This is a genomic window from Bacillus sp. FSL M7-0307, from assembly GCF_038627835.1.
GTDB classification, from domain to species: Bacteria; Bacillota; Bacilli; order Bacillales; family Bacillaceae; genus Bacillus; species Bacillus altitudinis.
On the sequence record NZ_CP152023.1, the window covers coordinates 885001 to 1115686 of the forward strand.

Genomic DNA, 230686 nt, shown 5'->3' on the forward strand with positions numbered 1-230686 from the left:
CGACCCCGGCCACCGGTATCTATTAAAAGTTTCATGATTGGTTTTTACCGTAAACATAACGTTTCACCCTCGTGGTGAAACGTTTTTTTGTGGTTTAAATGAGTTATTTAGATAAAAATAGAAACCTATTAGAAAATAAATAGCATGTACTTCTTTTAGCAGAATAATCTTTAGATGATTTGCAACATTTGATAAGATACATTTAACCATGTAAGGAAACAAAATGGGGCAGCACATTCACATAAAACAGTGTGCTACCTTTGTGTAACTAAATGAATATTCGTGGGTACATACACATCTTTAGTTGACATCATCATTGTGACCCAGTTTGAGGGGAGAATTTATGAAAAAACAAAATGATCATGAGGAGTTATTGACAGGTGGAAATGTCTCGAACGTATATCGTTCGGGAGATACGGTTCGCAGAGAGGTAAAGTCAGACAATATGAATATACAAAAGCTGCTAAAGCATTTAGAAAAAAAGAATTTCTCCTATGCTCCAACATTTTTAGGGGTTGATGAAAAAGGTAGAGAGATCTTGTCCTTCATTGAAGGTGTAGCCGGTCATGATCCCTTAAAAGAATACATGTGCTCTCACAATGCTTTAAAAGAAATAGCGAGAATGCTTAGACTGTATCATGATGCTGTTAATGATTTTCCCATTTCAGACGATTGGGAACGAATGGACAATACGCCTAATAACATAGAGGTTGTGTGCCATAATGATTTTGCGATGTACAACATCATTTTCAACAATAAAAAGCCAGTGGGGATCATTGATTTTGATGTAGCTGCTCCTGGCCCAAGGCTTTGGGATATTGCATATACCCTTTATACATGTGTGCCCCTCAGTAGACTTTTTCGTACTGAAACAGGGGAGGTCGTAAATTATCATTCATTAGAACATGCAGGCCATATAAAGTATAGAGTCAAACTGTTTTTTGAAGCTTATGGTGAGGACATAGCAGAAGATTATGTGGATATGGTGCTGCTGCGTTTAGAAGGTTTATGTCAATACATGAAGCGAAAAGCGAGTGAAGGGGATAGAGCCTTTCAAAAAATGATTCATGAGGGGCACCTTGAACATTATCAAAAAGACATACAATTCATTCATGAACACAGAAAAGAATGGATATGAGGATGCCAAGGGTTTTATAAAAGAAAAAGGACAACTCATCTTTTTACTAGTTTCATGTGGATGTTACAATTGGTTATAATAGTTCAATAGAATGAATGTAAAGAGGCGGAGTTGTTATCTTGCAAACGAAGACGATACTACAGACTATTATTGAAGATGAGCGATCACATGATTATCCGCTTTTTAGACAGTACTGTGTCAGGAAAGAACAGGGTCTGCGTAAAGATGCGTTAAAGGTTCTTCAGTCTTTTGTTGAAGAGATGAATAAGAACGAATTTACAGCACGGCGTTCATTTGTTGCTTGGCTGTTTGATTACATTGAACGTTTTGAGGATGGTCATCATTTGCTTGTGTATCCATTGGTAAATGGGGTGATCCGCCCTGTTCTTCAAGAGTGGGAAAATATTGATCCAATGGATGTGAGACCGTATCGCTGGCAAGGCTTGTTTGTGCATCAGGGGGAAGGGCTGCCCTATTTATTGAAGGCACTAGAGCTGGGAGGCAGCAAAGAGCAGCGAGTGATTGTTCAAATTTGCGAAACCTATTTCTCGGCTTTGTGGTATTCGTTTCATCATATACATGAAGATCTTTATTTAAGCACCTATGAGAAAGATCATGAGCGAATTCAAGGGATTCAAGATGTCATGAAACTGATCGAAGATAAAAAGGTTCAAACCAATGTTGAAAAACTAGCAGTCTACTATAACCAGCTTTTATCGGACTGGAAGGAATTTCAGCAGACGGAGACAAGAGGCTTTGTGAAATGGTGTGCGGATCGTAATAAGCCCTATGAGTGGGTACAGACATTTTACTATCACCGATAGTTGTTTTTCATAAGAAAAAGGCTGGGGTCAACCCTGCCTTTTTTATTTATGCCATATTCTTTCTATTTCTACATGGTCTGCTTTAAAATATTTCAGGATGTAGACATCTGGATTGCTTAGTTGTTCCCACTCCTTGAATCCAATTGCGGGATCGGCGTATTTTAGAAGCAGGCTCATAATATTGCCATGAGTGGCGAATAAAGTATGATCTCTTCCTAATTTTATTTGTTCATAGAGTGCCTCTACAATACGATTCATCGCTTCTTGGCTCGACTCTCCGCCTTCACAGGTCATATGCATGTCCGAAAAACTGAGCTTTAGTTTTTCATACCAATCTTCCATTGGTTTTCTGCTTAACTTACGTTCAGAGAGACGCTTATCAATTTGTACCTTGATCTGTTTGGCATGAGCAAGGGGCTCAGCGGTTTGGATCGCTCGTTTATAAGGACTTGAGATGATCTGATTGAGCTGAATGCCGGAAAAAAGCTGTGCGAGTTCATGCGATTGTGTGATGCCTTGAGTCGTTAAAGACGCATCCTCGGATTGTCCATCTGCTTGACAGTGTCTGACGAAATAATATGTCTTCATAGGGTGTACACCTTCCTCTAAGTATAAAAAAATCATCCAATATTGGATGAGGGTTCACGAAAGTTTAGGTTCTATTTGTTCGTGTCTGCTTCTTTGTATGGATCTATGAGTTTGGAGGTTAGGTCTAAGTTGAACAAAAAATCATCTATGGTGTCTGTGCCAAAGGGAAGGGTGGAAAAATTAATTGGGATGCTGTCTTCTTGCGTATCTGAAGTAATCGGCTGTTTGTGCTGCTTTTTTCTCCAGTTCTTAAACAAGCGCATGTGAGGCCCCCTTTTCTAAAAAAAGATGGATTTATACATAATATACGGGGAGAGTTGTCCGAGCGTCAATTGTTTTCTTCAAAAGGATTTATTACATTTGTACGGAAAGAGCCACAGCTAAGTGCGGATCTTTCCGTGTTTTGACGTGGCACGGTGTATGGCTTGTTGTACCTTTCGTTCGCATCTGATGTTGTATGGCTTCTTATGGAGTTTACTCGTCTTAAATTGACCAATTACACGGCGGACTCCTTGATCATAAATGATCAGCTCTCTGTTCGTTTGATCATTTAATAACGCTTGAAACCAGCTGTGTTTTTTTAGCTGTGCTGCATTCCGTGATATATCTTCTTCATCTACCTGTAGAAAAGGGATATACAGAGCAAGATTGAAGATGTCTAAAATGAATCCCATATCACTAGCCCCCTTCATATCGTTTATTACGTTTAGAAAGGGGAATGGTTCCTTTCAATTGGTTTTAAAAACAATCCCAGTGCATGAACCATTCTTTATTGTCTTTGTCGTAATAGAAATACATCGTGCCGTTATCACCAATCATGAACCGAGGTTTTTCTTCTGAGGCGATTTGTAGCATGAATTCTCCTGACATCTGGTGGGGAGGAGATTGGATGTAAGCTCCGTATCCACCGATTTTTGTGAACGAGTAATTTGAGTAATGCTCGAAGAAATGATCTGTCGCTTCTTCACTTTCATTAACCTCTGATAAGTCAACGTATGACCAAGCTTCCTCCCAGCATGGATAATCCGGTTGTTCCCCTTCGAGCCACTCTATCTGGAAAGGTTTCATTCCTTTCACTTCTTCAGGGGTCTCAGCGATTTCTAATCCTTCCATTGATGAATATTCAATGAGTTTCCAGCCCTCACCGTTTTTGGCGATATCGATCGGAAGGGTTTTCTTGTTGATGAAAATTTGAATCAACTTACATTCATCAAAGCCGTTCATTCCCCCTGGTACTTCGGGTAAATACATTTGTAAAATGGGGATCATAGCTCCATCTTGATCTGCCGGCCACCCTTTATCACGTTGGATGAAAAAATGACCAGCAAACCAGCTGTACTTAGATGGATCAGGGCGAAACCCGCCTATTTTGGCTACAATAGGTGTTTTTCCTAGTTGATTTAATTCGTCAAAAGCTTTGATCTTCATTTATCCATCCCCCATTCTTTAGCCAGCAATGTGTGCATCTTGGAACGTTCCATTCATATTGCCAGAGACAATGATGACATGTCCCCAAAATAAATCTCCGTCATGATAGTAGGCTTCGAATTCTCCATTTGGATAAGCATGGAGGCTTTCAAGTGAGATGCGGCTGATAAATTGATCCGGTGTGATCTCTTTTGAATTTTCAGCGGAGTCGTCTTGTTCCTGCCAATCTTTTGCTAGTTCAATCAGCTGATTTGCTGCATATGACTTCATGGAGGCATCCCATGTCGTCTGCTCTTCTACGAGTTGTCTAGCCGTTTTCAGAGAGTCATTCATTTCTTCCTCTTCTTCAAGATTGAAGTAAAGAAGGCACTCCTCATTGCCCCACTGGATGGTTGTTTCAAATAAGTCTAGTCCTTTCACTAATTCAAAGGTACCCAGCTTGTCATCGTGGTAAAAGATAGGTTGTTGAGCTTCTTCTAATATTTCTTGAAGTTCCTTATCTTCAGTATCTGTATCAACAAGTGAAACGAGCATAAATTCACCTTCACCTTTACGTACTTGAAGTGTGACGATAGATTCTTTATGTAATTGCGCTTGTTTTTCCCGTAATCCCTTTTCATCTGTTAACCAGCACAGTCTCACTTTTTCGGTTATGATGCGGTCTTTTTCCTTCCATGCAATGAGTGGGATTGAAGCAGTCCAAAGAGTTTCTTTTCCTGCTTTTCCTGCTTTTCCTGCGCCGACTCCAGAAGGTCCTGTAACAGCCATGATGTCTATCACTTCTTCTGAGAATCTTTGTTCAAATATGTTGATTTGTTTGTTTGATTTCATAGGATGTCCCCCAGCTTGATTTATTTGATGGAGCTATACCTTTATCACACCGTACATTGGCAGGGGAAATCAAGCTTTTTTTGCTTAAAACTGTTTTTTAGGTTTGTGGTAGCAGAGAGGATACATGGATTGCTGGAGGTTGAGTCACAATAAAAAAGCAAATTGGTTCGGATTTTGTATAAATTTGGCTAAGTGAGTCAAAAAGCCTAGGTGATTCTTCCTTTTCTTTATAATTACTTTGACACGATTAGATGAAAAAAGTAAAGTAGTACTGAGTGATTTACAAAACCTTCATCATTCTCTGAAACATGAAGCGGCAGTAAATTTAATGTAAATGGATATTTTTCCTTTTATTTACTCGTATTTTTTTTGAAACTTATGATGCTTCTTATTCGTTATATTAAAGGAGCACATGTAACCTGCGGAGAAAAGAGCATCGGAATGCTTGGTGCAGAAGATTTACATTTGCAAAATCAATGTAAATTTTTTATGATTTCATTTATATCAGATCGAAAATAAGAAAGAAGAGGTTTTATGAAAAAAATATTTGCGAACAAATATAGCTTTTTTGTTTTGGCTGTTCTTCTATTTTGGGCAAAATCGTACACAGCTTACAAAATGGATTTTAATTTAGGAGTGAAGGGATCTTTTCAAGAGGGTCTTCTCTTATTAAATCCATTTAGTTCAGCCATCGTGTTTTTAGGACTTGCTCTCTTTTTGAAGGGGCGTAAATCGGCCATTGTTTTAATTGTCATTGATTTTATTATGACCGCACTTTTATATGCGAATGTAGCGTACTATCGTTTCTTTGATGATTTTTTAACATTCCCGACAATGAAACAAGCCGGTAATCTTGGGGGAGGTATGACTGGCGGTGTGTTAGCAAGTATTAAGCCGCATGACCTTTTGTACTTCCTTGATATCATCATTTTAATTGCAATTGTCATTTGGAGACCAGAAGTGAAGAAGTTCCAAATGAAAAAAACTTTCGCACTGCTGATTGTCGCTGCAGGTGTTGGACTGTTCTTCGTTAACCTACACTTAGCTGAAAAAGATCGTCCAGAATTATTGACGAGAACATTTGATCATAAGTATATTGTGAAATATTTAGGTGTTTATAACTATGCGATTTATGACGGCGTGCAAACCGCACAAAATGCAACGCAGGTAGCAAATGCGAGCAGTGATGATTTAACGGATGTTGTGAACTATACAACCTCTCACTATGCGAAACCAAATGCAGAATATTTTGGTCAAGCAAAAGGGAAAAACATCATCAAAATCCATTTAGAAAGCTTCCAGTCATTTTTAATTGACTACAAGTTAAATGGAGAAGAAGTGACGCCGTTTTTAAACAAACTAGCTCATGGAAAAGAAGATTTTACGTATTTTGATAACTTCTTCCACCAGACTGGTCAAGGGAAGACTTCTGATGCTGAGCTCATGATGGATAATAGTATGTTTGGCTTGCCAGAGGGTGCAGCGTTTGTGACAAAAGGTGAAAATACCTTCCAATCACTTCCTGCCATCTTAGATCAAAAAGCAGGCTATACGAGTGCAGTGCTTCACGGGGATTATAAATCTTTCTGGAACCGTGACACGATTTATAAACATATGGGAATTGATCAATTCTTCGATGCATCTTATTACAACATGGATGAAGAAAACCTTGTAAACATGGGTCTGAAGGATAAACCGTTCTTTAAAGAATCAATTCCAATGTTAGAATCAATGAAAAAGCCATTTTATGCACACTTAATGACATTGACCAACCATTATCCATTTAATTTAGATGAGAAAGATGCGACAATCGCTAAAGCAACAACTGGCGATAAAACAGTGGATAATTATTTCCAAACAGCGAGATACTTGGATGAGTCATTAGAACAATTCTTTAAGGACTTGAAAAAATCAGGTCTGTATAAAGACTCAGTGATTCTATTATATGGTGACCATAACGGTATTTCTGAAAACCATAACCGTGCAATGAGTGAGATTCAAGGGAAAGAAATTACGCCATATCAAAATGCACAAAATCAGCGTGTACCGCTCATGATTCGGATCCCTGGTAAACAAGGCGGCGTGAATCATACGTATGGCGGTGAAGTAGACGTGATGCCGACGCTTCTTCATTTGCAGGGTATTGATTCAAACGAGTTTGTGAATTTTGGGACAGATCTATTTTCTAAAAAGCATGATCAAACTGTTGCATTCCGTAACGGAAACTATGTGACACCAAAATATACCCTTGTAGATAATACCGTCTACGATACAAAAACGGGTAAAGTTGTGAAACAAAACAAAAAGACAGAAGCGATTAAAGCCCGTGTTGATAATCAGTTAAGCCTTTCAGATAAAGTGCTGTACAGGGATCTTCTTCGATTCCATAAGCTATCTGATTTTAAACCAGTGAATCCATCTGATTATTTCTATGGTAAAACAAACAAAGAGACAGAAGCGGATTCTTCTGCTAACTAACTGAGTTTTGGGCAAGCACAGAAAGGTGCTTGCCTTTTTCTCTCTTACAGCTTGATTTGTTGGCAAAATATGTTTATATTTAGGGAGAAACAAGCGTGGCGCTAGCGGTCAGCTGGCGATAACTCATTTTGTCCTAGGGGATTTCAGGAGGAGCTTATGACAACAAATACAAAAACACAAAAAAAGAAATCAGAATTATGGGGCTGGATCAAAGCCATCTTAATCGCATTTATTGCTGTTTTTATCATTCGTAACTTTTTATTCGCACCGTATATTGTAAAGGGGACTTCTATGGAACCGACACTGCATAATACAGAGCGGGTGTTTGTGAATAAAACAGTGGATTACTTCGGCGATTATAAACGCGGACAGATCATTGTTCTTGATGGGGAAGACCGCAGTACTCACTATGTGAAACGATTGATTGGTTTACCTGGTGATAAAATCGAAATGAAAAATGACCAGCTATATGTGAACGGTCAAAAAGTGGCGGAGCCTTATTTAGCATCAAACAAAAAGAAAGCTGCCGCAGATGGCACCTTGCTGACACCTGATTTTGGTCCTCTTACAGTCCCTAAAGGAAAGTACTTTGTCATGGGTGACAACCGCCAAAACTCAATGGACAGTCGCAACGGTTTAGGTCTTTTTACAAAGAGTGATATTCAAGGGACAACATCATTCGTGTTTTATCCCTTCCAAGATATTCGATTAATCAATCACTAATCAATAAGAAAAAGCACACAGGCGTGTGCTTTTTTTGTTTGGTTAAGACTGGCTTTTTGAAATCGCCTGTTCTAGATCTGCCAGAATATCTTCAATCGCTTCTGTTCCAACAGATAAACGAATAAGTTCTGGTGTCACCCCTGTGGCTTTTTGCTCTGCTTCACTTAATTGCTGATGCGTTGTGCTGGCAGGGTGGATGATGAGTGACTTAGAGTCGCCTACGTTTGCAAGATGTGAGAAAAGCTGAACCGAATCAATGAGTTTTTTTCCTGCGTCTTTGCCACCTTTAATGCCGAATGTGAGGATGGCGCCTTGTCCTTTTGGTAAATAAGTTTGAGCCAGCTCAAAGGATTCATGGCCTTCAAGACCTGGATAGCTGACCCATTCTACAAGAGGATGATCTTGTAAAAATTGTGCTGTCTTCAATGCATTTTCACTGTGGCGTTCAAGGCGAAGATGCAATGTTTCTAAGCCTTGCAAGAGTAAAAATGAGTTGAATGGTGATAAAGCCGCCCCTAGATCACGTAAGAGCTGTACACGTGCTTTTGTGATATAAGCTGCTTCGCCAATCGCTTCCGTATACGTCAGACCATGATAGCTAGGGTCTGGTTCCGTCAGGCCTTTGAACTTATCACTATCACTCCAAGGAAACTTGCCGCTGTCGACGATGACTCCGCCAATGGATGTGCCATGGCCGCCGATGAATTTCGTCGCTGAATGGACAACAATGTCTGCGCCAAATTCAATCGGTCTTAACAAATAAGGGCTGGCAAGTGTGTTATCCACAATTAGAGGGATATGGTGCTTGTGTGCAATGGCTGATACGGCTTCAATATGTAAAATGTCGCCTTTTGGATTCCCGATGCTTTCTGCATACACTGCTTTTGTTTTATCTGTAATGGCTGCTTCAAGTTCTTCAAGGTTTGAGGAATCCACAAATTTCACTGTAATTCCGAGCTTTTTTAATGTATGAGCAAATAAATTATATGTGCCGCCATACAGACTGCTGGAGGATACGATTTCGTCACCAGCTCCTGCAATGTTTAAAATGGAGTAAGTGGTCGCTGCTTGTCCTGAGGAGACAGCAAGTGCACCAATTCCACCTTCAAGCTCAGCGATCCGTTTTTCAAACACATCATTTGTCGGGTTCATAATACGTGAATAAATATTACCGGGTTCCTGAAGGCCAAATAAATTCGCCGCATGCTCACTATCTCTAAAACCGAAAGAGCTTGTTTGGTAAATAGGTACAGCTCTTGAATAGGTGGCTGAATCCAGTTCTTGACCTGCGTGTATTGCTTTTGTTTCTAAACGAAATTGAAGTTCTTCTGACATGTGTGTATCCTCCTTTTGTTAGATAAAACCAACTACTTTAATAAGAAATATTTAATAAGACTATAAATCTTGTTTAGTGCCCGGTCAATCATTTTTTAGATAAATCTGAAAAAACAATAAATATAGTTGACATGTCGGAATAGTATGTATTAACATAAGCATACTGAAAATACCAACAAGAATCGCTGATCGGTCAACCGAAGGCTCGTTCACTCAGGCATGAGTGAAGGGCCTTTTTTTATTTTAATCAGGAGGGAAGTTGAAGATGGAGAAAAAGAAAAAACGAAAAAAATACAGAAAACATATGGATATCACATTAGACATTTTGATTGAGCGTAACAAATATGAGATTTACAGCAATCAAGAACGAATAGAAGCCATTTACGATCGTATTGATGAAAAACATACAAGGTCGAAATAACCATTTTATAAAATGTAGTTGATTTATAGGAATAATATGATTTAGGATGGTGCTAACAACTCAATATGAAAAGCTGATCGGACAAAACGAAGGCTCTTATCTCTCTTTTGGGATAAGGGCCTTTCTGTGTATCTATCTGATGACAAGAGGAGTGAACTTGCATTGACTATTTCCGTTGATATTGTGGATAAGTCTTTTTGGAAAGACAAACAAACCATTCAAGTGCTTGAAAACGTAAGGCTCACCATCGTTCCTGGTGAATTCGTGACGGTGATTGGTCCGAGCGGTTGCGGGAAAAGTACATTGCTGAAGATGATTGGAGGGCTTGATACAGATTATGATGGGCAGATCGTGATAGGAGAAAGGCGTGTGACAGAACCAGGAATGAAACAGGGCTTTATTTTTCAAGAGCATCGCTTATTTCCATGGTTGACGGTCGAAGAAAATATCGCTGCCAATTTCAATTTAAAACAAGCAGCTGTTCGCCGCAAAGTGGATGAATTAATTGAAATTGTTCGGTTAAAAGGTTTTGAACACGCCTATCCACATGAGCTTTCAGGCGGGATGTCACAACGTGTTGCTATTGCAAGAGGACTCCTGCGTGATCCGGAGATTTTATTGCTTGATGAACCTTTTGGTGCGCTAGATGCATTTACACGGAAACACTTACAGGATGTGCTGCTGGATATTTGGCAGGAGAAAAGAACAACGATGGTGCTTGTCACTCATGATATTGACGAATCCATTTATTTAGCCAATGAAATTGTGCTGTTACAAGCAAGACCCGGCCGAATTCATAAAATCCTTCCCGTGAACTTACCATTCCCGCGGAATAGAACGTCAACAGCTTTTCAGAGCTTAAGACAAAAGGTGCTTTCAGAATTTGAGAAAACAGATGAGCTGTTACTGACGAATGGCTCAGGAATTTAAGGAGGTCAAATCGAATGAAAAGGCAAAAAAGGATCGTTCTCTTTCTGGGTATCCTCCTTGTATTAGCTGGGTGTGGTCAAGCAGCGAATGGATCAGAAGACAAGCCGAAAGAGATTCGGATTGGGATTCAGCAAAGTCTAAGCCCACTTCTTTTAGCAAAGGAAAAAGGGTGGTTTGAGCAATCATTTGAAAAAGAAGGTGTGAAAGTCAAGTGGGTGGAGTTCCAAAGTGGTCCTCCCCAATTCGAAGGGCTTGCCGCCAATCAATTAGATTTTTCACAGGTTGGTAATTCACCTGTTATAGCTGGTCAGGCAGCAGGTATTGATTTTAAGGAAATTGGTTTATCTCAGGATGGGTTAAAGGCGAATGGGATTTTAGTGAATAAGAACAGTGAGATTCAAAAAGTAGAAGATTTAAAAGGGAAAAAAATCGCCGTTGCCAAAGGAAGCAGTGGTTTTGACTTTTTATACAAAGTATTAGATCAGGCAGGTTTATCTGCAAAGGATGTCCAGATCATTCAGCTTCAGCCGGATGAGGCAATATCTGCGTTTGAAAATGGGTCAGTTGATGCTTGGTCGATCTGGGAGCCGTTCTTATCACTTGAAACGATAGAAAAGGGAGCAAAGCTACTGGTTAATGGAGAAGCGACCGATTTATATTCACCTGGATTCACACTTGTCAGAACCAAGTTTGCCGATGAACACCCTGAACTAGTGGTGCAATTTTTAAAAGTATATGACAAAGCGGTGAAATGGCAGAAAGATCATCAACAGGAAGCCATTACACTTTATGCTCGTTTGAAACAATTAGATCAGAAGGTGGTGACACAAGTATTAAACAATTCAGAGCCGCTCAATGAGCCCATTTCTAAGAAAATCATAAACGCCCAGCAGCATACAGCTGATTTTCAATATCAAACAAAGGCGATTCAGCGGAAGATTGATGTCAATCAGGTGGTAGATAATTCGTTTATTGAAAAAATGCTGAAAGAGGAGAAGAGTTGATGAAAGCTGCATCTAACCCAGCCCTTGTGACTAAAACCGAGCGAATGAAGAAAAAAAGGAGAAAAGCTTCATCCTTCATCATGTTAAAAGGACTTGTATTACCTGCTTTACTCATTGCGATTTGGCAGGGAGCTGCTGCTTCCCAAATCGTTTCTTCTACTGTACTACCTGCACCCACTGTCATTGCGGAATCTTTTCGTGAGTTGATTCGTTCCGGTGAGCTGTTTGGCCATCTTTACATCAGTCTCTACAGAGCAATATGCGGGTTTTTACTTGGGGGAGGTTTAGGACTTGTGATGGGTCTGTGTGTCGGTTTTTCTAGGAAAACCGAGCAGTATGTAGATCCGACCTTGCAAATGCTGAGAACAGTTCCTCATTTAGCGGTGACTCCTTTATTTATTCTTTGGTTTGGTTTTGATGAATCAGCGAAAATTTTATTGATTGCACTTGGGGCTTTTTTTCCGATCTATATCAATACCTTTCTAGGAATTCGCAGTGTAGATAACAAGCTGTTCGATGTGGCTCGCGCTTTAGAGTTTAATCTGTATCAAAATATCACAAAGCTCATTTTACCTGCTGCCCTTCCTCATATTCTTCTGGGCGTGAGGCTTTCATTAGGCATTGCCTGGCTTGGTTTAGTGGTGGCTGAATTGATGGGGTCGAGTAGTGGAGTCGGCTACATGATTATGGATGCAAGACAATTCTCGCAAACGGATAAAGTGTTTGTAGGGATTATCATCTTTGCGGTAGTTGGTAAGATGACTGATTCATTTGTACGGCTGTTAGAAAAGCGACTGCTCAAATGGCGCACAAGTTATCAAGGTGAAAAATAATAGGAGGCGATATGATGAATATTCTATGGTTTATTCCAACGCATGGGGATGGGCGTTATTTAGGATCATCGAAAGGGGCAAGACAGGCAGACTATCCGTATTTTAAACAAATTGCTCAAGCTGCCGATCAGCTTGGGTACACAGGGGTCTTGCTGCCTACAGGTAGATCTTGTGAAGATCCATGGCTGACAGCGGCCGCTTTAGCTGCAGAGACAACTCATTTAAAGTTTCTTGTGGCTCTTCGGCCAGGGTTGATGCAGCCGTCTGTTGCTGCTAGAATGACCTCCACATTTGATCGGCTTTCAGGCGGGAGACTGCTGATCAATGTTGTAGCGGGAGGAAGTAAAGAAGAACTTGAAGGAGACGGGCTATTCATTTCTCATGATGAACGCTATGAGGCAACAGAAGAATTTTTGACCATCTGGAAGCGGTTATTGAAAGGAGAGAATGTTCAGTTTCAAGGGAAGCATCTGCAAGCACAAAATGGACGTCTGCTATTTCCACCAGCTCAAACACCACATCCACCCGTTTTTTTTGGAGGATCATCAGAAGCAGGCATTCAAGCCGCTGCAAAACATACAGATGTTTATTTAACTTGGGGCGAGCCTCCTGCACAAGTAAAAGAGAAAATCGCACAAGTGAAAAAGCAGGCTGAAAAAGAAGGAAGAACGGTGAGGTTTGGTATTCGACTTCATGTGATCGTGAGGGAAACGGAAGATGAAGCTTGGCAAGCAGCGGAACATCTGATTCGTCATTTAGATCAAGAGACTATTGATGAGGCGCAAAAGACTTTACAAGGGATGGACTCAGTAGGGCAAAAACGAATGGTTGAATTACATCAAGGGAATAAAGAGAAGCTTGAAATTAGCCCTAATCTTTGGGCAGGCATTGGCTTAGTTAGAGGCGGGGCAGGAACAGCGCTCGTCGGGGACCCGCATACAGTAGCAGAACGTGTAATAGAATATCAGTCTCTAGGTATTGATACATTTATCTTTTCTGGTTATCCGCACTTAGAAGAATCTTATTATTTAGCAGAACTTGTTTTCCCGCTTCTCCCATTTAAAAGAAATGGTGATGCAGGACCACACGTTCCTGCTGGTGAAATTATTGGGAACAATTACTTTCCTGATACAGCCTCTGCTGCAAGTTCCTCATAAATGAAAGCAAAGCAGTCATACTTGTCGGGCTGCTTTGCTTTTTTTATAGAAAGAGAAGCAAGTAAAATGATATGTGCTGTGGAAGAAGGCAAGGGCTTTTTTCCCAACAGGTTTTCTTGTATATACATATTTTAAGAGACAAGAGAAGAAGGAAAATATGCTCACTCTTTTGTCGGAATTATCAGTTAATATGTCGTATTTGATGTGTTAACGACATATAATTAGGACTTTTATATCTGATATATCGGGGGAATTCTTTCTATCTCAAAAAAATGAAAGATTAAATAGAAGAGATGATGAAAATGAACTATTTGAAAAAAGGCAGAAAAAAGATGGTTTAATTGACATTATATGGGTTTGGTGGTTCTTACGTTGTGGTGAAAAATAGTAAAAAAGGGAGAATTTATACAGTTGAACATGAATAATTGAATAAAAAGTCACATTTTACACGAAAATATGTTCGGTCAAAAATGGGATCTTCTGTTGATGTTTGGAGTGTGACGCCTATGATACGATCATCATAAGCTGGGAGGTGAAAAGTATGACTTATGCAGCGCCGCAAGTTGACTATTCCACTATGGAACCTGCTATTATGGACCAAGCTTGGTTCTTAGTATTTGTTGCTGTCCTTCTTGGATTGGGAGCAACAGTTGTTCTAGGAGCAGCAGTTTGGTGTTTAGCAAACGGCAAGGGTAGCTTTACAGGAGCCGTTCAGTGGGAAAGTGGCTTAAAAGTCCAAATTGAATGTAAGTAGCTATACTTAGGATTCATCTTTTTACTTCTTAGATAAGACACCAGGGCTAAACCGTCTGTGGCGGGCGGTTTAGCCTGATCTGTTTTTAAAGAATATGCAGACACTTGGAGGTTATATGTTTACGATCGAGAATTTAACCAAGACGTATAAAAATAACGTGACTGCTGTCAATGATTTTCATTTGAAAATTGCCCCTCATCAAATCGTTGCTGTTGCTGGACCAAATGGATCCGGTAAAACAACGATGATTAACTGTGTACTCGGCATCATTAAGCATACAGAAGGAACCATTCATATCAAGGACGTCACAAATGATGATCCATCCTTTAAAAAACAAGTCGCCTATGTTCCAGATGATCTGCTGCTCCCTGAAGCATTGACTGGTGCTGAATATTTAGATTTTGTTTCTTCTATGTATGAATGTAAAACAATTCAAAGAAGAAATCAACTAATTGAATTGTTTGATATGGAATCAGCTTTATCAAGACCGATTGAAACCTATTCCCATGGAATGAAAAAAAAGACACAGCTGATTGCTGCCTTTATGCTTGAGAGTCAATTAGTGATCATGGATGAGCCCTTTAGAGGACTTGATATTGAAGCGGTTATAAACACAAAGAAACTAATGAAACGTTATGCCGAGCACCATGGTGCAATCTTGCTTTCAACGCATGATATGCTTTCAGCGGAAGAGCTGTGCCACAAGATCGCCATTATTTCTAAAGGAAATAAAATGGATGAAGGGACGGTTTCAGCCTTAAAAGAAAAGTATCAATCAAGCACATTGGAACAGGTGTTTCTGAAAGCTTCAATGTTAAGTGATAGGGGTGCACATTTTGATGAAATCATTAATCATTTCTAAAATGATGCTTAAAATGTGGCAGCAGGAGATGTATAAGCTCTTTGATACTCAAACGAAGCGAATCATTGTGGTCTTATTCTTTTTGTTTGCAGTCACAATGGGAGCCATCATCGGATACAGTTTTACGGGTGTCTTTATGAAGGCTTTCTTAAATGGAGATGAACGTTCACTTGGGTTGTTGGTTGTGTCGATGGCAATCAATGCATCCATTTTTACAAGCTTGTTATTTGTGCTGATCAAAGTCAGAACACCTGAACAAGACCGCTTCTCTATGCAGCTCAGCTGGTTTCCGCTGTCTACCTTTCAAAAAAGTCTTGGTTACTTCATTCCGATGGTGACAGTCGTGACAGGGCTTGTTTTATTTTTCATCGGGATCTTGCTTTTACCTAATTTTATTGCACAAGGGATCGGTATTTTCTTTATTCTTACATTCTTTTTGATGGTGCTGTTGCAATCGCTCTTTGTCTTAACACTGCTTCAGCTCATTTACAACGTGACTTATTTACTCGTACTAAAATTAAAATTACCGTTGCAAAAATTTGCAGCGATATTTGTTTTATTAGCGCTAGTTGTAGCCTATGGAATGACACATTTCGACATCAATCAAATACAGCAATCATATGTACAGTTTGATTATCATTTGATGTATTTTACAGCACCGTTTTTCTTAGCGGCACAAGGGATGTCTCCTGACGGGGTGAATTATGCGTTTTTGATCCTCTTCATCTTATTATCTGCGGGAGGCGCATTTATTTCTCTTGCTTTAATGCCAATTATGGCTGAGAAAAAAGCGTTAACCTTTCTGCACAAACTACCATTTTCATCTTCGAAAAAGTGGTCACTCATTGTAAAGGAAATAAAGTCACAAGTGAGAAATGAAGAAAATATTTTAAACTTTCTCATCCTCCTTATTGTCATTTTATTTGTCCGTTATCAGTTTGCCTTCCGCTTTGAAGGAGAAGCTTTTTTTGTCTTATGTGCGCTAGCTGGGTTAACAGCTTTTAATTCATTTGGCAATGACAAACGAATGCTTGGGATGTATAAAACGTTCGGTCTAAGGCCGTGGGAAGTGGCTCTTTATAAGTTCCTTGGGCTTTTGCTCGTTGGTGTGATCCAAATTGTTTTATTTATGATCACAACACTGACGCTCCCGGATCAGATCTGGATCGTGTTGATTGGCGCTGCTGTCTTGTGTAATGCAACGGCTCTCTTTTATGTGGTTGGTATTTTATTGCCCCTTGATCGAAATAATCCATACACAGGCATTTTCTCGTTTGGAGCGCTTATTTTAATCATGATTCCGATTGTTTTTATTGGAAACTATGTGATAGGGGAATCGAGTCAAATGCTTCAGTGGCTGCTTGTGGCAGGATTTGAATGTCTGCTCATCTTTGCCATATATAAAGGTTTTTCATGGAGGTATTCACATGATTCAACTTCTTAACAATAAGCTAAAGATTGAGCGGGTGCCGGCACTTGCACCATATGTGACTTTACAAAAAAGGCATTTGACTGATACGCAGTACGGAAGCTCACTTCCAATTAACGAAAGTGCATATCATATGTTAACGAAAGTGGATGGTCAAAGGACAGAGGCGAGTATTACGGCAGAGCTCGCCGATTTGTTTCAGGTCGATGAGTCTGTGATTGCCCGCGATTTTTATCAACTGATGATGGGGTTGAATCAGCATCACTTGCTGTCGATTCATTATCAATCGCCATATCGGACTGTCACAGCCTTCTGTCAATTTTTTAAGCAGTATCAAGTAAAGATGAAAGAGCGGTTTGACTGCACGGGTCATTCATTTCTTCACATATTGGGTACGGCTCTGCTGATGGTGACGCGCAAAATCATCTTTTTCTGGGTGCTTTTTATGATCATGGCGGGAATCGCCTTTTTATTTATTCCTGATCCATCGATTGCAGCCATTGCGATTTATTTTACGATTATTTATTTCGGATTAATTACTGGAACTGCCTTGCATGAGGCGGCGCATGGGTATGCACATCGGAAGTTCGCCGGCCGGGATGGCCCTCAAGGCTTTTTTGCGAGCGATATGATGTCTGTGAAATTTGTGAGGCCTGTTTTAGATCCGTTTCAGAAAAAACAGGTGTGGATTACACTGCTTGGTCCGCTTTTGCCGGGGCTCATTGGCGCAGCCGGAATCATTGTGACTGTTTTATTTCTAAAAGAAAATCCAATTTCGACAGGGTTTTTCATTTTTTCAATCACGTATTTTATTCAATTGCTCTACCTTCTTCCGTTTATGGGGGATGGTAAGTCTATTATGAAGCAGTTATTGCTTGGTGGAATGGGAGGACAACGATCATGAACGTTCAGGCAATGAAACAAGGTGCAATTGTTGGTAGTTTCCTAGGTTTCTTAGGTTTTCCGATGCTGACCATTGGTGTTCTGTTCTATCACTTATTTCAATCAAAAACAAATAATGAATTATTATTTAACAGTCTTGCTTTTGAGATGGAAGGTTCGTCTGCATTTACGTTCCAAATCAAACCAAACTTTTTTATTTATATGGTTGTCATTTTTGCTGTCAGTTTTCTCATTGTGGCATTCCTATCAGCCATGAAACAGAAAAAAGCGAAAGATTAGGAGAATTCTCCTAATCTTTTTTTGTATATTAAACCAAATTTTAGTATAATAAAAAATAAATGTATAAAAGGGGATATCAATGATTAAGAAATGGAGCATTCTTTTATTTACTGTTTTTCTATTAGCAGGATGCGGCGAGAAGGCTGCAGAAACAACAACGACAGAGAAAACGGTCTCAGAAAAACCTGCAACAGAGAAAAATAAGGAAACAGCAACTCACGATGAAGTAACTGTCGAACCTATGAAACTAACAAAAAATGAAAAAAGTCTTTTGGAAGCATTATCAGATAAGCCGTTTGAAGCGATGACAGTGAAAGGACTAAAAGGCAGTAATAAAAGTGTATCCTTGATCGGTATGCATTACAAAGATGGACAATTATTAAAAGAAGATACAAAAAAAATCACCATTGACCTTCATCAAAATGGCGTCGATAACAGTGTGAATTTTATCTATCAGCTAGAAGATGAAAAAGATGATCTGTTAAAAGTAACGTATAGCTTATGGAAAGATAAAGAGCAAAGCGAACTAACGAAACTCTCGACTAGCATGGATTTCAAACAGGACGTGGGAGGAAACACAACGATATCAGCTTCAGATCTTTTTCACATGTCTCCTGGAGAGAAAAAATTAATTTCTACTACCATCACAACTGGAATGAACCATGAGTTTTCTGGTTTAACAGGTTCTGAAAAGAATCTGAAAGAGGAATTAAAAGATGTAAAGCAGGCTTATTTGGTGTATTTGCAGCTAGACAAATAACTATCGTAATATATATGGAGAATATGAAATTTTTTGACGAAAAATCTTCATATTCTCTTGACGAATTGTTAAGAAAGTTGTAACATAATAAAAGTCAACGCAATGACGTTGTCTCTAAAAGATTGATGCGGGTGTAGTTTAGTGGTAAAACCTCAGCCTTCCAAGCTGATGTCGTGAGTTCGATTCTCATCACCCGCTCCAATACATAATTTTGTTTATAACGCAGTATTTCGTTTCATAGATAAACGAAGTGTTGCGTTTTTTATTATGTCAGTATAATGTAAAAAGCACTGTGACCTACAGTGCTTTTTCAATGAGTTCATATTTACTTTCTCCACCATGTATTTGTATAAACATCTTCGTCAAGGATTGTATAAGCGCTTCACTCTTTTCCCGGGAAATAGATGGTGGGAAGAGAATGATTTGAAGAATGCTTTTTGTGTCTTGAGAAATTTGAGCTTTACTTGCTTGAGAAAATAACCCTTTAAGCTCTGCGCCATCCTGCCATTCAATATGACCAGTTTCATTTTTGGATAATGAAAGAGGCCCTTTCAATTGATCGGCATCTAATGTAAGGATAGGCAAGAAATATTTTAGTGAAAAAAATATCGACAAATCCTGTACGGAATTGGTCGAGTCAATAAATTGTTCTTTTTGAATATCAGCAAGAAGCGGAAGAAAGGGGATACCTTCTAGAAGATTCGTCCATTCTTTAATCGCTGGTACTTCTTCCAAAGTTTGATCTTCATATTCAAAAAACAAAGATTCTTGAAACAGGCGCAGTCGGCCTTTTAACATTTGAGGGGATTTCCCTATCTCAATATGTGAATATTCAATCTGTCCAACATGGATAGACGGGCTTTGAGGTTGGGAGATTTCCATTTGTATCTTCACAGTGACTCACTCCAATCGGTCATGATACACTCGTATTATACTGAAAACAACTGAAGAAACAAAGAAAGGAGGTTTGCAAGGTGATTCATGTTGGACAATTAAAAGAAGAGTTAATTCAATATGCGAACGAAATTGGTGTCGATAAAATTCGATTTGCAAGTGCTGATACATTTGATTCATTAAAGGACCGCCTCATCTTACATGAATCGTTAGGGTATTTGTCCGGTTTTGAAGAGCCTGATATCGAAAAACGAACAAATCCTGCTTTGCTGCTTCCAAAAGCAAAATCAATTGTCGCCATTGCGCTCGCATACCCTTCCAAAATGAAAGATGCTCCCCGAAGTACAAAGGATGCAAGAAGAGGGATTTTTTGCAGGGCTTCATGGGGAACTGATTATCATGTTGTGCTGAAAAAAAAGCTCGACATGCTTGAAGAATTTTTGCGCAGTAAACACGAAGATATACGGACAAAATCAATGGTGGACACAGGTGAATTGTCTGACCGTGCTGTAGCCGAACGTGCTGGCATTGGCTTTAGTGCAAAGAACTGTATGATTATCACACCAGAGTTCGGATCTTATGTCTATTTGGCTGAGATGATTACAAATGTTCCATTTGAACCGGATGAGAAAATAGAAGACCAGTGCGGAACTTGTAATAAATGTGTGGATTCATGCCCAACGGGTGCTCTTGTGAATCCAGGCCAGCTCAATTCTCAAAGGTGTATTTCGTTTTTAACACAGACAAAAGGGTTTTTACCTGACGAATTTCGCTCGAAAATAGGGAATCGGTTGTATGGATGTGATACGTGCCAAACGGTCTGCCCAATTAATAAAGGGAAAGACTTTCATCTACATCCTGAAATGGAGCCGGACCCTGAAATTGCAAAGCCACTCTTAAAGCCACTGCTGACAATCAGCAATCGTGAGTTTAAAGAGAAGTATGGTCATGTTTCTGGATCATGGCGAGGGAAAAAGCCTATTCAGCGGAATGCCATTTTGGCACTTGCTCACTTTAAAGATACATCTGCTTTGCCAGATTTGGTTGACCTGATGCATAAAGATCCAAGACCGGTCATTCGAGGCACGGCTGCTTGGGCAATCGGTAAAATTGGCGATGGTCAGCAGCTTTCAGAACTCGAAAAAGCCCTTGAACGGGAAAGTGATGAAGAAGCAAAACAAGAGATCATCAAAGGGATTGAATTGTTACAAACACCTTTAAATACTAAATAACCTCCCATTGAACATAGAATGAACCAAACAGAGATGTTAAAAAAAGTTTGGTGGTGTCTGTGTGAAACAATTATTAGAACAAACGTTAGAAGACAGACTGGCATATTTATTAAATGGCAGTACGATCAAACAGCCGCAGCTGATGTCTGATGTGGAAGCTGTGGAGCGAAAGAAAGAGCTGTTTGCAAGAAGACAAGTTGAGATTGTCAAGGCGAAAGCAAAAGCAAAACTTCTCGATTCAGCTATTCAAGATGATGGAGCTCAGCAAGTCCAATATCTCGCTCACCTCACTTATGTCTGTAAGGATATAGACGATTCTTTTTATTTAGAGGAACAGGTTGAGAAAAGAGAAGCGTTTCTTTATAACGACATGCTTGTGAAAGATCGGATGATGTTAGAAGAACGACAAAAGGAAGATCAGGTGGATGAGCGCTTCCAAAATGAAGACCAATTTGGAAGAGCTTTTCACTATGACCGGCGTGCAGCTGTTCAATATGCTGAGACGTATTGGAATAAACGGAATCCAGCCTATAAAAATTTCGAAGATAACTGTACGAATTTTATTTCACAATGTCTAAAAGCAGGGAATGCGCCAACGAGAGGATATCCGAACCGTGGATCTGGCTGGTGGGTTCGTCCACATACATGGAGCTACAGCTGGACGGTGGCACATTCGATGAAAAATTATTTAGCGAATTCCAAAGCGGGGTTGAGAGCGAAGAAGCTCAAGGAGCCGCAAGAGCTTCAAATAGGTGATGTTATTTGCTACGATTTTGAGGGTGACGGTAGGTATAATCATACAACCATTGTCGTTGATCATGATAAAGGCGGAATGCCTCTAGTGAATGCACAAACGTATGACAGCCGTATGCGTTACTGGTCGTATGAAGATTCAACGGCTTATACACCTAGTATTCGTTATACGTTTTTTCACATTTTGGACGATGCTCCAAAGGGTAGTTAATGGTATAATGTTGAGCGGAAAAGAAAATTAGAGGTGAACTTTTTTGGGACTTCATGTCGTTTTATATCAACCAGAAATTCCAGCTAATACTGGAAATATTGCGCGAACATGTGCAGCAACAAATACAACACTTCATCTGATTCGTCCGCTTGGTTTTTCTACAGATGATAAAATGCTGAAGCGTGCAGGACTCGATTATTGGAAATATGCCAATGTCGTCTATCATGATTCATTAGATGAATTGTTTGAGGCTCATCCGAAGGGGCAATTTTTCTATATCACTAAGTTTGGGCAAAAGCCGCATACAACGTTCGATTACTCGCAACTAGATGAAGACTACTTCTTCGTATTTGGCAGAGAGACAAGTGGATTGCCAAAAGATTTGATTGAACGGAATATGGATCGCTGTCTACGTTTACCAATGACAGAGCATGTTCGTTCACTGAATCTATCGAATACGGCAGCGATTCTTGTGTATGAGGCGCTTCGCCAGCAACAATACCGAGATTTGATATAAGAACATGATAAAAGCCGAGATCCCATCTCGCTTTCAGTGAATATGTAAGTGCTGAAAATATGAACGAAATGAAAAAGGATGTTCCGCTGATGGAACATCCTTTTTTTCATTTGCCAGGCTTGCCTTCGTAGCCAGCTGTGAAAATGGATACTAAAAACGTAATGATGACGCCCATCATAATGACCGTTCTCATATAAGCTCCCCCTTATCCCTTTGTTCCTTTGCTGCCGGTTTCATATGTTGCGAAGTTCGCCTTGAAAAGCAGGAGATGAAGATCATTTTTCTCCTGTTTTTCCTTTATTATGAAGGGTCTTGCGGATGGTTGTCAATTCAGTTTGCCAATTCGTCATTTTGAAGAACGAAAGCATGTAATAGGACGCCTCCGCATAGATTGTAAAACAGTATCTGATTTCTAGCTTCAATCTTGAAAGAGGAGGTTCATATGGATATTTTAAAGAAAATTGAACAGCACAGAGAAGAAGAGCAGCGACTGAAATGGGAAGGTACATTCAGCGAATATCTAGATATTATTAAAGAAAATCCACTTGTCGCTCAATCTGCTCATTCTCGCGTTTATCATATGATTAAGGACAGCGGGATTGAAGAGGAGAATGGGGTCAGAACCTACAAATTTTTTGATCAGGAGCTTTTTGGATTAGAGGAATCATTGGAAAGGCTAGTGGAAGAGTATTTTCACCCTGCGGCTAAACGTTTAGATGTCAGAAAGCGTATTTTATTGTTAATGGGGCCAGTCAGCGGCGGGAAATCGACGCTTGTCACAAGGCTGAAAAGAGGGCTGGAAGAGTATTCACTAACAGATCATGGCGCAGTCTATGCGATTAAAGGCTGCCCAATGCATGAAGATCCGCTTCATCTTATTCCGCAAAATCTGCGGGAGGATTTCTATAGAGAATACGGCATACGTGTGCAGGGGAATTTATCACCTTTGAACTTGATGAGGCTCGAAGAGGAATATGGCGGCCGCATTGAGGATGTGAGAGTGGAACGAATTTTTTTCTCAGAGGACAAACGGACCGGCATTGGTACCTTCAGCCCGTCTGATCCGAAATCTCAGGACATTGCCGACTTAACAGGAAGTATTGATTTTTCAACGATTGCTGAATTTGGTTCAGAGTCAGATCCGCGTGCGTACCGGTTTGATGGAGAGCTCAATAAAGCGAACCGTGGAATGATGGAATTTCAGGAGATGTTGAAGTGTGATGAGAAATTTCTATGGCATCTTCTTTCATTAACGCAGGAGGGAAATTTTAAGGCGGGGCGTTTTGCGTTGATTAGTGCGGATGAATTGATTGTTGCACATACGAATGAAACGGAGTACCGGTCATTTATTTCGAATAAAAAGAACGAGGCTTTACACTCAAGAATTATTGTGATGCCGATCCCTTATAATTTAAAGGTGACAGAGGAAGAACGTATTTATCATAAGATGATTTCAGAAAGTGATGTCTCAGATGTTCATATTGCACCGCACACGCTAAAGGTAGCTGCGATGTTCTCTATTTTGACAAGGCTGAAAGAGCCGAAGCGGTCTGATATCGATTTGGTGAAAAAAATGCGACTGTATGATGGGGAAAGTGTCGAAGGTTTCCAATCTGTTGATATTGATGAGATGAAAAAGGAATTTCATGACGAAGGAATGAGCGGAATTGACCCGAGATATGTCATTAACCGCATTTCATCCACCATTATTCGAAAGAACATGGAATCCATCAATGCACTGGATGTCCTCCGTTCCTTAAAAGAAGGACTCGATCAGCATCCATCGATCTCAAGTGAAGATCGGGAACGTTATTTGAATTTTATTTCTGTCGCACGAAAAGAGTATGACGATATGGCGAAGAAGGAAGTTCAAAAGGCATTTGTGTATTCCTATGAGGAGTCTGCGAAAACTCTCATGGATAATTACTTAGATAATGTTGAGGCGTACTGCAATAAAAACAAACTGCGTGATCCGTTAACAGGTGAAGAAATGAATCCTGACGAAAAGCTCATGCGTTCAATTGAGGAACAGATCGGCATTTCTGAAAACGCCAAAAAGGCATTCAGAGAAGAAATCCTTATTCGGATTTCAGCTTATGCGAGAAAGGGCAAACGCTTTGATTATAATTCTCACGAGAGATTACGAGAAGCCATTCAGAAGAAGCTCTTTGCCGATTTGAAAGATGTCGTGAAAATTACGACATCGACGAAAACGCCGGATGAGCAGCAGTTGAAAAAGGTCAATGAAGTAGTGGCGCGATTGATTGATGAGCATGGCTATAATTCTACAAGTGCAAATGAACTCTTAAAATATGTAGGCAGTCTTCTGAATCGTTAATAAATGAAGGAGGCATTATTGGCGCAAACCAGCACCGGTAATGTCTTTTTTAAAAATCGTCGTCATTTCGACGACGACCAGCATACGATAATGGAATCGATGGGTACAAGAATTGTCCAAAAAGGTGAGGAGGGGGATGGATGTCCCGGCAAGAAAAAAGTCAGTTTATTGTGTCTCAGGAAGACTGGTCCCTCCATCGAAAAGGCTTTGATGACCAGCAGCGTCATCAGAAAAAAGTCAAAGAGGCGATTAAAAACAATTTGCCGGATCTTGTCACAGAGGAAAGCATCATTATGTCTAATGGCAAAGATGTGGTCAAAATTCCGATCCGTTCTTTAGATGAATATAAAATTCGGTACAACTATGATAAGAATAAGCATGTAGGTCAAGGGGATGGAGACAGCCAAGTTGGCGATGTGGTCGCTCGGGATGGATCTGACAGTAAGCAAGGGCAGGGAAAAGGGCAAGGTGCTGGAGATCAAGCCGGTGATGATTATTACGAAGCAGAAGTCTCATTAATGGATTTAGAGGAAGCGCTGTTTCGTGAGCTGGAGCTACCAAATCTTAAACAAAAAGAACTTGATGATATTGTTGTCGAGGAAATTGAGTTTAATGATATTCGCAAAACGGGGTTAACCGGTAATATCCATAAAAAACGAACAATGCTGTCAGCATTTAAACGAAATGCCATGACAGGAAGCCCTTCCTTTTATCCCATTTATCCAGAGGATATTAAGTATAAGACGTGGAATGAAGTCACCAAACCAGAATCGAAAGCGGTTGTCCTAGCGATGATGGATACGAGCGGAAGTATGGGGCTTTGGGAAAAATATATGGCGAGAAGCTTTTTCTTTTGGATGACACGTTTCTTGCGGACAAAGTATGAGACAGTCGAGATCGAATTCATTGCCCACCATACAGAGGCGAAGGTCGTAGACGAGGAGCACTTCTTTTCTCGGGGAGAGAGCGGGGGAACCATTTGTTCTTCTGTCTATCGAAAGGCACTAGAGCTCATAGACGAACGATATCCTCCGTCACGATATAATATTTATCCTTTCCATTTTTCTGATGGTGACAATTTGACCTCTGATAATGCACGGTGCGTGAAGCTCGTTTCTGAAATTATGAAAAAAGCCAATTTATTTTGTTATGGTGAAGTGAATCAATATAATCGGCATTCTACGTTAATGTCAGCATATAAACATATTCAGGATGAGAAATTTAAGCATTATATTTTGAAGCAAAAATCAGACGTTTTTCTCGCATTAAAAAAATTTTTTCAGCAGGAAGAAGTTCTTTCTTAAAGAGAACATTCAAAAAAACCTTTCAGCATAAGGGCTGAAAGGTTTTTTGTGTGGAGAAGGAAGGGATCACCAGAAAAAAAGTAAAACTTTCTCTTTGACATTTCAATTTTCATTTATTAATATTTAATCTTGTTAAATATAAGTTTTTCAAAAAAAGATGCCGATCGTCTTTTCTTCTTTTTCTGCTTTTTGCTCATAAGTGAACAATAAGTATAAATGGGCTGCACACCATTTTCAGCAGAGTAGAAAAAGGGGAAACAGGCAGCTCTATGAGCTTGTTTCATAATCTGTCAGATGATGGGCATTCTAAGTTTGCTAAAGCAGATGACACTATATTTTTATACATGAAAGGAGAAACAAAACATGAACAGAGGGCGTTTATTGCTAACGAATATTATTGGCCTTATTGTGATTCTTGCCATTATTGCCGGAGGTGCTTATTACTACTACGAAAGCACAAACTTCGTAAAAACAGATGAAGCAAAAGTGACAGGTGACATGTACCAAATTACAGCGCCAGCAGCTGGACAAATCAAAGGCTGGGACATCAATGAAGGTGACGAAGTGCAAAAAGACAGCACAGTTGCAAAAGTTGAAGGAGAAGCAAAAACAAACATTAAAGCAGTGGCTGATGGCACATTAGTCAAAAAAGAAGTACAAAACAACCAACAAGTGCAGCCTGGGACAGTTCTTGGTGAAACGATTGACCTAAGCAAGCTTTACATTACAGCGAATATTAAAGAAACAGACATTAAGAACATTGAAAAAGGCGACAAAGTGGACATCGTTGTAGACGGCGATCCTGATACAACATTTGAAGGAACAGTTGAACAAATTGGTTATGCAACAAACTCAACATTCAATATGCTGCCAGCAACAAACTCAAGTGGTAACTACACGAAAGTGACACAAAAAGTAGCAGTGAAAATTTCAATTAAAAATCCATCTGACAAAGTACTTCCAGGTATGAATGCTTCTGTCAAAATTTCATCTTAATGATGACTGATATCAAAAAATGAAAGGAGGTTGTCTGAGATGGCAAATCAACCTGCAGCGACAAAACAGGGAGCAGGCTCCTTGTCTTTACTGATCATTTTAATGGCCGGTTTGTTCGTAGCGATTTTAAACCAAACGCTTTTGAACGTAGCCATGCCCCATTTAATGACTGAATTTAATGTGAGTGCGACGACAATTCAGTGGCTTACAACAGGTTACATGCTTGTCAACGGTGTGCTCATTCCGTTATCTGCGTTTTTAATCACGCGTTTTGGCCAGCGCAGCTTATTCCTCGTGGCGATGATTTCATTTACACTAGGGACCTTTATTTGCGGTATTGCGCCAAACTTTTCTACGATGCTGATTGGTCGTTTGATTCAGGCAGTCGGTGGCGGTATCTTACAGCCGCTCGTCATGACAACAATCCTTTTTATTTTCCCTCCAGAAAACAGAGGGAAAGGAATGGGGATTTTTGGTCTTGCGATGATGTTTGCGCCAGCTGTCGGACCAACGTTATCTGGTTATATTATTGAACACTATTCATGGCGTATTATGTTTTATGGACTTGTACCAATCGGTGCGATTGTCATTATCGCGGCTTTCTTTATGTTTAAAAATATTGTAGAGCCTAAAAAAATCAAGCTGGACAGCCTTGGTGCGATTCTGTCGATCGTTGGTTTTGCTTCGCTTCTATACGGAGTGAGCGAAGCGGGAAGCGATGGCTGGACAGATCCAATTGTTCTATCTACGATTATTGTTGGTGCGATTGCGATCATTCTCTTTATTTTCCAACAGCTAAAAGCGGATAATCCGATGCTTGATTTCCGCGTGTTTAAATACAGCATTTTCTCATTATCAAGTGTTATTAACATTATTATTACCGTTGCCTTATACACTGGGATGTTCTTACTTCCGATCTATTTGCAGAACCTCGTTGGGTTTACTGCACTGCAATCGGGGTTATTAATGCTTCCAGGGGCACTTGCGATGCTGATTATGTCTCCAATTTCAGGGATCTTGTTTGATAAATTTGGACCTCGTCCACTTGCCATTGTGGGGATGCTGATTACGGTTGTCACCACATACGAGTTTACAAGGCTAACGATTGATACATCTTATAGTCACATTGTGCTCATGTATGCAGTACGTGCCTTTGGTATGTCACTCTTGATGATGCCAGTCATGACTGCTGGGATGAACCAATTACCGCAGCATTTAAACAGTCATGGTACAGCGATGTCAAACACACTGAGACAAATCAGTGGTTCGATCGGTACGAGTTTGATCACGACGATTTATACAAATCGCACGACATTCCATTATTCCAATATGGCAGATCAAACGAATACAGCTGACCCGTTCTTTATGAATTCATTCCAGGCGGCTGTCTCTAATGTGATGCACCATATGGGCATGACAGCAGAAGCTGCTCAAAAATATGTGTCTACCCAGCTCTTTACGAAAGCACAAGTTGATTCAAATGTGATGGGCATCAATGATGCTTACATGTGGGTGACATTATTCTGTGCAGCTGGTGTGATTCTTAGCTTATTCCTGCGAGATGTACGTAAGGATAAAAAGCGAAAAGAAAAGCAGGATAAGAAACAAGAAATGACATTGCTTCCAGCACCTAAGGAAGCAAACCAAGATGCAAGATAAGTGTGGAGGGACCGTACATGAAAATTTATGTCGTATACGATAGTGAAGGTGACCATACAAAAGCACTTGCAGAAGCGATTGCAGCTGGCGCAGGTGAAACAGAGCAAGCTGAAGTGTTCATTGATCATGTGAAAGATGCGGATATCCGCAAGCTTGATCAAATGGATGCAATCATTTGGGGCTGCCCTGGTCACTTTGGTACCATTAGTTCTGGATTAAAGACATGGATTGACCGTCTTGGGTATTTATGGGCAGAAGGAAAACTCATCAATAAAGTCGGTGCCGTTTTCTGTACCACTGCGACAACACATGGCGGATTAGAAATGACGATGCACAATTTGATTACGCCGATGTTCCATCAAGGGATGCTTGTGGTCGGCCTTCCTGGAAATGTTCCAGAAAATGCGTTATACGGCTCTTATTATGGAGCAGGTGTGACGTGCCCGATTGATTCTGATGAAGTGATTTCTTCAGAAGGCATTGAGCTAGGGAAAGCATTAGGAAGACGTGTAGCATCAGTCACTGCGTCATTTAAGCGATAAGGAGAGGGTTCTTTTGGCGACGATTATTGTAGCGTTAGTAGCTGCTGTTCTAGTCATTATCGGATTAGTAGCGTTCAATGTCAGACACGCTTCGGCCGAGAAGGAAGAGATCAAAGAAGATGTATCGAATCATCCTGACGTGCCGCATAGCGAGCCAGAAGTTGCGGCGAGACCTGTAGAGCCTGAAGTGGAAGAAAAAGCGTCAGAGCCTTCTCAGACAGATGATGCTGCGTTAGGTGATGATTTCTATAGACAGGTGCTTCAAAAGTTTAAACAGCCAGAACCACCTGTCAAAGAAGAAGAACCAGAGACGAAAATGAATGATGATATGTATCGTTCTGCTTTACAGAAACTAAAGCAGAAGGACAAATAAAAAGAGAACCTCTTGTCAGGTTCTCTTTTTTTATTACACAAAAAAACCGCCGGCATAAGCCGAGCGGTTTTCCTTCACTCTATAAAGTGCTAAAAGAGCAGATGCTCTTAAATTACGCTTTGTTAACGTTAGCAGCTTGTGGTCCACGGTTACCTTCAACGATTTCGAAAGAAACTGATTGACCTTCTTCTAAAGTTTTGAAGCCTTCGCCTTGGATAGCAGAGAAGTGAACGAATACATCGTCTTGACCTTCTACTTCGATGAATCCGAAACCTTTTTCAGAGTTGAACCATTTTACTTTACCTTCTAACATGAAATTTCCTCCTAAAGCGATCTTAACGCTTAAATTCACTATTCTTGCTCTTACACAAACTTCAAAGACGAAAACTCTTTCAAAACTTTCTTCTTAAAGATGATACGAACAAAAATAATTACCTTTACTTTACCAGTGTTTGCGGGAAAAAACAACTGTTATACGAAAACTTTTTTAAAAATAATTAGCGCTAACAAATTGAGGAAAAAGCCTATGTTAAGTGTTCTCTTTTACGTCCAGAAAAGCTCACTTGGTTTCTGCCTGACTGCTTCGCTTTATAGAGCTCCTGGTCTGCAATAATCGGTAATTGTTTCATGTTTTCACTTGTTCCTGCATCATAAGCACAGCCAATTGACACCGTAATGTGAATCGATGTTCCGTTTTGTAAATAAATTGGGTGATCCGCCATTTTTTTTCGTAAACGTTCCGCAATTTGCCATGTTTTTTCAACGGAACAATTCGGTAAAAGCACAGCAAATTCTTCACCGCCGATCCGCCCAATATAATCAGAGCTTCTTGTGTTCTTAATCAGCCTTGTTCCGATTTCTTTTAAAACGATATCTCCCTCATGATGTCCATACTGATCATTGATGGTTTTGAAATAATCGATGTCTAGGTAAATCAAGGACATTTGATGGATAGGTTGCTTTAAGTTCAGAGAAAAAGCATCACTTAATATTTCATCGAATTTCCGTTTATTTAAAACACCAGTTAAAAAGTCATAATGAGCTTGGAATTTATACAAATTTAACATCTGATACGCTTTTGTTTGATGCTCAATGACATAAAAGTTAAATAAACCGGCAATATACGAGAAAATCCAATAGGCAGTATGCAGTTCAAACGATCTTTCATTGACGATGATGATAAATAAAATCGTCGCAATGACGTTACTCATGGTAATAGATAACAGCATTTTTACGACGTGATTGATATGACGCTCAGCAATTAAAAAAGAAGCTGTGGCGATAAATATCATGGAAAAAATATTAATGAAAGAAGCGACATTGGCTTCGATTAATAATCGGCCAATAATGATCACACAGGCTGCAATGAACGTTTGTGCAATGCCTCCATAAAATGCCGTTAAAATAAGGGGGATATGTCTTAAATCGATGATGGCTGGTCCTGCTTTAATAGAGAAAAACATTAAGAGGACACCGAGTAACCCAGAAATCATTCCTTTAAAAATTTGTCTGAGCAGGGTGTCTTCCTTTTTTAAAAAATTCTCTTTAAACACAAGCATCAATAAATAATGGAAAGTGACAAGAATTGTTAAATTAATAAAGAGGTCTCTTAGCAAAATAAAATCACCTTTTTAAAATTACTAAAATTTGTTGCAAAAGAAAAGGGGAAACAAGATAATTAATAAAAATTTCACTTATGAGGGGTTTAAAATGAGGAGAAAACAATTTCCAGATCGAACGGACTGGCTTTCTTTTTTTGAGACGTGGCCTGATGAAGGATTTGAACGAGATATGCCCATTGAATATCAAGATCTAACGTTTCGGTTTGAGAATGAGGAAGAGCGATTTGTGGTGACGATGTCTCTTGGAGTACAAGAATTTTCTTTGAAGGCTGTTCGAAAAAAGGACGCATCCGTTTTAGGAGTATATGCCTTTAAAACTGTGCGACATGTAGAAATAAAAAAGGATCGGCAGCATGAAAAAGAGCTGTTGATACTATTAGATGGTGTGGAACGGTTTGTTATCACGATCGAAATCACCTTCTTGCCTTCCTTCTGCATCATGGTGAAAGAGCATTTTTCAGGAGAATAAACAGGAGCCTTTCTGAAAAAAGGCTCCTGTTTTAGTTATTTGTGCTCGATGTCATTGAGAACTTGCTGAATGGATTCATCATCCATTACATTCATGACACTTTCATCAATGTGAAGAGACTGGGCGTAAGACTCTCTCGGCGGCTGATGAGTTTGGTATGTTTTTGATGATGTTTGATGCTGATTTGTTTCATTTGGCTGGACAGCGGTGAATGCCTGCTTGATCATTTGACCTACTTCAGCCGTGCCTTTTGAGTCTTTACGTGAATGCGAATGGGACTCATGGCGAGATGGCTCATGATGGTGTTGATCTTTGCCTTTCATCATTGAGGACAAATTCATTTGAGTCATGCTGCTTAGTCTTCTCCGTAATAGTGGTGAAAATAATGCAATGATGGCTGTTGATGCTGCGATCATTGCACCAGTACTCATACCTTTTCTCTTTTTAAACAAACGAATCCCTCCATTTGATCGTGATGATACTTCTTCATCATGTTTAGGATGACCAATCAAGGCTGATTTATGAATTCATTGCTGAAATAGAGGATGTGTGCATAAAAAGTCTGCTGGATGAAAAACCTATGAGCAAAAGGAGGGAATCAATTGATGAATAAGAAATGGATGCTATCTTTATTACTCGTTCCAACATTGATCACTGCTGGGTGTGGAATGAACAACCAAGGCGATGAACGAAGAGGAACAATGAAACGACAGTATGAAAATGTCACATATAAGAACGACAACATGAGACAGGATCAACCAAATGTGCAAACACCTCAGAAGGTGAAAGTGGCAGATAAGGCATCAGAGCTTGTTGCCAACATGTCTGAAGTGAAAACAGCGAACGTACTTGTCACAGGGAAAAATGCATTTGTTGCTGTCGTGCTTGAAGGCAATAAAAGCGGAGATGTAACAGACGATTTGAAAAAGAAAATTTCAGACAAAGTCAAATCGACGGATCAACAAATTGATAATGTGTATGTATCTGCTAATCCAGACTTTGTCGATCGTATGGCAGGGTACGGAAAACGTATTAGAAGTGGAGAGCCAATTTCAGGATTCTTCGACGAGTTTACTGAAACGGTTCGACGTGTCTTCCCTGAATCAAAATAGCTACGACAAAAGCCGTATGTCATATGCGGCTTTTTTGTTTGGAACCGCACCTTGCGCACCTGACTGCATAAAGTAAAAAATATATCACCTCTTGTTGATCTTTGTTTTTTCATAGAAAGAGAAAGAGGTTGCAGGATGAATTCAGGTGGGGAGTAAATGAAAGCAAAACCGTCATTAATTCATAAAAAACTTGTAAGCGGAATGATTGCAGCAGGTTTGATTTTTTATGCGTTCACTGCGTACTTGATTTATGTAGCGTTCCAGCTGGCAGGGCAATATCTAGAGGAGCATTCTTCGCCTAAAACGGTCTTAACGGAAGGACTCAATAAGCAAGTCTATGAACATATTCGAATCTACTATGCAGAGGATGAGGGCGCCTTTGTCGATCTGACCATAGAAGCGCTTGAGCAGGCAAAGAAGAGAACGATGTCAGTGTTTCAGTATGAAGCTGATAAACCGTTAGATATCATTTATTTTGATGATAAAGAGACGATTGAGCAATTTGCTGGCATCAAGCATATTACAGGTTTTTATTCTGATGTTGATCATATGATTGGATTATACCCAGATAAACGGGAAGAATTGTTGAAGAAAGAGACACTGCCTTTATACTTTTTCAACACGTTATTCATTCATGAGTATGCCCATTTCGTTTTCTATGAAAAGGTGCATGCATATAAGGTATCTCCAGTCGTCTTTCCCCTTTGGTTCCATGAAGGGACAGCAGAATGGACGGCCTATGATGTGCTGAACGCTACGTCTGAACGGTTTGACGTCATTCCTTTTAAATCTCTTTATTCTGATCAAGACTGGCAAGAATCTCGCACGACGTATGAGACAGATGTTTATTTACAAAGCTACTATATGATCTATGAGCTTGTGCAGCTTTATGGACGAGATGTCATACATGAGATCATGGAGGAAACGGCGAAAACTAGTCGTTTTGATAGAGGGTTTGAACAAGCGACAGGACAACGTCTCACAGATTTTGAAGAGCAATTTAAACTGAATTATCAAAGAAAAAACGGCTGACCTGTAAATATGTCGGCCGTTGTTTTTATTTAATGAAGCGGTTTTTGCTGATTGGCTTTGCTTGGCGGCATCTGCACTTGTCCTTGCATAGGGGCAAATGTAGACGTCATCGCCTGCATATCTTGAGCTGTAAGCTGTGGAACTTGATAATAGCTATGTTTGTTTTGATATAAGAAAATTTCATATGCCATTTCAATAAAGTTCGGAATTTGCGCTGCAAGCACACGTCGCACCACAGGGTTTGTGACCTCTAATGCAGTCATTGAGAGTAATCCAGCATGAGATTTCACGAGACCAAGCATATGTCCTGTAATTCCCGCATCTTTTACATCTTGTAATGACTGATTTGGCTTTTTAGGCTGAGATGGTTTTATTCCGTATGTCACCTGCGTCTGTTCTTTCATCATATAAGTAGATGTTTCTTCACTAGGCTTTTGACCAGTAGAAAAGCAATCTACCGTGACGTTGTACTGGGACAATACAAATTGATATTGTCGATCTAAAATGTCGGATAATGCGGGATCTTGGATAAATTGCCGGAAGATCATGTATTGATCCAAAATATTAATGGTCCCTGCCAATACCTCATGTAAATCAAATAACTCATGCCCGCCATGATTGAATTGGGGCTGCTGGGCATGTCCTTGAACGTTTGTCTGCTGATCGTTTTGCATAAAGAATCCTCCTTCTGTTTATACAGTCTGTTTTAATGTGAGGAAGTTTTCCTCCTTTCATGCAAAAAACATTATTTACAATTAGAGGGTTTTCTTCCTTTTTGTCGAAAAAATGTATCAGACGAATGAACATGGGGGTACCAGATGCAGGACAAAATCATTAATCGTTTGATAGAAGACGAACATGTGCAGGCACCAGTGATTGGCATCGGTGTTTCGCCGTTTGAACAGCATCATCTTGAGGCTTTTTTTCAATCATTTCCGCAGGAATTAAATGCCTCTTTTATTGTTGTGCAAAATCATGTGACAGGCGATTGTGTAACTGATTTGGAAGCACTTGTTTTACCGATTGGCTACCGGGCAAAGCCGATTAAGCATGGTGAGAAAGTCATGAAAAATACGATTTATTTTTGTCCGCAGCATGCAGCTGTGACATTGACAGAAGACAAACGGCTACACATAACAGAGCAGCATCCTACGAACAAGGCGTGTGCTGTGAATTCGTTGTTTCAGTCACTTGCCAATGTGCAAAAGGAAGAGGCCTATGCGATCTTTTTTCAAAAAGGCTATTGTGTAGGAAGTGGTTTGCTTCAAATCGTTGAGCAAGGCGGTACAGCCATATCGTGCAGTGAGACAAATAGTGGGTTTGATCGTATGTATCATCAAACATTTCAAGACCCTTCTGCACTTGCGTCATATATAGCCAACATCATCAACATTCCGCATACAGATGTTGCAGACCCTGTTTTGATCAGAATGATTGAACGTCTTGAAATGCATAAAGGAATTGCTTTTTCAACCTATGAGAAGCGCAGGCTGCTCTCTGTCATTCAAAAAAGAATGAGGAGTGCGAACCAATCGATCTCCTTATTGTCCGAGTACGATCGTTTATTAGAGAGAGAACCAGATGAGCTTGATCGCCTGCATGTACAGCTTTTAAGCGGAACGACTTCCTTTTTTAGAGATATGGAAGCCTTTCGAGTATGTGAACATCACATCATTCCGTCGATCATTGAAAACACAATGAAAAATGGGAAATCTCGATGCCGCATTTGGATTGCAGGATGTTCTACAGGTGAAGAAGCCTATTCTTTTGCGATGTTATTTTTAGAAGAAATGAAACGAAGACAAGTGTCCATTGAACTTCAAGTGTTTGCAACAGACATCAACCGGAAAGCCATCCAAAGTGCAAGCAAAGGTGTTTATTCGCTTGAGTCTATGGCACGGATGCCAGAAAAATGGAGGGCGCGATATTTCGAAAAAAAAGGTGACGCTTTTATTGTGAAGCAGTCGCTTAGAAAACATATTGTCTTTGCTCCTCACAATTTATTGATTGATTCACCTTTTATCCACCTCGATTTTATCAGTTGCCGAAATGTTCTGATGTACTTCCAGCCAGAAGTACAAAAACGAGTCTTATCTCGATTCCAATATGCACTAAAGGATCAAGGGATGTTGATATTAGGACCGAATGAAAAGGTACCCAATATCCCTCGTTTATTTCATTTGTTAAATGAAAAGTGGAACATTTACACCCACTCAAACGTTCCTAAATACAATGCAGGTCGTACGGAGTTAAAAGAACGAGCTGTCCAATATATGAAAGAAGTAGAGCAGGAGTATGATGCATGTTTCATCATAGACGATTGCGAGCAAATTCTCGCGATATCAAACGGTGCCTATTCTTTCTTAGCGCATGCAGAAATCTCAGATGAATTATGTGAATATGTAACCCCTGATTATATGAAAGAGATACTAAGTCAAAGCTTTCAAAAGGTGTGGACTGAAGAGACTGAGGTTGACTTTCAACATGTCCTCATTTCGGAAAATGGAAGAAAGCAGTATGCTGATTTTACAGTGAAACATTTTGATCGCCGTTTTAAAGGAGTATACGTCATTCTCATTCGGATGAGTGAGAGAGGAAAAAATCAAAAGAACGGCAGGGACAAAGGGATGTCAGAGCAGAATTCGGTTTATCAACAGCGAATTGTCGATTTAGAAAATGAGCTCAATGAGGTCAAACAAAAGGAGCAAGAATCAAGGGCTCAATTAAAAGAAAAAAACAAGCAAATAGAAGTGCGCGAGAAAACAAACGAGCATTTTATTAATATCATAAACAACTTAAAGGTGACAAGAGAAGAACTGTACCGGCCGTCTGTGAAGCCAGAACTTGCCACGTTGTTTGTGGACCGGGAAATGAATATTCGCTATCACACTCCTACAGCTGCCTCTTTATTTACTTCAGCTCAAACCCGGCACCAGCAAACTTTTCAGTCGATGGTGAAGAAGCTATCGAAGGAAATGCTCTATCAGGATATTCAATCTGTCATTTCAGATAGGCGCGTGATCGAACGTGAAATTGAAACGAACGAAGGAGAACAATTCACGGTTCATATGACGCCTTTCTATGATCAAGATCGCGAGGGAGCAGTGATGACCTGGATCAAGATGACCGAAATGACGAAATTGAAGCAGGCTCTTCATCTTGCGGTGACAGCACTTGATAACAGCCATATTCATATTGTGGTTGCAACAGGAGAAGGTGTCATTCAGTGTGTCAACCAGCGCTTTTGTCAGTTTGTACAGCAGCATGAATATGACTTGATCGGAAAAGATATTTTTTCTGTCTATTATGCGTTGTGTCAATGTGATGATCTAGCGAAACAATGGGACGTGTGTTTAAGAGAAGGCAGCTGGACAGGTGAGTTGTATTTTCAGGACTTATCAGGGCGTGAGCGATGGGAAAGAGTCTCTTTACACCGAATCGATGACCCTGACAAAATGCAGTCTACTGTCATGCGGATTTCAGAGGATATTACAAGTCAAAAACAGTCTGAGAAAATGCTGATGAAGTCTGAAATGCTGTCAGCAGTTGGACAGCTGGCAGCTGGTATTGCCCATGAGATACGTAACCCACTTACGTCGTTAAAAGGCTTTTTACAGCTAATGATTCAAAGTAAAAAGTATCAGAAGGATTATGCCGATGTGATGATGTCAGAGTTTAATCGGCTTGAGTCTATTATTAACGAGTTCCTTGTGCTCTCTAGAAGCAAATCTGTTAAATTTGAACCGGTGAATGTGAATCTTCTGCTCGAAGAAGTCATTATGGTCGTTGAATCTCAGGCGGTCTTAAAAGGAGTGTCGATTCAAAAGAATCTGGCTCCCTCTCTGCCTCATATTCAAGGCATTCCAAATGAACTAAAACAAGTGTTCCTTAACATTCTTAAAAACGGAATTGAAGCGATGGATGGAGTAACAGGTGTGATCCAAGTGACTTCATTATTGAAAAACGACCAAATGATGCTGATATTTGAAGACCAAGGAAAGGGCATACCAGAAGACGAGATTGGAAAATTAGGTGAACCTTTTTACACAACGAAAGAAAAAGGCACGGGTCTTGGATTAATGATGACCATTAAGATTATTGAAAGCCATGGCGGTACCATTCGTTTTGAGAGCAAAAGCTTTGAAGGGACACGTGTGATTATTACGTTTCCAAGTAATTGAGATAAGTTTTACACGAAATCCATCCAGTCTCAATATTTGCTTTGTACACTAGAAGAGATGAAGTTCAAAGGGGAGAAATCTAATGAAACGTATACAATCCATTCGAATGGTCTGTTGTTTGATTTTGGTGATATTTAGCCTGCAATCTTTACTGCCTAGTATCATGACAGCTGAGCCGTTTAGTGTTTCTGAGAAGAAGGACACTTTGTGGAAACAAACAAAGCCGATGAACATAAAAAAAGCTCGCAAACTGATAGGAGAAACGGTGACGGTGAGCGGTATCGTAACAGCAGATCAATCCGCTATAGGGAATGGGAAACTATCAACATATATCCAAGACAAAACAGCTGGTCTCAATATTTATTCTGCGCAGCCTAAAAACTTCCCAGAACTAAAAGCTGGCATGAAGGTCACGGTGACAGGCAAGATCACGACTTATAAAGGGCTCATTGAAATTGTGCCAGATCAAGACCATCTGAAGATTGATGCTGTGAATCAACCATTGCCTTCGCCAAAAAAAGTTTCAGTGAAACAATTGGAAACGGATCAGGCAGGTAAATATGAAGGAAAATTAGTGAAGGTAAAAGGCTATGTAGAACAGGCGCCAGATCAGCCGGCTGGCGGTGGATACAATGTGGCCATCATTGATAAAAAATATCATAGCACAGTCCTTAGAGTCATGGTTGATACGGGTGCCATTGATCAAGTGAAGACCGGAAAATGGTATGAGTTTACTGGCGTTTTAAGCAGATACGATACGCTGCAAGTACTTCCAAGACACAAAACCGATGTCAAATTGCTGAAGCACCAGCCAAAGCCGCCAAAAATCAAAAAAGAATATGAGGCAACGGTAGATCGTGTTGTGGATGGAGATACCATTCATTTGAAGAAGCCTGTGCTCGGCACAACAAAGGTACGCTTCGTGAATATGGACACACCAGAAACCTACCACAAGCCAAAAAATGAATTAGATCAAAACCAGCTGCGTTTTGGACAAAAAGCGACGGATTATTTAAAAACCCTTCTTTCAAGTGGTGATCGAGTCACATTAAAGATTGGCCCGGAAGCAAAGGATGGATATGGACGTCTTTTAGCTCAAGTCAAAACCAAAAAAGGGCTGAATACGAACCTAGAGCTTGTGAAAAAAGGATATGCCCCTACTTATTTCATTTGGCCTGTTGGAGATGAAAAAGAGTATCTGATGTTCCAGCAAGCAGTGAAAGATGCCAAGGAAAAAGGGCTTGGTATTTGGAATGAAGAAGATCCTCTGCTAGAACAGCCGTTTGAATTTAGAGCACGCGAGCAGAAAAAAGGACTCACTCGTTATGTGGGTGATTCATCTGCAAAAACCTACGTATCACCTGACAGCTGGAATGAGATCGATGTGGATAAACGTATCTTTTTTGCTTCTAAAGAAGAAGCAGAGCAGGCTGGATATCAGGCGTCAGAATCATCCAGTGAAGTCCCATTAACCATTTTAAGCATGAATGATTTGCATGGTAAAATTGATCAGCAATATGAGCTGGATGTAAAAGGTGATGGCAGTAAAGGAACGTATGGACGGATGGATTATGTGGCGGCTTATATGAAACAAAAGCAGGCTGCGCAAAAAAATACGATAACAGTTCATGCAGGAGATATGATAGGCGGAAGCTCGCCAATATCTTCTCTTTTACAAGATGAACCAACCGTTGAACTAATGGAGAACATCGGCTTTGATGTTGGGACAGTTGGCAACCATGAGTTTGATGAAGGTGTGGATGAACTATTGCGCATCTTAAAAGGTGGAGATCACCCGAAAGGCACAAAAGGATACGATGGGCAGAACTTCCCGCTTGTTTGTGCAAACTGTGAATATAAGGATACTGGCAAACCACTTTTACCAGCCTATGAAATCATGGATGTCGAAGGAATTCCTGTAGCTTTTATCGGGGTTGTGACAACATCAGCGGCAGGTATGGTCATGCCAGAAGGAATTAAAGACATTCAATTTACTGATGAAGTCCAAGCTGTCAATGAAGCAACGAAAGAATTAAAGCAAAAAGGGATTAAAGCGATAGCGGTTCTGGCTCATATGACCGCCTCTCAAAATGGTGATACCATTACTGGAGAAAGCGCAAGGCTCGCCAAAGAAGGTGATGACGAAATTGATGTCATTTTCGCTGGCCATAATCACGAAGTGGTCAATGGAGAAGTGAATGGAAAATTAATTGTCCAAGCCTTTGAATATGGAAAGGCGATTGGAGAAGTCAATGTCACACTTGACAGGAAAACAAAAGATATTGTCAAAAAGAGTGCAAACATCCAGTATGTAGACCAGGCTGGTATTGAAAAGGATAAGGAAGCAGCGGACATTTTAGCTCATTACGGAAAAGAAGTTGAGCCGATTATTAGTGAGGTTGTTGGAGAAGCAGGGGTCAAGATGGAGGGCGGCTATTCAAATGATGGTGATACACCACTTGGCAACCTTATTGCTGATGGCATGAGATATTCAATGAAAAGTGACTTTGCCATGATGAATGGCGGCGGCATCAGACAAAATCTCGAAAAAGGACCCATTACTTGGGGAGACCTCTTTAATATTCAGCCATTCGGAAATGTTTTAGTGAAGCTGGACATCAAGGGGAAAGACTTAGTTGATATCATTGAAGCTCAAATATCTCCTCAATTTGGACCGGATTATAGCATTTCAGGCTTTTCTTATTCGTACGATCCGTTAACATATAAAGTAGTCGACTTAAAACTGCCTGATGGTTCTTCCGTTGATTTCGATAAAACGTATACACTCACAGTGAACAACTTCATGGCGACTGCCACTGGAAGTAAGTATGCGCCGATTGGACGGCTAGGGAAGAATCCGGAGACAGGCCCAGAAGATTTAGAAGCAACAGTCGCTTTTGTAAAGAGCTTCGAGGGAGCTTCTATTGTGTATCAAAAAGAGGGCCGAATTCAACAAGCGAAGCAAGAAGAAAAGGCAGCAGCAAGCTAAAGAATCATCACCAAGGGCGAAGGAGTTAAAGCATGAAAAAGTGGCTTGCAGTGATTGTCATGTCAGCGGGAATTGTGCTGCTTTGCTGGGGAATTTGGCAAATCGCTTCTACTCACTTACAAACAGCACAATCATTAGAGGAAGCAAAGAAGGTCGTAAAAACTGATCAAGGAATGACAAAGAAAAAGTTTGCACCTGAAATGGGGAAAGCCTCTGGCATCCTGACCATTCCGAAATTAAACGCCGATTTGCCGATTGTTGAAGGGACAGATGCGGACGACCTTGCCAAAGGAGTCGGTCATTATAAAGGCAGTTATTATCCTGATCAAAATGGACAAATCGTTTTGTCGGGACACAGAGACACGGTCTTCCGCCGGACTGGTGAACTGGATATTGGGGATCAGCTGAAAATCACTGTACCGTATGGTGAGTTTGTTTATGAAATCACGCATACGAAAATTGTGGATCAGCATGATACATCCATTATTACCTTACAAAATAAAAAAGAAGAGCTTGTGTTAACCACTTGCTATCCATTTCATTTTGTCGGCAACGCACCAGAGCGGTACATTATTTATGCGAAAAGAGCATCTGTCTAACGTCAAAAGAGCCTGTATGATCAGGCTCTTTTTTCTACATATTGTCCATTAATTCAGCCATATCAGGTGGGAGCGGTGCTGCTATCGTCAGCTTTTCACCTGTGAATGGATGGTTCATGTCTACTTGTTTGGCATGAAGGGCGCATCTGTTTATCATGTCACGCTTCCCACCATATAATGTATCGCCAGCTAAAGGATGCCCGAGACTGCTAAGATGAACCCGAATTTGATGTGTTCTGCCTGTTTCTAATTGCAGCTTGACGGCCGTCATCTGTAAACGTTTATTGAGATGGAAGACCTCATAATGAGTCTTGGCGCTTTGACCAGTAGGAGAAACTCTCCTTCTGACGGCATGGTGTTTATCACGTCCAATGGCAGCTTGGATCGTTCCTTTCTTTTTCTTAAACAGTCCTTGTGCGATGGCAAGATACGTTCTGTTAATCGCTTTTTTTGAAAGCATTTGATCGAGTACAGCATGTGCCAACCTGTGTTTGGCAAAAATGACGGTGCCGCTTGTATCTTGATCCAGCCTATGTATATGTCTGACCCGCTTTTCTTCTCCATTTGCTTGAAAATGGAAAGCGACTAGGTTCGCCAGCGTACCTGTTTGTCCTTTTTCATTTGGATGCGTCGGCCTTCCAGCAGGCTTTTGGACAACTAATAAATGCTCGTCTTCAAAGAGTACCTCTAATTCACCGTATTCTGGCGTCACATCACTTTCTTCCGTCTCAAATAAATCAATGAGAATCTGATCACCTGTACTCACTTTTGCAGCATGGTGGGCAGTTTTTTGATTGAGACGGACTTTTTGGTGCTCCATCCAAAAATGGATAATCGGTTTAGAGGCAAACACTTCGCCTTTTAAAAATTGACTTAAGGAAATGCCATTTTGCTGCTCTCCTACTTTTAGGGAGAGCGTGTGTCCTTTTATGATCATGATATTCGTCCTCTCTTTGGGTATATATAGGAAACACTTACCTTAGCGAATGACTTTTTTTCTGTGCTATTCTGAATGGAGTAATAACGACAGAGAGGTAGATGCCACGTGAGATTAATGAAAGCTGCGACAGACCTTCAGGAGCAGGAAATTGAAGAAATATCAAAGGAAATTGAAGATTTTTTATCCCATTCCGTAAATGGAGAAGAGCAGGAAAAACAACCCCCGCTTACATTCATTGATGGTGTGTATAACGGGACAATGGATGATGCTTTTCGTATTTTATCAGGTCTTCAGTTATTACATACCATTATTTTAAAGCCGAAGCGTCATATCACAAAACGAGATCGTGAGTTATTTGAACTCAACCGTGAACAAGTTAATGCGTGCGGCTTTTCTTTCCCGTTTGATTTAGATGATTTTGCAGGCCGTCACCTTCAAAATGCGTAAAAGTTGGTGTGAACTTCCTTGTTAACTTACAAGGTCGTCGCACATACTATTTTTAAGGGAACGGAGAAACCTTCAAGATCTGTAATACCAATTCCGCTCTTTTTCAACAATGTCTATTCTCCACGAATCGGAGCGCTTGGATCTCTTGCAGAAAGAATCGAACATGACAGGAGCCTGACCAAACGATGCAGGCTCCTTTTATACATAATCATTTTAGCAGACATTCATCTTTGAAAGTCAATTTTATTCACGATATGATAGCAGTATGGAAGATATTTCAGACTTTCGGAAAAAGGAGTGGCCTCTTTGGTAAAGGCGATTATATTTGATTTTGATGGATTAATTTTAGATACAGAAACACATGAATATGAGGTTCTGCAGGAAATGTTTGCTGAGCATGAATCGGAGCTGCCTCTGTCTGTATGGGGAAATGTGATTGGAACGCAGGCGGGTTTTAAGCCTTTTGAATATTTGGAAGAGCAGTTAGGGAAGACATTAGATCATGAGGCGCTTACAGCGGACCGGCGTTCTCGTTTTCAAAAGAGAATGAAGGACGAAGCAGCAAGACCTGGTGTAGAAGCTTATTTAGAAGCGGCAAAGGAGCTTGGAATTAAGATTGGACTCGCTTCCAGCTCAGATTATAAATGGGTGTCTGATCACCTCAAACAAATTGGACTTTTCGATTACTTTGAATGTATCCGCACGTCAGACGATGTGGAAGAAGTGAAGCCTAACCCAGAACTTTATTTGCAAACCGCACAATGCTTAGGCGTTGAGCCAAAAAATTGCGTGGCATTTGAGGACTCTGTGAATGGGTCAATCGCTGCCAAACGAGCGGGTATGAAATGTGTCATCGTGCCAAATAAAGTGACGAGCACACTGCAGTTTGAAGAATATGATGTGAGATTAGAATCCATGGCTGAAATCGAATTGCTCCAGCTATTCCATCAGCTTGAAAAAGAGGATCAGTAAGGGGGCAATACATCATGGCAGAAAAACTAGATTTAACGCGATTTGAAAAAAGAATGGTGATTCGAAATATTAGAGAAGAAGATATCGACCGAATCATCGCATTGCAAGAGGTATGCTTTCCAGGCATGGACCCTTGGAAAAAAGAGCACCTTGAAAGCCACCTTGAACATTTCCCAGAAGGTCAGTTCTGTGCGGAATTCGAGGGGGAAATTATTGGCTCATGTTCAAGTTTATTAATTAACTTTGATGAATACGATGATCGTCACACATGGCAGGACATCACAGATGATGGATATATCACAAACCATAATCCAGATGGGATGAATATGTACGGAATTGAAGTAATGGTCAGTCCTGAGTACCGCCGGATGAAAATCGGTCATCGTTTATACGAAGCAAGAAAAGACTTAGCGAGAAGATTAAATTTAAAAAGCATCATTATTGGCGGACGTATCCCGAATTATCATAAATATCAAGAGGAAATGACGCCTCGCCAATATGTAGAGCAAGTCATGCTGCACCAAATTTATGATCCAGTGCTATCTTTTCAGCTGTTAAATGAATTTAGCCTGATGCGGATCAATCCGAATTACTTGCCGGATGATAAAGCTTCCAGTACGTACGCAACGCTAATGGAATGGAACAATGTCGATTATCGCCCGCAGTCGAAAAGATATTATAAATCGGCGTTTCCGGTTCGAATTTGTGTCATTCAATATGCAATGAAGCAAATTCATTCCTTTGAAGAGTTTATGAATCAAGTGGAGTATTACGTGGATGTGGCATCAGATGCGTCAGCTGACTTTGCCGTTTTCCCGGAAATCTTTACAACCCAGCTTATGTCATATTTAGAAGAGAGATCACCAAGTCTAGCAGTGCAGCGGATCACAGAATATACTGAGGACTACATCAATTTGTTTACAGATCTCTCGGTCAAGTACAACATTAATATCATCGGTGGTTCTCATTTCGTTGAAGAGGAAGGGAAAATCTATAATATCGCCTATTTATTTAGACGTGATGGAACGATTGAAAAGCAATATAAGTTGCATATCACGCCGAATGAAAGAAAATGGTGGGGGATTTCAGCTGGTGACCAAGTCCGGGTATTTGATACGGACTGCGGTAAAATTGCGATCCAAATTTGCTACGATATTGAATTCCCTGAGCTTGCTCGAATTGCAGCTGACAAAGGAGCGAAAATTATTTTCACTCCATTCTGTACAGAAGACCGTCAAGGTTATTTACGAGTGCGTTACTGTGCGCAGGCGAGAGCGGTTGAAAATCAGATATATACGGTCATTTCTGGAACGGTCGGAAACCTTCCGCAAACAGAAAACATGGATGTCCAATATGCACAATCAGCCATCTTTGCACCATCTGATTTTGAATTCGCAAGAGATGGCATTGTAGGTGAGTGCAACCCGAATATTGAAATGGTAGTTGTCGGTGATGTCGACTTAGAAATATTAAGAAGGCAGCGTCAAGATGGGACGGTTCGTCAGCTAAAAGACCGAAGAAGAGACGTGTACCATATTGAATATAAGAAATAACCAAAACAAGCGCCCCGCAGTTATGCGAGGCGCTTTTCTGTATGTTTACATTTTCTTTAATGCCACTGTAGCAAAATGGGCAATGCTTTTGGCAGCTAAAAATGGAACGTCTGATTTAACAAGAGATTGATAAATCGTTTTTTCTACTTGTTTCCATGTAAGATCAGACTCTTCTAAAAGATTTTTTAAATCAGGTCCTACATGCTGGTTGAAAAACTGTTCAAATTGTTCACGTTTTTCTTGTCCGGCAATCACTTCTAATTTTTGTAGCCACTTTTCTTGTTTTTGGAAAGATTGTTCAATGTTTTGTTTAATGGTGTCTGTTGTTGAAGGAAGCTGAAAATCACTTTCTGCTGTCACCTGCTTCGTTTGAATAGATGCAGCATCAGCTGTCTGTGTAATAGGTGAAGCGAATAAAAGGACAGTGGTGGAGAGCATCAAAGATTTTGCGATTGTTTTCATTAAGAAAACCTCCTAGTTCATTTAGTATTGTGCACGATATTCATTATACATTTTTGTTAAAAAAAGGTAATGAGACTTACCGCTTATTTTTTCATGCGACAAAGGGATGCCAAATGAAAAGACGAATATACTGAATGGAAATGATGTTTTACAAAGGGAGAGGGATATGGGGCGACAATCTAAACATCTGTATATCAATTTGCCGGTTAAGCATGTGAATGAGTCAAAGGCTTTCTTTGAACAGCTGGGGTTTGACTTTCAACAAGAACTGACGAATGAACATGCTGCTTGTTTTGTGATGAATGAGACGATCACAGTCATGCTGTTATCACTTAAGCATTTCCAATCCATTTCAGAGAAGGAATTGGTAGATGCCAGAAATGGCGCAGAGGTCATTATCTCTTTACAGGTCGAGACGAGGGAAGAGGTTGATGAGCTTGTAGAGCGTGCGATCGCAGCTGGTGGTTCACCGTTTAAAGAAAAACAAGACCATGATTTCATGTATGGCTGGAGCTTTCAGGATCGTGATGGTCATTTATGGGAAGTGTTTTATATGGATGAGGAGAGAAGCGACCTTTCATAAGGGTGCTTCTTTTTTATTGATGATCAGTGGTATGATAAGAGGGTAGAAAAAATAAGGAATTCATCTAGAGAAAAGTAGGTGCTTCATGGAATTTTTACTTGTCTTAATGCCAGTGTTCGGCATATTCCTTATAGGGTATATTGGGCAGAAGACAATTGGTTTTGATATACATACGCTTTCATCAATGTCTTTATATTTAATGTCACCATTTCTTGCATTTGAAACCTTTTATCAAAATAAAGTATCGATGGACTATGTGTACTTATCTATATTTGTCGTAGGGCTTTGTCTTTCACTTGTTTTATGTGTCTTCATTTTATCTCGAATTTACGGGTATTCGAATGAAACGTATTGTGCCATGATTTTGTCATCAGCATTTATGAATAATGGAAATTACGGCACGCCTGTTGTCCTTCTTGTTTTTGGAGCAGCTGGTTTAGATATTGCGATTGTGCTAATGGTCCTTCAGCAGCTCGTCATGAGTACGATCGGCATGTATTATGCAGCAAAAGGTGGAGAGGACGCGGGAGACTTGAAGGTCGTTCTAAAAAAAGTGCTGCGTATGCCGGTTGCTTACGGGGCTCTTCTTGGTCTATTATTTCAGCTCATTGACCTTTCATTACCTAAAGAGCTTATGACAGGTGTTCAGCTTGTCGGGGATGCAGCGATACCAACGATTATGCTAATTTTAGGTATGCAGCTCGCAGTGATTTCTTTTAAACAAGTGGATTATCGTAATATTTCCTATGCGGTGCTGCTGAAGCTGTTTATCTCACCACTCATCGCATTCGGCTTTACGCTTATTTTACCGGTAGATGATTTGGTGAAACAAATTATGATTTTAGTTGCAGCGATGCCGACTGCGGCGAATACAACGCTGATGGCTGTGCAATTTCGAACGAAGCCTGAGTTTGTCTCAAGCACGACGTTTCTCAGTACGATTTTAAGTATTGTGACTTTACCTGTTTTATTATGGATTTTATCCATGCACCCTCTGGGATAGGGGACGGCAAACAAAGGGGGACTTATGAATGAATGTAGATGTTCATTTTCAAGTAAGTGATGTGTTAAAAACGAAGCATTTTACGCATGCGAAAGTGTTAGCTGGGGAAAAGGGATTGTTTCGGCAGGTAAAATGGGTACATGTACTTGAAGTGCCTGCTGTAGAGGATTTGTTAAACGGAGGCGAGCTGATTTTAACGACGGCCGCAGGCTTCCATGATCAATTGGAAGTCTTTCAGGCGTTTTTAAGGCAGTTGATTGACTCAGGTGCGGCTGGATTATGTATTGAGTTTGTACCGCTCCGGTTTGATGTACCGGAAGAACTGATTATTTATGCAGAAGAACGTGATTTTCCGCTAATTCTGTTTACAAAAGAAGTGAAGTTCGTCAATATTACACAGCATCTCCATACGATGATGATTGAACGTCAGTATCAGATGATGGCAGATTTAGAAGCCTTGTCGTCAAAGCTGAATGAGCTTTTACTAACTCCTCATCCGCAGATGGATATTTTGGATCAAGTGTATCAGCACGTGAGAGGGATACTACTGCTGATCCCTGTTCAAGGTGAGCCGATTATTTTATGTGATTCTTCCAAACAAACAGAAGAGCTTGTGATGAATTATTTGCAATATGCTTCATTACCAAAAGGATATGAAGTGACGCAAAAACAAGTCCTTGCACTCAAACAAACCTTTGCAGACCTCGTCCTCATTCATCAATCGAACACGCTCTCGGAATTTGAACTGCTTGTGATGGATAAAGGAGCGAATGCCCTTGCCCAGCAAACATTAAGAGAGCTGTATACAGAAGAGCTGAAGAAGACAAAAGAGAATGAATGGCTGCAAAAATGGTTTCATGAAGATCATACAGAAAGAGAGATCATAGAACACCTTGAGGAGACAGAAGGGCTGAAAAAACCGACCGGCTGTGTGGTGATGCTCTTTCAAAAAAACCACCAAATAGAAGAAATCGCAGGGAATCTTTATTTTCTTGTCTCTTGCCGCTCTATTTTTCAGCGTGCTGGTTTCCATTTGATTGTGTACGAGCATCAAGGACAAACCTTATTTATCTTATTGAATACAAGAAAAGTTGAGGACTGGAAAGAGCGTGCAGAAAAAGCGGCAAACGACATCACGCAATTATATGACCGTGAGCAGCCCGGCGAGGCAGTCATCAATTATGGAATCGGTTCATATTGTGAGCAATTTCAGCACATGAGAAAAAGTTTTCAAGCAGCGAAAGAAGTGCTGCATTTAAAGAAAGTGATGCCGCAGCGGGTAGAAAGCCCATTTTATCAAGATTTACATATGCTTCGGTTGATGCCTGTCATGAAAGAAAGCGGGTTATTAGAATGCATGGTGAAAGAGTATTTAGAGCCGGTGATTTTATATGATAAACAAAATAGCGGCAGGCTCTATCAGACGCTGAATATCTTTTTACAGACAAACGGTTCTAAAAAAGAAACCGCAAGCCAGCTCTATATTGTGAGGCAGACGCTTTATCACAGATTGGATAAGCTTCATGCTTTACTTGGTGAGGATATGATGCAAGCGCCGAAACGTCAAGCGCTTGAATTTGCGATCCTTGCTTATGAATTTTTACAGGGGAATCGCCATTAACGGTATATGTTAGATTTGCCAAGGGATCAAGTAGAGTGTCTCATGGTTCTTTTCAATCAGTTGACGATCTGTCTAATGTAATGTGTCTGGCCCCTTTTTTATAATGAGAGTAACGACATGGGCGGTCTTGTTTCAGTTTCATATGCCTCACTTTTTATCCATATAATGAATGGAGAGGTCATATGCAGGACCGGTTTAAGCTTCTTTGATGATGAAAACGGATACATGGGGGCGTGGGAAGATGAAAACACATAACGCACAAGATCTTCAGGCGAAAGATGATCAGTTCATTTGGCATCATATGAAAGGGACAAACAAAGAAAATGAAAGTATGGTGATTCATGAGGCAGAAGGCGCATGGGTGACAGATATTCATGGAAATCGCTATTTAGACGGGATGTCAGGGTTGTGGTGTGTAAATGCCGGATATGGACGTAAAGAGCTTGCAGAAGCGGCGTATAGGCAATTAAATACGATGCCTTACTACCCACTGACACAAAGCCATGTGCCAGCGATTCAGCTGGCTGAGAAGCTCAATGAATGGCTAGGCGGGGACTATGTGATCTTTTTTTCTAACAGTGGTTCTGAAGCGAACGAAGCGGCATTTAAAATAGCCAAACAATATCATGCGCAAAAGGGAGAGAGTACACGAACAAAATTCATTTCCCGATATCGATCGTATCATGGCAATACAGCAGCAGCTCTAGCCGCAACGGGTCAAGCGCAGCGTAAGTACAAATATGAACCGTTAGGGCAGGGGTTTATCCATGTCGCACCGCCTGATATGTACCGGCATCCTGAAGATCAAGAGAGCTTGGCAAGTGCTGATGCAATCGATCAAGCTATGACGTGGGAATTAAGTGAGACCATTGCTGGCGTCATCATGGAGCCGATGATTACAGGAGGCGGTATCTTAATGCCGCCAAAAGGATATTTGAAGAAGGTGAAAGAAATCTGTGAAGATCATGGGGCGCTCCTCATTGTGGATGAAGTGATATGCGGCTTTGGCCGGACAGGAAAGCGGTTTGGATTTATGCATGAAGAGGTAAAACCAGATATTATCACCATGGCAAAAGGGATCACAAGTGGATATTTACCGCTATCTGCAACGTGCGTGAAACGAGACATTTATGAAGCGTATGCAGGAGAAGATACGTATGACAGGCTACGGCATGTGAATACATTTGGCGGTCACCCTGCTTCCTGTGCGGTTGCGCTTGCTAACCTAGAGATCATGGAAAACGAGCAATTAGTGGAGCGGTCAGGCAAGCTTGGCCAAGACATGCTCGATCGTTTGCAAGAGTTAAAAGAGCATCCATTTGTCGGTGATGTGAGAGGAAAAGGCCTGCTGTTTGGGATTGAGCTTGTGCAGGATCAGGCGTCAAAAAAGCCAGCTGATCCAAGTGTAGTCGGTCAATTGATTGCAGAATGTAAAAAACGAGGATTGATCATTGGGAAAAATGGCGATACAGTGGCTGGCTATAATAACGTGGCACAGCTAGCACCACCGCTAAATATCACTGATGAAGACGCCTCATTCATTATCCATACTTTAAAAGAAAGCATGGCACAATTATAGCAGAGAGATTTCTCTGCTTTTTTCTATGTCCAAAAGGATCAGGTCTTAATCGACCTGCTAGGCTGAATGGTCAATGGGCACACTAGGTGTATTGAAAAAAACATGCGATTCTATTACTGTAAGGAGAAGATAGAACCAATACACATTAGAAGGAGACGGCATATGAGTTTTCATGATCAACCCATTCTACCTGCTGTTCGCAATATGAAGCAATTTGAGGAATTTTTAAAAAGTCCATTTACATATGGGGTCTTACTAGATGTTCACTTAGGGCGGCTTAAGGGCATCATGAATGAGGCGAATGCGCATCATAAAAAAATGTTTGTCCATGTCGATCTCATTCACGGAATCAAACATGATGAGTACGGAACGGAATTTATTTGTCAGGAAATGAAACCGGCAGGCATTATTTCTACTAGGTCTTCTGTCATAGTAAAAGCCAAGCAGAAAAAGGTATATGCTATCCAGCGAATGTTTTTACTTGATACAAGTGCGATGGAAAAAAGCATGGAGTTTGTCGGAAAACATCGTCCAGATTTTATTGAAGTATTGCCTGGTGTCGTGCCAGATTTAATTACAGAAGTGCGCGAAAGAGCTGGAATACCAATATTTGCAGGAGGATTTATCCGAACAAAAGAAGATGTAGAAAGGGCGCTTGCAGCAGGGGCGACAGCTGTCACCACATCGAATACAGAGCTTTGGAAAGCGTTCCAAAAATGAAAAAGATAAAATGTGAAAATTGATTGACAACGTTTTCATCCTCTGATACTATAGCACTAAGTTAATATCATGTGATGGAGAAACGGAGATCCACAACGACGCTTTACTAGGTGATAAATGACCCTGATGTAAAGTATGTTTGTTGTGGGTCTTTTTTCTTTATCTTTTCTACACATTTATAGGGGATGGCAACTGAACCAGAGGAGGAATTTTTCATGACACCATTTTGGGGTGAAGTCGTTGGTACAATGCTTCTGATTATTTTCGGAGGCGGTGTGTGTGCGGCAGTCAGTTTAAAGAAATCGCTCGCTTATCAGTCCGGTTGGATTGTAATCGCTTTCGGATGGGGATTTGCAGTAGCGATTGCAGCTTATGCCACTGGAGGAATCAGCGGTGCACATTTAAACCCGGCGCTGACAATAGGTCTTGCATTAGAAGGAAGTTTTCCTTGGGCTGATGTTCCAATGTATATTGTCGGTCAAATGCTTGGCGCATTACTCGGAGCTATTATTGTCTTCTTACATTACTTACCACACTGGAAAGCGACAGACGATCCAGGTGCAAAACTAGGCGTATTCTCAACTGGTCCTGCGATTCCGCATACTTTTGCAAACGTGCTCAGTGAAGTCATCGGTACATTTGTATTGGTGGTAGGAATTTTAGCGATTGGTGCAAATAAATTTGCAGACGGAGTCAATCCGCTGATTGTTGGTTTCTTAATTGTCGCAATTGGTCTTTCATTAGGTGGTACAACTGGTTACGCAATTAACCCTGCACGTGATTTAGGTCCAAGAATCGCACATGCCATTCTGCCGATTCCAGGTAAAGGTCCATCAAATTGGAAATATGCTTGGGTTCCTGTTGTTGGTCCAATTTTGGGCGGTGCATTTGGCGGTGTTTTCTATAATGCAGCCTTTAAAGCGAACGTCACACCAGCCTTTTGGATTGTAAGCGTTATTTTAGTTGTGGTATTGTTAGGACTCTATGTTTCTACGAAAAACCAGACAAATGCTGTCAATGAAAGTATGTAAGGGGAGGAAAACACCATGGCAAAAGAAAAATATATTCTCGCATTAGATCAAGGGACAACAAGCTCAAGAGCGATCTTATTTGATCAAGAAGGTAAAATTGCACATACAGCTCAGAAGGAATTCAATCAATATTTTCCGAACCCAGGCTGGGTAGAACACAATGCAAATGAAATTTGGAGCTCTGTTCTATCAGTTATTTCAACTGCTTTAATCGAATCAGGAATTGAAGCAGATCAAATCGCCGGTATCGGAATTACGAACCAGCGTGAGACAGCTGTCGTTTGGGATAAACATACAGGCGCACCCGTTTACAATGCAATTGTTTGGCAGTCTAGACAAACATCGGGTATATGTGATGAGCTAAAAGCGCAAGGGCACGATGAAACGTTTAGAAATAAAACCGGTCTTCTGATTGATGCTTATTTCTCAGGCACTAAAGTGAAATGGATTTTAGACAATGTCGAAGGTGCTCGTGAGAAAGCAGAAAATGGTGACTTACTGTTTGGCACAATCGATACATGGCTCATTTGGAAAATGACTGGCGGGCAATCACACGTGACAGATTATTCGAATGCATCAAGAACGTTAATGTTCAATATTTACGATCTGAAATGGGATGAAGAACTCCTTGATATCTTAGGTGTTCCAGCTTCCATGCTGCCAGACGTCAAACCATCATCACACATTTATGGTGAAACAACAGACTATCACTTCTTCGGTAAAAATATTCCGATTGCAGGAGCGGCGGGAGATCAGCAGTCTGCGTTATTCGGTCAGGCTTGCTTTGAAGAAGGAATGGCGAAGAACACATATGGTACAGGATGTTTCATGTTGATGAATACAGGGGAAAAAGCAATTAAGTCGGATCATGGATTGTTAACGACGATTGCATGGGGCATTGACGGCAAAGTTGAATATGCTTTAGAAGGAAGTATTTTCGTTGCTGGCTCAGCGATCCAGTGGCTGCGTGATGGACTTAGAATGTTTAAAGACTCAAAAGACAGTGAAGCTTATGCTGAGCGCGTTGAGTCAACAGACGGCGTATATGTCGTACCAGCATTCGTTGGTTTAGGTACACCATATTGGGATAGTGATGTCCGAGGCGCTGTATTCGGTTTAACACGCGGTACTTCTAAAGAGCACTTTGTTCGTGCAACGTTAGAATCACTTGCTTATCAAACGAAAGATGTTTTAGATGCGATGGAAAAAGATTCAAACATCTCACTTAAAACATTGCGTGTCGATGGCGGAGCTGTAAAGAATGATTTCTTAATGGGCTTCCAAAGTGATTTGCTCGATGTACCAGTAGAACGTCCAGAAATTAATGAAACGACGGCACTCGGTGCGGCCTATCTTGCGGGAATAGCAGTTGGCTTCTGGAACGACCGTTCAGACATTGCAAAACAATGGAACCTTGACAAGCGCTTTGAACCTAAAATGGAAGAAGACAGCCGTGACTCGTTATACAGCGGGTGGAAAAAGGCTGTAAAAGCAGCTCAAGCTTTCAAATAAACAAAAAGTATGGTATACTTCAAGTAAGTTAATAGAACGGTTGGAGAACTGGAGAGACCGCAAGCACCGAAGTGTAGAAATACGCTTTGGGTGTTTGCGGTCTCTTTTTCTTTACCGTACAACATGGGAGGAACAAGAGATGACTTTTTCTAGCTTAGAAAGAGAACAAATGCTTCAGGACATGACAAAAAAACCATATGATGTGTTTATCATTGGTGGGGGTATTACAGGCGCAGGTACGGCACTTGATGCGGCTTCACGCGGAATGCGTGTCGGTCTTGCGGAGATGCAGGATTTCGCAGCAGGTACGTCTAGCCGCTCAACGAAACTTGTACACGGTGGACTTCGTTATTTAAAACAATTTGAAGTGAAAATGGTCGCAGAGGTCGGTAAAGAGCGTGCCATCGTATACGAAAACGGTCCTCATGTGACAACGCCAGAATGGATGCTTCTTCCGATGCATAAAGGCGGGACATTCGGTAAGTTTTCAACTTCAATTGGACTTAGAGTATATGACTTTTTAGCTGGCGTTAAGCATAGTGAACGCAGAAGTATGCTAAGTGCGAAAGAAACACTTGCAAAAGAACCGCTTGTGAAAAAGGATGGCTTAAAAGGCGGGGGCTACTATGTTGAATACCGTACAGATGATGCACGCCTGACAATTGAAGTCATGAAAGAGGCTGTGAAATTCGGGGCAGAAGCGGTCAACTATGCGAAAGTAAAAGAATTTATTTATGATAAAGGCAAAGTTGTCGGTGTTGTCATTGAAGATGTCACAACACAGAAAACATACGATGTATATGCGAAAAAAATCGTCAATGCGACTGGTCCATGGGTCGATCAGCTAAGAGACAAGGATCACTCAAAAGAGGGGAAACATTTACAGCATACAAAAGGAATTCACTTAGTATTTGATCAATCTGTTTTCCCATTAAAACAAGCAATCTACTTTGACACACCTGATAAACGAATGGTCTTTGCGATTCCAAGAGAAGGAAAAACATACGTGGGAACAACAGATACCGTTTACAAAAAACAGCTGGAACATCCGCGTATGACAAAAGCAGATCGTGATTACGTGATCAAAGCCATTCAATATATGTTCCCAGATCTTAACATTACAGAGAAAGACGTTGAATCTAACTGGGCTGGTCTTCGTCCACTCATTCATGAAGAAGGGAAAGATCCTTCAGAAATTTCTCGTAAGGATGAGGTATGGACATCATCTTCAGGCTTAATCACGATTGCCGGCGGTAAATTAACAGGTTACCGTAAAATGGCTGAACACATTGTGAATCTTGTACGTGATGGACTTAAAGAGGAAACTGGAAAAGATTTCGGACCATGTAAAACGAAACATATGCCAATTTCAGGTGGGCATGTAGGCGGTTCGAAAAATATGGCATCCTTTGTTCAAGCGAAAACGGCAGAAGGAGCATCCGTTGGTTTGACAGAACCGGTTGCACAAAAATTAGCTGAGAAATATGGCTCAAACGTCAGCAATGTCTTCAAGCGTGTAGAGCAGCTTCAAGGGGAAGCAGACAAACGAAATATTCCCGCATATGTGTTGGCTGAACTTGTCTATGCGATCGAAGAAGAATTGGCTGTTACACCTGTTGATTTCTTCTTGAGAAGAACAGGCAGCCTATTATTTAATATCAATTGGGCAAAAACGTATGCACAGCCTGTTGTTGACTATATGGCAGATCGTTTTGGCTGGGATGAAGCGACAAAACAGAAACATCAAACTGAATTAGACCGACTATTCCATGAAGCAGTCGTACCGCTTGATGCTGAATAAGTAAAAAGCCGATCGTGTATCGGCTTTTTTTATTTTGTTCATCGTTTTTTCATATGTTCATGATATAACATGACATAAAGGATAATTCCATATAAAATAACAGTAGATATTAATTTATTGATGTTAAGAACTGGGAGGACGACCATGAGTTGGATTACGAATTATGAGCGTTGGATCAATGAGAAGCACCTGGATACTGAACTAAGGGAATGGCTGGAGGCACATCAAGATGATCATCAAGCACTTGAAGACTGTTTCTACAAAAACCTTGAGTTTGGTACTGGAGGAATGCGCGGAGAAATTGGTGCTGGAACGAACCGAATGAATGTTTACACTGTTCGAAAAGCATCCGCTGGTCTTGCTGCGTATATTGCAGCACATGGAGAGGATGCAAAAAAAAGAGGCGTCGCCATTGCCTATGATTCACGCCATAAATCTCCTGAATTTGCGATGGAAGCGGCCAAAACACTTGCTTCACATGGCATTCAAACATACGTATTTGACGAACTGCGTCCGACACCAGAACTCTCTTTTGCAGTTCGAGAACTGAATGCCTTTGCAGGGATTGTTGTGACAGCAAGTCACAATCCGCCGGAATATAATGGCTATAAAGTATATGGAGAAGATGGAGGCCAAATGCCCCCATTTGAAGCAGATCAAGTCATTAAAGAAGTAGATGCCATCGAAAATGAATTAGCCATTTCAGTGGAATCAGAAGAAGTATTGAAGCAAAATGGTTTGATCCGCATGATTGGTGAAGAAATCGATCAAGCGTATATGGAAAAATTAAAAACCATTCGTGTGCACCCTGAGCTTGCAAAAGAAGTCGATGTCAAAGTGGTGTTTACCCCGCTTCATGGAACGGCGAATAAACCTGTCCGAAACGGACTTCAGGCCTTTGGTTATGAGCATGTGACGGTTGTACCTGAACAGGAAAAACCAGATCCACAATTCTCGACGGTCACGTCTCCAAATCCAGAGGAGCATGCCGCTTTTGAATACGCCATCAAGCTTGGCGAAAAGCAAAATGCTGATATGTTGATTGCGACAGATCCAGATGCAGATCGATTAGGTATCGCTGTGAAAAATCATGATGGTGAATTTACCGTTTTGACCGGCAACCAAACAGGCGCCTTACTACTTCATTATTTATTATCTGAAAAACAAAAACTAGGTCAACTGCCGCCTCGCCCCGTTGTGATGAAAACGATTGTGACAAGCGAGCTTGGGCGTGCTGTTGCCTCAGCATTTGGAGCTGACACGATTGATACGCTCACTGGCTTTAAATTTATCGGAGAAAAAATCAAGCAGTTTGAAGAAAGCGGAGAATACACGTTTCAATTCGGCTATGAAGAAAGCTATGGCTATTTGATCGGTGATTTTGCACGAGATAAAGATGCAGTTCAAGCTGCGCTATTAGCAGTTGAAGTCGCAGCCTTTTATAAGAAACAAGGGAAGTCATTATATGATGCGCTTGTTGATATTTTTAAGGAATTTGGATTTTACAGAGAAGGGTTAAAGTCATTAACCTTAAAGGGGAAAGTAGGAGCGGAGCAGATTTCTGCTATTCTTCATACCTTTAGATCAAACCCACCAGCTTCTATCGCCGGTCAGCGCATTACGGTCATTGAGGATTATCAATCAAGTCAAAGGCACCTTGTGGCTGAAAAGAAAGAAGAAACGATTCATCTGCCGACATCAAACGTCCTGAAATATTTCCTTGAAGATGGCTCATGGTTTTGTTTACGACCTTCTGGTACGGAGCCTAAAGTCAAATTTTATATTGCAGTCAAAGGCACATCGTTAACTGACAGCGAAGAAAAGCTGAAACACTTATCAGAAGAAGTCATGAAAGTCGTCTATGACATTGTGGAAGAAACAGCTAAATAAAACATCACAAAGCCATCATGTCATGCATGATGGCTTTTTCTCAGTCAAAAGGATGAGAAAAAATCATCCTTTTTGAGAAAGAGCTGCACAGATGCTCATGGTATAATCAACATATTGATCAGAGAGGCAGTAAAAGCCGGGGGTACACACGATGGGAGATTACCAAGAAAAAGTCAAAACATTAAAAACGTTAAAAGAAATTGCTGAAAAGCTAAATGAAGGGATGGAAATGAAGGAAACGCTTCATGAAGTGCTTCATATGCTTATGGAAGTGACAGGCTTTCAAACAGCATGGATTTATTTTATAGAAGAAGACGGATCGTATGAACTAATGGCAGAAGTATGCTTACCTGAAGCACTGGCAAAGGATCGAAAGCAATTGATGTGTCAAAACGATTGCTATTGCATCAACCGTTACACAAAAGGCTCACTGCAATCAGCGACCAATATCATCAATTGTAAACGGATTGAAACGGCGATTGAGCAAAAGCTTGGAGATACAGAAGGAATTACCCATCATGCAACCGTTCCTCTCCAAGCATGTAAGCGTACGTTTGGCTTATTAAATGTGGCGGCAAAAGGGAAGGTCACATTTACACAGGAGGAGCTGAATCTGCTTGAAAGTATTGCACTGCAAATTGGTACGGCTATTCAGCGTATGAAGCTTGTGCAAAATGAGCAGCAGCATGCACTGCTAGAAGAACGAAACCGGCTTGCGCAGGATTTACATGATTCTGTGAATCAAATGCTGTTTTCCGTGAGTTTGACTGCAAAGGCAGCGCGTCAAATGACAAGTGATCAAAAATTAGGTGAAATGATTGATTTTATTCAGCATTTATCACAAGATGCCCTCATTGAAATGCGATCACTCATCTGGCAGTTAAGACCAAAAGGGCTTGAAAAAGGATTTACGACAGCGATTGAAGAGTATGCACAGCTTTTAGGTCTAAATTGTTCATTGTCTTTATCAGGCTGTATGGAAATAGATCATTCAAAGCACGAAACCTTATTTCGTGTATGCCAAGAAGCTCTAAATAATTGCCAAAAGCATGCGGGCGTTGAGAAAGTAGAGGTCAAACTGGAGCAATCAGGTGACACGTTTGGTATGAAAATCATCGATCAGGGAAAGGGATTTCAGTATGATGAACAAATGAGTCTTCCTTCACTTGGCTTGAAAGGAATGGCTAAACGTATTCGAAAAGCAGGAGGTACATTTTGTATCAATTCTGAGCTAGGTAAGGGAACCACAATTCATGTGAAAGTCCCATTTTCTCAAGAAAGGAAGGGATTGTCATGAGGGTAGTCATTGCAGATGATCATCATATTGTCAGAAAAGGGCTGGTCTTTTTCTTGCAAACCCAGCCAGATGTAGACATCGTCGGTGAGGCATCCAATGGGGAAGAGGCACTGCAGGTAGTCAGGCAAACGAATCCTGATATTGTCTTGATGGACCTTTCTATGCCTGTGATGAATGGAATTGAGGCAACAAAGCAAATGACACTCGACATGCCGGAAGTCCGCATTGTCATCCTGACAAGCTATGCAGATAAGGACTATGTCATCCCTGCTATTCAAGCGGGAGCGAAGGCTTATCAGCTCAAAGATGTAGCACCTGAAAAGCTTCTCACGACAATGATTGAGGTGCAAAATGGTACGTATCAATTAGACGGTCATATTACGACGTTTCTCATTCAGCATCTAACTGAACCTAAAGAGCAGAAATGGACATTGATGAACGAACTGACCAATAGAGAACGTGATGTCTTATTTGAAATCGCAAAAGGGAAAAGTAACAAAGAAATCGCCTCGTCGCTTTTTATTTCTGAAAAGACTGTGAAAACTCACGTGTCTCATGTGTTATCAAAGTTAGAGCTGGCAGATCGAACTCAGGCCGCTCTATATGCGGTAGATTATCAAAAAAATCAGCCGAAAGAGCTGTTGTAAAAGAAGAGCATATACAGTCTATATGAATGGTGGACATTCCAAAAGACTTCATGAGTATTTCTCATGAAGTCTTTTCTTTTTTATGAAATGCGGTTAGTAAAAGGCTGAAAAGAAAACAAAGAGCTAAAATAAAGTTCATTCTAGCCCTATGTCAACAATCTGAAAGGCAGAAAATCAGCCTTTTCCTTTATGTGTACATCGGTTCAGCATATGCTTCAGCAACGGCAGCCTCTGAAGCATGGTCGATATACTGCAGGAGTCCATATAAACATTTTTCAACATCTGCATCGTTCCGGTTAAATTGATACGCATGTAAGAAATGCTCAATACGTTTCGAGAGCAAATCATCTTGCGTACGGACCATAAGAATAAGTAAATTATCCCATTGCGAGCGATGCGTATAATAAAGTGCCTTATCATAATCTGCCACATTCATTAAACCTTCTCCTTTCCCTTGAGAAGTCCTCATTAGTTTGCTCGGATCAGGTCGACTTTTTCAGGGGAAAAGTTGGTGTCTGCATAAACAGGGTACCGGGAATTATAGGCTGAATAAATGCTTGATGTATGAAAAAGAACCAACCAGCAAAACCTAAACAAAATAGACATGAAAGTGAGAATATTGATATCATGCACCCGAAATTATGGATGCTTTTTGCAGCAGGAATTATTTTATTCGGCAGTCTCATGGTTCATCCATCTTCACAAGCAGCCGTGCAGCCGGCAGAGAATTGGGAAAGACTTGCGTATACTGCCTTGCAAGATGAATATGAAGGCGCCGTTTTAAACGATTATCATTACATTGGACGTACACAAGTGAATGAAGATCAAACAAAAGATGTGTTTCGCGTGACCGTGAAGGAAGGCTCCACACGATTTGCAGCACATGCAGAAATTTATTTTCATCCGGTGACGGGGCATTTGATTAGTATTAACGTATTTCGGCTATAAAAAAGCACCTCTTTTAAAAAAAGAGGTGCTCCAGCGGTAGTCAAACCCTCGCATTCGGTGTCAGTCCGGCACTGGTGCTCACGAATGTCAAATTCGCTCTGCAAAAGTTGCTGTTCTTCCTAGACTGCAAAGGGTTTCGATCATGTTGAAAAGAAGATTTATTTCATGCTTCCTTGAAGATATGAGCGAATATCCACACCGAGTGAATCCGCTAAACGCTGTCCGTAATCTTCATCTGCACGATAGAAGTTACAGATCGCAAGTAATTTCGTTTTTTCATTTACGTCTTTCAAGTCAGCTGTCAGGTTCTTGATCAATGCTTGTTTCTCTTCTTCAGAGTAGCTTCGATATTTTTCTCCAGCTTGTTTGAAATCATTTGGTTTTTCAATTTTTTGTCTCACTATACGGTCACCATGAAGAACTGGTTCACTTTCTTTGTAGTGAGGGTTTTCTTTTGGCTGATCGTCATAACGGTTTGGTTCATAGTTAATATGACCGCTTGGACGAGTTGTTGTCATAAAGCCATCCTGTTGGTTATTGTGAACAGGCGCATAAGGACAGTTCACTGGGATGCGCATGTAGTTTGCACCTAGGCGGTGACGCTGCGTGTCAGGATAAGAGAACAGACGACCTTGAAGCAGTTTGTCTTCAGATGCTTCAATTCCTGGTACTAGGGCACTTGGCGTGAAAGCAGATTGCTCTGTTTCAGCAAAGAAATTTTCTGGATTGCGGTTCAGTGTCATGCGGCCCACTTTTTGCAGCGGATAATCTTCCTCGCTCCACGTCTTCGTTGGATCACATGGATCATAATCTAGTTCATCATAATCACTGAGCGGCATAAGCTGAACGTAAAGATCCCATGCTGGATAATTTCCTTTTTCAATACGATCATACAAGTCTCTTGTCGCATGCTGGAAGTCGTTTGCTTGAATTTCTGCAGCTTCTTCCATTGATAAATTGCGAATGCCTTCTGATGGTCTCCAGTGGTATTTCACATATTTTGTTTCTCCGTATTTGTTTACCCATCTAAACGTATGAACACCAGAACCGCGCATTTCAGCGTAGTTCGCAGGAATACCTTCGTCAGAGAAGAGCCATGTGAGCATGTGAGTGGATTCAGGTGTTAACGTCATAAAATCCCAATAACGGTCAGGATCTTGAATGTTGGTTACAGGATCTGGCTTGAGAGAGTGAACCATGTCAGGGAATTTAAGTGCATCACGAATGAAGAAGATCGGCAAGTTGTTCCCAACTAGATCATAGTTGCCTTCTTCTGTATAAAATTTGACAGCGAAGCCGCGAGGGTCACGTAATGTTTCAGGCGAACCTTTAGGGTGAATAACCGTTGAGAAACGGACAAAAACGTCTGTTTGTTTTCCTTCTTCACTTAAGAAGGCTGCTCTTGTATGTTTCTCCATGCTATTTTCTACTTCAAATACACCATAAGCGCCGGCGCCTCTTGCATGAACGACACGCTCTGGAATACGTTCACGGTCAAAGTGTGCAAGTTTTTCAATCAAATGGTAATCATCAAGAAATGAAGGCCCCCTGTGACCAGCAGTTCTTGAGTTTTGATTATCGCCAACTGGCACGCCTTGATTCGTTGTCAAATTTTTATGATTAGAATTTGTCATTCTTTTTCTCCTCCTGTAAACAAAAAATGGTTTCTAGCAATCTATATACCCTAATTATATTGAATCAAACATGATAGTCAATATTTATTTATAATAATTTTAAATAAATTATTATTACAAGGAGGTAAAGAAAAAGACGAAAGAAATAAATTCTTTCGCCTTAGAGCAGAAGCTCTCTTAGAGCATCTTTGTTTTGTGTTAAATCATTTAATGTGTATTGGTCAAGAACGCGTAAATAAGCAGTGAGTGCTTCATGAAGTACGTGCTTTAATGAACAAATCGGGGAGATAATACAGCTGTTTTTCTTCGGATCAAAGCATTCAACCATGACTAAATCATCCTCTGTATAGCGGACAACCTCACCAATATTAATGCTTTCTGGGCTTTTCCCCAGCCTAATCCCACCATTTCTTCCGCGGATCGTTTCTACATAACCACGTTTTCCAAGATGGTAAATGACCTTTGTCAGGTGATTTTTCGAAATGCCATAAATATCGGCAATCTGCTGAATATTTGACAGTTCATTGTTTTCTCTCGAAGCTAAATAAATGAGTACCCTTAATGAGAAATCTGTATAATTCGTAAGTTTCATTTGGACGACCTCTAAACCTAATAGAGTTTTGTATCATCGTAACACATTTTAGACAAAAACTGTTCGAGAAAGTACTAAATGTGACAACATTTAAAACATGCATTTTAAATATTGCTTTTATAAGCTGTCATCAATTACGATAAAGATGTATTTAAAATACATCTTTCGAAAGAAGGAATAACGATGTTATCCACAGATCAAATGAATGCCATTAAACAATCAGCCCCTCTTCTAAAAGCTGAGGGAACAAAACTTGTGACTGTTTTTTATCAAAATATGATTAGACAGCACCCAGAGCTACTCAATCAGTTTAATAAAACAAATCTCATGAATGGAAGTCAGCCAGAGGCGCTTGCCGCAACACTCTATCAAGCTGCACTGCACATTGATCGCTTGGCAGACTTGATTCCTGCTGTGAAACAAATTGCCCATAAGCATGTCAGTGTCATGGTGAAAAAAGAGCAGTACCCAATCGTCGGATATCACCTTCTTGAAGCAATGAAAGAGGTATTTGGGTTATCAGAGGGAGATGACACATTGTCGGCTTGGAAGGCTGCATATGACATCATTGCGAATATATTCATCACCATTGAGGCAGAAATGATGGCTGAAAATGTGAAACAACCTGGCGGATGGACTGATGTCAAACCGTTTATGATTAAGAAAAAGAAACAAGAATCTCCATCACTCATTTCCTTTTATTTAGTACCAGAGGATGAATCGGAGCTGCCAATGTATGAAGCTGGTCAATACATTACGGTGCAAGCAAATATGCCGGGTGAAGCTTATGTATGTAGCAGACAATACAGCTTATCGGACCAATATCACCCATCTTATTACCGCATCACAGTGAAACGAGATGGGCATGTCTCCACATTCCTGCATGATGAAATGAGAGAAGGCGATATTCTTCACGTGAGTATGCCGCAGGGAATGTTCTGCTTGCAAGATGACACCAAAGAACCCGTTTATTTGATTAGTGCCGGTTCTGGTGTCACACCAATGATTGGTTTAGTGAAAACAGCGTCGCATAACAATCAGCCATTCACGATGATTCATGCAGACAGACTAGAGGATGTAACCGCTTTTGAACAAGAGTTTGAACACGTTCTCACTTCATCTCCAGAGGGGCGTATTATCCTTTGTAACGAACAGTTTGAAAAGAGTGGCAAGAGTGAGCTGGTTGAGAAGGCGCCTTCCCGTATTGACCAGCCATTCCTTCAATCAGTCATTGGTGAAGGAAAAGGCCAATTTTATGTTTGCGGTTCCCCAGCATTTACACAGGAAATGATCCTTATTCTAAAAGCGTTGGACATTCCGGAAGAGAATATCCATTTTGAAGCGTTCGGCGGGCAGTCCATGAAAGAGATGGAAGTCGTCTAAACAACTGGCTGAACATCATGTTTTATTAAGTACGCTCATATAGTAGGGATAAGTCCGATGAGGAGGGATGGTTTCCTTGAGCGTATCTGAAAAGCGTCTTTTACAACGAGCCATTGATGAAATTACAGAAATTGCAGAAGGATTTGGTCTAGATTTTTATCCGATGAGGTATGAAATCTGTCCCGCGGAGATTATTTATACATTCGGTGCATATGGCATGCCAACACGATTTAGCCACTGGAGCTTTGGAAAGCAATTTCACAAAATGAAGCTTCATTATGATTTAGGATTAAGCAAAATTTATGAGCTTGTGATTAATTCAAATCCTTGCTATGCCTTTCTCCTTGATAACAATTCGCTTGTTCAAAATAAACTAATTGTGGCTCATGTCTTGGCACACTGCGATTTCTTTAAAAACAACTGCCGTTTCCAAAACACAAAACGAGATATGGTGGAAAGTATGTCAGCGGCAGCAGAGCGAATTAAAGAATATGAACATATCCACGGTACAAAAGAAGTCGAGTCCTTTTTAGATGCTGTATTGGCATTGCAGGAGCATATTGATCCGTCGCTTGTTCGTTCAAAATTAAGCTGGAATCTCGACGATGAAGATGAATATGAAGAGGACAAACCAAAACGTCAAACGCCATATGATGATTTGTGGGGAATGGATGAACCGAAAACACGTGAGAAAAAGAAAACGATCAAGCAATTCCCCCCAAAGCCAGAAAAAGATATTTTGCTCTTTATCGAGGCACACTCCCGGGAGCTAGAGCCTTGGCAGCGGGATGTGCTGACGATGCTGAGAGAGGAAATGCTCTATTTTTGGCCACAGCTAGAAACGAAAATCATGAATGAAGGCTGGGCATCGTATTGGCACCAGCGGATTATGCGTGAACTTGATTTAGATTCAAGTGAATCGATTGAATTTGCCAAATTAAATGCAGGTGTCGTGCAGCCATCTAAGACAGGAATCAATCCTTACTATTTAGGGCTGAAGATTTTTGAAGATATTGAAGAGCGCTACGATCATCCATGCGAGGAATTAAAAAAAGCCGGAGTGACGGAAGGGTCAGGTCGCAGCAAAATGTTTGAAGTGCGAGAAATTGAATCAGACATTTCTTTTATTCGAAATTACTTAACGAAAGACCTTGTGATGAGGGAAGATTTGTACTTGTTTCAAAAGCAGGGGAGAGACTATAAAGTCATTGATAAAGAATGGAAGGCAGTCCGTGATCAGCTAGTCAGCATGAGGGTCAATGGCGGCTTTCCGTATTTGACAGTCATCGATGGCGACTATTTAAAAAACAACGAACTCTATATTAAACATTGGTATGAAGGCATTGAGCTTGATCTCAAATACTTAGAAAAGGTGCTTCCATATTTGTATCAGCTATGGGGAAGAAGTGTGCACATCGAGTCAGTTCTTGAAGGAAAAGAAGTGATGTTTTCATACGATGGAAAAGGGGTTCATAGGAAGTATCTTGCTTAATGATCAAAAAAGATGTCTACGACTAGACATCTTTTTTTGTGATTAGCACTTTATTGATTTTTCAGCAGTTTGAAAATGTGTTTCGCTTGATCTGTATTTTCCATGAGCCCTTTTAGCTGTTCGCTTGTTGGTCCATAAGCATAAAATGGTACTTCATCCCCTGTATGACCCGATGTAGTCCAGCCTGTATGAGACCTCGTATTAATGACTTTTTCGATGGCATCATCAATTTGAACAGGATCTTTTGTTTCAGCTGCCTTTTGAATAGAGGCGATTTCCTCTTTTGTGAAATCAAGGTCGATGTATTGTTTGAGCGCAGTCTCGACTGTCATACCCCCTGCAATTTTGTTTGCAATAAAATCAGGTGTCTTCTTTGCTGCTTTGACAGGCTGATAATCCCAGCTACCCGAACCGTCTGCCCCGAAGGAAAGGCCACCAGTTGAATGATCTGCTGTCGTGATGACTAACGTGTTTTTATCCTTTTTTGCGAAACGAATGGCTTCTTCAAATGCTTTTTCAAAATCTTTCATCTCACTCATCGCACTGACAATATCGTGGTCATGTCCAGCCCAGTCAATTTGACTGCCTTCAACCATGAGGAAAAATCCTTTTTTGTTTTTAGACAGCTGTTTGATGGCTGAGGATGTCATGTCTTGCAAGGAAGGGGTCGTTTTATCACGATCAATTGCTTTATCGAGACCACCGTCAGCAAAAATGCCTAACAATTTTTGCTGTTTGTTTTTTTGTAAGTCAGCTTTATTGGTTACGTAACGATAGCCTGCTTTTTGAAATTCTTTCGTCAAATCACGATCTTTGCGGACAAAATCGATCAGTCCTCCGCCAAGCATGACATCGACTGTATGCTGTTTGCCAATTTTCTCATCGAAGAAATCATCAGCAATGGCTGCTGTGTTTTTTCTAGACACATCGTGGGCGGCATACGCAGCAGGTGTCGCATTGGTTAATTCAGATGTGACGACGAGACCAGTAGACTTTCCTTTGCGTTTTGCTTCTTCTAATACTGTTTTTAGTTTTTTGCCATTTTTGTTTACACCAATGGCGTTGTTGTATGTCTTTTGACCAGTTGCCATGGCTGTACCAGCTGCTGCTGAATCAGTAATGTTACTTTTAGAATCATCAGGGTATGTTTTATGCATGCCAGTGAGGTAAGGGTCAAACGCTGTTTGCTTGGAAAGGTCACCGTTATGTTTAAATGAGCGGTAAGTTGAAAGGTAAGGTGTTCCCATGCCATCTCCAATGAGCACGATCACATTTTGTACGTCATTTTTTGGTTTCTTTTTAGCCTCAGCTTTGTCAGCCTGTCCAAATTCAATTCCTGAAAAAATACCAATCGATAACACTGATGCGGCTGCGATTGCAGCTATTTTCGTTTTCGAGCTTTTCAACACACTCATTCATTTTGCCTCCTCATTGTTTATGTATCGCTCTCACGTTTACAATGGTAGAGCAGAAGTGTGGATTCCAAATGACAGCACCGTAAAGTTCACTTTAAAATTGTAAAGGTCCACTTTACATAGAATGAACCAAAAAGAGAAATGAATGTATGATTTATCTATGACAAGATGCATTTGTTTTGTCATGATTGTGTAATAAAAATGAAATAAAAAGAACCCTAAAAAAAAATAATTTTTGCCGAATTAATAAGCATAATGTCGTAGGAAGTCAAGACTATTTCTTCTGGTATTCGATCCTTATAATAGAAAGTAGATAAAAATTCGGATCACGATAGATACATACAGGAGGAACAAATGAAAAAACAATTGATCACAGCTGCAAGTGCAGTTCTACTTGGGACGACATTATTTGCCGGAGCTGCCTCAGCACAATCAGTAAAGGTTCAAAAAGGTGACTCTCTTTCTGTTCTAGCGAAAAAATACAAAACAACCGTGAGTAAGATTAAATCAGACAATAAACTGAAATCTAACACGATTTATGTTGGACAAACTTTAAAAGTGAATGGTACTTCTTCAAAAAAGGTAACGAAAACATCAAAAACAACAACAAAAGTAAAAGCGTCTTCAGCGACAGCCACTCATAAAGTTGTCAAAGGTGATACTTTATCTAAAATCGGCAAAAAATATGGAATGACAGTGAAAGAGCTGAAATCGTTAAATAAACTCAAAACAGATCTGATTAAAATTGGACAAAAGCTGAAAGTGAAAAAGACATCCAAAGTGAAACCAACACCTGTCAAAGAAAAAACAGTTGCTACTTCTTCTTTAAACACGTCTAAACTCGTAGCAGATGCGAAAGCACAAAACGGTACACCATATAAATGGGGTGGAACGACACCGAAAGGCTTTGATTGCAGCGGTTTTATGTGGTATATCATTAACAAACAAACAAAGATTTCAAGACAAACAACTGAAGGTTTTTGGGGATCAATGAAAAGCGTCTCAACACCTAAAGTTGGAGATTTTGTCTTCTTTACAACCTATAAATCTGGCCCATCTCACATGGGTGTCTACCTTGGGAACAACAAGTTTATCCACGCTGCTTCTGATGGTGTGACGATCAGCGATATGACTTCAAGCTATTGGAAGCCAATTTACCTTGGCGCAAAGACATTTGTAAACTAATAATGGATCTTAAGAGACTGCTTACTAGGCAGTCTCTTTTTTTGTATATCGTTTGCGCAGCTAAATCAGTCCTTTATCATAGCTCTCTATGAGTCTAAAGGCTTTTAAATAAGCAAAAGTGAAGACAAGTTATCAAAAGAATAATTTTATTTTCACTTTATAAAAATTATATCAAAAAAGTATAATTTTGTATGTTGTATAATAAATAGAAGAAGCCAAGCTATGATTTGAATAAAGATTGAAGAAAATCTACCCTGATGATTGACAAATATTTTGTTGATAAATAAGAATTTTCACTCTATTTTGAAAAAAAGTGTTTTCATTTTTTAATTTTCATATATAATAATTTTACGCCACTAATTTATTGCGCTAAATTAAATCTAAATATTCAGAAAATAAAGTGAATTACGAAGTGGTGGCGTCTTTAGACGGATACTAAGTTTTGGGAGTGATGGTATGAGCAATTCGTTGTTTAGAAAGAAGAGCATTTCAGAGCTAATTGCGGCAACACAAGGGGAAAAAGCGTTAAGAAAGGAATTAGGTTCATTTGACTTAACGATGCTTGGTATTGGAGCGATTATCGGTACAGGGATATTTGTACTGACAGGTACAGGCGCCGTCACAGCAGGACCAGGACTTGTTTTATCATTTGTGATTGCAGGTCTTGCATGTTTATTTGCGGCATTGTCATATGCGGAATTCGCTTCCACAGTGCCAGTATCAGGATCTGTTTATACATTTACGTACGCATCTATGGGAGAATTTTTAGCGTTTATCATTGGCTGGGATTTGATATTAGAATATATGCTAGCCGCTAGTGCCGTTTCAGCAGGCTGGTCAGGCTACTTTGTGTCGTTTTTAAATGGGATAGGGATTCATATACCGGTTGAATTAACAGCAGCACCAGGTGGTTTAAAGGGTCAAGTGACATATTTTAATCTTCCTGCATTTATTATTTTAATGATCATCACCTTCTTGCTGTACTTCGGTATTAAAGAGTCAAAACGAGTCAACAACATTATGGTCATTATGAAAATTGCGGTGATTCTGCTCTTTATTTTAGTCGCTGTGAAATATGTAAAACCTGAAAACTGGACACCATTCGTTCCTTTTGGAACTTCAGGCGTGTTAAGTGCAGCAGCTCTCGTATTCTTTGCATTTATCGGATTTGATGCAGTTGCTTCTGCGGCAGAGGAAACAAAAAATCCATCCCGCAACTTGCCAAGAGGAATCATCACTTCCTTATTGATTTGTACCGTGTTGTATGTGGTAGTCAGTGCGATCATGACAGGCATTGTTCCATTTATGAACTTTGAGGGAGTATCCCATCCAGTGTCTCTTGTTTTACAAGTAGCCGGTCAAAATTGGGTGGCGGGTATTGTAGATGTTGGGGCGATTTTAGGGATGACCACGGTCATGCTTGTCATGCTGTACGGCCAAACACGTGTCATGTTTGCCATGTCTCGTGATGGCTTGGTACCAAAGGTTCTTTCAAAGGTTCATCCAAAACATAAAACACCTTATATCAATACTCTTTTCTTTGGAACATTGTCAGCATTAATGGGTGGATTCATTCCGCTTGATGAGCTGGCAAGTCTAGTGAACATCGGAACACTTTCAGCTTTCATTTTGATTTCAGTTGCTGTCATTGTCATGAGAAAAACACAGCCTGATTTACCGAGAGCATTCAGATGCCCCGCAGTGCCGCTCATTCCAATCTTGGCTATTCTATCTTGCGGACTGCTCATTTATAAGCTTGGCACCATCACATTTGTTCGTTTCTTAATCTGGCTTGCCATTGGGCTTGTTGTCTATTTCTTATATTCAAGAAAGCACTCCGAATTAAACAAAAAATAAGAGTGTACAGAAAAAGCCAGTCAAGTATGACTGGCTCAGCGTGTAGACAAACCTTCGCATTCTTTGTCAGTTCTGCGTGCTGGTGCTCACGAATGTCAAATTCGCTCCGCTCCAGTACTCGTCCTTCATAGACTTCAAAGGTTTTCAGGTCACGCTGAAAAGAAGACAAAGGGCTAAAATAAACAACATTTTAGCCCTTTGTCAACAATCTGAAAGCCAGTCAAGTATGACTGGCTTTTTAGTATTAAAAACCTAATTGAAGATCGACATCAATGGAGACGATCGCATAGACACAAACGATGACAAAAATATTCAGAACGACGCCTAGGAAACCTGGTCCAGTGCGGCCTTTTTTAATGAACAGTTCAATCACACCGAATGGAACTGCGGCCATTGCAAAAGGAAGCATTTGAAACGAATAAAATGTCACATTGCTAATAATGGCGAGGTTCAGCATGAGCAGCGATAAAATAGCGGTGCCGACCGAAATCCAGCCAAACACATTATGCTCTTTAAAAATTCTTACCAATTCCATAATTCCACCTCGCTCACTTTGGCCGTTTTAATGCGTTTTGTCTTCACAAATTTCTCTATTTCTTTAGAAGGACCTGTGACAACAGAACCGTAAACCGTGACACCATTTTGATTGATATAGCGTATTCGGTTAGAGAGGTCAAGTTCAGGTCTGCCAGAGATCGTTTTTGCCCAGGATGGATGCTGGTTGACATAGGCGAGGGCATCTTTGAACTGATCAACCTCTGTTTTTGATGTGTGCTGAAGCTCTTTTAAAAATTCAGAGTCTTTCCCAGGAAAACCGATTGGACGCTGATTTCCACTTAATGAATCTTCTGTTTTGATCGCATTCCAAAGCACTTTCATATCATATTTTTTAGCAAATGAATACACGTCTTTCGGTGTGTATGCTTTGTCATAGGATACATACACTTCACTCACTGTTCCTTCAGGTAGCTTATCTAGAGTAGTGAGTGTTTGTTTTTTAGATGTATCTGCCTGAGACGAAGGGTGCGTAAAGAAATCCTCCGTATTACGTGCGCTGTCGCCATAATAAGAGATCGTAGGCTGCTTTAATTTATCGAAAAACATTTCGATTTGTTCACTGCCGATGGCTTCTGTTTTATTGCCAATTTGTTTTTGCAGCTTAAGTTCTGTATTCATACCAAACAGTTTGACCTGTCCTTTTAAATCCTTCATATCAATGGCGACATTCGGTTTTGTTAGGGCGACTGTTACAGCGGCCGTTTCCATAAAATGATTGCCTTTACTGTCTGCTCCACCAACGCCGTAGTATAGATAACTACCTAGTGTACAAAGCGGTAAAATAATCAGTGTAGATATGACAGCAAGCACAGAAATACGTAAATAGGACTTTCTTTTTCCGTATTGTAAAATGGCTTTTTGTTTTTCAGGACTGATGGAGAAGTCTGTCCAATCTGAGTCATTCAGTTCTTGGCTTAAGCGTTTTTCATTTTCTTCGAGCTCTTCTTCAAACGCCATCATTTCTTCCTCGTTCATCTCGCCATTATTATATTGTTCCCATCGCTTATTAAACTCTTCATTCATCATTAACACCTCTGTTATATAGTGCTTTTAGGCGCTGCCTTGCACGAAATAAAACACTTTTAAAATTTGCTTCAGTAATATTCATGACCTTGGATGCTTCTTTGTAATTTAGTTCTTTTAAATAATACAATGTCAACGCTTCCTTGTAGTTATCTGGAAGTTGCTCCAAATACATGTTGAGAACTTCTTTTATTTCAATCTGTTCAGCGGGACTTTGTACAGACGTTTGTAAAAGGCCGCCAATGAGATCATCCGATATGGTCACTTCTTTTTTATGTTTCCTGACATAATCAATAAAAGCATTTCGTGCCACCTGAAATAACCAAGGTTTCACTTTGCTATGGTCGTAGGAATGAATATGTATATAAGCACGCATAAAGGTTTCCTGCAATAAGTCCTCTGCCAAATGTTTGTCTTTTGTCATGGAGAGCAGAAACCTGTAAACATCGTTCATATACATTTGATAAATTTCATCGATCGTCACTGATTTTTCTCCCCTCTATGTTATACACGCATAAGAAAGGCATAAAGTTGCACGAAACTTCTCATAGGCCGTACATTACTCATCTCTTTCACCGAATCAAAATCATTTCTCCTTATCATAGCGAAATTTGCATCATTTATAAAGTGTTTTCAATAGAACAAATCAGGAAAAAAACTCAAAAAACGACAATTTTGGACACATTTCTTCCTCTATTCTCTCCTAAAAACACATGCTTGAATACAGAAGGAGCGGTCATCTTAAGTGAAAAGATGATTTTAGTGAACCGTCTCTATTTTATCAGCAGGAGAAAATTTTTAGTACCAGGTAATAAAAAATTTGTTATAATAGAAACAAATCCTTCATTCTTCAAACAAAGGAAGTGCACTATGTATAAATTTTCAGGCTATACCGTCAAAGCATTTTTTGCTCTCCGAGGCGGAATCAAAGTATATCAAAAAGAGAATCTGCCAACAGACCGGGGGTTTGTCATTGCTTGTACGCATGAGGGTTTTGTGGATGTTCTTGCATTAGGCGCAGGAATTCTTCCGTTTGAGATCCACTACATGGCGAAAAAAGAGTTGTTTGCAAATAAATGGATCGGCGGATTTTTAAAGAAGATTCATGCTTTTCCAGTTGATCGAGAGAATCCTGGGCCAAGCAGTATTAAAACGCCCATTAAATTATTAAAAGAGGGGAAAATCGTTGGGATTTTTCCAAGCGGAACACGTACAACAGAAGATGTTCCTTTAAAAAGAGGGGCCGTTACGATTGCGCAGCTCGGCAAATCACCAATCGTTCCAGCAGCGTACAAAGGACCTTCTAATGCAAAAAGCCTTTTTAAGAAGGGGAAAATGCGCTTAATTATTGGTGAACCGATTGAGCTGTCTGAATTTGATCATCTGCCGCCAAAAGAAAGATTAGGTGCGATGACAGAGGTATTAAACACAAGAATTAAAGAACTTGAAGCTAAGTTAATCGAAAAGGGATAAAGAAAACGACCACTTGCTAAGGCAAGGGTCGTTTTTTCTTAAGAAGCGCCTTCTTCAGCTGCTTCTAATAGTTGTTCGTTTAGTTTTTTGACTTCGATGTATGCCACATGGTGTCCATCGACTTCATTAATGATAAATTCATAGCCTTGTTCACGAATCGCGTCATTTTTCTCGACTTCATATTTTTGTGTAAGGAACCAGCCGCCGATTGTGTCGACTTCTTCGTTATCAAGTTGAATACCTAGTAGCAGGTTGACTTGATCCACAAGAACCTTTCCATCAAAGATATAGTGGTCTTCTCCTAGTTTACGCACTTCGTTGATTTCATCAATATCGAATTCATCACGAATTTCACCGACGATTTCTTCAAGGATGTCTTCAACTGTCACAAGTCCTGCTGTACCGCCATATTCATCTGATAAAATGGCCATGTGTACACGCTCACGCTGCATTTTAAGCAGTAGATCATGAACAGGAACCGTTTCAATTACATGAATAATTGGGTTTACAAAATGTTCGATCGTATCACTTGTGGAACATTCACCACTAATACATGCAGTGAGTACTTCTTTAATATTCACAACACCGATAATGTTGTCTTTATCGCCATCTTCAATTGGATAACGTGTATATTTCTCGACCTTGGTCACTTTCAGCATTTCCTCAATCGTAATATCATGCGGGAAGCTGACAACTTCGGTACGAGGAATCATAATTTCTTTCGCCAGACGATCATCAAATTCAAAAATTTTATTCACATATTTGAATTCAGACTGGTTAATCTCGCCGCTCTTATAGCTCTCAGATAAAATAATCCGCAATTCTTCTTCAGAGTGCGCCATGTCATGCTCAGATACTTGTTGAAGACCAAATGCTTTCGTTAATAAACGAGCAGATCCATTTAACACCCAAATGAACGGAAACATCACTTTATAAAATATCATAAGCGGTCTAGCAAATAGAAGGGACACTTGCTCAGCCTTTTGAATGGCGAGTGTTTTCGGTGCAAGCTCTCCAACCACGACGTGTAAAAACGTCATAATACTAAACGCAATAATAAAAGTGACAATAGAACTAGCTGATTGAGGAATGGACAGCTCTACAAATAGTGGAGCAAGCATGTGCGCAATTGTTTCTTCCCCTAACCAACCAATCCCAAGGGCGGTAATGGTGATACCAAGCTGACATGCCGATAAGTACTCATCAAGATGAGTGGTGACGTGCTTGACAGCAACTGCTGTTTTATTACCTTCTGCAATTAATTGATCAATTCTTGAGCTTCTTAAGCGAATGATCGCAAACTCCGATGCAACGAAAAACGCGGTTAAAGCTATAAGTAAAGCAACTATGAGTAAATTCACTATGTCCAATTAAGGCCTTCGTTCTGACTTTGAGAACGAAGGTAACACCTCCTGTTTAGTAAAAATTTTAACTTAACAGCAGTAAAAATGATTGGACAGCCGTCATTTTTTCAGGAGTAAGCTGCTCTTTTAGTTTTTCACGTTGTTCTGGCTGAAGCTGCTTACAACGTGCCAAAATGCGGTCCATATGCTCATTCATCCGATCGATATCTGAGGTTAAATGGACAAGTTCATCAGGATCTTCCTTTTGAGAAGGGAATTGTTCATCTAATCTGGATTTGATGTCAGAAAGAGCCAATCTCTGCTGTTTGCAAAGAACGATTAATTGTAATCGTTTTAAAGCATGTTCATCGTAATAACGATAATTAGAGCAAGATCTAACAGGCGCAAGCAACCCTAGATTCGTATAATAATCTACAGTTCGTTTCGTCACCTGTGCAATCTGTGCTAGTTCACCAATACGATACTTTTTCTCAGCCCCATCTGAACATCTCCTCCTAACCGTCACGTTATAGTTTATGAAAATAGTTTAATATAATTCGAGTCTGAAATACAAGATAATTGTTCAGATTTCCTGCCAATATGAAGAAACAAAGGGCATTTCCATCAATTTAGGTTGTCATCTTTAAAATACTGTAGCGATACAGGAATTTTCAGATTATTTATGGTAAGATAAAATGAATACCGTTTCATATATATGTAGAGAGACGGATTTTACGTGAACCGGAGGTGGTTAAGTGGGGCCCTCAAAGTAGTCTTATTTAATCAGTTAACCGTTTTGCAAAAGATAACATCATCAATCAGGAGGTGACTCCTTGTTCTTCTAAGAAAGAGCAAGGTTAAATGGACGATATTGTTAATCTGAGTATAGTCGGAGTTTTGATTGCTTTAACAGCTTTCTTTGTTGCATCTGAATTTGCCATTGTAAAGGTGAGAAGTTCAAGAATTAATCAGCTTGTTGCCGAAGGGTCCAAAAAGGCTATCATGGCGAAAAAGGTGACATCAAGGCTAGATGAATATTTGTCAGCCTGCCAGCTCGGTATTACAGTGACATCCCTTGGTTTAGGGTGGATCGGTAAACCGGCAGTAAAAGAACTTTTGGTTCGAGGTTTTGGTTTGACAAACATTCCTGATTCAGCAATCAGCCTGATCTCAGCAACACTTGCGTTCTCTATTATTACCTTTTTGCATGTAGTTGTTGGCGAGCTTGCACCAAAAACACTTGCCATACAAAAGGCAGAAAAAATGACGCTTTGGCTGTCAGGACCGCTGCATGCATTTTATATCCTTATGTACCCTTTTATTTATGTGTTGAACGGGTCAGCCCGTGTACTAACGAAAATGATGGGCATCGATATGGGGTCTGAAAAAGAACATTCCCATTCCGAAGAGGAATTAAAGATTTTATTATCTGAAAGCTTAAAAAATGGGGAAATCAACTCATCAGAGTATAATTATATGAACAAGATATTCGATTTTGATAATCGAATCGCAAGAGAAATTATGATACCGCGAAGAGAAATTTGTGCGATTCCAGAAGATATGCCGTTAGACGAAATACTTGCGATCATGACAAAGGAAAAGTACACACGCTTCCCAGTGTTTTCAGGGGATAAAGACCATGTCATTGGCATGCTCAACAAAAAGCAGCTCTTTGCAGATATTGTGTATCAAGGAGAAAAAGATCAACTGAAGCTTCAAGATTATATTTATCCAGTGATTGAAGTGATTGACACGATTCCAATTCAAGAGCTTCTCGTCAAAATGCAGCGCGATCGAATGCATATGGCGATTTTAACGGATGAATATGGCGGGACATCTGGACTTGTCACAACGGAGGATATCTTAGAAGAGATTGTTGGAGACATTCGAGATGAATTCGATGAAGATGAGCAGCCGGTCATTCAAAAGAGAGCGGAGCATCATTATATATTAGATGGAAAAGTGAGATTAACCGAACTTCAAGATTTGATTGACCTTTCATATGAAGATGATGAAATTGATACAATTGGCGGTCTCATCTTGAAGGAAAATATTGATATCCAACAGGAACAATCCATTTATCTTAATGATATTCGAATAAAGGTGCTTGAAATGGATGGGCGCTATATTAAAAAGATCGAATTGAAAAAAGGTGTTACAGCAGCTGAAAATGGAAATGCACTGACTGGTCTTGATGTAAAAGAGCCACTGTTAGTAAATGAAATGACCTTGAGCGAAAAATAAGCTCAAGGTTTTTTTAGGTATTTAGCCTCTTTTTTGAGAATGTATGTTCGTATATAATAAGAACAAACGTTCGTAAAAGGGGGATGGACATGCTCTGGTATGAAACAGCAAGTATCACGGAGAAAAAAACCTCAATGAAACGTATTGAGTTTCATTTAAAAAATTTCAAGAACTATCAAGCGGCCATTTTAAATATTGAAAGACAGCTTGAAAAGCGAAGTTCTCTCCAACATCATCATATGGCACGTCAAAAATTAGAAGAGCAGAAAAGTCAGTATGAACTGATTGTTGCTTGTATTGAAACGGCTTTAAAAGAATTGGATGAAATAGAGCAGCAGCTCATTGATTATAAGTATTTTCGAGATTGGCGCATGGCAAAATGTGCAATCGAAATCGGCTATAGTGAGAAGACACTATTTTTAATGAAGCGCCAGCTGATGGATCAACTGCTCATCAGCCTAGCTGCCATCACAGATATTTAAAACAGAAGTTGTCCTATTTGATAAAACACCGCAAAAATGCATAAAGAGCCGATAATTGTCACAAGTAAATAGGCAGCAAGCTTTCCTATTTGACGCTGCATCAGCATCGTCGCAGATTCTACACTAAACGTAGAGAATGTGGTAAAGCCGCCAAAAAAACCGGTTCCTATGATCACTAGCAGTGGATGATTGGACGTTACAGCGCCTGTGAGAAAACCTAAACCGGCTGCACCTAATAAATTAATGCAAATAATACTGTACGGGAAAAGGGCATGGGATGGAGTTTTCTGGATTGTTTGGCTGATGAAGAAACGACATGCACTGCCGATCCCTCCAGCTACAGCTGTATAAAAAACAATCATTTATCTGCTTCCTTTCTGCTGCTTATTTTGATGAAAGAGCCGTTCAGCAAGGATCAGGCCAGCTAAAGCAGCGGCTACTCCAGCAATGACTGAGAGCAGGATGTACATCATACTTAAATTGAACTGCCCTGCCTGTAACAGAAGAACTGTCTCTTTAGAAAAGGTGGACATGGTCGTAAACCCGCCGCAAAACCCTGTTCCAATCAAAGCTGCAAGATCTTTTTTTGCTTTCTGAAATAGAAAGTATCCTGTCGCAAAACCAAGAAGCAGGCTGCCAGAAATGTTTTCAATCATCGTTGCATAGGGGAATGTCTGGCTGATGACAGTTTGGCTTAGTTCATATCTGCAAAGTGTACCAATCAATCCACCGATAAAAACGGCGAAATAAGTTTTCATCTGCATCATTTCTCCTTTTGAAAAAATAGCGGGTTATCCGTTACCACACCATCAATTGGGTATTTTTTGATTCGATCCGCTGTTTTTTGATCTTTTACAGTCCATATGAATACTTCCATTCCGACTGAATGAATACGATCAATCCACCATCTATTGATCATCGTTTTCTTCATATTAAGACAATTTGCAAACGAGCTGTATGTCGTTAACTTTCGTTTTGTTAGTTTAAATGCATCAGGCTTTATAATCAAAGCTGTGCGAAGAGAAGGGGCGAACGCTTTGATTCTTTGCAGTGCATGAACATCAAAAGATTGAATCATGATATGACGAGAATAGGCAAACCGATTGATGATGCGGGCAACTGCCTTTTCGATTCCTATCTGCCGTTTTGGGTGTTTGATCTCGATCAATATCCCAATCCGCTGACTGTATCTTTCAAGAATTTCTTGTAATGTTGGAATTCGTTCATTCGTATACTGTTGGTCAAACCAGCTTCCTGCGTCCAGTTTTTTCAACTGATCAAGTGTATAACTTTTGACTAAGCCGTTTCCGTTCGTCGTTCGATCAACGGTATCATCATGGATGACGACGACGTGCTGATCCATTGTCATTTGTACATCTAATTCAATATAATCTGCTCCTTGCTCGACAGCTACATCAAACGCAGCGATTGTATTTTCTGGGGCGGCGCTTGATGACCCTCTATGTGCGATAATATACACTTGCTCCAGCTCCCTGACATAAGTTCTGGTCTTATCATATCAAATGCTTTGGTGGTTTTCCTTCTTTACTATATGGAGAAGAAGAGCGCCGTATTATCATGGAACCTCATGTACCGAAAAAGCTTGATGTATCATTTTGAAAAGTTACAGGAATAGAGCAAGCTTTGATTGAGTAAACCTGAATTACATCAATTTTTCTTCGATCAATTTTGTCCAAATCGTCAGCGTTCGTCAAAATATTAGTGCTTTCGTCATGTTGACTGAAAATTCTGATGTTTTATAATGATGAAAAGGAGGCGAGATGATTGGGTAAAGGGAGAATTAGAGTGGAAGAACGTATTAAGGTCGAAACGGATGCTGAAATGTTTAAAGCGACTCTCCTTGATCAGGCTCAGAAGAAAAAGTAGTTTGCTGCCCGTCGATATGTCTCAAGCCAAAATTTCATAATTGAACATCATGCCTCGGGATAGGTCCCGAGGCTTTTTATATAGAGGTCAGACATTTAAGAGAGGACATAAACGAAGGTTATATTATAAACTAGAGAGGATTGTTTTAAAGGAGAGAGACAGAGATGTTTACACAAAAATGGATGGATACATATTTTACAGTCGATATTGCGATCCAAATAGGCATTAGCCTTTGTATTTTATTGCTTTTTTTATTACTTCGAAAAGTATTTACAAAATACTTGTTTCACCTGCTCTTTAAGCTGACAAATCGGTCTAAAACCGAAGTCATTAACCAAATTGTCGTGGCGTTTGAAAAACCTGCGAGACTGTTTTTTGTGGCACTAGGTTTATATTTTGCGTTAAGACAAGCCCCATACTTTGAGCACCATATGGATGTCATTGTCAAATTGTATAGATCCTCTATTATTTTGATGCTGACGTGGGGACTTTGTAATCTAACCGCAGCTTCTTCCTTCTTATTTCAAAAAGTGAATTCAAAATTTGAATTAGAGATGGATGATATTTTAGCGCCATTTTTATCAAAGGTTCTTCGTTTTATTATTATTGCACTGAGTATTAGCGTCATTGCACAAGAGTTTAATTATGATGTGAACGGACTTGTGGCAGGGCTTGGTCTAGGTGGTCTTGCTTTTGCGCTCGCTGCGCAGGATACAGTGGCGAACTTTTTTGGAGGAATTGTGATTATTACAGAGAAGCCTTTTACAATGGGCGATTTTGTAGAGACTCCAAGTGTACTTGGGACTGTAGAGGACATTACCTTCCGAAGCACAAAATTTAGAACACCTGCTGAAGCGGTGGTGACTGTACCAAATTCGACCCTTTCAAAGGAGCCGATCACAAATTGGACGAGAATGAATAAACGTCAAATTACGTTCTCCGTTCGCGTATCTTACAATACACCGAAAGAAAACATTGATAAGTGCATCAAACGTCTGAAGCAAATGCTTTATGAGCATGATGGGGTTCATAAGGAAACGATTATGGTGAATTTCGATGTGCTGGCAGACAGCTATTTAAACTTATTCTTTAACTTTTATACAAACACAACGGCTTGGTCTGAAAACCTGGATATTAAGCAGGATATTAACTATCGCATTATTGATATTTTCCATGAAGAAGGGGTAGAATTTGCTTTCCCTGGACAGACCATTTATATGAAACAAAAAGGTGAGAAACAGCTCGGTGAATAAAGGAGGAATGGTGGTTGGATCAAACAAAAGTGGCAGCGCTAAGAGAGAGATTATCAAAGGCCTCACATATTACAGTCCTTTCAGGTGCTGGGATGAGCACAGAATCGGGAATTCCCGATTTTAGATCAACGGGTGGACTATGGACAGAAGATACTTCTCGCATGGAGGCAATGAAGCGGTCTTACTTTTTATCACATCCTCATCAATTTTGGCCGAAATTCAAAGAATTGTTTCAAATGAAGATGAGTGGAGAGTACGAGCCAAACGCTGGACATGCTTTTTTAGCCAATTTAGAAAAGCAAGGAAAACGCGTGGATATTTTCACGCAAAATATCGATGGTCTGCATAAAAAAGCGGGAAGCCAGCATGTGTATGAACTGCATGGTTCCATTCAAACAGCTACATGTCCATCATGCGGGTCAACATACGAACTGCCTTATTTATTACAAGAAGAGGTACCGGTTTGTGAGCGGATTTCATCAGACGGCCGCACATGTGGACGAGTACTTAAAACAGATGTTGTCCTTTTTGGAGACATGGTGAAGCACTTTGATCAAGTGGAGAAATCGCTCCAGCAAACGGACATGCTGCTCGTCATGGGAACTTCCTTAGAAGTGGCACCAGCACGATATATTCCAGAAGATGCTGCTCATCATCCTTCCATCTTTAAGGTCATGATGAATTTAAGTGAAACGGAATTCGATCCGCTGTTTGATCTTGTCTTTCACGAACGAATTGGCGAGCTTGTGAATGCTTTATAAATCATAAAAAACCCGCATCCAACAGGTGCGGGTTTGCTTTATTGCTGTAGTGGCTTCATTGTTTCATCAAGGACTTCAAACGTGTAGCCCTTCGCCTTTAATTGTGTGATCAGACTGTTTAAGTATTTTGCGGTAGCTGGTTGATCATGCATTAAGATGATTTTTGGCTCTTTCGGGTACTTGGTTTCAAGCACTTGCAGCTGATTTAATACTTCTGGTACATATTTTGAGCTTTTATATTTCCAGTCAAGACTGTCAATGGTCCAGTCCCAGTATACAAAGCCTTTTTGTTTTAAACGTGTTTTTTGCTGGTCTGTTAAGTTTGGAGAACTGCCATAAGGTGTTCTCACAAGATGTGTATATTCACCAGTAACAGAAGCCAATATACGTTGATCTTCTTTCATCTCATTTACAGGAGAATCACTTTTTTGATAAAAGCGTTTCACATCATGCGTGATGCCATGAAGTCCTAATTGATGACCTTCTTGATGAAGTCTTTTCACAGCTGCTGGGTGTTCTTTGATTTGCGGCCCGAGCATAAAGAATGTGGCCTTCACTTGCTGTGATTTTAGCACATCTAACAGCTGATTTGATGTAGCAGAAGGGCCATCATCAAAGGTCAAAAAGATCGTTTGATCCGTTACATGTTTGTTTGGATTGATCTTAAAATGTGCATCTATTGTTTTTGGCGAATCATCTTTTGCTTTCAGACTTGTACTTGTGTCTCGAAATAGACTGCTCGCAGACACTTCATTCGGTTGATCTGCTGCCTGCATATTGGTTTTAGACATATCCCAAATGAAAAAAAGGATCAATGTCAGAATGACTAGACCAATCGCCTTTGAGAGCAGCATCGTGTTTGAAGGTGTCTGTTTTTTCGTAACCCGTTGCATTACAATCGCTCCAATAAATCAGTAGTTTGTGTCGAATCATGTAGTGGATTCTGTCTTTTTTCGCTGTTTTTTGTCGTGCTCATATGGAGTAAGTATACAGGAAAAAAGAGCCTATGAATATAGAAGATGCTAAAAAATTGGAATCTTTTTGGTTATGAATCTATATTTGTTACAATAGAAGGTTATCCAGTCAAATGGATATGAAATAATTCTGAATAATCATTGAAACGTTTACATTTATCCGCTAAGATAGCATCAGATTCAACCATTAAGCAAAGCGAAGGGGAGATTCCATATGAAAGTATTGTACAATGGGGATTTTATTGAAAAAAAAGATGCACATGTTGATATTGAAGACAGAGGCTATCAATTTGGCGACGGAGTCTATGAAGTCATCCGCGTATATAATGGGACTTTGTTTACATTAAAAGAGCATACTGAGCGTCTATTCAAGAGTGCAAAGGAAATCGGCATTCATCTGCAAGGTACAGTATCCGATATGGAAGAGAATTTGAAGAAGCTAGTCGCAGATAATCAAGTGATTGATGGTGGCGTGTATATTCAAGTCACGCGAGGCGTCGCACCTCGTAAACATCAATATGGTGCACTTACCCCTCAGATTACGGCATATACATTTCAAGTGAAAAAGCCTATTCAAGAGCAGACAGCTGGTGCGAAAGCTCTATTGTCTGAAGATCTTCGCTGGTTAAGATGTGATATTAAAAGCTTAAACCTTTTATATAACGTCATGGAAAAGCAGAAAGCGTCTGAAGCTGGTGCGTTTGAAGCGATTTTAATAAGAGACGGCTTTGTGACAGAGGGGACGTCCTCGAATGTGTATGCCGTCATTGACGGTGTCATTCGTACACACCCAGCAAATAACCTGATTTTAAACGGCATTACACGTAGAAAGCTGCTAGAGGTTTGTCAGGAAGAAGGATGTCGTGTGGAAGAAACCCGCATGAGTAAAGACGAACTTTTGCATGCGCAGGAAATTTTCATTAGTTCAACGACAGCTGAAGTGATTCCAATTGTAGAGATAGATGGTCAGCCAGTTGGGGAAGGTGTTCCAGGGGAGATCACGAAGCGTGTACAGGAAGGGTTCCAGAAAAAAATTAAGCATGAAAGCGAAGCATCTATTTCTTCGTAAAAGGAAAAAGGCTGTAAACCGATGTTTGCAGCCTTTTCAGCGTGTAGACAAACCCTCGCATTCGGTGTCAGTCCTGCGCGCTGGTACTCACGAATGTCAAATTCGCTCCGTGCCAGTGCTCGTCCTTCCTAGACTTCAAAGGTTTTCTATCACGCTGAAAAAAAGACAAAAGGCTAAAATCAAGTTCATTTTAGCCTTTTGTGATGACATTTATTTCACGATCAGTACAGGTATATCTGATTTGGACGATAACTTTTCACTCACACTGCCAAAGAGCATCTTTTTCAATCTGCTTTGGTCACGTGCTCCCATGACGATGAGGTCTGCTGAAATCTCTTCAGCGTATTCGATAATCGCTTCTGCAGGCTCCCCTTCAACAATTTCAATCGCAGCTTCAAACTGCTCTTCATTTAACAGCATTCTTGCTTCTGCAACGACCTCTTCTGTATGGTCTTCAAAAATCAAGGGACTTTGCTGTTCATCATGAGGTACATACACAGGGGGTGTTTGAAGGTCTGCCATGCCGCCTCCGATATAAGCGCCGCCAGTCATTGGGCGAGGTGCATCAAACACCTGTCTGCTGGATTTCCCATCATGAGCGTAGGCAATGGTCAGCTTGGCATGCAAAGTTTTGGCTAAAGCGATTGCCTTCTTTAATGCTTTCTTACTGTCTTCATGTCCATCAAACGCAACGACCATCCGATCAGCTTGAAACAATGTCCTCATTCCTTTCAAAAGGAGTCTATACGTTCATGGTATACCCGATATCTGAAAAAGATACACATAAAGGGTGTGAACTTTTTGTTAGAAAATTTCATTTATTGAAAAATATTTATTGACAAAATAGTGACAGCCACTATAAGATAAAAAAAGATTCAAGAGCCAAAAGGAGGAAATGTCATGTGCAACATCATTGGAAGAATGAAATCAAACTGCATGAATGGGTTGATTCACGTGACAATTACACCTTCATTGGTCATTGAAAAGGGACTCGTATGTTCCAATTGATCGGATGAATCAAGGCGTATGTTGCGTATTTGTCAACATGCGCCTTTTTATCATGTATAAAAGAGGCGTACCAGTCAGCTGGTTGCCTCTTTTTTTGTTGTATACATTTCGCATCTCGAAATAATGGAATGCATCAACAACTAAATGAAGAGGAGTGAAAGCATGTGAACATGCCAAAGGCAAGACAAATGACAAAAGCTCAAAAAACGAAACAAGGTGACAATCAGGAAAATATAGAAAGCGGCTAGCTTTAAAAGGAGAGACAAACATGTTTTCAGTATTTGTGAAATTAGGCTGGTTCTTTAAACAAGAGTGGAGGCGCTATACAATCGCCATTACGCTGCTGCTCATTGTGAATGTGCTTGAAATGCTGCCACCGAGGTATCTAGGTCAGGCAGTTGATGACATTCGGTCTGGTCAATTTACAACATCCAGTATTCTGTTTTACGTAACCATTTTTTGCTTACTTGGTGTCAGTGTCTATGCGCTCACCTATTTTTGGATGTACCAGTTATTTGGCGGCGCGAATGTCATGGAGCGTGTGATGCGCGGAAAATTAATGCGCCACTTACTTAAGATGACACCCACCTTTTATGAAAAGAAAAAAACCGGAAATTTAATGGCGTTAGGTACAAATGATTTGAATGCTGTGGCTTTAACAACAGGCTTTGGCGTTTTAACATTAGTCGATTCCACTGCTTACATGCTGATGATCTTTTTTACGATGGGACTGACGATCAGCTGGAAATTAACTTTAATGGCCATTATTCCGATGCCACTGATGGCGATTTTGATAGCGTTTTATGGCAGTAAAATTCATGAACGCTTTACAGTCGCTCAAGATGCATTTGGTGATATGAATGATCGTGTATTAGAATCAGTTGCCGGCGTTCGGGTGATTCGGTCTTTTGTACAGGAAAAACAAGATGTGAATCGCTTTCGAGAAATGACAGATGATGTTTTTCAAAAAAATATGAGAGTGGCGATCATTGATTCATTGTTTGAGCCGACGGTGAAATTGCTTGTGGGGATCAGTTATTTAATCGGTATCGGTTACGGCGCATATCTTGTGTTCCAAAGTGATTTAACCATTGGTGAGCTTGTCGCATTTAACGTCTATCTGGGGATGATGATCTGGCCAATGTTTGCCATTGGTGAATTGATTAATATCATGCAAAGAGGAAATGCCTCATTAGACCGGTTGAATCATACACTCAGTTATCAACCGGATGTAACTGACGCAGCCAAGCCAAAAACATTACAAGAGCCTGGCGATATTCAATTTGAACATGTGACATTTAGGTATCCAACTTCCTCTAAAGATAATCTAACGGATGTCTCCTTTACTGTACGAAAAGGGCAAACGATTGGTATTACAGGAAAAACGGGAAGCGGAAAAACAACGATTGTCAAACAGCTTCTTCGTCAGTATCCAACAGGTGATGGAAAGATCTTGTTTTCAGGTGTTCCAATTGAGGACATTGAATTGGATCAACTGTTCCAATGGGTTGGCTATGTTCCGCAAGATCATGTCCTTTTCTCTAAAAGTGTAGAAGAGAATATGCGTTTCGGTCATAGAGACGCGAGAGAAGCTGAATTAGCACAAGCGATTAAAGATGCTTACTTTGAAAAGGATTTACGCCTTTTACCAGAAGGCTTGGAAACCATGGTTGGAGAAAAGGGAGTGGCGCTGTCAGGAGGACAGAAGCAGCGGATTTCCATTGCACGTGCTTTATTAATTGATCCAGACATTTTGATTTTGGATGACTCGTTATCTGCAGTTGATGCAAAAACAGAAACGGCTATTTTAGAGAATTTAAGACAAAATCGTCATGGGAAAACGACATTTATTACAACCCACCGTCTATCAGCTGTAGAGCATGCGGATCTCATTCTTGTCATGGAAGAAGGACGTATTGTTCAAAAGGGAACCCATCAAGCGCTTATTCAGCAAGATGGATGGTATAAAGAGCAATTTCTGCGTCAGCAGCTGACAAATCAGCTGGAAGGAGGGGATGAGGCATGACAACAGGGAGAAGACTTCTTGCCTATGCACTCCTATATAAAAAAGTATTGTCTGTTGCTTTGATCTTTCTGATCATTGCAGTTGGTGCTGAGTTGACAGGACCTTTCATTGGGAAAAAAATGATTGATGATCATATTTTAGGTGTAGAAAAACCGTATGTTGAGGTAAATGAAAAAACAGATAAAACGGTTTATTACCAGGGAAATAACTATATAAGAAGTGACCGGCTACAGAATCAAAATGAAGATGGAAAGCAAATCAATGTCGTGCAAGTCGGATTTGGGTACTATTTTGTGAATGAACCGATTCGATTTGACGGGAGCCGGACAATAGAAGGGGATCAGCTCACCATTGAAAATGGGAGCGAGCGTGAGACGTATCAGGTACAGCGTTTATCCAAAGAGGAAATCTTCGCTTTTTATCAGCCGGAAATCAGTGGTTTGGTGCAGCTTGTTCTATTTTATTTTGGGATGCTCGTCATTGCGATTTTCTTTCAATATGGGCAGCACTATTTACTCCAGCGTATTGCAAATCGCATTATTCAAAAAATGCGAGTGGACGTATTTGAACATATTCAAACGCTTCCGATTCGGTATTTTGATAATTTACCGGCTGGAAAGGTTGTCGCGCGGATTACCAATGACACAGAAACCATTCGTGATTTATATGTCACAGTACTAGCGAATTTCGTCACAAGTGCCATTTACATGATTGGCATTTATATCGCCATGTTTTTATTAAATGTGAAGCTGGCGCTCATTTGTTTAGTGGCTGTTCCGATTATTTTCCTATGGTCGATGACTTACAGAAAGTTTGCGTCGGTTTACAATCATCGCATTCGATCCATCATCAGTGAAATTAATGCCAAGCTAAATGAAGCTATTCAAGGAATGACGATTATTCAAGCATTTCGACATGAACAAGCAACGAAAGAAGAATTTGATGAGCTGAATAACAATCACTTTCGATATCAGCGAAAGATGCTTCATTTAAATTCACTGCTCTCACATAACTTGGTGAATCTGCTTCGGAACTTAGCATACGTCGCACTCATTTGGTATTTTGGCGGCGCGTCCTTAAGTGCGACGGGCATTGTGTCGATTGGGGTGCTCTATGCATTTGTCGATTATTTAAATCGTTTGTTCCAGCCGATTACAGGCATTGTGAATCAATTTTCTAGATTAGAATTAGCAAGGGTTTCATCTGAACGGGTCTTTCGATTATTAGATGAGCCTGGTACTGAAGTGGAAGAACCGGTTCAGAAGAAAATCGAGGGGCACGTTCAATTTCAGGATGTTACCTTTGCGTATAATGAAGGGAAAAATGTATTAAAGAACATCACCTTTGAGGCGAAAAAAGGTCAGACGGTGGCACTCGTTGGACATACCGGTTCTGGGAAAAGTTCGATCATGAATTTGCTGCTGCGTTTTTATGATATTCAGCATGGGGATATCCTCATTGATGGAAAAAGCATCTATGATCAGTCGCGCCAAACGTTGCGTAAGCAAATGGGCATTGTACTGCAAGATCCTTATTTGTTCTCTGGAACGATTGCCTCCAATGTCAGTTTAGGAAATGAAGACATTAAAAGAGAAACGATTGAAACATCGTTAAAGCAAGTGGGCGCAGCAGAACTATTAAAGCATTTGCCTGAAGGTTTTGATGAACCAGTTGTTGAAAAGGGGAGTACTCTTTCCTCTGGGGAGCGTCAATTGATTTCATTTGCCCGTGCACTGGCATACGATCCAGCGATCTTAATTCTAGATGAAGCGACGGCTAACATCGATACAGAAACAGAAGCCATCATTCAACGGGCACTAGATGTCGTCAAAGAAGGACGAACCACTTTTGTCATTGCACACCGATTATCTACTATTAAGAAAGCTGACATGATTTTGGTGTTAGAAAAGGGTGAGATTGTCGAGCGCGGCAGCCACGAAGAGCTCATGGAGCAAGGCGGACTGTATGCGCAAATGTACGAATTACAAAAGGGAGCTGTGACGAGCAGCTGATAGGATGAGCAGCAAAAGCCTCTTTCAATTTGAAAGAGGCTTTTTTATGATAATACTGAAGGGATGTAAATAACGACAGTGATATTTTAAGAATGAAAATAATTCTAAATACTTATAAAAATGGATTATTAATGTTTTTTTATCCATAAATTCTAGTTTTTTCATCTATATGCATATTGTGTTTTCTTTTTTTTTGATATTGTATTATATGAATAAAAAAGAGGAGGATTGAAAGTGAAGAGTAAACAAGGATTATTTAAAAATGTCATCTTGATTACCGCAACAGTATTAATTTTTTCTGGGTTTAGTAGTGGAGTTACATTATCTGCATCAGCAGCTGAACAACAATCGCCAAAGAAACAAGTGGTTGAGACAAAATCTGATTTATCATCACAAATTCAATCTTATAAGGCTGATGATCAAAATGGACAAATTCATGCTTTAGGTAATATTGATTCGTCAGAGTATGCTGATAGGGTTACTGTAGACTTGGATCAAGTCTTAAATATGCAATCTGCCCAGCGTAATGTTTATAAAAAAGCATTTCAAAAAAAAGATTATAGCAATTTAAAAGATGCACTAGGAGCAAGTTCAACAATACTTGGATTATTGTTTATTGCTAATACACCTACAGGAGTAGTTACTGGAGTGACAGGTTTACTAGCTACAATAGCACCTAGTGCACAAGCAGAATTAGACAAGCTTGTAAAAAATGGTTACTATGAAATGGGCGATTTACAAGAGTTTTTACACGAAAATAAAAAGTATGATTTAATTGATGTACAACTGCCTTTTATTGAATACAAAGTTAATGGTAAAAGAATTAGATTTGTTACAGGAACAGGTGTAATTAAGCGAGTTCATTCAAAATCCGGTTGGATCACTCTCTGATAATTTTTTGTAATACATGGTCAAATTTATATGGTCATAAAAAGTCGAGGGGAAATACCTCGACTTTTTTAAGTCCTAAATATAAAATTTCCAGTTTGCATGATAGTGTTTGTAATGGTCAATAAGCGATACCGACGCGTTGATGCACAAATTCCTTTGAGTTTAACTGCTGATACAAAAAGTGTGCGGTATCTTCAACTGAAATTTTCTGTCCATCTATAGGGAGAAAATTCTTTTCATAGCGATATGACCGTGTCACTTCTCCATCTGGTAAATAGGTTGGGCAAATGATTGTCCAATCTAGTTCAGTTGATTGAAGAATTTCAAATGCTTTGGCATGTTCTTTAGCAGCTCGGGAAGTGGTTCGCCTTGATTCATTTGTTTCAAAGCGGTAAAGGTCAGGCTGCCGCCTTGCTTTTAAAATCCCCGCAGTGCCAATCGTTATAATTCTTGATGTTCCTGTTTGCTTCATGGCTTGTACGATATGCTCCATTGAAACAGATAAAGTATCATCACCATCTGTTGATAGACAGCTCACGACAATATCTGATCCTTTAATCGTTTCAAGGACATCCTCTTGATTTCTGGAATTGCCGGTGACTTGAAACATACCCGCAAGCATTTCTTCCCGGTTTGTCCGAATTAACGAGCGAACCATGTAACGATCATCTTCTTTTACGAAACGAAGAAATGCTTGTCCTACACGTCCATGAGCACCGAAAAGAGCTATTTTCATCTGATCGATCCCTCCACTACATACTATAAGTGAAAAGAACTTAAAATGGTACAGTTTTATGTCATGCTTTTTTATAAAGATGAAAGGACCGAATACTATGAGCATATTCACATAATAGAGAGAGACCGACAAATTGTAGAAGTTCAAAATTCACACCTGAAATAATGTCCATGAAGATCCGCTCCTTTCTAATACATCATATGAATTCAAAAGGAATCGGTGAGGGATAAAACCAAAAAAAGAAGACACCATAAGAGGTGCCTTCTATGATCCAGATATGAAATTAAGCTTTTGTTCCGCCAAGGTTTTGCTGAGCGTAAGATACAAGACGTTTCGTGATTTCTCCACCAACTGAACCGTTAGCACGAGCTGTTGTTTCTGCTCCAAGGTTTACACCAAACTCAGAAGCGATTTCGTATTTCATTTGATCGATTGCTTGCGCTGCTCCAGGAACTAGTAATTGATTTGAACTATTAGAATTTGCCATGATGTGAATCTCCTTTTTATATATGATTTTTTTGGTTGGGTTTGCTGGAGTCGCACCAGCGAAATGATCAAGTCATTTGCCACTTGGCGAAACCCAATGAGGTAACTGCTTTGTACTAAATATTATGGTTCGCTACGAAAAAAACATACGGAAAAAGAACATGGTAAATGTTGTTTTCACATACAAAAAACCACCACCCAATGGTGATGGTTTGTGGAACGTCTTCTTATTCAGCTGAGCGGATGCGCAGCTCAGTCTCTGTATCAAAGAAGTGAGCTTTATTCATATCAATGGCAAGAGGGATCGTCTGACCTGCCTGAATATCTGTGCGAGAATCAACTCGTGCAATAAACGTTTGACCAGCGAGAGAAGAATAAAGCATCGTTTCGGCTCCCATTAATTCAGCCACTTCTACGTTTGCTTCAATTTTTGTTCCCTCAGAAGCCTCTATAAACACAGGCTCATCATGGAAATCTTCTGGTCTGATGCCTAGAATCACATCTTTTCCGATATAGCCCTGACTGCGTAATACTTTCATTTTTCCTTCTGGTACACGAATGTGCGTATTCCCAATGGCAATGGCTCCGTCAGACAGTTTTCCTGTAAAAAAGTTCATCGCTGGAGAGCCAATAAATCCTCCTACAAAGACATTCTCTGGGTTTTCATACACATCCTTTGGTGCGCCAACCTGCTGAATAAAGCCATCTTTCATGACAACAAGCCGAGTAGCCATTGTCATGGCTTCTGTTTGATCGTGTGTGACATAGATGAATGTCGTCTGCAACCGCTGATGAAGTTTAGAAATTTCGGCACGCATCTGAACACGAAGTTTAGCATCTAAATTAGAAAGAGGTTCATCCAAAAGAAAGACTTTTGCATCGCGCACAATGGCCCTTCCAAGTGCAACACGCTGTCTTTGACCTCCAGACAATGCCTTAGGTTTTCGATCTAAGTATTGTTCAAGCCCTAATATTTTCGCAGCGTTTCGTACCCGCTCATCAATTTCTGCTTTAGGAAATTTTCGAAGCTTTAATCCAAAAGCCATATTATCGTACACATTCATATGAGGGTATAAGGCATAGTTTTGAAAAACCATCGCAATATCCCGATCTTTTGGTGCCACATCATTCATTCGCTTGCCGTCTAATAGAAAATCCCCTTGTGAAATTTCTTCAAGGCCTGCAATCATGCGGAGGGTTGTTGATTTTCCGCACCCAGATGGACCAACAAACACAATAAATTCTTTATCCTCAATATGTAGATTAAAGTTATCTACTGCTGTTACTTTGTTATCGTACACTTTATAAATTTGATTCAGCATCATTTCGGCCATAGGTGGTAGCCTCCCAGTCCCTTTTTTGAAAGCGCTTTACTTATAAATGAAGTGTATAAAAAGGAAGGGTGTCTGTAAATGGACAACGTGCACAATATCTTATTTTCATTTTTAGGCAAGGTGCTCATGATAGGATCATTTAAGAAAGATCGAGAAGATTCATCATGAAATAAGCAGCTGACGCTTCTTGAAAATGCCGTATATCTAGTCCTGTCCGTTCAATAAATTTATCAATCCGATACTGAAGGCTGTTTCGATGAACATATAAAGCTTTTGCTGCCTGCGATGCATTTAAATTACATTGCATATAGGTCATGAGAGTTCTGTAAACGTCCCGATCAAAGATTGTTTCTATAAATGCATCTGATATAGCGGCAGAAACCATGTCTGTATCATGGCGAATGAAAGCAGGTAGACATTGATAAAATGTTGCAACCCCTGACCTAAGTTTTCCTTGCTTCAGATGCCATAAAAAGAGCTGATGTTCATTCAATAATCTCTTTTTTAAATTTTCATTTGGCAAATGCAGCTGTCCTTGCATGAAGACAACGTCTGTTAAAAAATCACTTGTGATGGCTTGAGACAAATCATGTAGTTGTTCAAGTTGACCATTTTCTGATGTGGCGTTTGTTTGAATGAGCATAGCTGTTTCAGTGCCTGTCCATATGAAATGAATATGTTCGAGGCTGCTGTTCACAGCCTCTTTTATTTGCTGCCTTTGTTCTGCTTGGTGATCCATTTTAAAAAAATGAACACGGACGGATTGATCGATGGTGATTGATTTGTTTTCAAAGAGATAGCTGTACCATTTCTGTTCTTCTTCCGTTTCCTGCGTATGAGGTACATCAATTGGTGTGAGGAATGAATTGAGAAGAAGCGTTTCTCTTTCTGTTAGCTCCGTTTTGTTCACTCCGAAAATTTCGCCTTTGTCTGTTTGATACCAGAGAGTTTGTTTATCATTTGTTGGTGAACTGATGATATGGTGTCCGTAAACAAGTTTTAGCTTTTCTAACATGGCGAGGCTCCTTAAACAGTTTAATCATACACATGGAATAGCATTAATTCGTGGATTTCTTCTTTTAAGGTTGGTTCAACTTCATGAGGCGGAAGCTGAGAGCCCCATTCAATATCACCCGTTTTGTGATAAATGCCTTCATAGTGTGAACCATTATGAAAAAAGGATATTTTCCAACCAGGTAATTGCGCTTTTTTAAAGAGAGGTTTCCATTGAAAATGAGAAATCATATCATCATTGCCTCCTTGCTTTTATTGATGAAACAATAAATACACACGACAATACGGAAACAACCTTGAACTTGGTTTTATTGTATCTCATCTGATGAAAAGAGCATAGGGAAAGCACAGATTTCAGAGACATGAAAAGAAATCATCAGTAGGCGTTTGCATGGTCTATAGGAGTAAGAGCCATTTGTGTTAGGTAAGATGCGTATTCAACGATTCTTTTCCCAATCAGCCATTCTGAGTTTTTCAATGGTGCATGTAGAAAAATCTCGCGGCCTGGACGAGAATTGGCTTCAAACATCCAGATAGCACCTAAGTGATCAATACCTAAGTCAAAACCAATTTCGCCAATCAGACCGGGCATTTTTTCATCTATCACACGACTAAGTGCGAGGGCAGTATCAGAGAACTCTTGCAAAACCTTCAAACGTTTCTCTGCATCAGGAAAGATATCATACAGTGTTTTTACTGAACCACCATGCAGTTGATGGGTTGTGACAGTGTGATCTCCTGAAACTTTTCCAGCAGCGGCTGTAACAGTCCAATGACCATACTTATTTTTATTCGTATGAATTCTAAAATCCAGTGGTTGATTGTCTATTTGAAGAAGCTCAATGCCTTGTTGTGCAATCAAGTCTTGAATTGCACAATCTTTTCGCAGTTTTTTCACGAAATGGTCTACGGAATGATATGAAGTGGATTTCTCTTTATTTGAGCAGACAGTGATCCCGTTTTCCGTCTTCTTTAACTGATAAATACCGTCTCCATGACTGCCGTTTGTTGGTTTTAAATAAATGACATGATGCAGATGAAGGAGTGTTTCTATTTTAATTAAAGCATCAACAGGATCTAATCGTATGGAATGTGGTAAGAAAGAGCTTGTTTTTTCATCTGTTAATAGCTGTTCATGAATGTCCCATTTATTAAAAAAATAAGGGTTGAACCAAGGGATATCGTAGTCTTGAGTGAGTTTTCGTTTTGTTTCTTGAATGAATGCCGACTGAGCAGCCTTTCTATTAGGGAGCCGGTCATAAACAACGGATGGGAGGGGCATCTTCTTTTTTACCCAGCGCTCCTCTTGGTAAAGCAAACCGTCTACTATTCCTTTATCCCAATCGATAGAATGAGTACCAAAAAGATATGCGAAACCAGCATGCTGCCTGCAAGATTGCAACAGTTTCATAAAATAGGAAGACCTAGTGCCTAAAGGTGCTGTATTTTGTTCGAATCCTGCAGTGAAAATGCCGATGAGAGGTCCTATATAGAGTGTATGTTGAACTAATATGACCTCAGCTTTCGTTTTGTATGGAATGAGTAAAGCGCGATAAAGGTCTTCTGATAATAAAATCCTTTGTGATTGATGATGATAGGAAATGGTGAAATCATCTACTAAACAAGAACCTAAAGCAATAGATAAAATTGCCCCCTGCTCTTTAAACTGGACAGGGAGATGTACTGTTTTTTCAATTGCTGAATGAGGAGCGATGATGTAGCGTTTTCTCTTCATAAGGAACCTCCTTTTCTTCAGCCATCATCGATTTAGCATGTTCAAGTATGGTCTGAATCAATTGCTTCTCTTTCTCAGGATAAGCTTTTAAAAAAGAGGATCGTCCTGGCTTTGATCTTACGTTTGAGATAAAAAGTCTGCCTTCATTTGTATGAAGCAAGTCTACAGCGAATTCAATACACGGTGAGAAAGTTTTGTCTATAAACGCTGGAAGAGATGACTGAATGGAGGCAATATCATCTAACAGCAGCTCCTTGATGTGTGGCTTTAATGAGTTTAAATAGTGATCAAAGGCTACCACATGACCGGAATTTTGTGTATTGCTTAAAAGGCTGTTTTCTACTGATGGTTTTGTATAAATCCCCATGCTATTCCATTGATTTTGTAAGTTTTTTATAAGTGAAATTCTAATTTCATTGAATAAAACGTCTTTTTGATCATTCGTGTTAAAAAATTGAAGGAAAGATCGGCCGATATACTTTTTGCACCAGCGCTCAACCTCTGCTGAATGTGAAAAAGTGATGATTTGCTTAGCGTTTAGCTGCACAGTAATGAGTGATTTGTCTCTTAAAGAAATGAAGCCAGAGGGTGCTGCGTGCTGTTGAGAAAGCGGCTGTATTTTACAATATCCGCCCTTTCTGACAAAGTTGAGAAGGTCTGAAGGCTCTGTCAATAGAGAGCAGACAGGTAAGTATGGTTGTAAAGAAGGGAGGAGACGGAGCTGCTCGAATAGCCGCATTTTATTTGAAATTCCAGTATTCAAAAAAACGGTTTTTGGATACTTTTTTAACCAATTCATGATAGGTTTTGCTTTTTTAGATTGTGCGTCATGCTGATAAAGACAACGATCATAAATCAAGTCAGGAATCTGAAATTCTGACGCTTCAAATCCTTTGCCAGTCGTAAATTTTTGACCGTGAATGACATTTGAAGCAGGCTTTAAATCTAGAGGTGAAAAACGAACAACTTCTAAATCAAAAGTAGAGGCAGCTTTGGCAAGCTGAAGTGTGAATGCCTCTTCATGCTTCGGAGAAAGAGTGACAATGCCGAGCGTTGACGTCATGAAACAACACCTACTTTTCAAATTCTTTTTTTAACATCTGAAAAACACTTTTTGTTGATTTTACATAAACTTGGCGTTCCTATATCATTACGACAGATCGTTGTCTCATATGTCACATTGAATGCTTCATTTGCTTGGACTCTTGACAACAACTATAATACGTATAGATAAAAACAATAAACTTCAGGTGTTGTTTGAAAGGTAGATGACGACTTTGGATATATTCACAACGTTTCTCTTTATGATTGTGATAGGTGCAGTGATAGGGGCAGCAACAAACCATCTCGCAATTAAAATGCTCTTTCGTCCGTATAAGCCATATTATTTATTTGGGAAGCAGCTCCCATTTACACCAGGTCTTATTCCTAAAAGGAGAGATGAAGTAGCCAAGCAGGTTGGCGTCATGGTGATGGAGCATTTACTAACGCCACAGGGTATTCAAAAACGATTTGAATCATCGGAGGCAAGGCAAGAGATATTGCAGACAGTGCACCGATATATTGATAAAGGTGCTGATATGGAAATGACGGTTTTCTCCATGTTAGAAAGATACGGTTTTTCACAGGCTGACGTTAAAGCTGACGCATGGCTTCATCAGTGGACTGATCATAAGCTCCACTCACTGCTTGAAAAGTATGATCAGCAAACGTTGTCTGAGCTGCTGCCACAGGATGTAGAAAATAAGCTTGCATCCAAAATTCCAGATGCCGCAGATTATATTTTAAAGAGAGGCATTCATTACTTTGAAAGTGATGAGGGAAAAGCAAGACTCGGTCATATGATAGATGATTTCTTAAAAGAACGAGGAATGCTTGGCAGTATGGTCCAAATGTTTTTAGGGAATTCAAGCTTAATTGATCGCGTACATCCTGAAATGATGAAGTTCTTAAAGAATGCAGAGACAAAAAGGTTTTTATCAGATTTACTTGTTCAAGAATGGGACAAGGTAAAGCAATTTTCTTTACATGAGCTTGATAAAAAATGGAATGTGAAAGAGCTTCTATTTAGTGTGAAAAAGCAATTGCTTTCACATTTTTCTACAAAGGTTCTGTTAGATAGACCAGTAGGAGTTTACATCAGTGCAGTAGCGGATGATCTTAAGACCAAGTTTGCTCCATCTCTCATTGATAAAGGGATTGAAGCCGCATCTAATGCGCTTGAGGGACTGCTCGCAAAGCTCCAATTTGAAGAAATTATTCGTGAACAAATTGAACTTTTCCCGCTTGAAAAAATGGAAGAGCTTGTGATCAGCATATCTAATAAGGAGCTGAAGATGATCACATTTTTAGGCGGTCTTTTAGGTGGATTGATCGGTGCTGTCCAAGCGATTTTTGTCACCTTATTCTAAGGCAAGATCGAGAAATTTCGATGAATTTATTGTATATATGTGAAACGAAAGCCATAGTTTGTTATAGTGGAGTGGTGTCCGCCGATCCATATCGGTGATAACGGATAGAAAGGAGACATAACATGTCTGTAAATCTTTATGATGTTGCATATGACCTTGAAAAAGCACTGCGTCATAGCGAAGAATATTCAGCGTTAAGAAATCTTTATGATGAGGTAAACGGGGATGAGTCCTCTAAAAGAATGTTTGAGAACTTCCGTGACATTCAAGTAAACCTTCAACAAAAACAAATGACTGGTCAAGAGATTACACAAGAAGAAGTAGAGCAAGCGCAAAAAACGGTTGCACTTGTGCAGCAGCACGATAAAATCTCTCAGTTGATGGAAGCAGAACAACGCGTAAGTGTTCTCATCGGTGAATTAAATAAAATTATCATGAAGCCTCTTGAAGAGCTTTATGGAAATACAGAAGAAAATTAATTGAAAGGGCGATCATATTCGCCCTTTTTTTCATTCATATCGCCGCTTGTATATCTTTAAAAAAAGGGTTGTCGAAGCTCGTAAATTCTGCGATAATACTTATTGAAAGTGCTTTCAAAAAGCGCTATCGTGATGAATTGGGTGCGTTCCACTTTGGATTTACGACGATGAGTCAAATGAGAGAGAAGCGCTTCTGGGAGAAAAGCAAAGCATAAGGGGATATGATATAAGCAATGCTTTGGTGTGTGAAAGATGAGGGGATCATGGGGAGCTTCATCACGCCATTGTTACGCATCCAAACCATACATAAAAAAAAGCCTAGGGGTAGGCTTTTTTTATTTGCGATTGAGGCATAAAACAAGGGCTGCTTCAACTGCATGTTCTAAAGCGATAAGCTAGGGCATATCCTCATCGTAAGTACAGTCATCAAGAAGGGGGATGCCTCAGTGTCAAAAAAGCTACTTGCACTCAATATAGATGGAACGTTACTTCGTTCCAATGGGAAAATCCATTCCGCTACAAAAGAAGCTGTGGAATATGTTAAGAAAAAAGGGGTTTACGTGACGATTGTCACCAACCGTCATTTTCGATCTGCACAAAAAATTGCCAAGGCGTTGAAAATACCAACTTCAACTCTTGTGACGCATAGTGGTGCATTTATCGCTGATAAGCTTGATGAGCCGCTCCATGTGAAGAAATTAACGGAAGAGAAAACATTTAATCTTGTGCAGATCCTTGAAAGCTTTGATTGTAATGTTCGCTTGTTACATGAAAAATTCTCAATCGGCAATCGGAAAAAAACACAGTCTCAATTGATGGGAAAAACGTTGATTCATCCGTCTGATCCCATTTTCTATCCCGTTCAATTTGTTGAATCATTAAGTGATATGCTCATGGATGAACCGGTGAGCACACCTGTCATTGAAGTGTATTCGACGGCAGCACTTCAGCCTGAAATCCACACAACCATTCAACAAGCATTCCCATCTGTTGATCTGATTAAGATCAGTGATGAGAAAATGAATATTGTATGCAAAGGGGTATCGAAAGAAGCAGGACTTTCTCTTTTAACTTCAGCACTAGGTTTTACATTAGAAGATACGGTCGTGATCGGTCACGGGACAGACGACATCCCGATGCTTGAGTTAGCTGGCTTAGGCGTTGCGATGGGGAATGCACCTCATTCGGTCAAACGTAAAGCCGATTGGGTGACACGTTCTCATGATGAACAGGGTGTTGCTTATATGATCAAAGAATACTTTAGAATGCAGCAAAGGGAAGGTTTTTTACATCAATTTGATATTAAACGATAGTATAGTGAAGGCCCTGTCTATTAAGAAATGGCAGGGCCTTCGTCTGTTCTCTTCATTGCTTTTCCTAGATGAATTTTGTAAAATGAAACAAGTTTGAAGATAAAGGTGATACGATGCGAATTTTAGTTAAAGGGCTGTCTGATGAACGTTTTCATCGACCGCTTGTCAATATAGCCAATTTATTTGAAGAAGATAGTGAAGTGCTGTTTGATTCCGGTGAAGTGGATGATGGCCTAGTGATGGTGTTTGATTGGAAAGAAACCCATGGTAGGGTGGAGGCTTCTGGCCATATCGCTGGAACAGATATGACGAGTCGTTTTACAAGAGAGATGCCAGAGGGCTTGAATGAAAAAGAGCGCTGGAAGCAAATCAAAAACACTGTGCTGTCTGTTTATTTACATCTGCTTCAGGAATATACAGGAATGACGCAAAAATGGGGGATTCTTACGGGGATACGCCCTACGAAATTACTTCATAAGATGCTAAGAGAAGGCATGACAAAGGAAGAAGCACATGCAGCGTTAAAGCGCGATTACTTGATTCATGATGAAAAGATCAATTTGATGCAGGAGATTGTTGATCGTCAAATCAAAGCCATTCCAGATCTGTACGATCTACAGGAGGAAGTGAGTATTTATATCGGTATTCCTTTCTGTCCAACAAAATGTGCTTATTGCACGTTCCCTGCTTATGCCATTCAAGGACAAGCTGGAAGAGTGGGAACGTTTCTTTTTGGGCTGCATTATGAGATGCAAAAAATGGGCGAATGGTTAAAGGAACATGGGATTAAAGTGACGACTGTTTATTTTGGCGGAGGTACTCCAACAAGTATTACAGCAGAAGAAATGGATTTGCTGTATGAGGAGATGTATCGCTCTTTTCCAGATGTGAAACATATTCGGGAAGTCACTGTAGAAGCGGGACGACCTGATACGATTTCACCTGATAAGCTGGAGGTGCTCAACCGTTATCATATTGACCGGATTAGTATCAATCCGCAATCATATGAGAATGAAACATTGAAAGCGATTGGCCGGCACCATAGTGTGGAAGAAACGATTGAAAAGTATCATTTATCAAGGCAGTATGGCATGAATAATATTAACATGGACTTAATCATTGGACTGCCAGGAGAAGGGCTAAAGGAATTCCAGCATTCCTTGAACAAGACAGAAGAACTGAAGCCTGAATCTTTAACGGTGCATACACTTTCCTTTAAGAGAGCGTCTGAAATGACCCGCAATAAGGAAAAGTATCAAGTGGCAGACCGAGAAGAGATCACACGTATGATGGATGAAGCGGTTGCTTGGACAAAAGCACATGACTATCATCCGTACTATTTATACAGACAAAAAAACATTTTGGGGAATCTCGAAAATGTCGGGTATTCGTTAGATGGACAGGAAAGTTTGTATAATATTATCATTATGGAAGAGGTGCAGACGATCATTGGCATTGGATGCGGCGCTGCGAGTAAATTCATTGATCCGCGAACCGGAAAAATTACGCAGTATGCCAATCCAAAAGATCCAAAGTCTTATAATGATCGTTATGAGCACTATACGGAAGAGAAGATTCAGTTTCTTGAGTCATTATTTGTTTCTCACATGTAAACACTGCGGTGACGCAGTGTTTTTTTCATTTGTAAAAGGGTATATAGGGGGTAAAAAGGTAAAGCAGGTGTACATATGATGGATGTGATCGGAATTGGGATTGGGCCAGCAAATTTAGGATTGGCCGCTTTATTAGAGGAGTATGAAGATGTGACATGCTGTTTTTTTGAACAGGAAACCGAATTTGCTTGGCATCCTGGTATGCTCATCAAAGGAACAGACTTACAAGTTTCCTTTCTAGCGGACCTTGTGACAATGGCTAATCCAAGGAGCAAGTATACATTTTTAAATTATTTACATGAATCAAACAGGCTTCACCGCTTTTATACATTTGAACAATTTGATATCCCCCGGAGAGAATTCAATGAGTATTTATCATGGGTTGCAGGAGAATTAGATAGCTGTCAGTTCGGGATGAAGGTGGAAGAAGTGACCGACTGTGAAGACGGGTATCTTGTAAAAGTTCGGCGGTTGAAAGATGGGGCGCTTTCTGAATATCGTGCAAAGCATGTCGTCCTTGGTACTGGAAGCAAACCGATGATTCCTGTCGATGTGCCAGAAGCTGCGTTGCCGCATGTGACCCATAGCAGCCGTTATGTAGATCAACAAAAAGAACTTCATGAAGCTGAAACGGTGGCGGTGATTGGTTCAGGTCAGAGTGCAGCTGAAATTTTCTTAGACCTGCTTCAGCATCAGAAGAAAGGACAGCAGCTTTCATGGTTTACACGTTCAAGTGAATTTAGAGAACTAGAGACAGCGGAGCTTGGTCAGGAGCTATTTACACCTAAGTATGTTGAATATTTTCATTCCCTTCCTTATGAAGAACGGATGAACACATTGCCTAGACTGGCAGGATTAAGGAATGGCATAGATGCATCGACGCTTTCTCGCATTTATCAGGAATTGTACCATCGATCCGTTTCAGGAGAAGAGCCATCTGTACTCATTCAGCCAATGACTGAGCTTGAAGCGATACATATGGAGGATGAGCAGCAGGTAGAGCTGCATTTGAAACAATGGCAGCTGAAGAAAGAAAAGAAAATCACAGTCGATCATGTTGTATTGGCTACAGGATATAAGCCTAATATTCCGGAATGGTTTAGCGCATATGAACCATTGATTGAATGGGAAAGCGATGAGCATTTTAAAGTGACAGACGACTTCAGGCTTGTGTTTAAAGACAAACGGTCTCATCATCTCTTTACATTCACGAACCTCGATCACTCTCATGGAACAGCGGCGACCAATTTAAAACTATCGATCTACCGCAATCAGAAAGTCATCCGAACCATTCGCGGGGATACGAAAGAACAAGTGAAGCAAGAAACAGCATTTCAGCAATTTGAATAGATATAAAAAAGGGCCCCTGCACAGGGCCCTTTTCAATTAAATGGTTGTTTCTCTTTTTACTTTTGGTTTTTCAGTTTTCCATTTGAAGATTTTGTTTAGGATTTGATAGATACGCTTTGATTCTTTCGTCACTAGCGGTCCTAAAATCGCAAGGATTAATACATATAATGCAGCAAATGGCTTCAATGTAGCGGCAAGCCCGCCTGCAATCCCAAGTTCGGCTACAATGATGGAAAACTCTCCTCTTGATACGATGGTTAATCCAATATTAGAAGAGGCTTTATGAGAGAAACCGGCTCTTCTTCCAGCAAACATCCCAGCGGTGAAGTTCCCGATCAAGGTGAGAATGACAGCACCGATCGCAAGCCAGAAGGCATCTCCTAATGTAAATGGATCAATACTTAGTCCAAAGCTGAAGAAGAACATGGCGCCAAAGAAATCTCTAAAAGGAACAACGAGATGTTCAATGCGGTCTGAGTGCTCTGTTTCTGAAAACACAAGACCGAGTAAGAGAGCGCCAATGGCCTCTGCGACATGAATCGTCTCTGAAAAACCAGCCACGAAGAACAAAGCGGCAAAAATGACAATGATAAATACTTCATTTGAACGGATATCGAATAGTTTGTTTAATAGTTTTGGCAGCTTACGCGCGATGATAAAGAAAATCATCATGTAACCAAAAGCGATTAAAATAGATAATAAGGCACCGCCAACGGACGTGGCATCTCCAAGGACAAGACCGGATACGACAGATAAATAAACGGCGAGAAAAATATCCTCAAACATAATAATCCCAAGAATTAACTCTGTTTCAGGGTTCGCTGTCCGTTTTAAATCGACAAGGACTTTGGCGACAATGGCGCTGGATGAAATGGTGATAACGCCTGCCATAATGAGAACTTCGAGGAATCCAAAGCCTGTGATAAACCCATAAAGCAATCCTAAGCTAAAGTTGATCAAAATATAAATAGATCCGCCGACTGCAATGGATTTACCCGATTTTATGAGTTTGCCGACAGAGAACTCAAGCCCCAGATAGAATAGAAGGAACAGGACACCCATTCTACCAAAAAACGAAATAATCTCGGTGCTCTCGATAAACTTCAAATCAATGATCCCGATGGTTGGTGCATGCGGACCAACAATCATCCCGAGGACAATGAGAAAAGGAATGATAGAAAATTTAATTTTATTGGCGATTAAGCTGGCAATGGCGATGAGAATAAGCGCCGTTCCAACTTCAAAGACTAAATGATCCATTCATCACTCTCCCCCTCTAGAAAGAAAATCACGTATCAATCGCTTCAAGTGTTTTCTTTCGCCTGAAATGACCATCGTATCATTTGCTTGAATAATCGAATCGGCACCGGGGTTGAGTAATTTTTCATTTGTATGTTTAATGATCGCAATGACGGTGACTTCATAATTTTGTCTCACATCTAAATCGCCGAGTGTATGTCCAACCGCTTTTGCGTCTTTTTCTACCTTAAACCATTCAATGATCAAATCATTGAACGCCATTTCAATCGTTTCAAGTGCTTGCGGCTTATACACCATACCGCCAATAATGGCAGCAATTTGCCGGGCTTCAGCATCATCGAGAGAAATGGTGGACAGTACTTCATCTGGATCTTCATCGTCGAAACGATAAATCTCCCGTCTACCATCATCATGAATCACAATCGTCATCTTTTCTCTATTTCTCGTTTCAATTTCAAATTTCTTTCCAATCCCAGGAAGATCATTTTCTTTAATGTTCATTTTATCCCTCCGAATATGATAGGTTTTGTTTTTCATATAGTGAGTACGGATGAAATAAAATGAATCAGTCGAGGTAATTTGATTGGTACATAATGGGGATCGCACACTTCATTTCTAAAAAACATAAATCAATAGATAACGCTGTGGTTGAAGCAATCTTTACAAGAAAAGCTTTTGAAGCGCCCATTGATAACCTCTGTTTTAACAGAAGAGATGCGGCATGTTTTTTTGAAAATGGAGGTGTCTTCACAGCATTGATTTCTTCATCATAAATCGATGGAGAAATCAGGCTGAGTGTGCTCGCTTCTGCTTGTGAAGCAAAAACGACATTTGAAAAGGGAGAAAACATGACGATGCAGCTAATCAATATACATATGGAACTTCTTATCAATCATTCTCCCCCTTTCATATGATGTTTTATTTCTTATTTTACTATATAAAAATATATTTCTCGTTTCAACAATTATGCTTATTTTAGTATCAGTTGATCTTGAAATTTTTTATGTAGAGGAAAAGGAATTACTTGATGGAAATTGAAGTAAGTGATGAGCTTGAAAAGAAAGAGGGGGAATGGATGATGACATATATCAATTGTCAGGTAGATGGGGATATTTTTGAAATCGTTTTCAATAGGCCTGAAGCGTATAATTCGTTTCATGTTGACATGTTTGCTGAATTGAAGGAAGCGTGTGATAGAGCGAGTGAGAGCAGTGCGAAAATTGTTGTACTCAAGGGGATGGGCAAAGGGTTTTCAGCAGGCGGAGATATTGGAATGATGCTAAAGCAAGATCGTGAAGAAGATTTTCATCGCGTGATGGATCTGATCGAGGGAATTACACTTTCTTTAGCCAGTATGAAAAAAGTGACGATTGCACTTGTCCACGGAGCAGCGGCTGGTCTTGCTTTTAGCTTTGCCCTTAGCTGTGACTATTTGTTTATGCATCAAGATGCTAAACTTGCCATGAACTTTAATGGAATCGGGTTAATCCCAGATGGCGGAGGGCATTTTTTCCTCACCAAAAGAGTTAGTGAACAAACCGCTAAACAATTGATTTGGAGCGGGCAAAAGCTGCCGGCTGAAGAAGCGCTCAAGCTTCGCCTTGCAGACGGCGTGTTTCAAGATGAGGTGGATACGTATCAGAAAGCGTGCGTCAAGCCGTTTTTAAATATGCCGCTTCAAGCCTTTGTTGAAACAAAGATGATTTATTTTCAGCAGTCAGAATCACAGCTGTTAGCCGTTCTTCAAAAAGAGCGTGCTGCACAAGCTAGACTGAGACAAAGCCGTGATCATCAGGAGGGTGTTCAAGCGTTTTTGGAAAAAAGACGTCCTGTGTTTCATTAAATAGAAGAATGAATGGCCGGCGGATGCCGGCTTTTTTAACGTTCAAATAAAAGAAGTTTACCTGCATCATTTACGAGCCGGTGAGAATGCTTTGTGTATTGTTGTTCGATTAAACGATGACGTCCTAATTCTTTTGCTTTTTCATCACTATCTGTGGTGATTTTTTCGTTTAATAAGGTTTCACCTGACGAATCAAATACAGTCAAAAAGTAGGTTTTCTCCATCTCTGATCTTCCCTTTCTTCTTGTTTTTTAATGAATTATACAAGGAGGAAGTTAAAACCTCTTTTTTACCCCTAAAAATGTGTTTTTTAGAATAAGAGCGATAGAACGTGCATTCGTAAAAACGGCGTGATAAAATATGGACAACTACAGTAACGTACAAGGAGATAGACGTTTGACGAAGCTCACTTTTATTCATGCCGCAGATCTTCATTTAGATAGTCCGTTTGCGGGAATGTCCAATATACCGAACCGAATTTTTAAGAGGTTGAAAGAAAGCACATTTCAAAGTGCCAAGAACATGTTTGAACTTGCAATTGATCGAGAAGTAGACTTTATGCTGCTTAGCGGAGATCTATTTGACGAATCGAATCGCAGCCTAAAAGCACAGCTTTTTTTAAGAAATCAGTTTCTTCAGCTGCAATCACACGGGATTGAAGTGTTTATTATTTATGGTAATCATGATCATTTAGGTGGTGAATGGACACCAATTGAGTGGCCAGAGAATGTTCACGTTTTTTTGAGCAGTACGCCAAGTGAGCAAGCCTTTTATAGAGAAGGTCAGCTTGTGGCAAGTATTTACGGGTTCAGCTACAAAGAGCGGGCTGTCCATGAAAATATGACACCTTATTATGAAAAAAAAACAGATGCCCCCTATCATATTGCCATGCTTCACGGCACATTAGCAGGTCAAGAAGGGCATGATGCGTATGCACCATTTCAGCTTCAGCAGCTTCTAGCGCGGGATTTTGATTATTGGGCGCTTGGACATATTCATAAGCGGGCTCTTCTGCATGAAGATCCAATGGTGATCTATCCTGGAAACGTGCAAGGAAGACATATAAAAGAAACAGGAGAGAAAGGCTGTTATGTCGTCTACCTATCTGAAGATGCTCAAAGAGCGGAGTTTATGAGCTGTTCAGATGTCATCTTTGAGACATTGACAATAGATATCACACATACCGCTCATATGACCGATCTTGTGACACTTGTGGACAAAAAGATGAGTGGACTGAAAGAGAGAGGTGTTGCTCATTTTGTGAAAATCGTACTAACTGGCGATGCTCCTGCTTATATGGAGCTCACGCAGCTTGAAGTGCTTGAGGAGCTGATGGCTGTACTTCATGAACAGGAGGAAGATGAAGACTTGTTCGTTTGGGTGATGTCGATTGACTGCCGGACACATGAAGATGCCGTCTATCCAGAAGATTCTTTTTTGACAGAACTAACAGCAGAAATTGCCGAGTTTGATGCGTATGATGAGCTGCTTTTACCGATCAAGCGTCATCCAACCTATAGAAAAGCAGGAAAAGTTCTTACAAAAGAGGACGAGATCGATATTAAAGAAGAGGCACAAAGGCTGCTGGCAGAACAGCTGAAGCAATTATGAGAAAAGGAGAGGCATGATGAAAATACGTTCACTCCATATTGCGAATTTCGGGAAATTTTCCAATCAAACCTTCCACTTTTCTGATGACGGTTTTCAGTTAGTTTATGGCCTGAATGAATCGGGGAAAACGACATTGAAGGCGTTTATTGAATCGATGTTATTTGGTTTTTCCAAAAGCCATATGTATAAGCCAAAGCATGGCTCGTTTTATGGTGGTTCTCTTACGTGTTTAGATGAGGAATTAGGTGTGATTCATATTGAAAGAACATCTGATCATGGCGGCCAAGCTCAGGTGTTGCTTCCAAATGGTGAAGTGAAAGATGAAGCTTTTCTACATGCGATGTTAAAGGGAACGGATCGCAGATTATACCAATCGATCTATTCTTTTGACGTGTTTGGTCTGCAAAATGTACAAGCATTAAATCAAGATCAAATAGGGGAATTTTTACTCTTTTCAAGTTTGTTTGGCTCAGATGCGGCATCCAAAATGGACAGTAGGTTGCTAAAACAGCAGGAGCAGCTTTTTAAACCGAATGGACGTAAGCCTGAATTAAATCAGCAGCTTGATCATGTAAAAGAGCTGTCAGGTAAGTTGAAACAGGCCAAATTGGTAGAAAGTCGGTATACCGAAAAGAAAAAAGAACAAGCTGAATTAACCGAGAAGGTAGAAATGCTTCAGCATGAAATGAGACAGACTGAAAAAGAGATTCAGCATTTGACTGAACATATTCGACTTTATCCTATGATAGAAAAAAAGATAGAGTTAAAAAAAGATTTGGCTAGTTATCCAGAACGAGTCAAACGGTTTAGACCGGAAACCGCGCATGAACTTGATAAATTAGAATCACACCTTCACCCAAAAAAGGCGCAATTGACGGCACTGAAACAAAAATTAGATCATTTGCAAACGTCGCTCACGCAAGTTCAGCCACTCTATGACAAGGATACGGTATTGGAGATGAAGCAGGTCATAGCTGAATCATCTGATGCTGAACTTGTGAAGAAACGCTTAGCAGAAGGGAAAATAGAGCAGAATTCTTTGAAACAAAAAATAGAAGAAGCATCAGCGAAGCTGAAGTGGCAGCGTCCAATCAAGCTTGACCAGCTGGATGATTCACTTGACTTTGAGTGGGAATTAAAAGAGGCTGTGAGCCAATACGTTCGTTTAATGGATAGGAAAACGCAGCTCGATGACCGGTTTGATCATGCAAGACATGAGCTAGAAGAAGCGGAAACCGCTCTAAAAGGATTAAAGGAACAGCCCGTTAAACAGCAAGATGCAGAAGATGTCAGGGGCACAAGGGCTACAGTGAAACAGAATCATTCCAGAGTGTGGTTATTCCCGCTGATGTTCGTGCTATGTGCTGTCATTCTCACGATTTTATTCGTTTTAGCAGAGAGCTGGGTGACGTTACTGTTTGCAGGATTTTCCGTATTTATCTTGATCGTTATTTATCCAGTGCTTAAACAGACTCAGATGAGGGAAGCAAACGACAGTAACGCCTATCATTCCTTTCACGTTCAAACAGCTTCAGCTGAAACGCTAGTGAAGCAAAAGGAGCTTTTATACGAAAGAATGATACAGCAATATGAAGACTGGGAGCGGGAACTGGAACCTGTACAGCAGCAAGTAGAAGATATGAGAAGGCAGCTAGGTTTGTCCTCAGAGCTCTCATTCCTTGTGGAAGCTTTCCATATCTTGAAACAATTAAAAGCGAATACAGCGGCATATGAGGCGCTTAACAAGGAAATAGAGATGCTCACACAGCAACAATCGACCTACGAGCAAAGAGTTTCAGCGCTCATGAGTCTCCTTCAAAGAAAAGAAGGGACCATTCAAGAGAATATCTCAGCCTTTCAAGAGATATTGAAAGATGAGGAAAAAAGAGAAAAAGAACGTCAGACATTGCACGTATCCATTCAACATGTAGAGCAGCAGCTGACAACATTAGAAGGAGAAGTTCAATATTATAAAAAACAAACGGACGAGCTTTTTCAAAAAGTAGAAGCAGCGTCAAAAGAAGATTATCATGTCCTGTCTCATCTATCCAAAGAATACCGGGAGCGACTGTACAATTTGCAGCAGCTGAACCAAGAGCTGCACAGAAGCGGTTATGTAGATGAGGAAGAGGTCATTGTCCGTAAAGGTTTGCGCACCCTTGAGGAGCAGTGTGCACAAGCAAAAAGACGTCTGAATGACATGCAAGAGAATGTGACGAATATGAAAAAGCGCTTGGCAGAATTAGCAGTAGAAATACGCCAAATAGAAGCATCAGGTACGGTGTCTGATTTGACTCATCAGCTTGCTGTAGAGCAGGAGCAGGCAAAGCACCTAGCGAAAAAATGGGCGGCTATTCAGCTCGTTCGTTCCGTCATTCGAGAGAAACTCAATGAGCATAAAGAAACGAGGCTACCAGCACTCCTCCAAACAGCTTCCCGATTTATTCAGCCGTTAACGAATGATCGATATGAAGTGATTTTATTTTCTGCCGAAGATGACCGGCTGATTGTGAAACGGAGGGATGGACGCCTATTCCGCCCGGAGGAGCTTTCACAAGCAACATGTGAGCAGATTTATCTCTCGATTCGTTTTGCACTTGCTTTGTCCCACCAGCAAGATTGTCAGCTCCCATTTATGATGGATGACAGTTTCGTTCACTTTGATCATGTCCGTCTAGAAAGGGTACTGGAGCTGATGAATGAACTCACTCGTTTTGAAACACAGCTGTTTTATTTCACTTGTCATCATTATATGAAACAAGCAGCGGAAGACGGGCAGATTACGAGTTTAGCAGTGGAATGATTGACAAATTATGACTTATGTTATACTTATATGAGCAGAAACATGGAAGGAGCATTTATTGAATGGCTAAAGGGATCATGACCTATGACGTCGGCGAACAAGTTGACCTGCATTTATTAATTAAATCATCTACTAAAGGGATTGCGAGTAATGGCAAACCATTTTTAACGTTAATTCTTCAAGATCAAAGTGGAGATATTGAGGCGAAGCTATGGGATGCAAAGCAGAATGATGAACTCACATATGCCGCACAAACCATTGTGAAGGTAGTAGGTGATATTCATCATTATCGCGGAAGGAATCAGCTGAAGCTTAGGAATATACGTCCTGTTGCTGAAAACGAGCAAATCCGCATTGATGATTTTCTAGAAACAGCTCCTATTCCAAAGCACGATATGATGGATACCATCATGCAATATATTTTTGATATGAAAAACCCTAATATTCAGCGTGTCACAAGACATTTGCTGAAGAAATATGGACAGGAATTCGCTGATTACCCAGCAGCTACGAAAAACCATCACGAGTTTGTTTCGGGTCTTGCCTATCACGTGGTATCGATGCTTCATTTAGCGAAATCCATTGTTGATCTATACCCATCACTTGATCGAGATCTTTTATATTCAGGGATCATTCTACATGATTTAGGGAAAGTCAAAGAGCTTTCGGGCCCTGTCTCCACCACATATACAGTAGAAGGGAACTTAATTGGCCACATTTCTATTATGGTGACAGAAATTGCGAAAGCCGCAGAGGAGCTTGGCATTGATTCTGAGGAAATTCTGATTCTGCAGCATTTAGTGCTGAGTCATCATGGAAAAGGGGAGTGGGGCAGTCCTAAACCACCAATGGTGAAGGAAGCCGAAATTCTCCACTATATAGATAATTTAGATGCAAAAATGAACATGATGGATCGTGCGCTTGAGCATGTGAAGCCAGGAGAATATACAGAGCGTATTTTTGCACTAGAGAATCGTTCGTTTTATAAACCAACCTTTCACAATGAATCCTCATGATAAAACGCCCGTTTGATGCGGGCGTTTTTTTTCATAACTTGTCTTCTTTTCGCATAAGCATGTAACACAAAGGGAGAGAGGTTTGTCCTAAAAAAGGAGGCGAAGACGATGTTGTTTTTTCCATGGTGGGTATATGCATGTATCATTGGCATTATTTTTTGTGCCTATAAATTAATGACGACAGCCAAAGAGGAGCAAGAGATTGATCAATCCTTTATTGAAAAAGAGGGAGAAATCTTTATTGAACGAATGGAGCAGGAGAGAGAGCGTAGACGTCAAGGACAGCAAATGAAACGATCCCAGGAAACGGCGAAGCATGAGGACCATTCGATTGCATAATCAATAAGAATAAAAAAACCCCTCTACAAGTTCATGTAGAGGGGTTTTTCGTTCATTATTGGTTTGGTGTTTGTTGTGTGGTTTGCTCAGATTTTTCTTTGAATGTATTTTCAAGTTCTTTATCTTTTACTTTCACATCAGCATCTTTCACCAATTTGTTTAAGATCGTTTGAATTTCATTGTTATCTGCTTGTTTTTGATCAAGCAGTTCTTTTTTCAAGTCTGCTTTCATGTCATCGTATTTACCGCGTTCTTCGGTCTTTTTAATGATATGGTAACCAAATTGAGATTTTACTGGTTTGCTGATTTCATTTACTTTTAGTTTGAAGGCAGCTTTACTGAAGTTCTCATCCATTTGGCCATCTTTTGCGAACCAGCCTACATCGCCGCCTTGTGCTGCTGAAGCAGTGTCAGTTGAATATTCAGATACAAGGTCATCCCATTTTTCGCCTTTATCTAATTTCTTTTCTACTTCATCTGCTGTTTTCTTGTCAGCAACTAAAATGTGGCTTGCGCGGATTTTCCCTTTTAGGTCATCGTAATACGCTTTTACTTCTTTGTCAGTGATTTTGATGTTAGCTTTGGCAGCCTTTTGAGTCAGCAGCTCATATTTTACTTGATCTTTGATGTAATCTTTTCCGAATTCATCTTGAAGTTGTTTTAAACGATCTTCACCAAGTGTCTTTTTATATTCTTCCAATTTCTTATCAATTTCTTTATCTGATACTTTGTATTTGTCAGCAAGAACCTTTTGTTGAACAAGTAGGTTTAAAGCATCTCCACCTGCTTGTTTCTTAAGTGTTGTGTAAAGCTCTTCTTTTGTGACATCTCCTGATTTTGTTGTTGCGATCACTTCTTTGTCACCGCTACTGCATGCGCCAAGAGTTAAAACACTTACTGCTGTTACAGCTGCTAAAGCCATTTTTTTCATTCAAAAAACACTCCTAATCTTTCCAATTTATTTATCATTGCTTGTATCATAACATATTGTGACATGCTGTAAAAAGAAATGCAAATGGGAGGGCATTCGTCTAGTCAAATTTTTGCGACCAACATACACATATATTGATCACAAAAAGGAGGCTGAATTATATGGGAGCAGGATATTCTAATGGGTTTGCTTTATTGGTCGTGCTATTCATTTTGCTGATCATCGTTGGTGCAGCATATCTTTATTAATTAAATCGCTGTAACAGAAAGGAGCCGTCCTGCCATGCGTGCGGGCGGTTCTTTTTTAAAACGATGACAGGTGCCTAAACGTTTTAAAATTTTTTGCATACACTGAGCTTAGAACAGAGGAAGAACTGGCAGGAGGTGTTTTCACATGGGAGGAGAAGTCTTTGCTGGCGGTTTTGCACTAGTCGTCGTGTTATTCATCTTATTGATCATTATCGGTGCATCGTGGATTTGCTAATAGATCATCATACACAAAAAGCTGCCATCAAACAGGCAGCTTTTGCTTTGATCTTAAATAGATATGGTAATTTCAACAAATGATGAGATCAGTAAGATCAGTATCGATACATTGATAAAGCGAAACACCTTATCTTGCCGTTCTTCAGGAATCTCTCTGACAAGGCATAATGTATTAGTAAGCCTGTTTATTGAATACACAATAAACGCGGCAAAGACAATGAAGTAAAATAAAACTATCGGAGATCCCCCCTCTCTATGCTATTCCCATACTACATTACCAAATTTTTTATGAAAAAGATAGAAGTTGGCTTTAAAAACCTCATGATGAGGAAGTTGGGTCAACTAAAATATCAAACTCGTCTTGGGCTTGATCAATGATGCATGATTTTGGTGCTTTTAGCAGTTTCCAAGCAAATAAAAAGTCAGGCAAACAATAGCCTGCATGAATACTTGCGATCATGATAAAATAGTGTGCGTACATTGGAAATGCCATTCCTAAAACAAAGTAAACAGGTGAGATGACACAAAACGGGCTGAGCAGTGAGAAAAGCATCACTCTCTTAGGCACGCGCTGCCAGCAATTTCGTTTAAATAACGTCATTTTTTTCTTATGTTTCATGACTGGGATCAAGTGAACCACGCGGTGGACAAGCAATGTCGCAAGTAAAAGCACGATAAAAAGCGGTGCATTGTGACTGCTGAGTCTCGTTTCAGGATGAGTCAGTTGAAAACATAAAAATGCCATAATGAAAAAAAATACAGTAAGACATATGGCTGAAATCATCATTCTCGTATAACCATAATCCTTTTCAAGATTAATGGTCTTCCAACAATTCATTTTTCATCCTTCCAATCTCAAAAAAACTAATTGAATATCTCAAGATAATTTACTCTTCCTGAGGATAAAAATCAATGGTTTTCATGAAAAAAAATAAATTGTTACATTCATATGGAATAAAGAGAGGAAACTTTGGGTTTTTCAAGAAAAAAAGACATAAGGGGGAGGTTCGTCTCTTTCGTCAATGAGTAATTTCGGCTAAAATAGAATGACTAAGAGAAAGAGGGAACGTACATGAGTATTGAGGAACGAATGAGCCAGCTCGAATATTATATGGAACTGTTACTGACGGCGACAGATATGAGCCGTTATCCATATTATGCGCTATTGATCCGGCAGCGTGTATCGAAAGAAGAGGCAAAGGACATTGAGCGTATTTGTGCTGAGCTCTTAGATGAAATGGACAAGCAAAAAGCACAAGGCTACGTCATGTTCGACGATCTCCTTGCGCTGTTTGCGGGACAGTTAATTGAAAAGCTGGATGTTCATGAGACGATTTTTGCTTTGCATGATCAAGGGCTGTTTCAGCCGTTAATGAATGAATTTATAAAGATCATTAAACAATTTGATTTGCTTTAGCCGCTTTTTCCTCCGCTGAGTCTTCAAGTTCTTCAGGCTTTTTCGTGACTTTCCCACGTTCATTCAAAAAGTCCTTCTCAATGTTTGAAAACGATTTCTCAAAAATCTCCATGAAATCCTCACCATAAATGTTTCGGATAATACACATCATTTCTAAAATTTCAGGGAACTTTCCGTAAATGTCATGAAGCGGCTGTGCGCCTTTGACAATACCAGTTCGGGCCGGGTCATAATCTTCGAGTAGTTTATGGAATGTCTCTTCGCCTTTTGGCGTTAGTTCAATATACGTATTGCGTTTATCGTTTAACTTTTTAGAAAATTTTAAAAATCCTCTTTCCTCTAATTTTTTAGAGAAGTTAAACGCCGTTGATACATGCATGACGCCAAACTTTGCAATTTCTGATATTGAAGCTCCTTTTAATTGATACGCAATCCACAAAATATGATGTTCATTGATATTTAGGTTATACGGTTTGATCCACTGCTGCCAGTCCTTTTCAATGGATTTCCAAAGAGCTTTGCTCAATTGGGCCATTCTTTGACTGAATAAAAGTGCTTCTTTTACATCGAAAGGCTGTTCCGAATGATTCATCCATTTCACCTACTTCTCTTTTTCTTGTAATTCTATTATGCCAATAAAATAAAGATTAATAAAGCTGAAAATTCAAGAATTTTTAAAAGTCATGAAAAACATTGACAAAATAACCTTTTTTCAACAAAAAAAGTGCGGGATACGCACCCCGCACACTTTTGTAAACGAATATTTTTTTGTGAGTATATTAGTTTTGTAAGGTTTTCTCCAGTTGTTTGAGCTTTTCCTCAATTTCCTGAATTTCCTTTTGTAAGTCCTGCTGATGAGGTTTGATTTCCTCGCGCCATTGCTGTATCGATGTTTGTAATTCAGTTCCGACCTCTTTAATGACTTCAGCACTTTCTTTTGCGGTTTCAACAATCTGCTCTTTTAAAGCTTGTCCATCTCTTTTTAATCTTGTCAGCGTATCTTCGAATTTGTCATAGCCGTCTTTCATCTTTCCGCGTACATCTCTGCCAGAAGAGGGAGTCGTCAGGAGCACTGCCGCACCTCCGAGGAGACCGCCTACAAATAATCCTGTTAATAAAGAACGTCCACTAGCCATTCCAATCACCTCTAGTCAAATTTTACACATTCGCATGTTCTCTCTGAGCTGACGATCAGCTTCATTGAACTTCCATACATAGCTTGCTTTATTTTAGCATACTTTTGAAGAAAAGGGAGGGGAGAAGGTTGTCTGTCTTTCTGTTCGTTTTTACGTGTATGTGTGTGATTTTCGCAGGTGGTTCTATTCATTATGTAAGGCAGCTTGGGTATGCGGGGTCTTATCCGCCAAAACATGTATTAAGACAAAAAGCAATTGTGTGTGCAGCAGGTGCAGGGATTTCGCTCTCCATTTTGCTGCTTACCCTTTTTCTTTTATAGAAGCATGAAAAAAACCTCTTCATCTAATGAAGAGGTTCCAGCATGTAGACAAACCCTCGCATTCGTTGTCAGTCCTGCGTGCAGGTGCTCACGAATGTCAAATTCGCTCCGCGCCAGTACTCGTCCTTCCTAGACTTCAAGGGCTTTCAATCATGCTGAAAAGAAGACAAAGGGCTAAAATAAAGAATCATTTTAGCCCTTTGTCAACAATATGAAAAAAACCTCTTCATCCAATGAAGAGGTTCAGTTATTCGTTAAGCGACTTCAATCATTCTTGCGCGCTTTAATATGGACTGAGCAATCGGGAAGACAAATACCATAGCTATCGTATTTATCACAGTTGCTGGCAGGACAACACCTACAAGAAGTGCTGGTAACGCAGCCGGTAGTCCAGTAATCAGTAAAGCGGCAGATAGGAAAATCACGCCTGATACGACGGTCCCAACAGCGGTGAGTACAGCGGTCAGAACGACTTTGTTCTTGATCTTCTGGCAAGATAAGAAAAGGGCTAAGAAGATAAAGGCTGTCACCGGTTTATCAATCATATTTGGAATTTGTCCGCCTGGAAAACCTGTTGTCAAAGCGGAAATGACCCCAGTGACTAGGGCGATCACAACGACATGCTGTACCTTCGGAAAAAGGATGATGCTTAAAAACATCATGACCAGCATCATATCAGGTTTCATTCCGAAAAAGATGGGCGGAAAAATCGTATGCAAAACAGCTCCCATTGCTGCAAGCAATGACATAATCACTAATTCTTTTGTTTTCATTTCTATGCTCTCCTCTGCTAAGCTCTTAGAACTCTCCAATAATATGGCTGATCATTTATTGCAAGAGTCATGACTTTATATTTCTCGTTATTATAACAAATTTATTTCACGATAGAAAAGCCTTTTTACTCATTTTCTTGCTGGAACTTTTTCATAAAGTCCGCAAGCTTTTGGCAGTCCTCTATAGAAACGGCGTTGTAAATCGAGGCTCTGCATCCACCAACAGAACGGTGGCCGGCGAGTCCAACCATTTGTTCTTGTTTTGCTTTCTCCACAAAGGACGCAGTGAGTGTATCATCACGCAGGGTAAACGTGACATTCATATGCGAACGGCTGTCAGCACGTGCATGCCCTTTGTAAAAACCGCCGCTTTGATCAATCGTATCATACAGAAGCGCTGCTTTTTGTTCATTGCGTTTTTCTGCTGCTTCTACGCCGCCCGCCTGTTTCACATGTTCCAGGACAAGAGACAGCATATAAATCGCAAAAGTCGGTGGTGTGTGATAAAGAGAATTGGCTTTGGCATGTGTTGAATATTTTAAAATTTTAGGTGTGCCGCTTTTTTCTTTCTCTAATAAACGTTTGCGCGCGATCACAATCGTGATACCAGAAGGCCCTAGATTTTTTTGTGCCCCGGCATAAATGAAATCAAATGAAGACACGTCTATTTTTTTGCTGAGAATATCACTGGACATGTCGGCAATAAGCGGGAGTGACGTGTTCGGGAACGTTTTCCACTGAGTACCGAAAATGGTATTGTTCGATGTGATGTGCAAGTAAGCACCGTCATTTAAAACGGAAGCATCTACATCTGGAATATACGAATAGTTGTCGTCTTCACTTGAGGCAAACACTGATGTTTCACCAAACCCTTTTGCTTCTGACAAGGCTTTCTCTGACCAAGCACCTGTTTGGATGAAATGAGCCGTTTCGCCTTCATGTAAGAAGTTCATCGGAATCATTGCAAATTGAAGACTTGCCCCGCCTTGTAAAAAGAGGACCTCATAATCTTCTGGAATGTCCATCAATTCTACCAAGAGTGCTTTCGCTTTATTATGGACTTCTTCATACTCACCACTGCGATGAGAAAGTTCCATCACAGACATTCCGGTTTGTTTAAAATCAACAAGTTCTTCCTGTGCTTTTTGAAGCACTTCTAGCGGCAGCGCCGCCGGACCAGCATTAAAATTCGTCGTTCGCTTCATCACAATCTCTCCCTATTTCTCGCGTTAATGGATCAAAAGATAAAACCATCCTATCACAAATTTGAAGCATTTGGACAAAAAATTTGAATCGTCCTAAATATCTTACGATTCACAGGATAAGCACAGAAAAGAGGTGAAAAAAAGAAAAACCTCATCCATTAAGATGAGGTAAGGCGCGTATGGATGGCAGAAGAAATGTCTTTTAAATCCTCTGATGTATATTGATCTTGGTGAGATTTCCATACGGCACCAAAGCCGTCGCCTTTGCCATAACGCGGAATGATGTGCATATGGTAATGGAACACAGATTGTCCGGCTTTTTCACCGTTGTTGTTAAGAAGGTTTAAACCAATTGGTTCAAATTCTTGTTTGATGGCTCTAGCGATTTTTGGAATCGCTTGGAAGTAATGATTAGACACTTCTGGTGTCATGTCATAAATGTTTTCTTTATGTATTTTCGGGATTACTAGGGTATGTCCTTTCGTTACTTGGCTAATATCAAGAAAAGCCAATACGTGCTCATCTTCATATACTTTTGCACATGGAATGTCTCCATCAATGATCTTGCAAAAAATGCAGTCGCTCACGCCATGTCACTCCTCATTATTTTTCCTTTATCGTATCACAAAAAGAAGCAAAAAAGAAAACAGGACAAGCGAACTCCTTTGGTCGCTCATCCTGCTCCTGCAGAAGAAATGCTGATGCTTTCATTTGATATGCCTTTTGAATTCTCTATTTACTGAAATAAAGAATTCATATGCCTGCTATTTCTGCCGTAAACACCTCATTTGACGTTTTGGTTCGTCGTATACATATTTGTATAGGACACAAAAATCAAGAATCAGTGAAGCAAAACAGAAGCTAAGGTTTTTAGATGAAAAACCAATTTGTCATGCGGTCATTGCCTTTAACAAACACCTCATTTACGTATTGGTCATCAAGTTCATTTCTTCTACATACATTATGATGACCAGTATGCCGATGTTTTATTCATGAGTTGTCTATAGGTAAACATTTCAAATTGTCTTTCGTTTTTGGTACTATAAAGGAAAAAAGAAAGAAAGGAACGAACTGATGTCCCTTCTAACTGTAAAAGATGTAACGGGTGGATATACAAAGAATCCCGTTCTGAAAAATATTTCATTTGAATTAGAAAGAAACCAAATCGTTGGTCTCATTGGCTTAAACGGGGCGGGAAAAAGTACAACCATTCGTCATATTATTGGATTAATGAAACCTCATAAAGGGGTCATTGAGCTGAACGGACGAACCCTTCAAGAAGATCAAGAGGCGTATCGTTCACAATTTACGTTTATTCCAGAGACACCTGTCTTATATGAAGAATTAACGTTAAAAGAGCATTTAGAGCTGACAGCGATGGCTTACGGCCTTTCAAAAGAACAATTAGAAGAACGTCTGCCGTCTTTGCTGAAGGAATTCCGAATGGAGAAGCGATTGAAATGGTTCCCTGCTCATTTTTCTAAAGGGATGAAGCAGAAGGTGATGATTATGTGTGCATTTCTTGTGGAGCCAGAGTTGTATATTATCGATGAGCCGTTTTTAGGGCTTGATCCGCTTGCGATCAACGCACTATTAGAACGTATGAATGCGGCGAAACAAAATGGCGCAAGTGTTCTGATGTCAACGCATATTTTAGCCACAGCGGAACGTTATTGTGATTCCTTTATTATTTTGCATGAAGGGGAAATTAGAGCGAAAGGAACACTGACAGAACTAAGAGAGCAGTTCAACATGAGAGATGCGACACTCGATGATCTTTATTTGGAATTAACAAAGGAAGAAAGCTATGAGTAAAACAACGCAAACCATTTGGAAATCACGATTAGAAGAACACGTACAAGAAACAAGAAAATATTTAAAATATATGTTCAATGATCATCTTGTGATTGTGCTCATTTTTTTCCTTGCAGGCGGGGCGAGCTGGTACAGTAATTGGCTGAAGCATATTCCAGCTCACTTCCCATCCTATTGGGTCATGGCAGTTGTTTTCTCATTGGTACTGACTAGTTCTTACGTGCGAACGTTGATCAAAGAGGCAGATCTTGTGTTTATGCTTCCTTTGGAAGCTAAGATGGACCCTTATTTAAAACAAGCGTTTAACTTTAGCTTCATTTCTCAGTTATTTCCTTTGATTGCCGTGTCCATTATTGCACTTCCGCTATATTCGGCTGTCTCCTCAGGCGATCTGATGCTATATGTGCTCATTTTGGCGCAAATGATCTTAATAAAAGGTCTGAATACAGCGATTCAGTGGAGAATCACTTATTTTCAAGGGAAACATGTCAGATGGATTGATGCAGTGATTCGTTTTCTGCTCAATACAATGTTAATGTATACCGTTTTACAAGCAGCTTATGCCATTGCCATCGTTTTTTATCTTTTATATGCTGTCTATCTCATTTACTTAACAAATGCAGTAAAAAAACAGCCTTTTCAATGGGAATTGCATATTTCTGATGAGTTAAAACGAAAACAGCGTTTTTACCGCTTGGCAAACTTATTTACGGATGTCCCTCATTTAAAGAAACAAGTGAAAAGAAGGGCGTATATGGACTGGGTCTTGCAGTTTGTCCCTTATGAACAGCGTAAAGCTTTTTCTTATATGTATGTGAGGGCGTTTTTACGTTCAAATGACTATTTTGGTCTAGTGTTTAGGTTAACGGTCGTGTTTGTGCTGATCCTCTTGTATACAGGTGCAGCAGGCTGGGTGGGGGCATTACTTGTCTTGTTTACAGTCTTTATCACAGGTGTACAGCTTGTCCCGTTAACAAAGCACTTTGCTCATCTGTCGTTACAGGCACTTTATCCTGTGTCTCAGCAAGAAAAAGATCGAAGCTTTTTTGTTCTCGTTCGAAATGTACTCATCATCCAGTCATTTGTACTGAGCTCCGCCGTTTTCCCAGCAGGTGGATGGAAGGGAAGCGGACTTGCTCTTCTCATTTCATTGGTATTTGTGCTTGTCCTATTTAAGCCTTACGTACAAAGTAGATTAAAAAAGATGAGATAAGCATTTTTTACAGCGAGCGTATGATGTCACCAAGGAGGGAACTGGGATGAATGCAGCTGAACGGGAACTGTATGAAGAGGCCATTTTTTTTCAAATGCGTTTTTTAAGAAAACCATCCAAGATCGAGCGGTTTTCAAAAGGCGTTCAGCAGCAAGTGAATCGCCGAATCCCTGCTCGATTTCATCAAGTCATCACAAGTGCGGTGAAAACAATGGTTGAATCCACCGTATCAGGAAGCCATTTTACTTCATTTACAGTCATTGATGAACAATTGTCTATTGTAGAGCGAAATGAGCTGGCAAAGGAAAAGGTGACATATTATCAAAAGGCCGCTGCGATTGAAGGAATTGGCACAGGTGCGGGTGGATTGTTTCTCGGAATGGCGGATTTCCCTCTCCTTTTGAGTATTAAAATGAAATGTCTATATGAGCTTGCTTGTATATATGGATTTGATTTGTCTCAAAAAGAGGAAAGGCTCTTTTTGCTTTGTATTTTTCAACTCGCCTTTTCAAGCAGTACACACCGTCAAAAAATGATGAAACTCATTGAAGAATGGGAAACAACCCGGGAAGAAATGGATTGGTATAGCTTTCAGCAGGAATATCGAGATTATATTGACCTTGTGAAGCTGTTTCAATTAATGCCTGTGGTCGGTGCCGCTGTTGGTGGGGTGGCAAATCATCAGCTGACAGGACAGCTTGGTGAAGTCGCACGCCATGTGTTTCACTTGCGTGTGTTGAAAGAATTGAAATAGAAAAGCCGCTGCCCAGCAGCGGCTTTTTTTCATTCATCGTAGGAAAGGACGGCATGAGCGAGTACCTTTGCTGCGACAGGCATTGCGTTTTCGTTAATATCAAATTTCGGATGGTGGTGTGGATACACATCTTGGCTGTTTTCTGGCATAGCGCCTGTGTAGAAGAAAGTACCAGGAACATGCTGAAGGTAGTAAGCAAAGTCTTCTCCGCCCATTTGGGTTTCGGCTTCTTTTACTTCTGTGACTCCTTCTGTCTGTTTGGCTATTTCTGCTATATATTCAGTTGGTGCAGGGTGATTTTTGACTGCAGGATAGCCTCTTACATATTCATAAGTATAAGAGGCATCGTGCATGTGGCAGACACCTTTCACCACCTGTTCAATTTCACGTTCAATGATATGGCGTGCACTCTCTTCAAAGGAACGTGCAGTACCTGTCAGCACGGCCGAATCTGCAATGACGTTAAAGGCATTTTCAGCGACAAATCCCCCTACAGATACCACCGCAGAATCAATCGGGTTGACTTTTCGGGCCACGACCTGCTGAAGATTGGCTACAATTTGTGAACCGATGAGTACGGCATCTTTCGTCAGATGCGGCTGTGCGCCATGTCCGCCTTTCCCTTGCACTTGAATAGAGAAACGATCGGCGGCTGCCATAAAGTTCCCGCTTTTATAAAGAACAGTGCCGCATGGCTCTGAGGACCAAAGGTGGGTGCCGAAAATGACGTCAACACCGTCTAAACAGCCATCTTCAATCATTGGTTTCGCACCGCCGGGGGCATATTCTTCAGCGTGTTGATGAATGAGGACGATTTTTCCTTTTAATTGATCTCGGTGCTCATGTAAGATCTTCGCTAAGACGAGAAGTGTTGCTGTGTGGCCATCATGACCGCATGCGTGCATGACGCCAGGTTTTGTTGAACGGTAAGGTACATCCTTTTCATCATGAATGGGAAGTGCATCAAAATCAGCTCTCAGTGCAATGGTCGGTCCAGGGGAAGCTCCTTCAATAAAAGCGAGTACACCATGTCCGCCTACATGTGTGCGTGTTGGGATATGTAATCTGTCATAATATTGAGCGATGTAAGCAGCTGTTTCTTCTTCCTGAAAAGAAAGTTCTGGATTCATATGGAGATGGCGTCTAATTTCAACCATTTCCTCATAATGTTCATCAAGACGTTCATTGATCCTTTTGTGTAAAGTGGATACTGTCATTGATCCGAAAACCTCCTTTAGTTTCTTTTACTGATTGTATGGTAATTGTTAGAATCTTTCAACAGAAGAGGATGTCGAGAATGACAGAAAAGGTCATTTTACATAAAAGTCGAAGGTTAAGTATGAAGCTTGAAAAAGGGGGAGTGGCATTGGGAAGCTGTCCAAATTGTTCAAAAGCATTTTCTTTCGTCGAAAAATTTCATTTATCGCATACGAGAATGATGCTTTGTCCAAGCTGCCGGCATCAAATCAAAGAAACGTTCGTTTCGAAAATGAGCTTTTTAATGATTTGTTTGATTCCACTGTTGGTACTACTTATTCAGATGAAAGGTGCTTCACCTATGTTCAAATGGCCCATCTTATTAGGATGGATCTTGCTGAATTTTTATGTGCTTCAGCCAATCATTCATCGGTACGAGCTTAGAGAAAAGCGTTGAAAGCCCAGCAGAAGGGCTTTTTTTTATGAAAAAAAGAAGTGCGAAGAGCAGCACTTCTTTAATGGTCTATGACGGCATGATAGGATGTCAGATAGGCAGGACGAGAGAAGATGGAGCCAGTATCCTCGTGCGGCTGAAAGAACGCTTCTGACTCTTGGAAGTCTTGAAATAAGTCTTCAGATTCCCAAAGGGTCAAAATTAAGTACACTTCTTCATCCTTTTTTGGTCTTAACACACGAAGCGCCTGAAAGCCGCGCTGGTGTTCTGATATGTTTGTTTTTTTCTGAAAGGTGGATTCAAAAAGTGCTCTGCTTTCGAGCTTTACAGGGATATGATTCAGCGTGACAAAGCCAGATTGGACGAGCTCACCTTTTGTATAAATCACATCATAGGCATGGGGTGCTTTAAAGACTGTCTCACCCTCCGTTTCATGAAAAAGAGCCGCTTGTTCCTTACCGACCGTATAAAGCAGATTTTCAAGATGATGTTTTTTTGCGATTTTTTGCAAAAAGTCTGCTGTTCCATATGTAATATAGAAATTCATCTAAACCGCCTCCTGCTTGATAGTATAACAAAAGAATGATATATAATTCTTTGGTAGTCAATCCATAAAACATATTATGAAGCAATACATCCCATACTATCCGTATAAAGGAATGAGGTGACCTAATTTGAAGAAAAAGAAGATAATCATTCCATTAGTCATTGCAGGAAGTACAATCGTGCTTTCATTTATTGGCTATCTGACCATTTTATTTTTAGGACATTATGTCATAGATGAGAAGAAGCTCGTTTTTCACGCTTCCTCGAAAATCATTGATCAGAATGGAAAAGAACTCACAAGCATGTATTCAGAAAATCGGGACCCTGTGTCATTAAAAGAGGTCCCAGATAAAGTGGCGAAAGCTTTTGTTGCTGTAGAGGACAAGCGCTTTTATGAGCACCACGGAATTGATGCACAATCGATTTCAAGGGCGGTTTATCGAGATATATTAGCAGGTGGAAAGGTAGAAGGCGGCAGTACCATCACCCAGCAGCTCGCTAAAAATATCTTTCTCACAAATGATAAAACGTTTCTTCGAAAAACAAAAGAAGTCATTATTGCGATCAATTTAGAAAGAGATTATTCAAAGGACAAGCTGCTTGAAATGTATTTGAATCAGCTTTACTTTGGTCATGGCGTCTATGGGATCCAAGCAGCGGCCAATTACTATTTTAGTAAAGATGTAAAAGATCTCACTGTCAGTGAAGGAGCTACACTTGCTGCCATGCCAAAGGCACCTTCAACGTATTCCCCTGTTCTACACCCAGATAAAAATAAACAAAGACGGGATACCATCCTGAATTTAATGAATGAACAAGGATATTTGTCTTCTACAGAAACAGTTGAAGCAAAAGGAAGAACACTTGGTATTCATTTAAAAAAGAAATCAGAAACCCCTTGGGTGGACAGTTATGTAGATCTCATGATTAAAGAAGCAGAATCACAGTATTCGATTTCGCATGAACAATTGCTTCAAGGCGGCTATACCATTACGGTACCAATCGATATGAATTTGCAAAAAGTTGCCTATGATGCGATGAAAAACAATCGTTATTTCCCGGGAAAAAGCGGGTCACCTGAAGGAAGCGCTGTGTTTATTGACAACGCATCTGGTGGTGTAAAAGCAGCAATAGGCGGACGAGAATATCAGGCAAGAGGCTATAACAGAGTCACAGCTGTTAGACAGCCTGGTTCTGTCTTTAAGCCGATCGCAGTATATGGTCCAGCGATGCAGGAGAAAAAATTCAGACCGTATTCACTGCTTGAAGACAAGGAAAAAAGCTATGACGGCTATTCTCCAAAGAACTACGATGGACAGTACGAGGGCAGGGTCACGATGGTAGATGCCTTGATGAAAAGCAAAAATACAGCTGCTGTATGGACGTTAAGCCAGCTTGGCATCGATACGTCTAAATCCTATCTTGAGAAAATGGGAATGGATATTTCAGATAAAGGACTTGCCATTGCGCTTGGCGGTCTAGAAAAAGGGGTTTCTCCATTGCAGATAGCTGGAGCATTTCATACATTTGCAAATGAAGGCGTCTATAAAAAGCCGTTCTTCATTCAGAAAATCACGAATGATGATGGAGAAACCGTTGAAAAAAATCGAAACAAAGAAGAACGAGTGTTTAGCGTACAAAATGCTTGGAATATGACAAGAATGCTTCAACAGGTCGTCAAAGGCGGAACCGCTCAGAGCGGATCATACGCTGGAGATTTGGCTGGTAAAACAGGTACAACTACGTATTCCGGTGTCAAAGGGGCAACGAAAGATGCTTGGTTTGCTGGCTACACACCTAGTACAACAGGGGCAATCTGGATGGGATATGACAAAACGGATAACAGTCATTATTTAACTGGCGGCAGTCAGTATCCAGTGCAGTTAATGAAAGATATTTTAACGACCGCTCAAATAACCAATGAAACATTCCAAAAACCAGAGGGAATTAAAGAACTTCAATCGCCAATCCATTTAGAAGGCCTGTCAGGCTTTGAAGCACGTTATGCATTTAAAATCAAAGGGCTCTTTACATTAGAGCTGTCATGGGATGAACAGGAAGACAAACGCGTTGAATATCGTATTTATGAAAAGAGGAATGGAAGCGAGACCCTGATCGATTCTGTAACAGGAACAAACAGCTACACAATGCCGTATGCAAATGTGTTTTCAGATGCGCAGTATAAGGTTGTTCCATACAATACTCAAACACAAGAAGAAGGCGAAGGTAGTGCTTATATCAAGCCAGAGGCTTTTGGACGTTAATATTCGGCGATTTTTTGAACATTGAGCCGCTTTAGTATACCGAGCCCTGAAAAAGCGGTATAGTAAAAGCAGTGTTTGAGCCTTATACAAAGAGAGTGTGAGGCGAAAGGTGGAATGAAAGGTAATGGGAAAAACGAAGGCTTTTAATGACACGTTCTTAAAGGCGTGCAAAGGGGAAAAAACAGACCATGTACCGGTTTGGTATATGAGACAGGCAGGACGCTCGCAGCCTGAATATCGTGCCCTTAAAGAAAAATACGGGCTATTTGAAATTACGCATCAGCCAGAGCTATGTGCTTACGTAACAAGACTTCCTGTAGAACAATATGGTGTAGATGCCGCTATTTTATATAAAGATATTATGACTCCGCTTCCAGCTATTGGAGTGGACGTTGAAATTAAAAATGGAATTGGACCAGTGATTGACTCGCCTATTCGGACAAAGGCAGATATCCAGCGTCTTGGAGAGCTTCATCCTGAAGAAGACCTGCCGTATGTGCTTGATACGATCAAGCTGTTAACAGAGGAGCAGTTGAATGTTCCGCTGATTGGTTTCGCAGGTGCACCTTTTACGATGGCAAGCTATATGATCGAAGGCGGTCCATCTAAAAATTATCATAAAACAAAGGCGCTCATGTACAGTGAGCCAGAGACATGGATGCTTTTGATGAATAAATTAGCCGATATGACGATCACATACATACGCGCTCAGGTAAAAGCAGGCGTCCGAGCATTTCAAATCTTTGACTCTTGGGTTGGCGCTTTAAATGCAGCAGATTACCGGACCTTCATTAAGCCTGTCATGCAGCGTATTTTCACAGAGCTGAAGTCTGAAAACGTACCAATGATTATGTATGGTGTCGGTGCGAGCCATCTGGCGAAAGATTGGCATGACTTGCCGCTTGATGTCGTTGGACTGGATTGGCGTATGAGTATAGACGAAGCGCGAAAAGAAGGCTTAACAAAAACGTTACAAGGAAACCTTGATCCAACGATTTTACTTTCTCCTTGGGAAGTGATTGAAGAAAGAGCAAAAGCGATTTTAGATCAAGGGATGAAATCAGATCAATTCATCTTTAACTTAGGTCACGGGGTATTTCCTGATGTCTCACCAGACACGTTAAAGAAGCTGACAGATTTTATTCACGATTATTCAGCTAAACATAAAAAGACATCCATCTAAATGATTTCAAATGATCTGAAGGAGTGTTGGTTGTGGAGAAAAAGAAAATGGGGCTACTTGTCATGGCATATGGCACCCCATATAAAGAAGAAGACATTGAACGTTACTATACACATATCCGTAGAGGCAGAAAGCCAGAGCCGGAGATGCTGCAAGATTTAAAGGACCGCTACAAGGCAATTGGCGGCATCTCTCCTTTATCAAAAATTACAGAACAGCAGGCAAATGGCTTGTGTGAACATTTGAATGAGATCCAAGACGAGATTGAATTTCATGTATACATTGGGTTAAAACACATCGAGCCTTTCATTGAGGATGCGGTCGCTGACATGCACCGAGATGGCATCACAGAAGCGGTGAGTATTGTACTAGCACCGCACTTCTCCACATTTAGTGTGAAATCGTATAACAAACGTGCACAAGATGAAGCAGAAAAGCTTGGCCATCTGAACATTACTTCTGTTGAAAGCTGGTACGATGAACCGAAGTTTGTGGACTATTGGGTGAAACAAGTGAAAGAGACGTATGCATCCATGAGTCAGAAAGAAAGAGATTCAGCAGTGCTGATTGTGTCTGCACACAGTCTTCCTGAAAAAATTATTGCAGCAGGGGACCCATACCCTGATCAGCTTGCACAATCTGCAAAAATGATTGCTGAAGGTGCAGGAATTGAGCATTATGAAATTGGCTGGCAAAGTGAAGGCAATACGCCTGATCCGTGGCTTGGACCAGACGTACAGGATCTCACGCGTGACCTATTTGAGCAAAAAGGCTATAAAACATTTGTATACGTGCCTGTTGGTTTTGTCGCTGATCACCTTGAAGTGTTATACGACAATGATTATGAATGTAAAGTCGTCACGGATGAAATTGGTGCAGCTTACTATCGTCCAGAAATGCCAAATGCGAAACCAGCATTTATTGATGCACTGGCAGCAGTCGTATTAAAGAAGCTTAATGAAAGCAAGTAATCATATAAAAGAAGGCGATCCTATGCATGACAATCAAAAACACCTTGTCATCATTGGCGGTGGCATCACGGGTTTGGCCGCCGCCTTCTATTTGGAAAAGGAAATTGAAGAAAAAGGCCTTCCTATCCAAATATCTCTTATTGAAGCGAGTCCTAGGCTAGGTGGAAAAATTCAAACATTATATAAAGACGGTTATATCATTGAACGTGGACCCGATTCATTTTTAGAAAGAAAGGTCAGTGGACCCCAGCTGGCAAAAGATGTTGGCCTATCTGATCAGCTCGTCAATAATGAAACAGGGCAAGCGTATGTATTAGTCAATGAAACCCTTCATCCGATGCCAAAGGGCGCTGTCATGGGCATTCCAACTCAAATCAGTCCTTTCATTACAACTGGGCTTTTTTCAGTTGCCGGAAAAGCACGTGCAGCGATGGATTTCGTTTTGCCAAAAAGCAAACAGACAGAAGATCAGTCTCTGGGGGAATTTTTTAGAAGACGTGTGGGTGATGAAGTGGTGGAGAATTTAATTGAACCGCTACTATCAGGCATTTATGCTGGTGACATTGATCGCCTGAGCTTAATGTCTACCTTCCCGCAGTTCTATCAAACAGAACAGAAGCATCGCAGTTTGATTCTTGGGATGAAAAAATCACAGCAGCATGCAAAAGCGCAACAAGTGACAGCGAAAAAGCAAGGACAGTTCCAGACAATCAATCAAGGGCTGCAAGCACTTGTTGAAGCGGTCGAAAGTAAACTCAAGCTGACGAAGATTTACAAAGGGACAAAAGTGACCCAGATCGAAAAAGCCGAGGGAGGTTATGGCGTTCAATTAGACAGCGGTCAAACGCTTTTTGCAGATTCTTCCATTGTGACAACTCCTCACCAATCGATCTATTCCATGTTTCCAAAAGAAGCAGGGCTTGAGTACTTGCATGACATGACATCGACTTCTGTTGCAACAGTTGCACTCGGATTTAAAGAAGAGGATGTTCACAATGAATATGATGGCACTGGTTTTGTCATCTCAAGAAATAGTGATTTCTCCATTACAGCATGTACGTGGACAAATAAGAAATGGCCTCACACTGCACCTAAAGGAAAAACATTGCTTCGTGCATATGTTGGGAAAGCTGGTGATGAATCAATTGTTGAACAGTCTGATCATCAAATCGTGAGCATTGTGCTGGAGGATTTGAAGAAAATCATGGATATTAAAGCAGATCCAGAGCTGACGACAGTGACTCGCTGGAAAACAAGCATGCCGCAATATCATGTGGGTCATCAAAAACAGATTTCGACGATGCGAGAAACGTTTAAGCAATCATATCCTGGTATTTATATCACGGGTGCTGCTTTCGAAGGTGTTGGGATTCCTGATTGTATTGATCAAGGAAAAGCTGCCATCTCAGAAGCTGTATCTTATCTATTTTCATAAAAAACAAACTCCCTTTTCTGTCATGGAAAGGGAGTTTTTCATGTTTGTATGTTTAGAAAAGAGTGGTGAATAATAAAATTGAACAAAGTTGTTGCATTTGAGGAAAAGGATATGGTATATTACTTTCTGTACTTAATGACCGAAACGTTCAAATAGTCATTTTGGGAGTGAGATCATGAGTGTTGATAGGAGACAAATGATTTTAGATGGAGCAACAAAGGCATTTACTCAGTTCGGGTATAAAGCCACGACAATGGACCTTGTAGCAAAGCTTGCCAATGTTGGAAAAGGAACGATTTATACTTTTTTCAAAAACAAAGAAGAGCTGTTCGATGAAATTTTCACATCACTGTTAATGGAGATGAAGAAAATTGCAGATGAAGCAATAGATGAGAAGAATAGTTTCTCAGAAAACCTTCACTTAGCACTCTTTGCAATATTAGAATTTCGAAAAAACCACCAGCTTACAATTAAAATCTTTCAGGAAAATGCGGAGCTTGGCACGTCAGCAGTGAAAGAAATGATTGAAAAAATGGAGCAGATGATCATTCGTTATATTAAAACAAAAGTAAAAGAAGCGATTGAAAAAGGCGACATTAAGCCCTGTGATCCTGAATTGACGGCATTTGTGATGGTGAAACTATATATTGCACTTATTTTTGACTGGGAAAAGCGATATGAGCCTTTAACAAAAGAAGAGGTCGCTGAATCGCTCGAGCTTTATGTACTAAAAGGACTGTCTGCAACAACATAATTTTTTTTAAGTTCAAATGACCGAATTCTTAATTTAGTCATTCATCAATGGGAGGAAAACAGCAATGAATTTAATTCGGAATCAATGGAAAGACATTGTGACGAGCAAAAAACTACTGATCCCGATTTTAGCTGTCTTATTTATTCCACTGATTTATAGTGGTGTATTTTTAAAAGCTTACTGGGATCCATATGGTACAGTTGATCAATTACCTGTAGCGGTTGTCAACTTGGATGAAGGCAGTCATTATGACGGCAAAAACCTTCAAGTAGGCGATGATTTAGTGAAGGAATTGAAGAAGAACGATAGTTTTAAATGGCATTTTGTTGATAGTGAAGAAAAGGCTATCAAGGGGTTAAATAACGAGGACTATTATCTCGTCGTCGAGATTCCGAAAGATTTCTCAAAAAATGCGAGTACAGTACTAGACAAACATCCGAAAAAATCGAATCTGAAATATTATACGAATCCAGGCGCAAACTATGCTGCGTCTCAAATTGCGAATAACGCCATTATCAAATTAAAAGATTCGGTTTCAAAGGAAGTCACAGAAAATTATGCAGAGGTCATCTTTGATAACTTCAAAACGATTGCAAAAGGATTAGATCAAGCAAGCGATGGAGCGAAGAAAATTGATGACGGAACAAAAAGCGCAAAAGACGGTAGCCAAAAGTTAAAAGACAATCTGGCGAAATTGGCAGAAGGAACGTTAACGTATAGCGAAGGTGTTCATCAGTTTGCAGGAAAAATGGGTGAACTGAACACTGGAATTCAATCTCTTGATAGCGGTCTTGGTCAGCTCTTAACAGGCTATCAAACGATTGATCAGAAATTTGGTGAGCTTGGCACAGGAATTGATACATTGACCGAAGGGTTAAACACAAGCCGTGAAGGACATGAGCAGCTTTCTTCTAAAATGCCGCAATTCACAGCAGGCATTGAGCAGCTGAACAATAAAGCACAGTCATTTTCAGAAAAAATCACTGCTGTTGAGAAAGTATTGTCTTCACCTGAATTAGCGAATCTAGAAAAGATGGCGCCTAAGATTGATCAGGTGAAAAAAGATGCAAAAACGTTCAGTACCAAACTTGCTTCTTTAAAAGAAGCGTTATCTAATCGAGATGCAAAAGTAAAAAGTATTATTCAAAACAGCTCGATGACAGATGAAGAGAAAAAGGCGGCAATGGATCAGCTAGACAGTCTTCCTACAATCGAACTGCCTGATTTGTCTGGTCTTGAGCAAAGCTTAGCGGCGCTGCAGGAACTGCCTGACGCAAGTGAAGTTCAGTCTGCGGTTGCATCTGCAAAAGCACAGCTGCAGCAAGTCAAGCAGCTGCCAGAGAAAACAGAACAGCTTTATACATCGACAGTCGCCATACAAAATGCGATTGATCAAATGACATCCGGTACGAATAAATTGTATCAAGGTGCACTGAAGCTTCAAACGGGCCAAGGGAAATTACAAGATGGCCTGCAAACAGCAAATGGAAAGCTTGATACAGCGAAAAGTGGTGCGGATAAACTGGCAAATGGTTCAAGCCAGCTTAGTGCAGCATTGAATAAACTAGAAAGTGGATCAGCGAGTATCCAAAGCAACTCATCTAAACTGGCTGAAGGGTCAAAATCCCTTGATAAAGGATTAGGTGACTTAAAAAGCGGGACTGGAAAGCTTTCTGATAAGCTAAAAAGCGCTGCAGATGAAACAGGAGACATTGATGCGGGGCAGGACAATTACAATATGATTGCAAGCCCAGTCAAAACAGAGAATGATACAGCGAAAAAAATTGATAACTATGGAACAGGGCTCACACCATATATTTTATCAATGGGACTCTTTGTTGGAGCTCTTATGCTGACTGTTGTATTCCCAATGAAAGATCCTGCCGGACGCCCTAGAAATGCGTTTGAATGGTTTGTCAGCAAATATAGTGTGCTTCTCTTAGTCGGTATCTTGCAGGCAGTGATTGCAAGCTCTATGCTCATCTTTGGACTTGGACTTGAGGTGGAAAGCCTCTGGCGCTTCTATCTCTTTGCGATCATCGTCAGTCTGACATTCCTAGCGATCATTCAGCTTCTTGCGACGACGATGGGGAATCCAGGTCGCTTCATTGCCGTCATTATCTTGGTTCTTCAGCTTGCAGCAAGTGCGGGTACATTCCCGCTTGAGCTTGTACCAAAATTCTTCCAAGTCATTCACAGTCTGCTTCCAATGACGTATACCATCAACGGATTTAGAACGATCATTGCAAGCGGTGATAACAGTTATTTATGGCACCAAGCAGCGATTCTTGGAACAGTAGCCATCATCATGATGGCTGCAACAACAGCATACTTTGCTTGGAACATAAGAAAAATGAAACAAGAAGAAGCTTAATCAAAAAAACCTTTCTCTTTCATGAGAAAGGTTTTTTTGATTAGAAATTAGACATCAGGAACCCGAAGCGATATATTTTAAGAAGGATGCTGAAAAAAGGCATGCTTGGAAATAATTTCTTTTAGATGAAGGAGGATATGCCGAATGACGACGGAAGTAAATGAAACGATTCAGCTTATTCAAAAGCTTGTGTCGATCCCAAGTCCATCAGGAAATACTGAGAAAGTGATTGGCTTTGTCGAACGTTTTTTACAAGATTTAAATATTGAAACGAAGCGAAATCGAAAAGGCGGATTAATTGCCACCCTAAAAGGAACAGATGACAAGGAACACCGCATGCTGACAGCACATGTCGATACGCTCGGTGCAATGGTCAAAGAAATTAAATCAAATGGCCGGCTGCGTCTTGCACTCATTGGAGGCTTTCAATATAACTCGATAGAAGGCGAGTATTGTGAAATTGAAACAGTAACAGGCCGTACATACACAGGTACCATTCTGATGCATCAAACGTCCGTTCACGTATATGAGGATGCTGGAAAAGCGAAGCGAAATCAAGAAAATATGGAGATTCGCTTAGATGAGAAAGTGAAAAATGCAGACGATGTGCAAGCACTCGGCATTCAAGTAGGAGACTTTATCTCATTTGATCCTAGAGTGGAAGTGACATCTTCAGGTTTTATTAAATCAAGACACCTTGATGATAAGGCAAGTGTGGCGCTGTTGCTGAGATTGATTCACCGCATTCAAACAGAGAACATCACATTGCCGCATACGACACATTTCTTAATTTCAAATAATGAAGAAATCGGATACGGTGGGAACTCGAATATCCCGGAAGAAACGGTGGAATATTTGGCTGTTGATATGGGAGCCATCGGTGACGGTCAATCAACCGATGAATACAGTGTGTCGATATGTGTGAAGGATTCTAGCGGTCCTTATCACTATGGTCTGCGCAAACATTTAGCAGCATTAGCTGAGGCAAATAAGATCGATTATCGCCTTGATATATACCCTTATTATGGCTCAGATGCGTCGGCAGCGATTCGAGCAGGGCATGATATCATTCATGGACTGATTGGACCGGGCATTGACTCTTCGCATGCCTTTGAAAGAACCCATGAAGACTCATTGATTCATACAGCCAATCTTCTGTACCACTATGTTCAAAGCAAATTAATCACAGTATAAAAAAGAACCCCATGATCGGGGTTCTTTTTGATTAGCTTGAAAGTTGTGTTGGCTCAGGTACATCTTGTCCAGTCATCACGCGGTGTCCTTTTTCAGGGTCATATTGCCCTTCCCATTTAGACATCACGACAGCTGCAAGTGCATTACCAGTTAAGTTGACAACGGTTCTTGCCATATCCATGATACGATCAACACCTGCAATAAAGGCTAGACCTTCAGCAGGAACACCAATCGTTCCGAGTGTTGCAAGTAATACAACAAAGGATGTACCAGGAACAGCAGCCATTCCTTTTGATGTCACCATCAGTACAAGAATCAGTGTGAGCTGCTGTACGATCGTGAGGTCAATGCCATATACCTGCGCTAGGAAAAGCGCCGCAATGGCTTGATACAAGACGGAGCCGTCCAGATTAAACGTATAACCAATTGGGATAACAAAAGAAACAATTCCTTTTGGACACCCGATGCGCTCCATTTTATCCATGACTCTCGGTAAAACTGTTTCAGAGCTGGATGTACTAAAGGCGAGAAGCATTTCGTCTTTCATGTAAGCAAGAAATCTGAAAATATTGACGCCAATCATCTTTCCAATAATTCCGAATACAACGATAAGGAAGAGAGCGAGCGCAAAATAAACAAGACCTACGAGCTTACCTAATGAAACTAGAGATTCAAGACCAAATTTTGATACTGTCACACCAATGAGCGCGAACACACCAAATGGTGCAGCTTTCATCACAACATTGACGACATGGAACATCGCATGTGACACACCTTCAAAGAAGGCGAGCACTGGTTTGCCGCGTTCACCAATCGCTGAAACGCCAAGTGCGAATAATACAGTGAAGAAAATAATCGCAAGCAAATCACCTTCCGCCAATGATTGGAAGAAGTTCGTCGGAACGATATGAAGGAACGTATCAGCAACTGATTTACTGCTTTGTTCTTTTTCCGTTTCAACATACTGGCTAATATCCTGTTTTTCTGTATGTCCAAAGTCAACGCCTGCACCTGGTTGAACAAAGTTCGCAAGCACAAGACCAAGGATGATCGCAAACGTTGTGATAATTTCAAAATAAAGAATGGTTCTAAAACCAAGCTTCCCTACTTTTTTACCATCACCCGCACCTGCAACACCTAAAATTAAGCTAGATACGACAATCGGAATGACAATCATCTTAATGAGTCGTAAGAAGAAGTCTCCAATTGGTTTTAAATATGTCTCAACACCAGGGTTACCGAAAAAGATCGCACCAACCACGACACCGAGAATAAGACCGATTAGGATTTGAGTAGCTAATCCAAATTTTAATTTTTTCATAGATTTCCTCCCTAACATATTCATTAAAGGAATATTCCCATTATATTAAGTTTTAATATATGAATTAAAGTATAACTAAAATTAAAGAGGTTCGTCCACGATTAAATTATATTAAGAAAATACAAAATTATTTGAAAAAATGGACACTTCGAACCCCCTTCGTTGTTTTAAGTCAATAAAAAGTGCCTTCCGAACTAAAAGTCATCATATGAAAATACTAAAAAACCCTTCTGTACCAAGGGTTTTACCTTTTTACCTATTTTTCAGAAAAAATAAAAAGCACTTTTGACTCCAACTGACGATGGAGGAAAAAAGTGCTTTTTTATTCTATTTATTACCTTATTTAAGATAACTTACTTGTGAGCATTCCTCACATTCATTACCGTAACACTCGTGCTGTTCCATTAAATCATTTCCACATTTTGTGCATTTTTTTGAAGGCAAATTTCTAAAAAACTCAGTGATTTTTCCTAGCATTTGTCATCCTCCAATACGTTTTATTGCTATCATTGTATTATAACAGATTAATAATTGTCAATCTGTTTTGTAACAATAGGCAAGAAGAATGCTTTTTTTATGAAAAATGGGTATATTGTAAGAAGGGGATTTTTTGAAAAGGAGGAAATATGACGATGAAATTAACCGTGATTGGCTGCTACGGAGGATTTCCAGCAGCTGGTGAAGCTACATCAGGTTATCTTTTTGAATCAGATGGTTTTCGTCTGCTTGTCGACTGCGGGAGCGGAGTTCTGTCAAAGCTTCAGCAATACATTGATATAGAAGAACTAGATGCTGTACTCCTTTCTCATTATCATCACGATCATATTGCAGATATCGGACCTCTCCAATATGCGAAGCTAGTGGGTTATCATTTAGGAAAAAGCAGTGGTCCGCTGACGATCTACGGACACACCGGGGATCAAGAAGCATTTCAGCGGCTCTCTGATGATGTACATACAAAGACAAAACCTTATCAGCCGGAAGAGGGCATTCAAATCGGACCATTTCAAATTGATTTTTTGAAAACGGTTCATCCGGCAGAATGCTATGCGATGAGAATTCAGGCACATGAGGCTGTGGTGGTGTATACAGCCGACTCCAGCTATCAGGATGCATTTATCCCTTTTAGCAAGGATGCAGACTTACTTATTGCCGAAAGCAACTTTTACGCCGGACAAGACGGATCGGGTGCAGGACATATGAACAGTACTGAAGTAGGGAAGCTGGCTAGTGAAGCAAATGTTGGGGAGCTCATCATCACCCATCTGCCTCATTTCGGTCGGCATAAAGACCTAGTCAATGAAGCACAGGCGTTATATACTGGCAATATACAGCTTGCCCATTCAGGGCTTAGATGGAACAAGGAAGGAAGATAGAGATGCTGTTTATCGATAACGAGCAACATTATGACCCAATGATTAATTTAGCCATTGAAGAGTATTGCTTAAAATATTTAGATCCAGAAGAAACGTATTTGCTGTTTTACATCAACCAGCCGTCTATTATTATTGGAAAGAACCAAAATACAATAGAAGAAATCAACACAAAATATGTGGAAGACAATGGCATCAAAGTCGTTCGCCGGTTATCTGGCGGTGGTGCGGTTTACCATGACAAAGGAAACTTGAACTTCAGTTTTATTACAAAAGACGATGGGGACAGCTTTCATAACTTTAAAAAATTCACCGAGCCAGTCATCAAAGCGCTTGAAAAGCTTGGCGTCAAAGCGGAATTAAGCGGCAGAAATGACATCATGGCAGATGGGCGTAAAATCTCGGGGAATGCTCAATTTGCTACACGAGGACGTATCTTCAGTCATGGCACCCTATTATTTGATTCAGAAATCGAACATGTTGTCTCGGCATTAAATGTGAAGAAAGAAAAGATCGAATCAAAAGGCATCAAATCCATTAGAAGCAGGGTTGCGAATATTAGTGAACTGATGGATCAAAAGATGACAACAGAAGAATTTAGAAAAATTCTTTTAAGCTATATTTTTGACACGAACGGAGACGTGCCTGAGTATCAGCTGACAGAAAAGGATTGGGAGAAGATTCATGAGATTTCTCGTGATCGATACCAAAAATGGGAATGGAACTACGGCCGTTCACCTAAGTTTAACTTGCAGCACTCTAAGCGTTTTCCAGCTGGATCGATTGATCTTCGATTAGAAGTGAAAAAAGGCATCATTCAAGACTGCAAAATTTTTGGTGACTTCTTCGGTGTAGGGGATATTGCTGATATTGAGAAACGACTCATTGGGCAGCAATATGATCGCAAAACCATTAGTGATGTATTAGAAGACATGGATATGCGCCATTATTTTGGTAACGTATCAAAAGAAGATTTTCTGGATTTGATTTATTAAGCAAGGACAAGCACGGCTAGAGATAGCGGTGCTTTTTCTATTGAAAGGGATGAAAGCGGTTTACATTTGATCTTGTGGATTTTTTCGATTGTCTATTATAATAGAAAGGAGGAATGTTTGGTCATAAAATGAATGGCTATTCATTCATTGATGAAGTATAAGGGGTGGGAGAATGGATTTGATCAAAAATCTTGAGCAGACTGCGATGACCAAGGGAGAGAACGTCGCACTGATTTTTGAAGGGAACAAGTGGACCTATCGAGAACTGATGACAAGTATCGAACGTTTTGCAGATGGTTTAGTGAGCGAAGGGTTTCAAGCGGGAGATCATATCGCGCTGATTTTAGGAAATTCACCGCATTTTGTGATTTCATTTTTTGGTGCATTAAAGGCAGGGCTTGTTGTTGTACCTGTCAATCCAACATATACGCCAAGTGAAATTGGCTATATGCTGGTCACTGGTGATGTAAAAGGGATTGTTGCTCCGGATCAGCTTCTGCCGATATACGAGCAGGTGTATGAACAGCTTCCAGCGATTGAACGAGTCATTATTTGTGCACAAAATGAATCTGCGTGTAGGTCAAGTTTAAAAGAAGTATCTGATCGTCTTGTTTTCTTCGGAAAGCTTGTGTCTGGAGATGCACCAGAAGCTGAGCATCCTTCCATACAACCTGACGATACGGCCGTTATTTTATTTACATCTGGCACAACAGGAAAACCAAAAGGGGCAATGCTCACTCATGTTAACCTTTATTCAAATGCAAGAGACATTGCTGAGTACCTGTCAATTGATGAGAAGGACAAGGTGATTGCTGCTTTGCCGATGTTCCATGTGTTTTGTTTGACCGTCTGTATGAATGCCCCCTTGATTCATGGAGCGACCATCTATGTCCTGCCGCATTTCAGCCCATCAGAGCTTTTACGAATGATGGAGAAAGAAAAACCAACGCTATTTGTTGGTGTTCCAACCATGTATAACTATTTATACCGCCAGGACGGTCATGAGGAAGCGATGAAGTCGGTGAGGATTTGTATATCAGGCGGTGCGTCCATGCCTGTTGCTTTACTTCACGGTTTTGAAGAAAAGTTCGGTGTCACGGTGCTAGAGGGCTATGGATTATCAGAGGCTTCCCCAGTGACGGCATTCAATCCCCTTGATGGAAAAAGAAAACCAGGCTCGGTCGGCACTGATATTATGAATGTGAAAAATAAGATTGTGAATGAACTTGGAGAGGAAATTGGACCAAACGAAGTCGGAGAACTCATCGCAAAAGGGCCAAACATTATGAAAGGCTATTATCAAATGCCAGAAGACACAGAGGCGGCCCTGAAAGACGGCTGGCTGTACACAGGAGATTTGGCGAGAAGAGATGAAGACGGATATATTTATATCGTCGATCGAAAAAAGGATATGATTCTCGTTGGCGGGTATAATGTATATCCAAGAGAAGTAGAAGAAGTGCTTTATCAACATGAAGCTGTAGCAGAAGCCGTTGTCATCGGTGTGCCAGATCCAAACACAGGAGAGGCTGTTGTCTGTTACATTTCCCCTAAGAAACATGCTCACATCAATCAAGAAGACATCATCACACATTGTTCACGCTATTTGGCGAAATATAAGCAGCCCCAAACGATCCATTTCATTGATGATATTCCAAAAAACACGACTGGTAAAATTTTAAGAAGAGCGCTAAAAGACAAGTACCAAGCAGAAACAAGTAAATAAAAAGGGAGCCTCTTGAAGAGGCTCCTCAGATTGTTGACAAAGGGCTAAAATGTTGTTTATTTTAGCCCTTTGTCTTCTTTTCAGCGTGATAGAAAACCTTTGCAGCCCTAGGAAGGACGAGTACTGGCGCGGAGCGAATTTCACATTCGTGAGCACCAGCACGCAGGACTGACAAAGAATGCGAGGGTTTGTCTACACGCTGGGGAGACTCCTATGAAGAGGCTCCTTTTTGAATCGCTTCTTGTACCTGTTTTCGAAAGGAATTTGACTGTTTTTGATTTAATTCATAATAGGTGCCGTCTACTAAAAAAACAACTTGAGAGCGGTTGGTCCATAGCTGAAAAGAAGTGCCATTTGTCCGTCCGAACATGACCTTGGCGATATAATCTGGCTTTTTTACATTCTTTTTGAGATGGCTGCTTGTTTGTTTCCCTTTGTTTAATTGTTCAATTAGATCTTCAGTTGTATCTTTATCATCTATTTCATAAGAAATGGACTGGTTCGTCGGTGAAAGCAATAATTTCTCTGCTCGATTTTCATCGAAGATGTCACTTGTCCGGCTGAACACATAAAAGAAGGTAATCAGTAAAAGCCCAAAGATCACAATTCCTGCAAGGATTTTCTTCATGATGAACCTCCAACTCACTTTTTTATGGTTAGTTTCTCCGATTTTTGAACAGCATAATCATTTTTTTCACTCAAGCTTTTTCAGATAGGGCATGCTATGATTGAGCCACATGAGACAGGTTCTAAACAAAAACGTGCGTGATTACAATAGAGAGAAATGGAAAGGAGGCTGACCAGTGCGAGTACGCAAATGGGTAGCTCTTGCAACGGTAGCATACATATTGTACGGTCTTTTTATTTATTCTTACTTATTTCTAATGGGGGATTCATCTGTCCCTGACAGTGTGAAAGGGACAAGTGCAGACCCGCATACATTTATGACAAGCCATGAGCTTGTGATCAGTGGAAGTTACTCGAACATTCGTAACCTGTTGTACTTTATGACAATTCCTTTAGATTGGTATGTCTTATTCCTTTTGCTCATTTCTGGGTTTTCAAGGAAATTAGCAGATTGGAGCTTGGCAGCAGCTCGTTTTCACCTTTTGAGCAAACTTGTGTATGTGTTTGTGCTGTCACTTTTGACGATGCTGATCACATTGCCGGTCAAGTGGGTGAGCTACCAGTTGTCCTTGCACTACGGTGTTTCAGCACAAAGCACGGCAAGTTGGCTAAAAGACCAAACGCTTGATTTTTGGATTCAATATCCGCTGCTTGTTCTATGCGCTATTGTGTTCTTTTGGCTCATTCAAAAGAAAAGGAAATATTGGTGGCTGTATGCTTGGTGTTTAACCGTTCCAGTTACACTGTTTCTCTTCTTTATACAGCCGGTCGTTATTGATCCACTCTACAATGATTTTTACCCATTGAAGGACCAAGCGCTTGAGAAAAAGATATTAACCCTTGCAGAGAAAGCACACATTCCAGCAGATCATGTATATGAAGTCAACATGTCAGAGAAAACAAACACGATGAATGCTTACGTCACAGGAATTGGTGAAAATAAGCGTATTGTTTTGTGGGATACGACACTTCAAAAGCTGAAAGACCGTGAAATCTTATTTATCATGGCGCATGAGATGGGACATTACGTGATGAAGCATGTGTATATCGGTTTAGCAGGATATTTAGTGCTGTCTCTGGTTGGATTTTTTGCCATTGACCGTCTTTATTTTTCCCTTTACCAAAAAGGCGCTTCTCCATTTCGTCTGAAGGCACCACATGACGTTGCTGCTCTTCCGCTTCTTTTGATCATTGTATCTATGCTGTCATTTGCTGCTTCTCCTTTTACAAATGCTGTGTCAAGGCATCAAGAACGTGCAGCTGATGAATACGCCGTGAACTTGACGAAAGATGAAGAGGCGGGGGTAACATCATTTCAAAAGCTTGCAAAATCAGGGCTTTCCCAAGTCAATCCGCCACTTTTAGTGAAAATATTCCGCTATGGACACCCGACGATGATGGAGAGAATCATCGATATGGAAAAAGCGGTGAAAAAAGAGGAAACATCGAAAAAGCAATAAATAAAAAATCCGGCTCAGTTAGCCGGATTTTTTTGTCACACTTATTTTAGTTAGAAGCTGCTTGAACGTTAATCAATCCTTTTCCATAATAGAACGAATTACCAAGCGGTGTTGCTGTATTTTCTAAGCGCTGACGAACCTGAGAAGTTGATAGATTCGGATACTTAGAAAGGATAAGCGCTGCTGCTCCTGCTACATGAGGAGATGCCATCGATGTTCCCGTATAAGATGTATATCCACTGCTTGGTACTGTACTTAAAATAGATGTACCAGGTGCAGAAACATCTAATTCAGGACCTGCGCTTGAAGACGAGTTTCTGACATTGTTGCTGTTCACGTTGGCAACAGCAATGGTTGAGTCGTATTTAGCAGGATAGCCAACGGTGCTAGTAGAGCCAGTTGAACCTGAATTCCCTGCTGCGGCAACGACAACTACTCCGCGGTTATTCGCTGTGTCTACAGCATTTTTAAGCGCTGTGGATCCGCTTGGGCCGCCTAAGCTCATATTGATGACATCCATGTTATTGGCAACAGCCCATTCAATACCGCTGATAATCCAGCTGTATTGTCCATCTCCGTTTCGATCTAACACTTTAACGGCATACAAGGAGGCGCTTGGCGCAACCCCAAGAACACCAATCGTGTTATCAAGGGCAGCAATGGTTCCGGCTACGTGAGTTCCGTGTGATTGAAAGTCTTGTGTGGCATTTGGCTCTGAAGGGACGAAGCTAGCACCGCCTGCAACATTTAAGTCAGGGTGTGCGGCGTGGATTCCAGTATCAAGGACAGCTACTTTGACGTTAGCACCTTTATAACCTTGAGCGTGTACGGCTGGAGCTTTGATTTGAGGGATACCATAAGGGACGGTTTGTGCATATGCTTCTGCTTTGTGGTCTTCTTCTACATAAGCAATGCTAGGGTCGTGTTCAAGTTTTTTTGCGGCTTGTTCAGACATCTTCACTTGTGCAGCATTAATGAGGCGGTATTGTTTTTCTAATTTCCCACCATTTTGTGTCACTGCTTGTTTCTTAGAGCTGTTTGTGGTGGCAGAAGCTTTAAAGCCAACGATATAGCTTTTTTCACTTTCTGACTTTGAGGCAGTCTCGGCATTTGCCATCGAGCCTCCAAACCCTGCTGAAAACAGAAGAGGGACAGCCAATAAAACACTTGTCATCACATTTTTCTTTTTCACGCACATTCCACATCCCTTTTTCTTATTTCAGAATAATCATCCGTAGTCTATAAGAATGATCCGTTTGATTATTCTGTATTTTCAGTTTAATAGAGGTAGGCAAATAAGAGTAGACCTGAATTTTTGTGGAAGTCCTAGCGAAAAATAGGGAATTAAGTCGCTTGGAAATGATGGTAAAATATGTTTATTGTGTGTTTTCAACGATTTTCTGTTAAAAAGGAATCGTGCTTTTTTTCTCATGATCTATTTGGGGATAAACATTCGATACCCGAAATGCTATAAAATAGGTAGAAAAGGCTATCATCTATTTCGAATTTCGATATAAAAAAATATTATTTTATCATTATTTTTGACATGAAAAAGAACCTGCTTTGGAAACAGGTTCTTTAAGAAGGGGCAGATTGTGTTAAATGGCTGACCACGTTGTAATCGTTCACCTTCCATTCACCATCTGTCCATTCCACATAATTTAAGCAGGCATTGACAAGTCTAGTGTCCTGAATACCCATATGTTCGTCAGCTAGTGCGGTGAGTAAGGCATGGATGGCAGCCCCGTGTGCCACGATTAGTACCCGTTTATCTGGGTAGGTTGCTCTCACTTTTTCAATACCTTCTAGCATTCGATCTTGAAGTGCCGATAGTGGTTCCATATTTGGATACTGTTTATTAGGAAACAGCTTCTGACGTTCCTCAAATGACATGCCTTCAGCGTCGCCATAATCACGTTCAATAAAATCGTCCATGATCACGAGCGGTGCATGTACATGCTGTAAAATCAAATGAGCTGTTTCTTTTGCCCTTGATAGCGGACTGGAAATGACAACATCCCAGTGGGCATCTTTTAGGTAAAGACCGGTTTGTTCCGCTTGCCATTTACCAGTGTCATTTAAAGGGATATCTGTTCGTCCTTGAATTCGTTTTGCTGCATTCCAATCGGTTTCACCGTGTCTGACTAGGCAAATTGCTGTCAATCAAATCCCGCCTTTTCTATCTTTTCTTCTATTATACTAAAACAGAAGAAGAATGACTGGATCAGCGATTTGTCAGACTCGTTAAGGACTCGACCGAACTTGCCACTTGGGACACTGTTTGTTTGACTTCTTTCAATTCGTTTAGGAATGTTTGCAAATCTATTTCAATTTTTCCGTTTTGGTTTTTGCTTAAGTTCATGCTGCTGACGATATCATCGAATAGAGAGTTGATTTGGGTCATTTTTTCTTTACTGTCTGTCACAAGTAAATTCACGTCAGCAATATGCTGTGACACAATGGCGATTTGTGAATTTGTGTTGTTGACGAGCTCAGATACAGTTGAAACCGTTTTCTTTGTATCCTCTGATAATTTGCGAACCTCGTTTGCAACGACAGCAAAGCCTTTGCCATGTTCACCTGCTCGAGCTGATTCGATTGAAGCGTTTAAAGATAGTAAATTCGTTTGCTCCGCAATACCTGTGACAATCCCAAAAATTTGTTCAATTTGTTTCGCAATTTCTTCTAAGCGCTTAATCTCTGTTTCAATCTTTGTCATGCTGCCATCAATTTGATTCATTTGCGTCTGCTGAATTTCTAACTCTTTTTTACCGCCAATTGATTTCTCTTCAACTTGTGCTGAAATCTTTGTGCCAGCCTGTGACATGTCCGCCATCTCATCAGATTTTGATACAAGTTTGTCCACTGCATTTGTTGTGTTTGAGAAGAGAGAAGCAAGCGAATTAGATGTTTCTGTAATTTTTGTATGAAGCTCTTTTTGCTGTACTTCTGCTTCATCACGAACTTTAGAGTATTCATTTTGGAACGTATCTAGGACAAGCTGTTGCTCTAGATTTAAAATTTTCGTCGTCGCTTTCACTGCCGTCTGATATTCTTTGAAATCTTGGATATGCTGGGCAAATAAATCCATAATGGATAGCAAAAGGTCTTGGAAAGCTGCCATATACCATTTAGGTTGAAGCCCAATTCTTAAATGAACTTGTGCAATTTTAATTCTTTTGGCCACATAAGATTCGTCAATCACACCAGCAAACATTTCACTAATATGAATGCGTAGTGTTTTCTTTAGACGCTCGACTGAGCTGTTATCTTGAATGATGTGCATCAAGGAAGACTCGACTTCTAGGTTTTTATAAAATTTATCGACGATATGTTCAATTTCATCTTGAACGATTGGATTCAGCTGTTTCAAGATAAAAAGGTCTTGCTGCGTCAAATCAATCATTTTAATTTGTTTGACAATGTCCGTATTCTCCGAAAAATTGATTCGTTTTATCCCATCATCCTGCTGTGTGAAAAAAGCAGTGTTTTTCTTTTTACTCTCTTTTTTAAATAACAATGTGTTTGTCCCCCCATGATCATCAAAAATATCAGACTTTATGTTTTTTATCGGATAATATTGGATTTTTTAAAGGGGAACAGTGAAATTTTACTGTTCTTTATATGACCTTTTCAGTGGTTTTTTAGCCGGGCCTTCTACTACTTCTCCCGTAATGGAGAAACGAGACCCGTGACAAGGACAGTCCCATGTGCGGTCACTATTATTCCAAGCGACTTCACAGCCTAAGTGAGTACAGGTTGTATCGACAAGAAAGAGATCGCCGTCCTCTGACTTAAAGGCACCACATTTTTTATGCTCATAAGACACAATCCCGCCTTCACCCGGTTTTAAATCATCAATTGTTTGATCAGCTCGCTTCAATTTACCGCTGATCAGATTCGCTGCAACATTGGTGTTTTCTTTGATAAAGTCTTTTACGAATGGATCTGACACGAGTCTTGATGGAGTAAAGATGGATTCGTAAGGATTCGATTTTCCTTCGATCAAATCTCCGATCAGTGTCGCTGCCACGTGGCTTGTGGTCATGCCCCATTTTCTAAATCCTGTTGCCACAAAAATATTCGAATGATGTTTTGTCAGGCGGCCAATATAAGGAATTTGATCCATTGTGACCATATCATGTGTGGACCAGCGGTAAAGGACTTCCTTTATGCCAAGGGTGGCTTCACCAAACTTTTCTAGTGCTTCATAGTGTGCGGATTCATCTCCGCCTTGTCCGGTTTTATGGCCTTGTCCACCGATGAGCACGACATCTTCTCCATGGAATTTCGCCGTTCTTAATGAATGGGCAGGCTGATCAATTCCTAAGTACATGCCGTTTGGGAGCGGTTTTTTTGTTTTGGCTGCGACGACATAAGATTGCTCAGGATGGATTCGCGTGAAATACAGTCCTTTGCCATCGTAAAAAGGAAAGTGTGAGCATGAAATGATAGAGCGCCCCATCAGATGATGGCCACTTTTTGTGATGACAGCAGGGTGTTTTCCTTCTTTTACATCGACTGCCGTTGTCTGTTCAAATATGCGCACGCCTCGGTCAATGAGCTGATCGATCAGTGCATGAAGATAATGAAGAGGATGAAATTGTGCCTGCTGCGTCATGGCGAGGGCTGCCTTGATGCCAGCATCAAACGGGAGCGCTGTTTTCCATTCGCGATCGATACCGAGCTGTTTATATGCATCTAATTCCTTCTTTAACTTTTTGACGCCGTTTTCTTCTGTTGTATAAAGGTAAGCATCTTTTACCTCAAGCTGACAATCAATGTCATACTCTTTCACACGTGCTTGGATGAGCTCCTTTGCTTTTTCATTTGCTTCTACATATAAACGGGCTTTCGGCATACCAATATGCTGAATCAGCTCATGATAGTAAACATCATGCTGGGAGGTAATTTTCGCTGTCGTATGTCCAGTGGTTCCTTGCAATACTTGATCAGCATCTATGATGATGACATCCAGCCCGCGTTCTGTCATTTCAAATGCAGTAGCGATACCTGTAATACCGGCACCGACAATGATGACATCTGCTGTAAGATCTTCGCTGACAGTAGGAAAAGAGGGCTTCTCACTATCAGCTAGCCATAACGACTTTGCTTGTTCCGATCCTTTATGTTCTTGTTCCATGTTGTCGCCTCCAGTCACTTGTTGTGTATAATTTTTCCACGATGCTGAAAATCATACATTTTAATGGAAACAAGAGCGAAATACATAAAAAAATGAGCAACACATAAAAATAAACGAGATAAAAAGGAAGGAGTGGACTGACGTGTCAACAAAGCAGCCAAAGAAAACGTTACCGCCTCAGCATCAGAACGAACGTCCAGGACTTGAATATAAAATGAACCCTAGACCTATCTTTGATCGAGAGGTGCAAGGCAAAAAGCTGACAGGGAAAACGGCGATTGTCACAGGTGGAGACAGCGGGATTGGAAGAGCAGTATCTGTCTTATTTGCGAAAGAAGGAGCCAATGTAGCAATTGTTTATTTGAATGAACATCGCGATGCGGAAGAAACGAAGGACTATATTGAAAAGATGGGAGGCCGCGTCATTTTAATAGCAGGTGACCTAGGGGATGAAGCTTTTTCAAACGAGGTCGTCAAAAAAACAAAAGATGCTTTCGGTTCGATTGATATTTTGGTCAACAACGCAGGTGAACAGCATCCGCAAAAAAGCATTGAACAGATTACCTCTCACCAGCTTCTTCGGACATTTCAAACGAATATATTTGCCATGTTCTATTTAACAAAAGCGGTGCTCCCTCATTTAAAGAAAGGAAGCAGTATTATTAATACAGCATCGGTCACTGCTTATAAAGGTCATGAAACCTTAATTGATTATTCATCGACAAAAGGGGCGGTTGTAACGTTTACAAGATCATTATCTCTATCTCTTATCAAACAAGGGATTCGGGTAAATGGGGTAGCGCCTGGACCAATTTGGACACCGCTGATTCCATCCACATTTACGGAAAAGGAAGTGTCTGAATTTGGTGGAGATGTCCCAATGGAGCGGCCTGGTGAGCCAGTAGAGTTAGCGCCGAGTTATTTATTTTTAGCGAGCGAAGACTCTTCTTATATGAATGGACAAATGATTCATGTGAATGGCGGAACCATATTAAATGGATAAAAACAAAAAACTTGCGGTAAAGAGACAAGCTTTTGTCTCTCTGCCGCAAGTAAAATCATCATGATTGATGTAAGCAATGTTCTGCATATTGAGCTGACAGGTCATTAAAACGCTTTTCATCACGCTGATCTAGAGCCTTGTCAATCTCTTCTCTAAGGAAGGTTAAGCGCTGTTTATAAAGCGCCTCATCTAAAACCATTTGAATATAAATGTCTAAAATAGTAACGCCATTCTCTTCGGTTTTTTGGGTGTTGCGGGACTTCATGAGCTCAGCATACGTTTTTTTCTCTTTCATAAAGAATCCCCCCGATGCCTTTTTTATAGTATATGGATTGGCGGAGAAAAAATCAACAAGAATTTATAATTTTTAGACAATTTATTTTTGAGCCATATCGACACCCCTTGTCCAGTCGACAAGATACGATATATCTTTAAAAATGGCTTTTAGATAGATCGAATGTACTAAAAAATATGATAAAAAGATGATTTTAAATAAATATTGAAAAAATCCTGTCGTTTCTTATACGTTGGTGATAGATTAATAGTATCTAAAATAACCAAAAATTAACACAGGAGGAAATGAAGTGTCAGGAATTAGTGAAACACCATTAGATTCATACGTCATTAATCAAACAACAATGGCGGTCCTTCCGGTTGAAGAAGGAAAACGAGTATATTCAAAAGTGATCGAAAGAGAGACAAGCTTTTACGTTGAATTAAAGCCGCTGCAAATTATAGAACGCAGTTGCAGGTTCTTTGGCTCAAGCTATGCAGGCAGAAAAGCGGGAACATACGAAGTAACAGGAATTTCCCACAAGCCTCCCATCGTGATTGACTCATCCAATCATCTGTATTTCTTCCCAACCTATTCATCCAACCGCCCTCAATGCGGATGGATCTCCCACAAATACATTCATATCTTTCAGGAATCATCCCTCGGAGACACGGTTGTTACTTTTACAAATGAGCAATCGGTCAAACTAGATGTCTCATATAAGTCATTTGAGAGTCAGGTACACCGAACAGCGTATCTTTGAACGAAATTTCAAGACCGACTAGATGGAGGTCTTCCTAAGAAACAAGAATTTATGCTGTATCCAAAGGAACAGCAACTCAACCTTGTGTATGATTTTATCTTAAGAGAACTTCGTAATCGTTATTAGTGAGAGACCAGCGGCAGACAGCCGCTGGACTGCTTACTCATCGCCATCACTTTTTTGCAGAAAAAACCATTGATTATCGTATAAAAAAATATATAATTTATCTATATCGTATAATTTTTTATACAATGAAAGGGGTCATGGGGATGATGTATGAAGAACTGGATACGCCGGCACTACTCATTGATAAACGGGTGATGATGGAGAATGTAGCGGCGATGCAGCAATACGCAGACCGTCAGCAGGTCAAATTGCGCCCTCATACGAAAACGCATAAAACGCCTGCACTTGCCAAGCTGCAGGAAGAGAAAGGTGCATCTGGCATTACGGTGGCGAAAGTAGGAGAGGCTGAAGTAATGGCAGCCCATGGGCTCAAGGATATTTTTATCGCCAATCAAATTGTAGGTGAGACTAAACTCAAGCGGATTCGCAAACTGGCAGAGTCGATACAGATTTCTTTTGGTATAGATTGTGTTGAGCATGTGAAGCAGATTGAGCAAGTCTTTTGTGAATCAGAGAAAAAAGCGGAGGTTTTAATTGAGATAGAGGTTGGAGAGGGAAGATCTGGTGTCATTGAAGAACGTGATTTCTGCCACATATTAGAGGCGATTCAAACAAGTGATGCCGTTCATTTAAAGGGGATTTTTTCTCATGATGGTCATACGTATCAAGCGGAAAGTAAAGCACATTGCCGGACATTATACAAGGAGGCTGTAAATCGAACACTCCGTTTTGCGCAGATTGCAGAAGAAGCTGGTATGCCGCTAGAGGTCGTCAGTATTGGATCAACACCGCCATTTTTATTTCAATTTGATATCCCAAAAGGAGTCACAGAAATACGGCCAGGCACATACATCTTGATGGATGCTTCCCAGTCCAATGTAATCGGCACATATTCACATTGTGCAGCATCTGTGCTGACGACGGTCATTAGTAAACCGACAGAGCGCCGGGTGATTACAGATGTAGGGGCCAAGGGGCTGACGGCACAAACACGTACAAATGGGCTGACGAAAACAGAGGGCTTAGGCAAAGTGAAAGAATATGATGATGTATTTGTTTCAAGCGTATTTGACGAGCATGCCATTATCTATCATGAAGGCTTTCGTCAAAGTGTACAGATCGGTGAGAAGGTGCAAATTATTCCGAATCACATCTGTCCTGCTGTGAATCTTCATGAAAAAGCATACCTCATTCAAGATGGTGAAGTGGTAGAAGAGCTGGAGATTGCTTGTAAAGGGAAGCTGCAATAAATTGGTAGGGTCATAGAGGGTGTTGCCGCTATGCAGAGCAGAATATAAGGCAGCTTCCATTCTAAGAAAGATCATCATTTGAAATCCATACATCTAAGGAAAAGGCGCCGAAAGGGGTCTTTTTTATTTGAGAAAAAATGACGACGATGAAATAGATTGAAACCAAACGTGCCTCTCTCGTCGTCTATTGACTGTATCATCATGAAATGGCAGGGAAATGTGAACCATTAGAAGGATTTTCATTCATTTCCGCATAAATCACAGAAGTGATACATGCGGTCTGTTACAATAAAAACAAGTCATTTCTTGCAATGTGTTCGTATGAGGTAAAAGTTGATCATATTTGACCGATATGAACAAATGGGAAAGAGAAATGGGGGCCCTGTATGAAAAAACGATGGCATTTGATGCTGCTATTTACCGTGACAGTGACACTACTCACGGCCTGCAATCAAGCAGGTCAGCCGCCTTCAAAACAAAACACAAAAGAAGCTGCGTATGAACAATGGGTTCAGCGTTATATGGATGAGTTAAATGAAGCATATGAAAACATGACCGATCAATTTATTTCGGATGGACATGGAAAAATTCAAGTAAATGAAAAATTGACAAAAGCGACGAAAGCATTCGACCGTGTCATTCAAAAAGGGCTTACTCATCAAGAAGTGCCAGCTGTGTATCAAAAGGCAGACAAACAATTAAAGACAGGTCTTGCTTCATTTGAAAAAGGAATTAGCAAGGTAGAGCAGCTGTTGAAGCGTCCTGATCAAGAAAAGCTGTTTATGTCAGCAACTCAACATTTTCAAGATGGATTGCAAGAGACAGCCTCTTTCATTGAAGAAGTAGGAAACGTTCAGCAATCACAATGAAAAGCCTGGAAGAGAGACTTCCAGGCTTTTTTAGATGTGCAGTGTTTGCTTTAATCGGCGTACACCTTCTTGAATCATGGCTTCATCCGTACAGGCAAAGCCAAGCAGCAACCCTTTCCTTTTGCTTTCATAACAATAGGGGCTTAATGGATAAATGCCGACACCTGCCGCTTTTGCGGCCTCAATCGTGCCTTGTTCATCAAAGTCTGATGTTCCTTCCAAAAAGACGTGAAGGCCTGTATCGGTTCCATATAAACGGAAGTGTTTGTCAAAGTGATGTGTCAAAAGAGCATCCATCATCGCTGCCTGCCGTTTTTTATACACCTGTCTCATCCGCCTGACATATCGCGTAAACTCTCCTTCTCTGAAAAAAGAGGCAAGAGTGATTTGCTCCATGATCGGCAGCTGTCTTTGAATAAGTGATTGCAGTGCAGCGATTTCTTTGATGACTGCTTTGGAGCCGATGATGGCAGCAAGGCGGATGCCTGGAGCAAGTACCTTGGAAAAACTGACAATATAGATCACATGATCGGGTGCTTCTGAAAATAAAGAAGGAAGCGGTCCGCCATGATAACGATAATCCCCATCAAAATCATCTTCTAATATGTAAGATTGAGCCTTCGCAGCAAACTGCAGCAGCTCCCGTCTTCTATTGACGCTCATACAGACACCGGTTGGCCGCTGATGAGAGGGCGTTACAGCGATCAGCTTTGTACGTTCTGGCAATGTATTCACCATCATTCCTTCTTCATCGACTGGTGCGGGGTAAATATTCATTTCGCGATGTAGAAAAGACAACCTAGCTCCAGGAAAACCAGGATCTTCAACAGCTACTGTATCTCCTTTTTTGAGCATGACTTGTGAAATTAAGTCAATGGCTTGCTGTGTGCCCCCTGTTAACACCATTTGGTCTTCTTCTATATCAATGCCGCGTTCAACCGATAAGTATTGGCGAATTTCTGAACGCACTTCCCATAATCCATGCGGAGAAGAATAGCCCCAATCCTTCATATTTAAGCGCTGTAGTGCTTTTAGAAGCGAGCGTTTCCATATGTTTTGAAAATGGTCGTCGATGGCTGGTTCTTGATGGCGGAAATCAATCTCAAGTGTTTCATGAAATTGATTGGCCGAGAGCCAGTGATCCATTTGTTTTTCAGCCTCGTCAAAGTGAGGTCTTGTCGGAAGTGCAAAAGGCGGTTCGTTTTGATGTGGGGGAGAAGCAGCATAGTGATCACTTGAAATGACCTTTGTCCCGCCTCTTCTAGAGGTGCTGACATAGCCTCTTGCCAGCAGTTCATCATAGGCAAGCTGTACGGTGGATCGAGATACGTTGAGCTCTTGTGCTAATACTCTTGTCGGAGTCAACTGATCATCAGGATTCAGTGTGTTTGTATGAATTTTTTGAATGATGCCATTGACGATTTGCTGCCAGAGCGGGGTAGAGCTGGAACGGTCTAAATGAATGTACACAGTGCACCTTCTTTCCTTTGTCATGTCATCATTGATGATGACATGGAATTATGGACTGGTCAATAGCTTCATTTTTGGATGTGGGAAGAAATCCAAATGATGTGTACACTGGTTCATATCATTTACACAGAGGAGAGAGTCCCATGATTCCTGCATCAAAAGAAGAAACAGCACAGCTATCTATGATTCCGTTTGTGTTCGTTTTATTTAGCCTTTTTATGATTACAACAGCAGTGAACCTGCAAGTCCCTCTTTATACGGAATATGCAGAGCAGGCAGGATACGGAAAGGCGTCAACAGCCCTTGTGTTTGCTGCGTATGTTTTCGGACTGATTCCAGTATTATTGTTACTTGGCGGCATGTCTGACCGGGCTGGACGAAAACCGATTTTATTGATCGCTCTTTGCTTTTCATTATGTGCCACCCTGCTCATGATCGTGCAGCCGACCATACAAATGCTCTTTGTCGCCCGGCTGCTGCAAGGAGTGGGACTTGGGTTAAGTGTTGGCACATGTACTGCCTACTTGATTGCTTTATATCCAGAGAAATCGGGCTGGATCCCAACGTTTATCGCATTATGCAGTTCAATTGGATTTGGAGGAGGTGCTCTTTTTACAGCGATTCTTTCTTTTGAGCGAGTGTCACTGACGCCTCTTAGCTATTGGATTGTGTTGGTCTTGATCATGTTGACGATTGTTGCTGTATTCTTTTTGGTGCCGCCTGTACAAGGGGATGCAAGTAAACCGCTCATGAACATGCCGAGGTTTCCAAAAGGAACAATGCCAGCGAACATAGCCATTGCTATCGCATGGTCTTTGTGCGGTCTTGTCATTTCGATTTTGCCAGCACAGCTTAAATTAAATGGCTATGAATTGTGGGTAGGCCCGGCGCTGTTTTTTATTAATATGGCAGGTGTTCTGATGCAGCCCTTTGTCCGAAAGATGAATAGCAGTGCAGCGCTTCGTATCGGTTTTATTTGTCTTCCGTGCGGATATGGCCTGCTGTTATTCGGTGCTAATAGCGGGTCTATATTCCTTGTCCTTGCTGGAACTCTTTTAGCGGGCACAGCTTGCTATGGATTTACTTACTTAGGCGGTCTCCAGCTGATTGTTGAGAAAGGGAAGAAGGAAGCGGCTAGAGCCGTTGCTGGATATTACTTGTTTGCGTATCTAGGTCTTGGCATACCAAGTGTGTTCGTTGGTCTCTTTGCTGATATGTACGGTACTCAGACAGTGTTAACGCTCTTTTTCATGCTCGTGTTGGCTGCCTGTCTGATCTTGCTTAGTTTAAGTTTCAGAGAGAGGCAAAAGTGAAATGGGTTCTTTCTCTTTCCTCTCCAATTCGTTTAAAATAAAGACAGGAGAGGGGGAGGGAAATGAAAAAAGTACAGCTAAATGGTGCAGTGTGCAGATCACAAGAGGAGCTTCATGATCAACTAAAAACAGTGTTACAACTTCCTGATCATTACGGGAAAAACCTTGATGCCCTTTGGGACTGTTTAACAGGAGAAGTGAGCTTGCCTGTAGAGCTCACATGGATTCATTATCAAGCAAGCAAAGACGAGCTTGGTGATTATGCAGAGAATTTGCGGCAGTTATTTCAAGAAGCTGAAGAGGAACTGCAAGGGCAATTTCAATTGAATATTGAAGCATAAAAAAGCAGCTGATCCTGAAAGCTGTTTTTTTGCTGTTTTGACCCTTTCTCATTCTACTATTGAATATTTCACTAAATATGATAATATATGAACTGCCGCTTAATTGATAATGATAATCATTTGTGGCAGAGAGCTTGATAGAAAGTGTGAACCCTGTATGAAGTTGTACCAATTAAGTTTGTTGTTTGTGTGTTTGGCATGTGCGTCGCTGTTTGTCGGAGTACAGGACCTGTCTCTTTTACAGTTGTTTCATCTATCAGATGAACAAATGAACACCTTATTTTCAAGTCGCATCCCGCGGCTGATGAGTATTGTGCTTGCTGGCATGAGCCTGAGCTTATGCGGTTTTATCATGCAAAGCATGACGAGAAATAAGTTTGTCTCTCCAACGACTGCAGGAACAATGGATTGGGCCAAGCTGGGTATTTTAACCGCCATGCTTGTTTTTACACAGGCAAGCCCGCTGATGAAAATGGCGATTGCGTTTTTATTTACGTTAGCTGGCAATCTATTATTCTTAAAAATTTTACGCCATATTAAGGTGAACGATACGATCTACGTACCGTTAGTCGGCTTAATGTTTGGCGGAATTGTCAGTTCAATTTCCACGTTTATAGCCTATAAATATGATTTGATCCAAAACGTATCCGCATGGCTACAAGGGGATTTTTCTCTTATTGTTCAGGGACGTTATGAACTGCTCTATGTGAGTGTTCCTCTATTGATCATCGCGTATTTATATGCTGACCGCTTTACAGTGGCTGGTATGGGTGAGAGCTTTGCCGTCAATTTAGGTTTAACGTATAAACGTGTCATGGCAGTTGGTTTGGTGATTGTTTCGATGATTACTTCTGTAACGATTTTGACTGTTGGCATGCTGCCATTCCTTGGCTTAATCATTCCGAATATTGTATCGATCTACCGAGGGGATCACTTGAAAAAGAGCCTGCCGCATACGGCTTTATTAGGGGCCATTTTTGTGCTCATATGTGACGTACTCGGAAGGGTGATCATTTATCCATATGAAATATCTGTCGGGCTTATGGTCGGCATCATTGGAAGTGCGATCTTCCTGTACATGTTATTAAGGAGGAAGCGCTATGCATAAGAAACGAACATTATTTCTCATTGCAGCCATTGCAGCCGTATTCGTTGTCATCTTCGTCACCTTTCAAATGGGGTACTGGGAGTACACAGTGCCGAGCCGTTTAAAAAAGGTGCTTGCCATGACTTTGACAGGAGGCGCGATTGCCTTTTCCTCTGTTGTGTTTCAAACATTGACCAATAACAGAATCTTAACGCCAAGCATTTTAGGGTTAGACGCGCTTTACTTGTTTTTGCAAACGGCGATTATTTATCTTTTTGGATCGACCAATTTGATGATCGCGAATAAGAACCTGAATTTCTTTCTCTGCGTTGGATTGATGATTCTTTTTTCTGTGCTGCTCTATACGGTGATGTTCAAGCGCAAAAACAAGCATATTTTCTTACTCCTGCTTGTCGGGATTGTGTTTGGAACATTGTTCAAAAGTCTTTCTTCCTTTATGGAAATGCTCATTGACCCGAATGAATACCAAGTCGTACAGGACAAGTCCTTTGCCAGCTTTAATCACATCAACACAGATATTTTACTCTTCGCTTCTCTTTTATTTGCGGCACTTTGTCTTTATATATGGACCTTCCGCGCGAAATTAGATGTCATGTCGTTAGGAAAGGAACAGGCTGTGAATCTCGGGATTGACTATGACAGGATCACAAAAAAGATGCTGATCGTCATTGCTGTCCTTGTTTCTATTGCGACGGCGCTCGTCGGCCCGATTACGTTTCTTGGCTTACTCGTCGTAAATGTGGCAAGAGAGCTGTTTCGTACATATCGGCACACGTACTTGCTATTAGGCTCGTTTTTCATTAGTGTCATTGCGCTTGTAGGCGGGGAATTTCTTGTGGAAAAGGTATTTACGTTTCAAACACCGCTTAGTGTGCTGATTGATTTAGTCGGCGGACTGTATTTTATTTATCTACTTTTAAAGGAGAGTCGTTCATGGTCGTGATGAAGGGAGTCAGTAAGACATATAACGGAAAAACAGTGCTTCACGAAACAACTGTCAGTGTAAAAAAAGGACAGCTGACCTCTCTCATTGGTCCAAATGGCGCAGGCAAAAGTACGCTTTTGTCCATCATGAGCCGCCTGATTCAACCTGATACTGGGGAAGCTTGTTTAGAGGACAAACCTTATCGTGCCTACTCTCCTCAGGAGCTTGCGAAAAAAATGAGCATCTTGAAGCAGTCGAACCACATGAGTGTGCGTCTGACCGTTCGTGAGCTTGTCAGCTTTGGCCGCTTTCCTTACTCTCAAGGCCGCTTGACAAAAGAAGATGAGAACATGATTGATGTGTCGCTTCAATACATGAGACTCGTCGAAATCCAGCATCAATATTTAGATGAACTAAGCGGCGGACAAAGGCAGAGAGCCTTTATTGCCATGGTGCTGGCTCAGGATACGGATTATATTTTCTTAGATGAGCCTTTAAACAATTTAGATATGAACCATTCAGTTGAAATGATGAAGCTGTTTCAGCAGCTCGTGAAAGATCTTGGAAAAACGATTGTTGTTGTTCTCCATGATATTAACTTTGCATCTGTCTATTCAGATCACATCGTCGCCTTAAAAGAGGGTCAGGTGGTCAAAGAAGGAAGCGTTGATGAAGTGATTCAAACAGAAGCACTTGAACACATTTATGACATGCGCATACCGATCGAAGTCATTCGTGGTGAGCGTATTTGCTTATATTTTTCTTGAAAAAATGAAGAGGTGATCAATCATGAAAAAATGGATTTGGATGATAACAGTATTAACAGCGATTGCTGTCCTTGCTGCCTGTGGTAACCAAGGAAAAACAGCGGGAACGAATGAGGAAACCGTAACAGTAAAGGATATGTTGAATAAAGACGGTGTGAAGATCAAGAAAAACCCGAAAAAAGTCGTCGTTTTTGATATGGGAAGTCTCGATACACTTGATAAGCTTGGTGTCAACGTGACAGCCTTACCAAAACAAGTGATTCCTCACTATTTATCTAAATATGAAAGTGACAAATATGAGAATGTCGGCGGGTTAAAAGAGCCAAACTTTGAGAAAATTGCAGAGATGAAGCCTGACTTGATCATTATTCAGCACCGTCAAGCAGATGCATTTGATGAATTTTCTAAAATTGCTCCGACGATTTATATGGATGTAGATAACGCAAACTATATGGAATCATTTAAAAAGAATGCTGAAACATTAGGAAAGATTTTTGATAAGGAAGACAAAGTCAAAAAAGAACTTTCTGCCATTGACCAAAAAGTGGCTTCATTAAAGAAACAAGCCAAAGAGTTAAAGAAAAATGGACTCGTCATTATGGCGAACGACAGCAAAATGACGGCATTTGGTCCTAAGTCAAGATATGGTCTGATTCATGATGTATTTGGGATTACACCAGCAGATCAAAAGCTAGAGCCATCTGATAAACACGGACAAAGCATTTCGTATGAGTATATGGTCAAAACGAATCCAGATTACTTATTTGTCGTGGATCGCGGCGCGGCGATTGGAGAAGAAACGTCTGCGAAACAGCTTGTTGAAAATGATTATGTGAAATCAGTCAAAGCGGTTAAAAACAATCATGTGGTGTATTTAAACTCTGACATGTGGTATTTAGCAGGCGGCGGCCTTGAATCATTGAATGCGATGATTGATGAAGTGAAAAAAGGAATTGAACAAAAGTAATCGATGAAAAGCTGCTCCTATCGAGCAGCTTTTTTATTGTGGATACATAAAAATATGTTGCGTGCAGGAAACTTTCATCAAAATATGTTATAGTGGAACCTACATTGTGAGACTAAGATAGAGTGAGGGTTCGGAAAGGATGAAGGAGAAAACAAGATCAAAAAGAAGGCTAAGACCTTGGGTGAAAGTCGTGCTGTTTATCATGGCATTTGTCATGGTTATGGCTGTATCTGTCACAGGATATGCATACTATAAAATTTCAAAAGCGTCGAATAAAGCGCAAGTATCTTTAGAAAGAGGAGAGACCTCGCAAAAGCGTGTGAAAGCTTTTGATCCAGGAAAGGATAGCTTTTCGGTGCTGCTCTTAGGGATTGACAGCCGTCCAGGTGAAACGGTAGACGAAGCAAGAAGTGATGCGGTCTTACTGGCGACGGTGAATCGAACAGACAAAACGATCAAGCTCCTAAGTATTCCTCGTGATTCTTATGTTGATATACCGGGGAGAGGATATGATAAAATTGCTCACGCCCATGCGTTTGGGAGTGCAGATTTATCAGTCAAAACGGTAGAGAATTTGTTAAACATCCCGGTAGACTATGTGATTGCAGGAAACTTTAAGGCGTTTCAAGACATTGTCGATGAGCTAAATGGAATTGACGTAACGATTGAAGATGAAGGCATTGCAAAACAAATGGAAAAGGATTCAAAAGGAAAAGTTCATGTGGAAACAGGCACGCATACGCTCAGTGGTGAAGAAGCATTAGCGTTTGTGAGAACGAGAAAGGCAGATAGTGATCTCATGCGCGGAAAGCGCCAAATGGAAGCACTTCAAGCCATCTTTGAAAAATCAAAATCCATTTCTTCCATACCGTCTTATGACAACATCATTGATACACTTGGGGATAACGTCTCCACCAATTTATCCATGAAACAGTTGATCGGTCTATTCCCTTTACTGAGTTCATTAAAATCAGTGGATACCATCCAGTTAAAAGGGCACGATTACCAGCCTGGGAATGTGTATTACTTTGAGTTAGATGGACCAGGATTAGAAGAAGTGAGACAAGAGCTGAGAAAACAGCTCGAATTGTCATAATGGAGAAAGAGCCTGCCGCTATGGCAGGCTTTTTTTAATAGTAGAGGGTTGCAGGCATCGTTGGGTACCACACACCATTTAAAGCAAGCGCCCAGCCATACACCTTTTGACCTGATTCAATCTTGTCCTTTACCGAAGTGAGCGCTTCGTATGAAAAGACTTGATAAGCCTGTCCGGTTTTTTTAGCGACAATGACCGATAGAATATTGTCATTGAATACACTTGGCTCTTCGTCCGTACTCGTCCAAGCAATTCGATTATAGTAATTCATGTTAAAAGGATTTTCGAGTGCTTTCACTTCAAACTTCACTCGTTTTCCAACGATAGAAACCGTTGTATAAGCTACACTTGTTATTTGTGCAGATGCTGCTGGGGCTTGTTTTCCTGTTTGCAGTGGTTCTAATGCCGAAACGGTACTTGGCACAAGTAATCCTGCTGCTAAGGTAAGTGCTGTTATTTTTTTGAACATGAGTTGGAACCTCCTAATTTTTGGTATAACAATCAATTCGCCAAAAACTAAAGAGTTCCTTCTGTAAATGTAAAATATAACCATATTATTTTCCTGAATGGAGAAAATAATGGGTGAGCATTTCCTCTACACGATGACGTATACGGGGATTAAAATATTTATGCTTTTCTTCATAGCCATTTATCAGAAATAAATATGTCGTAAATCCTTCATCGTGTTCAATTTGCTGTACGTTCATTTTTTCTTTACGTAACTGTTGTTTCAGTTGATAAAGGGCTTTTTGTGCTTCTTTTAATGAAGAGGTGACTAGCTGAATATATGGTTCATTTAGTTTGAATGTTTGATGTTTTTTAAGGTGCGTCAAATCACGATTGAGGATGGAGATGACCATTGGAAGAAAGATGGCTTGTTCCATCATCTGAAGTTGTACGCTTGATAATCTCGTCATGTCCATGCCTGCTTTCTTTATATATAGAACACTTGTTCTTGTTTATTATATCGGATGAGTTGAAAAATCTCAAGGGGGGGGCTGAGAGGGATTCATTTGTATATTTTTATGTTTTCCATGTAAAATGAAAGATAGACAAACCTTGAAGGAGTCAAACAAGTTGCCATCATTTCTTGCTATATTTACTCATGAAAATATCACATCATTTTTTGAAAGCTACAAGGCTTTTGGACCCATTGTGGCTATATTACTCCCTTTAATAGAAGCATTTCTACCGTTTTTACCTCTCGTGGCATTTGCGGTGGCCAATGCAAATGCTTTTGGGCTATGGGAAGGCTTTTTATTGACCTGGATTGGTGCAAGTGCAGGTTCTATCCTTGTCTTTTTACTGATCAGAAAATTTGGACAGATGAGGATGTTGAACTTTATTAGCAGACACCCTTCTATTCAAAAGCTAATGCTTTGGGTTGAAAAGCGGGGATTTGGTCCGTTGTTTATTTTACTCTGCTTTCCTTTTACACCTTCTGCTGCCGTTAATGTCGTAGCAGGTCTATCAAGAATCAGCGTCTGGCAGTTCTCATTAGCTGCTTTATCAGGGAAGTGTGTCATGCTCTTTATTATTAGTTTTATCGGCTATGACATTTCTGCTTTAGTAAAGAATCCGTTAAGAAGTGTTTTTGCGGTTCTAGTCATTGCTTTATTATGGTATGTTGGAAAGAGAGTAGAAAATAGGTTGAATATTCGGATGAGTCAGCGTGAGGACAAAGGAGGCTCTTAATGAAAAAGAAGCCATTGCTATGGTTCATGATTATTACATGCATCGTCTTGTTGTTCCAAGTAAAGAATTTCATGTTTGTCACGTACAAAGTAGAAGGGGTTAGTATGGACCCGACATTTACAGATGGAACAGAATTATTAATTAACAAGTTCTCGCCAAAACTCACGAAAATTAGCCGGTTTGACTATGTGTTATTTCATGGCCCTAAAAATCAAATCTTGATCAAACGGGTCATTGGACTTCCAGGAGAAACAATCAAATATGAAGATGATCAACTGTTTGTTGATGGTGTGAAATGGAAAGAGCCGTATTTAAAAGAGCAGAAAAAACATAAAATGGGCAACGTCCTAACAGGTGATTTTCAGCTGAAAGCCATCACCGGTCGTCAGAACATACAAAACAATCATTACTTCGTGATCGGAGATAATCGAATACATAGCTTTGACAGCCGGCATTTTGGAACGATCTCAAAGGATCAAGTAGTCGGTGTAAAAAGGAATCATGATGAATAAAAAAGAGCCGCTCTGCTTATGCAAAGCGGCTCTTTTTATTTAGCGGTTTTATAATCAGTCTGTCTTTTTGCCCAGACATGATGTAAGAAACGAAAAAACGGTGGCAGCATGGCGATGACCAAAATAATTCTAACGACTTGTACAGCCACAACAAAGGTGGAATCCTCATGAAGTGTAACAGCTGTTGTTGCCATTTCTGCAATACCGCCAGGCGAAAAAGCAAGAATGGCCGTAATGACAGAAATACCTGTTATTTCTGCAATGGCAATTGAACTGAGAACGGTCGCGGCAATCAATCCGGCTGAGCTGACGACGGCCACAATCAAGGTATTTTTTAGCCCGACAAACATTTGTTTATTCATTTTTGACCCGATGGTTGCCCCTAGAAATACCTGTGACGCAATGTTCGCTTGGGCTGGCCAGTAAGGAATCAAATCATGACCTGTCAAGGCGCCTGCCCCTACTTGGAGAGCTGCCACACCTAACATACTGCCGATGAGCCAAGGGGCAGGAAAGTGAAGACGCACAGCTAGGCGTGACATCAGCCATGCCCCTAAAATGAGTGCAGCAGTCCAAGAAATGTTTGATATTGTGAAAACGCCTGATGAGAAGGCGCTGCCTTGGGCGACTACCGCATCTGATTGGCTTTTTGTATTTAAATAAAATACCGTAAATGGAATGGTCAGTACGACCATTAACACACGTATCGTTTGTACGAGACTCACTACAGCTGTATTTGCTCCAACCTCTTGGGCGATGCCCGGCATAGCGGAAAGACCGCCGGGGGCAGTGCCGACAAAGCTGGTCAGCATATCTGTTTTACTCAGCTTCCATAAGACAAACCCGGAGAGCATGGCTAATAAAATAGAAAAGACGAGCATGAAACTCACGGGAAGCCAATTTTCAGCGAAAATGTGAAGGACTTTCATGTTCATTTTTTGTCCTAGTTCGATTCCGAGAATGAATTGACCAAGGAGTAGCCATCTACTGTGAATACGTAAGGTATTCTTTCCTTTACGCTGAAACAGGGCGGGACGGCGCAGGGCAATAAATGCAGCTGTCATTAATGTGCCAATCATCCAGCCGATAGACATCCCTGTTAGAGACAAAAGGAATCCACCTAAACCGCTTACCGCAATCAAAATGAGATCGGTTCGAAGGCTGTTTCCTTGCTTCATCACATATAAACCTTCTTCCTGTATATTTGTTCAGTAAGTGAAATGTTGTTATCTTCACTATAATACAAAAGTCTCTATAAATAAAATACGAATTTTTTTAGTATTTTCATAAGATTATCTTATGGTTAACTCTGTTAGAAAAAAGATTGTTTTTGATATAAATGACATATAATTTTTGCCAAAAACAAATACAATATACAACGATTTTCCCCTATTTTTGTTATCAGTTGACTATCATTTTCAATTACACTACACTACATAGTGTGAGGTGATGACATGAAAATTCCTTCTTTTAAATATAACGAAAAGGGATTGAACCGCTTTTTCGGTCCTTTAGAAGGAAGGATTATGGAGATCCTTTATCAAGGTGAGGATATGCCGATTAAAGAGGTACAGCAGAAGCTGTCAGATGAGAAGCCAATTAATTTCAACACGGTCATGACGGTACTCAATCGATTAACCGAAAAAGGAATTGTGGAAAAGAAAACAAAAGGGCGTTCATCTATCTATAACCCTGTTTTAACAAAAGAAGAATTTCTAAATGAGCAAACGAAATGGATTACTCAAGGACTGATGGATGATTTCGGCCCCCTTGCAGTCAATCATATGGTGGACGCAATTGAAAGTGCTGATCCTGAATTACTGAAGGTACTCGAAGCAAGGCTTGCATCCAAAAAAGAGGAGAAACGACATGATTAAAATGAAGTCGAGTCTGCTGTTTTTAGGCGGTATATTGATTGGCTTAGTGATCTTTTACCAGATGGGCTATTATGTACTCTCAAGCTTTTTTGGCTGGAATCAAGCATATAACCTGATCCATGTATGTCAATCTGTTCTCGAATTTTATGGATTCACTCCTTTAAAGTATTTTCTGGATGCGTTCGTCTTGTATACGCTTGGTTTTGCCGTTTTCTATATGACAAAGCAGATCAGAAAGTATCTTCATTTCAAAAGAAATATGATGATGGCAGTCGATCAACATTCAACGCAAAGTCTATCAGACAAGTATAGAAATGAGATCATTGTGTTTCATTGCCATGAACCGCTTGCTTTCGCAATGGGGATGCTTCGGCCAAAAGTGTATCTCTCAACAGCGCTTATAGACATGCTGGATGAAGGAGAAATCGATGCGGTTGTCTATCACGAATTACATCACAAATACAGCTACGACCCTTTAAAGACTTTCACTTTCTCTATGCTCACAAAAGTGATTTGGTACATTCCTGTGTTAAAGCATATGAGACAAAGTTACTCCGTTTTTCGTGAGGTCATTGCAGATGACTATGCCATTCAGCAGACAGGGACTGAGCTTGGAGTAGGGCAAGCCCTTTTGAAACTCATTAAAAATAGAACCCAGTTTCAAAAACAAACGAAATTTGCCGTGTCCTTTGGAGACCGAGCATTAAATTTAAGAATCCAAAAAATCTTAAACCCAACATACAACATACCTTTCAATGTACCACTTATCCCAATTGTGACATCAACCATCCTCATGGTGGCCTTAATGATTATGCTCAACTTAAATTACTAATTTTTTTTACGAATGAACATTACATGATGTAGTGTAAAAATAGGAGGAAATCACTATATGAAAACAAATCAAGAAATAGGAACACTTTTTGTACGCGTCATCTTAGGTATTATTTTCTTTTTACATGGGCTTCAAGCATATCAAGGTGGACTAGGAGGCACTGCTGCATTTTTTGGTCAAATTGGTGTTCCTGAATTTATGGCCTATATTGTCAAAACAATTGAACTGGTTGGTGGAATTGCCCTGATTCTAGGTTTAGGCACACGTCTTTTCGCAGCTTTATTTGTGCCAATTATGGCTGTAGCCATTATCACAGTTGGTTTTTCAAGAGGATTTGTGGGCGGTTATGAATTTGAACTTTCTTTAATGGTCATGGCGCTTTACTTGACACTTAGTGGCAGCAAGATGCTATCGATTGATGGATTGTTAAAACAACAGCAGCAAAGCAATGAAGCAAAATTTCATTAAATAACAAAAAACTCCTTCTGCGATTTGTAGCAGAGGAGTTTTTTTATGGTCAAAAGGTCGTTTTATCATTAAAAAAGGAAAAGCGAAGAGGCGTTTTGATGATGACAGCCCTTTATTTCACATATTGAATGAGCAAAAAAGCAATTTCATTTTTTGACGGAACATACGATCTCCTATTAAAATAGGGTTATCTAAGAAACATGGTGCGTTAAAAGATATAGAAACCAGACAGCATGCTGCTGTTCATCTTGAGCAATACGCTTCATTAATTCCTTTGTTCCTTGATCACGGACATAGTCTGATACCGTTAAGTAAAAATCGACTGTTTTTTGTTCGTCTTTAAAGGCAAATAAGAGACCTTCCCTAAATTGGTCTGGACAAGGCTCTGTTATGCTTGGTTTGTGGTTTTTACCAGTCAAAGAATAGTATAGCTTTGTAAATAGCTGATAATGTCTGACTTCATCCTGACGTATTTCTTGAATGATTTTTTTCGCTTCAGGATTTTTTGCTTTTTGTGCAAGTTTTTCATAGCATTGGATCGCAGAATATTCGCCATTGATGGCCTTTTCAAGGTCTGCAATGATCCTTGTGTTTTGGCGCATGTCATATGGCGAGTAGTCATAATAACCGTAATACATGATATTGCCAGCCTCCTTTTAGATCATGATGGTTTATGATATGAAAAGAGTCGGGAAAGGTGCCTATTTTCTTTTCAATCGGAGGAGAAAGGGAAGGTGATAGGAAAATAGCTATTTACCTTTATTTTCGCTAGAATATGAGTACATAAGAAAGGTGTTGTGGAACGTGGAGATTCAGTTTTTAGCAGGCAGATCGGGGAGTGGAAAAACGACTGCAATTCTAGAAGAAATCAAAGAACAACTTCGGCTTGATCCGCTGGGTCCGCCAATCATTTTTTTAGTCCCGGATCAAATGACATTTTTAATGGAATATGAGCTTGCAAAAACATCTGAAGCTGGTGGAATGATCAGGGCCAAAGTCTTTAGTTTTACTCGGCTTGCCTGGTCTATATTACAGCAGACTGGCGGTGCGAACCGTCAATTTGTCACAAGCACAGGGATTCAAATGCTCTTAAGAAAAGTAATAGAAGAACAGAAAGACAAGTTTAAGGTATTCAAAAAGGCGAGTGATAAACCGGGATTTGTTGAGCAAATAGAAAAGACGATGGCTGAATTCAAAAGGTACTGTATGATGCCAGAGGATATTGAAAAAATCTCGGCATCCAGCATGCATTCAGAGTATACAGAAGAAAGACGTGCGGCGGAAAAATTGCATGATCTTCATGTTCTTTATCAGCAGATGGAGCAGCATCTGCAAGATGAGTATGTGCATTCAGAGGATTACTTGACACTTCTGGCTCAGCAAATTCCTTTATCAGAAGAATTGAGAGGGGCACACATTTATATAGATGGTTTTTATCAGTTTACCCCCCAACAGCTTCTTGTCATTGAACAGCTTTTGCTACATGCAGAAAAAATAACAGCTGCATTCACAGTGGATCGTTCCTATCATGACACGCAGCCAAATGAACTTGATTTATTTCGCATGACAGGTAAGACATATTCCCAGCTTTATCAGCTGGCCAAAGAGTGCGGAGCGGCTATTTCTGAGAACATTTTGGAGAGAAATAAGCGGCATCTTCATACCCAAGATCTAGCTTATTTAGAAAATCAATATGAACAGAGACCTTTGCAGCCGTATCAAGAAGAAACGCCTCACCTTACCGTATCGAAAAGTGCAAATAAACGAGCTGAAATTGAGGGAGTAGCGAGAGATATTCTTGATTTAGTAAGAGGGGAAGGTCTTAGGTTACGAGACATCTCAATTGTTGCAAGACATGTAGACGACTATAAAGATACGTTAAAAGAGGTGTTTCGAGATTACGATATTCCTTTCTTTATTGATGGAAATGAATCGATGCAGTATCATCCGCTCATTGAGTTCATTCGTTCGAGCCTCGATGTCATAAAAGGGAACTGGCGGTATGAGGCGGTGTTTCGCTGTGTGAAAACGGAGTTCTTATTTCCGCTTGAACTCGCCAAAAACAAATCAAGAGAACAGGCAGATCAGCTTGAAAACTATTGTATTGCTTACGGTGTAAAAGGTGAACGCTGGACGAATGGTTCACGATTTCATTATCGCCGCTTCCAATCACTAGATGAAGATTTTGGACAAACCGATCAAGAAATAGAAATGGAGCAAATGCTGAATGATGTAAAAGAATGGATTGTTCCACCTCTCTTTCAATTGCAAAAAAGATTGAAAAAAGCGCAAAAGCTAAGAGACATGGTGGAGGCAGTGTATGTCTTTCTAGAAGAAGCCCAAGTGCCAGAAAAGCTTGAAAAGGCAAGGCTTGAGGCAGAAGAAGCAGGCAGGTTAGCTGAAGCGATGCAGCATGGGCAAGTATGGGATGCTGTCATTCAATTAATGGATGAATTTGTTGAAATGCTGGGCGAGGAGGAGCTCTCATTTCCATTATTTCAACAGATGATGGATACAGGACTGTCCTCTCTCAAGTTCGCTTTGATTCCCCCTTCACTTGACCAAGTCTTTATCGGAAGTATGGATTTATCCAGAATGTATCAAGTAAAGTGTACGTTTCTCATTGGAGTAAATGATGGGGTTATACCTGCGCGGCCCTCTGATGAAAGTGTATTGTCTGAGGACGACCGGGAATGGTTAAAACGTGCAGGAGCAGAGCTGGCAGAGACAGGGAAGGAACGGCTGCTGGATGAACAATTTTTGATTTATCAAGCGCTGTCCAGTCCATCGCACTACCTGTATGTATCCTATTCAGCTTCAGATACGGAAGGGCGATCTCTTTTGCCTTCGACCCTCATCAAGTATTGTGAGGAACTGATGCCAAACCATCAGCAAGCCCTCTATGTGTTAGATCCAGAGCAGTTGAATGATCAGGAGCAATTAAAATTTGTAACAAACGAGCATGTCTCGTTATCCTATACCGTTTCGCAGCTGCAACAATGGCTCAATCAATATCCGATCAGCGGCGTATGGTGGAGTGTATATAATCATTTGATGACCTCGTCCAACCGCGACGTATCAAAAAAAATCATGTCCAGCTTGTTCTTTACAAATAGAGCGAAACGTTTAAAGCCGAATGTCACAAAAGAACTTTACGGTGACCATATTCAGGGCAGTGTTTCAAGAATGGAGAAATTCAATGCATGTGCATTTTCTCATTTTGCTTCCCACGGGCTAAAACTAAAAGATCGACAATTTTACAAATTAGAAGCACCTGATATCGGCCAGCTCTTTCACTCGGCTTTAAAACTGATTTCAGATACGCTTGTTGAACAAAAAAAGGATTGGAAAAACTTAACGAAGGAAGATTGTGTGACCTACTCAAGGCATGCAATCGAACAGCTGGCTCCACGTCTGCAAAAAGAAATTTTATTAAGCTCTAATCGGCATGCTTATATAAAAGAAAAGCTCCAAAAAATCCTCATCAGGGTGTCTTCTATATTAAGCGAACATGCAAAAGTGAGCGGATTCTCTCCGGTTGGACTTGAGTTAGGTTTTGGAGGTCAAGGACCTCTGCCGCCGTTTACTTTTCAATTAAAAAACGGCTGCACGATGGAGCTTGTTGGAAGGATTGACCGAGTGGATAAAGCAGAAGGATCAAAAGGACTTCTTTTAAGAATTGTCGACTATAAGTCCAGTGAGAAGGGGCTTGATCTAGCAGAAGTTTACTACGGTTTAGCCTTGCAAATGCTCACTTATTTAGACCTGACCATTACGTATTCTAAAGAATGGCTTGGCATGGAAGCGACACCGGCAGGGATTTTATACTTCCATATTCATGACCCGCTGATTCAAGCGCCTATTCCGCTCGCAGAGGATGCAATTGAGCAGGAAATATTGAAGAAATTTAAAATGAAGGGTCTATTGCTCGAAGATGTGGAAGCAGTGAAGTTGATGGATCAAACACTCGAATCAGGAAGGTCACAAGTCATCCAAGCTGGTTTGAAAAAGGATGGTTCTTTCCGATCTGACTCTGCGGTATTAAGTGAAGATCATTTTCACATTCTCACTAAACACGTTCGGCGAACCTTTGAAGAGGCAGGAGAAAGAATTACAAGCGGTGAGGTAGAGATAAACCCATATAAATTAAAGGATCAGACCCCTTGCCGCTTTTGCTCTTTTAAGTCTATTTGCCAATTTGATGAATCAATAGAAGATAATGAATTTAGGGTGCTCACATCTGAGAAGGATGATGTCATGTTAGACCGGATCAAAAAAGAAGGGGATCAGTATGCAAATACCAAAACCGAATAACAGTACTTGGACAGATGACCAATGGAACGCCATCGTTTCAGAAGGACAAGATATTCTTGTTGCTGCGGCGGCAGGGTCAGGGAAAACAGCGGTCTTGGTTGAACGGCTGATTCGAAAAATGACTCGGCCGGAGCAGCCAGTTGATGTGGACAGGCTGCTCGTAGTGACTTTTACCAATGCTTCAGCAGCAGAAATGAAGCACCGGATCACTGAAGCACTTGAAAAAGAACTATCTAAAAACCCTGGATCACTTCATATGCGGAGACAGCTGTCACTTATGAATCGTGCCAATATTTCTACCTTGCACTCTTTTTGTTTGCAAGTTCTCCGTACCTTTTATTATGAGATTGACCTTGATCCAGGTTTTCGTTTGGCTGATCAAACAGAAGGAGAATTATTAGGAGATGAAGTGTTAGATGAACTGTTTGAGGATGAGTATAAGGCTGGAAAGCCGTCATTCTTTGAACTCGTTGATCGTTACACATCTGATCGGCATGATTTAGATCTTCAATGGCTTGTCAAAAGAATTTATGAGTTTTCTAGGTCACATCCAGCGCCCGAACAATGGATGCGGGCATTCCTTTCTCTTTATGATGTGGATACACAGACAAAGGTAGAAGAATTACCCTTTTATCCATATATCAAAGAGGACCTTTCTCTCGTTTTAAGAAGCTGTCAGGAACTGCTGGAACAAGCGCTCACTTTATCAAAAGAGCCGGGCGGTCCAGCACCGAGAGCAGAGAATTTTATAGATGATTTAGAGCAAGTAAATGAATTAATAAGGCATCAAGATGATTTTGGGACACTTTATGAGCTTTTGCCAAACATCAATTTTAAAAGGTTAAAGACTTGCAAAGGGGATGACTATGACCCGGCTCTGTTAGAAAAAGCAACAGATGCACGCAATCAAGCCAAAAAACAATTAGAAAAGCTAAAAGATGAATACTTTATGCGCAGTCCCGATCAGCATTTAAAAAGCTTGGCTGAAATGAAGCCAGTTGTAGAAACACTTGTAGAGCTTGTGATTCAATATGGAGAGCGTTTCGAGAGAGCAAAACAAGAAAAATCAATCGTAGACTTTTCTGATCTAGAACATTATTGTTTGCGCATTTTAGCGAAGCAGGACGCAGAAGGAAATCTCATTGAAACAGAAGCGGCTAAGTACTATCAACAGCAATTTGAAGAAGTACTCGTGGATGAATACCAGGATACAAACCTTGTCCAAGAAACGATTTTAAAGCTCGTGTCTAAAGGAAAACATCCTGCCGAAGGCAACCGCTTTATGGTTGGTGATGTGAAGCAGTCCATTTATCGCTTTAGACTTGCAGAGCCGATGCTCTTTTTAAATAAATATAAACAATTTAAAGCAGACAGCAATGAAACAGGTAAAAGAATTGATTTAAATAAAAACTTCCGTAGCCGGGCTGATGTTTTAGACAGTACCAACTTTCTGTTCAAACAGCTGATGGGAGAAACGGTTGGAGAAATTGAATATGATGAACAAGCTGAATTAAAGCTTGGAGCGAGTTATCCGCAAAGCGAAGACACGACGACAGAAATGCTTCTTGTTCATTTAGATCAGCACGACACAGAAAGCGATGAAGAACGAGAAGAGCTAGAGACGGTTCAATTTGAGGCGAGAGTGATTGCAAAGAAAATAAAAGAATTGGTAGAACAGCCTTTTCAAGTGTACGATGCAAAACAGCAGCTGACCCGCAACTTGCAGTATCGAGACATTGTGATCTTGCTTCGATCAATGCCGTGGGCTCCGCAAATGATGGAAGAGTTGAAGAAGCAGGGAATCCCTGTTTATGCGAATCTTTCCTCAGGTTATTTCGAAGCGACAGAAGTATCTGTCATTCTTTCTTTGTTAAAAGTGATTGATAATCCATATCAAGATATTCCGCTCGCTGCTGTTTTAAGGTCACCTATTGTTCATTTAGACGAAAATGAGATGGCACTGATTAGAACCAGTGATAAAAAAGGCACTTATTATGATGCTGTGAAGGCATTTATGAGTGTGACACACTCTGATCATCCGACGTGCAGAAAGCTGGAGCGTTTCTTCCTTCAATTACGCAAATGGCGTGATTTTTCGATTCAGCATTCGGTAGCAGAACTGATTTGGGAAGTGTACCGAGATACACAATATCTAGATTATGTCGGCGGGATGCCAGGAGGCAAGCAAAGACAGGCAAACCTTCGGGCTTTATATGATCGAGCGAAACAGTATGAAAAGGCTGCATTTAGAGGGCTGTTTCGATTTCTTCGATTTATTGAAAGAATGCAAGAGCGTGGAGATGATCTTGGAGCGGCAAAAACGTTCAGTGAAACAGAGGATGTTGTCCGCATGATGACCATTCATAGCAGTAAAGGACTCGAATTCCCTGTTGTGTTTACTGCAGGACTTGGCAGGAACTTTAATATGATGGATCTAAATCAGTCCTACTTGCTCGATAAAGAACTAGGTTTTGGCAGCAAATATATTCATCCTGAGCTGAGAATTAGTTATGCAACATTACCGCTGATCGCGATGAAAAAAAAGATGAGAAAAGAACTATTATCTGAAGAACTGAGGGTTCTATATGTGGCGCTCACAAGGGCGAAGGAAAAATTATTTTTAGTCGGCTCTGTCAAAAATCAAGTGAAAGCTTTAAGCAAGTGGCAAAATACCGCAAACGGAGACGACTGGCTCCTCCCTGATTTTGAACGTTATCAAGCGAGAACATACTTAGATTTTATTGGCCCTGCTCTTATCCGTCATCAAGCGATGTCATCTCTTTTAGAAGAATCGAGAGAAGTCGTTCTCTCTCATCCATCATCATTTTCTATCACCTTTCATCAAGCGTCCGATCTTCTAAAAGAAGACATGTTACTTGAAAAACAAAAACAAGACGAAGTGGTACAAGCATTAATGGAAGGGGTGCCTGTTCAAGGATATGGCGATTACGAGGAGGAAGTAAAAGAAAGGCTTTCATGGCGATATCCATATTTAGCGGCCTCCCAAGTAGGGACTAAGCAGTCAGTTTCTGAGATCAAAAGAATGAAAGAAATACAGGATGAATACAGTGTGCCTTCTTCCGTTCGAAAAGCTCGTGCGACATTGTACGAACGACCGGCTTTTATGAAGAAAAAAACACTCACAGCCGCAGAACAAGGGACGGCCATGCATACAGTCATGCAGCATATCCCTCTTCCTTCAAATGAACCATACGATGAATCTCGTGTAGAAGAGCTGCTCCATTCTTTAAAAGAGAAAGACTTACTAACAGATGAACAAATCCAGTCAATCAATCGAGAAGGAATTGTGGCCTTCTTTTCTACTGCTATTGGTCAAAAACTGCGTAAAGCGGACTGGGTGAAACGAGAAGTATCGTTTAGTATGGTTTTACCGGTTAAAGAGGTATACAGCCATATTGATGCAGAAGGTGAACCTGTGCTCATTCAAGGAATGATTGATTGTTTATTTGAAGCAGATGGCAAGCTCTATTTACTTGATTATAAAACAGATCGAGTGACTGGCAGATTCTCAGGTGGATTAGAGGAAGCTGAAGCGATGTTAAAAAAACGCTATGAAACGCAAATATCGTTGTATACAGCAGCGGTAGAACGTTTAACAAACAGAACATTAGAGGAGAAAATCCTTTATTTCTTTGATGGAAATCTAGAAATTTCTTTATAGGTGGAATGAATGAGAGGTGAATCACATGAGGATTCTGCATACAGCGGATTGGCATCTAGGGAAAACCCTTGAAGGCCGAAGCCGGCTTGAGGAGCAAGCTGAATTTTTAGATGAATTAAATCAAATCGTCAAGGATGAACACATTGATGTCGTTGTGATGGCTGGAGATGCCTTTGATACAGTGAACCCTCCTGCTCGCGCAGAACAGCTTTTTTATGAAAGTCTGTCTGCATTATCTGATAAAGGAAAGCGTCAGGTGGTTGTGATCTCTGGCAACCATGATAACCCAGACCGTTTATCAGCCGCATCTCCTTTAACGAATGAGCAGGGGATTCATTTAATTGGATATCCGACAAATGATTTAATTCATGTCGATGTTCCTTCTGCAAGTGAACGTCTATCTATTGCAGCACTCGCTTACCCGTCCGAAGCAAGGCTCAACGAAGTGCTGGCTGAAACATTTGAAGAGAAACTGCTTCGTGATCAGTACAATTTAAAAATACAACAAATGTTTCAACATTTAAGCAGCCAATTTCAGGCGGATACGGTTAATATCGCAACAAGTCATATTTATGTGGCAGGTGGCAGTCAAACGGATTCGGAAAGGCCGATTGAAGTGGGAGGCGCATATACCGTTGCGGCCGAAAGTCTGCCTGAGGCGGCTTGTTATGTCGCACTGGGGCATTTGCATCGCCCCCAAACCATTAAACGTGCCAAAACGATTGCCCGCTATTCTGGATCTCCACTTGCATACAGCTTTTCTGAAGCAGGCTACGCCAAATCAGTCACCATTGTGGATGCAAAACCGAATGAAACAGCAAGCTGGAAAGAAGTGTTTTTATCAAGCGGTAAACCACTTATGAAGTGGAAGGCGACTGAAGGACTGAGCCAAGTACACAGTTGGCTGGATGAAAAGCGGGATCTTCAAGCCTGGATTGATTTAGAGATTCACTTAACAGATCAGCTGTCGATCGAACAAATTCATCAGCTTAGAAAACAGCATAGTGGATTTGTCCATATTAGACCAAAGTTTAAAGAGTTACAGCAAAAAGAAGAACAAAAACAAGTGGAAAAGCTCTCGATTGAAGAGCGGTTCGTGAAATTTTATGAGCGTCAGACAGGTGGAGGTCTACCTGATGAAAAAACCGTCAAGCTATTTTTAGAGCTTGCCAATGACATGCAAGAGGAGGAAGCGAATTGAAGCCGATCACGCTAACCATTAAAGGACTTCATAGCTTCAGAGAAGAGCAAACCATTGACTTTAGCTCCTTATGTGATGCAGGTGTGTTTGGTATTTTTGGACCGACTGGAAGCGGAAAATCGTCCATATTAGATGCCATGACACTCGCACTCTATGGCAAGGTCGAACGTGCACTCAATAATACGCATGGTATTTTGAACCAAGCTGAAGAAAAGCTGTCTGTCTCCTTTACGTTCGCTTTGCAAAGGGAACACCATATTTCTTATAAAGTGGAACGTGCCTTTAAACGGGCAGATGAAATGAAGGTTAGAACGACGTTATGCCGATTGATTGAAATTGGTGATACGCAGACAGTTCTTGCAGATAAAGCAAGTGAGGTCAATCGTAAAATAGAAGAATTACTTGGTTTAACCATTGACGATTTTACGAGAGCGGTTGTTTTACCCCAAGGAAAGTTTGCGGAATTCCTTTCATTGAAAGGAGCCGACAGACGCCAAATGCTGCAGCGCTTGTTTAATTTGGAGAAATATGGTGATCAGCTCGTCAAACGTTTACGCGCAAAGGCTCAAAATCACTATGGACAGAAAAACGAACTGCTGGCTGAACTGACTGGATTAGGAGAAGCTGGTCCAGAGGCATTAGCGAAAGCTAAAGAAGCAGCTGCGCAGGCGCAAGCTATTTTTCTTGAGAAAAAACAAACGCGGGACGAAGCGTTCACTACTTTTACAAAAGCGCAAGCCATCTGGCAGTATCAAAAGGAACAAGAAGCGTACGAGAAGGAACAAAACAAACTCAATCTACTGGCACCAACGATGGAAGAGAAAAAGAATCAACTTCGCATTGCAGAGCAGGCAGAGACATTAAAGCCTTATGCGGATGCATTAACAAAGTCTGAAAAGCAGCTCTCTCAAGCATCAAAAGAGAAGCAGGAAGCAGAAAAACATTTACTTCATCAACGAACGATCTATGATCAAATGACGCAGGAGTATGAGCAAACGCGGCAAAAGAAAATGGAAAATGAGCCAGAGCTTCTTCAAAAGAAAGAGCAGCTGATTCAATTAAAAGAAATTGAACGAAAAAAAGAAACAGCTCTTCAGGAAAAGACCGTACTAGAGCAGCAAAACCATGAAAAAGCGCAGCAATTGACTCAAAAAAAAGCGGAAGCCGAAAACCTGCAATCTTTATTAGAGCGTGCGCTTGCGAAACAAACACAGTTGAAGCATGAGCTGGAACAATTACAAGTCTCTGTCAAAGAGCGGAAACTTGTACAAGACGCACTTCGTTTCAGTGAAAATGTTCAAAGAATGAATGTGAGCATTCAAAAGGAAGAACAAAAGATTGAGGAGCTAAGACAGCGTTCAGCACAGGCGACACAATCATATGAAAAGCTTCAAAAACAGCAAAAAGATCATCATGAAAAAATAAATCAATCGTTTCAAGCGATAGAACAATTGTATTTTTATGTATGTGAATTTGAACGAGGTCTTACAGAATGGAGTCATAAAGAGCAGGACAAAAAACAAGAAAAATTAAAACAGCGTGATGTTGTCAGATCGGCAGAATTAAGAAAAGAATTAGCGGCAGAGCTAGTAGACGGTGAACCATGTCCTGTTTGTGGATCGATTCATCATGATCCAAATGCTGTGATAGACAATGACCATGAAGAAACGGTTGCCCAAATTGATGAATGGATTGTAAAAATGGATAAAGAGCTCAAGCTGGCAGAGGAATATGCTAGAGACATGTTTGCTGCAAAGCAGCTGCTTGAAACGCATGCCAATCAATTAGTTAAACAGTTCTCCTTTTTATCTCAAAAAGCCCCCGATTCGGAAGTAGCTGCAGCAGTAGAAGCAGTACAGAATCCGCAGTCTTTGTACCAGCTGATTCAAGAATGGAAAGGTGTAAAACAAGATATTCAAGCAATCGAAAGCAAACGAGCTCGTTTAATGGACGTCACTTATGATCAAGCGGCAGAAATGAGCAAAGTAAAAGATCAACTGACATTTGAGCAGCAGCGCATACAAGAACTAGACATGCTGATCAAGGAGCTTCGGTCTGAGCTTTCCGAACAACTGACGCAATTTGAACAGACCTTTCCTCACCTGACAATCAACCAAGTGCAGGAAATGCAGCAACAAATTGACGAAAAGGATCAACAAGCGGAAGGTTATCAAGAGCGTATTGAGAAGAGTATTTCTTTTCTAGAGGAAAAACAGCAGGCAAAAGAGCATCTGCAAACAGCCATATACGATCTAGAGAAGGAACTCGATAAGCTGGCGCATCAGCTGGGAAGCCAGCAGCACCTGATCGATCAATATGAAACAGATCTACAGCGATATCCTTTAAAAGCCGCTTCTCTTTCTGATGAACTGGACGAAGTTCAACAATCTCTTGCTCATCTAAATGAAAAAGAACAGCATTCGTACGAGCAATTAAAGCATGCACAGCAATTATTTAGTGAGGCGCAAAGCCATTTCTCAAGCAGTGAACGTCAGCTCCAAGAGGCTAAGCGGCGAAAACAAGAAGCTGAGGAAGCATGGCAAAAAGAAACAGGACCTACTCCTTTTGATCAGCCACAGGAGATTGAACCTGCTTTAATGGATCGATCTGTACGTCTTACAGTCAAACAGGAAATTGAGGAATTTGAGGATAAAAGAAAGCAATGTGCAGCAAACTTAAAGCGAATTTCTGAACTGTTAAAAGGTGAGTCGCTGGATGAAGACGAGTGGACAGACATTCAACTAAAAAAAGAAGCGGCAGAAAAAGCGCTTGAAGAAGCGACAGCGCTGAGTGGATCTGCACAAGAGCATCTGCGAGTGATTGAAACAAACCATCAGCGCTTTGCAAGCATTCATGAACGTCTTGAAGAATTGCAACAAGAAATTGACCGGCTGGATAAGCTTCAAACTGTGTTTAAAGGGAATACGTTTGTTGAGTTCCTAGCAGAAGAACAGCTAGAAAGTGTCAGCCGCGATGCTTCTCATCGTCTTGGGATTTTGACAAGACAAAGATATGCCATTGAAGTCGATTCAGAGGGCGGTTTTGTGATGCGGGATGATGCCAATGGAGGTGTCAGACGTCCGGTATCCAGCTTGTCTGGGGGAGAAACTTTCCTGACGTCTTTAGCACTTGCTCTTGCTCTGTCTGCACAAATTCAGCTGAGAGGTGAGTTCCCGTTGCAATTCTTCTTCTTAGATGAAGGATTTGGTACACTCGATCAAGACTTGTTAGATACGGTGATTACAGCATTAGAGAAGCTACAGTCTCAAAATTTGGCCGTTGGTGTGATCAGCCATGTGGAAGAATTAAAGATGAGACTGCCAAAGAAACTGATTGTCCACCCAGCAGATCCAAGCGGGAAAGGAACAACAGTCTCGATGGAATTAATGTAAAGTGAGGTGATCTCAGGTTGGCAAAGCAAACGATTGGATTATGTGAGCTGTGCGGAAGACAAGAGGTCGTCCTTACGGAACATCACTTGACCCCAAAAGAAGAGGGAGGGGCCTTTCTACCGACTACCTTCCTGTGTATCCCTTGCCATAAACAAGTACATGCTCTTTATACAAACCAGGAGCTTGCCGCACGTTTGAATACGCTGGATGCACTAAGACAAGATGAAAAGCTTGTTCCGTACATCAAATGGATTCGAAAGCAGCCGGCAAGCAAGCTGGTCAAAACAAAGAAATCAAGACAACGTAGAAAGAAATGAGCATAAAAAAGCGCTCCTCTAAATGAAATGAGTGTAGAGGAGCCGCTTTATGCATTGCCTACCATATTCTGATCATTTAAGTCAGGATCCACATAGTTGGTGGCGCTAATGCCATTATTTAAAATCAAGAAATCTCCGGTATTCCCCGCTCCAGAGCCTAAAGCAGATTTTGAAGAACTTTTAGGCGAAAGATAAAATGAGTCACCGACGTTTACGACGCCCCCAGAAATCGAGTTAATGTAAATGGGTCCGACAATTGCTGGCATAATCGACATCCTTTATTCGAAGTCATATCACCATCATATGCGCAGGTAGGTCCAATTGTGAGTTTGGCGGATGTTCGTCATTGTTGCTAAATAACTCTCGAATATGCTTCACTCGCGCAACGGCATTTATTCCGCACGTAGAGCCAATTTGATAGATAGACGAGGAAGAGACCCCTTCTACATGAATGGATGAAACTTTAATGAGAGGCTTTTCATGATAAAAGGCCGTTCTAACCGCTCGTTCTGGCAGCATCAATGGGATTGGTTCATAATACACTTCAAATTCTTTTGCATCTAGGTTTTTAGCTTCATTTCCATAAAACAAACTAATCGTTCGCTGAACAGCTAACACCTTCACGTTCGGACATAGCTCCTGTGTATCACCAATTTGAACAACACTCGCAATCCCGACAGAATTCACCTTCGAGAACTTCACTTGAGATGTGCGCTTAATCATTATCGAGGGGCTAGAGGAACAAACGGGCCAATAATTAATGATTCTGGCGGTGTATCGAAAATCGATGACAGCTGTACATGGTCCGTGTCCCCGATAATAAATAGGGAAGAGGACGATACCCCAACTACTTTAATGCTTCCGGTTTCGATGTTGCGGTTGACGACTGTGAAATTCATCCGTTTTCCTCTCCTTTCGTTTCATTTGGAATATGGGCTAAAAAGTGCTCGATTGCCCGTTTGACATCATGTTTCACATATTCAGCAATTTGCTCGGAACGTTGAAGCGGGGTCATATCTTCCCTTTGTGGCAGCTGCCCCGCATAATATTTGATTCTGCTGTCTATTTGTTTTCGAATGTCCTCAATGATATGGTGTTTGTTGCTTTCATCAAGCGAGCCTTCGTATCGCTGCTCTAGTTCTTCAAGAAGCTGTGGAGCTTCTTCATTTAAGAATGCATCGACAAGCTGGCGTGTTTGATTGAAAGATTGATCAGCCATTTCTTGCTGCATCATTCCAATTCCCGGGGTTGTTGTTTGGCCCACTTCAAAATTTTGAACACTATTTGGATCAGATGGATTGAGGCCGATATTTAATGTGCCTTCCAGCCGCTCGATTTTCAGTTGATCAAATTGATAATCAATCCGTTCAATCGTTGTTGTCGGTTTATCTTTGATCATTTGCATTTCCTGCTGAAGCTCGTTAAGCCTTTTTTCAAGCATCATGATTTGCTGTGTTTGCTTTTGAATGATGCCATACAATTGTGAAGCGTTGTTTTGATAGTCATACATATGCATACACCTCCGGGGATTGCAGATGAACTTATGTTGTTGGTGACTGAAGCGGTACAAAAGGTGCTGTGCTTGCGCCTTGAGATTCTTGAATTCCTTGTGTGCCTGCTGCGGCAGGTGCTGACTCTACGTAGCTTCCAGTGTTATACAGATTGGAGAGTGCCTTGATTGATCCAGCACTTCCGATTTGCAGAACGGATGAGTTACTCACAGACTCCACACGTAAGTAATTAATTTGTATCGCTTGATTAATATAGAAGTTCAACGGATTCTCACTCCTTACAAGTTACCAACAAGCGGTTGATCAATGACATCACTATCATACGTATTTGTCACACTTTTATAGTTGCTAATGCGTAATTGATCACCAGTGTTAAAACTGCCTGCGCCGGCAAACGTTTTAACCTGACTATTTGGAGAAATGGTGATGCAGTCTCCAACATGAACGACTCCGCTCGTTCCGACGGCATTTACTTTAAAGGCTCCAACAATAGCCGGCATAGCGGTGCACATCCTTTAGAAAAATAGGGCACTTCGTTTTTGGGCGTTTCACCATAGCTTATGATGGGTCTTTTAATATGTGATTGTCTTTTTGAAGAACTTTGATGAGAGGAATGAAGTGTATGGTTTACCCTTTATTCGAGCATTCTTTAGAGGTGGTTTTGATGCCTTTATTTAAGAGTGTGTCAAGCTCTTGACTGCACCTGATGGTTTCTTCGGCATTCATTCCGAATTTTTTTGCGGTCTCAATCAAATGTAATCTTTTTTGTTCAATTTCATAATTGATCATAACGGACGCCAACTCTCACATTTTTTATCAAATAGAAGGATATGGTTAGTATACCCTATTTTTCTATAAAAAAAGCTCTTTCGTCAATATGAGAACTAAAGTGACAAAATTCGAAAGTGTCTTTACAGGCGCGATGTCTCTTTTTTAATCTCAGTTTGTAAATAACGTCGTCTTTTGTTGATATACTGTCGGATTAATTCTCGCTCTGTACGCATCATGTCTTGTCGGTTTTTCGTATATGGATCATCTCCAATTCGCTGATCAATCGAAGCATGCCATGTCTCAATGATGGGGAGAAGCCGGTTTTCTAAAAAATGTGTATCTAGTACGTGCTGGAAAAGGGCATAATAGTCTCTTTTAAATGCAGGGATGTCTAGTAATCTAGCGGTTAATGTATTGAAACCGCTGACTGGAATATAATCAAACGCCATTTCTTCTCCGTGAATATCACGACCCCAAGTCGCATCATAATCCCAAGGCAGTACTTGAAACCTTCCTTGATCATTCACATAAAGCGCATAGTTATGAACAAAGCCATCAAAATTTTGGGTACACACGACACCAATGAGCCAGCGAAAATATTGTGTTACATCAAGGTACTGCTCAATCTTATTTGCAAACGTGTCGTCCCTTGCGGTGTTCAAAAAGTAAATAAATTCACTCAGCTGCTTGTCGTGTTCAGGAGTTCCCGTTTTTTTCTCATAACCGAGAAGAAGATGTTTTTTTGGCTTTTTATCAAATGAACTTAAAAGAGAGAAGTTGGCGTCATCATCTACAGCATAATAAATGCCGCCTCCATGCAGCTGTCGTTTTTGGAGGAACAGCTCATCTACAGATTCTATTTTTAAATAAATGCCTTCTTTTCTTCCATTAATGGTCAGAAACACATGAGAAGCGGACGGGCTGAAGACACCCATTTGTTCAAAGAAATAAAAAGACAGCCTGTTGCGAATGAAAGAAGGATCATTGTACTCTGCATTTAAGTGAAAAAGGGATTCGCCCTGTCTTTGCTTTGGTTTTCGATATTCAATTTGATAGGATTTTTTCTTGAGCTTTCGAATGTGTGATCCTCGGTATGAGGCATAAATATGTGACTTCGTTTGGCCGGTTTTCAGAATGGCCTCAACGGGTTCATCGTTCCATACGTCCTTTTTTAATTCCATGAGATCTTTTGGATGAATCCAGATATCCAGTTGTTTTAAAGGTTCTGTGTCCATGCGTTCATCACCCTCCTATATCTCCTCCACTATATGAAAATGAAGGAATGTCCTGTACCTGCTGATAGGTATTCATGGAGTTTTATAAGAAAGAGGCATTCGCCAAGAACACTTGTCTATCGAGTCTCGTAACATAAAGCAGAGAAGATAAACAGCTTTGTCTGTTTGTTTTGTCAGCACAGATTGGGAGGGGAATTGTTCGTGAGCACATTTGATCATTCTCATATTGAGCATGCAGTTGATTCACTTCGAAGTGAGGGGCGTGATCATCACTTAGATCGTGAACCTGAATCGGGACATTCACACAAATCATCTCGTTCTCGTCATTCAAATCGCCGTCACTGGTTCTTTGGTGGGGGAGGATGCCGTAAGTCACATCGTAGCAAAAAAAGCCATAAAAGCTATCGTTCTAAGAAAAGCTATCGCTCTAAAAAAAGTCGCTGCTCAAAGAAAAGTGTAAAGAGCGAGAAACCATGCAAAAGTAAAAAGTCGTACCGCAGCAAAAAGTCGTATAAAAGCAAAAAGTCATGCCGTAGCAAAAAGTCGTATAAAAGCAAAAAGTCATGCCGTAGCAAAAAGTCGTATAAAAGCAAAAAATCATACCGCAGTAAAAAGAGTAAACCAAAAAAATCATGCCGCAGCAAATACAGATCTCATCATAAGAAAAGCTGCCGTAAATCACACCGCAGCCATCGATCTAAACGTTCTCATCACCACAAACGGAGTCACTCTTGCCGAAGATGCGGAAAGAAAAAACATCATTCCCGCCATCAAGGAAATGTTGATCGTAAATGGGATCAAGGGAATATGTGGGAGTATCGACGCTACCGCTAAATGTCAGATCTTCATTTTTGAAACCCTTTTTAAAAGAGAGTATGATAAAAAAGGGTTTTTTTTATTTCGTAGAGAAATAAAAATGAGACATCATAATGTAGTGAAATGAAGATTGTGAGGGGAAGACATGAAGTTTTTTACAGGTGAGATACATAACAGATTGTTTATCGGGGTCGTCATTGATGATGAATGGGTAATGGACGTCAAAAAGGCAGAAGCAAAACTATTTGAGCTGGAGACATTGCCAAACTCTTTATCTGAATGCATTAACATGGGGGACAAGTTTGTCGAACACGTCAAACAGCTTCTTGATTGGGCGGAGAAAAAAGAAGAAGACCGCGGGTCTTATGTCTATCCGCTTTCGGACGTGACACTCCATGCACCGATTCCAAAACCAACGAAAAACATCATGTGTGTTGGGAAAAACTATCAAGATCACGTCATGGAAATGGGAAGTGCGGCAGATATTCCTAAAGACGTGATGATCTTTACAAAGGCGCCTACCTCTGTTGTAGGGCATGAAGCGGACATTCTTCTCCATGAAGATGTGACAAGTGAATTGGATTACGAAGGGGAGCTTGCCATTGTCATTGGCAAAACAGGAAAGAATATTGCTCCTGAAGAGGTCCGCGATTACATTTTCGGTTACACCATTTTAAATGATATAACGGCAAGAGATTTGCAGAAAAAACACAAACAATTTTTCATAGGAAAAAGCTTAGATACAACTTGTCCAATGGGACCTTATATCGTTCACAAGTCAGTGATCGAGGATCATGGAGCACTCCATGTGGAAACAAAGGTAAACGGAGAGGTTCGTCAGTCTGCCAGTACGGAATTAATGATCTTCCCAATTGAAGACATTGTGTCAACTCTTTCAAAAGGGATGACGCTGGAAGCGGGAGACATCATTGCAACAGGTACACCTTCTGGAGTCGGCAAAGGTTTTGAACCGCCAAAATTTTTAGCCTCAGGCGATCAGATTGAAGTAACAATTGAACCAATTGGGACGTTATCAAATCGCGTCAAATAAAGGCGTGTTGACACAGGATTGTCGCTTTGTGTTCGACTTATTTCGTGGTACGATGAGAAGGAAATTGTTCTGATAAAGGGGGAAATCACAAATGGGAACACATTTACATATTACAGCGTGGGTGCTAGGTATTATTTTATTTTTCGTTGCCTTTGCATTAGCAGGTAAAAACGATAAAGGCGCTAAAATTGTGCATATGATCGTAAGACTGTTCTACTTGATTATTATTGCAACAGGCGTAGAGCTGTATGTTCGCACAGGAATGAAAATCCCGGGTTACGGGGGCGAGTATGTTGGAAAAATGATACTTGGTATTCTTGTGATTGGTTTCATGGAAATGGTCCTTGTACGCAAGAAAAAAGGAAAATCGGTGACGGGTGTATTCATTGGTTTTATCGTGGTTGCCATTGTGACCATTCTTCTAGGCTTACGTCTGCCGATCGGTTTCCATATCTTTTAAGATAAAAAGGGCATTGCTTATCAAAAGCAGTGCCCTTTTTATGTGAGATCAAACTGAGACATCAGCCGGTGACCGTCAGATGTCGTCCATTCCAATTGAACTTGATTTGTACCCGAATGATGGTGGCATTGAAGGGCAAGTGATTGCATGTCTCCTGAAAACTGAAAAAAAGACACGCGATGAGAAGGATGGAAGGAAGAGAAGACACAATCATAGACGGAAAAGCCAAGCTGTTCTACATGGTCAATGATCTGATAAAAGACGCTTTCTGGTACGAACATAAGCAAATCAAGCCATCCTTTAGAAAGAGACGCTGTATATTGAATGCGTTCACCGCCTTTTACCTCCATCAACTTCCCATTATCACAAAGAACGACAGACCCGAGCAATTCTCCTTTTGTCCATCGATCCTTTTCTTTCAAACAGATCATAGAACTTTGAAGGCTTTCAGGCAGCATGATGTCTCCTTCTTCGTCTTCAATCAGACAATGACCGTTTTCCATCAGTAAGTACCCGTTACACCATTTTGGGTGGTTTTGCTGAAGATAGGTCATGCGGTTCTCCATTCGCAAAACCTCCTTTCCTCTTTCTTTTCTTACCAAATGAAGCTTGTCCTATACACAGGGGAAAAAAGGACAAATCAACTATCAAGGAGACGATGCATAAACTAAGAAAGGCTAAATGAGAACACTTGATGAAAAACGGATGGGAGCTGATGATGATGTGTGGAATAACAGGCTGGGCAGACTTTAAAAAGCAGCTCATCCAACAGGATCATGTAATCAATCAAATGACAGATACATTATCTAAACGAGGGCCGGATGATACAAATACGTGGAAAAGTGAGCACGTTCTTTTCGGCCATAAACGGTTAGCCGTTGTCGATGTTGAAGGCGGAAAGCAGCCGATGACATATACCCATCAACACCATGATTATACGGTGGTATACAATGGAGAACTCTATAACACGGAGGATATACGAAAAGAATTATTCAAAAGGGGGCACCGCTTTCTTGGGCATTCTGATACAGAGGTTCTTCTTCACGCCTATACAGAATGGAAGGAAGAGTGTGTGACCCATTTTAATGGAATTTTTGCATTTGTCATTTGGGATAGTGAGCGTGAATTATTATTTGCAGCGAGAGACCGGCTCGGTGTCAAGCCATTTTTCTATACAGAACGTCATCATTCCTTTTTGTTTGGTTCAGAAATCAAAGCACTTCTGGCTCATCCTGAGATGAAAGCCAAAGTCGATCATGAAGGCTTATCAGAAATTTTTGGCCTAGGGCCGTCTAGAACACCAGGGCAAGGCGTATTTAAAGGGGTGAAAGAGCTGAGGCCGGCACATGCCCTAACCTTTTCAAAAGATGGTTTGCGTGTGTGGAGGTACTGGAATGTCAAAAGCAAGCAGCATACAGACTCGCTTGATGACACCGCTCAGCACGTGAAGGAACTCTTTACGGATGCCGTTACAAGACAGCTCGTCTCTGATGTGCCTGTATGTACGTTTTTATCGGGCGGAGTGGATTCTAGTGCCATTACGGCCATTGCCGCCAAGCACTTTGAGAAAATAGGGAAAGCCCCGCTGCATACGTATTCCGTTGATTACGACGGAAATGATCAATTCTTTGAAGCAAGTCAATTCCAGCCCAATGCTGACGGGCCGTGGATTGATCGAATGACCAAAGCGTTTCAAACGAATCATCACAGCTGTATCATCGGGCAAAAAGAGCTGGCTTCTTATTTGAAAGAAGCGGTTGAAGTGCGAGATTTGCCGGGGATGGCAGATATTGATTCTTCCTTACTATGGTTCTGCCGAGAAATTAAAAAGGATTTTGTTGTTGGTTTATCAGGTGAATGTGCAGATGAAATTTTTGGAGGTTACCCATGGTTTCACATGGCAAGCGAAACCAATGGATTTCCGTGGATGAGATCAACGGAAGCACGCATTCAGCTTCTTCAAGACTCATGGCAAAAGAAATTATCACTGAAGGAATATGCGCAAAGCAAATATGAAGAAACCGTGGCAGAAACCCCTCTTTTAGATGGAGAAACCGGAGTAGATAAAGCCCGAAGAGAACTTTTTTACTTAAATATGATTTGGTTTATGACAACACTGCTGGATCGAAAAGATCGTATGAGCATGGGGGCGAGCCTTGAGGTACGTGTACCATTCGCAGATCATCGTCTTGTTGAGTATGTATGGAATATTCCTTGGGAAATGAAAATGTATGGAAATCGGGAAAAAGGGGTTTTGAGGAAAGCATTAGAGGGAATTTTACCGAATGAAGTGCTTTATCGCAAGAAGAGCCCTTATCCGAAAACACATCATCCTGCTTATACTCAGGCGGTAAAAGAGATGTTAACAGATTGTCTCGCGCAAAAGGATTCTGTGCTTCATGAATTTTTAGATCCACATCAATTAAAACAGCTGATTGAAACGGAAGGGGCTTCTTTCCAGGTCCCTTGGTATGGTCAGTTAATGAAAGGCCCACAGCTCATTGCCCATTTGGCACAGATTCATCATTGGTTTGAAACATATCGAATTGATATAGAAGCATAACAAAGGGTCGGCTTTCTTGCACTTGTTGAAAGGAAGTCGGCTTTTTTGATACATAACATGAGACTTTTAGAGCACATCAAAAGTTGAACTAACAGTTTTAATTTGTATAATTAACTTAAAGTGAATTAATTTGGAGGAAAAAGGATAATGAAAATCATTGTGATCGGAGCAGGACCAGGGGGACTTGCAGCAGCTATGATGTTGCAAAGCAAAGGACATGATGTTCATATATATGAAAAACAGTCCTTTGTTGGCGGACGTAACTCTAAGTTTCAACTTGGTGATTTCACGTTTGATACAGGTCCTACTTTTCTCAGTATGATTCATATTGCAGAGGAACTATTCACCTTTGCCGGTAAAAATCTCTATGATTATATAGATGTGATTGAATTAAAAGAAATGTATAGATTAATCTTTCAAGATGAGAAGCTTGATATGATTCGAGATCGAGACGAAATGTACAAACGACTAGAAGCCTTTGCACCTGGTGAGGGCGAAGGGTATGTACGTTTTATGAATGACACAAAACGAAAAATGGACCGCCTAACGCCGATTCTACAAAGTAAAATGGATCGTTTCCATCATTATTTGCGTCCAAAAGTCATAAAAGCACTTCCTCAGCTCTCATTAAATAAAAGCTTATATGATGTGCTGTCGGATTATTTCTCAAATGAATCAGTGAAATATGCCTTTACATTCCAATCAAAATATTTAGGGATGTCACCTTGGGAATGCCCAGGAGCGTTCTCAATTCTTTCCTTTATGGAGCATGACACAGGCGTTTATCATCCGAAAGGCGGAGTGAATCAGCTGTCAGAAGCGATGGCAAAGGCAGCTGTTGAATCTGGGGCTACCCTTCATCTATCAACTGGAGTTGAGAAGTTGCTGACGGAAGGCAGGAAAGTGAAGGGCATTCGCTTAGAAACTGGTGAAGAAATACAGGCAGATGAGGTCGTCGTAAATGGTGATTTTGCACACGTGATGACAAAGCTTGTAGAGCCGGGTCTTTTAAAGAAATATAGCGAGAAGAAACTGAAAAAGAAAAAATTCTCATGCTCCACCTTTATGCTGTACCTAGGTTTAGATACGATATATGATGAGCCGCATCATACCATCGTTTTTTCCGATGACTATGCGAAGTTCGTCAAAGAAATTACGAAAACCTTTGAGCTGCCGGATGATCCGTCCATTTATATTCAAAATGCAAGTGTGACAGATGATTCGCTTGCGCCAAAAGGCAAGTCCGCTCTTTATGTGTTAGCACCCGTTGCCAATAATCAAAGCGGTATTGACTGGGAAGCGCATCAAGAAGAATTTAGAGAGCTTGTGCTGGATACACTGGAGCGGAAAACGGGCTTTAAGAATATCAGGCAGCATATCGAAGTCGAGCGGATGATCACGCCGAAGCATTGGGAAGAAGAGCTGTACGTGTATGAAGGAGCTACATTTAACCTTGGTCACCAGTTGACGCAGATGATGGTACTCAGGCCGCATAATGAATTTGATGAGTTGAAACACTGCTGGCTCGTTGGTGGAGGAACCCACCCAGGGAGCGGATTGCCAACCATTTTAGAATCAGCGCGTATCACGACAAATGCGATTCTGTCAAAAGAGAAACATACGCACAAAAGAGTGCCACATGAAGAAAAGGGGAGCGCCTCATGAAAAAACATATATTGATTGCTGGCGGCGGTATTGGCGGAATGATCTCAGCTCTCTATTTAAAAAAAGCTGGACATGATGTCACCCTTGTTGAAAAAAATGAACGGCTCGGCGGGAGACTTGCTTTTGTACGTGAGAAAGGATATAAAGTAGATGAAGGTCCGACCATTGTCCTACTTCCTGATATGTTAAAAGGCATTTTACATGACGTAGGCATTGATGAAACATCTCTTGATCTCTTGCAGCTCGATCCGCTGTATACGATCCACTATCAAGATGGAACCTCCTACACGAAATACTCTGATACACGGCGACAACTAGAAGAAATCAAACGTGTATTTCCAAAGGAAGAACAGGGATATTTAAAATTTATGCAAGAAATGACGGATCGGTTTCAAGAAGGGCAGCAAGCTTTTCTAGAAAAATCATTTCATGAAAAACGAACCTTTTTTACAAAAGCGAACATGAAGATTTTAATGAAATTAAAAGCATATCGAACCGTTCAAAGTTCTCTCAAAAAATATTTTTCGGATGAGCGCCTCCGAGATGCATATGCACTTCAAACCCTCTATGTCGGAGGAAATCCGTATGAAGCATCTGCCATTTATTCGCTTGTTTCATATAGTGAGCACGCACATGGAATTTACTATTTAAAAGGCGGATATGCGAGTTTAGTAGATATATTGGAGAGACAGCTCTTAAAGACGGGTGTAAACATAAGAAAAAGTGAAGAAGTCGCACAACTTGAGTTTGAGGGGAAACGTGTGGTCAAGGCAAAAATAAATGATGAACACATAGCAGCTGATGCATTTGTGATGAACGGAGATTATCCAGCGGCGTTAAAACAGCTTGGTTTAGGTGAACAAGACCGGCGTAAATACGTTCCATCCTCCGGCTGCGTGATGGTGTATCTAGGGTTAAACAAAGTATACGATGAAGCACCTGTTCATCAATTTTTCATGGGAGAACACTTTGATCAGCATATGAGAGAGGTGTTCCAAACGAAAACGATACCTCAAGATCCATCATTTTATACGTTTAATCCATCGACCATCGATCCATCCCTTGCCCCAGAAGGCAGCAGTGTCCTATATATGCTCATTCCTGTTCCTTCAGGAGATCACATCAACTGGGAACAAGAGACAGACTTTGTGGATAAAATGGTGGAGCGTCTTGAGAAAAGAGGCTTTCCGCAGCTGCGAGAGGCGGTTGTCTGGCAAAAGGTGAGAACACCGAATGATTCAATGCGAGAAGGATTGTTTGAAGGCGGCAGCTTTGGCCTCGCTCCTAATTTGTTTCAATCAGGTGTGTTCCGCCCGCAAGTAAAGGTTGCAGAGGTAGACAATCTATATGCGGTAGGTGCTTCCATCCATCCCGGCGGCGGGGTACCGATCGTGATGCAAAGTGCAAAGCTCATGGCTTCTGTACTGCTTAAAGATCTGAACAACAGAAAGGAAGTGAAGCTAAGTGGTTGATGTGCAAACAGCATTGAAAATATGTGAAGAGACCATTCAAACCCATTCAAAAACGTTTTATCGTGCCTTTTCCATGCTGCCTAAAAAGAAAAGACAGGCTGTTTGGGCTGTTTATTCCTTTTGTAGGAGAGCGGATGACATTGTAGATGAGTCTCCTTCACCAAAGGAAGAACTGACGTCTTTTCAGGAGGCATTTGATCGTTTCTTGCTAGGAGAAGTAGATCGTGATGATCCAATGTGGGTGGCGCTGGAGTATACATTTCAACAGTTTCGTATGGATGAAGCCCCATTCCGTGACCTGCTGCGAGGACAGGAGATGGATTTAGAGCAGCATCGATATGAAACGTTAGATGAACTGCTCATCTATTCCTATCATGTCGCAAGTACAGTTGGATTAATGCTGCTTCCGATCATTGCACCGCGTAAAAAAGAACAGCTAAAAGAAGCAGCGATTTCCCTTGGGATTGGCATGCAGTTGACCAATATACTTCGAGACATTGGTGAGGATAAGGCGGAAAGGAACCGCATTTATTTGCCAAAACAAGTCATGGATCAATTTGGGTATACAGAGCAAGAATTACAAGAAGGGATCGTCAATCAAGCCTTCCAGCACGTATGGGAATATATTGCGTTTGAGGCAGAGGCGTACTATGAGGAATTTTTTGACCATCTCCATGAATTCCCACTTTATTCAAGGATACCGGTGAAAGCAGCTGCTCACTTTTATAAGGCTATTCTAGATAAAACTAGAGAAAACGAATACCGCGTCTTTACGAAGCGGTCATATATTTCAACACAAGAAAAAGCACTTATTTTAGAAGATATTACGTAATGAAAAGAAGACAAAGGGATAAAATAAAGTTCGTTTTAGCCCTTTGTCAACAATCTGAAAGGACTGCACCCGCAGTCCTTTTTATGTGGAAGTAAACCGATACTCCGTCCACACCCTTGAACGCCACCGCCTATACATAAAGATGCCTCTTACCCATTCATCCACGATAAAAGAAATCCAAACCCCGATCAGGCCCATCTCAAGTTGAATGCCTAATAAATAAGCGATCGGAAGGCCGATGCCCCACATTGAAATCATCGCCATATAGACTGGAAACTTCGCGTCACCAGCTGCCCGCAAGGAGTTGATGATGACCATATTAAAAGAACGTCCAGGCTCTAAAATAATCGTCAATATGAGGAGGAGGCTCGCGATTTGAATGATCTCACTGTTGCTAGTGAAAAAAGTAAGTAAATGCGTCGATGATAAAGATAAAGCAGTAGAAGAAAGAAGCGAGATGGCAATGGCCCAGTATAAGCTTTTCATGCATCTTCGATAGGCCGCATCAAATTCTTTCGCCCCGATCAGGCGCCCAATTAAGATTTGCGTTCCTTGGCTAATGGCGGCACCAAATAACATAATGAACATCATCAAATTCTGGGTATAGACTTTTGCTGCCAGTGCTTGCGTGCCCATAAATGTGATAAACAGCGTAATAATCATTTGAGAGCCATTATAAGAAAGCTGTTCTCCAGCAGAAGGAATGCCGATTTTTAGCAGTTTTTTTAAATGCGTTCGCTGGATGTAAAACATTTGCTTGAATGAAAACTGCAATCCAATTCGGTGTCGAACAATGAGGATCATGGCAGTTAGACCGATCAACCGTGCAAATGATGTGGAAAGAGCAACACCCATGACACCTAATACAGGGAAGCCAAATGGTCCGAAGATGACCAAATAATTACCAGCAACGTTTAACAGGTTCATACCGATGGTGACATACATCGTATCTCTCGTGAATCCATAGCTTTTTAAAATAGCACTATAGGTCATAATGAGCGCCTGTATAAAAGAAAGCAGGCCGACAATCTGTAAAAAGACGGTTGCATCTGGCATTAGCTCGCTTGATAATCCCATCATATGCAGGATGGGCACGGCTAACACAAACATAAGAAGACTGATCACAAAGCTAATGAGGAAGTTGGTGCCTAGTGATACATAGGCAACTTGGGTCGCTTCCTGCTTGCGGCCCGCTCCTAAAAGCTGCGCAATGACAATCGTCGTCCCAGTCGTAATGAAGCTGAACATCACAATCAATAGATTTAATAGCTGATTACTAACCCCTACTGCGGCAACACTATTGTCAGAATACTGGCTGAGCATCAGTGTATCTGCGCTGCCCATCAGCATATATAAAGAGATTTCGATAAAAATAGGCCAAGTTAATGCAAATAATGAAGGGTGGGATTTTTCACTTTTGGCTTGAACCTTTTGTATTGTCAGTGCTTGTGGTTTCATCACATCGCCTTCTTTCGTATAAATCCGATTTATAGTGTACCTTGCATCGACTATAATAAGAAGAGATGAAACCGAAACTTATTGGAGAAATCCGACTTCATAAGGGGATGAATATGGGTCCGTTTATTACATTTACTGTACCGCCATTTCCAGTCTATATTGCTTCAGGCAAAGGTGTATTCCATCCAGGAGAACGACATATCTCCAGAATTTTCACCGTATTTGATCTTCTTTATGTCACGAAAGGGGAACTATGGATCACAGAAGACGAGGTGCCTCATCACGTAAAAGAGGGAGAATATATCATCTTATCACCGGGACTTGCCCATGGTGGACATCTGCCATGCAAAGAAGAAACACTTTATGAGTGGCTGCATTTCTCAATTGATCCATTTGAGTTTACAGATCGGCCGAGAGAACACTGGTTTGACATGAAGCAAAATCAAGCCACTTTTGAAAAAGCAGCAAGCTATGAATTTCGTCTGCCCCGAAAAGGAAAAGTGAAAGGGGGAAGCGTGCTACAGAAGCATCTTTTAGCGATGCGCGCTTTAAATGATGATGCGTCTGAACTTCAGCTCAAAAAGCAGCTTCAATTTGAGGAAATGCTCATCCATTTACAAAAAGAAGCATTTCATATTCCAAGTGCAAAGGAGACTGTCGCTTCAGAAGTGGTTTACTATCTTGAACGTCATTTTACGCAAAAATTACAGATGGAGAAGCTGGCAGAGATTCTTCATTATCATCCTGATTACATGACAAGGTGCATGCAGACCGTGTACGGACTGACGCCGAGCCAGTACATCAATCGACTCAAAATCGAAAAAGCCAAAAGCCTGCTTGCTTCAACGAATGAAAAAATAGCTCTCATTGCAGAACATGTAGGCATTGATGACCCTACTTATTTTTCAAAGCTGTTTCGGCAAAATGAAGGCATGACGCCTATCGAGTATCGTCATCTTGCTAAAAGAACGACAAAGTAAAGGAACGTGAACAGATGAAAGGAAAAAAAGAAGAGATTGTGAGCATACGTCCATTAGACGAAACCGATTTAGAAGTGGTATGGCATTTAAGGTTTAAAGCACCAGACCAGGCCTATCGAAAGTGGAATGCACCGTATTTTATTGAACATGACATATCGCTTGCTGCATTTAAAAAACGCTATTTACAGGATGAATCTGTCCTGCCAAAACTATTTGGCATTGATGTAGGAGGTGAATTAAAGGGCACAGTTTCTTATTATTGGGAGAATGAACGCACACGCTGGCTGGAGTGCGGGATTCTTATTTATGACTCACGTTTTTGGAATGGGGGCGTTGGAACAAAGGCATTGCGTCTATGGATCGATGAACTCTTTTCACACATCGATATCCCACGCATCGGTCTGACCACCTGGTCTGGAAATGAACGCATGATGCGTTGCGCAGAGAAATGCGGGTTTATCCTTGAGGGAAGACTGCGTAAGGTTCGTTACTATCAAGGGGAGTATTATGATTCGATGCGGTATGGCATGCTGAGAGAAGAATGGCAAAGCCTTCCACACCATTCATTTGAATAGTTATTTTTAAGATTAGGAAAAAAGTATAGTAAGATTAAATAAATTGAAAAAGAAGGGTGGCGGATGAATGTGAAATGGATTACAGGTTGGTTTGTATCCATATTAGTCGCAATCTACCTATTCGTTGATGCACCAAAACACGGGAAAAATAAATGGTTATGGGCCATCTTAGGCCTTTTACTCGGGCTCTTTACACTTGGAATATATCTCATTCAAACAGGAAGAAAAGGGTTGGGCTGGACAGTACTGATTGTGTCCATTTTCATCTATGCGATTGCCATCCTCGTCTTTGTCTTGTACTTCCTCATGCTGGTCTTCGGGTACTCCAACGCAAATTAGAGAGTACGGCTGCACATACATCATAGGTGATTTTTTTCACTTCAAGTTGCTACCGATTGATGGTTTGATGGCGCCATAGCATCATAAGGATAAAAGGTGTTGGGCTCAGGCATGATGATCCTCATGTTTAACCATCTTATTTTATCTCATGTGGCTCACTGTTTTGATCAAGTAAGTCCTTCATAAAGAAGGGCTTTTTTCTTTTATTTTTTGAGCAGGGACACCTGCAATGACAATCCGTTCTTCATGAAAGGAGCGATTCACTACAGCATTTGCTCCGATGGAAATATGATTCGCAATATAAATGTTTCCAAACAGTTTAGCGCCAGGGCCGATCCATACATGATCTCCGATGACGGGCACATCTTTTTCATGATGGTTTTGACCGATATTCACACCTTGATGAATATCACAAAACGCGCCGATTTTGGCATGCTTGTTCACAATCAACAGCCCAGTATGGTTGATTCTGAGCCCAGGTCCAAATACACCAATTGGGATATCAAAGCCAAGCTGCATGCCTTTCTTTTTATGTAAGTAACGATAAAACCATTTGCGTAACGTAGCACCGCTATTCGTATAGTACTCATATTTTCGTAAATATCTTTGATATTTCCAAATATCATCCCCAAGCCACTTTGGTCTTTTTCGATTGATGGCAAGTGCTTTCTGATCTTGTGCCAAGTAGTGGTGAAGGTCATGCTTCGTTAAAATCATCAGATCTCCCTCGATTCCCTTTCGTTTCAGAGAAATTATACCATCATAACCATTTATATCAAGATAAAATAACGTTCATTTTTTGTTTTACTACATTCATTTCATTCGGCCGTCCCGTATCAAACAAGGGAGCTACAACGCATAGAGCAAAAGAACCAGGAGAATTGATTTGTAATTTTTTTCAACACTTTTCATCATCAAACGTTATATCGCCTTATGGCTGTAGATGTTTGTAAAAAATACACGAAATTACTCGTTAAAAAGAGAATATAGCATTCATATGCTTTTAGAATCATCTTTTTGAATACAATTGACTTTCGTATCTTACATCCTCTAGGCTAGTAAATGAAAATGATAATCTTTATCAATTGGAGGAGTGTTTTATTATGTCCATCAAAACCGTTTCTAAAAATCAGCAATTTTTAGAGCAGCAAAGTCAAAGAGAATCTAATGCAAGGTCTTACCCGAGACGGTTCCCATTAGCCATGCAAAAAGCCGAAGGTATGATCGTGACAGATGCAGATGGTAGAGAATTTTATGACTGCCTAGCAGGTGCAGGAACACTTGCCCTTGGTCACAATCACCCGGTTGTTATAGATGCTATTGAACGTATGCTTCATGAAAAAAGACCGTTGCATACGCTGGACATCACTTCAGAGATTAAAGAAGAATTTGTGAATGAGATTTTTTCTCACTTGCCAGAGGAGTTTGCAAAAAGAGCGAAAATTCAATTTTGCGGACCAACTGGTGGTGATGCTATAGAAGCAGCAATTAAACTAGTCAAGACAGCGACGGGAAATCGTTCCATTCTATCATTCCACGGGGCATATCATGGTGCTACGCATGGCACGATGTCATTAAGCGGCAACTTATCGCCAAAGGAAAGAGTACAAGGATTAATGCCAGATGTTCACTTCCTGCCTTATCCATATGAATACCGCTGTCCATTTGGAATTGGCGGTAAAGACTCACATCGCATTTCCAGCTCTTATATTGAGCGTGTATTAAATGACCCTGAGAGTGGAATTCTCCCGCCAGCAGGCATGATCTTTGAAGCGGTGCAAGGGGAGGGCGGCTCCATCCCGGCATCAATTGAATGGATACAAGAAATGAGACGAATCACAAAAGAAAAAGGAATTCCACTGATTATTGACGAGGTTCAATCAGGCATCGGCCGAACTGGTAAGATGTTTGCCTTTGAACATGCTGGTATTGTGCCAGATGTCATTGTGTTATCAAAAGCAATTGGGGGAAGCCTTCCGCTATCCGTTGTGATTTATGACAAAGACTTAGATCAATGGAATCCAGGTGCACACATTGGCACGTTTAGAGGAAATCAAATGGCGATGGCAGCTGGAACTGCTACGCTTAAATATATAAAAGAAACCAATCTGCTTGATCATGTAGAAGCGCTTGGTCAGCGTATGCAGGCCAATCTAAAAGACATTCAAAAACAAGTGCCTGCTCTCGGTGATGTGCGAGGAAGAGGATTAATGATTGGTGTTGAAGTTGTGAATCCAGATGAGAAACAGGATGTGGACGGCAGTTATCCAGCAAATCCAGAGCTAGCCAGTCTCATTCAAAAGAATTGTTTCGATAAAGGCTTAATTGTGGAGACAGGAGGCCGTTTTGGAAGTGTGATTCGATTCTTACCGCCTTTGATCATGACAGAAGAACAGCTTGAAAAAGTCATCACGATTTTTAAAGAGGCAGTTTACGATGCAGTCAACTAAACCATCTGTCGATTCATTATTTATTCAACAAAGCCAGCTTGGGAGGGAGTCCTTCCAAGCGGCTCTCTACACATCCATCGACAGTTTACTGGCAGAGTGGCAAACAAGCAGAGGACCGTATAGCGGAATATTGCCTGGGAAATTAGCGACTCATGTCGAATCGTTATTCCAGATTCAACCGGCTGGTGAATCCATTGAGTCTGTTTTTCAAGATATAAAAAATCACCTTTTACCGCATTTGGTTGATGTGTCACATCCTAAATGCCTGGCACATTTGCATTGCCCGCCTCTTATCCCTGCTTTGGCAGCAGAGGTGATCGTAAGTTCCTTTAACCAATCAATGGATTCCTTTGATCAAAGCGGCATTGCATCTTTGGTTGAGGAGGAAATTCTCAAGTGGTTATGTGAAAAGTTTTCTTATGGAGAACGAGCAGATGGGACCTTTACGAGCGGTGGAACCCAATCTAACTACATGGGACTGCTTTTAGCAAGAGATGCATTTTGCGAAAACACTTGGCAATGGAATGTACAGCAGAAAGGGTTGCCGAGCGAGGCAAACCGTATGCGGATTCTTTGCTCCAAGAATGCCCACTTCACTGTGAAAAAATCAGCATCTCAGCTAGGTTTAGGTGAGCAGGCTGTTGTGTTAGTTGAGACAGACGAACATCACCGAATGGACCTGCATGATTTGCAGAAGAAGCTTATGGAGCTTAAGGAGCAGGATTTGCTTCCATTTGCAGTCGTGGCGACTTGCGGGACAACTGATTTTGGCAGTATTGATCCTGTACGTGACATATATGACATGGTGAAGCCTTTCGGTTTGTGGATTCATGCAGATGCTGCCTATGGAGGAGCGCTTGTATTAAGCAAAACGTTCCGAGGAAAATTAGATGGCATCGAGCTTGCTGATTCGATCACGATCGACTTTCATAAGCAATTTTATCAGCCGATCTCCTGCGGGGCATTTCTACTAAAGGATAAAAGACATTTTGGTTTGATTGATTACCATGCAGATTATCTCAATCCAAAGGAAGATGAACTGGAAGGCATTCTGCATCTCGTGAATAAATCTGTTCAGACGACGCGCCGGTTTGATGCGCTAAAACTCCTTCTCTCTCTGCGTATGATTGGAGAAGAAGGATTTGCAAGTATCATTGACCATACCATCCATTTTGCGAAAGATGTGGCTACGTTGATTGAGAAAAATGAGCATCTTGAGGTGATCAATCCTGATCCACAAATCAATGCAGTCGTGTTCCGTTTTATGGATGATCATCAAGCAGATGACATCAATAAAATCATTCATCGCACACTTTTCCAAACAGGAACGGCTGTCGTAGCAAAAACAGTAGCCGATGGTCAAACATGCTTAAAATTCACTTTGTTAAATCCGAGAACGACTATTACACATATTGAGGAAATCCTTTCTGACATTGTTGATATCGGGATCGCTCATATTCAATCCGGGAGGGTACTACGTTGAGTCAATATAAACAAATGGCTGAAAATGCAACGATGCAAAGCTTTTTAAACTGTTTTTTACGTGAAACAGGAATTGATCGATCTGCAAAGAAAGAGACAAAAGCAGACGGCTCACTTGTATTTGTAGCAGCATTAGCAAAACAAGATCTTGAGCTTGTCATTCCGATTCGATATTTTTCGCCTGTAGGCCGTCATCTCTTTGATTTTCCCGTTCGTTTTCGCCCGCAAGGCAGTGAGCAACAGGGAACGATCGTCGATTATACAACACTTGTTGCTTTATGTTCAAAGGAACTTCTCATTGAATACGGCCGCACAGATGCAGAGGATGAGTTCATGCTTCGCATCATTTTAAGCTGCCGGAATATTGAACGATTCATCAGAGAGAGAGAAAGTGATCGGGCAGCTCTTTCTTCAGCTGATTTTGAATATATCGAAGCGGAGCAGTCACTCCTTCTTGGGCATTTAACGCATCCTACACCAAAAAGCAGACAAGGAATGACAGAAGAGGAGGAAGCTATTTATTCTCCTGAGCTGAAAGGCTCTTTCCAGCTTCATTACTTTAAAGCACATCCGTCAATTGTGCTTCAGGATTCTTCAATTTCACAGTCTGCGGCAAGCCTCATGTTTGAGGAGCTCATGCGCCAGATGCCAGAAGAAAAAGAGAGACTGACGACGTTAACAGAAGGCGGTCAATATGTCCTGATTCCGATTCATCCGCTGCAAGTCCAAGTAGTGATGGAGAAAGCGTTCGTCAAGCGTTATATAGAGGACGGAAAGCTGGCGTATTTAGGGCCGCTAGGGTCTGAATACACAGCGACATCTTCCTTTAGAACGGTCTATCAAAAAGACTCTGCGTACATGCTCAAATTCTCTGTCCCTGTAAAGATCACAAACTCTTTACGCGTTAACAAACAAAAGGAACTTGATCGCGGAGTTGAGATGTCTCGTATCTTAAAAACAGAATTAGGCGTTTCTTTATATGACAAATTTTCTGGATTCCGTGTGATTGAAGATCCTGCGTATCTATCTATTCAAGGGGATGAGGCGGAATCTGGCTTTGAAGTCGTCATTCGTCAAAATCCATTTTTGCATCATGAAAAAGGGGCAAGCTTAATTGCAGGGCTATGTCAGGATCATGCATACGGAGAAAAATCACGCCTTTCAGGCATTATTCATGAATTAGCAGACGCTGAAGGCAGATCAACAGAAGATGTCAGCCGTGATTGGTTCACACAATATTTATCGATTTCGTTAGAGCCGATGCTTTGGTTGTTTGAAACGTATGGTCTTGCCCTTGAAGCCCATCAGCAAAATGCTGTCGTACAGCTAAAGAATGGATATCCGCACACATTCTATTATCGTGACAATCAAGGCTACTATTATAGCGAATCGAAAAAGGATCAGCTTGCGAAGCTTGTTCAAAACTTAAGCGTCAGAAGTGAAACTATTTGTGCAGACGATGTAGCGGTTGAGAGACTGCGTTACTATTTCTTCTTTAATCATTTGTTTGGTCTTGTGAATGGTTTTGGTACAGAGGGGCTTGCACAAGAAGAAGATTTATTAGCCCTGATTAGAGACACACTGATTGCGCATGAAGAGACATATGGTGCATCTGAGCTGACGAACAGTCTTCTCCGGTCACAGGAGCTGCCTTCAAAAGCGAACTTACTCACTCGGTTTGAAGATATGGATGAGCTGACAGGTTCTTTAGAAACTCAATCCAGGTACACGTCTGTATTGAATCCGCTCTTTTTACATGAGGAGGCGCTGATTGGATGAGGCATCGAATTGGGTTCATTCGCGCTGAATATGAACGGGACGTCCAGCTTGTCCACAAGTGGATGCAAGAAGAGTATGTCCACCCATTTTGGCATTTGAATATTCCATTTCCTGCTTTTGAAAAGCACTTTTATCAGGCCATTCATGATCCGCATCAAACCCTTTATTTAGGAACCATTGATGGCACGCCGATGAGCTATTTTGAAGCATACAATGTGAAAGGGGATATCATTGAATCGTACTATCAGCCTTCTCCGCATGATCAAGGCATTCACCTGTTAATTGGAGAGCCAGATTATGTAGGGAAAGGATTTGCGGCTCCGCTGCTTCAAGCCATGACAGCATTTCAGTTTGAGCAGAACAAACGAACAGAAAAAATCGTGGCTGAGCCAGATATTCGGAACGAAAAAATGATTCATGTCTTTGAAAAGTGTGGATTCGAACGTGTGAAACCAGTCACTTTACCAGATAAAACAGGTCTTTTAATGTTTTGTCATCGAGATCGATTTGAAAGGAAGTATAACCATGACGCGGTTCAACAAGCAAAATAATGTAGTGGATGTCATTGGGATTGGCATTGGACCATTTAACCTAGGGCTTGCTGCATTATCTGAAGAAGTAAACGAAATTGACGCTTTGTTTTTTGAAAGAAGTGAAGCGTTCCACTGGCATCCAGGTATGCTCATTGAAGGGACAACACTTCAAGTCCCCTTTTTAGCGGATCTTGTCAGTATGGCGGATGTGAAAAGCAAATATAGCTTTCTCAACTATTTGCAGGAACAAAACCGTTTGTATTCATTTTACTTTCTAGAAGACTTCCATATCCCGCGCAAGGAATATAGCCATTATTGCCGCTGGGTCGCGGATCAATTAGATTCTTGCCGATTTGGCATGAATGTCGAATCTGTCTCCATTGTTGAAAAAGCTGGAGAAAAACGATATGAAGTGCATGTCCGTCATGTGAAAGATCAAACGGTAGAGGTGTTTGAAAGTAAGCATCTTGTTTTAGGTATCGGCACACAGCCTGCGGTACCAGCACCTCTTCAGCCAGCTTTAGGGGATCGGGTGTTTCATTCTGCTGATTACTTGAAACGAAAGAAAGAAGGCTGTTTTAAAGGAAAATCCGTGACGGTCATCGGTTCTGGTCAAAGTGCGGCAGAAGTATTCTATGACATTTTATCAGACGATGAGGCGAAGGATATTCATTGGTTTACACGCTCTAAAGGGTTTTTCCCAATGGAATATTCAAATTTGGGTCTTGAGTATTTCTCTCCAGACTATATTGATTTCTTTTATGAGCTTCCGCAACCTAAAAAAGATGCGCTATTAAAGCAGCAAGATTTGCTGTATAAAGGCATCAGCTCAGCGATGATCCGAGATATTTATCACTTGCTTTATGAACGTTCTGCTTGCGGAGAGCAGCTGAACACCGTGCTGAAGGCGATGACGGAGGTCAATTTGATTGAGGAAACGAGGGACGGCTTATCGCTTTCATGCAATCAATGGGTCAAAGAGGAATCCTTTACGCATGAGACAGACATTGTCGTCTTGGCAACGGGCTATCAATCTGTATTACCGCCATTTATTGATCCGATTTCCCATCATATTCAGTGGGATCATCAAGGACGCTTCCAGGTTGAACGTGAATATCGATTGAAAACAAATACATTAGGTGAAAATGATATTTTTGTACAAAATGCAGAGCTTCATACACATGGAGTAGGCGCACCAGATTTAGGGCTAGGGGCATACCGAAACAGTGTCATTATCAATGAACTGGCTCGTCGACCTGTGTATCCACTTTATCAAAAGCATGTTTTCCAGACATTCGGTACACATAAACACGCAAATACATTTGAAGAAATCAAAGGGTAAGGAGGATGAACCGATGAGTGTACAAGATGAATTGAAAAAAGCGGTAAATCCTGCTGCTTGGAAAAAAGCAAACCAGCGAATGGTGGCAAAAATGCTGTCCGAATATATGTATGAGGATATGCTTCATCCCGTTCAGCTAGATCATCAGGATGGCATCGCCCAATACGAATTAATCATTCACGAACAGAAGAAATATCGTTATCTCGCAAAACCTCGTTTGTTTGATAGTTTTGATACGATTGCTGAATCGATCGAGTGCTGTCAAGACGGAACATGGACAAAGGATGTTAGTGCCATTGTGTTTTTACTAGACATTCAGCCAATCATCCCAATGTCTTCTGAAACAACTGGCCATCTGATCAAAGAGCTTCACCATACCTTGTTAGCTGATGTTCATTTGCTGTCGAAAAAAGCACTTCATGCAGATGAGCTAACGGATACAGATTACGCATGGATTGAAGGCGAGATGACTGGTCATCCTTGGATCGTCTATAACAAAGGGCGTATTGGATTCAGCTACGATGATTACTTAGCCTATGCACCTGAAAGGCAGGAATGTGTGCAGCTGTCTTGGATTGCTGTTCACCGAGAACTTGCGACATTCCATGCGGTCGATCATGAGAACTATGAGCACATCATTGCCAAAGAATTAGACGAAGTCACGATTCGTCAATTCCAACGTGTGTTAAAAGATGAAGGGCTGAATGCGGCTGATTATTATATGATGCCTGTTCATAAATGGCAGTGGACGCATATGATCATCCAGCATTTCCCCGAAGATTTGGCCATGCGCCGTATAGTGTATTTAGGAGAAGGGCTGGATCAATATATTCCACAGCAATCGATCAGAACCTTTACGAACATCTCAAATAAAGGCAAGCATCATATTAAACTGCCAATGAGTATTTTAAATACGCTAGTGTACCGGGGGCTCCCATCAGAACGTACAGTTATTGCGCCACGTATTACAGCGCATATTAAAGGAATTGCCGATCAAGACGCCTTTTTATCCGATGTATGCCGCGTGATTTTACCAGGTGAGAATGCGAGTATCAATGTTGATCATCCTTATTACAGCAAGCTACCTGGTGCGCCATATCAATACCTTGAAATGCTCGGGGTCATTTTTAGAGAAAGCATTTATACGTATTTAGATGAAGGGGAGAGCCCTGTTACGCTGGCGGCACTGACTTATGAGGATCATGAAGGCGAGCCTTATCTAAAGCAGCTCATTGAAAAATCGGGTCTGTCAGCAAAAGAATGGATGGCGTCATTCTTCCATGTTGTCATGCCGCCGCTTCTGCACTTTATGTATCAATATGGCACGGTGTTTTCACCGCACGGACAAAATACAATTCTTGTATTAAAAGATCACAAGCCGCATCGTTTGGCCATCAAAGATTTTGTTGATGATGTGAACATTAGTGATCAACCGCTGCCTGAATTGGCTTCATTAGAAGAAGATCTAAAGGAAGTGCTGCGTAGTGAGCCGCCTGAGGGTCTTGTACAATTTATTTTTACAGGCCTGTTTATTTGCAATCTTCGTTACGTGTCAAACGTGTTAGACAATCACAATCTGTTAGATGAAACGACGCTTTGGCGCTTGCTTGCAGAAGAAATTCAGCAGTATCAAAAGCAATTTCCACAGCTAAAAGATCGTTTTGCTTTATTTGATCTATTCCAGCCTCAGCTGACAAAGCTTTGCTTAAACCGTAATCGCATGATTGATTATGGTTATGGAGATGGAGATGACCGGCCGCATGCATCAGAGCATGGCAAGGTCACAAATGCACTCGCTCAAGTTCTCTCATCCGTAGGCGAAAAGTAAAAAAGAAAAGCTGTAGACAACATCTGTCTACAGCTTTTTGATTTTTTAAGAAAATGCTTGTGAGGCCAGGAAATAGAGAAGCGCAGGATCGTTCTGCTTTTCGTTCCCGCGAATCATCATAAAATGTGCGACGTTTGTTTTCGTAAATCCTGCTTCTACAAGTGATGCATGCAGGCGTTCAGCTGTTTCTTCCTGCATATCTAAACGAAAGGCGCCAGAATAAGACGTGAGAAGTGATTGAATGAGTGATAGCGCCGTTTGTTCATCGTTTGCTGCAAGCGGGCCAATCATCAGATTAGCTGGTGTTTCCACACCAAACGCGAAACCGGTGATTTCGTGGTGTTCATCCTTTGCGATCAGTTTAAATGCTGCTCGCTCCATTCGCTTTATTAAGAAGTTTGATCGATTGGTCCCTGCGCCTTTTTCATCCAGTCTTTCAATAGACGGGAGGTGCGTTTCATCAGCGGGAAAAAGATGAATCTGATGTGACGCGTGAAGCGCACTAGGATTTGTTTTTTGTGCTTTGTATGTATGAATATAACCGGCTGTCTGAAAGCCGATTTTTTCATAAACTGGCTGTCCTTGTACAGTAGCCGTTAAAACGACAGGGACACTTGGATCACTATGACGAAGCAGTGTGTCAATCATTTGACGGGCAAGACCGAGGCCTCGATGTGTCTCAGATACAATGACCGCTCCAATTGATGCCACTCTGTCATATTGAAAAAGTCCTGCGCATGAAATGACTTGTCCGTCAGTTGTTGTAAAACCGGTAAAATGTCCATTTGTTAAAAGAGATGTGAGCTCTTCCGCATTGTAATCAGGCCAGTCGACCTCTTTTGACAATGCGACAAGATCTGGTATGTCATCAAGTGTTAAAGATCGTTGAATAACGTTTGGCAATACACGCAACTCCTTCTTCGATGATTTCTCTACATGTATCGTACCATAAGAACGCATAAGAAAAAGGAAAAGGGAGCACCTTTTCCTTTTGTATAGTTTAATAATTGAGGTCACGATTGTATTCATATTCAAAGGTGAGCTGTAAGTTCTTAATTGAGACAACGCCTACTTTGATTAACCGTCCACCGATTAATTGAGGAACCTCGGTTGCATTAAAAGAAACAAAAAAGCGGTCTTTTGCCGGCACTTGACTTGTTTTATAAGAAGAGATGTCAACTTTTTGACCGTTCCAAGGTACGTTCACTGTTCCGCCTTTTAAGGAAGAGACCGTGAATACATAATTATATGCATTTGTACTACCTTTTTCAGCTTCTAATGACAAGCCAGTGACAACGGCATCCTGCGGTAAGCTGCTTAAATCAAAAGAAGAATTGGGAGATCCGGCTTCATTGAAACTATTCAATGTGGCAGGTGATCCATATCGTTTCGTTGTACCTTTTTCAATACTTTTATCAAAGACAATACGATACATGTTGTCCTCTTCATTTAATAATTGCTTTGGTTTGACGGCTAAGTAGTAGTCAGTGCTTGCGGCAATTTTCGGCATATGGATGATTTCATTTTGGTTGTTTGTCCGCACAGAGGAAGACACGAGTGACCCGCTCTGATTGTAAAGATAAAGATCGAAATCATTTCCAGCTTTCACATTGACGAGTTTGATAGAAAAGCGGCCATCTGCTCCATCAAATTTAGAGCTGGTGAACCGATAAAAATCAATGTCATTCATAGAAGAGATACTACCTTCGTGATATAAATAGGTCTTGTTTAGATGAAGAGAGTGCTGTAAGAATTGAGCTTTGTCCATCGTATCATTGTTTGCATAATCACTGTCTGGATACAGATGCTCCAATTCTTCTGTATAATATGTTGTTTGTTTCGTAGACGTTTCACTTGCTTGAGCAGGTGATTGGAAAAGAGGGCTAGCGATAAAGAGGCCTGTAAGCAATAAAACCCCGATTTTCTTTTTGAACATGACAAACATCTCCTTTTAAGTAAATGACTTTCATTTGTAATATCGGTAAATAAACGTAATTTTTCATATTTATGTCATTTTTAATGATAAAAAGAACCTCCTGGAATGGAGGTTCTTTGTTAATGAACGTTAAAATATCGAGCTTCAGGGTGAGATACGACAATGGCTGAAACGGATGCTTCAGGCTCCATCATAAACCCTTCTGTGAGATGAATCCCGATTTTTTCTGGCTGCAGCAGGTGGAATAGTTTTTCTTGGTCTTCTAGATTAGGGCACGCTGGATAACCAAAGGAATAGCGCTGACCTTGATATTTGGCTTGGAATCGCTTCTCCATCGTGAAATCGACTGGGTCTGGGAATCCCCATTTATCACGAATTACTTGGTGCGTTCGTTCAGCCAATCCTTCTGCAAGCTCAAGTGCTAAAGCTTGGACAGCATGCATTTTTAAATAGTCGCCTTCTTGTTTAAATTGCTGCGCAACCTCTCGTATGCGGGCACCAGCCGTCACTGCAAATAAGGCGATATAATCTTTCTCGTTCTCTCCGTTTTTCCGCACATAATCAGAAATAGACCGGTACGGAAGTTTTTCCTGTCTTGGAAATTGGAATGTCTCAATGACGCGGTCAGGCGCTTCTGGATCATAGATATGCAGATCATTCCCATTTGAACTGGCAGGGAAGAATTGATAGACAAATGCAGGTGCAAACCAGTTTTTCTCTCTGCCTTCTTGAAGAAGATCTGTGATCAGTTGTTTTAACTCCAATGCTTTTGGATGCTGTTCAGCCAATAGCTTTTTGACCTTTCCTTTTAAGCCGAGGTGATGGCCGATCAGCATTTGCTCATTGACATAGGGCATAATGTGGTGCAAATCAATATCCCGTACATAATGGCGTTTCGTATTTTCTGGCGTGAAAATGGCTGCCTCCGGAAGTGTCGCACGTTTTTCTAGTAATTCAATCACGGCTTTTGGCTGCGTTGTTTCTTTTTCCTTATGGAGTGCTTCTTGGTCCTCTAAGGGTTTTGTTTGAAATTGAAGAGGATTCGCTCTTAATTCATTCGCTAAAGACAGGCCGTCCATTGCATCTTTGGCGTAAAGGACGGGGCCATCATATTGAGGCGAAATTTTCATCTTCGTAAACTTCCGTGAAAGCGCCGCGCCGCCTACCAAAATGGGAACAGAGATATTTGCTTTTTGTAAATCTTGAGCGGTCAAAACCATTTGCTGTGCTGATTTGACAAGTAAACCTGATAATCCAATCATATCTGGCTTTTCTTTTTGCACCGCTTCAATCAATGTTTGTGGGGTTACTTTGATTCCGAGATCGACCACGTGAAAGCCATTATTGCTTAAAATGATGTCGACCAGGTTTTTCCCTATATCATGGACATCTCCTTTGACGGTGGCGAGGAGAATCTTCCCTTTGCCGCTTGCGTCCTGCTTTTCCATATATTGCTCAAGGTATGAAACTGATGCTTTCATGACCTCAGCGGATTGAAGCACTTCAGCTACGATCAATTCGTTTTGATTAAAAAGCCGACCAACCTCTGACATTCCCTGCATTAATGGTCCATTGATGATATGAAGAGGTGATTCAAATTTTTCCAAAGCAAGGGCAAGGTCATCAATCAGTCCTTCTTTCGTCCCTTCGACGACATAGAGTGCCAGTCTTTCATCAAGCGATAAGGAGATCTTTGGTTTTTTCTCTGTTTTCTTTTTCCCGCGATAAAATTGTGTGAACTCAGCAAGGGTTTGATCATTTGTTTCATAAAGTAAAGTTTCAGCCAGCTTGATTTCTTCCTTTGGAATTGAAGCGAAGCGTTCAAGCTTTTCAGTATTCACGATGGCATAATCAAGCCCCGCTTTTACGCAGTGATACAAATAAACGGCATTCAATATTTCTCTGCCAACTGGCGGGAGTCCGAAAGACACGTTACTAATGCCTAAAATGGTGAGACATTCAGGCAGTGCTTTTTTGATTCGCTCAATGCCTTTAATCGTCTCTTCAGCAGCACCAATATACTGTTCGTCTCCAGTACCTACTGGAAAGACAAGAGGGTCAAAAATGATATCACTCGCAGGGATTCCATATTTTTTCGTGAGCAGGTCATGGGATCTTAAGGCAATCTCAAGTTTTCGATCTGCTGTGACGGCCATCCCTGTTTCATCGATTGTTCCAACAACAAGTGCGCCGCCATATAGCTTGACAAGCGGAAGAATCTCTTCAAAGCGCTCTTCTCCATCCTCTAAATTAATAGAATTAATAATGGCTTTTCCTTGAGAATACATGAGTGCTTTTTCGATGACATGTTTATCGGTTGAATCAATGACAAAAGGAGCTTTCACTTTTTTCATGGCTTCTTTTAAAAAGCCTTCCATGTCTGCTGTTTCATCACGATCAGGGTCTGCTAGACACACATCAATGACGTGAGCGCCATTTTTCACTTGAGCACGAGCAATTTCTGCTGCCTCTTCAAACTTTTGTTCTGCAATGAGCCGTTTGAATTTGCGTGAACCAATGACATTTGTGCGCTCACCAACAAAGAGGGGGCGCATCGCTTCTTCATAAATGAGGGGCTCGATTCCTGATACGGTATGCGGTGATGACTCATGCGTCATGCTGCGGGGCTGAAGCGGACGTACTTCATCTGACAATGCCTGAATATGTGCAGGCGTTGTACCGCAGCAGCCGCCGACGATATTTAACCAGCCTTCTTTTGCAAAAGCGGCAATTTTTTTAGCAAGCGAAGCAGGGGATTCGTGATATTGCCCTTCTTCATCTGGGAGACCAGCGTTTGGATAGCAGCTGACAGCCGATTTTGAGATGGAGGAGAGTGTACGGATATGGTCTGTCATAAATTCTGGACCAGTTGCACAGTTTAGACCGACGCTGATTGGTTTCATATGCTCAAGTGAGATATAAAAGGCTTCAATATCTTGGCCTGCAAGGGTAGTGCCCATCGGCTCAATCGTACCTGACACCATCAGTGGCAGCTCAATACCGGTCGCTTGAAAGGCTTCTTGAATGCCTTTAAATCCAGCTTTGACATTCAACATGTCTTGACTCGTTTCTAAAAGAAGAGCATCACATTTCCCATCAATCAGGGCGCGGGCTTGTTCTTCATAATTTGCAACGAGCTCTTCAAACGTTGTGCCGTCTGTTACGGATAATGTTTTTGTAGTGGGCCCCATTGCGCCTACAACAAAGCGGGGCCATTCTGGTGTGGACAAACGGTCTGCTTCACGCTTTGCCAGCTGAGCTGCTTTTACGTTCAATTCATAGGCGAGGTGGCCAAGTCCATATTCATCGAGAACGAGCTTCGTCGCGCCGAATGTATTTGTTTCGATTAAATCTGCACTTGCTTCAAGATATTGCCGGTGAATCGTGGAGATAATATGAGGGGCTGTGACGTTCAAATATTCGTTACAGCCCTCATACTCTTCTCCGCCGAAATCCTCTGCTGTGAGATCGGCGTTTTGAATCATTGTGCCCATTGCACCGTCAAGGACGAGGATGCGCTTTTTGAGCTGTTCAGTGATAGTTGGCATGGATGTTTGGCTCCTTTTCTTTCTGATGGATGTAAGTTGTCAGTTCTGCTGTTAAATCTGATCGAAGGAAAGGGGTAATTAAATAGATACCATTAAACAATTCACAGGCTGTATCTAATAAAGAACGGGCAATGGCTAATCCTTCTGTCCGCTGCTTTTCTTTATCTTCGCCTGCCTTGGCCATAATCTCACGAATCGAGTCAGACAATTTAATGCCGGGAATTTCATGATGAATAAACTCAGCATTTCGGCTGCTTGTCAGCGGCATAATACCGATGTAAATCGGTTTATCCAAATGTCGGCTTTCTTCATGAATCTTCACAAGCTGTTCCTCAGAGTATACAGGTTGTGAAATAAAATAATCGGCACCGTATTCGATTTTCTTCTCGAGGCGTTTGACCGCTTTATCAATATGACGGACATTTGGATTAAACGCGCCAGCCACTGAAAAATTGGTCTTTTTCCCGAGCGGCTTCCCAGAGAAAGATAGTCCCTCGTTAAATTGTTTGATCAGACGGATCAAATCAAAGGAGGTTAAATCATACACAGATGTCGCACCTGGGAAGTCTCCAATTTTAGACGGATCGCCTGTGATGGCTAAAATATCGGTTAGTCCAAGCGTGTCCAGTCCCATTAAGTGGGATTGGAGTCCAATCAAATTGCGATCACGACATGTGATATGGACAAGTGAACGCATATCAAGCTGCTGTTTTAATAAAGCGCCGCATGCCACATTGCTAATACGCGGGGTAGCTAGAGAGTTATCGGCCAGCGTGAGGGCATCAATGCCAGCACTTTTTAATTCGTTCGCTGCGACAAGGAATTTTTCAAAGTTCAGCTTCTTCGGCGGGTCCAGCTCGACGATAATCGAACGTTTTTTCACAGCCAGCTCGTCAAGACCTGGTTCTGTCCGTTGATCTTGGATGGAAATGATTTCTTCTTTTAATACTTTCACTTCTTTTTCGGTGATAGGTGCTAAATCTTTGACCGCCTCTGCCATGGCGCTTATATGCTGAGGGGTTGTTCCGCAGCAGCCTCCAATGATTCGTGCGCCCTGATTTCTAAACTCAAGTGCACTTTTTCGGAAATAATCATTATCTGTATCATAGACGAGTCTGCCTTCTTCAAGGGAGGGAAGACTGCTGTTTGGATAGACAGATAAATGCGAATTTTGCAAAAGTGGAACGCCTTCAAGTGCCTGAATCATATGATAAGGGCCCAGCCGGCAGTTAATGCCGACAACATCAGCGCCAAGTGAGGATAATTCAGATAAACCGTCTTTTAGCGGTGTACCGTCCTGCAATACACCTTGCTCATGCATGGAGACGTTCATGACAATCGGAAGCGCTGTTTCTTTGCGCGCTATCTCAAGCACGGCCTTTGCTTCTTCAATATCGTAATACGTTTCAAGCAGTAATCCATCAGGCTCTTCATTTAAAAGGATATAGAGCTGTTCTCTAAAGCTCCGTTTAATCTCGTCTAAAGAGTAGGCATTTTTGTTAAATGTTCGAATGCCGCCGATCGTTCCGAGGACATAAGCTGAGCCAGCGGCTGCTTTGGCAATTTGTACAGCTTTTGTGTTAATGCGTTTTGTTTCTTCCTCTAAGCCGTAGCGGGATAGTTTAATATAATTCGCACCGTATGTGTTCGTTTGAATAATGTCCGCTCCAGCTTGCACATATGCCTCGTGCACTCTTTTGACTTCATCTTCTTTTGATAAATTTAATTCTTCAAAGCAGCGGTCAATGCCATAAGAGTATAAAAGTGTTCCCATTGCTCCATCAGCAATCAGTATGCGATTTTGTAAGTCTTGTAATAGGCCCATTGGTTTCCTCCTTATTTCTATGTAACAAAAAAAGCCTTCTGATAAGAAGAAGACTTTTTGGCTGTATTGAAATTCTTCTCCTTATCTTCCAAGCAGTTGCTTGCTGGATTTAGCACCTTGGTCATAGAAAATAGATTTCTACTACACCGGTTGCTGAGGCTTCACAGGGCCAGTCCCTCTGCCTCTCTTGATAAGAAAGCGATATGAACATGTCAATGAATTGAACTTCCATCAACTGTATCGAAAAAATCGGAAATAATCAATGGAAAATTTGAAATTTATCGAAAATTTATAAATTGGACGTCAATCGGTAAATCTGCCTTGCGCATGAGCGCAATCACTTCTTGTAAATCATCTTTATTTTTTCCTGTCACACGCACTTGGTCATCTTGAAATTGCGACTTTACTTTTATACCAGATTGTTTGATCAAGGCATTGATCTTTTTGGCATTGTCCTTATCAATCCCGCTAATCAGCTTTGCACGCTGGCGAACGGTTCCACCCAGGGCATGTTCTGTTTTTCCGTAGTCAATGTTTTTAGTCGGTACGTTTCGTTTAATCAGTTTTGTCACAAGGACATCCTTTAGCTGCTCCAGCTTGAAGTCATCATCAGAAATGAGAACGAGTTCTTCTTTTTCTAGTGAAATATCACTTTTACTTCCTTTAAAATCATAACGGTTTTTAATTTCTTTCAGTGCTGCTTGAATGGCGTTTTGCACCTCTGGCAGCTCCACCTTCGATACAATATCAAATGAACTTTCTTTTGCCATCACATATGACCTCCAACTATAGATATTGCGTCTATTTTATCATGCCAATAGGGGAAGAAGAAACTTTATCGAAGAGAGTTCAGATGCATGCGGTATAATTCAAGTGCAGTTTGTCCACTTTAGCTAACAGAACTAGAGATGTTCATGATGACAGAAGTATAGTAGAATAAAGTGAATCAAAAGATGAACGAACGCTCTTTTAAGGGCAGATAGGAAGGAAGAGAACATGAGACCAGGTGAGCAACTGACCTTGCAAATAGATAACGAGATGGAATACGGCTACTTTTTAACAGATGGAGAAGATTCTGTCCTCCTACATCGCAGTGAGATGACAGAGGATATTGGAGATCGTGATGAAGTAGAGGTCTACTTATATGTAGATCATGAGGAAAGACTGGCAGCGACGATGAAAATTCCTAAAATCAATGCACATACATACGACTGGGTAGAAGTCGTAGACGTTGTAGAAGATATGGGTGCTTTTGTCGATATAGGTTTGTCAAAGGATGCACTTGTTGCAACTGAACACCTCCCGCCTTTTGAGGAAGCGTGGCCGAAAAAAGGCGACAAACTATACTGTATGCTCAAAGTGACAAGTTACGGGAGAATGTTCGCAAAACCAGCCACTGAAGATGTGATCAGTGAATTGTTTACTGAGGCGCCAGAAACGTTAATGAACAAAGAAATCACGGGGACAATTTATCGCTTAATTGCGACAGGTTCCTTTATGCTGACTGATACAGGGATTAGAGGATTTATCCATCGTACTGAGCGGAAAGAAGAACCAAGACTCGGATCGACCGTGACTGGACGCGTGATTGCAGTGAAAGAGGATGGAACTGTCAATGTGTCACTGCTTCCGAGAAAGCAGGATGCGTTATCAGTCGATGCAGAAGAAATCTTAACTTATATGAGAACGAGAAACGGTGCAATGCCTTACGGGGATAAAAGTGATCCAGAAGATATCCGGGAAAGATTTCAAATGAGCAAAGCAGCCTTCAAACGAGCACTAGGTCATCTGATGAAAAATGATCTTGTTTACCAAAAAGAAGGATGGACATACGAGAAAAAGTGAGCATTTGCTCACTTTTTTTATTTTTGTCATAAATAATGGTTTTTTTCAGTGAAAAAAGTCATGAAAAAAGCTGAAAATCCTTCACTTTATCATTGAAACAATGACTCTCAAATCCGATAAATAAGGGGTAAGGATGATAAAAGGAGTGTGTTTTTGGATGAAAGTGAAGATTTCATTACTTCTGATGGCAGCTATGATCATGGTGCTCGCCTCATGCAGCAATCAGCAGGGAGGACCACCGATATCAAATGCGAAGCATATTGGTGTCATGCTGACGGATGATGGTCTTGGTGATCAATCATTTAACGATTCATCATTTAAAGGATTAGAAAAAGCACGTGATGAGCTTGGCATTGAATTCGATTATAGAGAAATTGCAGAAACCGATACATATGAAAAAGGGCTGACCGAGCTTGTGAAAGATGGAAATGACCTGATCATCGGTGTAGGTTTCAGTATGCAAGAAGACTTAGAAAAGGTAGCGAAAAAATATCCGAAAAAGCAATTTTTACTCATTGATGCTGTGTCTGAACTGAAAAATGTCACATCAGTGACTTTTAAAGAAGAGCAGGGCAGCTATTTAGCGGGAGCACTTGCTGCCATGACAACAAAAAGTGATGTCATTGGTTTTGTTGGCGGAGTCGATGCAGAGGTTATCCACCGATTTGAACAAGGCTATCAAAAAGGTGCAAAATCAGTGAATCCGAACATCAAGATTGTATCCACGTATGCTGGCACATTTAGTGATGCAGGCAAAGGCAGTAAAATAGCGAAAGACATGATCAAAAAGAAAGCAGATGTTTTATATGCCGCAGCCGGTTATACGGGTGTTGGTGTATTAAAAGAAGCGCAAACGCAAGGCAAATATGCAATCGGTGTGGACAGTGATCAGTATTATACAGCTGAAAAAGCCGTTATTTCGTCTATGGTCAAAAAAGTCGATGAAGTCGTCTATCAATTCAGCGAACAGCTCGTCAAAAGCAGCAAAATCAAAAGCGGGCATATCGTTTATGACTTAAGTAATGACGGAATCGATATGGCAAGAATCCGGGTGCTCAAAGATGCTGAGAAATTAACCAAAAAATTAAATGGACTGAAGCAGACACTTCTGAAAGAAGAGGGGGCAGCATCATGAGCTTACGCATCAAAATTTTGCTCAACTCACTCATTTCACTTCTTTTAGCGGTTGGCGTAATTGCCTTTATTATTGTGAGTATGACAAAGATTCAGTCATCAAGCGAAACAGAAGTTCAAACCTTACTGAACGTACAAAAAACGAAGGCAAGCTTTGAAAGTGTCGAACAAGCCATGACCAATTATTCCATGACCCTTTCAGATGAACAGCTAGAGGTCGTTCAAAACGATATATCGACAGCGAAAAAACAGCTGCAAACGTTAAACAAAAACGCAGGAAATATGAACAAAGAAGCCCTAACACGGTTAAATTCAAAGTTTGACACATGGACGCAAGAAGCAAACAATGCCATTGGTGAAAAAAATGCCTCTGATGCCAGACGAGTGGCTGCCAGAATTGACGGTGTTTTAAACGACGTGCATACGATGAATAAAAGAGCACAAGAAGCGTATGAATACCATTTAGAGGAGGCGGCAGACAATGTGCAAAGGATCATTACAAGCGCATCTGTCGCAGCCCTCACGCTGATTGTCATCGCCGTCTTTTTAAATATTGGTTTAACGAGATCCATTGTGACACCAATCAAATCCCTTTCTTACCGGGCAAAACAGATTGCCGAAGGAAACCTCGCTGTAGAGCGGATGAACATCAAGCGTAAAGATGAAATCGGCGGATTAAATGAGTCGTTCAATCAAATGACGGATCAGCTGATTAGCTTGATTCAAGAAATCAGCCATGTCTCAAGCCAAGTAGAATCATTCTCGATTCAGCTAGATGATGAAAACAAAAAGCTTATGGAATCGGCCAATCAAGTGTCTGTATCGACAGACGAAATGGCAAATGGTTCACAAGCGATTTCAGAAGACCTTCAGCATGGCGTTAGTTTGATTGAGAAAATGGATTCACATGGCCGTAAGAATTCCGAAAGATCACATACAGTCATTCGTAGTACAGAGGATGCCATTGAAGCGGTAGAAAGCGGAAAGCACACGTTAACAGAAACAAAAGCAGCCATTGAAAAAAATACACGTGCGACGAGACAAATTGAAGAGTCTGCAGGAGAATTCACTCAGTACGCAAGTGGAATCTCCGCAATGGCCAAAACGGTTTCTGACATTGCGGACCAGACAAACCTCCTCTCACTCAATGCGGCGATTGAAGCGGCAAGAGCAGGAGAAGCAGGCAAAGGGTTTGCCGTCGTAGCGGACGAAATTCGTAAGCTGGCAGATGAATCGTCTCGTGCAACAAGACAAATTTTTGACATGGTGAGTCATATTGAAAAAGGCATTCAATCCATTAGCCAAACTGTACAAGAAGGGGTCAAGCTATCACTTCAGCAGCAAGATGCAATGGACAAAACCTCACACTCCTTTGAAGATATAGAAACAAAAGCACAACATATTAAGCAAGAAATGGCGGTCTTAAATGACCAAATTATTCAATCAACAGAGCTTGGCGGACAAGTGCTGCACTCGATTGAAAATATTAGTGCCGTTGTAGAAGAAACGGCAGCGGGCAGCGAAGAAATTTCTGCCTCGGCAAACGAACAACTGCAATCTTTCCATCAAATGAACAAACAAGTAGAAGAACTGATGAGTATGACGGCAAGGTTAAACGAAACCGTTCACCGATTTAAGCTATCATAAGAAAAGCACCCTTCCCGTGATGATTCAGGGAAGGGTGCTTTTTATGATGGGCTGCCTGTAAAGAAGATGGCAAGTGTGCTAGGGCCTGAGTGGGACCCGACAGCCGCGCCGATGACCTGGATGTCGATTTCTTTTGGATGAAATTCGGCTTCGATTAATTGTCTCATTTCTTCTGCAAGTGCAGGGTCATCTCCATGACTAATGCCAACAGTTTGGCTGGACCAGTCAGATCCGCGTTCTTTCATTAGCTCGATAATGCGTTTTAACAATTTTTTACGGCCACGAATTTTTTCAAGGGGTATCAGTTTTCCATCCTCAACGTGTAAAATGGGTTTAATACTTAACAATCCGCCAACAAATGCGGACGCTTTACTGATTCTTCCGCCTCTTGCTAAATACGATAAATCGTCTACAGTAAAAATATGTTGTAAAGATTCACAAAAATGCTTTACAGACGTTTCAATTTCTTGTATTGTATTTCCGTCAATGGCAAGTGATTGAGCGTGTTTGACAGCTAGTCCATAACCAAGTGAAGCACATTTAGAATCAATGATCCGCAAATCGAAATCAGGGTATTCTTCCTTCACTTCGTTTGCCATCATCACAGCGGTTTGGTATGTACCTGAAAGCTCTGATGAAAAGGCAACATAAATAGCCGATGTATGGGTTTGTGCTGCAGAAACAAAGGCTTCCTTTATCCGGTTCGGTGAAGCTTGTGATGTTTTTGGACTTGCACCTTGTCTCATCGCATCAAATACTTGTTTTGGTTCAATGGTAATCAAATCCTCAAATTCCTGCTCGCCGAGTAACACACGCAGCGGAATGAGTGTCATGTTTTGTTCATCATAATAAGAAAGAGGCAGATCAGCAGCACTGTCTGCTATGATATGAACGGTCATCAAAATCCCTTCTTTCTAAAAAAATCAACCATATTTTACATCTTTTTAGCCTAACTATATCATAGAAAATCATCTTTTCGTGTTCAAATTCTAAATTTTAGGGAAAACCATAGAGAGAATGGTAAGTGGAGGAATGACAACATGTTCATTGGAGAAGCAAAAAAACTCATCGTCGTCGTCATTGGTGCCTTACTCAATGCGATTGGGCTGAATTTATTTTTAATCCCTGCTGACGTATATGCAAGTGGTTTTACGGGGGTAGCCCAGCTGTTATCCAGTTTAATCGATCAATATGCACCGTTTTATTTATCAACAGGGATCCTGTTATTTATTTTAAACATTCCGGTCGGCATTTTAGGCTGGATGAAGGTTGGTCGTTCCTTTACTTTGTATAGCATTATTAGTGTGGTACTGACAACGATTTTCCTCGGCATTTTACCAGAGACAAGTGTTTCTGAAGATATTTTATTAAATGCTGTATTTGGCGGAGTCATTTCTGCACTTGGCATTGGGATTACACTGAAATATGGGGCATCTACAGGCGGCCTTGACATTATTGCGATGATTTTAGCGAAATGGAAAGACAAACCAGTCGGCACGTATTTCTTCATTTTAAACGGAATTATCATTTTTACAGCAGGATTGTTACAAGGTTGGGAGAAAGCTTTATATACCCTTGTCACATTATATGTGACGACTAGGGTAATTGATGCCATCCATACGAGACATGAAAAGCTGACCGCCATGATTGTGACAAAGAAAGCAGATGAAATCAAAGAAGCCATTTATGGAAAAATGGTCAGAGGGATTACGACTGTTCCGGCCAAAGGGGCATTTACCAATGAACAAAAAGAAATGATGGTCATTGTCATTACAAGGTATGAGCTGTATGAACTTGAACAAATTATAAAGGAAGTCGATCCAAAAGCCTTTACAAATATTGTTCAAACAACCAATATTCTTGGATTTTTCAGACGAGATTAAAAGGTGGGTAGAAGATGAAAAAAGGGTTAGTGCTTTTTCTCGTTCTATTGGTTTTAACAGCTTGTGGGCAACAAAAAAAGGATGAACCAGACAAGGAGGTATCCGGTCAAATGGGAGAAAAAACCGTTGTACTCACAGTAGACCCCGTCCAAAAAGGTTCTTCGGTTCAATTTAATATGTCACTAAAAAATGAATCGGATCGAGATATTGAATTCACGTTTAACACAAGCCAAAAATTCGAATTGAGTGTGTACGATGAAGATGGAAATGAAAAATACCGTTACTCGAAAGACCGTATGTTTACACAAGCGATCCAATCCTTTGTGCTGAAAGCAGATGAAACATATGACTTCCAAGATACGTGGTCAAACGGTGTGGAGCCGGGGACGTATGAAGCGGTCGTCACATTTAAAGGAAAAGCAGAAGGGCTAAAGCAAATCACTGAGAAGAAAACGTTCCAAGTGAAATAAGAGAATAAGAAAAGCTGTCCAGAAAATGGACAGCTTTTTTACCGTTAAAGATCATCAAGCAGGTCTTGGAACGTATGCAGCTGGTTTCTTTCTGCATCTGTCGAATTAGCAAATGCAGATGATACGGCGTTTTTCGCTCGCTGAACTGCTTGTTGACGCTCTAAACCAGATGGAAATGAAGAAGTAAGGGCTTCTTCAGTAAATGATTTGGCTTGATCAAAAAGTTCGTTTCTCACAATGAACCTCCAGAAGCATCAGTCTTCATATTTCCCCTGTCCTCCGCAGCTTCTTCAAGTGTGGAACGATACGGAAAACGTGCGTCATGCAGACTGTCTGAATCTTTACCTTGTTGTATAAAGCGTTTCGATTTGCTTCTTTTACCCATTCGGAATCCGCCCCTTTACACAAGCTGACAGGACAACCTGTCTAACGGTAGTATGCCCGCTTCGACCTGCTATGTATGAATGGAAAAATTAAAGCGAGAAGTAATTCGTTAGGAATTTTGCAATCCCATCTTGTTCATTCGTATCTGTCACTTCATTAGAGACACGTTTCACTGCATCAATCCCGTTGCCCATTGCAACCCCGCATCCAGCAAATTCAAGCATCTCTAAATCATTGTCTTCATCTCCGAATGCCACAATCCGCTCCTGAGGCACACCGTAATAATCACTGATCTTTTGCAGTCCAACGGCTTTGTTCATGCCTGTTTTAATGATTTCAATGACGTGCCACGGAGCAGCCCAGCGTCTGTGGTCAATCACTTCTGCATGAACATCTGTCAAATAGCTCCGGATCGCTCCGACGTCTTCTTCTTTTGCGTGAATTAAGACGCTAGTGACATTCTCTCCAAGATTGTTCCGAAGGTCTCCAACGGTCACTTTGTTTGCATTCATATTAAATATATCAATGAGCTTTTCATCATGATAATGGAAATACAAATCGTCTAGCACTTCAGCTAACACATTGTGTACTTTATATTCCTCACTAATATCCACAAGCTGTTTCACGACTTGAAGATCAAGTGATGTGTGAAATCTGCCCCATTTTTCATCAAGAGGATGATGGACAAACGCTCCATTAAAGTTCACAATCGGTGAATCGAGCTGCAATTGCTGATAATAAGGAGAGCTGGAACGAAATGGCCGGCCAGTTGAAATACAGACATGATGCCCGCTGTCTTTCACTTTTTGAATGACATCAAGTGTGCGTGCTGAAATCGTTTTATCGTCTTTTAATAACGTGCCATCCAGGTCAAGTGCGATTAGATAAGGTTTAGTCTCCATAAAATCTCCTTTGATCTGTAAGTAATAGGAGGCAGCTGGTGCGGGTGCCTCCACCTATAGTGTATCTTTATCACATCTTCGTTGTCTACATGTTAAAATAAACAAAGACGGGAATGATAAAGGAGGATTCATAGGCTGTGATCACCATTGATGAGCAAATGACGCACGATATTCCATTTTTACATATCGTAAAAGCTGAAAATAAAGATAAACCGCTGCCACTTGTATTTTTTATACATGGATTTACAAGTGCGCGCGAGCACAACTTACACTTCGCCTTTCATTTGGCGGAAAAAGGCATGAGAGTCATTTTGCCTGACTGTGCTTATCATGGTGTAAGGTCAGAAAACCTCAGCTTAGAGGAACTGGCATCAAAGTTTTGGGAAATCGTCCTGAACGAAATACGTGAAATCGATATCTTAAAAACATATTTTCAAGAAAAACAATTGATTGAAGCCGATCTAATAGGTGTTGCAGGTACATCTATGGGAGGGATTACGACCTTTGGTGCACTCGCAAAACATGATTGGATTAAAGCGGCAGTCAGCTTGATGGGCAGTCCGAAATATACGACATTCCTACAAGCACAAATTATGGACATGCGGCACAAAGGGTTGATGAAAGATATCACGGACGAAGAAGTCAATCAGCAATTAGACGCTCTGCGTCCTTATGATTTAACGCTGCAAACAGATCGACTAAACAAAAGACCGCTGTTATTCTGGCATGCAGAAAACGATCCAGTTGTCCCTTACAGACATGCAAAAGCTCTTTATGACGAGTTAGCAGAAACCCAATATAAAGAAGATCCGCACCTGATTCGTTTTATTACAGATGGACAGGCTGGCCATAAGGTCTCAAGACAAGCGATGTTTGAAACGATTGATTGGTTTGTGACACATCTGAAAAGCACAAACGTTTAGCCAAAAGGAAAAGTACGTTATACTAGTTGAAAAAGGAGTGGATATCATGGATGAAGCATTGAAAGAAAATATTTTAGGCGCCCTAGAACAGGTGATTGACCCTGAGTTAAACGTAGACATCGTCAACCTTGGACTTGTCTATGATGTCGATCTTGATGAGAATGGAAAAGCGGATATCACAATGACTTTAACATCAATGGGGTGTCCCCTTGCACCAGTTATCGTGGATGAAGTGAAAAAAGCATTAAGTGACTTGCCTGAAGTGAAAGAAACAGAAGTTCACATCGTCTGGAATCCACCTTGGACACGTGACAAAATGTCAAGATACGCAAAAATTGCGCTTGGTATTCAATAAGTAAATACGACCTGGTATGAGTTGAACTCATGCCAGGTTTTTTTATGAAAAATTAAGGTAGAGGAGGAGTATGGCTTGATATAATGGATGTAATTTTATAGAACGGAGTACCTATAATGAAACGAAAGTGGATATGGATCGTTCTTTTGATGGGATATGGCGCTGCCTTTTTTGCATCAGTCTCTATACGTGAAGGTCAAGCACACAAAAGACAAGGACTTGAGGCGTTTACAGATGTGAGTCACCTCATGCCGGTCAAAATAAAAAAAGTCGTGCAAGGAAAAGAAATAGAATCTTTAAAAGAAGTATTAGAAGAAGCAAAAGAGAAAAATCTGCCCATTTCAATCGCCGGAAAGCAGCATAGTATGGGCGGCCACACGTATTATGAAAATGGCATTGTACTAGACATGACGAAATTTCGCCGAATCGTATCATTTAATGAAAAAAAGAAGACCATTCGGGTCCAAAGCGGCGCCACATGGGATGATATTCAAAAATATGTGAACCCATATGGTCTTGCAGTAAAGGTGATGCAATCTCAAAACATCTTTACGATTGGTGGCTCGTTAAGTGCAAATGCACATGGACGTGACATTCGCTACGGCTCACTCATTGACACTGTGCGCTCTTTCACACTGTTAAAAGCAGATGGAGAGATCATCACAGTAAAGCCTAGCGATGATTTATTTACTGCTGTGATTGGAGGATACGGCTTATTCGGTGTCATTTTAGATGTTGAGCTTTCCTTAACAAAGGATGAATTATATAAAATGGAGACAACCTCTTTACACTTCGATGAATACACTGATTATTTTCAAAAGCATGTAAAGAACAATAAAGAAGTGCGCATGCATCTCGCAAGAATCTCTACAGCGAAAACAAATTTTTTGAAAGAGATGTATGTGACGAATTATTCGCTTACTTTTGATCAACAGATCGATCCATACCGCGAGCTCAAAGAAGATCAGCTCGTCATCCCTTTGAAATTTATGCTCGGCCTTTCGAGAAGATTTGATATGGGGAAAGATTTGCTATGGAACTTGCAAAAGAAGTATTTTCAAAGTCAAAATGACCAGCTGATCACAAGAAATAACGTGATGCGGTCTGATTCTGCTTTTTTAGAATATGAAAATGAGTCAGATACCGATGTGCTTCAAGAATACTTTGTTCCAGTTGATCGTTTTCGTGCGTATATCGATGACATGAGAAGCTTTTTACAACAGGAAGAATTGAATTTAATGAACATCACGATCCGCTACGTACAAAAAAATGAAAAAGCGGATCTCTCATATGCGAAAGAAGATATGTTTGCACTTGTTTTGTTAGTGAATTATGGTTTTGAGAAAGAAGAGAAGGCAGAAGCGGAGCGGGTCATCCGGCAAATGACAGATATCACCTTGCGGCACCATGGAAGCTATTACTTACCATACATGCCGTATCAAACGAAAGCACAAATGAAACAAGCGTATCCAAAAACCGATCTATTCTTTCAAAAGAAAAAGCAAGCAGATCCAGATGGCAGATTTATCAACTACTTTTATGAAAGGTACAATACACAATGAATGCTAAAGCAATGAAATGGTTCGTCTATTCACAAAGTCTACTGTTTTTCGCCAGTAGTCTCATTTTCCCTTTTTATATTCTTTTTATTAAAAATGTTGGGTCGAGCTATTCTCAATTTGGTCTTGCCTATGGTCTGTTTGGTTTGAGCGGTGCGTTCATTCATTTATTATTAGGAAAACTTCCTGAAACGACGGACAGACGCCTCTTTTTAATCATTCATTCGTTTGGTATGGCCTTTCTTCTTCTCCTTTTTCCACATATCACAGAAGTAGAGCAAGTCTATATGATTCAGCTTGCGCTTGGTGCGCTTGGGGGTGTTCAGAAACACGGAGAGAAACTACTCGTCACCGAACTCACAAATGAGAAAAAGCGAATGAAAGAAGTTGGGCACTATCATTTTTGGACAGCGCTTTTTTCATCCATCGCCATTATGCTTGGCGGCCTTTTTGCTGATTTCTTCACCATTCATTTGATTTTTTATGCAAGTTCCCTATTATATTTATGCAGTGCGCTTCTGGTCCTCAATATGAAGAACAATAGATAAAATCCGCATGTCTCACGAAGATATGTGGATTTTTTTATGAAAAAAAATGAAAACAAATATTAAATATACAATTGAATTAATTTTTATACATGTTATAATGTTAAATAATTTCACAAAGATCAAGAGGGTGTATTGACGTTGAAAATAGGTATTATAGGTGCTACAGGGTACGGTGGTGCGGAATTAGTTCGTATCTTTAAGCAGCATCCACATGTGGAGGAATGTATATTGTATTCATCAAGTGGTGATGGGCAATTATACAGTCAATCTTATCCGCATCTGACAACGATTACTGACCAAACATTAAAAGCCATTGATCCGGCTGCCATTGTGCAAGAAACAGATGCTGTGTTTTTAGCGACACCAGCAGGCGTTTCAAGTGAACTCACACCGAAGCTCATGAATCAAGGGGTGCCAGTTATTGATTTATCAGGTGACTTGCGCATTCAAGATGGAACTGTTTATGAAGCGTGGTATAAACGAAGGGCAGCGGATGAAGCATCGGTTCAACAAGCTGTATACGGATTATCTGAATTGAATCGTGAAACCATTAAGCAAGCGGAAGTCATTGCAAACCCAGGCTGCTTTCCTACTGCAGTTCTTCTAGGTTTAGCACCGCTGATGAAACAGAAATTAATCGATGAATCTATGATCATAATAGATGCAAAAACCGGGGTGTCCGGTGCAGGACGATCAGCCTCACTTGGCACACATTTTTCAGAGCTGAACGATAACTTTAAAATTTATAAGGTGAATGAACATCAGCACACACCTGAAATAGAACAAGTACTTAGAGAATGGAACCCGCAAACGGCGAACATCACATTTTCAACACACCTTGTCCCGATGACAAGAGGGATTATGGCGACGATGTATACACAATTGAAATCAGATGTCACAAAAGAAGAATTAATGAAACGGATGAAGGATTTTTATGAAGATTCCTATTTTGTAAGAGTGAAAGATCACGGGATATATCCGCAAACAAAAGAAGTATACGGCAGTAACTTCTGTGACATTGGTTTTCATTTAGATGAGCGAACAGGTAGACTGACGATTGTATCTGTCATAGATAATCTCATGAAAGGTGCAGCCGGCCAAGCGGTTCAAAACTTCAACATCATCAAAGGCTTACATGAAGAGGCGGGCCTCACAATGACACCTCTCTATCCATAAGAACAGGGGAGACAACAAACATGATCGAATTGAATGAAAAAAGTATTGTCAAAATTGACGGGGACGTATCATCACCAAAAGGTTTTGAAGCAAAGGGGATTCATATAGGATTACGCTATTCAAAAAAAGACCTTGGCTTGATCATCAGTGAAGTACCAGCAGCGAGTGCAGCGGTATACACTCAAAGTCACTTTCAAGCTGCTCCTTTACAAGTGACACAAAAAAGCTTAAAAAAGACGGGCAAACTAAAAGGTGTCATTGTCAATAGTGCGATCGCCAACGCATGCACAGGTGAGCAGGGATTAAAAGATGCATACGACATGCAGGCAGCCTGTGCAGACATGTTAGGCACAGAGCCTGATTACATTGCCGTTTCTTCTACTGGTGTCATTGGAGAGTGTCTGGATATGGATAAAATCAAAACAGGCATCGCTCAGCTAAAAGAAGCAAAAGCAGGAAATGGCCACTTTGAAGAAGCGATCTTAACAACAGATACAGTCATTAAAAATACGACATACTCCTTGACGATAGACGGGAAAGAGATTCTCATTTCTGGTGCAGCAAAAGGCTCTGGTATGATTCATCCGAACATGGCAACAATGCTCGGGTTTGTCACAACCGATGCAAATGTCGAACAAGAAGCTTTGCAAAATGCTCTTCGTGACATCACAGATGTGACGTTTAATCAAATTACCGTCGATGGAGAAACATCAACTAACGATATGGTGCTTGTGATGGCAAATGGAATGGCAGAGAACCAGGCACTGAATGAAGAACATCCAGAATGGCCATTGTTTAAAGAAGGATTAAAACTAGCCTGTGAAGATCTAGCAAAAGAGATTGCAAGAGACGGAGAAGGCGCAACCAAATTAATCGAAGCGAAAGTTGTTGGTGCAAAAAACAACTTAGAAGCTGGTATTATTGCAAAAAAAATCGTAGGTTCTAGTCTTGTGAAAACAGCCGTATACGGCACGGACGCCAACTGGGGCCGGATTATCGGAGCAATCGGTCATAGCGCAGCTTCTGTCACGCCAGAAGAGGTTGAAGTTTACTTAGGCGGGCAATGTCTGTTTAAACATAATGAACCTCAGTCTTTCTCAGAAGAGGAAGCAAAAGCGTATCTAGAGCAGGATGAGATTACGATTTTCATTCAAATGAATGAAGGAAATGGTGAAGCGGCAGCATGGGGCTGTGACCTTACCTATGATTATGTGAAAATTAACGCGAGCTATCGCACATAATGAAGGAGATAGACATGGATAAAACGATCGTGTTCAAGTGTGGAGGCAGTGTCATTCGAGAACTTTCCGATACCTTTTATGAAAATGTCCGCTCACTTCAAGCTGCTGGATTTAAACTGGCTATCGTACATGGCGGAGGTCCTGAAATCACGAGCATGCTGCAAAAATTAGAAGTGAAAACGGAATTTGTAGATGGACAGCGCAAAACAACAAAGCCGGTGTTAGAGGTAGCCGAAATGGTCCTTTCAGGAACGGTGAATAAATACTTTGTTTCAGAGCTGGCAAAGCATGATATATCATCTGTCGGTGTATCTGGTAAAGATGGACAGATGCTTGTCGCCGATTTTCTCGATCAAGATGTATATGGGTACGTTGGCGAAATCAAAGAAGTCAATCCAGAGATGGCAGAAGCACTAATGGAGAAACAATTCATTCCCGTCATTGCGCCGCTATCTATGACCGAAGAATGCCAAACGTTAAATGTAAATGCTGATCTTGCAGCATCAGCAGTCGCAGGAGCTATGAAAGCTGATAAGCTCATGTTTGTCACAGATGTGGAAGGAATTTTAAAAAATGGAGAGCTGTTAGACGTTGTCACCGAACAAGAAGCTCTCAAGCTCATCGATGAAGGCATTATTTCCGGGGGAATGATTCCAAAAGTACAATCTGCGCTAAGTGCTTTATCAGGAGATGTGGATGAAGTCATGATTGTGAATGGAAAAGGCAGTATTTTTACAGGAGATACCTTTAAAGGAACTCGAATTGTAAAACAAAAGGAGGCGGTCCTGTGAGTCATCTCTTTCAAACGTACGGACGGTGGAATGTTGAAATTAAAGAGGCAGAAGGTTCTTGGGCAGTTGATACAACTGGGAAAAAATATTTAGACTTTATACAAGGCATTGCGGTCACGAATTTAGGTCACAATCATCCAAAGGTCAATCAAGCCATCAAGAAGCAGCTTGACGAGGTCTGGCACGTATCAAATCTATTTGAAAATGGACTGCAAGAAAAAGCAGCGGAAAAGCTGGCAGCAAACAGTTCAGGGGATCTCGTATTTTTCTGCAACAGCGGGGCTGAAGCGAATGAAGGGGCTATCAAATTGGCCCGAAAAGCAACAGGTAAAACAAATATTGTGACGTTTTTGCACTCTTTCCATGGGCGCACGTATGCTGGTATGGCTGCCACAGGTCAAGATAAAATCAAAACTGGTTTTGGACCGATGCTGGAAGGCTTTCATTATGTACCGTTTAATGACCCTGAAGCGATCACAGCGTGTGAAATCGATGATGTCGCAGCGGTCATGCTGGAAGTGGTGCAAGGTGAAGGTGGAGTGAATCCAGCTACAGCTGAATTTCTAGAAGCCGTTCAAACGTTTTGCAAAAAACATCAAGCGCTGCTGATTGTAGATGAAATCCAAACGGGTATTGGGCGCACAGGGACAGCATTTGCCTATGAGCAATCGGGACTTGATCCTGATATTATTTCAGCCGCAAAAGGTTTAGGAAATGGGTTTCCAGTCGGTGCAGTGATAGGGAAAAAAGCTTTAGGGGATGCATTTTCTCCAGGCTCTCATGGCACAACATTTGGTGGCAACATGCTCGCTATGTCAGCTGTGAACGCAACTCTTGATGTGATATTCAAAGAAGACTTTCTTTCAGAAGTGAAAGAAAAGGGTGCGTATCTCTTAAAGAGACTGCAAGAAGTCAAACAGCTGAATATCGTGAAAGAAGTACGGGGCAAAGGATTAATGGCAGGGATTGAGTGTCACCAGCCAGTAGGTGATTACATCACAGCCCTTCGAGAGCAAGGTTTGCTGGTGCTTCCGGCTGGTCCGAATGTCATTCGTTTATTACCTCCACTGAATGTCAAAAAAGTTGAAATGGATCAAGCAATAGAAGTGGTCATTCAAGTGTTAGCAAATGAAACAGTAACGGTCTAAATTTTTTTGTATCAAAACGTATAAACATGCATTTATATTATTAATTATTCAATACGGGGTGACACAAGCATGAAAGGTTATTTAAATTTAGAAGATGGAGCCTCTTTTGAAGGAGATCTGACAGGAGAAGCTGGCATAACAGGTGAAGTGGTCTTTTTTACAGGGATGACAGGTTATCAAGAGGTGCTCACAGATCCTTCTTATAAAGGACAAATCATTGTTTTCACATATCCACTCATCGGAAACTACGGGATCAATCATGAAGACTTTGAGAGCAAAAAACCACAAGTAAAAGCGGTCGTTGTCTATGAGGCAGCTGAGCATTTTTCTCATCACCTTGCAGCCGTAAGCTTAAAAGATTATTTACAGAAGTGGAACATTCCGCTTCTTACACATACAGATACTCGCGCAGTCGTGCAGAACATTCGAGCAAATGGAACGATGAATGCAGTGCTTAGTTTAGACGAAAATGAAACGCCGCCTGCAATGAAGCAAGACAATGTGGTTGAGCAGGTCACAGAAGATGAAGTATACACACAAGGCAGCGGTGAGGAACATGTAGCGCTCATTGATTTTGGCTTTAAAAAATCAATTGCGGACTCACTCGAAGCGCGCGGCTGTAAAGTCACAGTGATTCCGTACAAACAAATGGAAAAGGTATTTGATATCAAGCCAGATGCGATCCTTTTGTCAAATGGACCTGGAGATCCAAAAACAATGAAGCCATATTTAAAAACCATTCATGACATCATGATGACCTTCCCGACACTAGGCATTTGCTTAGGTCATCAATTAATTGCTCTTGCGCTTGGCGGGGATACGTATAAGCTTCCTTTTGGCCACCGCGGGGCGAATCATCCTGTACAAGATACAGAATCAAAACGTGTCTTTATGACAAGCCAAAATCATAGCTATGTGGTCAATGAAAAAAGCATGAATGACAAAGAAGTGGACGTCAAATTCCTCCACGTGAATGACGGATCTGTTGAAGGATTCATTCATAAAGAGAAGCTGATTATGTCCGTTCAATTTCATCCAGAAGCACACCCAGGCCCTGCAGAAAGTGAATGGGTATTCGATGATTTTATTGAGAAAGTGAAACAAGCAAGGAGAGAAGTCGCACATGCCTAAAGATCAAAGCATACAAACCATTCTAGTCATCGGGTCTGGTCCAATCATCATTGGTCAGGCAGCAGAATTTGATTACTCAGGAACACAAGGTTGTATGGCCTTAAAAGAAGAAGGCTACAATGTCATCTTAGTGAATAACAACCCAGCAACCATTATGACAGACGAGTCATTTGCAGATGAAATTTATTTTGAACCGCTTTCAGTTGATTCAGTGACAAGAATCATTGAAAAAGAGAAACCAGATGGTCTTTTAGCCAATCTTGGCGGACAGACAGCTTTAAACCTTGCTGTCGAGCTGGAAAAAGCCGGTGTGCTGAAAAAGCATGGGGTAAAACTGCTCGGAACGTCAGTTGAAACAATTGAAAACGGTGAAGATCGTGAGAAATTCCGTGCTCTCATGAAGCATTTGAATGAACCTGTACCAGAAAGTGAAATTGTGGATAATGCGAAAGACGCCCTTCAATTTGCAAAAGAAGTGGGCTTTCCTGTCATTCTTCGACCAGCCTACACACTTGGTGGTAAAGGGGGAGGCATCGCTTTAACTGAAGAGGCTTTTAAACCGCTGATTGAAGGTGCTCTTCTAGCGAGTCCGATTCATCAGTGCTTAGTTGAAAAAAGCATTGCTGGCTTTAAAGAAGTCGAGTATGAGGTCATGAGAGATCGTCAAAATACGTGTATCACTGTATGTAACATGGAAAATATCGATCCAGTTGGTGTGCATACAGGTGACTCGATTGTCGTTGCGCCGTCACAGACATTAACGGATCAGGATTATCAAATGCTCCGCTCAGCGAGCTTAAAAATTATTTCAGCGCTTGATGTCGTTGGCGGCTGTAATATCCAATTCGCTCTCGATCCACTCAGCAAAGAATATTTTGTCATTGAGGTCAACCCTCGGGTCAGCCGGTCTTCTGCTCTTGCATCGAAAGCAACAGGCTATCCGATTGCCAAAATGGCGGCAAAACTTGCGGTCGGTTATACACTAGATGAATTGAAAAATCCGCTTACAGGAACAACGTATGCTAGCTTTGAACCGGCACTCGATTATGTCGTGGTGAAATTCCCGCGCTGGCCGTTCGATAAATTTAAACAGGCAGACCGGAAATTAGGCACAAAAATGAAGGCGACTGGTGAAGTCATGGCGATTGACCGTAATTTAGAATCTGCCATTCAAAAAGCAGTCGCATCACTTGAAATCAAAACAAAGGGCTTCCACTTGCCTGAACTGAAAGAACATTCGACTGAACAATTATTTGAATTAATCAAAACACCGGACGATCGCCGTTTCTTCGCTGTCATGGAGCTGCTTTCCAGACAAGAAACCGTTGAAACGATTCATGAAACGACGAAGATTGATCTGTTTTTCTTACATGTTTTCAAGAATATGATCACACTCGAACAAGAATTGAAGAATCATCAGGGGACGCTATCCAAAGACACCTTAAGAAAAGTGAAGGAAAAAGGCTTTCTTGATGAAACAATCGCTTCTCTGACGGATCGCAGTGAACAAGATATCAGACAGCTTCGCCAAGAGTATGGCATTGCCGCTTCATTTAAAATTGTCGATACATGTGCGGCTGAATTCGATGCAAAAACGAATTACTTCTATTCAACGTACTTTGGCAAAAGTGATGGAGAGCATCAAGAGAAAACAAAGCAGCGTGCACTCATCATTGGCTCCGGTCCGATTCGAATTGGTCAGGGAGTTGAGTTTGATTATAGTGCCGTTCACGGCGTTCTTACTCTACAAAAGCTTGGATTTGAAACCATCATGATGAACAACAATCCAGAAACGGTTAGTACCGATTATGAGATTGCAGATCGTTTATACTTTGAGCCTATCACGTTGGAACATATTTTAAACGTAGTTGAAGCGGAGCAAATTGATTTTGTCATCGTTCAATTTGGCGGGCAGACAGCAATCAATGTGGCGGAAGGTTTAGAAAAAGCCGGCGTTACCTTGTTAGGCACGTCCTTTGACACACTAGATGCATTAGAAGATCGCGATTTATTCTATCAGCTTCTTGATGAACTGAATCTTCCTCATGCAAAAGGAGATACAGCTCATTCAAAAGAAGAAGCACTGGGGCATGCTGCAAGCATCGGGTACCCTGTTCTTATTCGTCCATCATATGTCATTGGGGGAATGGGCATGATCGTTGTCCATACAGAAGCTCAATTGGCAGCAATACTTGATCAGCCAGATCATTTACCTTATCCGATCTTAATTGATGAGTACGTCACTGGAAAAGAAGTGGAAGTGGATCTCATTTCAGACGGAAAGACGACATTCATTCCAACAATCGTTGAGCATATTGAAAAAGCGGGCGTACACTCAGGTGACAGCTTTGCCATCTTGCCAAGTGTCTCTATTAGTGAAGACATCAAAGAGCAGGTGTATAACGCTTCTGAACAAATCGCAAAGAAATTAGCTTTTAAAGGCATCATGAATATTCAATTTGTGATGAAAGGGAACCAGGCGCTCGTATTAGAGGTGAATCCTCGGGCAAGCCGGACTGTTCCAGTTGTAAGTAAAGTCATGGGTGTTGACATGATCCCAATGGCGACACAGCTGTTAGCTGGTGCAACGCTTGAAGAATTGAATCCTGTAACGAAGAATAAGGGGGGCACAGCTGTTAAATTCCCAGTCTTCTCCTCACATGCCATTCAAGATATCGATTTAAAGCTGACACCTGAAATGAAAGCGACGGGTGAAGGAATGTGTGTTGGAAAGAACGTCGAAAGCGCTTTGAAAAAAGTGTTTGCGCCGATCTGGCAACAGAAAGGGACCCTCTATATTCATGGCAGTGAATTACTCATAGATGAAGCTACACGAGCAGGCTTTAACGTCTGGACTGGCAGCTTTGAATCGTGGCTGCAACAAGACGATAAATCGCTTCACATTCATTTAGGTGATGATGAAGAGGCAAAAGAACAGCGTGTAAAAGCACTCACACATGGTGTTCAAGTTCTAACCGAATATGAAACAGCGCAAGCGTTCCTGCAAGGAAAAGATGGAGATGTATCACCAGTATCTCTCCACGAATTATATAAAAAGGAAGTGACGGCATGAGCCAAGTCGACGTGCAACCGGCATTATACGGAAAAGACTTTTTATCGTTAAAAGACTTTTCGATCAATGATATTGCGTACTTAATTGAAAAAGCAGAAGAAATGAAACAACATCCATATCAAGATTTATTCAAAGGAAAAACATTAGCGATGATCTTTGAAAAATCTTCAACTAGAACCCGTGTCTCGTTTGAAGCGGGCATGACGCAGCTAGGCGGACATGCGCTCTTCCTCAGCTCAAATGATCTGCAAATTGGCAGAGGAGAAACGATTGGTGATACAGCGCAGGTGCTGTCTGGGTATGTAGATGGCATTATGATTCGAACCTTTGAACATGAGAAGGTAGAAGAACTTGCAAAATACGCCTCTATTCCAGTGATCAACGGACTAACGGACTACTCTCATCCATGTCAGGCACTGGCTGATTTACTGACGATTAAAGAAGCGAAAGGCACACTAAAAGGTGTGAAAGTGGCGTACATCGGTGATGGGAATAATGTGGCTCATTCCTTAATGGTCGGCTGCGCGCAGTTAGGCTGTGACATTGCCGTTGCATCACCAAAAGGCTATGAACCTCTTCAAGAGGTGACAGACACTGCCCGGGAGTTTGCAAAACAATCAGGCGCAGAAGTCATCGTCACAACAGATGCAGTAGCTGCTGTTCAGGATGCAGATGTCATTTATTCAGACGTATTTACAAGCATGGGGCAGGAAGCTGAAACAGAGAAACGTCTAGCTGAATTTAAAGAATATCAAGTCAATGAGGAACTCATGCAACATGCAGCAGCAGATTATATCTTCCTTCATTGTCTGCCGGCACACCGCGGAGAAGAAGTGACGGCTGATATCATTGATGGACCACACTCTAAAGTATTCCAGCAGGCAGAAAATCGCCTGCATGTGCAAAAAGCGTTAATCAAAGAGCTCATGTATCAACAACCTAAATAAATCACAAGTGTCCCTGTCTCGACTGAGCAGGGACTTTTTACATATTGGATTGGAGAGGCAATGGACGGGACATAATAACATCAATCGAGAAAGGAGGATGGAAATGGGTCAACAGCATCAGTTTAAATCTGGTAATAAGGCACCTAATAATGGTGTTTATATCGAAATCGGTGAGACCGGTAGTATGGTGAAAGATCCTTTAAAGATAAAGCTTAAAGCAGGAGACGTCTTTCCGGATAACTCGAACCATAACCGCGTTTGGACTTACCAAAGAAAGCCGTAAGCAATTGACTAAGAGTCCATATGAATAAGTCTTTAGAGGCATGTGTCATGCCTCTTTTTTCTTTATAATAAAAAACAATTAAGTTCCAATTTTCAAATAAATAGTATGAAAAAAAGAAAGATTAAGGTAAAATATGTAAAAATAGTATAAGGTTGAAAGGATTTGTGTGATGGAAAAGATGAATCTCAGTGAAAGTGTTTGGAATAAACGCTTCACCTCATTGTTCATATCAAGACTCATAAAAAATACAGGAGAAAGTTTTGCTTTTACATCCGTTCTTTGGTTATTGATTTTAAGAGGGGATGGAGCGCTCGGTACCGGACTTCTTCTAGCAGTGACAGTTCTTCCTTCATCATTGTTGGCCCCAATACTAGGACCTCTTATGAAAAGACATCATTTATCTAAATGGATGTTTGCTTCAGATGTCATTCGAGCAACCATTGTACTCATTATTCCACTACTGCATTTTTCGCACATATTGCCTCTATGGTTATTGATCTCATTAATGGTTATTCAATCGGCAACAGGTGCAGCATATAACCCGGCTTCTGTGGCCATCCTGCCGCAGATTGTTCCAAAGCATCTCATTCAAAAAGCAAATGCGATCCTGCAATCATCTTTTGAAATTGTCGCACTTGCTGCGGTGATGGTCGCTGGTCTTTTGGTCAAATTAATTGGACCTGCAGATACGCTCCTGATCACCACTGCTTTATTCATCATATCGGGCATGTTTATTATTGGCGTTAAACTGAAGAA

The 230686-nt window shown here is 40.8% G+C and carries 222 protein-coding genes, 2 tRNA genes, 1 pseudogene and 1 riboswitch (2 of these 226 running past the window's edge); of the genes and pseudogenes, 144 read left to right on the forward strand and 81 right to left on the reverse strand.

What is annotated here, in order from left to right:
• The 3 genes from MHI41_RS04455 to MHI41_RS04465 all read left to right on the forward strand — a co-directional run.
• Nucleotides 1–18 (forward strand) — tRNA-Leu (locus MHI41_RS04455) (it extends 64 nt beyond the left edge of the window).
• Between the two features lie 325 nt (nt 19–343).
• On the forward strand, nt 344–1138 hold the full coding sequence (locus tag MHI41_RS04460; RefSeq protein ID WP_272511331.1) for a phosphotransferase: 795 nt from the start codon (nt 344–346) through the stop codon (nt 1136–1138).
• Between the two features lie 119 nt (nt 1139–1257).
• A complete protein-coding gene (locus tag MHI41_RS04465; RefSeq protein WP_342494586.1) occupies nt 1258–1962 on the forward strand; it encodes a hypothetical protein in 705 nt (234 codons plus the stop codon).
• A 42-nt stretch (nt 1963–2004) separates the two neighbouring features.
• Here MHI41_RS04465 and MHI41_RS04470 read toward each other — a convergent pair whose 3' ends face one another.
• The 5 genes from MHI41_RS04470 to MHI41_RS04490 form a co-directional block, all read right to left on the reverse strand.
• Entirely contained in the window at nt 2005–2550 is a 546-nt protein-coding gene (locus tag MHI41_RS04470) for a histidine phosphatase family protein (RefSeq protein WP_342494587.1), read from the reverse strand.
• Nucleotides 2551–2621: 71 nt separating this feature from the next.
• Complete coding sequence (locus MHI41_RS04475) at nt 2622–2813, reverse strand: hypothetical protein (RefSeq protein WP_024719924.1); 192 nt, start codon at nt 2811–2813, stop codon at nt 2622–2624.
• A 117-nt stretch (nt 2814–2930) separates the two neighbouring features.
• Nucleotides 2931–3224: a hypothetical protein gene (locus MHI41_RS04480; protein ID WP_342494588.1), complete on the reverse strand. Its 294-nt coding sequence runs from the start codon at nt 3222–3224 to the stop codon at nt 2931–2933.
• 64 nt (nt 3225–3288) lie between these two features.
• Nucleotides 3289–3978: a DUF1963 domain-containing protein gene (locus tag MHI41_RS04485; RefSeq protein WP_148780310.1), complete on the reverse strand. Its 690-nt coding sequence runs from the start codon at nt 3976–3978 to the stop codon at nt 3289–3291.
• An 18-nt stretch (nt 3979–3996) separates the two neighbouring features.
• Nucleotides 3997–4809 carry a DUF2262 domain-containing protein gene (locus MHI41_RS04490; protein WP_342494589.1) on the reverse strand — a complete coding sequence of 271 codons (813 nt, stop codon included), beginning with the start codon at nt 4807–4809 and terminating at the stop codon, nt 3997–3999.
• A 534-nt stretch (nt 4810–5343) separates the two neighbouring features.
• Between MHI41_RS04490 and MHI41_RS04495 the strand changes: the two genes are divergently transcribed.
• Nucleotides 5344–7287: an LTA synthase family protein gene (locus MHI41_RS04495; RefSeq protein WP_017360388.1), complete on the forward strand. Its 1944-nt coding sequence runs from the start codon at nt 5344–5346 to the stop codon at nt 7285–7287.
• Nucleotides 7288–7443: 156 nt separating this feature from the next.
• Nucleotides 7444–8010, forward strand: coding sequence for a signal peptidase I (lepB, locus tag MHI41_RS04500; protein ID WP_017360387.1), 567 nt, complete (start codon nt 7444–7446; stop codon nt 8008–8010).
• A gap of 42 nt (nt 8011–8052) precedes the next feature.
• On the opposite strand, the gene MHI41_RS04505 is transcribed toward lepB (MHI41_RS04500), so the two are convergent.
• A complete protein-coding gene (locus MHI41_RS04505; RefSeq protein WP_008349114.1) occupies nt 8053–9345 on the reverse strand; it encodes a homocysteine synthase in 1293 nt (430 codons plus the stop codon).
• 265 nt (nt 9346–9610) lie between these two features.
• Here MHI41_RS04505 and MHI41_RS04510 point away from each other — a divergent pair, with 265 nt between their 5' ends.
• The 12 genes from MHI41_RS04510 (at nt 9611) to MHI41_RS04565 (ending at nt 18878) form a co-directional block, all read left to right on the forward strand.
• Entirely contained in the window at nt 9611–9766 is a 156-nt protein-coding gene (locus MHI41_RS04510; protein WP_008349111.1) for an FbpB family small basic protein, read from the forward strand.
• Between the two features lie 162 nt (nt 9767–9928).
• Complete coding sequence (locus MHI41_RS04515) at nt 9929–10696, forward strand: ABC transporter ATP-binding protein (RefSeq protein ID WP_202734618.1); 768 nt, start codon at nt 9929–9931, stop codon at nt 10694–10696.
• Nucleotides 10697–10710: 14 nt separating this feature from the next.
• Complete coding sequence (locus MHI41_RS04520; RefSeq protein ID WP_342494590.1) at nt 10711–11700, forward strand: aliphatic sulfonate ABC transporter substrate-binding protein; 990 nt, start codon at nt 10711–10713, stop codon at nt 11698–11700.
• A gap of 44 nt (nt 11701–11744) precedes the next feature.
• Nucleotides 11745–12533: an ABC transporter permease gene (locus tag MHI41_RS04525; protein ID WP_224559741.1), complete on the forward strand. Its 789-nt coding sequence runs from the start codon at nt 11745–11747 to the stop codon at nt 12531–12533.
• A gap of 14 nt (nt 12534–12547) precedes the next feature.
• Nucleotides 12548–13690, forward strand: a complete 1143-nt coding sequence (gene ssuD / locus MHI41_RS04530; protein WP_249670335.1) for an FMNH2-dependent alkanesulfonate monooxygenase — start codon at nt 12548–12550, stop codon at nt 13688–13690.
• Between the two features lie 541 nt (nt 13691–14231).
• A complete protein-coding gene (locus tag MHI41_RS04535) occupies nt 14232–14444 on the forward strand; it encodes a hypothetical protein (protein ID WP_003211695.1) in 213 nt (70 codons plus the stop codon).
• A 115-nt stretch (nt 14445–14559) separates the two neighbouring features.
• Nucleotides 14560–15306: an ABC transporter ATP-binding protein gene (locus MHI41_RS04540; RefSeq protein ID WP_008349096.1), complete on the forward strand. Its 747-nt coding sequence runs from the start codon at nt 14560–14562 to the stop codon at nt 15304–15306.
• Complete coding sequence (locus tag MHI41_RS04545) at nt 15284–16750, forward strand: hypothetical protein (RefSeq protein ID WP_073415892.1); 1467 nt, start codon at nt 15284–15286, stop codon at nt 16748–16750. Before MHI41_RS04540 ends, MHI41_RS04545 begins: the two co-directional genes overlap by 23 nt.
• Entirely contained in the window at nt 16734–17639 is a 906-nt protein-coding gene (locus tag MHI41_RS04550; protein ID WP_008349091.1) for a PqqD family protein, read from the forward strand. Before MHI41_RS04545 ends, MHI41_RS04550 begins: the two co-directional genes overlap by 17 nt.
• Nucleotides 17636–17917, forward strand: coding sequence for a hypothetical protein (locus MHI41_RS04555; RefSeq protein ID WP_008349089.1), 282 nt, complete (start codon nt 17636–17638; stop codon nt 17915–17917). The genes MHI41_RS04550 and MHI41_RS04555 overlap by 4 nt, the downstream gene beginning before the upstream one ends.
• Before the next feature lie 79 nt (nt 17918–17996).
• Complete coding sequence (locus MHI41_RS04560; protein WP_008349087.1) at nt 17997–18677, forward strand: hypothetical protein; 681 nt, start codon at nt 17997–17999, stop codon at nt 18675–18677.
• Between the two features lie 127 nt (nt 18678–18804).
• A tRNA-Gly gene (locus MHI41_RS04565) sits at nt 18805–18878 on the forward strand.
• 96 nt (nt 18879–18974) lie between these two features.
• Here the strand turns inward: MHI41_RS04565 and MHI41_RS04570 are convergent.
• Nucleotides 18975–19571 (reverse strand): hypothetical protein, encoded by a 597-nt coding sequence (locus tag MHI41_RS04570; protein ID WP_008349086.1) that lies wholly within the window; start codon nt 19569–19571, stop codon nt 18975–18977.
• An 83-nt stretch (nt 19572–19654) separates the two neighbouring features.
• On the opposite strand from MHI41_RS04570, the gene queG reads away from it, so the two are divergent.
• From queG to MHI41_RS04615, 9 genes are all read left to right on the forward strand, one after another.
• Nucleotides 19655–20803, forward strand: coding sequence for a tRNA epoxyqueuosine(34) reductase QueG (gene queG, locus MHI41_RS04575; RefSeq protein ID WP_026050065.1), 1149 nt, complete (start codon nt 19655–19657; stop codon nt 20801–20803).
• Nucleotides 20804–20864: 61 nt separating this feature from the next.
• Nucleotides 20865–21767, forward strand: coding sequence for an amidase domain-containing protein (locus MHI41_RS04580; RefSeq protein ID WP_171465118.1), 903 nt, complete (start codon nt 20865–20867; stop codon nt 21765–21767).
• Between the two features lie 43 nt (nt 21768–21810).
• Complete coding sequence (trmL, locus tag MHI41_RS04585; protein WP_003211950.1) at nt 21811–22284, forward strand: tRNA (uridine(34)/cytosine(34)/5-carboxymethylaminomethyluridine(34)-2'-O)-methyltransferase TrmL; 474 nt, start codon at nt 21811–21813, stop codon at nt 22282–22284.
• 442 nt (nt 22285–22726) lie between these two features.
• Nucleotides 22727–24622: a PrkA family serine protein kinase gene (locus tag MHI41_RS04590; protein ID WP_017360374.1), complete on the forward strand. Its 1896-nt coding sequence runs from the start codon at nt 22727–22729 to the stop codon at nt 24620–24622.
• A 140-nt stretch (nt 24623–24762) separates the two neighbouring features.
• Complete coding sequence (gene yhbH / locus MHI41_RS04595; protein WP_007497035.1) at nt 24763–25926, forward strand: sporulation protein YhbH; 1164 nt, start codon at nt 24763–24765, stop codon at nt 25924–25926.
• A 363-nt stretch (nt 25927–26289) separates the two neighbouring features.
• Complete coding sequence (locus MHI41_RS04600) at nt 26290–26922, forward strand: HlyD family efflux transporter periplasmic adaptor subunit (protein ID WP_007497037.1); 633 nt, start codon at nt 26290–26292, stop codon at nt 26920–26922.
• A 39-nt stretch (nt 26923–26961) separates the two neighbouring features.
• Complete coding sequence (locus tag MHI41_RS04605) at nt 26962–28581, forward strand: DHA2 family efflux MFS transporter permease subunit (protein ID WP_017366903.1); 1620 nt, start codon at nt 26962–26964, stop codon at nt 28579–28581.
• Nucleotides 28582–28598: 17 nt separating this feature from the next.
• Nucleotides 28599–29123, forward strand: a complete 525-nt coding sequence (locus tag MHI41_RS04610; protein WP_008349066.1) for an NAD(P)H-dependent oxidoreductase — start codon at nt 28599–28601, stop codon at nt 29121–29123.
• Nucleotides 29124–29136: 13 nt separating this feature from the next.
• Nucleotides 29137–29496, forward strand: coding sequence for a hypothetical protein (locus MHI41_RS04615; protein WP_342494591.1), 360 nt, complete (start codon nt 29137–29139; stop codon nt 29494–29496).
• 112 nt (nt 29497–29608) lie between these two features.
• On the opposite strand, the gene cspB is transcribed toward MHI41_RS04615, so the two are convergent.
• On the reverse strand, nt 29609–29809 hold the full coding sequence (cspB, locus tag MHI41_RS04620; RefSeq protein ID WP_008349061.1) for a cold shock-like protein CspB: 201 nt from the start codon (nt 29807–29809) through the stop codon (nt 29609–29611).
• A 211-nt stretch (nt 29810–30020) separates the two neighbouring features.
• Nucleotides 30021–31112 carry a diguanylate cyclase gene (locus MHI41_RS04625; RefSeq protein ID WP_008349059.1) on the reverse strand — a complete coding sequence of 364 codons (1092 nt, stop codon included), beginning with the start codon at nt 31110–31112 and terminating at the stop codon, nt 30021–30023.
• A 94-nt stretch (nt 31113–31206) separates the two neighbouring features.
• Here MHI41_RS04625 and MHI41_RS04630 point away from each other — a divergent pair, with 94 nt between their 5' ends.
• Nucleotides 31207–31587 (forward strand): hypothetical protein, encoded by a 381-nt coding sequence (locus MHI41_RS04630; RefSeq protein ID WP_008349057.1) that lies wholly within the window; start codon nt 31207–31209, stop codon nt 31585–31587.
• A 35-nt stretch (nt 31588–31622) separates the two neighbouring features.
• Here MHI41_RS04630 and MHI41_RS04635 read toward each other — a convergent pair whose 3' ends face one another.
• Entirely contained in the window at nt 31623–32039 is a 417-nt protein-coding gene (locus tag MHI41_RS04635; RefSeq protein WP_019743740.1) for a hypothetical protein, read from the reverse strand.
• 153 nt (nt 32040–32192) lie between these two features.
• Between MHI41_RS04635 and MHI41_RS04640 the strand changes: the two genes are divergently transcribed.
• Both MHI41_RS04640 and MHI41_RS04645 read left to right on the forward strand, forming a co-directional pair.
• On the forward strand, nt 32193–32699 hold the full coding sequence (locus MHI41_RS04640; protein WP_008349054.1) for a YhcN/YlaJ family sporulation lipoprotein: 507 nt from the start codon (nt 32193–32195) through the stop codon (nt 32697–32699).
• 156 nt (nt 32700–32855) lie between these two features.
• A complete protein-coding gene (locus MHI41_RS04645; RefSeq protein WP_058213957.1) occupies nt 32856–33731 on the forward strand; it encodes a hypothetical protein in 876 nt (291 codons plus the stop codon).
• A gap of 29 nt (nt 33732–33760) precedes the next feature.
• Here the strand turns inward: MHI41_RS04645 and MHI41_RS04650 are convergent, their stop codons facing one another.
• On the reverse strand, nt 33761–34405 hold the full coding sequence (locus MHI41_RS04650) for a spore coat protein (protein ID WP_008349050.1): 645 nt from the start codon (nt 34403–34405) through the stop codon (nt 33761–33763).
• 144 nt (nt 34406–34549) lie between these two features.
• Between MHI41_RS04650 and MHI41_RS04655 the strand changes: the two genes are divergently transcribed.
• The 3 genes from MHI41_RS04655 (at nt 34550) to MHI41_RS04665 (ending at nt 41500) form a co-directional block, all read left to right on the forward strand.
• Nucleotides 34550–37912: a CheR family methyltransferase gene (locus MHI41_RS04655; RefSeq protein ID WP_342494592.1), complete on the forward strand. Its 3363-nt coding sequence runs from the start codon at nt 34550–34552 to the stop codon at nt 37910–37912.
• A gap of 82 nt (nt 37913–37994) precedes the next feature.
• Nucleotides 37995–40901, forward strand: coding sequence for a 5'-nucleotidase C-terminal domain-containing protein (locus MHI41_RS04660; RefSeq protein WP_342494593.1), 2907 nt, complete (start codon nt 37995–37997; stop codon nt 40899–40901).
• A 32-nt stretch (nt 40902–40933) separates the two neighbouring features.
• Nucleotides 40934–41500: a class D sortase gene (locus MHI41_RS04665; RefSeq protein ID WP_342494594.1), complete on the forward strand. Its 567-nt coding sequence runs from the start codon at nt 40934–40936 to the stop codon at nt 41498–41500.
• Between the two features lie 34 nt (nt 41501–41534).
• Here MHI41_RS04665 and MHI41_RS04670 read toward each other — a convergent pair whose 3' ends face one another.
• Nucleotides 41535–42437 carry an RluA family pseudouridine synthase gene (locus tag MHI41_RS04670; RefSeq protein WP_342494595.1) on the reverse strand — a complete coding sequence of 301 codons (903 nt, stop codon included), beginning with the start codon at nt 42435–42437 and terminating at the stop codon, nt 41535–41537.
• A 108-nt stretch (nt 42438–42545) separates the two neighbouring features.
• Between MHI41_RS04670 and MHI41_RS04675 the strand changes: the two genes are divergently transcribed.
• The 3 genes from MHI41_RS04675 (at nt 42546) to MHI41_RS04685 (ending at nt 45412) form a co-directional block, all read left to right on the forward strand.
• Nucleotides 42546–42887, forward strand: a complete 342-nt coding sequence (locus MHI41_RS04675; RefSeq protein ID WP_342494596.1) for a DUF5365 family protein — start codon at nt 42546–42548, stop codon at nt 42885–42887.
• A 306-nt stretch (nt 42888–43193) separates the two neighbouring features.
• Nucleotides 43194–43859, forward strand: coding sequence for an HAD family hydrolase (locus MHI41_RS04680; RefSeq protein WP_268357606.1), 666 nt, complete (start codon nt 43194–43196; stop codon nt 43857–43859).
• Between the two features lie 14 nt (nt 43860–43873).
• The gene (locus tag MHI41_RS04685; protein WP_007497061.1) at nt 43874–45412 is read left to right on the forward strand and encodes a bifunctional GNAT family N-acetyltransferase/carbon-nitrogen hydrolase family protein; all 1539 of its coding nucleotides are present in this window, start codon (nt 43874–43876) and stop codon (nt 45410–45412) included.
• Nucleotides 45413–45457: 45 nt separating this feature from the next.
• Here MHI41_RS04685 and MHI41_RS04690 read toward each other — a convergent pair whose 3' ends face one another.
• Nucleotides 45458–45874: a hypothetical protein gene (locus MHI41_RS04690; RefSeq protein WP_007497062.1), complete on the reverse strand. Its 417-nt coding sequence runs from the start codon at nt 45872–45874 to the stop codon at nt 45458–45460.
• Nucleotides 45875–46040: 166 nt separating this feature from the next.
• Here MHI41_RS04690 and MHI41_RS04695 point away from each other — a divergent pair, with 166 nt between their 5' ends.
• The 11 genes from MHI41_RS04695 to MHI41_RS04745 all read left to right on the forward strand — a co-directional run bounded on the left by MHI41_RS04695 (nt 46041) and on the right by MHI41_RS04745 (nt 59558).
• Nucleotides 46041–46457: a VOC family protein gene (locus tag MHI41_RS04695; protein WP_008349030.1), complete on the forward strand. Its 417-nt coding sequence runs from the start codon at nt 46041–46043 to the stop codon at nt 46455–46457.
• A gap of 85 nt (nt 46458–46542) precedes the next feature.
• Nucleotides 46543–47460 carry an AEC family transporter gene (locus MHI41_RS04700; protein WP_007497064.1) on the forward strand — a complete coding sequence of 306 codons (918 nt, stop codon included), beginning with the start codon at nt 46543–46545 and terminating at the stop codon, nt 47458–47460.
• 28 nt (nt 47461–47488) lie between these two features.
• The gene (locus tag MHI41_RS04705) at nt 47489–49081 is read left to right on the forward strand and encodes a PucR family transcriptional regulator (RefSeq protein ID WP_212339171.1); all 1593 of its coding nucleotides are present in this window, start codon (nt 47489–47491) and stop codon (nt 49079–49081) included.
• 241 nt (nt 49082–49322) lie between these two features.
• Entirely contained in the window at nt 49323–50660 is a 1338-nt protein-coding gene (locus tag MHI41_RS04710) for an aspartate aminotransferase family protein (protein ID WP_057079762.1), read from the forward strand.
• A 162-nt stretch (nt 50661–50822) separates the two neighbouring features.
• A complete protein-coding gene (locus MHI41_RS04715; protein ID WP_017360356.1) occupies nt 50823–51380 on the forward strand; it encodes a glycerol-3-phosphate responsive antiterminator in 558 nt (185 codons plus the stop codon).
• A 215-nt stretch (nt 51381–51595) separates the two neighbouring features.
• Complete coding sequence (locus MHI41_RS04720; RefSeq protein ID WP_008349011.1) at nt 51596–52411, forward strand: MIP/aquaporin family protein; 816 nt, start codon at nt 51596–51598, stop codon at nt 52409–52411.
• Nucleotides 52412–52426: 15 nt separating this feature from the next.
• Entirely contained in the window at nt 52427–53923 is a 1497-nt protein-coding gene (glpK, locus tag MHI41_RS04725) for a glycerol kinase GlpK (protein WP_007497075.1), read from the forward strand.
• Nucleotides 53924–54062: 139 nt separating this feature from the next.
• Nucleotides 54063–55724, forward strand: a complete 1662-nt coding sequence (glpD, locus tag MHI41_RS04730; RefSeq protein ID WP_272511347.1) for a glycerol-3-phosphate dehydrogenase — start codon at nt 54063–54065, stop codon at nt 55722–55724.
• Nucleotides 55725–55868: 144 nt separating this feature from the next.
• Nucleotides 55869–57614 carry a phospho-sugar mutase gene (locus tag MHI41_RS04735; protein ID WP_057079760.1) on the forward strand — a complete coding sequence of 582 codons (1746 nt, stop codon included), beginning with the start codon at nt 55869–55871 and terminating at the stop codon, nt 57612–57614.
• 151 nt (nt 57615–57765) lie between these two features.
• Nucleotides 57766–58911, forward strand: a complete 1146-nt coding sequence (locus MHI41_RS04740) for a GAF domain-containing sensor histidine kinase (RefSeq protein WP_035703415.1) — start codon at nt 57766–57768, stop codon at nt 58909–58911.
• Nucleotides 58908–59558, forward strand: a complete 651-nt coding sequence (locus MHI41_RS04745) for a response regulator transcription factor (protein ID WP_035703416.1) — start codon at nt 58908–58910, stop codon at nt 59556–59558. Before MHI41_RS04740 ends, MHI41_RS04745 begins: the two co-directional genes overlap by 4 nt.
• A 187-nt stretch (nt 59559–59745) precedes the next feature.
• Here the strand turns inward: MHI41_RS04745 and MHI41_RS04750 are convergent, their stop codons facing one another.
• Nucleotides 59746–59994 (reverse strand): YhdB family protein, encoded by a 249-nt coding sequence (locus MHI41_RS04750; protein ID WP_008349000.1) that lies wholly within the window; start codon nt 59992–59994, stop codon nt 59746–59748.
• Between the two features lie 128 nt (nt 59995–60122).
• Here MHI41_RS04750 and MHI41_RS04755 point away from each other — a divergent pair, with 128 nt between their 5' ends.
• On the forward strand, nt 60123–60506 hold the full coding sequence (locus tag MHI41_RS04755) for a YqzG/YhdC family protein (protein ID WP_281215823.1): 384 nt from the start codon (nt 60123–60125) through the stop codon (nt 60504–60506).
• 158 nt (nt 60507–60664) lie between these two features.
• Here MHI41_RS04755 and MHI41_RS04760 read toward each other — a convergent pair whose 3' ends face one another.
• Both MHI41_RS04760 and MHI41_RS04765 read right to left on the reverse strand, forming a co-directional pair.
• A complete protein-coding gene (locus MHI41_RS04760; protein ID WP_144684746.1) occupies nt 60665–62140 on the reverse strand; it encodes a catalase in 1476 nt (491 codons plus the stop codon).
• A 160-nt stretch (nt 62141–62300) separates the two neighbouring features.
• Entirely contained in the window at nt 62301–62732 is a 432-nt protein-coding gene (locus tag MHI41_RS04765; protein ID WP_041507532.1) for an Rrf2 family transcriptional regulator, read from the reverse strand.
• Nucleotides 62733–62915: 183 nt separating this feature from the next.
• Between MHI41_RS04765 and MHI41_RS04770 the strand changes: the two genes are divergently transcribed.
• Entirely contained in the window at nt 62916–64115 is a 1200-nt protein-coding gene (locus MHI41_RS04770; RefSeq protein ID WP_272511349.1) for a globin domain-containing protein, read from the forward strand.
• Nucleotides 64116–64191: 76 nt separating this feature from the next.
• Nucleotides 64192–65607 (forward strand): SpoVR family protein, encoded by a 1416-nt coding sequence (locus MHI41_RS04775; protein ID WP_017360348.1) that lies wholly within the window; start codon nt 64192–64194, stop codon nt 65605–65607.
• A 50-nt stretch (nt 65608–65657) separates the two neighbouring features.
• On the opposite strand, the gene MHI41_RS04780 is transcribed toward MHI41_RS04775, so the two are convergent.
• A complete protein-coding gene (locus tag MHI41_RS04780; RefSeq protein WP_129548198.1) occupies nt 65658–67022 on the reverse strand; it encodes an alkaline phosphatase in 1365 nt (454 codons plus the stop codon).
• A gap of 354 nt (nt 67023–67376) precedes the next feature.
• Here MHI41_RS04780 and MHI41_RS04785 point away from each other — a divergent pair, with 354 nt between their 5' ends.
• Complete coding sequence (locus tag MHI41_RS04785) at nt 67377–68207, forward strand: C40 family peptidase (protein ID WP_008348987.1); 831 nt, start codon at nt 67377–67379, stop codon at nt 68205–68207.
• Nucleotides 68208–68663: 456 nt separating this feature from the next.
• Nucleotides 68664–70064: an amino acid permease gene (locus MHI41_RS04790; protein WP_008348986.1), complete on the forward strand. Its 1401-nt coding sequence runs from the start codon at nt 68664–68666 to the stop codon at nt 70062–70064.
• A 244-nt stretch (nt 70065–70308) separates the two neighbouring features.
• Here the strand turns inward: MHI41_RS04790 and MHI41_RS04795 are convergent, their stop codons facing one another.
• From MHI41_RS04795 to MHI41_RS04805, 3 genes are read right to left on the reverse strand one after another with little or no spacing between them, the layout of a single operon-like run.
• Nucleotides 70309–70599, reverse strand: coding sequence for a hypothetical protein (locus MHI41_RS04795; protein ID WP_008348984.1), 291 nt, complete (start codon nt 70597–70599; stop codon nt 70309–70311).
• Nucleotides 70587–71645 (reverse strand): anti-sigma factor, encoded by a 1059-nt coding sequence (locus MHI41_RS04800; protein WP_024719964.1) that lies wholly within the window; start codon nt 71643–71645, stop codon nt 70587–70589. Before MHI41_RS04800 ends, MHI41_RS04795 begins: the two co-directional genes overlap by 13 nt.
• Nucleotides 71638–72129 carry a sigma-70 family RNA polymerase sigma factor gene (locus tag MHI41_RS04805; protein WP_008348979.1) on the reverse strand — a complete coding sequence of 164 codons (492 nt, stop codon included), beginning with the start codon at nt 72127–72129 and terminating at the stop codon, nt 71638–71640. The genes MHI41_RS04800 and MHI41_RS04805 overlap by 8 nt, the downstream gene beginning before the upstream one ends.
• Before the next feature lie 386 nt (nt 72130–72515).
• Here MHI41_RS04805 and MHI41_RS04810 point away from each other — a divergent pair, with 386 nt between their 5' ends.
• Nucleotides 72516–73118, forward strand: a complete 603-nt coding sequence (locus tag MHI41_RS04810; protein WP_017360344.1) for a 1-acyl-sn-glycerol-3-phosphate acyltransferase — start codon at nt 72516–72518, stop codon at nt 73116–73118.
• Between the two features lie 38 nt (nt 73119–73156).
• On the opposite strand, the gene MHI41_RS04815 is transcribed toward MHI41_RS04810, so the two are convergent.
• Both MHI41_RS04815 and MHI41_RS04820 read right to left on the reverse strand, forming a co-directional pair.
• The gene (locus MHI41_RS04815; RefSeq protein ID WP_008348975.1) at nt 73157–74488 is read right to left on the reverse strand and encodes a hemolysin family protein; all 1332 of its coding nucleotides are present in this window, start codon (nt 74486–74488) and stop codon (nt 73157–73159) included.
• A gap of 58 nt (nt 74489–74546) precedes the next feature.
• The gene (locus MHI41_RS04820) at nt 74547–74987 is read right to left on the reverse strand and encodes a MerR family transcriptional regulator (RefSeq protein ID WP_008348973.1); all 441 of its coding nucleotides are present in this window, start codon (nt 74985–74987) and stop codon (nt 74547–74549) included.
• A gap of 335 nt (nt 74988–75322) precedes the next feature.
• Between MHI41_RS04820 and MHI41_RS04825 the strand changes: the two genes are divergently transcribed.
• Together MHI41_RS04825 and MHI41_RS04830 are read left to right on the forward strand one after the other, a co-directional pair.
• A complete protein-coding gene (locus MHI41_RS04825) occupies nt 75323–76705 on the forward strand; it encodes a hemolysin family protein (protein ID WP_342494597.1) in 1383 nt (460 codons plus the stop codon).
• A gap of 89 nt (nt 76706–76794) precedes the next feature.
• Nucleotides 76795–77187, forward strand: coding sequence for a hypothetical protein (locus MHI41_RS04830; protein WP_017360342.1), 393 nt, complete (start codon nt 76795–76797; stop codon nt 77185–77187).
• On the opposite strand, the gene crcB (MHI41_RS04835) is transcribed toward MHI41_RS04830, so the two are convergent.
• From crcB (MHI41_RS04835) to MHI41_RS04845, 3 genes are read right to left on the reverse strand one after another with little or no spacing between them, the layout of a single operon-like run.
• Nucleotides 77184–77549: a fluoride efflux transporter CrcB gene (gene crcB, locus MHI41_RS04835; protein WP_060780925.1), complete on the reverse strand. Its 366-nt coding sequence runs from the start codon at nt 77547–77549 to the stop codon at nt 77184–77186. The genes MHI41_RS04830 and crcB (MHI41_RS04835) overlap by 4 nt on opposite strands.
• The gene (gene crcB, locus MHI41_RS04840; protein WP_060780926.1) at nt 77550–77951 is read right to left on the reverse strand and encodes a fluoride efflux transporter CrcB; all 402 of its coding nucleotides are present in this window, start codon (nt 77949–77951) and stop codon (nt 77550–77552) included.
• On the reverse strand, nt 77951–78667 hold the full coding sequence (locus MHI41_RS04845; protein WP_342494598.1) for a glycerophosphodiester phosphodiesterase family protein: 717 nt from the start codon (nt 78665–78667) through the stop codon (nt 77951–77953). The genes crcB (MHI41_RS04840) and MHI41_RS04845 overlap by 1 nt, the downstream gene beginning before the upstream one ends.
• A gap of 305 nt (nt 78668–78972) precedes the next feature.
• Between MHI41_RS04845 and MHI41_RS04850 the strand changes: the two genes are divergently transcribed.
• From MHI41_RS04850 to MHI41_RS04860, 3 genes are all read left to right on the forward strand, one after another.
• On the forward strand, nt 78973–79074 hold the full coding sequence (locus MHI41_RS04850; RefSeq protein WP_008359843.1) for a YhdX family protein: 102 nt from the start codon (nt 78973–78975) through the stop codon (nt 79072–79074).
• 164 nt (nt 79075–79238) lie between these two features.
• Nucleotides 79239–80327: a mechanosensitive ion channel family protein gene (locus tag MHI41_RS04855; RefSeq protein ID WP_017360337.1), complete on the forward strand. Its 1089-nt coding sequence runs from the start codon at nt 79239–79241 to the stop codon at nt 80325–80327.
• Nucleotides 80328–80341: 14 nt separating this feature from the next.
• The gene (locus MHI41_RS04860; RefSeq protein WP_342494599.1) at nt 80342–81088 is read left to right on the forward strand and encodes an NAD-dependent protein deacylase; all 747 of its coding nucleotides are present in this window, start codon (nt 80342–80344) and stop codon (nt 81086–81088) included.
• A gap of 38 nt (nt 81089–81126) precedes the next feature.
• Here MHI41_RS04860 and MHI41_RS04865 read toward each other — a convergent pair whose 3' ends face one another.
• Nucleotides 81127–81981, reverse strand: coding sequence for a polysaccharide deacetylase family protein (locus MHI41_RS04865; protein ID WP_342494600.1), 855 nt, complete (start codon nt 81979–81981; stop codon nt 81127–81129).
• A gap of 295 nt (nt 81982–82276) precedes the next feature.
• Between MHI41_RS04865 and dat the strand changes: the two genes are divergently transcribed.
• The gene (gene dat, locus MHI41_RS04870) at nt 82277–83131 is read left to right on the forward strand and encodes a D-amino-acid transaminase (RefSeq protein WP_008348952.1); all 855 of its coding nucleotides are present in this window, start codon (nt 82277–82279) and stop codon (nt 83129–83131) included.
• Nucleotides 83132–83341: 210 nt separating this feature from the next.
• Here dat and MHI41_RS04875 read toward each other — a convergent pair whose 3' ends face one another.
• Entirely contained in the window at nt 83342–83848 is a 507-nt protein-coding gene (locus MHI41_RS04875; protein ID WP_008348950.1) for a universal stress protein, read from the reverse strand.
• 559 nt (nt 83849–84407) lie between these two features.
• On the opposite strand from MHI41_RS04875, the gene MHI41_RS04880 reads away from it, so the two are divergent.
• From MHI41_RS04880 to MHI41_RS04890, 3 genes are all read left to right on the forward strand, one after another.
• On the forward strand, nt 84408–86165 hold the full coding sequence (locus tag MHI41_RS04880) for an ABC transporter transmembrane domain-containing protein (protein ID WP_282833489.1): 1758 nt from the start codon (nt 84408–84410) through the stop codon (nt 86163–86165).
• Nucleotides 86162–88177 (forward strand): ABC transporter ATP-binding protein, encoded by a 2016-nt coding sequence (locus MHI41_RS04885; RefSeq protein ID WP_035703438.1) that lies wholly within the window; start codon nt 86162–86164, stop codon nt 88175–88177. Before MHI41_RS04880 ends, MHI41_RS04885 begins: the two co-directional genes overlap by 4 nt.
• 234 nt (nt 88178–88411) lie before the next feature.
• Nucleotides 88412–89068, forward strand: coding sequence for a hypothetical protein (locus MHI41_RS04890; protein ID WP_136944477.1), 657 nt, complete (start codon nt 88412–88414; stop codon nt 89066–89068).
• A gap of 118 nt (nt 89069–89186) precedes the next feature.
• Here the strand turns inward: MHI41_RS04890 and MHI41_RS04895 are convergent, their stop codons facing one another.
• The 7 genes from MHI41_RS04895 to MHI41_RS04925 form a co-directional block, all read right to left on the reverse strand.
• Nucleotides 89187–89804, reverse strand: a complete 618-nt coding sequence (locus tag MHI41_RS04895) for an NAD(P)H-binding protein (RefSeq protein WP_342494601.1) — start codon at nt 89802–89804, stop codon at nt 89187–89189.
• 283 nt (nt 89805–90087) lie between these two features.
• Nucleotides 90088–90291 carry an alpha/beta-type small acid-soluble spore protein gene (locus tag MHI41_RS04900; protein WP_008348940.1) on the reverse strand — a complete coding sequence of 68 codons (204 nt, stop codon included), beginning with the start codon at nt 90289–90291 and terminating at the stop codon, nt 90088–90090.
• Nucleotides 90292–90517: 226 nt separating this feature from the next.
• Entirely contained in the window at nt 90518–91624 is a 1107-nt protein-coding gene (gene ugpC, locus MHI41_RS04905; RefSeq protein WP_024719977.1) for a sn-glycerol-3-phosphate ABC transporter ATP-binding protein UgpC, read from the reverse strand.
• A gap of 139 nt (nt 91625–91763) precedes the next feature.
• Nucleotides 91764–92639 carry a helix-turn-helix domain-containing protein gene (locus tag MHI41_RS04910; RefSeq protein WP_342494602.1) on the reverse strand — a complete coding sequence of 292 codons (876 nt, stop codon included), beginning with the start codon at nt 92637–92639 and terminating at the stop codon, nt 91764–91766.
• A gap of 20 nt (nt 92640–92659) precedes the next feature.
• A complete protein-coding gene (locus tag MHI41_RS04915; RefSeq protein WP_008348933.1) occupies nt 92660–92869 on the reverse strand; it encodes a YheE family protein in 210 nt (69 codons plus the stop codon).
• A 145-nt stretch (nt 92870–93014) separates the two neighbouring features.
• Nucleotides 93015–94373, reverse strand: coding sequence for a YheC/YheD family protein (locus MHI41_RS04920; protein ID WP_342494603.1), 1359 nt, complete (start codon nt 94371–94373; stop codon nt 93015–93017).
• Nucleotides 94330–95436, reverse strand: a complete 1107-nt coding sequence (locus MHI41_RS04925; RefSeq protein WP_342494604.1) for a YheC/YheD family protein — start codon at nt 95434–95436, stop codon at nt 94330–94332. The genes MHI41_RS04920 and MHI41_RS04925 overlap by 44 nt, the downstream gene beginning before the upstream one ends.
• Before the next feature lie 214 nt (nt 95437–95650).
• Between MHI41_RS04925 and MHI41_RS04930 the strand changes: the two genes are divergently transcribed.
• The 5 genes from MHI41_RS04930 to MHI41_RS04950 all read left to right on the forward strand — a co-directional run bounded on the left by MHI41_RS04930 (nt 95651) and on the right by MHI41_RS04950 (nt 101539).
• Nucleotides 95651–96784, forward strand: a complete 1134-nt coding sequence (locus tag MHI41_RS04930) for a DUF445 family protein (protein ID WP_342494605.1) — start codon at nt 95651–95653, stop codon at nt 96782–96784.
• 122 nt (nt 96785–96906) lie between these two features.
• The gene (locus MHI41_RS04935) at nt 96907–97263 is read left to right on the forward strand and encodes a YlbF family regulator (protein WP_008348927.1); all 357 of its coding nucleotides are present in this window, start codon (nt 96907–96909) and stop codon (nt 97261–97263) included.
• 446 nt (nt 97264–97709) lie between these two features.
• Complete coding sequence (locus MHI41_RS04940; RefSeq protein WP_008348923.1) at nt 97710–98576, forward strand: Cof-type HAD-IIB family hydrolase; 867 nt, start codon at nt 97710–97712, stop codon at nt 98574–98576.
• Nucleotides 98577–98689: 113 nt separating this feature from the next.
• Nucleotides 98690–100189: a coproporphyrinogen III oxidase gene (locus MHI41_RS04945; protein ID WP_212047091.1), complete on the forward strand. Its 1500-nt coding sequence runs from the start codon at nt 98690–98692 to the stop codon at nt 100187–100189.
• Between the two features lie 75 nt (nt 100190–100264).
• Entirely contained in the window at nt 100265–101539 is a 1275-nt protein-coding gene (locus tag MHI41_RS04950; protein ID WP_108611342.1) for a SidA/IucD/PvdA family monooxygenase, read from the forward strand.
• A gap of 36 nt (nt 101540–101575) precedes the next feature.
• On the opposite strand, the gene MHI41_RS04955 is transcribed toward MHI41_RS04950, so the two are convergent.
• The 3 genes from MHI41_RS04955 to MHI41_RS04965 form a co-directional block, all read right to left on the reverse strand.
• Complete coding sequence (locus tag MHI41_RS04955) at nt 101576–102799, reverse strand: cation:proton antiporter (protein ID WP_007497140.1); 1224 nt, start codon at nt 102797–102799, stop codon at nt 101576–101578.
• Nucleotides 102800–102802: 3 nt separating this feature from the next.
• Nucleotides 102803–103300 carry a cation:proton antiporter regulatory subunit gene (locus MHI41_RS04960; RefSeq protein WP_017366937.1) on the reverse strand — a complete coding sequence of 166 codons (498 nt, stop codon included), beginning with the start codon at nt 103298–103300 and terminating at the stop codon, nt 102803–102805.
• A 64-nt stretch (nt 103301–103364) separates the two neighbouring features.
• Nucleotides 103365–103691 carry a potassium:proton antiporter gene (locus tag MHI41_RS04965; RefSeq protein WP_231131685.1) on the reverse strand — a complete coding sequence of 109 codons (327 nt, stop codon included), beginning with the start codon at nt 103689–103691 and terminating at the stop codon, nt 103365–103367.
• 135 nt (nt 103692–103826) lie between these two features.
• Here MHI41_RS04965 and MHI41_RS04970 point away from each other — a divergent pair, with 135 nt between their 5' ends.
• Entirely contained in the window at nt 103827–104642 is an 816-nt protein-coding gene (locus MHI41_RS04970; RefSeq protein ID WP_081827003.1) for an enoyl-CoA hydratase, read from the forward strand.
• A 35-nt stretch (nt 104643–104677) separates the two neighbouring features.
• Here the strand turns inward: MHI41_RS04970 and MHI41_RS04975 are convergent, their stop codons facing one another.
• Nucleotides 104678–104866 carry a YhzD family protein gene (locus MHI41_RS04975; RefSeq protein ID WP_008348907.1) on the reverse strand — a complete coding sequence of 63 codons (189 nt, stop codon included), beginning with the start codon at nt 104864–104866 and terminating at the stop codon, nt 104678–104680.
• A gap of 172 nt (nt 104867–105038) precedes the next feature.
• Between MHI41_RS04975 and MHI41_RS04980 the strand changes: the two genes are divergently transcribed.
• The 4 genes from MHI41_RS04980 (at nt 105039) to MHI41_RS04995 (ending at nt 110411) form a co-directional block, all read left to right on the forward strand.
• The gene (locus tag MHI41_RS04980; RefSeq protein ID WP_224559633.1) at nt 105039–106253 is read left to right on the forward strand and encodes a DNA repair exonuclease; all 1215 of its coding nucleotides are present in this window, start codon (nt 105039–105041) and stop codon (nt 106251–106253) included.
• Nucleotides 106254–106269: 16 nt separating this feature from the next.
• The gene (locus MHI41_RS04985) at nt 106270–109056 is read left to right on the forward strand and encodes an AAA family ATPase (protein WP_342494606.1); all 2787 of its coding nucleotides are present in this window, start codon (nt 106270–106272) and stop codon (nt 109054–109056) included.
• A gap of 62 nt (nt 109057–109118) precedes the next feature.
• Entirely contained in the window at nt 109119–110072 is a 954-nt protein-coding gene (gene yhaM / locus MHI41_RS04990; protein WP_007497151.1) for a 3'-5' exoribonuclease YhaM, read from the forward strand.
• A 108-nt stretch (nt 110073–110180) separates the two neighbouring features.
• Nucleotides 110181–110411 (forward strand): sporulation YhaL family protein, encoded by a 231-nt coding sequence (locus MHI41_RS04995; RefSeq protein WP_017360318.1) that lies wholly within the window; start codon nt 110181–110183, stop codon nt 110409–110411.
• Between the two features lie 55 nt (nt 110412–110466).
• On the opposite strand, the gene MHI41_RS05000 is transcribed toward MHI41_RS04995, so the two are convergent.
• Nucleotides 110467–111342 carry a peptidylprolyl isomerase gene (locus MHI41_RS05000; RefSeq protein ID WP_008348897.1) on the reverse strand — a complete coding sequence of 292 codons (876 nt, stop codon included), beginning with the start codon at nt 111340–111342 and terminating at the stop codon, nt 110467–110469.
• Nucleotides 111343–111503: 161 nt separating this feature from the next.
• On the opposite strand from MHI41_RS05000, the gene MHI41_RS05005 reads away from it, so the two are divergent.
• Together MHI41_RS05005 and MHI41_RS05010 are read left to right on the forward strand one after the other, a co-directional pair.
• Complete coding sequence (locus MHI41_RS05005; RefSeq protein WP_008361129.1) at nt 111504–111590, forward strand: YjcZ family sporulation protein; 87 nt, start codon at nt 111504–111506, stop codon at nt 111588–111590.
• Nucleotides 111591–111735: 145 nt separating this feature from the next.
• A complete protein-coding gene (locus tag MHI41_RS05010) occupies nt 111736–111825 on the forward strand; it encodes a YjcZ family sporulation protein (protein ID WP_017360317.1) in 90 nt (29 codons plus the stop codon).
• Nucleotides 111826–111878: 53 nt separating this feature from the next.
• On the opposite strand, the gene MHI41_RS05015 is transcribed toward MHI41_RS05010, so the two are convergent.
• Both MHI41_RS05015 and MHI41_RS05020 read right to left on the reverse strand, forming a co-directional pair.
• Entirely contained in the window at nt 111879–112064 is a 186-nt protein-coding gene (locus tag MHI41_RS05015) for a hypothetical protein (RefSeq protein ID WP_072368131.1), read from the reverse strand.
• Between the two features lie 82 nt (nt 112065–112146).
• Nucleotides 112147–112665, reverse strand: coding sequence for a DUF3267 domain-containing protein (locus tag MHI41_RS05020; RefSeq protein ID WP_008348895.1), 519 nt, complete (start codon nt 112663–112665; stop codon nt 112147–112149).
• A 234-nt stretch (nt 112666–112899) separates the two neighbouring features.
• Between MHI41_RS05020 and MHI41_RS05025 the strand changes: the two genes are divergently transcribed.
• Nucleotides 112900–113244: a YhaI family protein gene (locus MHI41_RS05025; RefSeq protein WP_008348893.1), complete on the forward strand. Its 345-nt coding sequence runs from the start codon at nt 112900–112902 to the stop codon at nt 113242–113244.
• Here the strand turns inward: MHI41_RS05025 and MHI41_RS05030 are convergent.
• Nucleotides 113222–113836: an HTH-type transcriptional regulator Hpr gene (locus MHI41_RS05030; protein ID WP_008348891.1), complete on the reverse strand. Its 615-nt coding sequence runs from the start codon at nt 113834–113836 to the stop codon at nt 113222–113224. The two genes, MHI41_RS05025 and MHI41_RS05030, sit on opposite strands and share 23 nt — an antisense overlap.
• A 187-nt stretch (nt 113837–114023) precedes the next feature.
• Nucleotides 114024–114380: a YtxH domain-containing protein gene (locus MHI41_RS05035; protein ID WP_007497160.1), complete on the reverse strand. Its 357-nt coding sequence runs from the start codon at nt 114378–114380 to the stop codon at nt 114024–114026.
• 128 nt (nt 114381–114508) lie between these two features.
• Between MHI41_RS05035 and MHI41_RS05040 the strand changes: the two genes are divergently transcribed.
• Nucleotides 114509–114700: a hypothetical protein gene (locus MHI41_RS05040; RefSeq protein ID WP_008348888.1), complete on the forward strand. Its 192-nt coding sequence runs from the start codon at nt 114509–114511 to the stop codon at nt 114698–114700.
• Between the two features lie 254 nt (nt 114701–114954).
• Here the strand turns inward: MHI41_RS05040 and MHI41_RS05045 are convergent, their stop codons facing one another.
• The 3 genes from MHI41_RS05045 to MHI41_RS05055 all read right to left on the reverse strand — a co-directional run bounded on the left by MHI41_RS05045 (nt 114955) and on the right by MHI41_RS05055 (nt 117265).
• Nucleotides 114955–115473 (reverse strand): tryptophan transporter, encoded by a 519-nt coding sequence (locus tag MHI41_RS05045; protein WP_008348886.1) that lies wholly within the window; start codon nt 115471–115473, stop codon nt 114955–114957.
• Nucleotides 115474–115598: 125 nt separating this feature from the next.
• A complete protein-coding gene (serC, locus tag MHI41_RS05050) occupies nt 115599–116678 on the reverse strand; it encodes a 3-phosphoserine/phosphohydroxythreonine transaminase (RefSeq protein ID WP_342494607.1) in 1080 nt (359 codons plus the stop codon).
• A 158-nt stretch (nt 116679–116836) separates the two neighbouring features.
• Entirely contained in the window at nt 116837–117265 is a 429-nt protein-coding gene (locus MHI41_RS05055) for an HIT family protein (RefSeq protein ID WP_008348883.1), read from the reverse strand.
• Nucleotides 117266–117752: 487 nt separating this feature from the next.
• On the opposite strand from MHI41_RS05055, the gene MHI41_RS05060 reads away from it, so the two are divergent.
• The 3 genes from MHI41_RS05060 to MHI41_RS05070 are packed head-to-tail and all read left to right on the forward strand — an operon-like array spanning nt 117753 to nt 120460.
• Nucleotides 117753–118493: an ABC transporter ATP-binding protein gene (locus MHI41_RS05060; RefSeq protein ID WP_008348877.1), complete on the forward strand. Its 741-nt coding sequence runs from the start codon at nt 117753–117755 to the stop codon at nt 118491–118493.
• Nucleotides 118486–119706, forward strand: a complete 1221-nt coding sequence (locus MHI41_RS05065) for an ABC transporter permease (protein ID WP_035703465.1) — start codon at nt 118486–118488, stop codon at nt 119704–119706. The genes MHI41_RS05060 and MHI41_RS05065 overlap by 8 nt, the downstream gene beginning before the upstream one ends.
• A gap of 46 nt (nt 119707–119752) precedes the next feature.
• Nucleotides 119753–120460 (forward strand): EcsC family protein, encoded by a 708-nt coding sequence (locus MHI41_RS05070; protein WP_008348873.1) that lies wholly within the window; start codon nt 119753–119755, stop codon nt 120458–120460.
• Nucleotides 120461–120489: 29 nt separating this feature from the next.
• Here MHI41_RS05070 and MHI41_RS05075 read toward each other — a convergent pair whose 3' ends face one another.
• Nucleotides 120490–121677: a M20 family metallopeptidase gene (locus tag MHI41_RS05075; RefSeq protein WP_008348870.1), complete on the reverse strand. Its 1188-nt coding sequence runs from the start codon at nt 121675–121677 to the stop codon at nt 120490–120492.
• A gap of 80 nt (nt 121678–121757) precedes the next feature.
• On the opposite strand from MHI41_RS05075, the gene MHI41_RS05080 reads away from it, so the two are divergent.
• Nucleotides 121758–122114, forward strand: a complete 357-nt coding sequence (locus tag MHI41_RS05080; protein ID WP_272511364.1) for a hypothetical protein — start codon at nt 121758–121760, stop codon at nt 122112–122114.
• Nucleotides 122115–122172: 58 nt separating this feature from the next.
• On the opposite strand, the gene MHI41_RS05085 is transcribed toward MHI41_RS05080, so the two are convergent.
• The gene (locus tag MHI41_RS05085) at nt 122173–122658 is read right to left on the reverse strand and encodes an antibiotic biosynthesis monooxygenase (RefSeq protein WP_017366947.1); all 486 of its coding nucleotides are present in this window, start codon (nt 122656–122658) and stop codon (nt 122173–122175) included.
• A 127-nt stretch (nt 122659–122785) separates the two neighbouring features.
• Here MHI41_RS05085 and MHI41_RS05090 point away from each other — a divergent pair, with 127 nt between their 5' ends.
• From MHI41_RS05090 to MHI41_RS05120, 7 genes are all read left to right on the forward strand, one after another.
• Nucleotides 122786–124921 carry a transglycosylase domain-containing protein gene (locus MHI41_RS05090; RefSeq protein WP_017366948.1) on the forward strand — a complete coding sequence of 712 codons (2136 nt, stop codon included), beginning with the start codon at nt 122786–122788 and terminating at the stop codon, nt 124919–124921.
• A 124-nt stretch (nt 124922–125045) separates the two neighbouring features.
• A complete protein-coding gene (hemE, locus tag MHI41_RS05095; RefSeq protein WP_007497181.1) occupies nt 125046–126104 on the forward strand; it encodes a uroporphyrinogen decarboxylase in 1059 nt (352 codons plus the stop codon).
• 32 nt (nt 126105–126136) lie between these two features.
• Complete coding sequence (gene hemH, locus MHI41_RS05100) at nt 126137–127075, forward strand: ferrochelatase (protein ID WP_268439710.1); 939 nt, start codon at nt 126137–126139, stop codon at nt 127073–127075.
• A 22-nt stretch (nt 127076–127097) separates the two neighbouring features.
• The gene (gene hemY, locus MHI41_RS05105) at nt 127098–128510 is read left to right on the forward strand and encodes a protoporphyrinogen oxidase (RefSeq protein WP_100325468.1); all 1413 of its coding nucleotides are present in this window, start codon (nt 127098–127100) and stop codon (nt 128508–128510) included.
• 175 nt (nt 128511–128685) lie between these two features.
• The gene (locus tag MHI41_RS05110; protein WP_026050070.1) at nt 128686–129264 is read left to right on the forward strand and encodes a TetR/AcrR family transcriptional regulator; all 579 of its coding nucleotides are present in this window, start codon (nt 128686–128688) and stop codon (nt 129262–129264) included.
• Nucleotides 129265–129328: 64 nt separating this feature from the next.
• On the forward strand, nt 129329–131638 hold the full coding sequence (locus MHI41_RS05115; RefSeq protein ID WP_342494608.1) for a YhgE/Pip domain-containing protein: 2310 nt from the start codon (nt 129329–129331) through the stop codon (nt 131636–131638).
• A 144-nt stretch (nt 131639–131782) separates the two neighbouring features.
• A complete protein-coding gene (locus tag MHI41_RS05120) occupies nt 131783–132832 on the forward strand; it encodes a M42 family metallopeptidase (protein ID WP_024720001.1) in 1050 nt (349 codons plus the stop codon).
• 31 nt (nt 132833–132863) lie between these two features.
• On the opposite strand, the gene MHI41_RS05125 is transcribed toward MHI41_RS05120, so the two are convergent.
• A complete protein-coding gene (locus tag MHI41_RS05125; protein ID WP_008348850.1) occupies nt 132864–134153 on the reverse strand; it encodes a cation:dicarboxylase symporter family transporter in 1290 nt (429 codons plus the stop codon).
• Nucleotides 134154–134492: 339 nt separating this feature from the next.
• Entirely contained in the window at nt 134493–134630 is a 138-nt protein-coding gene (gene yhfH / locus MHI41_RS05130; protein WP_008359029.1) for a protein YhfH, read from the reverse strand.
• Nucleotides 134631–134785: 155 nt separating this feature from the next.
• Between yhfH and MHI41_RS05135 the strand changes: the two genes are divergently transcribed.
• From MHI41_RS05135 to MHI41_RS05145, 3 genes are all read left to right on the forward strand, one after another.
• A complete protein-coding gene (locus MHI41_RS05135) occupies nt 134786–135529 on the forward strand; it encodes an MBL fold metallo-hydrolase (protein ID WP_017366952.1) in 744 nt (247 codons plus the stop codon).
• 2 nt (nt 135530–135531) lie between these two features.
• Nucleotides 135532–136521 (forward strand): lipoate--protein ligase, encoded by a 990-nt coding sequence (locus tag MHI41_RS05140; protein ID WP_008348846.1) that lies wholly within the window; start codon nt 135532–135534, stop codon nt 136519–136521.
• 172 nt (nt 136522–136693) lie between these two features.
• Nucleotides 136694–138247, forward strand: coding sequence for a fatty acid--CoA ligase family protein (locus tag MHI41_RS05145; protein WP_342494609.1), 1554 nt, complete (start codon nt 136694–136696; stop codon nt 138245–138247).
• A gap of 211 nt (nt 138248–138458) precedes the next feature.
• Here MHI41_RS05145 and MHI41_RS05150 read toward each other — a convergent pair whose 3' ends face one another.
• Nucleotides 138459–138875 carry a hypothetical protein gene (locus MHI41_RS05150; protein WP_007497192.1) on the reverse strand — a complete coding sequence of 139 codons (417 nt, stop codon included), beginning with the start codon at nt 138873–138875 and terminating at the stop codon, nt 138459–138461.
• Nucleotides 138876–139050: 175 nt separating this feature from the next.
• Here MHI41_RS05150 and MHI41_RS05155 point away from each other — a divergent pair, with 175 nt between their 5' ends.
• A complete protein-coding gene (locus MHI41_RS05155; protein WP_342494610.1) occupies nt 139051–140334 on the forward strand; it encodes a M48 family metallopeptidase in 1284 nt (427 codons plus the stop codon).
• Nucleotides 140335–140380: 46 nt separating this feature from the next.
• On the opposite strand, the gene MHI41_RS05160 is transcribed toward MHI41_RS05155, so the two are convergent.
• From MHI41_RS05160 to MHI41_RS05175, 4 genes are all read right to left on the reverse strand, one after another.
• On the reverse strand, nt 140381–141526 hold the full coding sequence (locus MHI41_RS05160) for a S8 family peptidase (protein ID WP_039962807.1): 1146 nt from the start codon (nt 141524–141526) through the stop codon (nt 140381–140383).
• A 386-nt stretch (nt 141527–141912) separates the two neighbouring features.
• A complete protein-coding gene (locus tag MHI41_RS05165) occupies nt 141913–142497 on the reverse strand; it encodes a histidine phosphatase family protein (RefSeq protein WP_050827111.1) in 585 nt (194 codons plus the stop codon).
• A gap of 61 nt (nt 142498–142558) precedes the next feature.
• A complete protein-coding gene (locus MHI41_RS05170; RefSeq protein WP_019743333.1) occupies nt 142559–143854 on the reverse strand; it encodes a globin-coupled sensor protein in 1296 nt (431 codons plus the stop codon).
• A gap of 90 nt (nt 143855–143944) precedes the next feature.
• Entirely contained in the window at nt 143945–145477 is a 1533-nt protein-coding gene (locus MHI41_RS05175; RefSeq protein ID WP_342494611.1) for an FAD-dependent oxidoreductase, read from the reverse strand.
• Between the two features lie 142 nt (nt 145478–145619).
• On the opposite strand from MHI41_RS05175, the gene MHI41_RS05180 reads away from it, so the two are divergent.
• Nucleotides 145620–146480 carry an SDR family oxidoreductase gene (locus tag MHI41_RS05180; protein WP_050827114.1) on the forward strand — a complete coding sequence of 287 codons (861 nt, stop codon included), beginning with the start codon at nt 145620–145622 and terminating at the stop codon, nt 146478–146480.
• A gap of 58 nt (nt 146481–146538) precedes the next feature.
• On the opposite strand, the gene MHI41_RS05185 is transcribed toward MHI41_RS05180, so the two are convergent.
• Complete coding sequence (locus MHI41_RS05185) at nt 146539–146775, reverse strand: IDEAL domain-containing protein (RefSeq protein ID WP_008348804.1); 237 nt, start codon at nt 146773–146775, stop codon at nt 146539–146541.
• Between the two features lie 289 nt (nt 146776–147064).
• On the opposite strand from MHI41_RS05185, the pseudogene MHI41_RS05190 reads away from it, so the two are divergent.
• The 3 genes and pseudogenes from MHI41_RS05190 (at nt 147065) to MHI41_RS05200 (ending at nt 149762) form a co-directional block, all read left to right on the forward strand.
• Nucleotides 147065–147643, forward strand: a pseudogene (locus MHI41_RS05190) (competence protein ComK).
• A 143-nt stretch (nt 147644–147786) separates the two neighbouring features.
• A complete protein-coding gene (locus MHI41_RS05195; protein WP_342494612.1) occupies nt 147787–148893 on the forward strand; it encodes a D-TA family PLP-dependent enzyme in 1107 nt (368 codons plus the stop codon).
• 386 nt (nt 148894–149279) lie between these two features.
• Nucleotides 149280–149762, forward strand: coding sequence for a hypothetical protein (locus MHI41_RS05200; protein WP_008348662.1), 483 nt, complete (start codon nt 149280–149282; stop codon nt 149760–149762).
• Between the two features lie 30 nt (nt 149763–149792).
• Here the strand turns inward: MHI41_RS05200 and MHI41_RS05205 are convergent, their stop codons facing one another.
• Nucleotides 149793–151232, reverse strand: a complete 1440-nt coding sequence (locus MHI41_RS05205; RefSeq protein WP_019743338.1) for a PLP-dependent aminotransferase family protein — start codon at nt 151230–151232, stop codon at nt 149793–149795.
• Between the two features lie 143 nt (nt 151233–151375).
• On the opposite strand from MHI41_RS05205, the gene MHI41_RS05210 reads away from it, so the two are divergent.
• The 7 genes from MHI41_RS05210 to MHI41_RS05240 all read left to right on the forward strand — a co-directional run bounded on the left by MHI41_RS05210 (nt 151376) and on the right by MHI41_RS05240 (nt 157749).
• Nucleotides 151376–152545 carry an MFS transporter gene (locus tag MHI41_RS05210; protein WP_342494613.1) on the forward strand — a complete coding sequence of 390 codons (1170 nt, stop codon included), beginning with the start codon at nt 151376–151378 and terminating at the stop codon, nt 152543–152545.
• A gap of 62 nt (nt 152546–152607) precedes the next feature.
• Nucleotides 152608–152886: a barstar family protein gene (locus tag MHI41_RS05215; protein ID WP_019743339.1), complete on the forward strand. Its 279-nt coding sequence runs from the start codon at nt 152608–152610 to the stop codon at nt 152884–152886.
• A gap of 157 nt (nt 152887–153043) precedes the next feature.
• A complete protein-coding gene (locus MHI41_RS05220) occupies nt 153044–153994 on the forward strand; it encodes an ABC transporter permease (protein ID WP_017366964.1) in 951 nt (316 codons plus the stop codon).
• On the forward strand, nt 153987–154937 hold the full coding sequence (locus tag MHI41_RS05225; RefSeq protein WP_025207102.1) for an iron chelate uptake ABC transporter family permease subunit: 951 nt from the start codon (nt 153987–153989) through the stop codon (nt 154935–154937). The genes MHI41_RS05220 and MHI41_RS05225 overlap by 8 nt, the downstream gene beginning before the upstream one ends.
• Nucleotides 154928–155686 (forward strand): ATP-binding cassette domain-containing protein, encoded by a 759-nt coding sequence (locus MHI41_RS05230; protein ID WP_081114757.1) that lies wholly within the window; start codon nt 154928–154930, stop codon nt 155684–155686. The genes MHI41_RS05225 and MHI41_RS05230 overlap by 10 nt, the downstream gene beginning before the upstream one ends.
• A 22-nt stretch (nt 155687–155708) precedes the next feature.
• A complete protein-coding gene (locus MHI41_RS05235) occupies nt 155709–156653 on the forward strand; it encodes a siderophore ABC transporter substrate-binding protein (RefSeq protein WP_125589106.1) in 945 nt (314 codons plus the stop codon).
• Nucleotides 156654–156792: 139 nt separating this feature from the next.
• Nucleotides 156793–157749 carry an LCP family protein gene (locus MHI41_RS05240; RefSeq protein WP_008348636.1) on the forward strand — a complete coding sequence of 319 codons (957 nt, stop codon included), beginning with the start codon at nt 156793–156795 and terminating at the stop codon, nt 157747–157749.
• Between the two features lie 34 nt (nt 157750–157783).
• Here MHI41_RS05240 and MHI41_RS05245 read toward each other — a convergent pair whose 3' ends face one another.
• Entirely contained in the window at nt 157784–158218 is a 435-nt protein-coding gene (locus MHI41_RS05245) for a hypothetical protein (RefSeq protein ID WP_039167431.1), read from the reverse strand.
• Nucleotides 158219–158303: 85 nt separating this feature from the next.
• Complete coding sequence (locus MHI41_RS05250; protein ID WP_008348633.1) at nt 158304–158666, reverse strand: hypothetical protein; 363 nt, start codon at nt 158664–158666, stop codon at nt 158304–158306.
• A 160-nt stretch (nt 158667–158826) separates the two neighbouring features.
• On the opposite strand from MHI41_RS05250, the gene MHI41_RS05255 reads away from it, so the two are divergent.
• The gene (locus MHI41_RS05255; RefSeq protein ID WP_017360223.1) at nt 158827–159444 is read left to right on the forward strand and encodes a TVP38/TMEM64 family protein; all 618 of its coding nucleotides are present in this window, start codon (nt 158827–158829) and stop codon (nt 159442–159444) included.
• Nucleotides 159444–159956: a signal peptidase I gene (gene lepB, locus MHI41_RS05260; RefSeq protein ID WP_007499139.1), complete on the forward strand. Its 513-nt coding sequence runs from the start codon at nt 159444–159446 to the stop codon at nt 159954–159956. Before MHI41_RS05255 ends, lepB (MHI41_RS05260) begins: the two co-directional genes overlap by 1 nt.
• A 35-nt stretch (nt 159957–159991) precedes the next feature.
• On the opposite strand, the gene MHI41_RS05265 is transcribed toward lepB (MHI41_RS05260), so the two are convergent.
• Nucleotides 159992–161134, reverse strand: a complete 1143-nt coding sequence (locus tag MHI41_RS05265) for an AbrB family transcriptional regulator (RefSeq protein ID WP_019743342.1) — start codon at nt 161132–161134, stop codon at nt 159992–159994.
• 276 nt (nt 161135–161410) lie between these two features.
• Between MHI41_RS05265 and MHI41_RS05270 the strand changes: the two genes are divergently transcribed.
• The 3 genes from MHI41_RS05270 to MHI41_RS05280 are packed head-to-tail and all read left to right on the forward strand — an operon-like array spanning nt 161411 to nt 163133.
• A complete protein-coding gene (locus MHI41_RS05270) occupies nt 161411–161833 on the forward strand; it encodes a BlaI/MecI/CopY family transcriptional regulator (protein ID WP_007499135.1) in 423 nt (140 codons plus the stop codon).
• Nucleotides 161826–162665, forward strand: coding sequence for a M56 family metallopeptidase (locus MHI41_RS05275; protein ID WP_342494614.1), 840 nt, complete (start codon nt 161826–161828; stop codon nt 162663–162665). Before MHI41_RS05270 ends, MHI41_RS05275 begins: the two co-directional genes overlap by 8 nt.
• 57 nt (nt 162666–162722) lie before the next feature.
• Complete coding sequence (locus MHI41_RS05280; protein WP_073415055.1) at nt 162723–163133, forward strand: DoxX family protein; 411 nt, start codon at nt 162723–162725, stop codon at nt 163131–163133.
• 191 nt (nt 163134–163324) lie between these two features.
• Here the strand turns inward: MHI41_RS05280 and MHI41_RS05285 are convergent, their stop codons facing one another.
• A complete protein-coding gene (locus MHI41_RS05285; protein WP_007499129.1) occupies nt 163325–163771 on the reverse strand; it encodes a ferritin-like domain-containing protein in 447 nt (148 codons plus the stop codon).
• Nucleotides 163772–163937: 166 nt separating this feature from the next.
• Between MHI41_RS05285 and addB the strand changes: the two genes are divergently transcribed.
• The 5 genes from addB to MHI41_RS05310 are packed head-to-tail and all read left to right on the forward strand — an operon-like array spanning nt 163938 to nt 176039.
• Nucleotides 163938–167447 carry a helicase-exonuclease AddAB subunit AddB gene (gene addB, locus MHI41_RS05290; protein WP_282833502.1) on the forward strand — a complete coding sequence of 1170 codons (3510 nt, stop codon included), beginning with the start codon at nt 163938–163940 and terminating at the stop codon, nt 167445–167447.
• Nucleotides 167425–171129, forward strand: a complete 3705-nt coding sequence (addA, locus tag MHI41_RS05295) for a helicase-exonuclease AddAB subunit AddA (protein WP_282833503.1) — start codon at nt 167425–167427, stop codon at nt 171127–171129. The genes addB and addA overlap by 23 nt, the downstream gene beginning before the upstream one ends.
• Before the next feature lie 25 nt (nt 171130–171154).
• Nucleotides 171155–172330: an exonuclease subunit SbcD gene (gene sbcD, locus MHI41_RS05300; RefSeq protein ID WP_008348619.1), complete on the forward strand. Its 1176-nt coding sequence runs from the start codon at nt 171155–171157 to the stop codon at nt 172328–172330.
• On the forward strand, nt 172327–175722 hold the full coding sequence (gene sbcC, locus MHI41_RS05305; protein ID WP_282833504.1) for an exonuclease subunit SbcC: 3396 nt from the start codon (nt 172327–172329) through the stop codon (nt 175720–175722). Before sbcD ends, sbcC begins: the two co-directional genes overlap by 4 nt.
• A 17-nt stretch (nt 175723–175739) precedes the next feature.
• A complete protein-coding gene (locus tag MHI41_RS05310; protein ID WP_035700204.1) occupies nt 175740–176039 on the forward strand; it encodes a hypothetical protein in 300 nt (99 codons plus the stop codon).
• Between the two features lie 47 nt (nt 176040–176086).
• Here MHI41_RS05310 and MHI41_RS05315 read toward each other — a convergent pair whose 3' ends face one another.
• The 8 genes from MHI41_RS05315 to MHI41_RS05350 all read right to left on the reverse strand — a co-directional run bounded on the left by MHI41_RS05315 (nt 176087) and on the right by MHI41_RS05350 (nt 179556).
• On the reverse strand, nt 176087–176305 hold the full coding sequence (locus MHI41_RS05315; protein ID WP_003211468.1) for a spore germination protein: 219 nt from the start codon (nt 176303–176305) through the stop codon (nt 176087–176089).
• 22 nt (nt 176306–176327) lie between these two features.
• The gene (locus MHI41_RS05320) at nt 176328–176762 is read right to left on the reverse strand and encodes a spore germination protein GerPE (RefSeq protein WP_202734577.1); all 435 of its coding nucleotides are present in this window, start codon (nt 176760–176762) and stop codon (nt 176328–176330) included.
• Entirely contained in the window at nt 176762–176938 is a 177-nt protein-coding gene (locus MHI41_RS05325; RefSeq protein ID WP_003210893.1) for a germination protein GerPD, read from the reverse strand. The genes MHI41_RS05320 and MHI41_RS05325 overlap by 1 nt, the downstream gene beginning before the upstream one ends.
• Nucleotides 176935–177549, reverse strand: coding sequence for a spore germination protein GerPC (locus MHI41_RS05330; protein ID WP_017366979.1), 615 nt, complete (start codon nt 177547–177549; stop codon nt 176935–176937). The genes MHI41_RS05325 and MHI41_RS05330 overlap by 4 nt, the downstream gene beginning before the upstream one ends.
• Before the next feature lie 31 nt (nt 177550–177580).
• Nucleotides 177581–177814 carry a spore germination protein GerPB gene (locus MHI41_RS05335; RefSeq protein ID WP_017366980.1) on the reverse strand — a complete coding sequence of 78 codons (234 nt, stop codon included), beginning with the start codon at nt 177812–177814 and terminating at the stop codon, nt 177581–177583.
• Between the two features lie 14 nt (nt 177815–177828).
• Nucleotides 177829–178050, reverse strand: coding sequence for a spore germination protein (locus MHI41_RS05340; RefSeq protein WP_003211745.1), 222 nt, complete (start codon nt 178048–178050; stop codon nt 177829–177831).
• Between the two features lie 127 nt (nt 178051–178177).
• A complete protein-coding gene (locus MHI41_RS05345; protein ID WP_008348605.1) occupies nt 178178–178339 on the reverse strand; it encodes an aspartyl-phosphate phosphatase Spo0E family protein in 162 nt (53 codons plus the stop codon).
• Between the two features lie 122 nt (nt 178340–178461).
• Nucleotides 178462–179556 carry a CotH kinase family protein gene (locus MHI41_RS05350; RefSeq protein ID WP_272511377.1) on the reverse strand — a complete coding sequence of 365 codons (1095 nt, stop codon included), beginning with the start codon at nt 179554–179556 and terminating at the stop codon, nt 178462–178464.
• Nucleotides 179557–180517: 961 nt separating this feature from the next.
• On the opposite strand from MHI41_RS05350, the gene MHI41_RS05355 reads away from it, so the two are divergent.
• Together MHI41_RS05355 and MHI41_RS05360 are read left to right on the forward strand one after the other, a co-directional pair.
• Nucleotides 180518–181423, forward strand: a complete 906-nt coding sequence (locus tag MHI41_RS05355; protein ID WP_019743345.1) for a fumarylacetoacetate hydrolase family protein — start codon at nt 180518–180520, stop codon at nt 181421–181423.
• Between the two features lie 91 nt (nt 181424–181514).
• On the forward strand, nt 181515–181883 hold the full coding sequence (locus MHI41_RS05360; RefSeq protein WP_007499115.1) for a YisL family protein: 369 nt from the start codon (nt 181515–181517) through the stop codon (nt 181881–181883).
• Between the two features lie 38 nt (nt 181884–181921).
• On the opposite strand, the gene MHI41_RS05365 is transcribed toward MHI41_RS05360, so the two are convergent.
• On the reverse strand, nt 181922–182449 hold the full coding sequence (locus tag MHI41_RS05365) for a DUF2777 family protein (protein ID WP_008348597.1): 528 nt from the start codon (nt 182447–182449) through the stop codon (nt 181922–181924).
• A gap of 155 nt (nt 182450–182604) precedes the next feature.
• Between MHI41_RS05365 and asnB the strand changes: the two genes are divergently transcribed.
• The 4 genes from asnB to MHI41_RS05385 all read left to right on the forward strand — a co-directional run bounded on the left by asnB (nt 182605) and on the right by MHI41_RS05385 (nt 188415).
• Nucleotides 182605–184446, forward strand: a complete 1842-nt coding sequence (gene asnB / locus MHI41_RS05370; protein WP_024720029.1) for an asparagine synthase (glutamine-hydrolyzing) — start codon at nt 182605–182607, stop codon at nt 184444–184446.
• A 147-nt stretch (nt 184447–184593) separates the two neighbouring features.
• Nucleotides 184594–186111 (forward strand): phytoene desaturase family protein, encoded by a 1518-nt coding sequence (crtI, locus tag MHI41_RS05375; protein WP_008348593.1) that lies wholly within the window; start codon nt 184594–184596, stop codon nt 186109–186111.
• On the forward strand, nt 186108–187583 hold the full coding sequence (gene crtI, locus MHI41_RS05380; protein WP_342494615.1) for a phytoene desaturase family protein: 1476 nt from the start codon (nt 186108–186110) through the stop codon (nt 187581–187583). The genes crtI (MHI41_RS05375) and crtI (MHI41_RS05380) overlap by 4 nt, the downstream gene beginning before the upstream one ends.
• Entirely contained in the window at nt 187576–188415 is an 840-nt protein-coding gene (locus MHI41_RS05385; protein WP_342494616.1) for a phytoene/squalene synthase family protein, read from the forward strand. Before crtI (MHI41_RS05380) ends, MHI41_RS05385 begins: the two co-directional genes overlap by 8 nt.
• Before the next feature lie 81 nt (nt 188416–188496).
• On the opposite strand, the gene MHI41_RS05390 is transcribed toward MHI41_RS05385, so the two are convergent.
• Nucleotides 188497–189873, reverse strand: coding sequence for an MATE family efflux transporter (locus MHI41_RS05390; protein WP_212356537.1), 1377 nt, complete (start codon nt 189871–189873; stop codon nt 188497–188499).
• Between the two features lie 113 nt (nt 189874–189986).
• Between MHI41_RS05390 and MHI41_RS05395 the strand changes: the two genes are divergently transcribed.
• The 3 genes from MHI41_RS05395 (at nt 189987) to MHI41_RS05405 (ending at nt 191767) form a co-directional block, all read left to right on the forward strand.
• Nucleotides 189987–190853 carry an AraC family transcriptional regulator gene (locus MHI41_RS05395; RefSeq protein ID WP_050827129.1) on the forward strand — a complete coding sequence of 289 codons (867 nt, stop codon included), beginning with the start codon at nt 189987–189989 and terminating at the stop codon, nt 190851–190853.
• A gap of 14 nt (nt 190854–190867) precedes the next feature.
• Nucleotides 190868–191428 (forward strand): GNAT family protein, encoded by a 561-nt coding sequence (locus tag MHI41_RS05400; protein ID WP_017360203.1) that lies wholly within the window; start codon nt 190868–190870, stop codon nt 191426–191428.
• 63 nt (nt 191429–191491) lie between these two features.
• Nucleotides 191492–191767, forward strand: coding sequence for a hypothetical protein (locus tag MHI41_RS05405; RefSeq protein ID WP_035392471.1), 276 nt, complete (start codon nt 191492–191494; stop codon nt 191765–191767).
• Between the two features lie 180 nt (nt 191768–191947).
• Here MHI41_RS05405 and MHI41_RS05410 read toward each other — a convergent pair whose 3' ends face one another.
• A complete protein-coding gene (locus tag MHI41_RS05410; RefSeq protein ID WP_017360201.1) occupies nt 191948–192484 on the reverse strand; it encodes a serine O-acetyltransferase in 537 nt (178 codons plus the stop codon).
• 386 nt (nt 192485–192870) lie between these two features.
• On the opposite strand from MHI41_RS05410, the gene MHI41_RS05415 reads away from it, so the two are divergent.
• Genes MHI41_RS05415 through MHI41_RS05440 form a run of 6 tightly spaced genes read left to right on the forward strand, consistent with a single transcriptional unit; the run spans nt 192871 to nt 201181 of the window.
• Nucleotides 192871–194217: an aspartate aminotransferase family protein gene (locus MHI41_RS05415; RefSeq protein WP_017366989.1), complete on the forward strand. Its 1347-nt coding sequence runs from the start codon at nt 192871–192873 to the stop codon at nt 194215–194217.
• The gene (locus MHI41_RS05420) at nt 194204–195700 is read left to right on the forward strand and encodes an aspartate aminotransferase family protein (protein WP_342494617.1); all 1497 of its coding nucleotides are present in this window, start codon (nt 194204–194206) and stop codon (nt 195698–195700) included. Before MHI41_RS05415 ends, MHI41_RS05420 begins: the two co-directional genes overlap by 14 nt.
• Nucleotides 195697–197478, forward strand: coding sequence for an IucA/IucC family protein (locus tag MHI41_RS05425; protein ID WP_272511383.1), 1782 nt, complete (start codon nt 195697–195699; stop codon nt 197476–197478). The genes MHI41_RS05420 and MHI41_RS05425 overlap by 4 nt, the downstream gene beginning before the upstream one ends.
• Nucleotides 197475–198029, forward strand: a complete 555-nt coding sequence (locus MHI41_RS05430) for a GNAT family N-acetyltransferase (protein WP_008348567.1) — start codon at nt 197475–197477, stop codon at nt 198027–198029. The genes MHI41_RS05425 and MHI41_RS05430 overlap by 4 nt, the downstream gene beginning before the upstream one ends.
• Nucleotides 198004–199353, forward strand: a complete 1350-nt coding sequence (locus MHI41_RS05435) for a lysine N(6)-hydroxylase/L-ornithine N(5)-oxygenase family protein (RefSeq protein ID WP_342494618.1) — start codon at nt 198004–198006, stop codon at nt 199351–199353. The genes MHI41_RS05430 and MHI41_RS05435 overlap by 26 nt, the downstream gene beginning before the upstream one ends.
• Nucleotides 199354–199366: 13 nt before the next feature.
• Nucleotides 199367–201181, forward strand: a complete 1815-nt coding sequence (locus MHI41_RS05440; protein WP_342494619.1) for an IucA/IucC family siderophore biosynthesis protein — start codon at nt 199367–199369, stop codon at nt 201179–201181.
• A gap of 45 nt (nt 201182–201226) precedes the next feature.
• On the opposite strand, the gene MHI41_RS05445 is transcribed toward MHI41_RS05440, so the two are convergent.
• The 5 genes from MHI41_RS05445 to MHI41_RS05465 all read right to left on the reverse strand — a co-directional run bounded on the left by MHI41_RS05445 (nt 201227) and on the right by MHI41_RS05465 (nt 209260).
• Nucleotides 201227–202084: a GNAT family N-acetyltransferase gene (locus tag MHI41_RS05445; RefSeq protein WP_156060633.1), complete on the reverse strand. Its 858-nt coding sequence runs from the start codon at nt 202082–202084 to the stop codon at nt 201227–201229.
• 97 nt (nt 202085–202181) lie between these two features.
• On the reverse strand, nt 202182–203117 hold the full coding sequence (locus tag MHI41_RS05450; protein WP_017360193.1) for a hypothetical protein: 936 nt from the start codon (nt 203115–203117) through the stop codon (nt 202182–202184).
• Nucleotides 203118–203236: 119 nt separating this feature from the next.
• Entirely contained in the window at nt 203237–206665 is a 3429-nt protein-coding gene (gene metH / locus MHI41_RS05455) for a methionine synthase (protein ID WP_342494620.1), read from the reverse strand.
• Nucleotides 206649–208490, reverse strand: coding sequence for a bifunctional homocysteine S-methyltransferase/methylenetetrahydrofolate reductase (locus MHI41_RS05460; protein ID WP_342494621.1), 1842 nt, complete (start codon nt 208488–208490; stop codon nt 206649–206651). Before MHI41_RS05460 ends, metH begins: the two co-directional genes overlap by 17 nt.
• A 78-nt stretch (nt 208491–208568) precedes the next feature.
• A riboswitch (SAM riboswitch) is annotated at nt 208569–208687 on the reverse strand.
• Nucleotides 208688–208768: 81 nt separating this feature from the next.
• Nucleotides 208769–209260 (reverse strand): YajQ family cyclic di-GMP-binding protein, encoded by a 492-nt coding sequence (locus MHI41_RS05465; RefSeq protein ID WP_007499076.1) that lies wholly within the window; start codon nt 209258–209260, stop codon nt 208769–208771.
• A 226-nt stretch (nt 209261–209486) separates the two neighbouring features.
• Here MHI41_RS05465 and MHI41_RS05470 point away from each other — a divergent pair, with 226 nt between their 5' ends.
• The 3 genes from MHI41_RS05470 (at nt 209487) to MHI41_RS05480 (ending at nt 213116) form a co-directional block, all read left to right on the forward strand.
• Entirely contained in the window at nt 209487–210335 is an 849-nt protein-coding gene (locus MHI41_RS05470) for a S1 RNA-binding domain-containing protein (RefSeq protein WP_017366998.1), read from the forward strand.
• Nucleotides 210336–210492: 157 nt separating this feature from the next.
• Nucleotides 210493–211470: a BMP family ABC transporter substrate-binding protein gene (locus MHI41_RS05475; protein WP_144740717.1), complete on the forward strand. Its 978-nt coding sequence runs from the start codon at nt 210493–210495 to the stop codon at nt 211468–211470.
• Nucleotides 211467–213116, forward strand: coding sequence for a methyl-accepting chemotaxis protein (locus tag MHI41_RS05480; protein WP_116306700.1), 1650 nt, complete (start codon nt 211467–211469; stop codon nt 213114–213116). The genes MHI41_RS05475 and MHI41_RS05480 overlap by 4 nt, the downstream gene beginning before the upstream one ends.
• Nucleotides 213117–213157: 41 nt before the next feature.
• Here the strand turns inward: MHI41_RS05480 and MHI41_RS05485 are convergent, their stop codons facing one another.
• A complete protein-coding gene (locus MHI41_RS05485) occupies nt 213158–214015 on the reverse strand; it encodes a DegV family protein (protein WP_008348544.1) in 858 nt (285 codons plus the stop codon).
• A 141-nt stretch (nt 214016–214156) separates the two neighbouring features.
• Between MHI41_RS05485 and MHI41_RS05490 the strand changes: the two genes are divergently transcribed.
• Both MHI41_RS05490 and MHI41_RS05495 read left to right on the forward strand, forming a co-directional pair.
• Nucleotides 214157–214999, forward strand: coding sequence for a YitT family protein (locus tag MHI41_RS05490; RefSeq protein WP_113747603.1), 843 nt, complete (start codon nt 214157–214159; stop codon nt 214997–214999).
• Nucleotides 215000–215013: 14 nt separating this feature from the next.
• Nucleotides 215014–215469, forward strand: coding sequence for a BsuPI-related putative proteinase inhibitor (locus MHI41_RS05495; RefSeq protein ID WP_076821895.1), 456 nt, complete (start codon nt 215014–215016; stop codon nt 215467–215469).
• A gap of 44 nt (nt 215470–215513) precedes the next feature.
• On the opposite strand, the gene MHI41_RS05500 is transcribed toward MHI41_RS05495, so the two are convergent.
• The 3 genes from MHI41_RS05500 to MHI41_RS05510 form a co-directional block, all read right to left on the reverse strand.
• Complete coding sequence (locus MHI41_RS05500; RefSeq protein ID WP_008348541.1) at nt 215514–215705, reverse strand: DUF3813 domain-containing protein; 192 nt, start codon at nt 215703–215705, stop codon at nt 215514–215516.
• Nucleotides 215702–215854 (reverse strand): competence protein, encoded by a 153-nt coding sequence (locus MHI41_RS05505; RefSeq protein ID WP_342494622.1) that lies wholly within the window; start codon nt 215852–215854, stop codon nt 215702–215704. The genes MHI41_RS05500 and MHI41_RS05505 overlap by 4 nt, the downstream gene beginning before the upstream one ends.
• 88 nt (nt 215855–215942) lie before the next feature.
• Nucleotides 215943–216755, reverse strand: a complete 813-nt coding sequence (locus MHI41_RS05510) for a Cof-type HAD-IIB family hydrolase (protein ID WP_007499065.1) — start codon at nt 216753–216755, stop codon at nt 215943–215945.
• Between the two features lie 137 nt (nt 216756–216892).
• Between MHI41_RS05510 and MHI41_RS05515 the strand changes: the two genes are divergently transcribed.
• The 13 genes from MHI41_RS05515 to MHI41_RS05575 all read left to right on the forward strand — a co-directional run.
• Nucleotides 216893–217678 carry an alpha/beta fold hydrolase gene (locus tag MHI41_RS05515; RefSeq protein WP_282833512.1) on the forward strand — a complete coding sequence of 262 codons (786 nt, stop codon included), beginning with the start codon at nt 216893–216895 and terminating at the stop codon, nt 217676–217678.
• A gap of 46 nt (nt 217679–217724) precedes the next feature.
• Complete coding sequence (locus MHI41_RS05520) at nt 217725–218033, forward strand: metal-sulfur cluster assembly factor (protein ID WP_003211530.1); 309 nt, start codon at nt 217725–217727, stop codon at nt 218031–218033.
• A 116-nt stretch (nt 218034–218149) separates the two neighbouring features.
• Entirely contained in the window at nt 218150–219595 is a 1446-nt protein-coding gene (locus MHI41_RS05525; RefSeq protein WP_342494623.1) for an FAD-binding oxidoreductase, read from the forward strand.
• Nucleotides 219592–220140 (forward strand): MFS transporter, encoded by a 549-nt coding sequence (locus tag MHI41_RS05530; RefSeq protein WP_224559532.1) that lies wholly within the window; start codon nt 219592–219594, stop codon nt 220138–220140. Before MHI41_RS05525 ends, MHI41_RS05530 begins: the two co-directional genes overlap by 4 nt.
• A 138-nt stretch (nt 220141–220278) precedes the next feature.
• Nucleotides 220279–221316 (forward strand): N-acetyl-gamma-glutamyl-phosphate reductase, encoded by a 1038-nt coding sequence (gene argC, locus MHI41_RS05535; RefSeq protein ID WP_342494624.1) that lies wholly within the window; start codon nt 220279–220281, stop codon nt 221314–221316.
• Between the two features lie 20 nt (nt 221317–221336).
• Nucleotides 221337–222557, forward strand: coding sequence for a bifunctional ornithine acetyltransferase/N-acetylglutamate synthase (gene argJ, locus MHI41_RS05540; RefSeq protein WP_039167371.1), 1221 nt, complete (start codon nt 221337–221339; stop codon nt 222555–222557).
• Between the two features lie 14 nt (nt 222558–222571).
• Nucleotides 222572–223348, forward strand: a complete 777-nt coding sequence (gene argB / locus MHI41_RS05545) for an acetylglutamate kinase (protein WP_017360181.1) — start codon at nt 222572–222574, stop codon at nt 223346–223348.
• Nucleotides 223345–224496 carry an acetylornithine transaminase gene (locus tag MHI41_RS05550; protein ID WP_342494625.1) on the forward strand — a complete coding sequence of 384 codons (1152 nt, stop codon included), beginning with the start codon at nt 223345–223347 and terminating at the stop codon, nt 224494–224496. Before argB ends, MHI41_RS05550 begins: the two co-directional genes overlap by 4 nt.
• 69 nt (nt 224497–224565) lie before the next feature.
• Nucleotides 224566–225627 (forward strand): carbamoyl phosphate synthase small subunit, encoded by a 1062-nt coding sequence (locus MHI41_RS05555; protein ID WP_017360179.1) that lies wholly within the window; start codon nt 224566–224568, stop codon nt 225625–225627.
• Nucleotides 225620–228700, forward strand: coding sequence for a carbamoyl phosphate synthase large subunit (locus MHI41_RS05560; protein WP_058214004.1), 3081 nt, complete (start codon nt 225620–225622; stop codon nt 228698–228700). The genes MHI41_RS05555 and MHI41_RS05560 overlap by 8 nt, the downstream gene beginning before the upstream one ends.
• The gene (argF, locus tag MHI41_RS05565; RefSeq protein ID WP_008348520.1) at nt 228697–229647 is read left to right on the forward strand and encodes an ornithine carbamoyltransferase; all 951 of its coding nucleotides are present in this window, start codon (nt 228697–228699) and stop codon (nt 229645–229647) included. Before MHI41_RS05560 ends, argF begins: the two co-directional genes overlap by 4 nt.
• A gap of 103 nt (nt 229648–229750) precedes the next feature.
• Complete coding sequence (locus MHI41_RS05570; RefSeq protein WP_008348517.1) at nt 229751–229930, forward strand: YjzC family protein; 180 nt, start codon at nt 229751–229753, stop codon at nt 229928–229930.
• A gap of 169 nt (nt 229931–230099) precedes the next feature.
• A protein-coding gene (locus MHI41_RS05575; protein ID WP_342494626.1) for an MFS transporter crosses the window boundary here: on the forward strand, nt 230100–230686 show its beginning. Its footprint extends 679 nt past the window's final position; only the first 587 of its 1266 coding nucleotides appear in the window; it begins with the start codon at nt 230100–230102; its stop codon lies beyond the right edge, outside the window.

What these genes read in the sequence shown, in the direction of transcription:
- yhaM (WP_007497151.1), top strand. Translation starts at nt 109,119, where the DNA reads ATGGCTAAAGGGATCATGACCTATGACGTCGGCGAACAAGTTGACCTG.
- MHI41_RS05420 (WP_342494617.1), top strand. Translation starts at nt 194,204, where the DNA reads ATGCAGTCAACTAAACCATCTGTCGATTCATTATTTATTCAACAAAGC.
- MHI41_RS05345 (WP_008348605.1), bottom strand. Translation starts at nt 178,339, where the DNA reads ATGATCAATTATGAAATTGAACAAAAAAGATTACATTTGATTGAGACC.
- MHI41_RS05450 (WP_017360193.1), bottom strand. Translation starts at nt 203,117, where the DNA reads ATGTTCAAAAAGAAAATCGGGGTTTTATTGCTTACAGGCCTCTTTATC.
- MHI41_RS05230 (WP_081114757.1), top strand. Translation starts at nt 154,928, where the DNA reads ATGGTCGTGATGAAGGGAGTCAGTAAGACATATAACGGAAAAACAGTG.
- MHI41_RS04760 (WP_144684746.1), bottom strand. Translation starts at nt 62,140, where the DNA reads ATGACAAATTCTAATCATAAAAATTTGACAACGAATCAAGGCGTGCCA.
- cspB (WP_008349061.1), bottom strand. Translation starts at nt 29,809, where the DNA reads ATGTTAGAAGGTAAAGTAAAATGGTTCAACTCTGAAAAAGGTTTCGGA.
- crtI (WP_008348593.1), top strand. Translation starts at nt 184,594, where the DNA reads ATGAAAATCATTGTGATCGGAGCAGGACCAGGGGGACTTGCAGCAGCT.
- MHI41_RS05485 (WP_008348544.1), bottom strand. Translation starts at nt 214,015, where the DNA reads ATGACCGTTCATATCATAGCAGACAGTGCTGCTGATCTGCCTCTTTCT.
- MHI41_RS05220 (WP_017366964.1), top strand. Translation starts at nt 153,044, where the DNA reads ATGAAGTTGTACCAATTAAGTTTGTTGTTTGTGTGTTTGGCATGTGCG.
- MHI41_RS05465 (WP_007499076.1), bottom strand. Translation starts at nt 209,260, where the DNA reads ATGGCAAAAGAAAGTTCATTTGATATTGTATCGAAGGTGGAGCTGCCA.
- MHI41_RS04520 (WP_342494590.1), top strand. Translation starts at nt 10,711, where the DNA reads ATGAAAAGGCAAAAAAGGATCGTTCTCTTTCTGGGTATCCTCCTTGTA.
- MHI41_RS04795 (WP_008348984.1), bottom strand. Translation starts at nt 70,599, where the DNA reads ATGGAATTGGTAAGAATTTTTAAAGAGCATAATGTGTTTGGCTGGATT.
- MHI41_RS05005 (WP_008361129.1), top strand. Translation starts at nt 111,504, where the DNA reads ATGGGAGCAGGATATTCTAATGGGTTTGCTTTATTGGTCGTGCTATTC.
- MHI41_RS04800 (WP_024719964.1), bottom strand. Translation starts at nt 71,645, where the DNA reads ATGAATGAAGAGTTTAATAAGCGATGGGAACAATATAATAATGGCGAG.
- MHI41_RS04785 (WP_008348987.1), top strand. Translation starts at nt 67,377, where the DNA reads ATGAAAAAACAATTGATCACAGCTGCAAGTGCAGTTCTACTTGGGACG.
- MHI41_RS04995 (WP_017360318.1), top strand. Translation starts at nt 110,181, where the DNA reads ATGTTGTTTTTTCCATGGTGGGTATATGCATGTATCATTGGCATTATT.
- MHI41_RS04985 (WP_342494606.1), top strand. Translation starts at nt 106,270, where the DNA reads ATGAAAATACGTTCACTCCATATTGCGAATTTCGGGAAATTTTCCAAT.
- MHI41_RS04855 (WP_017360337.1), top strand. Translation starts at nt 79,239, where the DNA reads ATGTTTACACAAAAATGGATGGATACATATTTTACAGTCGATATTGCG.
- MHI41_RS04955 (WP_007497140.1), bottom strand. Translation starts at nt 102,799, where the DNA reads ATGGATCATTTAGTCTTTGAAGTTGGAACGGCGCTTATTCTCATCGCC.
- MHI41_RS04975 (WP_008348907.1), bottom strand. Translation starts at nt 104,866, where the DNA reads ATGGAGAAAACCTACTTTTTGACTGTATTTGATTCGTCAGGTGAAACC.
- MHI41_RS05430 (WP_008348567.1), top strand. Translation starts at nt 197,475, where the DNA reads ATGAGGCATCGAATTGGGTTCATTCGCGCTGAATATGAACGGGACGTC.
- MHI41_RS05395 (WP_050827129.1), top strand. Translation starts at nt 189,987, where the DNA reads ATGGGTCCGTTTATTACATTTACTGTACCGCCATTTCCAGTCTATATT.
- MHI41_RS05350 (WP_272511377.1), bottom strand. Translation starts at nt 179,556, where the DNA reads ATGGACACAGAACCTTTAAAACAACTGGATATCTGGATTCATCCAAAA.
- MHI41_RS05570 (WP_008348517.1), top strand. Translation starts at nt 229,751, where the DNA reads ATGGGTCAACAGCATCAGTTTAAATCTGGTAATAAGGCACCTAATAAT.
- sbcD (WP_008348619.1), top strand. Translation starts at nt 171,155, where the DNA reads ATGAGGATTCTGCATACAGCGGATTGGCATCTAGGGAAAACCCTTGAA.
- MHI41_RS05065 (WP_035703465.1), top strand. Translation starts at nt 118,486, where the DNA reads ATGAGTAAAACAACGCAAACCATTTGGAAATCACGATTAGAAGAACAC.
- argB (WP_017360181.1), top strand. Translation starts at nt 222,572, where the DNA reads ATGGATAAAACGATCGTGTTCAAGTGTGGAGGCAGTGTCATTCGAGAA.
- MHI41_RS05225 (WP_025207102.1), top strand. Translation starts at nt 153,987, where the DNA reads ATGCATAAGAAACGAACATTATTTCTCATTGCAGCCATTGCAGCCGTA.
- yhfH (WP_008359029.1), bottom strand. Translation starts at nt 134,630, where the DNA reads ATGCTAGGAAAAATCACTGAGTTTTTTAGAAATTTGCCTTCAAAAAAA.
- MHI41_RS05530 (WP_224559532.1), top strand. Translation starts at nt 219,592, where the DNA reads ATGAATGCTAAAGCAATGAAATGGTTCGTCTATTCACAAAGTCTACTG.
- argF (WP_008348520.1), top strand. Translation starts at nt 228,697, where the DNA reads ATGAGCCAAGTCGACGTGCAACCGGCATTATACGGAAAAGACTTTTTA.
- crcB (WP_060780925.1), bottom strand. Translation starts at nt 77,549, where the DNA reads ATGATTGTTTTTTATACAGCTGTAGCTGGAGGGATCGGCAGTGCATGT.
- MHI41_RS04720 (WP_008349011.1), top strand. Translation starts at nt 51,596, where the DNA reads ATGACACCATTTTGGGGTGAAGTCGTTGGTACAATGCTTCTGATTATT.
- MHI41_RS05520 (WP_003211530.1), top strand. Translation starts at nt 217,725, where the DNA reads ATGGATGAAGCATTGAAAGAAAATATTTTAGGCGCCCTAGAACAGGTG.
- MHI41_RS04750 (WP_008349000.1), bottom strand. Translation starts at nt 59,994, where the DNA reads ATGAATGTGGCAGATTATGATAAGGCACTTTATTATACGCATCGCTCG.
- MHI41_RS05245 (WP_039167431.1), bottom strand. Translation starts at nt 158,218, where the DNA reads ATGTTCAAAAAAATAACAGCACTTACCTTAGCAGCAGGATTACTTGTG.
- MHI41_RS04895 (WP_342494601.1), bottom strand. Translation starts at nt 89,804, where the DNA reads ATGAAAATAGCTCTTTTCGGTGCTCATGGACGTGTAGGACAAGCATTT.
- MHI41_RS04770 (WP_272511349.1), top strand. Translation starts at nt 62,916, where the DNA reads ATGTTATCCACAGATCAAATGAATGCCATTAAACAATCAGCCCCTCTT.
- argJ (WP_039167371.1), top strand. Translation starts at nt 221,337, where the DNA reads ATGATCGAATTGAATGAAAAAAGTATTGTCAAAATTGACGGGGACGTA.
- MHI41_RS05110 (WP_026050070.1), top strand. Translation starts at nt 128,686, where the DNA reads ATGAGTGTTGATAGGAGACAAATGATTTTAGATGGAGCAACAAAGGCA.
- addA (WP_282833503.1), top strand. Translation starts at nt 167,425, where the DNA reads ATGCAAATACCAAAACCGAATAACAGTACTTGGACAGATGACCAATGG.
- hemY (WP_100325468.1), top strand. Translation starts at nt 127,098, where the DNA reads ATGCATGACAATCAAAAACACCTTGTCATCATTGGCGGTGGCATCACG.
- MHI41_RS05020 (WP_008348895.1), bottom strand. Translation starts at nt 112,665, where the DNA reads ATGAATTGTTGGAAGACCATTAATCTTGAAAAGGATTATGGTTATACG.
- MHI41_RS04745 (WP_035703416.1), top strand. Translation starts at nt 58,908, where the DNA reads ATGAGGGTAGTCATTGCAGATGATCATCATATTGTCAGAAAAGGGCTG.
- MHI41_RS05555 (WP_017360179.1), top strand. Translation starts at nt 224,566, where the DNA reads ATGAAAGGTTATTTAAATTTAGAAGATGGAGCCTCTTTTGAAGGAGAT.
- MHI41_RS04740 (WP_035703415.1), top strand. Translation starts at nt 57,766, where the DNA reads ATGGGAGATTACCAAGAAAAAGTCAAAACATTAAAAACGTTAAAAGAA.
- MHI41_RS04460 (WP_272511331.1), top strand. Translation starts at nt 344, where the DNA reads ATGAAAAAACAAAATGATCATGAGGAGTTATTGACAGGTGGAAATGTC.
- MHI41_RS04900 (WP_008348940.1), bottom strand. Translation starts at nt 90,291, where the DNA reads ATGGCAAATTCTAATAGTTCAAATCAATTACTAGTTCCTGGAGCAGCG.
- MHI41_RS05340 (WP_003211745.1), bottom strand. Translation starts at nt 178,050, where the DNA reads ATGCCGGCTATTGTTGGAGCCTTTAAAGTAAATGCCGTCGGAACGAGC.
- MHI41_RS04655 (WP_342494592.1), top strand. Translation starts at nt 34,550, where the DNA reads ATGCAGGACAAAATCATTAATCGTTTGATAGAAGACGAACATGTGCAG.
- glpD (WP_272511347.1), top strand. Translation starts at nt 54,063, where the DNA reads ATGACTTTTTCTAGCTTAGAAAGAGAACAAATGCTTCAGGACATGACA.
- MHI41_RS05140 (WP_008348846.1), top strand. Translation starts at nt 135,532, where the DNA reads ATGCTGTTTATCGATAACGAGCAACATTATGACCCAATGATTAATTTA.
- MHI41_RS05010 (WP_017360317.1), top strand. Translation starts at nt 111,736, where the DNA reads ATGGGAGGAGAAGTCTTTGCTGGCGGTTTTGCACTAGTCGTCGTGTTA.
- MHI41_RS04660 (WP_342494593.1), top strand. Translation starts at nt 37,995, where the DNA reads ATGAAACGTATACAATCCATTCGAATGGTCTGTTGTTTGATTTTGGTG.
- MHI41_RS05320 (WP_202734577.1), bottom strand. Translation starts at nt 176,762, where the DNA reads ATGATTAAGCGCACATCTCAAGTGAAGTTCTCGAAGGTGAATTCTGTC.
- MHI41_RS04490 (WP_342494589.1), bottom strand. Translation starts at nt 4,809, where the DNA reads ATGAAATCAAACAAACAAATCAACATATTTGAACAAAGATTCTCAGAA.
- MHI41_RS04535 (WP_003211695.1), top strand. Translation starts at nt 14,232, where the DNA reads ATGACTTATGCAGCGCCGCAAGTTGACTATTCCACTATGGAACCTGCT.
- MHI41_RS05560 (WP_058214004.1), top strand. Translation starts at nt 225,620, where the DNA reads ATGCCTAAAGATCAAAGCATACAAACCATTCTAGTCATCGGGTCTGGT.
- MHI41_RS04925 (WP_342494604.1), bottom strand. Translation starts at nt 95,436, where the DNA reads ATGACGTCAACGCTCGGCATTGTCACTCTTTCTCCGAAGCATGAAGAG.
- MHI41_RS05270 (WP_007499135.1), top strand. Translation starts at nt 161,411, where the DNA reads ATGAAAATTCCTTCTTTTAAATATAACGAAAAGGGATTGAACCGCTTT.
- MHI41_RS05415 (WP_017366989.1), top strand. Translation starts at nt 192,871, where the DNA reads ATGTCCATCAAAACCGTTTCTAAAAATCAGCAATTTTTAGAGCAGCAA.
- MHI41_RS05195 (WP_342494612.1), top strand. Translation starts at nt 147,787, where the DNA reads ATGATGTATGAAGAACTGGATACGCCGGCACTACTCATTGATAAACGG.
- MHI41_RS05360 (WP_007499115.1), top strand. Translation starts at nt 181,515, where the DNA reads ATGGGAACACATTTACATATTACAGCGTGGGTGCTAGGTATTATTTTA.
- MHI41_RS05280 (WP_073415055.1), top strand. Translation starts at nt 162,723, where the DNA reads ATGAAAACAAATCAAGAAATAGGAACACTTTTTGTACGCGTCATCTTA.
- MHI41_RS05440 (WP_342494619.1), top strand. Translation starts at nt 199,367, where the DNA reads ATGAGTGTACAAGATGAATTGAAAAAAGCGGTAAATCCTGCTGCTTGG.
- lepB (WP_007499139.1), top strand. Translation starts at nt 159,444, where the DNA reads ATGAAAAAGAAGCCATTGCTATGGTTCATGATTATTACATGCATCGTC.
- MHI41_RS05250 (WP_008348633.1), bottom strand. Translation starts at nt 158,666, where the DNA reads ATGACGAGATTATCAAGCGTACAACTTCAGATGATGGAACAAGCCATC.
- MHI41_RS04765 (WP_041507532.1), bottom strand. Translation starts at nt 62,732, where the DNA reads ATGAAACTTACGAATTATACAGATTTCTCATTAAGGGTACTCATTTAT.
- MHI41_RS05325 (WP_003210893.1), bottom strand. Translation starts at nt 176,938, where the DNA reads ATGAATTTCACAGTCGTCAACCGCAACATCGAAACCGGAAGCATTAAA.
- MHI41_RS04475 (WP_024719924.1), bottom strand. Translation starts at nt 2,813, where the DNA reads ATGCGCTTGTTTAAGAACTGGAGAAAAAAGCAGCACAAACAGCCGATT.
- MHI41_RS05070 (WP_008348873.1), top strand. Translation starts at nt 119,753, where the DNA reads ATGAATGCAGCTGAACGGGAACTGTATGAAGAGGCCATTTTTTTTCAA.
- MHI41_RS05355 (WP_019743345.1), top strand. Translation starts at nt 180,518, where the DNA reads ATGAAGTTTTTTACAGGTGAGATACATAACAGATTGTTTATCGGGGTC.
- MHI41_RS04540 (WP_008349096.1), top strand. Translation starts at nt 14,560, where the DNA reads ATGTTTACGATCGAGAATTTAACCAAGACGTATAAAAATAACGTGACT.
- MHI41_RS04485 (WP_148780310.1), bottom strand. Translation starts at nt 3,978, where the DNA reads ATGAAGATCAAAGCTTTTGACGAATTAAATCAACTAGGAAAAACACCT.
- MHI41_RS05390 (WP_212356537.1), bottom strand. Translation starts at nt 189,873, where the DNA reads ATGAAACCACAAGCACTGACAATACAAAAGGTTCAAGCCAAAAGTGAA.
- MHI41_RS05460 (WP_342494621.1), bottom strand. Translation starts at nt 208,490, where the DNA reads ATGGGCCTATTACAAGACTTACAAAATCGCATACTGATTGCTGATGGA.
- hemE (WP_007497181.1), top strand. Translation starts at nt 125,046, where the DNA reads ATGGGAAAAACGAAGGCTTTTAATGACACGTTCTTAAAGGCGTGCAAA.
- MHI41_RS04735 (WP_057079760.1), top strand. Translation starts at nt 55,869, where the DNA reads ATGAGTTGGATTACGAATTATGAGCGTTGGATCAATGAGAAGCACCTG.
- MHI41_RS05185 (WP_008348804.1), bottom strand. Translation starts at nt 146,775, where the DNA reads ATGAAAGAGAAAAAAACGTATGCTGAGCTCATGAAGTCCCGCAACACC.
- MHI41_RS04960 (WP_017366937.1), bottom strand. Translation starts at nt 103,300, where the DNA reads ATGAACATTAAAGAAAATGATCTTCCTGGGATTGGAAAGAAATTTGAA.
- MHI41_RS05475 (WP_144740717.1), top strand. Translation starts at nt 210,493, where the DNA reads ATGAAAGTGAAGATTTCATTACTTCTGATGGCAGCTATGATCATGGTG.
- MHI41_RS05265 (WP_019743342.1), bottom strand. Translation starts at nt 161,134, where the DNA reads ATGAAGCAAGGAAACAGCCTTCGAACCGATCTCATTTTGATTGCGGTA.
- MHI41_RS04715 (WP_017360356.1), top strand. Translation starts at nt 50,823, where the DNA reads ATGAGTTTTCATGATCAACCCATTCTACCTGCTGTTCGCAATATGAAG.
- MHI41_RS04545 (WP_073415892.1), top strand. Translation starts at nt 15,284, where the DNA reads ATGAAATCATTAATCATTTCTAAAATGATGCTTAAAATGTGGCAGCAG.
- MHI41_RS04505 (WP_008349114.1), bottom strand. Translation starts at nt 9,345, where the DNA reads ATGTCAGAAGAACTTCAATTTCGTTTAGAAACAAAAGCAATACACGCA.
- MHI41_RS05075 (WP_008348870.1), bottom strand. Translation starts at nt 121,677, where the DNA reads ATGACAGTATCCACTTTACACAAAAGGATCAATGAACGTCTTGATGAA.
- MHI41_RS05240 (WP_008348636.1), top strand. Translation starts at nt 156,793, where the DNA reads ATGAAGGAGAAAACAAGATCAAAAAGAAGGCTAAGACCTTGGGTGAAA.
- MHI41_RS04710 (WP_057079762.1), top strand. Translation starts at nt 49,323, where the DNA reads ATGAAAACACATAACGCACAAGATCTTCAGGCGAAAGATGATCAGTTC.
- MHI41_RS04755 (WP_281215823.1), top strand. Translation starts at nt 60,123, where the DNA reads ATGAAAAAGAACCAACCAGCAAAACCTAAACAAAATAGACATGAAAGT.
- MHI41_RS05510 (WP_007499065.1), bottom strand. Translation starts at nt 216,755, where the DNA reads ATGGAGACTAAACCTTATCTAATCGCACTTGACCTGGATGGCACGTTA.
- MHI41_RS05025 (WP_008348893.1), top strand. Translation starts at nt 112,900, where the DNA reads ATGAGTATTGAGGAACGAATGAGCCAGCTCGAATATTATATGGAACTG.
- MHI41_RS05135 (WP_017366952.1), top strand. Translation starts at nt 134,786, where the DNA reads ATGAAATTAACCGTGATTGGCTGCTACGGAGGATTTCCAGCAGCTGGT.
- MHI41_RS05000 (WP_008348897.1), bottom strand. Translation starts at nt 111,342, where the DNA reads ATGAAAAAAATGGCTTTAGCAGCTGTAACAGCAGTAAGTGTTTTAACT.
- MHI41_RS05275 (WP_342494614.1), top strand. Translation starts at nt 161,826, where the DNA reads ATGATTAAAATGAAGTCGAGTCTGCTGTTTTTAGGCGGTATATTGATT.
- MHI41_RS04605 (WP_017366903.1), top strand. Translation starts at nt 26,962, where the DNA reads ATGGCAAATCAACCTGCAGCGACAAAACAGGGAGCAGGCTCCTTGTCT.
- MHI41_RS04825 (WP_342494597.1), top strand. Translation starts at nt 75,323, where the DNA reads ATGGACGATATTGTTAATCTGAGTATAGTCGGAGTTTTGATTGCTTTA.
- MHI41_RS05060 (WP_008348877.1), top strand. Translation starts at nt 117,753, where the DNA reads ATGTCCCTTCTAACTGTAAAAGATGTAACGGGTGGATATACAAAGAAT.
- MHI41_RS04630 (WP_008349057.1), top strand. Translation starts at nt 31,207, where the DNA reads ATGAGGAGAAAACAATTTCCAGATCGAACGGACTGGCTTTCTTTTTTT.
- MHI41_RS04910 (WP_342494602.1), bottom strand. Translation starts at nt 92,639, where the DNA reads ATGTTAGAAAAGCTAAAACTTGTTTACGGACACCATATCATCAGTTCA.
- crtI (WP_342494615.1), top strand. Translation starts at nt 186,108, where the DNA reads ATGAAAAAACATATATTGATTGCTGGCGGCGGTATTGGCGGAATGATC.
- MHI41_RS04790 (WP_008348986.1), top strand. Translation starts at nt 68,664, where the DNA reads ATGAGCAATTCGTTGTTTAGAAAGAAGAGCATTTCAGAGCTAATTGCG.
- MHI41_RS05495 (WP_076821895.1), top strand. Translation starts at nt 215,014, where the DNA reads ATGAAAAAAGGGTTAGTGCTTTTTCTCGTTCTATTGGTTTTAACAGCT.
- lepB (WP_017360387.1), top strand. Translation starts at nt 7,444, where the DNA reads ATGACAACAAATACAAAAACACAAAAAAAGAAATCAGAATTATGGGGC.
- MHI41_RS05150 (WP_007497192.1), bottom strand. Translation starts at nt 138,875, where the DNA reads ATGAAGAAAATCCTTGCAGGAATTGTGATCTTTGGGCTTTTACTGATT.
- MHI41_RS05215 (WP_019743339.1), top strand. Translation starts at nt 152,608, where the DNA reads ATGAAAAAAGTACAGCTAAATGGTGCAGTGTGCAGATCACAAGAGGAG.
- ssuD (WP_249670335.1), top strand. Translation starts at nt 12,548, where the DNA reads ATGAATATTCTATGGTTTATTCCAACGCATGGGGATGGGCGTTATTTA.
- MHI41_RS05315 (WP_003211468.1), bottom strand. Translation starts at nt 176,305, where the DNA reads ATGCCAGCAATTGTCGGACCCATTTACATTAACTCGATTTCTGGGGGC.
- MHI41_RS05505 (WP_342494622.1), bottom strand. Translation starts at nt 215,854, where the DNA reads ATGGGTAAAAGAAGCAAATCGAAACGCTTTATACAACAAGGTAAAGAT.
- MHI41_RS04495 (WP_017360388.1), top strand. Translation starts at nt 5,344, where the DNA reads ATGAAAAAAATATTTGCGAACAAATATAGCTTTTTTGTTTTGGCTGTT.
- MHI41_RS05030 (WP_008348891.1), bottom strand. Translation starts at nt 113,836, where the DNA reads ATGAATCATTCGGAACAGCCTTTCGATGTAAAAGAAGCACTTTTATTC.
- MHI41_RS04510 (WP_008349111.1), top strand. Translation starts at nt 9,611, where the DNA reads ATGGAGAAAAAGAAAAAACGAAAAAAATACAGAAAACATATGGATATC.
- MHI41_RS05435 (WP_342494618.1), top strand. Translation starts at nt 198,004, where the DNA reads ATGACGCGGTTCAACAAGCAAAATAATGTAGTGGATGTCATTGGGATT.
- MHI41_RS05125 (WP_008348850.1), bottom strand. Translation starts at nt 134,153, where the DNA reads ATGAAAAAATTAAAATTTGGATTAGCTACTCAAATCCTAATCGGTCTT.
- MHI41_RS04650 (WP_008349050.1), bottom strand. Translation starts at nt 34,405, where the DNA reads ATGCAAAACGATCAGCAGACAAACGTTCAAGGACATGCCCAGCAGCCC.
- MHI41_RS05400 (WP_017360203.1), top strand. Translation starts at nt 190,868, where the DNA reads ATGAAAGGAAAAAAAGAAGAGATTGTGAGCATACGTCCATTAGACGAA.
- MHI41_RS04830 (WP_017360342.1), top strand. Translation starts at nt 76,795, where the DNA reads ATGCTCTGGTATGAAACAGCAAGTATCACGGAGAAAAAAACCTCAATG.
- metH (WP_342494620.1), bottom strand. Translation starts at nt 206,665, where the DNA reads ATGCCAACTATCACTGAACAGCTCAAAAAGCGCATCCTCGTCCTTGAC.
- serC (WP_342494607.1), bottom strand. Translation starts at nt 116,678, where the DNA reads ATGAAGCGAACGACGAATTTTAATGCTGGTCCGGCGGCGCTGCCGCTA.
- MHI41_RS05145 (WP_342494609.1), top strand. Translation starts at nt 136,694, where the DNA reads ATGGATTTGATCAAAAATCTTGAGCAGACTGCGATGACCAAGGGAGAG.
- asnB (WP_024720029.1), top strand. Translation starts at nt 182,605, where the DNA reads ATGTGTGGAATAACAGGCTGGGCAGACTTTAAAAAGCAGCTCATCCAA.
- MHI41_RS04670 (WP_342494595.1), bottom strand. Translation starts at nt 42,437, where the DNA reads ATGATCATAAAAGGACACACGCTCTCCCTAAAAGTAGGAGAGCAGCAA.
- yhbH (WP_007497035.1), top strand. Translation starts at nt 24,763, where the DNA reads ATGTCCCGGCAAGAAAAAAGTCAGTTTATTGTGTCTCAGGAAGACTGG.
- MHI41_RS04695 (WP_008349030.1), top strand. Translation starts at nt 46,041, where the DNA reads ATGGGGCGACAATCTAAACATCTGTATATCAATTTGCCGGTTAAGCAT.
- MHI41_RS04525 (WP_224559741.1), top strand. Translation starts at nt 11,745, where the DNA reads ATGAAGAAAAAAAGGAGAAAAGCTTCATCCTTCATCATGTTAAAAGGA.
- MHI41_RS04690 (WP_007497062.1), bottom strand. Translation starts at nt 45,874, where the DNA reads ATGAAAACAATCGCAAAATCTTTGATGCTCTCCACCACTGTCCTTTTA.
- MHI41_RS05470 (WP_017366998.1), top strand. Translation starts at nt 209,487, where the DNA reads ATGAGACCAGGTGAGCAACTGACCTTGCAAATAGATAACGAGATGGAA.
- MHI41_RS04705 (WP_212339171.1), top strand. Translation starts at nt 47,489, where the DNA reads ATGAATGTAGATGTTCATTTTCAAGTAAGTGATGTGTTAAAAACGAAG.
- MHI41_RS05120 (WP_024720001.1), top strand. Translation starts at nt 131,783, where the DNA reads ATGACGACGGAAGTAAATGAAACGATTCAGCTTATTCAAAAGCTTGTG.
- MHI41_RS04640 (WP_008349054.1), top strand. Translation starts at nt 32,193, where the DNA reads ATGAATAAGAAATGGATGCTATCTTTATTACTCGTTCCAACATTGATC.
- MHI41_RS04780 (WP_129548198.1), bottom strand. Translation starts at nt 67,022, where the DNA reads ATGAGTGTGTTGAAAAGCTCGAAAACGAAAATAGCTGCAATCGCAGCC.
- MHI41_RS04915 (WP_008348933.1), bottom strand. Translation starts at nt 92,869, where the DNA reads ATGATTTCTCATTTTCAATGGAAACCTCTCTTTAAAAAAGCGCAATTA.
- dat (WP_008348952.1), top strand. Translation starts at nt 82,277, where the DNA reads ATGAAAGTATTGTACAATGGGGATTTTATTGAAAAAAAAGATGCACAT.
- MHI41_RS05490 (WP_113747603.1), top strand. Translation starts at nt 214,157, where the DNA reads ATGTTCATTGGAGAAGCAAAAAAACTCATCGTCGTCGTCATTGGTGCC.
- MHI41_RS05285 (WP_007499129.1), bottom strand. Translation starts at nt 163,771, where the DNA reads ATGTATTACGGTTATTATGACTACTCGCCATATGACATGCGCCAAAAC.
- MHI41_RS04590 (WP_017360374.1), top strand. Translation starts at nt 22,727, where the DNA reads ATGGATATTTTAAAGAAAATTGAACAGCACAGAGAAGAAGAGCAGCGA.
- MHI41_RS04880 (WP_282833489.1), top strand. Translation starts at nt 84,408, where the DNA reads ATGTTTTCAGTATTTGTGAAATTAGGCTGGTTCTTTAAACAAGAGTGG.
- MHI41_RS05235 (WP_125589106.1), top strand. Translation starts at nt 155,709, where the DNA reads ATGAAAAAATGGATTTGGATGATAACAGTATTAACAGCGATTGCTGTC.
- MHI41_RS04610 (WP_008349066.1), top strand. Translation starts at nt 28,599, where the DNA reads ATGAAAATTTATGTCGTATACGATAGTGAAGGTGACCATACAAAAGCA.
- glpK (WP_007497075.1), top strand. Translation starts at nt 52,427, where the DNA reads ATGGCAAAAGAAAAATATATTCTCGCATTAGATCAAGGGACAACAAGC.
- MHI41_RS04935 (WP_008348927.1), top strand. Translation starts at nt 96,907, where the DNA reads ATGTCTGTAAATCTTTATGATGTTGCATATGACCTTGAAAAAGCACTG.
- MHI41_RS04550 (WP_008349091.1), top strand. Translation starts at nt 16,734, where the DNA reads ATGATTCAACTTCTTAACAATAAGCTAAAGATTGAGCGGGTGCCGGCA.
- MHI41_RS04555 (WP_008349089.1), top strand. Translation starts at nt 17,636, where the DNA reads ATGAACGTTCAGGCAATGAAACAAGGTGCAATTGTTGGTAGTTTCCTA.
- crcB (WP_060780926.1), bottom strand. Translation starts at nt 77,951, where the DNA reads ATGCAGATGAAAACTTATTTCGCCGTTTTTATCGGTGGATTGATTGGT.
- MHI41_RS04470 (WP_342494587.1), bottom strand. Translation starts at nt 2,550, where the DNA reads ATGAAGACATATTATTTCGTCAGACACTGTCAAGCAGATGGACAATCC.
- MHI41_RS04645 (WP_058213957.1), top strand. Translation starts at nt 32,856, where the DNA reads ATGAAAGCAAAACCGTCATTAATTCATAAAAAACTTGTAAGCGGAATG.
- MHI41_RS05525 (WP_342494623.1), top strand. Translation starts at nt 218,150, where the DNA reads ATGAAACGAAAGTGGATATGGATCGTTCTTTTGATGGGATATGGCGCT.
- MHI41_RS04865 (WP_342494600.1), bottom strand. Translation starts at nt 81,981, where the DNA reads ATGCAACGGGTTACGAAAAAACAGACACCTTCAAACACGATGCTGCTC.
- MHI41_RS04480 (WP_342494588.1), bottom strand. Translation starts at nt 3,224, where the DNA reads ATGGGATTCATTTTAGACATCTTCAATCTTGCTCTGTATATCCCTTTT.
- MHI41_RS05080 (WP_272511364.1), top strand. Translation starts at nt 121,758, where the DNA reads ATGACAGAAAAGGTCATTTTACATAAAAGTCGAAGGTTAAGTATGAAG.
- MHI41_RS04970 (WP_081827003.1), top strand. Translation starts at nt 103,827, where the DNA reads ATGGAAATTGAAGTAAGTGATGAGCTTGAAAAGAAAGAGGGGGAATGG.
- MHI41_RS04685 (WP_007497061.1), top strand. Translation starts at nt 43,874, where the DNA reads ATGGCAGAAAAACTAGATTTAACGCGATTTGAAAAAAGAATGGTGATT.
- MHI41_RS04600 (WP_007497037.1), top strand. Translation starts at nt 26,290, where the DNA reads ATGAACAGAGGGCGTTTATTGCTAACGAATATTATTGGCCTTATTGTG.
- MHI41_RS05035 (WP_007497160.1), bottom strand. Translation starts at nt 114,380, where the DNA reads ATGGCTAGTGGACGTTCTTTATTAACAGGATTATTTGTAGGCGGTCTC.
- MHI41_RS04945 (WP_212047091.1), top strand. Translation starts at nt 98,690, where the DNA reads ATGCGAATTTTAGTTAAAGGGCTGTCTGATGAACGTTTTCATCGACCG.
- MHI41_RS05175 (WP_342494611.1), bottom strand. Translation starts at nt 145,477, where the DNA reads ATGGAACAAGAACATAAAGGATCGGAACAAGCAAAGTCGTTATGGCTA.
- MHI41_RS05045 (WP_008348886.1), bottom strand. Translation starts at nt 115,473, where the DNA reads ATGAAAACAAAAGAATTAGTGATTATGTCATTGCTTGCAGCAATGGGA.
- MHI41_RS04700 (WP_007497064.1), top strand. Translation starts at nt 46,543, where the DNA reads ATGGAATTTTTACTTGTCTTAATGCCAGTGTTCGGCATATTCCTTATA.
- MHI41_RS04665 (WP_342494594.1), top strand. Translation starts at nt 40,934, where the DNA reads ATGAAAAAGTGGCTTGCAGTGATTGTCATGTCAGCGGGAATTGTGCTG.
- MHI41_RS05365 (WP_008348597.1), bottom strand. Translation starts at nt 182,449, where the DNA reads ATGGAGAACCGCATGACCTATCTTCAGCAAAACCACCCAAAATGGTGT.
- ugpC (WP_024719977.1), bottom strand. Translation starts at nt 91,624, where the DNA reads ATGGCCGAAATGATGCTGAATCAAATTTATAAAGTGTACGATAACAAA.
- MHI41_RS04560 (WP_008349087.1), top strand. Translation starts at nt 17,997, where the DNA reads ATGATTAAGAAATGGAGCATTCTTTTATTTACTGTTTTTCTATTAGCA.
- MHI41_RS05210 (WP_342494613.1), top strand. Translation starts at nt 151,376, where the DNA reads ATGATTCCTGCATCAAAAGAAGAAACAGCACAGCTATCTATGATTCCG.
- MHI41_RS05330 (WP_017366979.1), bottom strand. Translation starts at nt 177,549, where the DNA reads ATGTATGACTATCAAAACAACGCTTCACAATTGTATGGCATCATTCAA.
- MHI41_RS04810 (WP_017360344.1), top strand. Translation starts at nt 72,516, where the DNA reads ATGTATAAATTTTCAGGCTATACCGTCAAAGCATTTTTTGCTCTCCGA.
- MHI41_RS04950 (WP_108611342.1), top strand. Translation starts at nt 100,265, where the DNA reads ATGATGGATGTGATCGGAATTGGGATTGGGCCAGCAAATTTAGGATTG.
- MHI41_RS05405 (WP_035392471.1), top strand. Translation starts at nt 191,492, where the DNA reads ATGAATGTGAAATGGATTACAGGTTGGTTTGTATCCATATTAGTCGCA.
- MHI41_RS05085 (WP_017366947.1), bottom strand. Translation starts at nt 122,658, where the DNA reads ATGAATTTCTATATTACATATGGAACAGCAGACTTTTTGCAAAAAATC.
- MHI41_RS05480 (WP_116306700.1), top strand. Translation starts at nt 211,467, where the DNA reads ATGAGCTTACGCATCAAAATTTTGCTCAACTCACTCATTTCACTTCTT.
- MHI41_RS05410 (WP_017360201.1), bottom strand. Translation starts at nt 192,484, where the DNA reads ATGATTTTAACGAAGCATGACCTTCACCACTACTTGGCACAAGATCAG.
- MHI41_RS05200 (WP_008348662.1), top strand. Translation starts at nt 149,280, where the DNA reads ATGAAAAAACGATGGCATTTGATGCTGCTATTTACCGTGACAGTGACA.
- MHI41_RS04885 (WP_035703438.1), top strand. Translation starts at nt 86,162, where the DNA reads ATGACAACAGGGAGAAGACTTCTTGCCTATGCACTCCTATATAAAAAA.
- MHI41_RS04920 (WP_342494603.1), bottom strand. Translation starts at nt 94,373, where the DNA reads ATGAAGAGAAAACGCTACATCATCGCTCCTCATTCAGCAATTGAAAAA.
- MHI41_RS05115 (WP_342494608.1), top strand. Translation starts at nt 129,329, where the DNA reads ATGAATTTAATTCGGAATCAATGGAAAGACATTGTGACGAGCAAAAAA.